The organism is Serratia sp. L9 (assembly GCF_050632285.1).
Lineage (GTDB): Bacteria > Pseudomonadota > Gammaproteobacteria > Enterobacterales > Enterobacteriaceae > Chania.
The window spans coordinates 1,725,800-1,956,485 of record NZ_CP192591.1 but is presented as its reverse complement, the minus strand read 5'-3'; the positions used below and the strand labels follow the sequence as shown (position 1 = coordinate 1,956,485).

Below are 230,686 nucleotides of genomic sequence, written 5' to 3'. Positions count from 1 at the left end.
TCTTCTGCCATCGGTTGCGCACCATTGACGCGTTTCACCAGGAACTGAACGCCCTGAATGTGGAATGCCTGCGGGGTGTCGGCATGAAGGGTCCAGCGCTCCCAGGTTCCTTGCTGTGCCTGGGCGTCAATGCGGTTCATGTCCCAGATCGCACCGTTAATCCCCGCCATCTTGTCGCCAAGACGGAATTCACGCGAGCGGATAACGTTACCATCCAGCAGTTGATCCGCCACCAGGCGCATCGGCAGATTGTCGGTCACCAAGGGGAGCAGGCCAGTGGGTTTCAACGTCACTACCAAAGTGGACACCAGCAGGCTGGACGGTTCAAACAGCCCGCGCAGGCGATCCATGATCCCTGCCGCTTCACCAGCGGTGATAGAGACTTCTTCACCTTTGGACATATCAATCAGCACTTCGCGGCGTTCCCCTGGAGCCAGAGAAAGCTGCTGAACCGCTACCGGAGCTGGCAAGAACCCTTGATCGCTGGCGATCACATTGATCGGCCGCCCGTCGCTCAGTTGCAGTGAATAACGCCGAGAGTTGGACGCATTCAGCAGACGCAAACGCACCCAGCCGCGCGAAACCTCAACAAACGGGTTCTGTACGCCGTTCACCAACAGCGTGTCACCAATAAAACCGCCCTGTGCCGGAGGATCGTATTCAGGCGTACCGAAGCTATCCAGCCGCTTGTCCTGAATGATCAACGGGAAATCATCGACTCCGTAATGGTTCGGCAACGGCAGATTTTTACTGATTTCGTCCTCAACCAACCACAGACCGGCCAGGCCGTTGTAGATATGCGGCGCCATGCGATTGGGCGTGTTGGCGTGATACCAACAGGTGGCCGCAGGCTGGCGGATAGGGATCACCGGTGACCAGTCGACATTTGGCGACATCATGCGTGGCGCGCCCCCCATCAGGGTACCTGGCACCTGCAACCCGCTGATGGTCATCGACACCGGCTCGGTCAGACGATTGCTGTAAATCAGTTTGACGTCGTCGCCGCTATACACCCGCACCGTTGGCCCCAGATACATGCCATTAATGCCCCAGACGGACGCTTTACGGTTTTCCATAAATGCCCAATGGGCGCGCTGCAAGGTTAAAAACAGCGGCTGCCCACGGCGGGACTCCAGCAATGGCGGAATGGGTAACGGGGTTTGCGTGCCGCTCGCCTCAGCCCTCAGCGGCACCGCTCCGGCGCAAAGCGCCAAGCCCGATGCCTGAATAAACTGACGTCGACTGAGTGACATATCTTCTCCATGAAAATAAAGGTTAAATCTTATGCAAAGCCCCGGCTTGCCGGGGCATAAATGTCATGCCTAATATTACGCCCCTCTTCTCTGGGAGGGCGGGATGAGGGCATTGGCTGCTTACTTATTTTTGTTGCCATCACGCTGGGCAACTTCCGCGTCCAGCTGGTCAATCTTGGTCTTCATCAATTCACGGCAATGGGCCGCCAGTTCACGAACCTGCTCTTTACTGTAGCCGCTGGTATCAACCGGCTCCAGCATCTCGATAATCACATGGCCGTTGTCCCAGCGGTTCAGGTTTACCTTACCGCTGGTGGTAGAAACACAGATCGGCACAATCGGCACGCCAGCCGCAATGGCTGCGTGGAATGCACCGGTCTTGAAGGGCAATAATCCCCGGCCACGGCTGCGGGTACCTTCCGGGAACATCCAGATAGAAATGTCTTTTTCCTTAAAGGCATCAACCACCTGGGCAATGGTGCCGTGGGCTTTGGCTCGATTATCCCGATCTATCAGCAGATTCCCGGTCAGCCAATAAAGCTGGCCAAAAAACGGGATCCACACCAGGCTTTTTTACCCACGGTTACGGTACGCGGCTGCACAATATTGGAGACCGTCACCATGTCGTAGTTATTCTGATGGTTGGCAATATAGATGCACTTGCCGTTATTGGCAGCATTGGCAGGCTTGCGCATTTCAACCGTCAGGCCAAACACCTTCGACAGGCGGCCAAACAGATGGCCAAAGGTCGCCACATGGCGGGGATCACGCGGGCTGAACAAGCAGTAAATCGAACCGAAAAAAGAGACTAAAATGCAATAGACCGTCACGATAATTGCACGCAATATTAATAACATAACAACCTCATTAGCACCCTACCGACACAGCAGCATTCCCAGTAAAAATGTTCGCCGCCGCGAGGATTTCTTGTTGCAGAGGACTGCTGGCGGAGCTAACCGCACAGCGTCACCGCTGTTTCCACTATTTTCCCGCCAGCCGACCATCCGCACAATCAGTTTATCTCGGGAACAGTTAAATAATTGGAATAACTCACAATGGCAAAGAAAGCGGGCGCAGCATGCTGCGCCCTACCGTTAGATCACACCGGCTTATTCTTCGCTATCGCCCTGTGAGGCACGCTCTGGCATATCAAGTTCAACCCGGTCAATACGCTGCAGGCCACGTGGCAACAAGGTGCCTTTACGGCCACGTTCCGCGCGGAACTTCTGCAGATCTTCTGGCCGCAGCTTCAGCTTGCGTTTGCCCACATGCAGAGTGATTGAGGTCTGTGGTGGCAACACGAATAGCCAGGCCAGCTTATCTTCACCACTGGCTGCCTGCGCCGACGGGATCGAAATAATCTTGTTACCTTTGCCTTTCGAAAGCTGTGGCAGATCGGCCACCGGGAACATCAGCATACGGCCTGCTACGCTGATCGACAGCAGCATGTCGTCGTCGCTGTGAATTTCCATCGGTGGCAAGGCCTTGGCGTTATCCGGCAGGGTAATCATCACCTTACCGGCGCGATTGCGTGCCACCAAATCATTGAAGGTACAGACGAAGCCGTAACCGGCATCGGAAGCCATCAACAGTTTCTGGTCGTCGGCGGCCATCAGGACCTGCTCCACGGTAGCGCCCGGCGGTGGCGTCAGCTTACCGGTCAGCGGTTCACCCTGCCCACGTGCCGAAGGCAACGTCAGCGGATCGAGCGCATAACTGCGCCCGGTTGAGTCAATGAACACCACTGGCTGATTACTCTTGCCGCGCGCGGCGGCACGGAAGCTATCGCCAGCCTTATAGCTTAGACCGCTCGGATCGATATCATGGCCTTTGGCACTGCGCACCCAGCCCATTTCAGACAGGACGATGGTCACCGGCTCGGAAGGCACAAAGTCATGCTCGCTCATCGCCTTGGCTTCTTCACGTTCGGTCAATGGTGAACGACGATCGTCGCCATAGGCCTGTGCATCCGCCTGAATCTCTTTTTTGATCAGATTATTAAGCTTGCGCTCGGACGCCAGCAGCGCCTGCAGATGATCGCGCTCTTTCGCCAGTTCATCCTGCTCGCCACGGATTTTCACTTCTTCCAGCTTGGCCAAGTGACGCAGTTTCAGCTCAAGGATCGCTTCAGCCTGGGTATCAGAGATGCCAAACCGCTGCATCAACACCGGCTTCGGCTCATCTTCGCTGCGGATGATGTGGATCACTTCGTCAATATTGAGGAACGCGACCAGCAAACCTTCCAGAATATGCAGCCGTTTGAGCACTTTCTCCAGGCGATAATTGAGGCGACGGCGCACCGTATCGCGGCGGAAAGCCAGCCATTCGGTCAGGATCTCCACCAGCCCTTTGACCTGCGGGCGGTTATCCAGGCCGATCATGTTCATGTTGATGCGGTAGCTGCGTTCCAGATCGGTGGTGGCAAACAGGTGATTCATTACCTGTTCCAGATCGATACGGTTCGAGCGCGGCACGATAACCAGACGGGTCGGGTTTTCGTGGTCGGACTCATCACGCAGGTCTTCCACCATCGGCAGCTTTTTGGCTCGCATCTGGTTGGCGATTTGCTCCAGCACTTTGGCACCGGAAACCTGATGCGGCAAGGCAGTGATCACCGCACTGCCATCTTCTTTCTTCCATATGGCGCGCATCCGGACCGAACCGCGCCCATTCTGGTAAATTTTGCGGATTTCTTCGCGCGGGGTGATGATTTCCGCTTCGGTAGGGAAGTCCGGCCCCTGCACAAACTCCAGCAGATCCTCAAGGGAGGCGCCAGGCTTGTCGATCAAGGCTACAGCGGCGGCGGCAACTTCACGCACATTATGCGGTGGAATATCCGTTGCCATGCCCACGGCGATACCGGTAGTCCCGTTGAGCAGGATGTTAGGCAAGCGCGCTGGCAGCATCTTCGGTTCTTGCATAGTGCCATCGAAGTTTGGCACCCAATCTACCGTGCCCTGGCCCAGTTCGCCCAGCAGCACTTCGGCGTATTTCGACAGACGCGACTCGGTGTAACGCATCGCGGCAAAAGATTTTGGATCGTCCGGCGCCCCCCAGTTGCCCTGCCCGTCTACCAGCGGGTAGCGGTATGAGAACGGCTGTGCCATCAACACCATCGCTTCATAGCAGGCGCTATCGCCATGCGGATGGTATTTACCCAGCACATCGCCCACGGTTCGGGCCGATTTTTTGAATTTTGCGCTGTTATTAAGCCCCAATTCTGACATGGCATAGATAATGCGGCGCTGTACCGGCTTTAAACCATCGCCGATATATGGCAGCGCCCGATCCATGATGACGTACATGGAATAGTTCAGATAGGCGTTTTCAGTGAATGTGTGCAGCGGTAGACGCTCAACACCATCATGAGTCAGTTCACTCATTACTCAGATATCCTCAGACGACAAAGGGTCGATTCTGCCCGCGATAGTAACTCATCTGCAGGGTGGCTGTCACAGTTGCTGCATTGATCGCTTATTGTTCCCAGTTTATGCGAAATTCCACCATCAGCTGTGGCTTTTATTGACTCACAGTCAACACTGTTGTGCGCTATCTCGCATTTTTCTCTGACGTATGAAGGATTACACTCCGTTTCAGCGAGTTGGCTTACGCAGTCCGGCGGTGGCCATCACATTCCTTATTTCTGACGGAGCATTGTACCAATGAGCAATATTCTGATTATTAACGCAAAAAAACAATTCGGCCACTCCAACGGCGAACTGAACCAGACCCTGAGCGACGTCGCTGAAAGCTTCCTGCGCGATGCCAGACACGACGTGCAGGTTACCGTGGTTGATGACGGTTATGACATCGAAGCCGAAGTGCAGAAATATCTGTGGGCCGATGCGGTGATTTACCAGATGCCAGGTTGGTGGATGGGTGAACCGTGGATCCTGAAAAAATACATTGATGAAGTCTTCACTGCTGGCCACGGCAGCCTGTACGCCAGCGATGGCCGCACCCGTTCCGATGACAGCAAAAAATACGGTTCCGGCGGCCTGCTCCAGGGTAAAAAATATATGCTGAGCCTGACCTGGAACGCCCCATTGGAGGCCTTTACCGATCCGGAACAGTTCTTCCACGGCGTGGGGGTTGATGGCGTTTACCTGCATTTCCACAAGGCCAACCAGTTCCTGGGGATGGAAGCACTGCCGACCTTTATCTGCAATGACGTGATTAAACAGCCGGATATCGCCAACGATATCGCACGTTTACGCGCGCATCTGGGCGAAGTATTTGCTTAACTGCGGTCTGTTTCATTTATCAATGAGGTCGTAATGATCACCGTAATTGCAGAAATCAAAGCTAAACCCGGCCAACGTGAAACGGTACTGAAAGCGATCGAGAAACTGATCCCGGCAGTGCTGGCAGAAGAAGGCTGTGGCGGCTATCAGCCAATGGTCGACGTTAATACGCAGGCGCCTTGGCAGACGTTATCGCCGGATTCGGTGTTTATGCTGGAAAAGTGGCAAAGCCAGGCGCACCTGGAAAAACATCTGCAGATGGATCACATGCACAAACATCGTGAAACCATCAAAGACTGCGTGCTGGGCACCACTATCTATGTATTGGATAATGCCTGAATATTCCCAGCGACCGCATTGAGTTATCTTCACTTATCCATTCCCTCAACGTCCCGGAAAGGGAATGGATAACGAATATTTAGAAAAGCCCTTCTTATTTGAGCTGAAATCATTCAGCTCTCAATTGATATGGATTTTCCTGCAACACTCTTCCCTTTTTTTAAGCTGGATCACACTGCTCAGGTTTCCTACCCCAAACTTAATGGTTTGTGACTTTCTTCATGTTTTTTCTTGATCCATTCTCGCTATGATGTTGACGTTATCATATTAACATTTACGAAACAAAATTTAGCCATACAGTCTTTTAATTTGAACCTATCGTGTGCATTACGGAGCGATTGTTGAGTTGAGATTTTTCTTACCCTGGAAAATGACAACGTCAACATACACATTATGCACCCACATGGAGATAACGATGAACAGCTTGCCAACGAAGATGAAAGCAGTGGTGTGTCACGGTCCTGAAGATTACCGCTTCGAACATATTCCAACGCCGCGTCCTGGCCCTAAGGAAGTTGTCATTAAGGTTGATGGCTGCGGGATCTGCGCCGGAGACTGTAAGGCCAAGAGTGGTGCACCGATGTTCTGGGGCGACGATCCCTGGGTAAAAACACCGGTTGTGCCTGGCCATGAATTCTACGGACGTGTCGTCGATATGGGTGTTGGGGCGGCAGAGAAATTCAAAATCAAAATTGGCGATCGGATCCTGGCAGAGCAGATTGTCCCCTGCTGGGACTGCCGCTACTGCAAATCCGGCAAATATTGGATGTGCGAAACCCACGATATTTATGGCTTCCAGAAAGGGGTCGCGGAAGGCGGAATGGCGGAATACATGCTGTTCTCCAAACGGGCGATCATTCATAAAATTCCGGAGCAGCTCTCGCATAACGATGCCGCACTGATTGAACCGATGGCCTGTGCCATCCACACGGTGGCTCGCGGCGATATTCAGCTTAACGATGTGGTGGTGCTGGCCGGTGCTGGCCCGCTGGGCTTATGCATGGTGCAGGTTGCCAAGCTGAAGACACCGAAAAAACTGGTGGTGATCGATGCCATTGATGAACGTCTCGAACTGGCTAAAGCCATGGGCGCAGATGTGGTGATCAACCCGTTGAAAGAAGATGCCGATGCCATCGTGAAGGCGATGACCGAAGGCTATGGCTGCGACGTTTACATTGAGGCCACAGGGGCTCCTATCGGTGTAACGCAGGGCTTGCAGATGATCAGGAAGCTTGGTCGTTTTGTCGAGTTCAGCGTTTTCGGCAAAGAAACAACCGTGGACTGGTCAATCATCGGCGATCGTAAAGAGCTGGATATTCGGGGGGCGCATCTGGGCCCATACAGCTATGACATTGCCATCGATCTGTTCGAACGGGGCCTGGTTACCGCTGAAGGCATCATTACCCATAATTACGGCATTGATGACTGGGATAAAGCGTTTGAAATGGCCTCATCAACAGACTCAATTAAAGTCGTGATTAATCCTTAACACTGGCGGAGGCGGCGATGGCTTATGTCATTGGTGTAGATGTGGGAACCCAAAGCACCAAAGCACTGGTTTTGGGGCTACAGGGGGAGATTGTCGGTCAGGCATCAGTGAGTTATCAGGTGGATACTCCTCATTTGATGTGGGCTGAACAATGGCCGGAAGTGTGGTTCGATGCCGTGTGCCAGACCATTACACAAAGCATCAAAGCCTCCAATATTGCAGCCGAGGAGATCAAAGCCGTTTGTATCAGTAGTTTGTACGGCGGCTCGGGGATCGCCGTTAACCGCGATATGCGACCACTGCACCCCTGCCTGATCTGGATGGATCGCCGGGCCGGTGAAGAAGTGCAGTGGGTACGGGATCACGTTGACACCGAACGCCTTTTTGAGATCACCGGCAACGGGCTCGACAGTTATTACGGCTACACAAAAATGCTGTGGCTCAAACGCTTCCGCCCTGATATTTGGCTTAATACCCATTATCTGCTGCCGCCGAACAGTTATATCAACTACCTGTTAACCGGGGAGGTTGCGGTAGACCACAGTTCTGCTGGCAATATTGGTGGGGTTTACGACATCAAGGCACGGACGTGGTCGCAAGCTGCATTGGATATGTTGGGGATCCCACGCAACATGATGCCCGACCGCCTGGTTGAATGTAGCGAAATCGTGGGTGGACTACTGCCAGAGATGGCGGAAAAACTGGGGCTGAAGGCCGGAACCCCCATCGTTGCTGGCGGCGTTGATGCGGCCGTCGCTACCTTGGCCGCAGGCGTCATTGCGCCCGGCGACCACGTAGCCATGCTCGGAACCAGCATGTGCTGGGGTTATATCAATCCGGATGTCGATGCCAAACACGGTTTGATCTCCATGCCTTATGTCATCAACGGGCTGCAGGACAACTACATCTTCGGCGGCGCGATTACCGCAGGCGCGGCAATCAGTTGGTTTAGAAACAACTTTTGCCAGCAGGAAGTTGAACAGGCGAAGCGGGAAAACATCGATGTCCACCAACTTCTCGAACAACAGGCGCTCCAGGTAAAAGCGGGTAGCGAAGGCGTGATGTTCCTGCCGTATCTGATGGGCGAACGCAGCCCGATATGGGATCCCCAGGCGTCGGGCACTTTGCTGGGGTTATCGCTATATCACACCAAAGGGCATATGTACCGAGCCGTGCTCGAGGGGATCGCTTTTGCACTGCGTGACAACATAACCTGCGGTATCAAAGGGGCAACCCACCTGGAACCCCAATTGATCGTCGTTGGCGGGGCCGCGCACTCAGATCTGTGGATGCAGATCATTGCCGATGTTACCGGCTACCCGGTGGTTACCATCAAAGAAGAGGTTGAAGCACCGCTGGGTGACGCCTGCCTGGCTGCCTTGGCCGTCGGATTGATTACCGATGTGAAGGTGATTAAATCCTGGATGACACTGGAAAGCCGCGCGCAACCAGATGCCGCCCGACACGCGCATTACAGTCTGCTTTTTGCACAATACCAGGACATTTATCGCAACCTGAAGGGGAATATGCACCAACTCGCGATGCTGGCACACTCCGCCGCGCAATGAGTTTGCCGAATAAGCCGTTATTATTATGGAGAGTTTGGCCAGCATGGCCATCCTCTCCCCTTAACCAACAGGTTACAATTACGTGAAATATGCACTTAATCACAGTGTGCTTATAACATAAAGGTTAGAATAATGTTCACGTTGTCATTTCTAAGTGAGTGGCACGTGACGCAAACAGATATGCAATAACCTGCTACATCAGCCTGATTCTGATAAGGCAGGCCGTAACCTGGAGTCGCTATACGCAGAGATCTGTCTGCGGGGATGCCAGTGTCTTTTTTTACCCTAAGCAATAACTATATCCAAAATGGTTCAGGCCGCAGAAAAACCGTAATCACAAGACATCTGCAACCTGAAGGACGACGGATATAAATAATAATCGTAAAAAGATAGAACACCTCATAGGAGATTTTGTATGTCATCCATTTTAAAAAAAGCGTTGGTAATGTGTGGCGCGGTATTTATCACACTGGCTGGCAATACGGTTAACGCTAAACAAATATCAATCGGCATGTCATTCCAGGAAATGGACAATGCGTATTTCGTTACGATGAAAGAAGCATTAGATCAGGCCGGTAGCGACATCAACGCCAAAATATATGTTTCTGATGCACGTCACGACGTCTCAAAACAAATTAGTGATGTTGAAGATATGCTGCAAAAGAAAATAGATATCCTGCTGATTAACCCGGCAGATTCGGTCGGTGTGGAATCCGCTGTGCAAGCCGCGCACAAAGCTGGCGTAGTGGTCGTCGCCGTTGATGCACAGGCGCAGGGTCCGCTGGACTCGTTTGTCGGTTCCAAAAACTATGATGCAGGTTTCCAGGCCGGTAAATTCCTTGGCGAAAGCCTGCAAGGTAAAGGCAAAGTCGCGATCCTGGACGGTATTCCAGTAGTACCGATTCTGGAGCGCGTTCGTGGCTTTGAAGATGCGATGAAAGCCTTCCCCGGCATTTCTATCGTAAGCAAGCAAAACGGCAAACAAGAGCGTGACACCGCGCTGACCGTGACCGAAAACATGCTGCAAGCCAACCCAGACCTCGTCGGGCTGTTCAGCGTCAATGACGTTGGCGCTCTCGGTGCTTTGGCCGCCATTGATGCCAATGGCGCAGATGTCAAATTGGTCAGTGTCGATGGCCACCCGGAAGCCATCAAAGAGATCATGAAAGACAAGTCCCACTTTATCGCCACTTCTGCACAGTTCCCGCGCGATCAGGTACGTATTGCGCTGGGTATCGCACTGGCGAAGTATTGGGGTGCCACCATTCCTTCAGAAATCCCGGTTGAAATTAAATTGATCACACAGACCAACGCGAAAGGCTTTAGCTGGTAAGTCGATGCTGAGCCGTTGCCAAAAAGCTATGGCAACGGCTTTCGATCCAGGCCCTTACAAATATTCAGTTTCTGTAAGAGCCTCAGCTGACTGATGAGGGAGTTGTCATGACGCCACTATTGCAGTTAAAGCAGATTAAAAAGTCATTTCCCGGTGTAAAAGCGCTGGATGGTATTAATCTCACCGTGAAGAAAGGTGAGATACATGCATTGTTAGGTGAAAATGGCGCGGGCAAATCAACGCTGATGAAAATCCTCTGCGGTATTTATCAGCAGGATAGTGGCGATATTTGTATTGAGGGTGAAAACAAGGTCTTTAATAATTATCGCGAAGCTATTCACGCTGGCGTGGGAATTATTTTCCAGGAATTCTCTCTTATTCCGTATTTGAATGCCGTAGAGAACATTTTCCTCAATCGTGAGATTAAAAATGCCTTTGGCTTGCTGGATCGTCGGGCCATGCGAGCGAAGGCCATCAATATCTTCAAACGCCTGTCCGTTGTTCTTGATATGGATGTGCCCGTTGAACAGTTAAGCGTCGCACAGCAGCAGTTTGTCGAGATCGCCAAGGCGCTTTCCCTGGATGCAAGAATTCTGGTTCTGGATGAACCCACCGCAACCCTGACGCCTGGCGAGGCAGAACACCTGTTCAGCATCATGCGCGATCTGCAGTTATTGGGGGTTGGCATGGTATTCATTTCGCATCATCTGGAGGAAATCTTTCAAATTTGCGACACCATCACGGTCTTGCGTGATGGTGAATATATCGCGACGGTGCCTTCCGCCGATACTGATATAGACCGGCTGGTGGAGATGATGGTGGGCCGGAAAGTAGAGCAGGCTTTCCCGGTCAGGAACTCGCAGCACGATCGTTCTGAGCGCATTTTAGAAGCGACTCTGCAACGCGGTAAAGACCATCCGGAAGACCGCTTCCATTTGCATAAGGGCGAAATCCTGGGTTTTGCCGGGTTAGTCGGTTCAGGGCGTACCGAAACCGTCTGCGCGCTGATCGGCGCACAGCGTTGTTACCGTAAGTCGATAACTTTGCACGGTCAGAAAACCCAGTTACGTGACCCTGCTCATTCGCTAAAGCAGGGCATCGGGCTATTGCCAGAAAGCCGCAAAACCGAAGGTCTGGTTCTGCCCTTCTCTGTCAGCCAGAACATTACCCTCAACCGGCACGAAAAAGTCGCGTCGCTGTTCATTAACAGCAAAAAAGAGCGCGCCATCGTGCAGCGGTTAATTAAATCAGTCGGGGTTAAAACCTCTTCGGCAGAGACTGCGGTCAACACCCTCAGCGGTGGTAATCAGCAGAAAGTGGTGATTGCCCGCTGGCTGAACAACGATTGCAGCATTTTGATCTTTGACGAGCCAACACGCGGGATCGATGTTGGTGCAAAAGCTGAGATTTATCAGCTCATGCACGAACTCACCGAGCGGGGGATCGCCATCATCATGATTTCCTCAGAACTGCCAGAAGTTATCGGCGTATGCGATCGGGTTCTGGTTTTCCGCGATGGGCATATCGTGGCCGAGCTGGACGATCAAGACATTAACTCCAACACCATCATGTTACATGCTACGGGGAACATCTTATGAGCAGTATGGAAAACGCCTCCAGCCCGGCATTGCCCAGCTCTGAGCAACGCAGCTATCTGGAAAGATGTCTGCGCCATCCGGCCTTTTTCCCTTCCTGGGTTTTGTTGCGCTGTTCGTTCTGATGATGTTCATGAATGACAGCTTTTTAACCACCAACAACCTGACCAACGTCGCCCGGCAGGTGTCGATTAACGCCATTATTGCCGTCGGCATGACCTGCGCCATTCTGACTGGCGGGATCGATCTGTCGGTTGGTCCGGTGATGGCATTGTCCGGCACCGTTTCTGCAGGCCTGATGATTGCCGGTATCCCGGTTCCGCTGGCACTGCTCGCCGGCCTGTTGGTCGGTGCTGCGTTTGGTGCCATCAACGGCGCATGTATTGCCTGGGCGCGGATGCCACCGATCATCGTCACCCTTGCCACGATGGGTGTCGCGCGGGGTTTGGCACTGATATATACCGGCGGTTACCCGATTTCCGGGCTGCCGGAGTGGTTCTCCTTCTTTGGTCGCGGCACCGTCGCCGGTATTCAGGTTCCCATTTTGATCATGATTCTGGTCTACATCATCGCCTGGGTGGTCCTGAATCATATGTCTTTTGGCCGCCACGTTTACGCCATCGGTGGTAACGAGGAAGCGGCAAGGCTGAGCGGGATCCGCGTACCGCGTACCAAACTGTTGGTGTATGTCATCAGCGGTGTCACGGCGGCGCTGGCCGGGTTGGTACTGACTTCACGCCTGATGAGCGGCCAGCCAAACGCCGGAGTCGGCTTTGAACTGGATGCGATCGCCGCGGTCGTGCTGGGTGGCGCAGCCATTTCTGGTGGCAAAGGCACCATCATCGGCACGCTGGTCGGAGCCATGATGCTTGGGGTTCTCAATAACGGCCTGAACCTGATGGGAGTTTCCCCTTATGTTCAGAACGTGATCAAGGGCGGGATCATTCTGGTGGCGATCTACATCAGCTCGGGTAAACGCAAATAAGCACTAATGGAGTGTGTCATGGCTTATTTTTTGGGAATTGATATTGGCGGTACGGTGACCAAAGCCGGGCTCTATGCCACCGATGGGCGAGAAATCGGCGTTGAGGAGCTGGATGGCGAGATGCTGTCTTCACAACCCGGCTTCTGTGAACGCGATATGGATGGGTTATGGCAATCCGTGTGCCAGGTGACAAAACGGGTGATTCAATCCTGTGCGGTTCCCCCGCAGAAATCCACGGCGTTAGCTTTTCTTCGCATGGCAAAGGGCTGTACGCCATTGATCGCCAGGGCAAGCCCGTGCGAAACGGTATTATCTCTTCCGATACCCGTGCGCTTTCACTGGTTCAACAGTGGCGCGAACAGGGATTGGACCGGCAGACGTATCAACGAGGTTTGCAGCAGTTGTGGACCGGCCATCCGGTATCGCTACTGCATTGGCTGAAGCAGCATGAGCCCGCGAACTATGACCGGATAGCCGCGGTGCTGATGGTGCATGACTATGTCCGTTTCAGGATGACCGGCGAGATTGCCGCTGAGATAACTAATATCTCCGGCAGTAATCTCTATAACCAGCAAACCGGCAAATACGATCCCTCGCTCATGGCCGATTTCGGCATCCCGGAAGCGGTGGATAAAACCGCGCAAGTGATAGGTTCAAGCGAACAGGCCGGTGTCGTCACCCGCATGGCGGCAGAGGCTACCGGTCTGCTGGCCGGAACGCCAGTTTATGGCGGGTTGTTCGACGTCGTGGCTTCCGCCGTGTGCTCGGGGGTAAGTGATGATAAAACCCTTAGCGCCGTCGCCGGAACCTGGTCGATCGCCACCTGCGTCACTGACCGGGTGATGGCTGCCGAACATCACTATGTCTGGGGCAGCTATTGCATCCCGGGTAAATATTTCGTTCATGAAGGCAGCCCAACATCGGCGGCCAATCTCAGTTGGTTCATGCGCACCTTCTGGGGTAACGATGCCAGCCTTTATCCAAAGTTTGATCAATGGGTCAACAATAAACGCGGCCAGCAGAGCGAGGTGGTGTTCCTGCCTTATCTGTTCGGTTCCAATTTAAGCCTGAACCTGAATGGCAGCCTGATCGGTATGCGTAGCCACCACGGTATGCCCGATGTCGTGAACGCTATTTATCAGGGCATCGTGTTCTCCCATCTGCTGCACCAGGATCGCGTCCTGCAGCTCAACCCCAATGTTGAACGCATTCGCATCACTGGTGGCCCAACACATTCGCTCGCCTGGATGCAGATGTTCGCTGACGCCGGCAATCTTCCGCTGGAAGTGGTGGATATTCAGCAGTGTGGCTGCCGGGCAGCGGCGCTGTGCGCTGCCGTGGGGGCGGGCTATTACGCCAACTTCTCCGAAGCCATGGCCGCCACGCAACCGGCGGTACGTACCTTCGTTCCCCAACAGGCGTCCCATCAGAATCTGCGCCAGCAGATGACTCGTTATCTCCATGTGGCAGAAGCACTGAGTGAGGTTGAATATGCTGAGTAATGAACTCCAACACTACCCATCACCGATCTCCTTGGGTGTCTATGAAAAAGCGTTACCTGCCGATATGGATTGGGCGCAGCGCCTGGAGACTGCTCGGGAACTGGGTTTTGACTTTGTCGAAATCTCCATTGACGAGCAACCGACACGGCAGGCCCGCCTGGACTGGAGTTTACAAGAACGTAGCGATTTTAACTCCGCCAGGTTGATGAGCGGCATCCCGGTTCCCAGCATGTGTCTGTCGGCACACCGTAGCGCACCGTTTGGCAGTCGTGATATCAAAACCCGTGAGCGCGCCTACCAGCTAATGGAAAAAGCACTGTCTTTAGCCGTGGATCTCGGCATTCGTAACATCCAGCTTGCCGGGTATGACGTCTATTACGAACCCGCAGATCGCGGAACGCGCCAACGTTTTGTCGATGGTCTGCAATGGGCGGTCGAGCGTGCGGCTCAGGCGCAGGTCATGTTGTCGGTAGAAATTATGGATACGACGTTTATCAACAGCATCAGCAAATGGCTGGAGTTTGATGAACTGATCCAAAGCCCGTGGTTCACCATCTATCCGGATCTCGGCAACCTGACCGCATGGGGCAATAACGTCGCTTCTGAGCTGACCAAAGGGATTGATAAAATCACTGCCATTCATCTGAAAGACACCATACCCGTGCTGCCGGGCACCTGCGGCAAGTTCCGCGATGTTCCCTTTGGGGACGGCTGCGTTGATTTTGTGCATGCTTTCGAAGTGTTGAGTGCACTGAACTATCGCGGCCCGTATCTGATGGAGATGTGGGCGCAGGGCCAGGAAGACGACATCGCCAGGGTGCGAAACGCCAAAGCCTGGATTGAGAACAAGATGCGTGAAGGAGGGCTGGAGATATGAATGCGAAAATCAGCAGAACGTTGAAAGAACAGGTCCTGGAAGCCAATCTTAGCCTGCCCGGTTATGGACTGGTGACATTTACCTGGGGCAATGTGTCAGCGATTGATCGTGAACTTGGGTTGGTGGTGATCAAACCTTCTGGTGTCGATTATGCACAAATGACGCTGGACGATCTGGTGGTGGTCGACTTGGCTGGCAAAGTGTGTGAAGGCCATCGCAAACCCTCTTCTGATACCGCAACGCATCTGGCGTTATACCATCATTTTCCTGAGGTAGGGGCTATCGTGCATACCCACAGCCGCAACGCCACGATCTGGGCACAGGCCGGGCGCGATATTCCGGCATTGGGTACAACGCATGCGGATTATTTCTACGGTGCTATCCCCTGTACCCGACCCATGAATACCGACGAAATCAAGGGTGAATATGAACACCAAACCGGTGAGTTAATCGCACAAACCTTTAAGGATCGCCAATGCCCATCAACCAGCGTGCCGGGGGTACTGGTTTATTCTCACGGGCCTTTCGCCTGGGGGAAAAACGCCAGTGAAGCGGTGCACAACGCCGTGGTATTGGAAGAAGTGGCGGCGATGGCGCTGGCAACCTGCCAGTTGAACCCGCAGATTTCATCCATGCAGCAAGTGCTGCTGGATAAACATTTTCTGCGTAAACACGGCAAAAACGCCTATTACGGCCAATAAGCGGCCCCTGGCGCAGGTCGGGTAGATTAATACCCGATCTGCGTGACAAGCGTTATTCCCCCTTTTACCCGTCACCAACTCACCCGCAACATATTCACGCCGTGGTTCAGCGCCACTTTTAGCAGACTCAATAGCATGAAACAGAATATCTGCAGCTTTCTCGCCCAATAAGACCGTATCATGATAAACACCGGGAATTTGTTGGCCATATGCCGCAGCGTAAGGAGGATTATCCACAGAAAAGAATTTTATCTGGTCATAAATACCAAGCTGGTGGCAGATAGATATGGCCCCAAGGGTAATAATGCCATTTAACCCAACAATATATTGTGGTAACGAGCCTTCAGTTTTCAATAGCGTTTTTAACTGTTGGTCCTGCGAATTAAAAGTATAATCGCCATAGATAGCCTGGACTTTTTTATTATTACCGATCAGCGCGCCCATAATACCTGCGGTACGATCTTTAGTAATTTCCGAATCCTCTGGCCCGCCAATAATGAGTAATCGCTCTTCAGGTTGGTCTGCCAGATAACGCCCTGCCCGCACCCCAATCTCAATATTATTGAGAAAAACACCGCTAAGGTTCTTTCTATAAATATCCCTATCAATCAATACAATAGGTATTTTATAAGCGTCCGCTAAGTTGAGATAATCAGGGCAATAGTCTTTGTCGTCGCGCACCGCAGAGAGCAAAATCCCTCTCGCCTGATAGCTGAACAGTGACTGAATCGCCTGGTTTTCCACGGATTCACTGCCGTCAGAATCGAAAAGCATAATCTGATAACCTTTGTTGCGGGCAATACGTGAAACCGTTTGGATAAGGCTGGAATAAAAAGGGTTATAAATGCTGCTGGTGACGACGCCAATTATCTGGCTGCTGTTATTTTTCAACCCTTGAGCAAATGCATTCGGGACATAATTCAGCTCCTTGGCGATCGCCAAGATCTTCTCTCTGGTTTCTGGCTTGACCAGATGGGGTTTATTAAATGCTCGTGATACCGTTATATTTGTCACATTAGCGCGCTGTGCGATATCAATAATTGTCGAATTACTGTTTCCTTTTGCCACCGGGTCGCCTCTGAGGTCAAATAGTGGAGCTGATTTTCTATTGTAAATAAGACAGCAATGCCTTGCCACTCTTATATATTCCCTATGGCCTACAGAGTCTGCGCATTGATGTGTGAGCTGACATAATCCAGAAAACAGGTAATCCGCGCAGCCAGTTGAGTATTGCGGTAATACACGGCATTGATCGGCTGGCGTACATCCAGCGTTTCCTGCTCCAGCACCTGAACCAGTCGCCCTTGCCGCCGATCTTCCTGCGTCATAAAGTCCGCCAGTTGAACAATCCCCTCCCCGCGTAACGCCAGTTGCCGCAGCGTTTCACCGCTGGAGGCCGATAATGTCGGGGTAATAGCGAAATGCTCGGCAAGATGATGGCGCAGCGGCCACAGATTGAGCGATTCAGGCTGGGTAAACCCCAGAAGGCTGTGCTGATTCAGCTCTTCAACGCTGCGCGGGGCGCCAGAGCGGGCAATATAGTCCGGGCTGGCGAGAATGCGTAAACGGCTGGATCCCAGCAGGCGCGCATGGATGGTGGAATCTCGCAGAGCACCGATACGGATGGCGATATCGGTACGTTTTTCCAGCAGATCGATAATCAGGTTATCGGTATTGAGTTCCAGCTCAATTTGCGGAAAACGTTGGCGGAAACCCGCGACCAACGGCACGATAACGTGCTCCATAAAGGGCGCGGCGGCGTTGACCCGCAGCCTCCCTGCCGGGCTCATACGGCGCAGTGCCATCTGCTCTTCGGCATGCTCCACCGCGTTGATAATTTCCCGGGCGTGGGCCAAAAACTCTTCCCTTCTTCGGTCAACTCCAACCGGCGCGTGGTGCGGCGCAATAAGGTGGTGTCGAGCTTCTTTTCCAGGCGGCTGAGCGCACGGCTGATGCCAGAGGTGGTTTGGCCGAGCTGTTCGGCAGCGGCGGTAATTGAGCCGCTGTCGACTACCGAGGTATAGGCCAGCAATTCTTCGAGGGTGATTTTCATGCGGCGCGCCTAAGAGGGATGGCACAGGTTAAAACTAGGGGCCGCAGTTCCGGCCCCCACGGGTATCAGGCTGAAAGCTCAGCCGTATCGCCTTTATCTTGCAACCAGTTGCGGCGGTCTTCCGAACGCTTCTTCGCCAACAGCATGTCCATGATGGCCATGGTTTGATCGGTATTCTCGTCGTCTATAGTCAATTGCACCAAGCGGCGGGTATTAGGATCGAGCGTGGTTTCACGCAGTTGCAACGGGTTCATCTCACCCAGCCCTTTAAAGCGCTGGACGTTCGGTTTGCCTTTCTTGCGTTTCAACTGCTCCAGCACACCGGCTTTCTCTTCCTCGTCGAGGGCGTAAAAGACCTCTTTGCCCAGGTCGATGCGGTACAGCGGTGGCATCGCAACATGAACGTGCCCCCTTTACCAGCGTGCGGAAGTGGCGTACAAACAGCGCGCACAGCAGCGTCGCAATGTGCAGACCATCGGAGTCCGCATCCGCCAAGATACAGATTTTACCATAGCGCAACTGGCTCAGATCTTCGCTGTCCGGGTCAATGCCGATCGCCACAGAGATGTCATGCACCTCCTGAGAGGCCAGCACTTCATCGGACGAAACCTCCCAGGTGTTAAGGATCTTACCTTTCAGCGGCATGATCGCCTGATATTCACGATCGCGCGCCTGCTTGGCCGAACCGCCTGCCGAATCCCCTTCCACCAGGAACAATTCGGTCATGCTCAGATCCTGTGAGGTGCAGTCCGCCAGTTTGCCTGGCAGTGCAGGCCCGCTGGTCAGTTTTTTACGCACCACTTTCTTCGCCGCACGCAGACGGCGCTGGGCGCTGGAGATGGCCAACTCAGCCAGTTGTTCCGCCGCCTGAACGTTCTGGTTCAGCCACAGGCTGAAGGCATCTTTCACTACGCCAGAGACAAACGCCGCGCACTGGCGGGAGGAGAGACGTTCTTTAGTCTGCCCGGCAAATTGCGGATCCTGCATTTTTACCGATAGCACGTAGGCACAGCGATCCCAGATATCTTCTGCAGAAAGCTTCACCCCACGCGGCAGGATATTGCGGAATTCACAGAACTCACGCATCGCATCCAGCAAACCTTGGCGCAGACCGTTGACATGAGTACCGCCCTGCATGGTCGGGATGAGGTTAACGTAACTTTCGGTCAGCAGTTCGCCACCTTCCGGCAGCCACAGTAACGCCCAATCCACCGCTTCGGTATCACCCGCGAAATTACCCACAAACGCCTTCTCCGGCAGGGTAATGAGGCCGTTCACCGCTTCCATCAGGTAATCGGTAAGGCCGTCCAGATAACACCAGCGCTGCTCGGTGTTATTTACCTTGTCGATAAAATAGATTTCAACGCCTGGGCACAGCACCGCCTTGGCTTTCAGCAGGTGAGACAGGCGGGAAACCGAGAAGCGCGGGCTGTCAAAGAACTGCTCGTCCGGCCAGAAGTGGACACTGGTGCCGGTATTGCGCTTGCCGCAGGTGCCAGTGATAGCCAGTTCCTGCACTTTATCGCCGTTTTCAAACGCGATGCTGTATACGTTGCCATCACGGCGAACGTTTACCTCAACCCGCTTCGACAGGGCGTTGACCACTGAGATCCCTACGCCGTGCAAGCCGCCGGAGAACTGGTAGTTTTTATTGGAGAACTTGCCCCCCGCATGCAGACGGCAAAGGATCAGTTCCACCGCGGGCACGCCTTCTTCCGGGTGGATATCCACCGGCATGCCACGGCCATCATCAATCACTTCCAGGGACTGATCGACGTGCAGGATCACATCGATACGCTTGGCATGGCCTGCCAACGCTTCATCGACGCTGTTATCAATCACCTCTTGGCCGAGGTGGTTCGGACGCGTCGTGTCGGTATACATACCTGGACGACGGCGCACTGGTTCTAGACCGCTGAGTACTTCAATGGCATCAGCGTTATAGCTGGATTGAGTCATCGTTGATTATTTTTTCGTGGTTGAGGGAAGGTACCGTATATCCGCGCAACTGAAGGTTGCAGCGGTGTCATAGCCCTAAAAAATCCACAATCTGCGGGAAGTAGTGCTCGAAGCCGACGAAAGCGTGGTTTCCCCCGACTCCACCGTTTGCCGGCAGGCGGTGTAATAAGCCACGGCCTGCCCGTAATCGAGAACTTCATCGCCCGTTTGTTGCAGCAGCCAGATTAAATCAGGCGACTCCAAGGGATCGATCTGCATCACTTTCAGATCATAAACGTGGCGTGACTCTAACACATATTGCTGCCCGGTGTAGGGGTTCTCGTTGTGGCCAAGATAGTCTATCAACAGTTCAAATGGCTTTACCGCAGGGTTTACCACTACCGCTGGCAGAGAAAAGCACTGCGATAACCAGGTTGCATAATACCCACCCAAAGAGGAGCCGACGATACCCATTGTCTGACCCGCTCTCGCCATCACGAGTTCCTCCAGCATTTCTGCCGCCTGCTCCGGATAAGGCGGTAACTGGGGTACCAACATATCGAGATCAGGATGATGCTCGGCCAGCCACGCCTTAAAAGCGGTTGCCTTGGCCGAGAGTGGTGAACTGTTAAAACCATGCAGATAAAGTAGTGTTGAAGGCATCAGTAACCGTCCGAGTCCATATCGGGGCGGAAATTATCGTTCTCCAACCGGCACACCTGGGTTTCCACCCGGCCATCCGGCAGCAGGTCCAGATAGCGCCAGCCAGGGGAGACGTCATCAATAGTAAAATTAGTACAATGCGGTTTGAATTGCACACAGGTAGATGGCGAGGCCAACAACCGACGCCCATGCCAGTCCAGATCCAGTTCCTGATGGATATGCCCACACAGCAGGGTATTCACTTTCGGGTAACGTAGCAGAATGGCCGCCAGCATATGCGGGTTGCGCAGGCTGTGTTGATCTAGCCAGGTACAGCCGGAAGGCAACGGATGGTGGTGCAGTAACAGCAGCGTAAAGCGCTCTGGGTGCGCCTGCAGGCAGCGTTCCATCCACTCCAGTTGATAGTCGCTCAGCTCACCGTGCGGCACACCAAAGACCTGGCTGTCCAACAACAGGATCTGCCAGTTATCCCCCAGCAGAACCTGCTTTGAAGGCGAGATCCCGGCAGCGGCTAACGCGTCCACCATCGCAGGCTGAAAATCGTGATTGCCGGGCAGCCACACACAGGGCGCAGGCAGACGGGTAATCCCTTCTGCAAAGTGCCGGTAAGCCGCCTGTGAATGATCCTGCGCCAGATCGCCGGTCGCCACAATCAAATCGTATTCACGCGGCTGCGCGATGACCGCATCCAGCACCGCGTGATAGCTGGAATAGGTATTAATGCCGAGCAAGGTTTCGTTGTTGCCAGCAAAAAGGTGGGTATCTGTTATTTGTAAGATCCTGACCTTGGCCCCACCAGCCACGGGCAGTCTAAACAGGCTTTCCAAATGGTGTCCTTTGTTATTTCAGTCTTTTAACAAACCGGAACCGCCATCGCTCCATGCGCCAAACAGTAGCGCAACCAATCAGCAAGAAACTGGTTAATTTGATGCTTTTCGTCACGTTGATGCAACTTTTTGTTCGGATAATCATAACGCGCTTTAAACCGATAGATCTGCTGACTGGAACACACTTCCGCAACCATCGCATCATGATACAGCCGCACCGTCATCGCAGGCAGGCTCCAGTAACTGACCGCGGGCGCAGTCTGCTCAATCTGTACCAACGAGGTATAACGTGTGGATTCAATTATCGTCAGACGATAATGGGCGCTATTCACTTGATAAGTTATGGTTTCATCAACTTCATCGTTTCGCGGCAGCAAACGCCGTAATTGCGCGAAGTTGGTTTCACACAACCTCATCATTTCTGGAAAATCTGGCGTATAGCGCTTTTGCATTTAGTTGACCCATTCTGCTTTGAGCGATTCATGGTGCAACGCCAGCCACTGCAATGCAATCACTGATGCGGCGTTATCAATCGCGCCCTCTTCAACCCAGCGGCAAGCCTGTTCACGGCTAACCACGTGGACACGGATATCTTCATTCTCTTCAGGCAACCCGTGGATCCCCTCAGCCGTCAGGGCATCAACCTCGCCAACCATAATCGACAGGCGCTCGCTGGTGCCGCCAGGGCTGGCCAGATAACTCAGCACCGGCTTGCAACGCCCCACCACCACGCCAGCTTCTTCCAATGCCTCGCGGCGGCAAACATCCTCAACGCTTTCTCCAGTTTCGATCATCCCCGCCACCATTTCCAGCAACCAGGGGGAAGTTGAGGTATCGATCGCGGCGATCCGCAGTTGTTCAATCAGCACCACTTCATCTCTTAGCGGATCATAGGGTAACAATACCGCCGCGTGACCGCGCTCAAAAATCTCGCGTTTTACCTCCTCACTCATCTCACCATTGAACAGGCGATGACGGAAGCGATATAAATTGAGTGAAAAAAACCACGGTATAGCGTCTCCCGTGCAATAATTTCTACATCATTTTCGTCGAGAGTAACGGGCGAAGGTTGCGATGAGGTCATCGGCTAAATTCTCCTGTGTTATATAATTATGCCGGTAAGATTAACGGTTTTGATGACAGAAACGGCAGGGTTATCTTCCCCAGCTTTGTGTTAGATTGTGAACCATGATATCAGGTGGCGCCGATGCAAACAGTCAAGTGTAAGTCAACGTAGCGTCCAGTAAGGTAAAAGTTCTGTGAGATGGCACATTAAGCCACCTTGAGCGATCGGCAGACTCTGCTAGAATCGGCAACTATTCGTCTATCGTCAGCGCTAACATAGCAATATTGCTGCACAACAAGGAATGCAAATGAAGAAACTGCTCCCCCTTCTTATCGGACTGAGCCTGGGCGGCTTCAGTACCATGAGCCAGGCAGAGAACCTGTTGCAGGTTTACAAACAGGCAAGGGAAAGTAACCCGGATCTGCGTAAAACAGCTGCTGACCGTGATGCGGCCTACGAAAAAATTAACGAAGCGCGCAGCCCTTTACTGCCACAGCTTGGCTTATCTGCCGGTTATACCTATGGTAATGGCTTCCGCGATGCTAATGGTCTCAACAGCAATACCACCCAAGGCTCATTGGGGCTGACCCAGACCATCTTTGATATGTCTAAATGGCGTGCATTGACGCTGCAGGAAAAGGCCGCCGGCATTACCGATGTAACTTTTCAGACTTCATCCCAGCAGTTGATCCTTGATACCGCAACCGCTTATTTCAACGTATTACAGGCTATTGATGCGCTGTCATACACCCAGGCAAATAAACAGGCCGTTTACCGCACCTTGGATCAAACCACCCAACGCTTTAACGTGGGCCTGGTAGCCATTACCGACGTGCAGAACGCCCGTGCCAACTACGATACCGTGCTGGCCAACGAAGTGACCGCACGTAACAATCTGGATAACGCAGTGGAAGTGTTACGCCAAATTACCGGCACCTTCTACCCGGAACTGGCTTCGCTGAATACCGACAAATTCAGTACCAAGCGCCCGGACGCCGTTAACAGCCTGCTGAAAGAGGCGGAAAGCCGCAACCTGAGCCTGTTGTCTGCCCGCTTAAGCCAGGATCTGGCCCGTGAGCAGATCAAATCGGCGCAAACTGGCTATATGCCAACGGTCGATCTGAACGCCTCTACCGGGATCACAAATTCCAAATACAGTGGATCCAGAGCCAATATCGCCGGTGGCGGGGGTGGGAACGACTCCATTAATGGTCAGAACCAGGTTGGCGTCACCTTTAACCTGCCAATTTACAGCGGCGGCGCAACCAACTCCCAGGTGCAACAGGCGCAGTACAACTTCGTCGGTGCCAGTGAGCAACTGGAAAGCGCGCACCGCAGCGTAGTTCAAACGGTACGTTCCTCTTTCAACAACGTTTCTGCCTCTATCAGCAGCATCAGCGCTTACAAACAGGCGGTGGTTTCTGCCCAGAGCTCTCTGGATGCAACAGAAGCCGGCTATGAAGTGGGTACGCGTACCATCGTTGATGTGTTGGATGCCACCACCACGCTGTATAACGCCAAGCAGCAGCTTTCTAATGCACGTTACTCTTATCTGATTAACCAGTTGAACATCAAATCGGCGCTCGGCACGCTGAACGAAAACGATCTGATGATGCTGAACGGGACGTTGGGCAAACCCATCTCAACCGCACCCGACGTGGTGGCACCACCCACATCGGCGCAAGATGCGTATGTTGATGGTTCCAGCACCACCCGGCCAGCAACCAGCAACTGATCTCTCCGCTTGCCCTGATCACACGGAGCCTGGCATCTGCCGCGCTCCGTTTTTTATTCCTTAATCCGCCTGCCATCTCTCAGCAGGATGCCATAGCTGATGACGATCCTAATGGCTGAGTTGCAACACGCCTCGTGCCGCATCCAGCATCGCTTTCTGACCACTGCGGGTCTTGCTCAGACATCCGTGCATCCCTACCACCATCGGGATCCCCATCGTTTTAGCAAGGATGGCGGTATGTGACAGCGCGTGGCCACCACTGAGGCAAATGCCGAGCACCATGCGCCGATCGAGCATTACCACTTCGGAAGGCATCAGTTCATCCATCACCAGAATAGAAGGTTCATTCAGCACGATAGCCGGGATAGGTTGCTGCTGCAGATGGCTTAACGTGCGGCGCAGTATGTCACGCACATCCAGTTCCCGCGCCCGCAGATACTCATCATCCAGCGCCCGGTAATCAGCGGCGATCTGTTCCAGTTCCTGCTGCCACGCCTGTTCGGCACTGCACTGCCGTTGAGCTATCCGGGTATAGGCAGCCTGTTGCAGGTCGGGATCGTCAAGCAATATGCTGTGTGCGCCAAAAATCGCGGCCTGTGGTTTGCCGATCAGGGTGCCGGTGCGCTCCGCCAGCTTGTTAAGATCACTCAACGTATGCTGCAATGCGATACGCAGACGTTGCTGTTCGTTCAGTACATCATCGGCCCCCACATGACGCGCCAAAGTCTGTGGCCAAAAGCTTCGGGCTTGAAATACCGGCCCGCTGCTGATGCTCTCTTCTACCGGGATGCCATGCAACGAAGGCTGCTGCTCGGAGACGGTTTCACCAAAATTCTGCTCTGCCAAGGCTTTGAAAGCTGCCAACGCCTCGTCGGCCTGAATGCCATCGGCGATCAGACGGATAGTGTCACCCTGGCGGACCTGCAACATGGCCAACTGATTCAGGCTACGCGGATTGGCGCACTGCCCGTGTTTTTCCAGCACCAGTTCGGCATCAAAGGAGGATAACACCTCTGTCAGACGTGCTGCCGGACGGGCATGTAACCCAAGTGGATTCCGCACCTTCCAGCTCAGGCTTTTTCCCTGATTCAATGGCAGGTTTAATGACTCACGGGTGGGGATTGCCTCGCCAAGCTGCGTTTGCTTACTCTGTAAAGCCTCCTGTGCCTCTGCCAGCACTTGTTCCAGGCTGCCGCCAGAGTTAGCGGCCACCACTGCGGCCAGCGTGCCCTCCACCAGAGGTGCGGAGCACAGGGTGACACGCGCAGCCAGCTCCGGATCCAGCAGTTCAAGTGCGGTTTCCGCGCTCAATAACGCGCTGCCCAAATCCATTAGCACCACGATCCCCGTCCCGTCAGAGACCGATTCGATCGCCGCCATCACCTTGATCGCGTCGGTACCCATCGGATTTTCGTCATCGTCGATGCCCGCCGCCAGAGCCAGTTTGCAACCGTCACCCCGCATCATCTGACGCGCCAGTTCTTCAACTCCCTGCGCCAATCGCACACTGTGTGATACCACCACGATATTAATCATCCAGCTTCCTCCGCCACGGCCGCCAAGGTTTTCATCATCAGCATTACGGAAGTTGCACCGGGATCCTGATGCCCAATACTGCGCTCCCCCAGATAACTGGCTCGCCCTTTACGGGCCTGCAGAACAATGGTGGCCTGCGCAGCCTGCTCCGCCCTTGCGCCAGCCAGTTGCAGCGCCTGCCTCATGCCAAGGCGTTGCTGACACGACTGTTCCAGGCTGTCGACCACCGGCCCCCAGACGTCACAGAGGGTTTTATCCCCCAGATCCGCCTTGCCGCGCATCATTACGCCTTGCGCCCCCTCCTGGATCATCTGTTTTAGCTCTGCCAGATCCAGGCTCTGTTTAGCATCGGCCACCTGGGCTGCACGAATGAAGAAAGTGCCAAACAACGGGCCACTGGCCCCGCCTACGCTGGAAAGCAGCGTCATACCGGTGTTCTTGAGAATACACCCAATGTCTTTATCCGCCACCGAAGGGAGCTTTTCCACCACCTTGTTAAAACCCCGATTCATGTTCAGACCATGGTCACCATCACCGATTTCCGTGTCCAGTTGGGTCAGAAAATCACGCTCGTCGGCGAAAACCCCGCCACAACGCATCAACCACTCAACAATCTGCTGTTTGCTTAATGTCATGCCCCCTCCTCAGCCCCAACGCAGCGCCGGGGTTTTCACTGGCGCATCCCACAGAGACAACAGCTCGTCATCTACCTGCAGCAAGGTGATAGAAACGCCCGGCATATCCAGCGAAGTACAATACGATCCCACCAGATTACGTTCGATGATCATTCCAGCCTCGGCGCAACGCTCAGCCAGACGATGATAAACCCCATACAATTCAGAAAGCGGCGTTGATCCCAGGTTATTGACCAGCGCAATCACCCGATCACCCCTTGTCAGGGCGCGTTTGCTCTGACTCTCCTCGCGCCATGCTCCTTTTAAGCGATCCCACACGCGGATCGTGCGTTGATAATTGCCGTGATCGATTAACGTATGGAACATGTCATCCACCGCATTATTCAGGGTGGTAAATGGGCGCCGCTCGATCCCCGGTTCGCCGTGAATGCCAACGCCGAATTCCATTTCGTTATCCGCCAGCACAAATGAAGGCCTCCCGGCAGCCGGGACGGTACAGGCGCCAAGAGCAATCCCCAGCGAATGCCCCTGATTGTTGATCTTGTGGCCCAGCATCTCCAGGGCATCCAGACTGTCGCCCCTTACCGCAGCAGCACCGAGCAGTTTCTCCATCAGTACCGTGTTGGCCACGCCACGCCGCCCAGCGGTGTACAGGCTATCTTTGACCGCCACATCGTCATCTACCGTCACGGTCGCGACAGGCATACCGCTGTCATGAAGCAATTCCGTCGCCGTCTCAAAATTCAGCATGTCGCCGGTGTAGTTCTTGATGATCAGCAATACGCCGGAGCCGCCATCAATAACCTGGGCACATTCATACATTTTATCTGGGGTTGGCGAAGTAAAAATCTCACCGGGGCAGGCACCGTCGAGCATCCCTTCACCAACAAAACCGCAGTGCATGGGCTCATGGTCGCTGCCACCGCCGGACAGGATCGCCACTTTGCCCTGGATAGGCCCAACGGCCCGGGTCACAAACACCGGCTCCTGGTGCACCAACAGTTCTGGGTGGGCTTCACCCAGGCCAAGCAATTGCTCGTTAAGTACCGATTCAACCTTATTGATAAGCTTTTTCACGGTCCACTCCTCTGTTGGGAACATTGGGCGCGGCTTCGCGCCCAATGATTTATGCCCGTTGCAACCAGGCGCTGCCCAGTTTGTCTGCCGTCAGGATCGCCGCCATTACGCTGTCAGGCGTGACGCTGAAGGGCATATTATGAATGGTTTCACCTTTGGCACAGCTCGCCTCGGCCACTTGGCGGATTTTTTGTTTCAGATCGCCGGTGACCCCCATTTCTGCCAGGGTGATCGGCAATCCAACCTGCTGGCAGAAAGCCATCACCGTCTCAATCTGCGCCATTGAACTGTTTTGCAGCACCAACTGCGACAACGTGCCAAATGCCACCTTCTCGCCGTGATACAGTGAGTGACACTCTTCCAACACGGTAAAACCGTTGTGAATGGCATGCGCAGCCGCCAGGCCACTGCTTTCAAAACCAAGACCGCTCAGATAGGTGTTGGCCTCAATAATACGCTCCACCGCCTCGGTCACCACGCCAGATTCAGCCGCCAGCTTGGCTTTGACTCCCTCGGTCAGCAGCGTTTCATAGCACAGGCGTGCCAAGCTGAGCGCCGCCAATGTCGATTTCCCCCTGCCATGCTGGTGGCTTGGGCATCGAAGCAGGCCTGCGCCTCAAAATAGGTGGAGAGTGCATCCCCCATGCCCGCGACCAGCAGGCGCACCGGGGCTTTGGCGATAATGGCACTGTCCATCACCACCATGTTCGGATTGGCGGGGTAGATCAGATACTCTTCAAATTCACCGTTTTCACTGTAGATCACTGACAATGCGCTGGTAGGTGCATCCGTTGAGGCAATGGTCGGTATCAGCACCACCGGGGCATGCTGGTAATAAGCGACAGCCTTGGCGGTATCCAGAGTTTTACCGCCACCAATACCCATCACCCCTTTGCAACCGTGGGCCTGTAACTCCTGGCCGAGGCGTTTGATTTCCTTATGGCAACATTCGCCATTAAAGGTACAGGCGTGATACTCCACGCCCTGTTGTTGCAAGCTGCCCATCACAGTATCGCCCGCCAGTTTCATGACGAAATCGTCGGCGATCACAAAGTAATTATCGGCAAGTGATTTGGCATATTCGCCAACAGACGCTAAGGCATTTACACCTTGAATATATTTGCTGGGGGACTGAATGATTCTCAACATAACTGACTCCTTGCAGGAAAGTTAACGATGGTAGCGTTCAGAACTCAGGTGAAAATACGTGCTATGCAATGCCAACACGTTGTTATGTTGTTGACTATTCGACCTGCTTATAGGTAAACGGGCAAGCGAAAAAACGTTACATAATGGAACATAGCATCAGGTATTACGCTCTATTATGTAACACTGCTGATGTATTAATAACCCGTAAAGCGAACTGGCGCACACCCTAACGTATAACTGCGTAAAGAGTAGATTCTATGGGGTATTTCAGCTTTAATTTTGACCATATTTCCCCTATTCTTACCGCCACTACTGGGTAAGGGCGAATACAGCCTAAATGTTGGGATATATATCGATGAAACGGACAAAAAACATCAACAAAGACACCTTCCGCAAATCCTGGGGCAACTACCGTGTTGCGCCCGTGGCTTTGGCATTCAGCGCAGTCTTTATGCTGGCCGGCTGCGAACAGGCGGATGAAACGGTTTCTTTGTATCAGAATGCAGACGATTGCTCACGCGCTAACCCGTCAATGAGTGAGCAATGCACCACCGCGTACAACAACGCGATGAAAGAAGCAGAAAAAACCGCACCTAAGTACGCCACCCGTGAAGATTGCGTTGCCGAATTCGGTGAAGCGCAATGTACACAAGCACCCGCACAGGCTGGCATGGCGGCAGAATCACAAAGCAGCGGTAGCATGTGGATGCCTCTGATGGCGGGCTATATGATGGGCCGCATGATGGGCGGAGGGGGCTACGCACAGCAGCCACTGTTCACCTCCAAAAACGGTGCCAGCCCGGCAAACGGCAAGTTCGTTGACGCCTCCGGTAAAAGCTACGGCCCAGCCACCGCTGGCGGGCGCAGCATGACGGTACCTAAAACCGCAATGGCACCAAAACCGGCAGTGACCAATACCGTGACCCGTGGTGGTTTCGGTGAAAGCGTTGCCAAACAGACCAGCATGCAGCGCAGCAACGCAACCTCCAGCTCACGCAGCATGGGCGGTTAAGGCATGAAACGCGTTGCGATTACCGAGCGCCCGGATTGGCGCGAAAAAGCCACTGAATTCGGTTTCCAATTCCACACCATGTACGGCGAGCCGTACTGGTGTGAGGATGCCTATTATCAGTTCACGCTAGCCCAGATCGAAGAGATCGAAGAAGCGACCAGCGAACTGCATCAAATGTGCCTGCAAGTGGTGGAGAAGGTGGTCAACAGCGATCAACTGATGGCCAAATTCTGTATCCCAAAACACACTTGGGAGTTCGTTCGCAACTCTTGGCGCACCAATCAACCTTCACTGTATTCGCGTCTGGATCTGGCTTATGACGGCATCAACCCACCCAAGCTGTTGGAAAACAACGCGGATACGCCAACCTCGCTGTATGAGGCCGCCTTCTTCCAATGGCTGTGGCTGGAAGATCAGATCAGCGCTGGCAAGCTGGACCCCGAGTCCGATCAGTACAACAGCTTGCAGGAAAAACTAATCGAACGTTTCGCCGAGCTGCAAGCCAATCACGGCTTTGGTCTGCTGCATCTGGCCTGCTGCCAGGACAGCGAAGAAGATCGTGGTACGGTGCAATATCTGCAAGATTGCGCGCTAGAAGCTGGGGTGCCGACCGAATTCCTGTTTATGGAAGAGATCGGTCTGGGTGAGAAAGGTCAATTTACCGACCTGCAAAATCAGGTTATCGGTAATCTGTTCAAGCTCTACCCGTGGGAGTTTATGCTGCGCGAGATGTTTTCCACCAAACTGGAAGACGCAGGTGTGCGCTGGCTGGAACCGGCCTGGAAGAGCATTATCTCCAACAAGGCCTTGCTGCCGCTGCTGTGGGAGATGTTCCCTGACCACCCGAACCTGCTGCCAGCCTATTTTGCACAAGACGATCATCCGCAGATGGATCACTACGTCACCAAGCCACTGTTCTCGCGCGAAGGTGCCAATATCCAGATCGTGCAAAACGGCCAGGAAGTGGCACGTGTTGAAGGCCCGTACGGCGAAGAAGGCATGATTGTGCAGCAATTCCATCAGTTACCCCAGTTTGAAGGCAGTTATACCTTGATCGGTAGCTGGCTGGTCAACGATCAGCCTTGTGGCATCGGCCTGCGAGAAGATCGCGAGTTGATCACCCAGGATCTGTCACGTTTCTACCCGCATATCATCCTTGGCTAATGGTTAGCTCCAAGCGTTAAAAGGCGCGAATTTTTCGCGCTTTTTTTATATCTCACCGCTGGTGATTAATCGATTAACCTTTTATACTCGGTATGTCTGTTCTCCTCGGGCGGAGCAACCAGATATGAAGCTGACTTCCATTATCCCACCGCAGGTAAACCTGGCGAATGGGAGCTTTACCGCACCTGATGTACAACACAAATCTACCCTGCTTGGCAGCCTGGCGGGGATCTTTGCCGATCACCTCGCGTGGCAAGCAATGCCAGCGGAGTCTGCCGTTTATCACGTTGAAATGCTGCCTTCGTGCGCGCAGGAAGGGGAGCTGTTTGTCGGCACCACGCATCTGCAACCGGGTAAGGTGGGTGACGAATTCTTTATGACTCGTGGGCACTTCCACCAGCGCCGCGAACAGGCCGAATTCTACTTTGGGCTGCGCGGCAACGGCTTGCTGCTGTTGCAACATCAGGAGGGTGATTGCACCCTCGAACAGGTGTTTGCCGGCAGTGTGCACCATATCCCCTCTTTTACCGCCCATCGACTGATCAATACCAGCGATGAGGTACTCTCGGCGCTGGCAGTCTGGCCAACGGTGGCCGGGCATGATTACAGCGCATTGCAACCGCTGGGTTTCAAACTACGGGTATTTGCCGACGGTACCGGTTGGAAAGCGGAGGCCCAATATGAGTGACTCCATGCTGCAATTTGGGCTTGATGTGCGCGTAAACCGCGAGCCCATGGGTTTTGGCTATGGTGACGAAGTGATTGGGCCGGTGCCAGAAATCCGCACTTTGGATCAAATCCGCCCCTCGCTGCGCGATCCAGAGTGCTCCGGCCCGGAACAGGTTTACGCCATTGTGATGGATGTGGCCAAACAGCAGCACTTGGCTGAGCTAAAGAAACGCATGCTGCTGTTTGGCATTGTGACCTATGCTCAAGGCCAACTCGGCCGTGAACCGATACGCAGCCAAGGGCATGTGCATCGTATAAGCCAGCACAGCGGCTGGTCACCCCCGGAGCTTTATGAAGTCTGGCAGGGCAAGGCGATCATTTATATGCAGGAACGGGTCGAGCACGATCCAGGCCGCTGTTTTGCCGTCCATGCCGGGCCGGGAGAAAAAGTGCTGGTCCCACCAGGCTGGGCCCATGCCACCATTTCTGCCGATCCCCATCAACCGCTGACCTTTGCCGCCTGGTGCGATCGAGAATACGGATTTGAGTACCAAGCGGTGCGTGAATACAAAGGGTTGGCGTGGTATCCGCTGTTACAGGGCAATGAGATTGTCTGGCAGCAAAACCCCAATTATCAATCGGGCAGGTTGCACGCCATCGGGCCACGCCACTACGGTGAATTTGGCTTGAGCGATCGGCCGCTATATTCGCAGTTTGAATCAGACCCTGCTCGCGTCCAGTTTATTTCCAAACCGGGCAGCGTGGCGGATAAATGGGAAAGGTTTGAACCCTGAAAGAAAATGGGCGCAACGTTAAGCTGCGCCCGATTGAATTAAACGGGGATCAGGAGAACAATCCACAGGCCACACCGGCTGCGGCCAGCAGCAACAGGCCAAGCATTGCTTTCACCGGTGAAAGCCCACGTTTCGCCATCAGATACCAGGTAGCCAGCACCACGATCAATGGCATCAGATTTGGGAAAATACCATCCAGCATCTGTTGCAGGTGAATGTTCACTCCGTCTTTAGTGATAAACTCCAAGCCGGTCCCTAGCTTAACGTAGCTGGCGGCTACGCCCCATCACAAACACCCCGAGCAGGGAAAGCGCTTCTCGCAAGCGGGAAGATTTGCTGCTCACCAGCATCTCCACCGAGCCTGATCCCATGTTGTAGCCCTTCATAAACAGCCAGTATGAGCCAGGGATCACGATCAGGCTGAAGGCGATAATATAAAACAGCGGCCCGATCACACTCCCCCAGCGGCCAGCGCCATCCCGATACTCAACAGGATGGGGATCAACATGCCCGGCAACATGGAATCACCGATACCGGCCACCGGCCCCATCAGGCCCACCTTTAAGGTGTTGATGGTTTCACCGTCGATCGGCTCACCGTTGGCGCGTTTCTCTTCCAGCCCAATCACCATGCCGTTGACGATCGCGCCCAATTGAGGCTCGGTATTGTAAAACGAGGTGTGGCGACGGATCGCTTCAATCCGTTGTTGCTTATCCTGATACAGCTTCTTCAGCGCAGGCATCATACTCAGGCAGAAACCATAAGACTCCAGACGCTCAAAGCTCATTGATGACAGGTTATACATCATCCAGGCGCGCCAGCAGCGGCGCAGATCCTGCTTGTTTAATTTTGGTGTTGGCGTATCCATCAGAATTCATCCTCATCATCAGCCTGGGGTGCAGTATGCGCACTTACCACCTGCGGTTCCGGCTTGTAGTTGTAGTGAATCAGGGCCAGCAGCGCGCCGACGATCACCAGCGCCACCATATTCAGCTTGAGGAAAACAATGCAGATAAACCCCACCAGGAAGTAAATCAGCATGCTGTAGTTTTTAATGATCTGTTTGAGAAGAATGGCAATACCCACCGCTGGCAGAATGCCGCCAACCACGTTCATGGTGGTCAGAACCAGGGCCGGCAGGCTGTCCATAAAGGCATTGATATAGCGAGCACCGAAGAATACGGCGATAAAGGTTGGCACAAAACGCAGCAGGAAGTTGGTCACCTGCGGCCAGATGGCGCTATTAAGGTAGATCCCCCGTTCATCTCCCTGCTCCACCGCCACGTCGGCACGGTGGTTCCAATAGGAATTGAGCACCATCATGGCGTTGAACAGCACGGTGCCCATGATGCCGATAGTCGCCGCCAGCGCTACCGCCACCTCCGGTCCCTTACCGGAAAGGATCCCCAGCGCAATCGCCGGAAAGGCGACAAAATTGAGGTCGGCCGGCATCGATCCGCCCGGTGTTACCATAGCGATATACACCGCCTGGACCGCAACACCGATGATGATACCGGTCTGTACATCGCCGAGGATAGCCCCCACCAGCATACCGGAAACCAACGGGCGGCTGAGAATATACCAGCCTCCGGTCAGCCCCAGCAGCCAAGGGCTGCTCAGCGCGCCGAGATAGCAGAATATCCCGATGAGCGTCGCTTCAAACCACATAGTTAACTCCTGTCAGTCAGACCTGTTTGAGTTTCTTTTTGCATCCAGCCAACTGAAGTGGCTGGCGTCTGGTACCAAACGAAATTCGATCGCGTGCCCACGCTCACTGAGAAAGTCAAAAGCAGCTGTTTCTTCGTGGTTCACCGATTGATTGGGCCCAATGGTCAAGGTCTCAGCCCGTGCAGACATTGGCCCGACGTTGATCTTTTGATTGCGGTTTTTTAAATCGATCCCGGCCTCCAGCAACCGGCGCAGCGTGACTGGCGATTTGCCGATCACGAAGTATTGCTTGTCACTGGCGATCACCTTAGGCAACTTTTCTATCGCCTGAGCCACGGTGAACAACCACACTTTGGTGTCCTGCACCGCTCCTTTCATCACTGAGGACAAGAGCGGATCCGCCGCTACCTCATCGTCGATCGCCACAATGCCGTCGCAGGGTAACTCTTTGGCCCAGCGGGTAACCAACTGACCGTGGATCACCCGATCGTCAATACGTACAAATGAAATCGTCATTGGTTTCTCCTTAGAAATCGTCCTGTTGCGCCGTTGATGCCGGTTGGGCAACGACAATAGTCTCACCGGTTTGCGCCACCAGTTCCTGTGCGGCCCGTTCCACATCTGTGCCTTCCAACAAGTCGGCACTCATCAGCAGCATGGGGAAGTTCACGCCGGTAACTACCGCCATCGGAATAGCGTTATCCGGATCAAAAGCATGGCGGCAAGCCACGTTATAGGGCGTACCACACAGCAAATCGCATAGCACCAACACGCCATCAGCTCCGCCGCTCACCCGTTGCAGCTCGTGGGCAAAATCCTGTTTGAAGGCTTCAATACCGCCGGTTTCACTCAGACTGACGTGGCTGGTATGCGGCAACTCGCCGTAAACCATGCGGGCGCTCGCCATCAGCGCCTCCGCCATCGGCCCATGCGAGATCACAATCACTTTCAACATCACTTATCCCCTTACCCAGGCTTTGATGGTGCCGAGGGTTTTGCCCTGGCTGCAGCCATAAGGGCTGATCCGGTAAGTCCCTACCGCCGCCGGAACGATAAAGGTTTCGGCGTAATGCACGATAAACGGCGCAAAATGCCCCTCGGGGCTTTCGACTATCGCCTCTTCCCCTTCGACCAGATTCAGTACGTTTACCCGCCCTTCGGTATCATGCAGCACTGGCTCGCTGAACCAATGACGCCGGGTTTCGATAAATTCACGTTCATGCAGACCGGTACGCTCTTCCCGCCAGCCCTGGCCTTCTGCCACCGGTTCGATGCAGTTAACCAGGTGTTGTTGCACCCAGGCAGTGTCTCGTTGCCAGTCGATCACCTGTTCCCCGTGTTCCAGATGCACCGGACGCGGCAAACCATCCAGCCCCAGGCGGCCCCAATCCCACAGTTTGAAGGTGAAGATGTAAGGCGTGGCGCTGATTTCGAGCACCATTGCGCCGTCGCCAGAACAGTGCACTGTCCCCGCCGGGATCAGGAAGTGATCGTGTTTATGCGCCGGGAACTGGTTTACAAACCGCTGATCATCAAAAGCTTTTTCACCTCGCTGGGCTGCAGCCAGATCGGCCATCATCATCTGCGGATCGGTGCCGGTTTTCACCCCCAGGTAAACCTTGGCCTCCGGCTCAGCCGCCAGAATGTAGTAACTTTCATCCTGGGTGTAATGCATACCGAAATGCTGCTGGATATATTCCGTAATCGGATGAACCTGGAAACTGAGATTTTGCCCGCCGACGGTATCCAGGAAATCAAAGCGGATCGGGAATTCAGCACCGAAGCGGGCGTGCACCCGTTCGCCCAGCAGCGGGCGTGGGTACAGCAGCACCAAATCCTGTGAGGGGATCTCGACCCGGACGTCACCAAACCGCATTAGCAGGCTGTTTTCCTCGGGCACGCAGTCAAAACACCATGCATAGTTGGCTGCCGCCGGGTCGAGATCGAACCGTTGTTTCATCCACTGGCCACCCCACACGCCGGGATCGAAGAAAGGCACTACGCGGAATGGTTGTTGGGTCGCCTGCTGTAAACCCGCATGGAACGCCTCACCAGACACCAGCCTGGGCGCACCGGCTTGATTGGTATCCAGTACAAAATCGGCATGCCGCAACAGAGGAGTTTTGTGGCGATCGAAAACCCGCCATTCCACAAAGAACGCACGCTTATAGCGGCGCAGCACATCTTCATCGGCATTGGCGACGCCCCAGTTACCCAACTCGCCACGGCGGAAACGCTGCTGGATCTCCCAACGCGCCAGATCGGCATAGACCCGCACATCGCCCTCGGCAATTAATGCCGCTCCCGGGCCGTATACCACCACTAACCCACTTTCGACGGCGGCAATGTTCGCCTGCAGTTGTTTTATTTGCTCGGCATCAAAGAACTCGGGCATTTCATGGCAGGACAACACGCCAAAAACCCGGTCGTCCGTCAGGTTGCGTTCAATCATCGCGTGGATATGGCTTTCATCAAATTTGGCCTGCTCGGCATTCAGCGCCCGCACGGGCTGCAAAGGCTCAACCAGCTGCGACGTCAACTCCGCCAGACTCACGCCGTGGTAGCAATCCACCACCAGCACGGTTTTAGCCAATCCCTGCGCAGCGATATGGCTGCTGAGTGCCTGCACCACGGCTGGCCAACCTTGCCAGGCGGCGCGGTCGAAGCCCTGCACCACCAATTCCGGGTATTTGTCGTAATTTGCTTTGCACTGTTGCTCGGACATGATCTTCCGCCTATAGACTGAAAACATAACTAAAGATTAATCGATTAACCTACACTTAAACAGGTTGGTTAACGGGATTAACCTCAAACAACGACAATTAAGCAGGCTGAAACCCAGATTATTGTGAGTTGATTCACAATTTATTTTGGCCACTTTTGAATTAAAGGTTAATCGTTATACCTTAGAAGCAGACTCAGACCTTACAACAGGATATGAAATGAGCACTATCACGCTGGCCGATGTCGCCGCACAGGCGAAAGTATCTACCGCCACGGTATCTATGGTACTGCGTAACCGTGGCCGCATCTCGGATGAAACCCGCAAACGCGTGCTGAGCGCCATCGATGAGTTAGGCTATGTCTATAACCAGACGGCGGCGAACCTGCGCAATCGCAGCAGCAACCAGGTCGGTCTGCTGTTACATGACATCACCAATCCCTTTTATGCGGAAATGACTGCCGGGCTGAGCCAGGAAATGGAGCGCCACCAGTTGATGCTGTTTTTAGCCAACAGCGAAGAATCAGCCCCCAGGCAGCAGAAATTTGTCGATTCGCTCTTACAGAACAATTCCAGCGGGATGGTGTTGTGCGCCGCACGCCAAACGCCGCCGCTGTTCTTTGAAACACTCAAACGCCGCAAGATCCCGGCGATTATGGTGGTTCGCCCGGTGGCGGATGCCCATTTTGATTTTGTCGGTACCGATAACTTTCTAGGCACCCAGCTTGCCACTCAACACCTGTTGGACCTGGGCCACCGGCATATCGCTTTTATTGGTGGTTCAGTCAGTTCCACCGCCCGCGCTCAACGCCTTGGTGGCTATACCAGCAAGCTGCTGGAGAAAGGAATTCAGGTTAACGGGGAATGGATAGTCTGCAGCGAGGCAAGCCAAAGCTCTGGGGCCAAGGTCGCTGAACAGCTGTTTACCGAGCACCCGGAGATCACGGCGGCTTTATGCTATCAGGACATTGTTGCACTCGGTGTAATGCAGACACTGCGTAAGCTCAACCGCCAGATTGGTCGCGAGTTTGCGCTGATTGGATTTGACGATATTACCGAGGCCTCGCTGGTGCAACCGGGGCTGACCACGGTTTCGGTCGCCTCACGCGAGATTGGCCGCAAGGCCGGGGAATTGTTGTACAGCCGCATTCAAGGCAACGATGAACCACCAAAGCGTATCATCCTGCCCCCCTCACTGGTGATCCGTGAATCCTGCGGTTACGAGCTGTAAATAACAAGGGGGCCGCAGCCCCCTGAAATCAACCTACCTGAACCGAAAGCATACTCAGTGCCCCCATTTCGATGCCATCGATCGGGATCGAAATCGCCTCTTTTCCATCCCATCCACCCAGTACATACAACAAAGGCAGATAATGTTCCGGTGTCGGGTTCGATAATGCGGCCCCTTCATGTTGCATAAAGTTCACCAGTGGATGCTGCTGCCCCTGATAATTCAGGTTGTCACGCACGTACTGGTTGAACGACTCCGCCCAAGGATAAGGGCTGGTGTCACCCTGCCATTTCACCATACGCAGGTTATGCACCACGTTACCGCTGGCTACGAGCATAATCCCTTTATCACGCAGCGCTGCCAGCTTGCGGCCAAGTTGATAATGGTATTCCGCTGGCTGAGTGCCATCGATACTGAGTTGCACGACTGGGATATCGGCATCCGGATACATCTTGATCAATACCCCCCAACTGCCATGATCCAGGCCCCATTCGCTGGTATCGGCGATCACCTGGATCGGCGCCAGCAGGCTTTGCAGCTCTGCCGCCAATGCGGGCGAACCCGGTGCCGGGTACTGGGTATCAAACAGCGCCTGCGGGAACCCGCCAAAATCGTGGATGGTTTTCGGATGCTCCATCGCCGTCACTGCGGTACCCCGAGTGTACCAGTGGGCAGACACGGCAACGATCGCCCTGGGCCGAGGTAATTGCTCACCCAGCGCACGCCATGCCTGGGTATAACGGTTTTCTTCCAGCACGTTCATCGGGCTACCGTGGCCAAGAAAAAGTGCAGGCATACGAGAGGTGGTCATAAATTATCCTTGGTTAGCAAGTCATCATTCTGTGGATCAGAATACGCGCTTTACTCTGCCAAGGCAGCCGGATAACCCTGATGATGATCTTCAAGAAATTTGAACGGCTGAATCGATTGAAACAATCAGCCAAATCCACTCGATTTATACCTTTACTCTGTTAGTATCAAAAAATAAGTGATTTTCATGCGCATATATAAAGGAGAATGCATGTCAGTACCGCTGATCCTGACGTTATTAGCCGGTGGCGCCACCTTTGTCGGCGCGTTGTTCGGCATTATCGGCCAGAAGCCTTCTAACCGCCTGCTGGCGTTTGCCCTCGGTTTTGCCGCAGGGATTATGCTATTGATTTCACTGATGGAAATGCTGCCAGCCGCGCTACATACCGTCGGCATGTCGCCAATGCTGGGTTACGGTATGTTCATGATCGGTCTGTTAGGCTACTTTGCCCTGGACCGCATGTTGCCGCACCAGCACCCGCAGGATCTGGTGCAAAAACCCATCAAGCCCCATAACCTGAAACGCACCGCCGTCTTGTTGACACTCGGCATCAGCCTGCACAATTTCCCGGAAGGGATCGCCACCTTTGTTACTGCCAGTGCCGATCTGGAACTGGGGATGGGTATTGCGTTAGCTGTCGCTATTCACAATATTCCGGAAGGGCTGGCGGTAGCCGGGCCGGTTTATGCCGCCACAGGCTCCAAAACCAAAGCGTTGCTGTGGTCTGGCATCTCAGGGTTGGCAGAAATCCTCGGCGGCGTGTTGGCCTTCTTGTTGCTGGGCCCGATGATTTCACCGGTGGTGATGGCATCGATTATGGCTGCTGTAGCCGGGATTATGGTTGCACTTTCGGTGGATGAGTTAATGCCATTGGCCAAAGAGATCGACCCGCACAATAACCCAAGCTATGGCGTGCTCTGCGGTATGGCCGTGATGGGGTTCAGCCTGACGTTACTGCAAAGCGGTGGCATCGGCTAAATAATCACAAGGTGTAAAAAAGCCGCTTTATAAGCGGCTTTTTCATATCTATCAGCCAATTAGCTGGCCTTCTTTTCCTGCGACTGGCGATAAGCCACCAGATCTTCGATGGTCAATACCACCATGTCATGCTGTTTGGCGAAAGTGATCACTTCCGGCGCATGCGCCATACTGCCATCGTCGTTGGTCAGTTCACACAATACGCCAGCAGGTTTGAAACCGGCCATAGAAACCAGATCGATAGTCGCTTCGGTGTGACCGCGGCGGTTTAATACGCCACCCGGCTGAGCACGCAACGGGAAGACATGGCCTGGGCGGTTCAGATCGCTCGGCTTGGCACTGTCTGCAATGGCAGCGCGGATGGTGGTCAGGCGATCGCCAGCCGATACGCCGGTCGTCACGCCCTGTGCCGCTTCGATAGTTACGGTAAAGGCTGTCTGGAACTGGCTGGAGTTGTGGGTGACCATCATCGGCAGCTCAAGCTGCTGGCGGCGGTCCTCGGTGATGCACAGGCATACAATGCCGCTACCGTGGCGGATGGTCAGCGCCATCTGTTCAACGGTCATGGTTTCTGCGGCGAAGATCATGTCACCTTCGTTTTCACGGTTTTCATCATCAAGCACCATCACACCGCGCCCATTGCGCAATGCATCAAGAGCGCGTTCAACGCGTTCTACCGGCGTGCCGAAATCTGAAAGTAGAGTCTGATTCATGGTAAAAAACCTCATTAAAATTATGGATTACCAGAACCAGGGCTAACTTGAGGAGTGACTATAACAATAGCCAAAAAAATAACGCAAGCGGGGCATAAGCCCGACAGGTGTCGTTACTCTCTCCCATCCGGACTATAACCGTCGGCCCCGGAATTACACCGGATCTGCTGACCTCTAACCTCTCCAGAGAGGGGTTGAGCGCTCGCGGGCTTTCACCGTAAAAGGTGATTTACCGCCGGTGGGGACTTGCACCCCGCCCTGAGAATAAGCACATCGACTATAACCCCATCGCTTTTGTGTTTCAAGCGACCTTGTCGCGTAATGAGGGTTCACGCCACAAACACCGGTAATAGTTTATCCGGCGAGCAACTCGCATTACACTAGGCGCCAGCCACCAAATATCAGAAAGGTAAACGCCATGATTGACCCGAAAAAATTGAACAGATCGCACGCCAGGTACAAGAATCCATGCCTAAAGGCGTGCGGGAATTCGGGGAAGACGTTGAGAAGAAAATCCGTCAGGTGCTGCAGGCGCAACTGACCCGTTTGGATCTGGTTAACCGCGAAGAATTCGATGTGCAGACTCAGGTGCTGTTACGCACCCGTGAAAAGCTGGCATTGCTGGAACAGCGTCTAACCGAGCTGGAAGGCAAGTTGCATACGACCCCGGTAGCCAAATCGGAAGACGAATAAGTTTGCCGCAATGGGCGTGGCAACGCGCCCTTACTGTTGTTTGACTACGGGCTCCGATTTACGTGGCAGCACCAGCCAGATCAGCGCCAGCATTGCCAACGCATACAGACTTTTCCAGCCAATAATAACCAGCAGCAATAAACACAGCGCCGAACCGATGATCGCCATCAACCGCGAACGCCCCAGCAGTATCCGGCACCCCGCCAGCATACACATCAGATAAATCAGTACAAAAATGCCATTGGCATAGACCAGCAGCGTATCGAGCGGTAGCTTCAGTGTATAGATCAGCAAGGTGAAGATCAGGCAACTGCCTACCACTGCACTCAAAGCATTGACCGGCACCTGCCCGGCGGAGAGTCTGGCCAACGCACTCGCTGGCTTTCCCTGCGCCTGTGACCAAACCAGCCGGGCAAAGCTCTGGGTGTAGATATTAACGCTGGCAAAACAGGCCAGATAACCGATGATGCAGGCAACCCACAGCGCATGTTCGCCAAACAGCTGCACCACAATCCCCGGCAGGGAAGCAGCAGCGGCCTGATGCTCGCTATAAGCATGGAAGTGCAGCACTGCAACGGTGCAGCCCCAATAGACCGCGCCAGCCACCAGCAACCCCAGCATCAGCGCACGCGGGAAATCCCGCTCAGGATTGCGAAATTCGGTGGCCAGATGAGCAAAAGCCTCCAGCCCGACAAAACACCAGAACATTACCGCCAAGGCGTGGAACATATTCGGAGGAGAAATATCGTGGACCGCAGGCCAAGGGATCTGAGCCGGAGTGATCCCCCACGCCACCAGATCGCCACCACCAAAGCCACCACCAGAAGGGCGATAAGGGTCTGGATGTTGGCGCTGGACCCGGCACTGCGCGTGCCAAGCAGCCAAATCACCATCAAAGTGGCGATCTGCACCACCAGCAATCCGTTGGCATCCCAGCCGAAGGCGGCTTGCCAGAAACCGGCAGCGATTTGTAAGGCGGCGGGTAGCCCAACGGGGATCACCGAAAGAAACAGCCAGGCGGTAACTCTTGCCATACGTGGCCCGAAGGCCAGGCCAACAAAGTGCGCAGCCCCACCGGCGCTGGGGAAATGACGCCCTAAGGCCGCAAAAGCAATGGCGATGGGGAAAACCAGTACAATCAGTATCGGCCAGGCCCAGAGGCTGTCGCTTCCTGCAACCAGTGCGGCCAAAGCCGGAACGGCAAACACCCCGGTACCCAACAGTGAGGTGGACAATAACCCAACGCCCTGCGCCAAACTCAGCTCCTGCCGAAGTCCACTCACCGAAACCATCCTATTCTTGTATTTTTTAGCTGGCGTTAACTGCGCCCGTCTTTGATAACTTTAATGATGTTGCTTGTCGACAGCCCATCTTCAAAGTTCAGCACCCGCACATCACCGCCGTTGGCCCAGACTTCGGCACTGCCAGCGATCTCATGCGGTTGATAGTCACCGCCTTTCACTAACAGATCCGGCAGGATATCGGCAATCAGGCGCTGTGGCGTATCTTCTTCAAACGGCACCACCCAATCGACAGCTTCCAGAGCACCCAGCACGATCATACGGTTTTCCAACGGGTTGATCGGGCGGGTTTCCCCTTTCAGGCGCTTGGTGGAAGCATCACTGTTCACCGCGACAATCAGGCGATCGCCCAATTTGCGGGCATTAGCCAGGTAGGAGACATGGCCCGCATGCAGAATATCGAAGATGCCGTTGGTCATCACTACTTTCTCGCCGCGCTGGCGCGCCTGCGCCACGGCCTTTTTCAATGCGGCTTCCGTCATCACGCCAAAACCGGTTTCTGCACGGCCACGAATAGCGTTTTCCAGCTCGATTGGCGATACGGTTGACGTCCCCAGCTTGCCTACGACCACACCTGCGGCGGCATTAGCCAGGAAGCAGGACTCTTCCAGTGTATTACCAGCGGCCAAAGCGGCAGCCAGCACGCCAATAACCGTATCACCAGCACCGGTTACGTCGAATACTTCCTGTGCCTGGGTGGGCAAATGCAACGGCGCGCGGCCCAGTTGCAACAGTGTCATTCCGTGTTCAGAACGGGTGATCAGCAATGCAGAAAGCGCATAATCAGCTACCACTTTCATCCCACGCTCTACCAACTCTTCTTCATTCCTGCAGTGGCCAACTACCGCTTCAAATTCAGACAGGTTTGGCGTTAACAGCGTTGCACCGCGATAGCGTTCAAAATCCGTGCCTTTCGGGTCGATCAGTACTGGGACCTTGGCCGCACGGGCCAGGGCGATCATACCTTGCACTTTGCTCAACGCACCTTTGGCGTAATCCGACAGCACCAGCGCACCAATCTGTGGCAGCGCCTGCTGGATCCGCTCCATAATCGGCTGCGGATCAACATTGGAGAAGCCTTCTTCGAAGTCGAGACGGATCAGTTGCTGGTTGCGTGAAAGCACGCGTAGTTTGGTGATGGTTGGGTGCGTTGGCACCGAGACAAAATCACAGCGAACATTGACTTCATTGAGCTTGGCGCTCAACGCACGCGCCGCATCGTCGATACCCGTCAACCCCACCAGACGCGAATTGGCCCCGAGTGAAGCGATATTCATCGCGACGTTAGCCGCACCACCGGGACGCTCTTCGATGGTCTCAACCTTGACCACCGGCACCGGAGCTTCCGGTGAAATACGGCTGGTCGGCCCATACCAATAGCGATCCAACATGACGTCACCAACCACCAACACACCGGCGCGGCGAAAATCAGGCAGTGTAACTTTCATCCGATAACTCCAAACAAGTCATAAAAATAAATTCGGCAGATATTAGCATAGAAGCCCGCAATACCCGTAAAAACTGCACATCCACGCGGCTTAACCCAGCCATTTTTTCCAGCTGGCACGCACCTGCTCACGCTCAACGGCAAACAGCTCACTGCTGACTTTGCCTGAATGTTCTTGCAGTGCCAGATGATGGATTTCATCACGCATGGTGACATAAGCCTTGGTCAACGCACGCGCCTCTTCGTCTGGCATAATATCGTAATTAGCCATCAGTTCGAAGATACGCACATTATCCGACCAACGCGTCAGACGCGGTTCACTCCCGGCGTAACCTAAGACCAGGTATTGGGCGATAAATTCGATGTCGGTGATGCCACCTTCGTCAGCTTTGATATCAAACAGATCACGCTGCTTGTTGCCCAGGTGATTGCGCATTTTTTCGCGCATCTCGCGCACTTCCTGTTGCAACTTTTCTGCCTCCCGCGGTTTGCACAAGATTTCGCGGCGGATCACATCAAACTTCTGATGTAATTCCGGATCGCCATACACGATACGCGCCCGTACAAGAGCCTGATGTTCCCAGGTCCAGGCCTCGTTATGCTGGTAATCGGCAAAGGCCTCGACGGTGCTGACCAACATCCCGGCAGCACCGGAAGGGCGCAGGCGGGCGTCTACTTCGTAGAGAATGCCGGAAGAGGTCCGGGTGCTGAACAAATGCATCACCCGCTGCGCTAAACGGAGGTAGAATTGGCGGCCATCAATGCAACGCTCGCCATCGGTCATCACCTCTGGTGGGCAATCCAGCAGAAACACCAGATCGAGATCCGAACTGTAACCCAGTTCCCACCCCCAAGTTTGCCATAGCCAATCACGGCAAAACCGCGCCCTTCCCGCTCATGCAGATGGGTTGGCTGGCCATAGCGCGCCACCATGTCTTTCCAGGCCTGTTGCACTACCGCGTCAATAATCGCCTCTGCCAGATAGGTTAAGTGATCGCTCACTTTCATCACCGGCAGTGCTTCGGCGATATCTGCGGCCGCAATACGCAGGTGCTGAGCCTGCTTGAACTGCCTCAACGCTTCCAGTTGCTGCTCTTCATCATCTTCCGGCACCCGCAGGCGGTATTGACGCAGTTCGCTGCGATAGGCTTCTGGTGCCACGGGTTGGTAAAGCGTTGCCGTATCCAACAATTCATCGAGCAACAGCGGATAACGCGCCAATTGGCTGGTGACCATTGGTGATGCGGCGCAAAGACGGATCAGGTGGCTGAGAGCAGCATGATATTCCACCAGAAGCTCGAGGTAGGTAGTGCGGCTGACGATGCTCAACAGTAATTGGGTAAGGCGAACCAGTGCCGTGGCCGCATCATTGCGCGGACACACTTCAGCCAATAGCCGTGGCATCAGTTGATCCAGCACATCCCGGCCACGCGGGCCAATGGTGCGTTTGTCTACATCGCGGCGGAATTCGGCAATAGTGCGCAACATCTGCCGCCGCGCTTCCTCGTCCAGGTGTGGTGCCAAAGGAGCCAGTTCGTTCTCTTCCAGCGCATCCTGCCACAGGCTGTGGAAATGTTGATAGTTGGGATCTTCGCCTACATCGGGGCTATCGTCGCCGATCAGATCATCAAATACCGCCCTGACCTGCCGCATATATTCTTCCAATTCCGCCATTAGCGACGGCCAGTCCGGCTGATCCATGCCCCAAGCTAAGCGCGCCTGATCCAACTCGTCCTGTGGCAATGTTTGCGTCTGCTGGTCGGCAATCGCCTGCAGCAGATTCTCCAGTCGGCGCAGGAACAGATAACTCTTGCTCAACTCGGCGACCTGTTGCGATGTCAGCAACCCCAGCTCCCCGACTGCCTGCAGCGTTGGCAACAGTGAACGCCCTTGCAGGCTCGGCTCCCGCCCACCACGGATCAGTTGGAATACCTGGGTAATAAATTCAATTTCCCGGATGCCACCGGCACCCAGCTTGATATTGTCTTTCAGCCCGCGCCGCCGCACCTCACGGGCAATCATGCCTTTCATATTACGCAGTGACTGGATCACGCTGAAGTCGATATAGCGGCGGAAGACAAAAGGCCGCAGCATTTTGCGCAACTCCTGGCTGTAAGGATCTTCAGAATCCCCCATCAGGCGCGCCTTCACCATCGCATAGCGCTCCCAATCACGGCCCTGCTCCTGGTAATAATCCTCCAGCGCGGCAAAGCTCATGACCAATGGGCCGCTATCGCCAAAAGGCCGCAGGCGCATGTCTACGCGGTAGACAAAGCCGTCGATGGTTTGTTGATCCAACGCTTTAATCAGACGTTGCCCCAACCGGGTAAAGAACTGGGCGTTATCCAGTTCACGCCGCCCGCCTTGGGTATGGCCATTTTCCGGATAGGCGAAGATCAGATCGATATCAGAAGAGAAGTTGAGTTCGCCGCCCCCAAGCTTGCCCATCCCCAGGATCAGCAAAGGTTGCGGCACGCCAATGGCATTACAGGGCGTGCCCCATTCACGGCAACAGGTTTGGTATAGCCAGTCCCGGGCGCTGACGATCAGTATTTCCGCCAATGCGCTCAATTGTTGCAACGTTTCCGCCGTGGTACAGAGTTGCAGAGCCTGGGCCCAGGCAATCCGCACCAGGCTTTCGCGGCGGAACAGGCGCAGCTCCCGCATCAACTGCGTTTCATCATGCACTTCTTCAAGTGAGTCCTGTAACCAGGCGGCATAATGCTGCCACTCATCGGCTACCGGCGGCTGCTCGCGTAACCTGAGCAACCATTCAGGGTGAGCAAACAGCATGTCACCGACGAAATCACTCGAGGCCAAAACGCTTTGCTCTGCAGCGCTGAGCGTCATCCCGGTACCCTGAGTTTCCTGAAAACGCTGCACGATATTCTGTGCCTGAAGCTGTAACGCAGCAGAGAGTGGCAACATAGTTGAATGACCCGTTCTGTGGCCTGCAGCCCGGCAGGCCGGTTGTGATTAACGAACCGCGCCGTTTAACCAGAATGGCGCGTGGGTAAGAGCCTGTTTACGGCTGGCCTCATACCAACCCTGGCGGCGCTCGGCGACGGCCGATTGCAGTTCGCGCCAGCTTTCAATGTATGGCCCGGTTTCGCTATCCGGGTAGGCACCCGCAAGCAGAATAAACGACAGCACCTGGCGCGTCAGCCGTGGCAACTGCTCCTGATATTCATCTTCATTCAGGCTGCGTGTAAAGGCCTCTTTCAACTCTGCAGCGCTACGGCCCAGCATGATGTCACTGAAACGCTTGAAAGAACCGTCCAGCTTGGCCTGTGATTTAGCATCGATAAATGGCCGCCATGCCCCGGTGATTAGCCACGATGTGAGCGCCAACTTACATTGCAGGTACGCTGCGCTGTAACAAAGCACCTCGGGCTCAGTGGTTTTATCTACCAGCAAAGGTTCCAACGCCGTCAGGCGTGCCCGCAATTCGCTACTCGCCTTACGGGGCACCAAACCACCAAAGATCACCAATGCCTGGCGGATCAGGGCAATCGCCTCCATCACCGTATGGCGCGCCTGCTTGTCACCACGCAGCCACAGCTCTTCATGATACTGCCAGTGGCTCAGCCCCAGTTCAAACGCGGCAACCATACCCTGCTCTACAGTAGACTTAGGCGCAGGTTTCAGTACCGTTAATGGGCATGATTCCCGCCCCACATTGCCCTGTGCCAAGTGGTAACCCCGCGCCGCCTTACTGAGACTGCCCTGACGCAGACCGCCCTGTTCCGCCAGCGCGGTGGCCAAAGCCAGCAAATCACTGGTTTCACCCTGCTTCAGTTCCAGCTCAAGTTCGCATAACGCTTCGGCCAATTCCCCCGCACGGACTTCACCTTGATCGAACCCAATCTCAATCTCGCTCTTACCGTAAGTGACCACCCACTTTTCACGCACGAAATCGGTGCGGAACAGCGGTTGTAACGCCTTTTGCAATTGTGCCAGTTTGCAGCCTTCAGGCCAGATATCAGCCGGGAACTTTTTCAGGGCCAGCGCGGGTTTGCTGATAGCGACGTTATATTCAGGGCGCTGGTGCAAGCCCCCCACCACCGAACCGGCGGTTTTGATGGTCATCTCGTAACTATCATCATAACCGCGGATACGCAGGCCCATATCATGACTGCGCAGGAAGTTGTCGGCAGTTTCATAGTAGATGTTGGTCAGCTTCTGCGCAGCTGAATGCTGATTGGGCCAAGCGCTAAACCGCGCTGGAAGTGTGGCTACCGCTTCAGGGGAAACAATAAATTTAAGTTCTATTTCAACGCTCATAATTCTTTTACACCAATAAGTTAGGCATTCGCGTGAGTCTTCACGACGGCAGAGTCAGCCAGCCGTGCTCAGCTCGACGGCGCACAGTGACGGTATCTTACCCCGATTCCCCCTGCCTTGACTCTGATGACTGCAGAAAAAACCTGTTACGTAATAGAATGCAGTGCAACTCACAGAATCGGCCACAGTAAGATAGTTCTCATTCCGGTTTTAGCGTTGCGCCGTCAGACTGAACGCTCTACTATCGTTCCATAAATTCACACAGAAACGATGAACTAATGCAGAAAATACGCCTGATTTGCCTCGCAGTGCTAAGTTTTAGCATCACTTGGGGCGCACATGCCGAAGATAAACGCTATATCTCCGATGAATTAAATACTTATGTCCATAGCGGCCCAGGTAACCAATACCGTATTGTCGGCACCCTTAACGCCGGTGAAGAAGTCATGCTGTTGAGCGTGAATGACAGTACCAACTATGGTCAGATCCGTGACGCTAAAGGGCGCACTGTCTGGATCCCACTGGACCAGTTGAGCCAGACGCCAAGCCTGCGCACCCAGGTGCCAGAGTTGGAACAACAGGTGAAAACCCTGACCGACAAGCTGGCCAATATCGACAACAGCTGGAACCAGCGCACCGCCGAAATGCAGCAGAAAGTGGCCGCCAGCGACAGCACCATCAGCGGCCTGCAGCAGGAAAACCAGGATCTGAAAAATCAGCTGGTTGTGGCGCAAAAAAGGTCAACGCCGTTAATCTGCAACTCGACGACAAACAACGCACCATTATCCTGCAATGGTTCATGTACGGCGGTGGCGTTGCCGGTGTCGGTTTGCTGCTCGGCCTGTTGCTGCCGCACCTGATCCCACGCCGTAAAAATAACCGCTGGATGAACTGATCTCAATGTTCACAATTTTGGCGCCTGCAGGCGCCATTTTTATTGGCTTCAGCAACCAACGGTTAATTCATGTAGTCTGATAAGAACAGCTATCAATACGCACTCAGGAGCTAAACCTTGCAAATTTACCTGGTCGGCGGCGCCGTCCGTGACAACCTGCTTAATTTACCGGTGTTTGATCACGACTGGGTGGTGGTTGGTGCAACGCCAGACGATCTCCTGGCTCTTGGCTATCAGCAGGTGGGTAAAGACTTCCCGGTCTTCCTCAACCCACAAACTCATGAAGAGTATGCTCTGGCCCGCACCGAACGCAAATCTGGCCAGGGTTACACCGGTTTTACCTGCTATGCAGCACCGGACGTAACCTTGGAAGAAGACCTGCTGCGCCGGGATCTGACTATCAACGCCATGGCACGAAGCGATGACGGGAAATTGGTTGATCCTTATAACGGCAAGGCCGATCTCGATGCACGCATTCTGCGGCATGTCTCCGATGCCTTTGGTGAAGACCCTCTGCGAGTATTGCGCGTTGCACGCTTTGCCGCCCGTTTTGCTCCCCAGGGATTTACCGTGGCCCCAGAGACCAGCGCACTGATGCAGCAAATGGCAGAAAGTGGTGAGTTGGCAACCTTGACGGCAGAGCGAGTCTGGAAAGAGACAGAAAAAGCGCTACAGAGCCAAAGCCCACAGGTTTATTTTCAGGTATTGCGTGACTGCGGTGCGTTGAAAGTGCTGTTCCCGGAGATTGATGCTCTGTTTGGCGTGCCGGCCCCGGAAAAATGGCACCCGGAGATCGATACCGGTGTACATACCCTGATGACGCTGGAGATCGCCACGCAGCTAAGCCCAGAAGTGGATATTCGCTTTTCAGCCTTATGCCACGATCTCGGCAAGGGGTTGACGCCAAAAGAACTTTGGCCTCACCACTACGGCCATGGCCCGGCTGGCGTCAAGCTGGTCGAAGCATTATGCCAAAGGCTACGCGTGCCAAATCCGGTGCGTGAGTTGGCAAAACTGGTGGCCGAATATCACGACCTGATCCACACGGTCTCGAAGCTGCGCCCGGAAACCCTGCTGAAGCTGTTTGATGCTATCGACGTGTGGCGTAAACCACAGCGGCTGGAGCAGATGATCCTGACCAGCGAAGCCGATGCCCGTGGGCGTACCGGTTTTGAAAATAACCCCTATCCACAAGGGGATTACTTGCGCCAAGCCTACCAGGTAGCGAATAAGGTTTCGGTCAAAGAAGTGGTGGAAAGTGGTCTGCAGGGGTTGGCGATACGCGATGAGGTTAAACGCCGTCGTCAGCAGGCGCTGGCCGAATGGAAGAAACAGCAGGATCCTCAGGCCTAAAAAAACCCCGCGATGCGGGGTTCATTGAGCATTCGCTTACATAAATACCATGTAAACCACAGCCGCAACGATAAAGCGGTAGATGGCAAACGGCACAAACGAAATACGCTTGATAAGCTGCAGGAAAGTCTTGATGGCGATCAGCGCTACCACGAAAGCGGTGAGGAAGCCGACGGCAAACATCGGTAAATCATTCAGCGTCAGGAAGTGCAGACTCTTATAAAGATCCAGACCGCTGGCCCCGATCATCATTGGCACCGCCAAGATGAAAGAGAACTCCGAAGCCGCGTAGCGGCTCACGCCGACCAGCATACCGCCCGAAATGGTGGACCCGGAACGGGAAAAGCCCGGCCACAGCGCCAGACACTGGAAGCAACCGATCAAAAATGCCTGACGATAAGTGATGTCATCCAGCCCCACTGCACGTGGATTTTTCGGTTTCAGCCATTCGGCAGCCAACAGCAGGAAGCCCCCGACCACCAACGCGTACATCACATTCTTAGGCTCGAATAACGATTTTATGACATCGTGGAATACCAGCCCCAGAACCACCGCCGGGATCATCGCCAGCAAGATATGGCCCAACTTCAGTTGCCCTGAGGTCTGGCCTTCATGCGGAACCGGTTTGCCACCAAAGTGAATGCCGATCAGGCCAAACAGGCGCCGCCAGAACACCACAACTACCGCCAGAATCGAGCCTAGCTGAATAATTACCTCAAAGGTTTTCGCTTTGTCACCGGTAAAACCCAGCCATTCCCCTACGATAATCATGTGCCCAGTGGACGAAACCGGAAGGAACTCAGTCAGCCCTTCGACTACCCCAAGAACAAATGCCACAAACAATGAATGCATGTCCGCCATCAGCCCACTACCCCATGTCAAATTTAAGGCTACAAACACAAAAAAGCGGCAGTGCTCAATACATTGCCGCTAAAACAGTTCTAGTTACAGACCAGAATAACGATATTTAGTTGCATAGAAATGACAACCTGATCAAGCTGGGCGTGTACCGCGTTCAATAATCACCCCAACACAGTTTGCCTGCGCGACCGCACCTGGCTTGCTGACCTTAATACGTACCCAGGGAGATTTAAAGCGCTGGAGTAAAATTTCAGAAACCTCCTCTGCGACACGCTCCACCAACGCGAAGCGGTTAGGTTGCACGTGCTGGATAACCGCATCACTGATATCAGCATAGCTCAGGCAATCATTCACATCGTCGCTGGCTGCCGCTTTGCGGTTGTCCCACGCCATTTCGATATCGAACACCAGCTTCTGCTGAATGGTTTGTTCCCAATCATAAACGCCAATGGTAGTGATCACGGTAAGCTCTTCAATAAATACGATATCCATCACGTCATTCTCAGTTTTTGGCCTTGCCAGATACCACTTCCGGCGGAATATGCGTATTATCCATAGATGTTACGAGTAAAACGACCATTATTAAACGGAACCGCGTTATGAGTGCTACCGCGCTTGGCATGATTATCTTCGCGTATCTGTGTGGCTCAATTTCCAGTGCGATCCTGGTTTGCCGGATCGCCAGGCTACCGGATCCGCGTGAACATGGATCGGGAAATCCAGGGGCGACTAACGTCCTGCGTATCGGTGGCCGTTTAGCGGCGGCAACGGTATTGGTGTTCGATGTTCTGAAAGGGATGTTACCCGTCTGGCTGGCCTATGAATTTAATGTCCCGCCGCTGTACCTTGGCCTGACGGCGATCGCCGCCTGCCTGGGGCATATCTACCCGGTGTTCTTCCACTTCCGAGGCGGGAAAGGTGTGGCGACGGCGTTCGGTGCCATTGCCCCGATAGGCTGGGATCTTACCGGCCTGATGACCGGTACCTGGCTGCTGACCGTGCTGCTGAGCGGCTATTCTTCGCTCGGGGCAATTGTCAGTGCGTTGATTGCACCGTTCTATGTCTGGTGGTTCAAACCGCAATTCACCTTCCCGGTGGCCATGCTCTCCTGCCTGATCCTGATGCGTCATCACGACAATATCCAGCGCCTGTGGCGTGGGCAGGAAGGGAAAATCTGGGGTAAGTTCCGCAAGAAGAAAGCGGATACGACAGAACCGGAAGAGAATAAAGAAGAGTAATCTGGCCCTGAAGTTTATACCGCTGGCAGCTCTGCCAATGGCCAGCGCGGGCGTACAGAAACGCTCAACTCCGGATTGCCGCCATTTTTCAGCCGTATCATGCCTGCATAGGCAATCATCGCGCCGTTATCGGTGCAGAATTCCGGCCGGGCGTAGAACACTTCACCACCGCGTTTTTTCATCATCTCTGCCATCTTGCTACGCAACGTTCGGTTGGCGCTGACGCCACCGGCCATCACCAGGCGTTTGAACCCGGTCTGTTCCAGCGCACGCTTACATTTGATGGCCAGCGTGTCCACCACCGCCTCCTCAAAGGCTCGGGCGATGTCGGCACGGGTCTGATCATCATTACCGCTGGAACGGATGGTATTAGCGGCAAAGGTTTTCAGACCGGAGAAGCTGAAATCCAACCCAGGCCGGTCGGTCATCGGGCGTGGGAAGGTGAAACGCCCCGCCGTGCCTTGCTGTGCCATTTTGGACAGCATCGGCCCACCAGGGTAATCCAGCCCTAACAGCTTGGCCGTTTTGTCGAAAGCCTCGCCCGCAGCGTCATCTATCGACTCGCCCAGCAAGGTATATTCACCAATACCGGTCACACTGATGAGTTGGGTATGGCCGCCAGACACCAACAGCGCGACAAACGGAAATGCCGGGGGTTGTCTTCCAGCATCGGAGCCAATAAATGGCCTTCCATGTGATGCACCGGCACCGCAGGCACGTTCCAGGCGAACGCCAGCGCACGGCCAATCGTTGCTCCGACCAACAGCGCCCCCACCAGGCCAGGGCCTGCTGTATAAGCTACGCCGTCGATATCGGCTGCCGTCAGATTCGCTTCTTTCAGTGCGGCCTGGATCAGCGGCACGGTTTTACGCACATGATCACGGGAAGCCAGCTCCGGCACCACGCCGCCGTAATCGGCATGCAGTTTCACCTGGCTGTAGAGTTGGTTGGCTAATAAACCGGACTGATCGTCATACACTGCAATTCCGGTTTCATCGCAGGACGTTTCTATACCCAGTACTCGCATTACAGTTCCCATCATCCACGTACGGCCGCCAGTTTATCACAATCGCAGCTATTTACCGCCTGCCTGCTGCACTCAAACAGCCCACATACGCTATGTCAATGATTCACAACGTTGCCTGCCGGGTGATTAAAAACGAGCAATTTTTCCTGATTAGTCTATAATCTCCCGCCTATGCATAAATGCGCGAGTTTGCCGGAACGCGGCATGTTTCAATTTGCTATGGTGCTTTACAAAGCAGCATCCATTGAAGTAAAATTCCGCACCATTTTGAAAAGGCTGGCGCTTGGCCAGCAGCAAACCGAATTCTATTGAGGTGAGAGGCACATGCCGGTAATTAAAGTACGTGAAAACGAGCCATTTGACGTTGCTCTGCGTCGTTTCAAGCGTTCCTGCGAGAAAGCAGGTGTTTTAGCTGAAGTTCGTCGTCGTGAGTTCTATGAAAAACCGACTACTGAACGTAAACGCGCTAAAGCTTCTGCTGTGAAACGTCACGCCAAGAAACTGGCTCGCGAAAACGCACGCCGCACTCGTCTGTATTAATCCTTCGGGGGTAACCCCACCGCGTGATTTTTTCTTTTCCAAGAACACGCAGACCGAGTAGTTGCATACGAAGGCCGTGCTTTCCGAAAGGAATGCGCGGCTTGTTCTCGTTTATAGCAGTCGACTAGGGGCTTATGGCTGGACGAATTCCGCGTGTATTTATCAATGACTTGCTGGCTCGTACCGACATCGTCGATCTGATCGATGCCCGGGTAAAGCTCAAAAAGCAAGGCAAGAACTTTCACGCGTGCTGTCCGTTCCACCACGAAAAAACACCTTCATTCACCGTTAATGGCGAAAAGCAGTTTTATCACTGTTTTGGTTGTGGAGCGCACGGTAACGCCGTCGACTTCCTGATGAATTACGACAGACTCGAGTTTGTCGAAACCATCGAGGAACTGGCCACCATGCACGGGCTGGAAGTGCCTTACGAAGCAGGTACCGGACCGACGCAAATTGAACGCCATCAGCGCCAAAGCCTCTATCAACTGATGGAACAGCTTAGTGCTTTCTATCAACAGTCTTTGCATCAATCCAACGGTGCGCAAGCACGTAATTATCTGCAACAACGTGGGTTGAGTGACGATGTGATCCGCCATTTTGCCATCGGCTTTGCACCTGCCGGTTGGGATAACGCTTTAAAGCGTTTTGGCCGTGATACCGGTAGCCGGGAAGCATTGAACGATGCCGGGATGTTGGTGACTAACGATAAAGGGCGCACCTACGATCGCTTCCGCGAACGTGTGATGTTCCCCATCCGTGACAAGCGCGGGCGGGTCATCGCCTTTGGTGGCCGGGTGCTGGGTGACGGTATGCCAAAATACCTGAACTCACCGGAAACCGAAGTATTCCACAAAGGCCGTCAGTTGTACGGCCTGTATGAAGCACAGCAGAGCCATCCAACCCTGCAGCGTCTGCTGGTGGTGGAAGGCTATATGGACGTGGTGGCGTTAGCGCAATACGGCATTGATTATGCCGTTGCCTCACTCGGAACCTCGACAACAGCTGAACATATTCAGTTGCTGTTCCGCGCCACCGATAACGTTATCTGCTGTTATGACGGCGACAGGGCTGGCCGAGAGGCTGCCTGGCGCGCTCTGGAAACCGCACTGCCTTACCTGAACGACGGGCGTCAGTTGCGGTTTATGTTTTTGCCAGACGGCGAAGACCCGGACACCTTGGTCCGTAAAGAAGGCAAAGACGCCTTTGAACAGCGAATGGAGCTGGCGCAGCCGCTTTCCACTTTCCTGTTTGAAACGTTGATGCCACAGGTCGATTTGAGCAGTCTGGATGGTCGTGCCAAACTAAGTACGCTTGCATTGCCGTTGATCACTCAGGTACCGGGCGAAACGTTGCGTCTGTATCTGCGCCAACAGTTGGGCAGCAAGTTGGGCCTGCTGGATGACAGCCAGCTCGACAAGTTAATGCCCAAACAGGCTGAAAATGCGAATACTTATCAGGCCCCCCAGCTAAAACGCACAACCATGCGTATACTGATAGGATTACTGGTACAGAACCCGCATTTGGCGACGCTTATCCCTTCACTGGAAGGGCTTGAGCAAACCAAACAGGCAGGTTTACCGCTATTTGTTGAGCTGGTACAGACCTGCCTGGCACAGCCCGGTTTGACAACCGGCCAGTTGCTGGAAGTGTACCGTGATAACAAATTCAGCCAACAGCTTGAAACCTTGGCGACATGGAACCATATGATCGTTGAGGACATGGTCGAACAGACCTTTTTAGATACGTTAGCCAGCCTGTATGACTCGGTTCTGGAGCAACGGCTGGAAACATTGATCGCCCAGGCCAGAACACAAGGCTTAAGCCCTGAGGAACGTGAAGAAGTCCGTTCACTGAACCAGGTGTTAGCGAAGAAAAACTGAATACCAAACGGCTTAAGTGCCGATAAATGCTAGGGCAAAGCCCTGCAATATGCCGCTACAGTGGGCCGCGGCAACAATAAAACGCCCCAAATGCTATTGTTGGCGGTTTCGCCGACCGACACCAACCCAAATACTCTGAAGTGTGGATACCGTCTTATGGAGCAAAACCCGCAGTCACAGCTGAAGCTACTTGTCACCCGTGGTAAGGAGCAAGGCTATCTGACCTATGCTGAGGTCAATGACCATCTGCCGGAAGATATCGTCGACTCCGACCAGATCGAAGACATCATCCAGATGATCAACGACATGGGCATCCAGGTGATGGAAGAGGCACCGGATGCCGATGATCTGTTGCTGGCTGAAAACTCAAACAACACGGACGAAGACGCAGAAGAAGCCGCTGCTCAGGTGCTCTCCAGCGTTGAATCCGAAATTGGCCGCACCACCGATCCAGTGCGCATGTACATGCGTGAAATGGGTACCGTTGAGCTGTTGACCCGTGAAGGCGAAATCGACATCGCCAAGCGTATCGAAGACGGTATTAATCAGGTGCAATGCTCGGTTGCCGAGTACCCTGAAGCCATTACCTATCTATTGGAACAGTACGATCGCGTCGAAGCAGGCGAAGCTCGCCTGTCAGATCTGATCACCGGTTTCGTCGATCCTAACGCGGAAGAAGACATCGCCCCTACCGCCACGCACATCGGTTCGGAATTAACGACCGAAGAGCAGAATGACGACGAAGAAGACGAAGACGAAGAAGACGACGCTGAAGACGACAACAGCATCGATCCGGAGCTGGCACGCCAGAAGTTTGCCGATCTTCGCGATCAGTATGAAGCGACGCGTCTGGTGATCAAAAAGAACGGCCGCAGCCACGCCAGCGCAGCAGAAGAGATCCTGAAGCTGTCTGAAGTGTTCAAGCAGTTCCGCCTGGTGCCAAAGCAGTTCGACTTCCTGGTCAACAGCATGCGTACCATGATGGATCGCGTTCGTACTCAAGAACGTATTATCATGAAGCTGTGCGTTGAACAGTGCAAAATGCCGAAGAAAAACTTCGTCACCCTGTTTGCCGGTAATGAAACCAGCGATACCTGGTTCGAAGCGGCACTGGCAATGGCTAAGCCGTGGTCAGAAAAGCTGAAAGATGTGAACGAAGACGTTCAGCGCAGCCTGCATAAACTGCGTCAGATCGAAGAAGAAACCGGTCTGACCATCGAACAGGTGAAAGACATTAATCGTCGTATGTCGATCGGTGAAGCGAAAGCCCGCCGCGCGAAGAAAGAGATGGTTGAAGCCAACTTACGTCTGGTTATCTCGATTGCCAAGAAATACACCAACCGTGGCCTGCAGTTCCTGGATCTGATCCAGGAGGGCAACATCGGTCTGATGAAAGCGGTAGACAAGTTTGAATACCGTCGTGGCTACAAGTTCTCAACTTATGCCACCTGGTGGATCCGCCAGGCAATTACGCGTTCTATCGCCGACCAGGCACGTACCATCCGTATTCCGGTGCATATGATTGAGACCATCAACAAACTCAACCGTATTTCGCGCCAGATGCTACAAGAGATGGGCCGTGAACCCACGCCGGAAGAGCTGGCCGAACGCATGCTGATGCCAGAAGACAAAATCCGTAAGGTGCTGAAGATCGCCAAAGAGCCGATCTCCATGGAAACGCCAATTGGTGATGATGAAGATTCACATCTGGGCGATTTCATCGAGGACACCACCCTCGAGCTGCCACTGGATTCTGCCACCTCAGAAAGCCTGCGTTCTGCAACGCACGACGTCTTGGCTGGCCTGACCGCGCGTGAAGCTAAAGTACTACGTATGCGTTTCGGTATCGATATGAACACTGACCACACATTGGAAGAAGTGGGCAAGCAGTTCGACGTTACCCGTGAGCGTATTCGTCAGATCGAAGCTAAAGCGTTGCGTAAACTTCGCCACCCAAGCCGTTCAGAAGTGCTGCGCAGCTTCCTGGATGACTAAGCCTGTTCTAGACCTGGCTGCATAAAATAGATAGCCCCGATAATTATTACCGGGGCTATTTTTTTGGATACTTCATCCTTCTCCTGATTATTTACTCTTCATTCCCTGGTATCTACTTTTTATTTTAAACCAACGCCACGGGGATCCACTTCGGATCGCCAGGGATTGGGATCAGCCCACTGCTGCTACCATTAACACCAAATACATGTGAATCCTTATGCTCATCGTGGAAGTAAACATAGAATGTTTCTGCAAAACTGAGCATCTCTTCTGTGTTATCCGCTGACTCGCAAGCATCAATATAAATATCCCCTTGATAGTGGTCAGGAATAATTGCCGTGATACTTTGATAGAGCGTATTACCATTAAGATAAAAAGCGGCAGCCTTATCGCCAATCACTGGCAATCCGTTATCCCCCAAAAAGGCCCCATGAGCAATAATAAACAGGTTTTCATCTACAGATAAAGCCGGTAATACATCATGAAACACCTGATAACGACTGCCAAAAACTAACGGACTTTTAATAATGGAACGATTAGCCACCGCAATTAAATTTTCATCATCAGTACACACAATCAGGATCATAGTCGTACCTCATAAGTTAAAAAGTGATTTACACTACACTGTTGGTAACAACCCAGGTATTATTCATTTGCAGCTCAGCATTTAGACTATAAACATTAGGCGGGAATGCCAACTCCTGCGGTTCGGTAATTTCACTGATATCGAGAACCTGACCAGGGATATAATTACCAAATGTGATCCAATATTTTGGATGTGGTGTAAAATTGATATTTAAATTAGGCTGTGCCTGCGCCACGAAAGTGCCAGCCCCTGACATACCAATACCCACAGAAGCCACATTAAGAGGGAGACTGTTATCATGAGCGACATACAGGGTTCCATTGCGACTCCCCTGGCCTTGACTATCAAACAGAAAAGCACCATTTTCATATTTTAACGTTACCTGATTCTGGGTTTTCAAATCCGCAGGCAGCGTCTGTGAAGCATCAAAGCGTACTCCGGGCACTAGCGGCCCCGTTTCGTCCCAGACAAAGCTATAATTGATACTCCAGTCAAATACCACTTTGGTATCTGGGTGTGCGGCCTTGGAGAACCATGCCAATGACATTATGCGCGGATCATCGACATCCGGCAGCGTTTGATAAATACAGGCAGAACCGAAATTTGAAGAGTTGTTTTTAAACGTCACTGAATACTGAGTCATATTGTTCACCTTATAAGTTGGTTGATCTGTTGATCTGTTGATCTGTTGATCTGTTTATTGTTTGCTACACTTTTACTGGCTCACACCTCCTTACTGACAAGAATTACGTGACTTGATTAACCTGATATTACGCATAGTAATACCAAACGTTTGTGTTAATAACTTTGCAGGAATATCCTCTTTCATCGCTATTTGTAAGGCAGCCCTTCTTATCGCGATAAAAACACCCCAGGTAGATGGAATATCCAGATATCCCGATGAATCAGCCTTTTTATACAATTTAAGATAGCTGTGCTGTGGAATATTCACGCCATAAAGACAACTGAATTTATCGAGTTCTTTGGGAAGGTAAATTTTCCGCCCCCCATGAGAATGCAGAATTCTAAATAACACCTCAAACCCACAATAAGCAGCAAACTCCGAGGCAACCCAAGGCATCACCGAGAGAATATTTGTTTTATATCTCTCACAAAAACTGATCAAATGTGATTCACGTTGTGAGCTTTCCAGCGGTAACCCTGAAAATAACTCCAGACACTCATCCAATTTGCCGTGTATATCCTCCATAGCCAGATTATGCATACCACCTCTCCCGAAGAACTTAATTGCTCATGTTGCCAACAACTCATCCCGAATGAGATGATGAGAATAAGTTTTAGCTGAGATAACTAACTTCACACGGGGGAAGTATTCCCCTTTCCGCGTAATGAGTAACAGAGGGGATATAGTGGAAATTGAAATAATTGCATGTAAAGTAATTTAAAAACTATAAATTAACCATCTGAATTAAAAAAACAGACCGTTGTTAAGTTCCTCGGTTTACAATGTCAAAAATAACTCACGGTAGCTTGCTGTAAGCTGCTCTAACGTGGCACGGTTCAACCCGCTCGGGTTAGGCAATACCCAAATTCCGGTTTTACCCAGCATCAAGTCCTGACGCCCCCAGGCAACATTACGGAGACCAAATGCACTGCTGTAGGCCTGTTTCCCCAAGATGGCCAGGATACGCGGCTGGTAACGCAGAATTTTTTCTTTTAGATCCTCGCCACCACTACGCAACTCATCGCGAGACAGTTCACTGGCAGCCACCGTTGGGCGCGCCACCAGAGCGGTGATACCACAACCATTATCTTGCAGTTGTCGCCACTGCTCCGGCGCTAGCTGGTGTTCGGTAAAACCAGCCTGGTGAATCACTTTCCAGAAGCGGTTACTGCCATTGGCAAAGGGATAGCCCTGATGGGCAGAAGAAAGACCTGGATTAATGCCGCAGAACACCACCTGCAGGTTGGGCGCGAGAAGTTCCATAAGTAACAGGGGTCCGTAAAAGGGGTTTAGAGTGGTTATCGCAAAATCCACCTGCAATTACAACAAGCTATAACTGCGCAGAAAAACACCATACGGTTTCACCACTGTAGACCTACGTCCCGTGATTACCGTATAATCCCGCACATTGGCCCTTTAGCTCAGTTGGTTAGAGCACGCGACTCATAATCGCTTGGTCGCTGGTTCAAGTCCAGCAGGGGCCACCAAATAAAACAAGGAGTTAGATGAGAAATCGTCTGACTCCTTTTTCGTTTCATACGAATCGGGTCAGGTAATGGGTCAGGTAAGGAATTGCTTCCCTTCCCTCTTCATCTCGCTGCCAACATCCTCGGATAGTGCTTCGCCACGATATCATTCATCTTTTCTGTCAGATCGTACCGCTTAAAAATGATGTGTGCGGTTCCTTTCTGGAAGTAACGTATACTGAAAAAATCATCTTCGTAGACATCCTTCGAAGGGTTGTCCCGAATATGCTCCATCAACCGTGTAGTGACATCGCCACGGTTGTCGGGTATCGGTTTACCATCGAGCAGAAACAACATTCTCTCCAGGTCCGCTAGTTGATCCCGTCGCCAACCCCAGTTCAAACTAAATCCCCAGCGGTTATGCGTCACCAGATTATTGACGATGATCTTTTTACCAAAGCTGCAGGGACTATTGGTTTTGTAATCCCACGACAGCCCTTTGAAGACATTGATAATGCCACGCTCAAATACATCCATTTTGTTCAGATGTAGCTGCTCAAAAGTACTGAGGATATTCGCCTCGCTGATGGCAGGCAGATCCCCCTCCTCCAGGTTCTTATGCCACTGGTCGCGAGCCTGAGCATCCATCAATGCCATCATGCCAGACTTCAACATCAAATCGCGCCAGATACCGCAGTCAATATTGCGGGTGACGGCAGGCAGCGCTTTATCTACCTTTTCGGTCATCCAGCTATCGTAACGGTGCCCGGCTTTCATCGCCCAGTCTTGCGCTGTGCCACCGCCAATTGCTGAGGTTAGCCGTGAAATCGAATCAAGCTGCTGAATGAGTTGTTCTATCTGTTTCAGTGCGGTATCGCGGCCAGTGACCACACGTTCGATATTGGTCGAAAGAATAAGTTCGTTGTGACCTGTTAACACGTCGGGTTCTGTTTGCATCTTTAATCGTCCATAAAAGCAAACACGCCTGCCGGAAGTGGCAGGCGCATTATGCGATGAATAAAAAGAGAGGAAAGTGCAGAGGTAAAAATCAGGAATGATGCTCGAGGAATTTACGTATTCATTAATCCGGTAGCTCGCTTTGCTCTGAGAATATCGGTAGCGGTCAGGAACGGTGCCTGCTCCTGCCATGTAAACCCTTTGCGGTCAGTGCGTATAAGTTCATAACGTTCCACCAGGAAATTCACCGCATCAGCCAGTGTTATTCCCGCTTCAATATGTTCCTGAATGGCCGCGTCCTCATGGAATGGCGTGTCGTTGAGTGTCAGGCCGTAATGCTGCTCCAGTAGATACGTTAAAAGTTGCTGCCAGACCTGCACAGGTGACAGGCGTGACGAAACCGGCAACGTGGCCGGTACAGTTGAGGTTTGCATGAGTTGAGTCTCATAAAGAAAGGAACGACAGATTTGATGGCTTACAAAGCTAAGTTGATGCAGAGGATCAGTCTTTAACCTGATTTGATGGATAAATTGCGATATATACATACCCATAACTGCCCAGCGTATCGGCTTCACAGGTCAGCCCGTTACGGTACAGCGTGACGCAGTGCGCGCACCGGGGATTCAACTCACCGGAGAGCAGCATCAATTCCATATGTGCGACAAAATGCGGAAAAGCTTCATCCAGATCTCGGGCCTGCATCTCGCTGAACGAACCGTTGAATTCTGCCCGGTCTGCCAGAAAATGCAGACGATGACCTTCCTGCACCAGCCGAGCTCCAAAACACGGTGTGATATCTCGTTTAAGACCCCAGTTTTGAGTAGCATCTTTATTCATAATTTTATTCCTGTTAAAGAAGACCATGCTCCGCGAAGGAGAATATATGTCTGCCGCCTACAATCAGGTGGTCTGGTACCCGGATTTCCACCAGCATCAGCGCCTGTACCAGTCGTTGGGTGATGGCTTTGTCTGCCTGGCTCGGAGCAACCTCCCCTGAGGGGTGGTTATGGGCAAATATCACTGCTGCCGCGTTAAAGTACAGAGCGCGTTTCACCACCTCGCGGGGATGAACTTCAGTGTGACTGAGGGTGCCGGTAAAAAGCGTTTCGTGGGCAAGCAGCTGGTTCTGGTTACTGAGGTACAGCACGACAAATTCTTCACGCTCAAGGGTTCCCATTTTCAGCCTGAGCCAGTCGCGAGCGGCTTGTGTGGAGGTGAATGCCACACCCGGTTCGCGCAGGTGTTGGTCAAGCAGACTGAGGGCACGTTTGATGATGCGCAGTGAGGTCAATGGCAGTTCCGGTGTAAAGAGAGTCAGTTGTTTCTCCATGACAAAACTCCTTAATCAATGATGGCAAGAATGGCATTGTATTCAGGGTGCTGCAGGGCGTAATCACGCAGTCGGTAATAATGCTCTGTCATGGCATCGCACTCCGTACGACAGGCGTGATGGCTGTACTCAATCAGGCAGACAGCAATGCCTGCGGCTTCGCCACTCATTCTCGCGCTATTGCCATTCATATTGTTGAACAACGTCCATTTCTCGTCATCCTCAGATTCGGGTGCCATAAACGCGCCACCGTTGCTGAGTGTGTGGAAATGCCAGATACCGCCGCGGTAGTCTTCGCAGAAACGGTCCATCCAGACGAAGATGCGCGGCTCTAAGGTTATCCACTGTGGGATCGTGCCAAAGTGTTGTGGCCAAAAACCGATGCGCTGCTCATCGGGTACCGGCGTGGCGGTGAGAATTAGCTGTGGCTCGTTATCTGGGGTAAAGGTGTGCATATTCATAGTGTTCTCCGGGAATAAAAACGCCAGCGTGTCTGGCTGGCGTGATGGGAAATAATTAATGTGCGTGCTGCGTGCTCACGGGTTTTGCGTGAGAAATTAATATGCTGATGTCTCATTCAGAATGCCGTACTGTCGGATATACGGGTTAAGCCCGGCTCCGGCGTCTGGTTCAAAATTCCATGCCCGCCAGGCCATCCGGCCTTCGCGATCACGAACGACCAGGCGGAAATGGCTGTGCTGGTCATCTTCAATGGTAATATTGCGGTACGTTGCCGTGACAGCTTCCGCCTGTGCCCGGGTGAAAGGACCCGGTGGCAGTAACACTGACTGGAACATTTCAGGCTCCTGATAAAAGAAAACCCCGGCAGCCTGGTGGCTGTCGGGGTTGGATTGCATGTCGAAAATGAATGTATCAGTCGTTAGTGCAGTCCGCTAACGTTGGCAGGACCTTTTGTGCATTCTGCACATCAGGGTTAAACGTTCCAACTTTCCGGTCATTGACGTAGACCTCGAATCGCGAGGCCTTACGGATATCCATGATGAAGCCGTACCAGGCGTTATCCCCGTTACGCCAGCCCAGGCTGGACGGAATGGCGTATTGCTGATGGTCCATCACCACCGTGATGTCGGTACCGTCATCATGCGAACTGACCGTTTTGTCTCCCGCGAGGGTAAGAAAAACCGAGTGCTGGTAGATACCATTCTGGTCCGGATTGCCCGTACAGTTGATGGTAAACATCTTCCCACTGGCGTCCGTCACGCTGTATTCCGCATTGCCCTGGCCGTAACCCTGCTGCCAGAGTCCGGGAACCGCAGAGGCATTAAAGCTCGCGAGCAGTACGCCTGCCAGTACAAACCGGCTGAGTGAATGTGTTTTCATTCCTGTCTCCTTTATCTTTGTTTTTATTCCTGATTATCAGGATTTGACGGTATCAGCAGCCGCCCCATCAGTTTGCCGTCATGGGAGTATTCGAAGTATTTTTCCTTCGTATACGGGTCCGTGACCTCGTGGTATTCCAGTTTGATATTGTCGGCAATACACAGCGCATTCATCAGCGGCTGCACGGTTTTTTCCTCCATATCCACCAGATAGTAGTAACTGCCGCCCTCGCAACCTTCCGGCGACTGACGGGTACGTAAGACCTGCAGGGTGATACCGGTGGAAAAGCCAATCTGTGTCCATTCCTCACTGACATCATCCTGGCGGCTGACTACGTCACTGAAGCGCGGAGGCGTGAGGTCTTTGAATTTGCTGATGGCTTTCAGGTCATCACTCCTGTCATCGCAGGCGCTCAGCAACAGGGTGGTGGCAACCAGTGCCAGCACAGTGAGTGTTTTACGTTTCATTATTTTTTTCCTGAAATCAGACGAACGACTTTGGCAAAAACATAAATCCCCACGAAAATGCCTACCGGAACACCGACGAACGGCGTCAGCGCAACACTGGCAGCACCGGCTGCGCCACCGCCTGTCAGCAGTGCGGCAACGGTGCCAAGTGTCAGGGCCGTGAGACTGTCGGACACCCCGGTTTTGTTCAGAATGATGACGATGACAACAATGGCGATAATGGCAATTACGGGCATAGGGCTCCTCCCTGTTGCCGGGTTGATAACAAAGCCTGAGCTATTCCGGTGGGCAGTCAGCCGGAACAAACGCAAGCAGTGACTGCTGGATAAAGCGAAAATGGGGTAAGGCCTGAATGAACACCGGGTCTTCTGCCAGACGGCATAGACTGTCATTACGGCGGAACGTCTCCTGCAGGGGTTGAACCAGATGGATTTCATCCAGGGTGAATACGGCAATATGCCCATCGTGTTCGGCCACCAGGTACCAGGCCTGCTGGTGGATGAGCAGCCGACAGGGAGCCAGTCGCTCACAGCGCCGACCCTCTGCAATCAGCATCACCCGCCTGCGCCGCGTGATGGCCTGCACCAGCCGCCAGAAGGACAGCCCGGTGGAGGGCGATGTAACCGGCCCGGCCGGAGCTATCACGCAGGGGGATTCATCGCACATCAGCAGGGTGCTCACCAGACGGCGGTCAAGCCCCGGGAAGAGGCCTGCCACCCCGGTACGGTGCACAAAGGTCAGCACGTCCAGCTCGGCCTGTGGGCCACCCCCGGTCCGCAGACGATAGCAGCCGTTATGGCAGTCCAGGTCGAGGTATATCAGCCGCTCGCGAAAGTCCCTGTACAGGGTGCGGACCGACACGCCAAACTCAGCAGAGAGCCTGCGCATATCCAGCGTTTCCCCCGCGATCAGACGGCTGATTATCAGCGACAACCTGACAGCCAGCCGGTCATGGCGACGTACTGTCGATGGCATGACGGTGTCTCCGTTGTGATTAACTGTCTGAAAGAAGAGCGATTCTAAAGGAGGGGTCTGACAGGGTATGTCCGGGCAGCAGGTATCCGCCAGTCAGCAGGAAATCACGGGTTAATAAGGTCTGCGAAGATTTGTGCTCAGTAAACTGGCAGTCCGCGCCCCGGAAAATGACAGGTTGTGTCACTTGTTAACATCTCCGTAACCAAAAGGGATGAAAAATGTGACCTCACGCAGGCTGAAAGCCGCTGAGCATGGCCTCTGCCATCACCCACAGTGCCCGATTGAGCTTCACATCGCCGTCAATGCCGCGCACCGCACGGGTATGCGTCCGCCCGCCTTTCGCATTACGTCCACTGAGCCCTCCCTTAATCAGGTTTTCCTGCACACGCTGATAGGTGGTCCACAGGTCATTGCTCTCATCCTGCCAGCGGCGCGGGGAGAGTATCTGCGATTCGGTCACGGGCTGATGGTCCTCACCAAAGCGATAGGTGAGCGCAGCCTTTGCTAGTGCCTGCTGCGCGGGAGGCGGCAACAGCAGAGACTGCATGGCATCCCGCTTTTCTTCCACCCTGTCAAAAATCCCCAGCACCTCATAGGCCCCTTCAATCACCTGACTCACCACGTCCCCTTTGTGCGGCACCCTTACTTCACCAAATGACTCGCCGCAGACGAGGCCGTTCTGACACACGGCACGGAATAACCCAGGCAGCATCTGATACGAACTGGTGCCATCGTGAGAGTTGAGCAGGATAATTTCCGGTACCTGCTTACCGGTAATCTGTCCCTCACGACGCAGGCGAAGCATCTGTTTAGTGTGGTCCCGACGGCCGGGGTCACGCACCCGGGTCTGACAGGCAAAGAACGGCTGAAAGCCTTCCCGCTGCAAGCTATCGAGAAGGGAGATTGTCGGTATGTACGTGTATTGCTCACTGCGGGATTCGTGTTTGTCCTCGCTGAATACGCTGGGCACCACCCGAAACAACTCTTCACGGGTTAACGGACGGTCACGACGGATAAGGTTTGCTGCGCCAAAGCGCGAAGCCAGACGGGTCATAGGTAAACTCCTCATTACTGGAAAAATAGATACAGGAAAATCCCGTCACATAAGCGACAGGGCCTGGGGGATCACAGGAAAGGGTTAAATACTCAGAAGAAGAAATCCCAGACGGCGCGGGCCATGGACACCACGGTGGTGCGTACGGCCTGAATGATGGCCCGCACCGGGGCGGGTATCAGGGGAAAGGCACTGACGGTATCAAGCACCACACCAACGGTTTCACCGAAATCGTCTCGGGCCAGCTCCTTTACCTGTTCAGTGCGAAAGGGGCATTGGAGTTGCGCCACAACCGGGCTGCTGGCCTCCCGTGGCAGGCACTTAATCATCTGCTCTGCCATCACCCGTACTCCCCACTGCAGGCGGACCGATATAGCGCACACCGGATGCACGGGCTGGAACAGTTCGTGCAGCATGCAGATTTTACGGCTGATATTTTGTTTCTGCTCTGTGGACAATTTATCTCCACCGCTGCCAGGCTCGGCCTTGTCCGACTGACTGATGACGAACAGCAACTTATGCCGGTATGCCTCACCAATCACCTGTCGGTAAAAATGCTCATCCACCGCCAGTGCCCGGTCATCAGCCTTAATCAGCCACAGCACCATGTCCAGCCGGGGAAGCTGTTCACGGTACAGCGCAACATACTCAGTATCGCGAGCGCCACTTTCGCCTACACCGGGCAGGTCCACCAGTGTCATAAACCGTTCGCCAACCTCAAGGCGAAAGCGCAGGGGTTCTCGAGTACAGGCCACCACATCGCTGACCGGTGATACTTCACCGGCAAACAACGCATTACAGAGTGACGATTTCCCCGCCCCGGTTTTTCCCATAATGCCGATCACAGGTTCATAGTCGGTAAGCAAGTGAATGTGTTTCAGGATTGTGTCAGACAGTTGTGCAGGCAGCACAGCCATCGCCCTGCTGATGACGTTGATGCCTTCTTGTTTATTCATGATTTTTCCAGACATAAAATAAAACAACAACGGCGAACCTGTGGGGTCGCCGTATGGATAGTAGTGTTCGGGAAGATGATATATGTCTGAAATTATTTGGATTACCTGATGTAACTTGGTAGTGAGAACCGCGTTTCATGCATGCCGGTAATAGCCTGTAGCGCCCGGTTTTAGGATCGATGAAGTCGTTGATTAGTGTTAATATTACCGCTAATTTTTCAGCGTTCTGATTCCGTCAATGAATCAACGTATTGGGGGCTCCTACGAGCCAAACGTTTAGAACCTGCAATGCTTAGAATCGATAAGAAAAAAGGAAAATATGTCCAGGCTGACTGATCTAATAGCTAAAGCGAAGGCCAAAGACCCACAGTTGGGCGCTGACCTGGATCGAGAAATCAAGATCCTATCATCACGACTTCCCTTTGGTCTTAATTTCGAACGACATAGCCCTGAAGTTGTTGAGTTGCCATTGCGGCCTATTCGCAAGGGAGACAAGGTTCGCGTTCTGCCGGAGCGTGGCTCACCTAAGAAAGGCGATCAGCGGCTATGGCAGGTGAAAGCCATCAATAAGGCGAAAAAGACCGCTGATCTCGAGTTGCTGGATGCAGCTGATGTCGAGACTCAGACTGTAGCGCTGAACGATCTTGTGGTTATAGCTGAATTTCGTGACACCATCTGGCCAGGTCTGGTCAGTACGGGAAAAGTACAGCGCGGTGGTGATAAGCCTTTTCACTCGGTCATCAATGGCGAAAACTATCATGTGCTGAAAGCGTTAACCTACACGCATAGAGGCAAGGTGGATGCCATTTATATCGATCCTCCGTATAACTCGGGGGCGAAAGACTGGAAATACAATAACGATTACGTTGAGAAGGACGATTTATATCGCCACAGTAAATGGTTGGCCTTTATGGAACGCCGCTTGTTGGTAGCTAAAGAGTTACTAAATCCTGCCGACTCAGTTCTCATCATCACTATTGATGAGAAAGAATATTTACGACTTGGGCTATTACTCGAACAAGTGTTCCCAGAGGCTAGTATTGAGATGATAACGTCTGTGGTAAATCCCCGTGGTCGTCATCGCCCAAGAAGGTTTGCCCGGTCGGACGAATATGTCTTTTTTGTTCTGTTTGGAAACGCAACAGTTGGACAAGAGTTAGATCCAGACTTTGCCGGAGGCAGCCAAGTTCCATGGAGGACCCTGAGACGAAGTGACGCTGCGTCGGCACGAGGTAAGCCAAAAGGCGGTACGGCTCAATTTTATCCGATCTACGTAAACAGCAATGGAGAAATTGAAGAAATAGGTACGCCACTACCGCATGGAATTCCACGTAATACAGTCCCAGAACGTGAAAATTGTGTTGCAGTATTTCCAATACGCGACTCAGGACTTGAAATGAACTGGGGATTAACCTCTTCAGCTCTTAAGGCAATCCACGCTAAAGGCTATGTACGCGTTGGTCGCAGCACGCCTAATAAGCCACAAAAATGGGAAATATCATATCTGACATCTGGCAAAATAGATGATATAGAGGGCGGGCGTGCGACTATTGTTGGGCATAATTCTGATGGAAGTGTTAAAGCGGAATACATTGCGGATAAGTTGAAGACGCCAACGTCAACTTGGATGAGAATCTCTCACAATGCAGAAACAGGTGGAACAAACCTGCTGAAAGCTCTGTTGCCTGATCGTCGATTTCCTTTCCCAAAATCACTGTATGCAGTTGAAGATGCACTCCGTTTTTTTATTTCAGCAAAAAAAATGCCGTAGTAGTAGATTTCTTCAGTGGCTCAGGAACAACAGCCCATGCAGTAATGCGTCTGAACAAACAGGATGGTGGTCGCCGCCAGTGCATCTCCGTCACGAACAATGAAGTCGCTGCCAGCGAACAAAAACAGTTGCGCGAACAGGGTTTACGCCCCGGAGATCCCGAATGGGAAAAATGGGGGATCTGTGATTACATCACAAAGCCGCGTGTACAGGCCGCTATAACAGGCAAGACACCTGAAGGAGAACCGATTGATGGCGACTATAAGTTTATCGTCGAGTTCCCAATGTCTGAAGGCTTTGAGGAAAACGCTGAGTTCTTCACCCTGACCTACGAAGCTGAGAAATCGGTTAGCTACAACCTAGCATATGCGCGCATTGCGCCGTTGCTGTGGCTACGTGCAGGCGCACGCGGCAAACGTATTGACACACTGCCCGCGGAAGGATGGGTAGTAACTGATGCCTATGGACTGCTGTCAGCGGTTGATCAGGCTACACCTTTCATTGACGCTATTAGCGATGCAAGTGAAGTGCGCGTGGCCTTCATCGTCACCGACGATGATCGGCACTTCCAGGCTGTCACCAGGCGTCTGCCAAAAGGTGTTGAGCCGGTACGTTTGTACGAATCGTACCTGACCAATTTCAGCTTCACCAGTGGGGAATTAACAGAATGAAGTTCACTCTAAAAGACTATCAGCGCGATGCGGTGCGTGATTCGCTGGTGAATCTCAGAAAAGCTCGCCGTTACTGGCATAACGAAAATGACAAGAGCGCCTTCTCTTTAACGGCAGTGACCGGTGCGGGTAAGACCGTCATGGCTGCCGCTGCGTTTGAAGCATTGTTTCATGGCGACGACGAATTTAATTTCGATGCCGATCCCGGCGCGGTAGTGATCTGGTTCAGTGACGATCCTGCACTGAACGAGCAAACCCGCTTTCGCTTGATGGAAGCCAGTGACCGTATCAACTACAACGATATGGTGGTGGTTGAACATCCTTTCAGTCGACGCAAATTTCAGGCTGGAAAAATCTATTTCCTTAACACGCAGAAGTTTGGCAAAAAAGCCTGCTGGTGCGCGGGTTTGATGATAAAGGCGGGCTTTTCGAAGCAGCCCCAGATGCACAGGCTTATACGCTGTGGGATACCATCCAGAACACCATCGAAGACCCGGATCTGACACTTTATTTGGTACTGGACGAAGCGCACAGGGGGATGGGTTCGTCAACGACTTCCAGCGAAGCAGCTAAAAGTACCATTGTACAACGGCTCATTAATGGTTCGGCTGGAGTGAAGGGTATTCCAGTAGTGTGGGGGATCTCCGCCACAGTTGAACGTTTCGACAAAGCCATTGCCAACGCTGGCCATCATGTCAAACTGCCGAATGTGATGGTTGACTCGGCTAAGGTGCAGGAATCGGGACTTATCAAGGACGATATCATTCTTGGTGTACCAGATGAAGCCGGTGACTTCGATACCGTGTGGGTACGCCGTGCTGCCGACAGACTCAGGGAAGTGACCGATGCCTGGGCAGAGTATGCAAAACAGCAGGAAACTGTGCGCGAAGTAGTGCCGCTGATGGTATTCCAGGTACCCAATACGCCTGACCCGAATGAAGTGGGGCGTTGGCTGGATACGCTATTCTCTCGTTACCCCGAATTGCCCGTTGACAGTGTTGCTCATGTTTTCGGTGAACATACCACACAGCGTTTCGGCCAACACCAGGTACCTTATATTGAACCGCAGCGGGTGCAGGAATCAACCTGGGTGCGTGTACTGATTGCTAAAGATGCCATCAGCACTGGCTGGGATTGCCCGCGTGCCGAAGTAATGGTTTCCTTCCGCGCTGCTACCGACAGGACGCATATTACGCAATTGCTGGGGCGTATGGTGCGTACTCCACTGGCAAGACGTATTCCGGGTAATGAGCGCTTAAACTCAGTAGAATGCCTGCTGCCCAAGTTTAATACTAATACCGTGAGAGATGTCGTCAATACCTTGTTTAAGGGCGATGATACCTCTCCTCCGAGCGGACGCATCCTGGTTAACCCTGTGGAGATGAAGCCTAACCCGGCGGCTTCAGCTTCCGTATGGGAAGTATTTGAAGCGCTACCTTCGCAAACCCGACCACAGAAAGGAGCCAGACCCGTCAGACGCCTGACTGCGCTGGCACAGGAACTGGTTGATGACAGCATTCTTGATGGGGCAGTCAGAAAAGCCCATGCTGCATTGCACACTGTCCTGGACAAGTTCCAGACAGAAAATGCTGAAAAAATCAAAAACAAGCGCAATGCAGTGCTCGTTGTGGATGGTAAGACTGTGGTTGCCAGCCTGAAGAACAAAGCAATGACCTTCAACGAATTCTGGGAGGAGGCGGACGTAGCGGTGATTGATGACGCCTACCGGCGTGCAGCTCGAATCTTCAGCCCGGATGTTTCACGTACCTATGTCGAATATCTGGCCGATAAGGTCGCGGATCGAGAAGAGGATGCAGAGGAGTACCTGGAGGCAATCATGGAAGCTCGTGTGACCGTTGCTGGCCTGGGACTGGTGATGGAGGTGCAGGATTACTTCGATGCCGAGGCCGATAAACTGGCGAAGGCGTGGCTGGCCGAGTACACACCGCAGATCAAGTCTTTGAAAGATGAGCGTAAAGAGGCTTACCGTCAAATCGTCGAAATGAGTACCGAACCGCAGGATGTGGATCTGGTCAGACCGGAGAACAAGTTTGAAATGACCAAGGTGCGTGAAGGTGAGAAGGAAACTGACCTTCCAGTCTGGAAACACCATTTGTTGTGCGACGAAAGCGGAAACTATCCGGCTCAGTTGAACCATTGGGAAACCAAGGTTTTTGAGATCGAAACCAAACGTGAAGGATTTGCTTTCTGGTATCGTAATCCACAGTACACAGGGCAGTCGTCACTAGGAATCGCCTATGTTGAAGCCGAACAGTACAAGATTGTTCGTCCCGATTTCCTGTTCTTTGCCAAACAGGATGGCAAAATGGTTGTGGACCTGGTAGATCCACATGGCCTGCATCTGGCTGATGCTTTGCCCAAACTGAAAGGGCTGGCATTGTATGCTAAGCATCATTCTGATGTTTACAGACGAATCGAGTCCGTCGCCGAAGTGAAGGGCAAATTACGGGTATTAGATTTGAAACGACAGGATGTGCAGGATGCTGTTGCTATCGCTGAAAATGCAGAGACGTTATTCAGTAGCGGACTCGCTGATGACTATCAGTAGCCTATAGGAAATTAAGAAAATGGCCTTTTTATAAATAGAAAGGCCATAGTTATATAAAAACTATTTATATACTGTTTTTCACTCGCACTAACAAAATTGAATAAATAGGTGATAGCTATGAATTTAGGATTCTTTTTTGGCGCTGGGGCAGAAATTGGGTATGGATTGCCAAGTGGCGGAAAATTTGCCATTGACCTTTTTAGACAAGACCCAAGCCAGTATAAAACGGAGCTTCGTCAGCAACTGAGATTAGTAGATTCACGCTCGCCTTATGCCAATGATTGGCTGCCTCAGGGATATGCTGATAAAAGTATTTATGCTTTTGGGCGTAACGAATTTACTAGTATTATCGAATCATCTATCGAATATAAACGTGAGGAAATAATTCGACGTCTCAACCGTTTTGATCAAGAATGCGACGATGCGATATTGGCACTAGGAATCGATAGGGCCACACTAGAAAATGTATTTTCAGAGTTGACAGGTAACGTTATTGGTGAGCGTTTGTACACACACGACATTCGCCTTAACGAGTTATTGGCGAGAGATGTTAGATTATTTGAGTCAGAATACTACTCAGCCATGTTGGATGTAGTAAGACAATCAGACAACAACGATGATTTAAAAAGATATGTTACATCATTTTTGCAATTATTAGTCGGTGCACACGGTCAAGCCCTTGTGCAACGCCTAAACCAAGAGTTGTTTGAAGCTGCGCCGGATGATTTACCAATCTTCGATGATATTACCGGCATGTTCCGCCTAGAATTTAACCGCATAGGCTCAACAGCTTTGGAATTATTGCTGGAAGAAAATAGAAACTTCAATATTGATGAAGACGCAACAGCTCTTACACTTTTCTGTGCGATAGCCCAAAAAGTATTAGAGAATCTGTTTACGACAGTACTCGACTACCAGAAATTGATAGATGACCATTTTCGCTATCTCTTCTCGCCATCCACCGAATGGGCTAAATTCACTCGTATGGTTATTTTTCTTAAGATAGCTCGCGATTATATCAGTGCCCAAGCACCATCTGTCGAAGATCTTCCCGATCATGGCTATTATCATGACTTAGCTACATTCGCTGGTGACCTAACAATTTCAGCCATTGGAACAGCCAATTACAATAGCCTTCTAGCAGAAGTTTTCCGTGGTATGAATATGGAATTACCGCAAATTATCCACCTGAATGGTAGTGTGCATGACTATTATAATCCCTATAAAAATGCGGTTATCACTTGTGAAAATCCAGGTGACGTAGATCAAAGTCAGATCCATGTTCCCTTCATGCTGACGCAAAGTGGACTCAAGCCTTTAACATCGGTAACCATGTCAAGACGGTACGTTAGTCTATTCGATGCTTATGCTGAATCTGACGCTATTGTTGTTGTAGGCTTTGGATTTAATAAAGATGATAGTCATATTAATGGACTTTTTCGTGAATTGGTCGAAAATCAAGGACGGAAGTTAATACTTATTTCGAGAAGCGTAGATGGAACTGTTGAAGAACAGAAACGACGGCTGCGTAACAAATTACGTATTTCCCACGCATTTAATCACTTGCTAACAGTAATTCCTGTAGATGATCACACTAGACTTCACGATGGACAATTATGGTTGGAGCTAGTCTTAGCGTCATTGAATGAAGAATAATTGATAATACACTTTATCGCTCGCCATCGTCTTGATATAAGATAAATGGCCTTTCCATCCATAAGAAAGGCCATTATTGTAAAAAATAACTCATCCTCGACTACAGCCGAAACTACGATCTCCATCACCGAATATTTTTGTTCTTACTTTGGTCATGTAATCCACTCTATTCATCAAGTCGTTATAAGTTTTCTCAAAGTTGTCCCTTTTACGGTTGAGAAGATATTTCCCATTTGACGGATAATTAACTAACTTCCCTGAGCCATCTATCGGGATACCAAGCGCACTGTACCATGCCGTTGTTATCATTGTGCGTAACGTGTTACGATTCAAGTCGTAATCTCCCAGATGATAATAAGCATCCTGATTGAAGCACAGTATCAAATGGTAATGCCGCTTTTCATTTTGGGTATACTCTCTGACCCAAGCGTAACGTAGGGCTGAATGTCGGCTTTCAGGCCAGTCTTTCCTTTGTGTTTTAATATGCTTATCGTGCCCAAGCTTTGCTTTTAGCGCACAGGTAAAACGAGATATAGCACCAGAATCTACTCTGGGTTGAAAGAATGGGTTATCCAGATTGTCTGTATCTATTGGGTCATGTAGATCAACACGTAGAATCATTGTATTAGGATGTTCATTGAGTGAATCATCAATAACCTGTTTGATTCTATCCCGATATAGAGATATATGTGATCCGAACTCACTATCGTATGTCATATAGTATCCTGTTTGATGATATTGGAGTAAGTAATGGAACTAATATATATTACCTATCATGATAATAGACTGTTGACCAAACTGGGCTCAGTATTAGTTTTTACTCCTGAATTAAGTCCTTTAACACGAAATCAAACTTAAAATGCTGAAGGGGTTATGCTTATTAACTTTGTCTTACCCTTGATAGTTATAAATACTTTGTTTTGTGCAATTAAAATTCTAATTAATTCATTTGCTTTATAACGATTCCTAAATTTATTAGGTCCAAATTGTAAAATAATATTTTTCTTGATGCAGAAAGAAAAGTTTCGCATACAGTAATCTTTTAACCAGTGATAAAGCTCATCTGCTTCAGAAAATTCCAAAGAAAATTCTTGTGTTTTGGAGAACAAGCGGATGTATTCGTCAATATACCAAGCAATTATATCCACTGCGGCCTTTACTGCGGTAAGGGATATATCACCCTCATCACCATTGAAGTAATGCAGCAAGGCAGCAAGCCTCGCCATATTCTCAGCCATTTTAGAAGCATAATCCTTAAAATCTGATAGGTAGCGAGTCAAGCCCATTTCAGACTCGACCTGGTTATAAAATTCGATCCAGTGTTTTTCTGCTTCTGCAGAGAATCGGAGACAAAGACGATCACTTTCATTATTTTTGATGATGTTCTCATTAACAATCGCCATCAGCCGTTGATGGAATACCGGCAGATGTTCACTTGAAACAACAGGGCTGGCAATTTGTCTGTTTCCTTGTGTTGAAGCAGGCTGGCAAATGAGGCATCGTGCAAAAAATCCAATCCCCTTTGCCATATCTCCTTTCCGATCAATATAACCCTTAAAAACATCCGGCTGAACCATCAGCGACAGCGTCATTCTTGCATCTCTAATTAATTTCTCGGGCTCGCTTTTCCTTTCCACGGGAAACATTGCACCATCCCACATCTTATTGATGAACGGTAGCTCGTTCAGGGTGTAACCATTAAAAATGGTGCCAGCCTCATCAGACATTATGCCGACAGATCGCCAGTGCCCACAGAGGTGATCTTTAATAGCTGCAGGCGTGGCATCGTTGAATATTAGTTTGAACCTCACCGGCGCTTTCGGGGGCAATGTTAGAAGCGCTTTAAGCTGTTCATTTGTTGCAAAATGATCTTTGTTACGCCGGATATCTGATTTGAGTTTTGACATCAGGGCTTTTTTTCAATATTAAAAATTGCTTCATCATTTCGCCAGACGGCAAGATCATGGATGTATTTTTCAAATAAGTTTTCCTCCAGTTGATATAATGGTTTCATCAGCAGTTTATCAACCGTACTCTTACGTTCACCGGATTCTGCCAGTGTCAGTAAGAAAAGTGATACCGGGCCACGTAGACTATTCAGTCGGCAAACATCAATCCGGTTCTGACAGGCAAGAGAAATAACTCCCAGAGCAGAAGCAGCAATCAAACCTTGGGGGGCCTGTGTATGCTGCTCCACTTCATAAATTGCGTTTCTTATAATCTGAGGAAACGCATCTACAGGGAAAGGACGACCGTTAAACATATAACACCTCTAATACAATTCACGTTAAAAATTCCCGCACAAGTTGCTATTCCGCTATTAATGGCAGAAATAGCAGAATGAACACGAGTCGTTCAGGAAAAAATGCACAAAATCTCCGAATGTTAGCGTTCGTTAATCCAGCAAAGTAGGTCGCTTAACAGCCAGCCACAGGACTTCAATCCAATAGACTTACGCAACGGAAATTGTCCGACTTGCTCCAGTTTCCAGGCCGTTGAACGAGATATAGATGTGATGTATTGACGCTCTTTTTCACGCACCAAGCGATCTGAGGATTCGCCATAATTCTGCAAAACCTTTAAACGCTGTTCGGCGGTGGGGTGAGTATAAGACTTGTTCATGATTGCCTCCTGTTGTTTCGCTGGAAGCAATCATGTTTCAGAGCGTAAGATTTGTGAAGCAATGAACTTTTGGATAAGGGCTTAGTAAGACGTTAGCTAAGAGGGAGTTGCAGCCAAGGTTTTATATCGTCTTCAGTGAACTGAATGTCGAATAGGAAAGTCTCCAGCGCAGCCAGCCTATTGAGTTCGACAGCGATATTAGACGCCTTTTTTTAGTGTTTTTAATATTATTTTTCTTGCAAAAAAGTGAAAGGAATAAATATATGCCCTTCATTTTTTCTGTAGTAAGCCTTTGCCTTATATCTGTATATGCTCCTGGTTTTGCAAACCATTCACAAAGTGTACTTTCTGAGATATTCGCATTCCACATGGCATCGTATTCCGGCTTCAGCTTGCTGATAATAGGAATGCCATCACTTTCTACAACAATCTCTCTCATTACTATACAGAGTGCAAAATTATATTTTTTAGTTTCATATTTTCTTTCACAAGGGACTTCATTGTTGGGAAGAGACTCTGAATATTTACTATTTATTGAAGGGGAGATTATCTCAAGGGCCTTTGCCATTATATACAAATCATTATTAACAACATAGACATCCTCATCAAAAACCAAATAATCCTCACTGTAAAAGCTATGGACATATACAGAGCCTGAAGGGGAAACTTGGATGTTAAATGAGCCTTTATCTTTAAGAATATATCTCCCATAATTGAATATTGATAGCTGAGTAGGGACAATTTTCCAATACCCTAATGCTAGTCCAGAGTACTCATAATTAAAATACCTCCCTTTAATTGAGTTCGAGAGCTTAAAACCTTCGTTAACTTTCAAGTGAGGGCTCAATGGCAACTCAGGGATGAATTTCAAGAATGAATGACCTGGACTTTCTTCTGATGTATAGAACTCTTCTCCATCGCTAATTAATTTCTCACCCACAATGTGTAAAGAAGGTGAAATACATCGTGATAACCGACATTTTTTACCATCCCCACCAAAATACAAAAATAAATCTAGCTTCTTAGCGAACCATTCATCAAGAATTTTCTCGACAACTGCCTCATCTGAAATTTTTGATAAAGAAACAAAACTAGAGTTCATCAAACCCACCATTAAGAATAAATTAACTTATTGAATAATAAATTAAATCATCTTTAACATCACTTATGATAATGAAGAGGATGTGATCTTGGTCAAAAATTAGTACAGCTCCGAATTCACCTCTCCGACCACCTCGGATAACCAACGGCTGAATTATGCATTTGGTGAGCAGATAACAGTCTTGCTAGCCCCCCTATCCGCACTAGAATCAGGACTGAAACAGCGAGGCTTTCACGATGACAAAAAAAACAGCACATACTCAGATTACCAGAACTCAAATCTACCGCTCCGTTGCCAGCTCAACCGCAATAGAAACCGGTGTTTCTGTGCAAAAAATTGAGCAGCAACTCAAACAAAATCAGGCACAGGCGAAAGCCGTGGGCCTCGCCCGTTAATCTGGCAAGATGTCGCTCACCAGTTGCATCATAGGGCTATAGTTCCCTGATACGCCAGCCTGTATTGCCTTGAAGTAAAACACCTTGTGCTCATCCCACAGGCTGTAATCAAGTAAGCCCTTCCCTGCTAGAACCGACAGCACATCGCAAAGTAGCCGCGACAGACGCCCGTTACCTTCTCTGAATGGGTGGATCAAAATAAACTCTACATGGCATTCAGCCAGATAACTTACCAGCTCCGGACGAGCCAGGGATTTCAGTTCACCAGATCGGGAGAGAAACTGCCTCTCGAAACCATCAAGAAGCAGCGGAATCCTGTCGGCAGCAGCAAACTGGAAGCCATCCTTAGTGAGGTTAGCGTTACGCAATCTCCCTGCCCAGTCATACACATTCCCCAGCCATTGGCGATGCCACCCACTGATGTGCTCAAAAGCCAGCACCGCAGGCGGCTGGCCTTCGATAAATAGCTGTTCATACAGCATCAGCAGCAGGCCAGACTCCAGCGCATCCATTTCCTGCTCATCAATAATCCCCAGTTTATTGGCAAGTACCAGGTCACCAGAACCAGGCTGATACCGCTCTTCTGCTGAATTAAGCTCGTATTTTGACAAGCCCTTACCTCCGCCCAAACAAGTTCACAACGTTGTTTTCTTGCTGTCGTTGATAGTTGTTAATCCGATCTTCCCAGATCTCAAGCGCCCTGCGCTTTTCAGTCAGGTAATCATAACGATCATAGTGTTTCGAGCTAACGTCGTTCAAAGCGTGATTCTGGATACGGTCGCGGATCTCTTTGCTGATCCCCGCCTCCCCCATCAACGTTTTACAGGTGCGACGTAAATCTCGCGCCGTGAAAACTTTAAACTCAGGATTAAAAGCCCGGAAATACATGATGGAACGCGCCAGACTATCGGTACGAACCGGTCGTTCGCCGTTGGTCGAGAGCGGGAAGATATAGGGGCTGTTACTTTCCTTAGTCAGTTCTTTCACTGAGGCTAATTCACTTAATGCCGATTCAGTCAGCGGGATCAGGTGCTCCCGTTTGTTTTTCGATACATCGGCAATTACCAGCAACGTCTTTTGTTGCCAGTCAATCGCGCACCACTGGCTGGCAATCATTTCAAACGGACGCTGCCCGCCAGCATAAACACAGAAGCGGATTAGGTGCTGCATCAGTGGCCCAACGTTAGTTGCCTGAGCGAACTGCTCCATGACAAAACGTAGTTCTTCCAGCGTTAACCATGTATCACCCACTTTTTCCGCCGAAGACTGTTTCGGTATGGCCGATACCGGATTTACTTCAAGACCGAACGTAATACCCACGCTGGTATTCATCGGATCGTTATCGGCTTTTAAGCCGTAGTTAAATGCTGCCATCAGATACGAGCGAATCCGGTTAGCATGCACCACCGCATCACGCTGGATAATGCCTGAGAGGATGGTTTTGATCTGCAGAGGTGTTACATCTTTCGCTTTGGTTTCTCGAGGGATAACCGTGTAGCACTCTTTTTCAAGACGCTTCAGAACATCAGCCCAGGTCCGCTTATTGTCGAGCTTCATCTTGTTAACGTAGCCATGCACCAGCTCATCAAACGATCCTTGAGAGCGATGGATCTGCATAATGTGCTCTTCGGCCAGGCGTTGTTGCTCAAGCTCTTGTTGGGGCTCTTTTCCTTCAACAAGCCAGGCTCCATACTTTTTCGCCAACTCATTGGCCGTCACCAGTTTCATCTCAGGCCAGATGCCCAACTGGATGAACTTCTCTTTCTTCCCTTTCTCAACGTAGTAACGGAAATAAAAAACTTTGCTGCCTGAAGGCTGAACCTTAACGCCAAGCCTGCCAGTACCACGCTGAGCACTGTTGCTCCACACGTAGTACGCCGTGCTTTTTGTCTTCAATCCACGTATAGCAGTCTCGGTAAGATTAGCGGCCATAAGTTTACCTTTCTAAGAATATGCGTTACCTGACCCGATGCCCATTTCGGGTCAGGTAACGGGTCAGGTAAGAATAGTACAATGGGGAAATGAGAGAACCAATCAGAAACAAAAATAACTTCATAACTGATTGATTATAGACAATTAAAAATACAAATAGAGACAATGACGAACAATTAAAAACATGCCAATTTTATGACTCATAATCGCTTGGTCGCTGGTTCAAGTCCAGCAAGGGCCACCAAATTTTAGCTTTAAAATCATATTATTAAACCACCTCATTGCAGGTGGTTTTTTCGTATCTAGCCGCCAGTGTCGCAAAAGGGTCGCCCTATTCTCTGGCACCCTACTCCCTCTCGAATCAATCCCTGCGTCACCAGTGGTGGTTTACCTTAATCAAGCCAACAACAAACCCGCTTTATCGCGGGCTTTCATTAAATCCAAAGAGTGCCTTGATTACCCCTGGTGCGATGCGGCGGCCAGCACATCGGTGATGAGTACCAGGATATTGAGGGGAAACAGCGTGGCATAGGCATCATCCCCGGTGCAGACCATACCGACGATGGCCGTCGAAACAGTAGCGATTACGCGGGTACTGTCGTTGATTTCGACACGTGATAATAGTCAGCCATAGATGGCTTGCTCCGTTGTGATTAGGTGCCGACAGCATGCCGCCGGGCGGACAACGCTGCACACGATGGCGGGAAGGCCAGCCAGACAACAGAGAGGATGAAGGATAATGCAGAGCAACGATCGTTTTCGCCGATCAATAGCTGATTATTGATCTAGCGAATCAATTGGACGGGTTTTAGCCAATCCTCTAGGGTGAATGGGCTTCTTGTGGCAACATCAGGGAAACGCCACAACCTGCGAAAGCCCGCGTTTTTATGCGGGCTTTATTCTGGACGTTTATGTTACATTCTGCAGGCTTGCTTAATTATTTGGGTAATGGGGAAACATACGCTACCTGATTAAAAACCGTTTTACTCTGGCCTACTGGGCAGCACCTTACAAATCAAATACACGACTACTACAGATAAAGTGATGTAAATAAATCGCTCATGCCAGGTGTCAAAGTGAAAAAACCAATATGCGCAGACAAGAACCAATGCACCGCCTAAAATTGATACCATGGTTTCTAAAATAGTGTGCATGAACCGTTTCATAAGGTTCTGCTTTATCTCAGGGCCTTTTTGATTTTTTGAGTTCATTCTCTACGATATCCACAATTTTATTAAACTCCGGCTGCCATTGAGTTCTTTTCACTCTCAGGGCTTCTACGAAAGGCTACAGCACAGGCTCCACCAAGAACTAAATAAGGTCATAATTTTTGCGATGCAATGCATAATATATTTCAGGATCGCTTTGCTGTAATGCTCGGGATGTATAAATGCTGCGCTCCGCCATTCCCCCCAAAAGATGACGTTCGACGGTAATTCACTTATCAACCATTTCATTAATTAATCGTTCCAAGAAAAAACCACTCCCTCATCTATCAATTATCTCTTAGCATTTTAGTTTGTATAATTCATAAGCATTTCTAATGTTGCACGTGCGTGGCGCGTTGAGGGTCATCATCACGATACTTTCATCCAAAGTGTGGTGCGGTGTACATGGTTGGTGGCATTCATGTTTCCCATGCAACACCAGGTATTGGGTAATCCTCCCCGCACAATCAGACCGTCCGCTGTTGAAGCGCGCAAATCCGAACCCACAACCACCACATTCGGGCCCACATCCCCTGTATTGCTTCTCGTCATAATATACCCCCTGTCTGGTATAAATCGGGGGACGCGGCATACCATTCTGGGCGGCCCGGGCTTGCGCCGCATTCTGTGTTGCAAAAACGCCCGCTTTGCTCGACAACAGTCCGGCTTGGGGATCGGAATCCCAAGTACAGTCAAAATTGTTGTCACCGCGTACGTGGATCACCTGAACGCCTCTATTTCATCTACATCTGTAATCCCTAATTTATTCACCAACACCAGGCATGTTGAGTAAAGAGGAACGCAATGAGCTTTTGATGGCCCCTGGCAAATGTGAGCCAGAAGTTACCTTTGGAAAACACCTTGCGGATATTATCACTGATGGGATCGCGACATGGACCCACATCCTGATACAAAGTGCCATCATTATTACCGGGGCAACCTATTATCTGTGTTCAAAAAAACGGTCAATACCATTATCCATTTGTTTTATTTGACATTTCACTTTAATTCCAAGCCACATAAGCTACCCGGGAAATAATGATAGCCGCTGGAATAAAACAGAATCCAATATTAACGTTAAAACCGATTTGGACATCGGTCAACTGCATGAAAATAGAGCACATAAAAAATAAAGACATCACTAAAATTAAATTTATCATGAAATAACTGACTGAAGAAATACGAAAAGTGCAGAGTAACACCGGATAATAATTGCCAATCATAAATATCGACTATTTTCTGATGGATGGATCCTTGCCGATTAAATCCAGCTTTTGCTGCTTAAGAGTAAATTGAACGATGTAGTTCAGATTCTCCTCTTCGCTACATCGTCCTGCTTCGAAAGGCTTGCTCGCGCTAAAGATTGGGCTGAGAAACAGGGTTGTATCCTGATGGGCTCTTTTGTTCCAGAACATTTGCCGGGGGATGTGTGCTGGCTTGGTTTAGCAAACCTTTATTTCGAGCGTATCAATATGATTTTATTATGAATTTACTAAATGTATTCACCAAGAAATTAATTAATTCAAGAAAAATGGGCAGAATCAGAGCCAGCATCAGAGCATCACAGCGACTGCAATACCTTATAAACGTCTCTGTGATAGGTGCAAAAAACTCCACCAAACAAAAAATCATGGGTTCTAATGTGTTTGGCCAGCTTATTGACACATCCTGTCAGATATGGGAAAAATATAAACCAGGATTTTATTTAGACACCGCAATAGGGTTTGCCTCCTGCCTGAGATCGCGATCAAGCTCCTCAAAATTGCAGAGACCAAGCCAGAAACCAGCAGCTAAAGAACGCTTCAAGACGTTAAAATAATGGATTGAACCAACTATAAAGCAGGAATTTTCCTAATATCACAGCGATGGTTTTATGTGAATAATATCAATTCAATGATATGATAATTGCCAATATCACCGAGCTTTACTGGTTGTTTTTAAAACAACACAAAGTAATGTTGTAATAACAAAAAAAATTATAATCGGCGGATCAACCAACAATTCTTATTGAAATATAACTTTTAAACAAAAGGAAATTGTATTATGAAAAATATCTTCAAATGGTGTGTTGCCCTTGCTGTTATTGCTACCCTGACAGGCTGTGTCCGTACAGCGCCCATAGATCAAATCAACAGCACGGTCAGTGCCGGCCATACAGAAGCTCAGGTTAGAACCGCCATTCTGAAAGCAGGTCAGCAGCGTCAATGGATCATGTCGCAGGCGGGTCCTGGCGTCATTAACGGCCGCCTGCAGTCCCGCGATCACGTTGCTGAAATTCGCATCACCTACACCGCATCAAGTTATTCCATTAACTATTCCAGCAGTCTCAACCTGTTAGCATCAGGCAGCAAAATTCACAAAAGCTACAACCGTTGGGTACGTAACCTCGATAAAGATATTCAATTGAACCTGTCCGCAGCAGCAGCCGGTCTGTAATTTTAACGTTGATTGAATTTTCGCCGGGTATGAACTGGCAATGCCATTTTGTATCCGGTTAAGAGGTTGTACCAAAATGTATGAGCAGGACACTCTCAGCGCACTGGATGCTATCACTGAGGCGCAACGGATTGCCTTTGCGCCTATGTTGTTTCAAACCGCACTTTGTCTGCGCAACACTGGCGTATTAGCTTATCTGGATGAACAAGGAAAGCAGGGTGCCCTCCTTGAGGATATCACTGCTAACAGTAACGTTAATGAATACGCTATCAGCGTTTTGCTGGATATGGGGTTAAGCGGGCGTATTGTGACTCATAAAAACGGGCATTACTTCATCGCCAAGATTGGGCATTTCCTGCTTCACGACACCATGACTCGTGTGAATATGGATTTCACCCAAGATGTCTGTTATCAGGGGCTGTATTTTTTAGCAAATGCTCTCGAAGAAGAAAAACCCGCTGGATTAAAAGTGTTTGGTGAATGGCCAACCATCTACCCGGCATTGTCACAATTACCCCAAGCCGCCCGCGAAAGCTGGTTTGCTTTTGATCACTATTATTCAGATACAGCGTTTAACGCAGCATTACCGCATATATTCAGCAACAAACCAGCAACACTTTATGATGTCGGGGGCAATACCGGTAAATGGGCGCTACGCTGTTGCCAATATGACGATAATGTCAGGGTTACCTTATTGGATCTTCCGCCGCAAATTGCCCTGGCACGTGAGAATATCGATAAGGTTGGGCTATCCCACCGCGTAGATTTCCATGCGGTAGACATGCTAAGCGATGCGCCGCTACCCGGTGACGCAGATATCTGGTGGATGAGCCAGTTTCTTGACTGTTTCTCCCCAGAGCAAATCATTACTATGCTTACAAAAATCAGACGGGTGATGAAGCCCAACGCTCGGCTCTGCATAATGGAGTTGTTCTGGGATGCCCAAAAATTTGAAGCAGCATCATTCAGCCTCAATGCTTCCTCACTCTATTTTACCTGCATGGCTAACGGCAATAGCCGCTTTTACAGCGTCGGGAAGTTTTACAACTACCTTGAGACGGCTGGTTTTCGAGTAGAAAAACGCGTGGATGACCTTGGAGTGGGGCATACCTTATTGATATGCCAAAGCCAACAAGGCCAGGGTACCGTTTAATATGCCCCCGAGTTTACGCCTCGCAAACCGAGTCGCCGATTTACCGCGGAAACACGTTGATGAGATTTGCATTAAAGATAATCGACTGGCAGGCCAGGGCCCCAGGATTAAGTGAAGCATCACAGTGGCGCCAATGGGCGCAGATGCCTCATGAGATCCTGCCCTCGGCACCACAGTCGAAACTGACCGAACTTTCCATGATGACAGCGCGCCGCCTGAATTCCGGCAGCAGGCTGGCTGTGGAATGCGGTTTAGCAATGCTACGTCGTCAGCAAGTAGATGCCGTGCTCTATACCAGCCGCCACGGTGAACTGGAACGCAATTACCGAATTTTGCAGGCCCTCGCTACCCAACAAGCCGTTTCACCCACGGACTTCGCGATGTCGGTACATAACTCAGCTGCGGGCCATTTGACCATTGCAGCACAAAAAGACGTGGCGGTGTCTTCGCTTTCTGCCGGTATCGATACCTTTCAGCAGGGATTGTGCGAGGTGGTGTGCTTACTGCAGGCCGGTTACCAGCGCGTATTGATGGTAGATTTTGATGGGTTGTTGCCCGAGTTTTATCATCCCTACCTGCCAAAGCAGATGCCAACCTGGGCATATGCGGTGGCACTGGTATTTGAAGCCGATGAAATATTGCAGTGTGAGAGCAAGCCGGAAGGCCAAAGTGAAGAGCCTCCGCTGCCGCAAAGTTTACAATTTTTGCAGCACTACCTGAATGGCACATCAACGTTTACCATCACGGGCGAAAGATTAAAGTGGTATTGGAGCCACGCATGAACAGCGTATATGCGCGTATCAACTGGGCTTGGCGGCTGGTGATGACGGGTTTTTGCTTCGTTCTGTTTGGCATGGGTGGGCTGCTGTTATCGCTTGTGTGGTTTAACCTGCTGTTAATATTACAGCGGGATAATGCCAAACGCCGGCGTCTGGCACGGCGCAGTATTGCCGTCAGTTTCCAGTTTTTTTGTCGGTAGCAAAGACGTTGGGTGTGTTGGATTATCGGATTAATGGTATTGATACTCTACGCAGGGAGCGTGGCTGTCTTGTGGTGGCCAACCATCCGACACTGATTGATTATGTGCTGCTGGCATCCGTCATGCCCGAGACGGATTGTCTGGTCAAAAACGCTCTCTTGCGTAATCCCTTTATCGGCGGGGTGATCCGCGCTGCAGATTATCTGGTTAATAGCCAAGCGGACGCGTTACTTCCAGCCAGCCAACAACGCCTGGCGCAAGGTGATACGATTCTTATTTTCCCCGAGGGCACACGTACCCGCCCGGGCGAAAACATGAAGCTACAGCGTGGTGCTGCCAATATTGCGGTGCGATGCGCCAGTGATTTACGCATAGTCGTCATCCACTGTAGCGAACATCTGCTTGATAAACAAAGCAGATGGTACGACATCCCTCCCAGGAAACCCCTGTTTCAGGTAGAAGTGCGTGAGAGGGTACAGATAAAACAATTTTATGATGCAAAATTGCAGGAACCCGCGCTGGCGGCAAGGCAGCTCAACCGGCACCTTTTGCATCAATTATCACCAGGTCTTATACCTTTGTCAGGAAATAATGATGCAAGAGCTCCATCTTGAAATTAAAAATCTCATAATAAACACACTGAATCTGGACGAACTGTCCGCAGACGATATCGACACTGAAGCAGCACTGTTTGGCGAGGGGTTAGGGCTGGACTCCATCGATGCTCTTGAGTTGGGGCTGATGGTTAAAAACCAGTATGGTGTCATGCTCTCTGCAGAAAGTGAGGAGATGCGCCAACATTTCTACTCAGTGGCAACACTGGCCTCTTTTATTCATGCGCAACGTGGCTGAGAACGAGCTTGCTATGACAGAACAACAAACCATTTATCAGGAAGTGTCCTCACTTCTGACCAAGCTGTTTGATATCGATCCCCAGAGCATCAAACCTGAAGCCCGTTTATATGAAGAGCTTGAGCTCGACAGCATCGATGCCGTCGATATGGTTGTACATCTGCAAAAGAAAACCGGTAAGAAAATCAAGCCGGAAATCTTTAAACAGGTGCGTACCGTGCAGGATGTTGTCGATGCGGTAGAACAACTGCTGAAAGAAGAATAGCTCTTCATGTACGCAACACGATCACTGAAAGGTGTTCAGTGGGTGACAGCCATGATACTGCTGGCCTGGCCATTTATTGTCTGGTTCGGCCTGGCAAATAACAGCCTTCACTGGCTGTTGCCGCTGATTGCTGTGCTGCTGATCTTTCGCGTATGCCAGATACGAAGTAAGCCTGGCCCAATGCGTCTGGTGATGCAGAGCGTGGCGCTGGCAGGTATCGCACTTTGCATAGTGAGCTACCTACTCAAAGCGTACCAATTGCTGCTGTTTTATCCGGTGGCGGTCAATCTGGTGATGCTGATCGTATTTGGGGGCTCACTGTGGAGCGCCATGCCCATAATCGAGCGTATTGCTCGTTTGCGTGATCCGCAACTTCCTTCTTCTGGCGTGATTTATACCCGCAGGGTGACACAAGTATGGTGCGTGTTTTTCATTCTGAACGGTTCGGTCGCCCTATTCACCGTTCTTTACGGTGATGTTCGGCTATGGACGCTCTGGAACGGCATGATTTCCTATCTGCTGATGGGGATGCTGATGGTCTGCGAATGGTTGATGCGGTGCCGGATGATAAAACGAGAACAACAATGAATCAGGCTCTCCCTCTGGCTCAGTGGCTAAGCGCCCCCGCCCAAGCGCAACCCCAATCGCATGGCTTGGTGAACATACCTGGACGCTGGGGCAGTTGCGCCATGACGTTGCACAACTGGTAGACAGGCTGCAACAGCATGAAGGTGAGCGCTGGGCGCTCTGCTTTGAAAACAGTTATCTGTTTATCGTCGGGCTTTTGGGAACGCTACATGCAGGCATAACACCGGTTATCCCGGGGCATAGTCGTGTCTCGCTGATGGAAGAGCAGCAAACGCTCTTCAACGGCGTATTAACCGACCAAGCGCTGGCCTGGAACGGCTCGTTAATCGTGATTGAGTCTGCCTATCAAAGCGCAGAGAACAATAAGCCGCTGCCCGCAATCGATCCGGCAAGCTACATCGAATTATTTACCTCCGGCTCTACCGGGCAACCTCGCCGCATAGTGAAACCCATCGCCTCTCTCGATAGTGAAGCCACATTATTGGCAAAGCGCTTTGGCGGCAGGCTCACCGATTGTCGTATTGTCGCCTCTGTCGTCCCGTTGCACCTTTACGGTCTCACCTTCCGTATCTTTTTGCCAATGGCATTAGGATTGCCGTTACATGCGGCGATGCTCAGTTACACCGAACAGTTGGCTGACCTGGCTCATAAACACAAATATATCTTTATCAGCAGCCCGGCGTTTCTAAAACGGCTGGACCACCAGCTCACGCCACCTCCAGTCACAATGATCATCTCCGCAGGCGGTATGTTGCCGTGGGAGGACGCGATTCAGACCTCCGGTTGGTTAGGCGTCTGGCCAGATGAAATCTACGGCAGTACTGAGACCGGGATCCTGGCCTGGCGCCAGCGCCAGCAGAATGATCCGGCCTGGCTGCCCTTCCCTGGCGTGCAGTTCACTATTGAAGCCGATGAAATTCGCGCTCTTTCACCGCTTATCAACGATGAAAGTGGTTTGATACTTGATGATATTTTGCAGTTTGACGATAACGGCAAATTTCGCCTGAAGGGGCGGCGCGGTCGGATAGTGAAGATAGAAGAGAAAAGAGTTTCGCTATGCGAAATCGAGCAACGCCTTCTGGAGATAGACGGTATACGCGAAGCCGCTGCACTCCCGGTGACACGCAGGGGCCGCCAAGGAATAGGCGTATTATTGGTGCTTGACGACAATGCGCGGCAACAATGGCAACAAAGTGGGGGTAAAGCGCAGGAGTTGTCTTGGCGGCGTGCGCTGCGCTCCTGGCTGGAGCCAGTCACGATCCCGCGATATTGGCGCATTATCGACGAAATACCGGTCAACAGCATGAATAAACGTGCCTACGCGCAATTACAGGAATTTTTTCATGAAGCCCCATGAAATTTCTCGCCTTCAGGCGCTGCCCCAACAGGCTGAAATCGTTTTACGGCTGGATCCAGACTTGTTCTGGTTTAATGGTCACTTCAGTGTGCAGCCAGTGCTCCCAGGCGTTGCACAGCTGGAGTGGGTTATGCATTACGCCACCTTATTACTGGCTCCCGATTTTCGTTTTCACAGTATCCAGAACGTTAAATTCCAACGTCCTTTATTACCGGAAAACATCGTCACAATGACGCTTGGCTGGCAAGAGGAACAGCAGATATTGACCTTCCGCTATCAACGCCATGAGGGTGAGGCGCGTAACACCGCCAGCAGCGGGAAGATTCGGTTATGCCGTTAACGACCGATGCCTTTGCCCCTTGTGTGGTGATCCCCTGCTACAACCACGGAGCCATGATGGCTCAGGTACTCGCCCGCCTGCTGCCCTTCGACTTACCCTGTTTTGTGGTGGATGACGGCAGTAACGCGGCCACCCGCCGGGAGCTGGAACGCCTGGCTGGCATACATACCAAGATGACGCTGGTGCGTCTTGCAGACAATTCAGGCAAAGGCATAGCGGTCATTCGAGGGCTGGAAGAAGCCCTGAGTGCAGGATTTACTCACGCGGTGCAGGTCGATGCCGACGGCCAACACGCTATTGAAGATATCCCCAAATTGGTGGCTTTAGCACAACAGCACCCCCAGGCTTTAATCTCTGGGCAGCCTGTTTATGACGATTCCATCCCACGTTCGCGCCTGTATGGCCGATGGATAACTCACGTCTGGGTATGGATTGAAACGCTTTCCCTCCAGCTAAAAGACAGCATGTGCGGTTTTCGGGTTTACCCGATAGTGCCAACCTTACATCTGGCGCAGCAGGTGGCACTCGGTAAGCGTATGGATTTCGATACTGAAGTGATGGTTCGTTTGTACTGGCAGGGGAACACCAGTTACTTTGTGCCAACCCGCGTCACCTACCCTCAGAATGGGCTATCGCATTTTGACGCATTAAAAGATAACTGCCGTATTTCGCTGATGCATACCCGTCTTTTCTTCGGCATGCTGCCACGCATCCCGTCCCTGCTTTTTCGCCCTGCCAATCAGCACTGGGCGCGGAAGAAAGAGGTAAAGGGTTTGTGGGGTATGCGCATCATGCTGATCATTTGGCGCTTGCTGGGGAGAAAAGCCATTTCGCTGTTTTTGTATCCCGTGGTGGCCGTTTATTGGCTCACCGCGCACCAGGCCCGGCAGGCATCAAAAAGCTGGATCAGGCGAGTGCGCACCCAGTTAGCTTCACGTTCACTACCAATTCCTGCACATTTAAACAGTTATAGCCATTTCCTGCGCTTTGCTGACGCCATGCTGGATAAAATCGCCAGTTGGCGTGGTGAAATGCGGCTGGGGCACGACCTGGTCTTCGCACCCGGAGCTGAAGCCGCGCTAGATGTGGAGTCTTCAAAAGGCAAACTGCTGCTGGCCTCACATTTAGGTGATATCGAAGCCTGCCGCGCGTTGGCCCAACTGCAGGTTCACAAGACTATCAATGCCTTGGTATTTAGCGATAACGCCCAGCGCTTCAAGCAGATCATGGCGGAGGTAGCCCCGCAGGCCGGTTTGAATCTGATCCCGGTGAATGATATCGGCCCAGATACCGCCATATTGCTTAAAGACAAGCTGGATCGCGGCGAGTGGGTAGCCATTGTCGGCGATCGCATCGCGGTTAATCCGCAACGCGGCACTACCCGCCGGGTTATTTGGAGCCGTTTTATGGGCCATCCGGCACCTTTCCCACAAGGGCCATTTATTCTGGCTGCGATATTACGCTGCCCGGTGCTATTGATTTACGCGCTCCGCCAACAGGGAAAGCTGCGTCTACATTGTGAGCCTTTTGCCGACCCTCTGCCCTTACCACGCGCCGATCGTCAGGCCTCACTTCAAAAGGCAGTCGATCGTTATGCTGAACGCCTTGAGCATTATGCTTTGGAGTCGCCACTTGATTGGTTCAATTTTTTCGATTTCTGGCAACTGCCTGACCAACACATACAGGAGTAAAGGGTGCTAAACGATCCCTGTTTTACTACCGAAATAGAACTGACAGTTCCCTTCCATGATGTCGATATGATGGGGGTGGTGTGGCATGGAAATTACTTCCGCTACTTCGAAATTGCCCGTGAAGCATTATTGAACCAATTCAACTACGGGTATCGGCAAATGAAAGCATCAGGCTATCTCTGGCCAGTGGTGGATACTCGCGTGAAATACCGCGATTCGCTCACCTTTGAGCAACGTTTTCGTGTCCGCGCCACCCTTGAAGAGTATGAAAACCGGCTGCGAATCGCTTATCAGATTTTTGACGCCGCCAGCGGTAAACGCACCACGACCGGTTACACCATTCAGGTAGCAGTAGAAGAAAAGAGCCGTGAAATGTGCTTCGTCTGCCCACCAATATTGTTTGAACGCATGGGAGTGACGCCATGAGAGCCTGGCCCCTCCTGATCCTGCTTATCAGCCCTTGGGTCAGCGCTGTGACGCTCGATGAGTTGCAGCAGCGTTTTACCGAACAACCGGTGGTTCGTGCCCATTTTGAACAGACCCGTGCCATTAAGGATCTGCCACAACCGCTGCGTTCACAGGGTGAAATGCTGATCGCCCGTGACCAGGGATTGCTGTGGGACCAGAAAGCCCCCTTTACCATGACCCTGATGCTGAACGAATCACGCATGGTGCAAATCGTTAATAACCAGACGCCACAGGTCATTACCGCTGAAAATAACCCGCAGATGTTCCAGCTCAATCATCTGTTGCGTGCGCTGTTCCAGGCGGACCGTAAAGTGCTGGAGCAAAACTTCCGTATTGATTTCCAGGATAAAGGTGAAGGTCGTTGGGTACTTAACCTGACACCCACCACCACGCCTCTGGACAGAATTTTTGCCACCCTCGTGCTAACCGGGCAAACCTATCTGGAAACTATCCATCTGAACGATAAGCAAGGCGATCGTACAGAGATCACTTTATCTCAACACCGGCTAATACCTGCAACTCTGACAGATGAAGAACTCCAGCGTTTTGCCACATACTAATGCCAAGCGCCCCGCGCTGCTGTGGGGGCTGACATGCCTGATATTGCTAGGCGTGCTGCTGGCCCTGCTGCCGCAGGCCAGGATAAACAGCAGCGTATTGGCTATGTTGCCCAAACAGGCTTTGGGTAGCATCCCCCCGCGCTGAATGATGGGTTCATGCAGCGCCTGGATAAACAACTGGTCTGGCTGGTTAGCCCAGGGAAACAAGCCAGTCCTGAAATTGCGCAATATTGGCTCACCCAACTGCAAAACGCCGGGATGCTGGATACGGTGAAAGGCCCGATGGATGCCACAAACCAGCAGGCCTGGGGGATTTCTTCTGGCAGCATCGCAATGGCCTGGTTGATAGCGCCACGCGTGAACGCCTGCAAAATGGGGGCGAAGCCCAAGCACAGTGGATCCTGTCCCAACTCTATTCCGCGTTTTCTGGTGTGAGCGGCAAGGAGTTACAGAACGATCCACTGATGCTGATGCGCGGCTCTCAATTGGCACTGGCGCAAAACAGCCAGCGTTTACGGCTGATGGAGGGCTGGCTGGTCACTCAGGACGACCAAGGCAACTACTGGTATTTTCTGCATGGCGAGCTTTCAGGATCGTCATTTGATATGCAGCAAACCAGCCATGTCGTGACGACCCTCACCGCAATGGGAAATCAGCTAAAAGAGCGATATCCCCAGGCACAGCTCCTCTCACGCGGTACTCTGTTCTACAGTGATTACGCCAGTCAGCAGGCGAAGCAGGACATATCCACGCTGGGCGTCGCTACCCTCTTTGGCGTCGTGCTGTTGATTGTGGCGGTCTTCCGTTCACTGCGCCCATTACTACTGTGCCTGATCTCTGTGGGGATCGGCGCTTTAGCCGGCACAGCGGCCACCTTGCTCATTTTCGGTGAATTGCACCTGATGACCCTGGTGATGAGCATGAGCATTATCGGCATCTCGGCCGATTACACGCTCTACTACCTGACGGAGCGCATGATACACGGCGGCGAAGTTTCCCCGTGGCAGAGTTTGATCAAGGTACGCCAGGCGCTGTTTCTGGCGCTGCTGACTACCGTAGCGGCGTATCTGATCATGATGCTCGCCCCTTTCCCGGCGATCCGCCAGATGGCCGTGTTTGCCGCCGTAGGCTTAAGCGCTTCATGCCTGACGGTTGTCTTCTGGCATCCCTGGTTATGCCGCAATTTACCGGTACGCCCCATTCCGGCAATGGCATTACTGCTGCGCTGGCTTGCCGCCTGGCGGCGGAACAAAAAGCTGTCGCTGGGGCTCCCCATTTTATTGGCGCTTATCTCGCTGAGAGGGATTGCCACGTTGCACGTCGATGATGACATCGCCCAGTTGCAGGCTTTGCCGCAGGATATTCTGGCGCAGGAAAAAGCCATTACCCGGCTGACCGGGCAAAGCGTGGATCAGAAATGGTTTGTTGTTTATGGTGCCACGCCGCAACAAACCCTGGAACGGCTTGAAGCCTTCACCCCCGCATTGGAGCAGAGGCGTCAGAACGGCACCCTCAGCGGCTTTCGGACTATCCCGCTGAACTCGCTGGCACGCCAGCAGCAGGATCTTGCTCTGTTACACAATGCGGCACCGGCAGCGATCAGCACATTAAAAAATGCAGGGCTAACCGCTGTCACCCCGGATCTGCAAGCTATGCCCGTCACGGTTGAGGAATGGCTTGCCAGCCCGGCCAGCGAAGGTTGGCGTCTGATGTGGTTGACGTTACCCAATGGTGAAAGCGGTGTGCTGATCCCGGTAGAAGGCGTGAAAGACAGCGCCACACTGAACTCACTGGCGCAAGCACACCAGGGCGTAGCCTGGGTTGATCGTAAAAATACCTTCAATGAGTTATTCGCCCTCTATCGCCTGATACTTACCGGCCTGCTGATAGTCGCACTGGCGGTAATTACCTGCAGCGCGGTAGCACGCCTGGGTTGGCGCAAAGGGTTGATCAGCCTTGTGCCTTCAGTATTGTCGTTGGGTTGCGGGATGGCTGCTTTATCCTTGAGTGGGCATGCTGTGAATCTGTTTTCGCTGCTGGCTCTGGTGCTGGTTCTGGGGATTGGCATCAACTACACGCTGTTTTTCAGCAACCCACGCGGGACACCACTGACATCGTTGCTGGCGATCACACTCGCCATGATGACAACATTATTAACGCTAGGCATGCTGGTCTTCAGCACCACTCAGGCAATCAGCAGTTTCGGGATTGTCCTGGTCAGCGGGATTTTTACGGCTTTCCTGCTCTCGCCGTTAGCCATGCCTGCCCGTAAGAAGAGAAAAATATGATAAACCGCGACTTCTGGCGCATTGTTCCCCTGTTTGCCGTGCTAGTAATCACTGGCTGTAGCCGCTCAACACAGAATGAAGAGGGTACGCGGCCTCAGGCCTGGCTTGAGCCTGGAGTGCGTGTCACGCTGCCCGCACCCGGCATTCAGCCAGAGGTGAAATCCCAGCAATTATTAACGGGCAGCTTTAACGGACAAACTCAATCTCTGCTGGTTATCCTGAACGCAGATGCCAATAAACTCGCCCTTGCCGGGCTGTCTTCCGTCGGCATTCGGTTATTCCTCCTCACCTATGACGAAAAAGGCATTCATACCGAGCAGTCGATTGTGGTGCCACAGTTACCACCAGCCAGCCAGGTATTGGCTGACGTGATGCTCAGCCACTGGCCGATTTCTGCCTGGCAAAAACAACTACCGCAGGGATGGACGCTGACCGATAAGGGAGACAAACGTGAGTTACGCAATCCAGGCGGTAAGTTGATAACTGAAATCACGTACCTACAACGTAAAGACAAACGTGAGCCGATTAGCATCAAGCAACATGTCTTTAAATACCACATCACCATTCAATATCTGGATGATTGATATGATTTATATTTCTGCCTTAGGCATGATTAACGCGCTTGGCCAATCGGCGCAGGAGATTGCGGCCAATCTGACCCGCGGGGTTGCTCCAGGTATGCGCAGCCGTGAAGGTTGGTTGCAGAACCAACCCGCAGCGGTGTTTGGTGGCGTGGAAGGAGAATTACCCGAAATTACCGCTAGCTTTACCGCGCACCGCAGTCGTAACAACCAACTGCTATTGGCAGCCCTGGCTCAAATTCAACCCGTAGTGGATGAAGCCATCCTTCGCTTTGGCTCCGATCGCATCGCCGTCGTGCTGGGAACCAGCACTTCCGGGCTGGATGAAGGCGATCGGCATGTTAATCATATAATTAACGGCGAAAACAGCCCCAGTTGGCAATATTCCCAGCAAGAATTGGGCGACCCTTCGCGTTTCCTCAGCGGTTGGCTGGGGTTGAATGGCCCCGCATTTACCCTGTCCACCGCCTGTTCCTCCAGCGCCCGCGCCATTATCAGTGGACGCCGCCTTATCGAAGCAGGCCTGGCGGATATAGCGATTGTCGGCGGGGCAGATACCTTAAGCCGCATGCCGATCAACGGTTTTCACAGCCTGGAATCTCTTTCCACTGAGCTTTGTCAGCCGTTTTGCCGCGGCCGCTGCGGTATTACCATTGGCGAAGGTGCAGCATTGATGGTACTGACCAGCGAGCCACAACCCATCGCGCTGTTAGGTGTGGGAGAATCAAGCGATGCCTACCATATTTCGGCCCCACATCCCCAGGGGGCTGGAGCTATACGTGCCATTAAGCAGGCCTTGCAGGATGCCGGGCTGAAACCTGATGATGTGGGTTATATAAACCTGCATGGCACGGCTACTTTACTCAACGATCAGATTGAATCCAAAGTGGTACATGACCTGTTCGGAGAAAGCGTTCCTTGCAGCTCTACCAAGCATCTAACCGGGCATACCTTGGGTGCCGCAGGGATCACCGAAGCCGCTCTGAGCGCACTGATCCTACAACATGACTTACCATTGCCACCGCAGGATTTCAGTCGCTCGCCGCTGGACCCGGCATTACCGCTCTGTGGCGTATTGCAGGCGCCGCAACCGCTGACGCGCCCAATCATTCTGTCTAATTCTTTCGCCTTTGGCGGTAATAACGCCAGCATCCTGTTGGGGAGGGTTACATGAGCCAATACTTGCCACCAGCGGAATACCTGCCGCACGACGCTCCCATGCTGCTGCTGGCAGAAGTCATTAGCGTGACTGAAGATAGTGCACATTGCCAGGTTGCGATCGGTGCCGAAAGCGTGCTGGCACCGTTTATCAATGCTCAGGGGGAGTTGCCTGGCTGGTATACCCTGGAGCTGATGGCACAAACCATAGGTGTCTGGTCGGGTTGGCATCGCCGCCAGCAAGGGCAGCAGCGTATCTCGCTGGGAATGGTTCTCGGAGCCAGAGAGTTAATCTGTGCTGCTGGCAGCCTGCCGGCCGGGGCAACACTTGATATCCAGGTCAACCTGCTGATGCATGATGAACGTGTAGGGAGTTTTGATTGCACTATCTGCGCGGAAGGGGACCTGCTGGCTACGGGCCGGGTCAATACCTTTCAACCCACGCAAGACGAATTAACCATACTTTTTAATCAGGGATCTACAGCATGAGCCGCTCAGTTCTCATCACCGGAGCCAGTAAAGGCATCGGACGCGCCATCGCCTACCAGTTAGCGGCTGATGGGTTTGTCGTCGGGGTGCATTACCACCAGGGTAAAGCCGCTGCACGAGAAACGCTTGAGGCCATTATTGCTGCAGGCGGTCAGGGCCGACTGCTGGGTTTCGACGTCAGTAATCGCCAGCAATGCCGGGAAATCCTCGAACAGGATATCGCAGACAATGGCCCTTGGTATGGCATCGTCAACAATGCAGGAATAGCCCGCGATGCCGCCTTCCCAGCGCTAAGCGATGATGACTGGGACTCGGTGATCCACACCAATCTGGACAGTTTCTACAACGTGATCCAGCCCTGCATCATGCCAATGATAGCGGCACGTAAAGGGGGCCGTATCATTGCGCTTTCTTCCGTTTCTGGCCTGATGGGGAATCGTGGCCAGGTCAACTACAGTGCGGCAAAGGCCGGCATTATTGGCGCAACCAAAGCGCTGGCCGTCGAGTTGGCAAAACGCAAAATTACCGTCAACTGTATTGCTCCTGGGCTGATTGATACTGGCATGATAACCATGGAGGAGACGGCGTTAAATGAAGCCATGTCCATGATCCCGATGAAACGTATGGGCCAGGCAGAAGAAGTCGCCGGGCTGGCAAGCTATCTGATGTCAGATATAGCAGGCTACGTGACTCGTCAGGCTATTTCCATCAATGGAGGGATGTTATGAACCGTCGGGTAGTTATTACAGGTATGGGCGGTATCACCGCCTTTGGTGAAAATTGGCAGGCGATATCAGACAAGCTGCTGGCTTATAAAAATGCCGTTCGGCAAATGCCGGAATGGCAAGTCTATGATGGTCTGCATACCCTGTTGGGGGCGCCAATTGATGACTTCGCGCTGCCAGAGCACTATACCCGTAAACGCATCCGCTCCATGGGCCGGGTGTCTTTGATGTCGACCCGCGCAACGGAACTGGCGTTGGAGCAGGCAGGGTTGATTGGCGATCCGGTGCTGACCCACGGGCAGACAGGTATCGCCTATGGCTCATCCACCGGCAGTACCGGCCCGGTGAGCGAGTTCGCCACCATGTTGACCGAAAAACATACCAACAACATCACCGGCACCACCTATGTGCAAATGATGCCGCATACGACTGCGGTCAATACCGGATTGTTCTTTGGCCTGCGCGGGCGCGTGATACCGACTTCCAGTGCCTGTACTTCAGGTAGCCAGGCTATTGGTTACGCCTGGGAGGCCATTCGCCATGGTTATCAGACGGTTATGGTTGCCGGTGGAGCAGAGGAACTGTGCCCTTCCGAAGCCGCCGTGTTCGATACGCTATTTGCTACCAGCCAGCGCAATAATGAACCGCATCTGACACCTTCACCGTTTGACCGGCAACGTGATGGCCTGGTTATCGGTGAAGGCGCTGGGACGCTGATCCTCGAAGAGCTGGAGCATGCGCAAGCGCGCGGGGCAACCATCTACGGTGAAATTATTGGCTTCGCCACCAACTGTGATGCTGCACATATCACCCAACCTCAGCGCGAAACCATGCAGATATGCATTGAACAATCCCTGCAGATGGCCGGTTTACAGGCTCGTGATATCGGATACATTTCTGCCCACGGTACCGCCACCGACAGAGGGGATATCGCTGAAAGCCACGCAACGGCCGCGATCTACGGTGATAACGTGCCTATCTCATCGTTGAAGAGTTACTTTGGCCACACGCTGGGAGCCTGTGGCGCACTGGAAGCCTGGATGAGCCTGCAGATGATGCGTGAGGGCTGGTTCGCTCCAACACTGAACCTGCATAACCCCGATGAACAATGCGGTGCTCTTGATTACATTATGGAGGAAGCACGCCACATCGATTGTGAATTCCTGCAAAGCAATAACTTTGCTTTTGGGGGTATCAACACCTCGATTATTATCAAACGCTGGGCATAAACCAAAGAATGAAAAAATCCTTTAAATCAGTGCCCTGCCTGAGGCTACCCCCTCTCCCTTCGGGAGGGGGCGTGAGGATCTGGCTACCCATAACTGACCAGCATTTCCCCTTACTCCGGCTTGTGCTGAACCTCTTTCCATACCTTAAGCGCCAACAACACCAGAGCGCCAGCTCCTAACACCAGGCATAGCCAAAGCAGGCCTTTTTTCCACAGGCTGGCTTCTTCAGTAGCATCCAGGGCACTCAAACGTTCGGTGCCACCCAGCACGACTTTGGCTTGGAAATCAACCGATGGCAACCCGTCCACAGACACTGTTTCACGCAGTGCTTGCGGGATCAACGTGTCCAAAGGGATCGCCTGAGGCTCGGCCGCTTTACTTCCCCAGGCCAGCAGGAACGGGGGCTTCCTTGAGCATTGAACACCAGCGTTTGCCTGTCACGCTCTGCGGTGACCTCTGGCAGCCGATCGCCCCACTGCTGGTTGATGCCCTTCAAGCGAATACCTTGCACCAATAAACCCTTCAACGGGATCGCTTCTGCCGTGCGCCCGTTCACCGAGTAAACCACCTGCTTGGTCAGCGGATGCCAGCTGTCATTCGCTGCACTGCGGTAGTCAATCTCGAGCGGCAATACGGTATTGCTTTGCGCAGGGCTGATGCTGATATTGTTCAACGGCTGGGGATTTGGCCAAGTGTATTCTGCCTCGCTGGCAGAAATGGCTTTATGGTCAAAGGATAAAGCGATCCTCTGCTGCTCCGTGCGGCTGGAACTGGCAATGCCTTGTACTGAGTTGATCTTCAGATCCGGCGCCATTTTGGCATCGCTAAACACCAATAACAGATAACGGGTACTGGAGTAGCCGCCGTCATTATCCAGATCGACAGTATCCAGCAACAACCGATCGGTACCAGAAACCAGGTCCATCAAGGGAGCATCAACCACGCTACTTGACCAATTTTTTAAATCTCTGCTGTACAAAACACTGACGCGGGCCTGCCAGTTTTCGGGTAGACGATCCCAGGCCAGTTTTAACTGGGTCAAACGGGGATAGCTGCCTTCATGCTGTGGCACTTCCAGCAAATAGGTCGGCCCCATCTCCTGCCCACTCTCCACGGGCAGGGTGATCTCTACTCCACCCGCCGATTTCAGCGAAAACATTTCCCGCTCCTGCCGGGTCACTTTTTTGCCGTTCATCGGGAACAGGCGCAACGGATAGGTTTGGCTATCATTCTGGGTGGTGATATTCCCTGTCAGGGCAAACGGCACCGCCAACCCCTGATTGTTGAACACGCGCACATCTCGCAGATCCGGCCAGACACTCCCGGTATACACCTCTTCCGGCAAATCTATGCGGAAAAACGGTTCGTTACCTTCAGTGGTTAAAGGGAAGCCATAAGCGAAATCTTGAGGTTTCTCTGTAACGGCAGCCGGTTGAGCACCCGCCATACCTGCCAGGAAAAGCGAGCTCAACAACCACCAGCTATTCAGTTTTACTTTCATACATTCCCTCGTTCGCTTTCCACATTGGACTCCTTGATGCGCTCGGTTTTGGGGGTAATGGCGAAAAATAGCCCACAATCAACACCAGTATCGCTACGCCAATAAACGCAACGGCCCGGGCTAATCCCCCTCCTCTTGCACTATCCACCAGCATCAACTTGATAATCACCAGCCCCAGTAAGGCGGCCCCGCTGAACCAGACTTCACGCTGCCGATGGCGGGTTGACCACAACATGACAAACAGCGCCGTCAGCATCCACACTAATGCGAAGGTAGTCTGCACCAGGCGGGAACCCCAGAGGATATCTGCCCGCCAGGCAATATCGGCATAATAAGCTAACGCACGCAGGATCAGACCGTTGCCCCACCAGAACAGAGCGGCTGCGGTAAACAGCGGCAGCCCCAGTTTCAACCCTGCGGCGTATTGCGGATATTCCCGGCGAGCAAACCGCCCCAAAATAATCAGCGCCAGGATCGCAAAGCCAGCGCCTTCCTCCAATGGGTTCAGCAAAGGCAAATATTGCCAGCCGGTAGTCACACCATCGAAGACGTTGCCCACGACCAGGAACAGCAAGGCCAATACCGCCAGCGGAACCATGGCAATGGCTCCATAAAGTTGGCGATGCGCGGCAAACGGCCAAAATTGCCTACGCAGTGCACCGTGGGTGGCCAAAATGATCAGCGCGATAAAACCAACCTGCAGACCAAGCCGCCACTCGTCCATCCCCCACGGCAAGCGCGTCGTGCGCCAGAAGACCTCATAACCCAGAGCCAGCAGCGCCATCCAGAACAGCGACAGGTGCAGGCCCTGATCCAACAAGCGTAGCGGCAGAGCACCCGCATCCCGCTTCAACAGCCAATAGGCTACCGGCAGGGCCAGCAACCAGGCCAGATTCAGCCAGCCTGATGCCAGTAATGAATCCCAGCTCGTCAGTTGGAAAAGCAGCATGGCTAACATACCCGGCCATAGCAGCCAAACGCTATAGCCCAATTCCAGCCAGGCCAGCCTTTGCGCTGCCCATCGCCACAGCACTACCGACAAGGTCACCAGCACCAGAACCAGGAACGCGGCCTGATCGGCGATTAAATGCAGCCTGGCGGCAAAGCCTGACAGGCAGACCAGCCACAGGAAAATCCCCCGGCCAGGAAAGCACGGCTGACTATCAACCGCAGTTCTGCGGCAGCTTCAAGATCGCGCCAAAGGAAGGCCACCGCGAGCCAGGTTAAAGCCAATATGGCGAAGACCAGCGTGAAGGACAGAGTAGACATTCCCGCATTAAAGGCCACCACCGCAGAAGCCAGGGCCAGCACTAATAACCCGGAGCCGCTGAGGCTCATACGGATTTGCTTTTGCGCACGCCCCAACCAGAGGATACCGACCCCTTCCAGAGCCCAGGCCATGGAGGTCCACTCGGCGGAGAGCGCCAGTGGGATCGCCAGCGTGGTAAACACACCGCCCAACGCCAGCCCGGATATGGCCAGCATCTTGCCCAATGAGGGATAGCGCTTCAGCGCAGCCCAGGCCAACAGCAGATATGCCAGGCCAAAACCGAGCGCAGAAAACGCCGGGCCGAATTCCCACTGGCGAGTGATCAGATACTGCATGCCAAAGCCTATCAGCGGCGGGCCAAACAGCAGTACGCCATCAATAACTTTCTCACCAGGGAGCTGTGAGCGCAGGGTCAGGGCGAGGCACAGCACGCCAAAGATCACAATATTGGCAATCAGGAACAGTTGGCAGCCCAGGTAGTCCGCTGGCAGATAATTGTCCATCCCCCAAAGCCCGGCGACACCGAACGAGAAGATAAAACCCAGCAGATTGAGCGGCCGCCATGGTTGCCAGACACTGATCGCCAGAATGCCCAGCGAGAGCAATAAATAGTAGGAAAATAGCGCGATATAACTGCCACCGCCGGTAGAGAGCAGCAACGGCGAAAGGTAACCGCCGAGACTGGCAAGCATCGCCAGGCTGAGCGCCCGTTGTAATACCGCCAGCCCCACGCTGGCGGCACAGATAACCAGCATCAACCCGAAGGCCAGCATATGTGGCAAGAGCTGGTAAAGCCGGAAGGCACCGAACACGGTGATATAGAGCGCCCCCACCGCGCCACCTTGGAGGATCAGCGCATACAGCGTCTGCTTAAGACGCAGGCGCCAGCCAAACCACAGTAAAATACCACTGGCCGCCGCCGCACCCATCAGCCTGAACTCAATGGGCAGCATGTCACGTTCAACACTGTATTTCATGAGATAGGCCAGCCCGAAGAACAGCAGCAGGACCCCCAGTTTAGCCAGTGGATTACCTTGCATAAACCAGGAAATCAGCCCACTTAGCAGGACGTTTTTCTTCTCTTCAGGCGTATCAGCAACGGGTTGAGTCGCAGATGACCAAGGGTTGACCGTTACCGGAGCCACGGATCCAGCAGGGGCGAACACCTCCGATGGAGGGGTGAGGGGTTGTTGTGGAGCCACGCTGCTGGCAGGAGCAGGTTGTGGCGTAAAATCATCCACTGTAGGCACCGCCGCCACCGGTTGCGCCACGGGAGCAGAAACCACCCGAGGGGGCCCGGTTTTGGAGCTCGCAAGGCTATCCACCTGCTGACGTAGCTGGGTGATGGTGAGTGTGAGTTGTTCAATTTCCCGCTGGTTGCGTTTGCCACGCCCGAGCGCTATCACCACCGAAATGGGTAATACCACCAGGCATAACAACAACGCCAGTCCGGCGATAAAAATTAATCCGTCCATGGTACAGCCTTCAGCTCATGTGTCGTGACGATAGTCTTACACCAAAAGATAACTATCGACAATGGATCGATAGCCTCCACAGCGTTCTGATTACGATTTTTCCTGATCTGGCGCAACGGGCTGTACCGGCTTGATACGTGGGTATTTCCATAGCCAGCGTCCACTCACCATACGCCAATAGAAGAAGGCTCCACGTACCGCCCAGTCAAAGAACATGCCCAGCCAAACCCCGATAACTCCCATGCCAAGCACCACACCCAGGGTATAACCCGCCACCACACGGCAACCCCACATGCCCAGCATCGACACCCACATGGCAAATTTGGCATCGCGTGCCCCTTTCAGCCCGGCGGGCAGCACCCATGAAGCGGCCCAAATTGGCATAAAGGCGGCGTTAAGCCAGATCAGGATTTTGACTACCTCTTTAACATCCTCTTCCTGGGTATAAAACGAGGCAAACAGCCCCGCAAAGGGAGCGGTTCCCCAGGCCAGCACCGTCAACCCAATAGTAGACAACCAGAACACGTGGCGCAGTTGCCGCTCAGCCTGAGCAATCTGCCCTTTCCCCAAACGCTTGCCGACGATGATGGTCGAAGCCGACCCCAAGGCGTTACCCGGCAGGTTAATCAGTGCCGCAATGGAGAAGGCAATAAAGTTACCGGCGATGACGTTAGTGCCCATTCCGGCGACAAACATCTGCGTCAGCAATTTGCCGCCGTTAAACAGCACTGACTCAATGCTGGCCGGAATACCAATCCCCAACACTTCCTTCAGGATATTGCTGTTTAACGGCGTGAAATAGCTCTTTAGCGAAATCCGCAGCGCCGGGTTAAGTCCCACCATAAGGACATAAAGAATGCCGATAGCACCGAGATAGCGGGAAATAGTCAGCCCCAGCCCGGCCCCCATAAAGCCCAACCCGCTCCAGCCAAACACCCCGTAAATCAGCGTACTGCTGATCAGGATATTGAAGATATTCATTCCACCGTTAATCAGCAGCGGGATTTTGGTATTGCCCGCGCCACGCAAGGCACCACTGCCGATCAGCGCAATGGCCGCTGCCGGGTAGCTCCACACGGTGGTTTGCAGATAAGAGAGCGCCAACGCTTTGACTTCAGGCGTGGCTTCACCGGCAATCACATCGATTATCTGCTCCCCGGCCAGATGGATCCCCGCGGCCAGCACCAGCGCCACGGCCGTCATCAGCACCAACGATTGGCGCGCTGCCGCCCGCGCCCGGTTACGATCCCGGGTGCCAAGGCTAAAGGCCACCACGACCGTGGTGCCCAAATCCACCGCGGCAAAAAAGGCAATAATGACCATATTGAAACTGTCTGCCAGCCCCACACCCGCCATCGACTCTTTGCCAAGCCAACTCACCAGGAATGTGCTCACCACTCCCATCAACAGGACGCAGGTATTTTCCAACAGGATTGGGATTGCCAACGGCGTGATCTCACGCCAAAAAAGCACTCGATAGCTTTTTCGCTTGGCATACCAGTGCGTTTTGGCAACGCTCTGGCGCAGTACTGCGGGTAGGTTCAAGGTTGGCCTGTAGCAAGGGAGTGAAACATCGTTTCAAATGATGGTTTATCGGCGCTTATTCTGCAAGGTATTTTTTCTCATTACGCATATTGAATGTTAATATCGTTATGCAGGTATATTATTTTCATAAATTTTATTTTAAAACTTTGGGATGTCAGTTTTGGAATTTATAAATTTAATGAGTCGTGACTTGTAATTATTACAAGAAGGAAATAGAGTGGCTATTTTAGCTAGCCACTCATCGTAAACTAATTATAACTTTCTGCTGTGGATTTAATATGATCAGAATGTAAATAAATATCATCTAAAACTTCTATTGGGTAACGGGTTTCTTTCTTATCAACATCAAACAAGCCAATATACATTTGATTCCGATTAAAATGAAGCCTACAAATAGGTTTTCTATTGTTATCGTCAAGTAATATACCGAAATAGCTTTTCGTATCCCTATGAGAAATCCTACTAGGCTCAACAACAGTACGAATTATGGATTTTACAATATGGAATCCCTCAATCTCATTTTCCGTGGTAACAATGGCCTCAGCTTCTGGAGCTACAGTTATTGTTTGCTCCGTATCATCCTCTTTCGGCTCATTAATTGTTGAAATTTGCGCGGTACCGCTTATTGCAGATTTAAGACGCTCATTTACTTGATCATTTAACCACTGAGTAGCGGCTTTTTTAGTTAGTGTAGCAAACAACTCTCGAACTTTTTGAGTCAGAATTCCATCATAAACTCGGGATGCAAAAAATTTTACAAAGTCCTCCTCAGGATTATTAAACTGAGTTGAAAATATTTTCTTAATTTGGCTAACATATTTCAGCTCACCAGCGGCATTTACTATTGACTCTACATCAAACGCTGACTTGGTTAACTTAACAATTTCTGGAACGACATTTTCATCAATATCTAACAAGTCGAGTTCTAAAAATGGTTTTTCATCCATCTTATTAGGAGCGTCAAGATCGGTGAAAAATTTATATACCTGCCCATTAGTCAAAATAGATATTCTTGCATTGGTAACATGGAAGTATCTAAATAACTGTGATGCATGGTTGACATTGAGTGGCTCGCCGATTTTTTTACACTCGACAAGTATTTGTATTTCATTGCTTTTTAAAATAGCGTAGTCAATTTTTTCGCCCTTTTTTGTACCAACATCACAGATAAATTCTGGAGTAACTTCTGTTGGATCAAAAACATCATAGCCAAGTACCTTATTTATGAAAGGCATGACAAAAGCGCTTTTTGTAGCTTCTTCCGTTTGAATGATAACGGCTTGTTGTTTGATCTTAGCTGAAAGACTATACAGCTCGTCTAAAAGCCCCATAAAACTTCCTCCATGTCAAATAGTTACAATTATTCACTATACATAATCTATATAAAAAAAACTGTTGTTGAATTTTTTCTTCTCAGAACAAGACAACGATCACTTAATTTCAACATAAACGAATCACACCAATTTAATTAAGTTAAAAAATCAAAAGATCTCCTAACCCAGCTTAATGTAAGTCGGTTTAAGTAGACTAATTTCCTCTTCTTTGGGAGGGAAGGTTTAAGGTAAGGGGAAAAACTATGCGCCCTCACTCCGCCTCTACCACTTTGGAAGAGAGGTGGAGTGATAAACATAGTGCTAATTTTTAAGTATTTATTTTCTACTACCTGAAGTTACCCTTAGCGCTCTTCATCAATTAAAAAATCAATTTCTAGTTTAATCCCTTTAAATAACTCTGATTTATAATTAGCTTGTAAATAATTCACAATCAATACTAGATTGATATGCAATTATATAAAAGTACCTGATCCTGTTTAATTTTATATGCCGAAAACTTCAATACCGACAACTAACACAAACTTGGTAATGCCGAATTTCCCTTTACCTCGCACCTCGGGTACCATCATCACTGGCTGTATAAAAAAACAGGTAAAAAGATGCAACCCTTACTTCTGCGATCCAGCAAGATAGCGCGTGACCAGTTCCGTGGTGAAACCATCCATAACGGCAAATTCCTGAATTGTGATTTCTCTGGTGCGGATCTGACCGACACCCAGTTTATTGGCTGCGTTTTCTATGATGAAGAAACCCAGCTCGGCTGTTGTTTCAACCGGGCCGTGCTGAAAGATGCCAGCTTCAAAAGCTGCGATCTCTCCCTGGCAGACTTGCGTAATACTCAGGCCCTCGGTCTGGAAATCCGCGAATGCAAGGTGCAGGGTGCCGATTTCCGCGGGGCAAATTTTATGAACATGATCTCGCAGCGCACCTATTTTTGCAGCGCCTTTATCACCAAAAGCAACCTGAGCTACGCTAACTTTTCCAAGGTGGTACTGGAGAAATGCGAACTGTGGGAAAACCGCTGGAATGGTGCCAACGTGCTTGGCGCATCGTTTATCGGTTCGGATCTGTCAGGCGGGGAGTTCAACCATTTTGACTGGCGCTCCGCCACCTTTAACCACTGCAATCTTACCGGCGCGGAACTGGGGGAATTGGATCTCCGCCAGGTTGATCTGGAAGGAGCGCAGTTAGATAGCCAACAAATCGTCGGGTTGATCGACCGGTTAGGGATTATATTGGTCAGTGACTCATAAACTGTCATCAGACATTATCTTGATTTTGTTTGATTGTTAGCCAATGATTTCACACTCCCTTTTTTCTAAGGAAGACATCATGAACCAAGCGGCCACCGTACTCTACACAGACGCAAACTTTTTCAGCCCTTATGCCATGTCGGCTTTTATCACGCTGACGGAAAAAGGTATCCCTTTTACCGTTAAACCGGTGGATCTGTCACAGGGTGAAAACCGCTCTCAGGCTTATGGCTCCCTGTCGTTAACGCACCGTGTACCAACGTTGGTGATGGATAATTTCCAGCTTTCCGAATCCTCAGCCATTGATGAATACTTAGAAGAGATCCACCCCGCTCATCCAGTCTATCCACGTGATGTCAAACAGCGTGCCAAAGCCCGTGAAGTCCAGGCCTGGCTACGCAGCGATCTCCTGGCGTTACGGGCAGAGCGCCCAACCGAGGTGATTTTTTGCGCTGGCAAATTTGCCCCGTTGAGCGAAGCGGCTCAGCAGGCTGCGCAGAAGTTGATTGCCGCCACCGAAAGGCTGTTAAGTCATGGGCAGGATCACTTGTTCCGTGAATGGTGCATCGCCGATAGCGATCTGGCGCTGATGCTTAACCGGTTGGTCATGCACGGCGAAGAAGTCCCTGAAAATATCCGCCATTATGTACAAAAACAGTGGCAGCGCCCGTCGGTACAGGCATGGTTGGCCTTGCCGGAAAAAATGCGCGGTTAAAAAGCCGGCGGCCACGACGCCGCCGTTCTCAAGGCTGAGAAACAACATCACTTCTTGCAGAGAAGGGGGATACCCTCTGGCAGCCGGGGCCACCGGGGGTATTCCCTATGAATTTCAAATTGCAGCCAGCACAGGTAACAGCGCTGCAGCTTGAAAGGCGATGGGTTTTTTCAGGTTCTGGGGATTAGCAGCTCACATCGATACACAAGTATTTCAGTTCCAGATACTCTTCAATCCCGTAACGCGACCCTTCACGCCCAAGCCCAGATTGCTTGATACCACCAAAGGGGGCGACTTCATTGGAAATCAGCCCGGTGTTGATGCCCACCATGCCGTATTCCAGCGCTTCGGGTACTCGCCACTGGCGGGAAGCGTTCTGAGTGAACAGGTAAGCGGCCAGGCCAAATTCAGTATCGTTAGCCATGGCGATAGCTTCTGCCTCGTCATGGAAACGGAACAGCGGAGCGACCGGGCCAAAGGTTTCTTCTTTGGCAAAGCGCATTTGCTGCGTTACGCCAGTGACCACCGTCGGTTGGAAGAATGTACGGCCCAACGCGTGCGGCTGGCCGCCGGTGGCGATTTGCGCCCCTTTGATCAGCGCATCATCAATGTGGCTCTGCACTTTATCTATGGCTTCTGCGTCGATCAGCGGCCCCTGTGTTATGCCTTCCTGCGTGCCATCGCCCACCTTCAGTTGCTCTACCGCTGCCACCAGTTTCTCCACCAGGCGCTCATAGATGCCGTCCTGCACGTAGATGCGGTTGGCACAAACGCAGGTCTGGCCGCTATTACGGAATTTAGAAGCCATGATGCCAGCAACGGCTGCGTCCAGATTAGCGTCGTCGAACACGATAACCGGCGCGTTGCCACCCAATTCCAGTGAGAGCTTTTTAATCGTTGGAGCACATTGGGCCATCAGGATACGCCCGACTTCGGTTGAGCCAGTGAAGCTCAGCTTACGGACTACCGGGCTATCGCACAGCACTTTACCGACCTGGGCCGCTTCACCGGTGACCACCTGCAATACACCTGCCGGGATCCCGGCATCCTGAGCCAGTTTTGCCAGTGCCAACGCGGTTAAAGGAGTTTGTTCTGCCGGTTTGACAATCATGGTGCAGCCTGCCGCCAGCGCGGGAGCGGCTTTACGGGTGATCATGGCCGCCGGGAAGTTCCATGGAGTGATCGCCGCGCAGACGCCGATTGGCTGTTTCACTACCACCAGGCGCTGTGAAGCTTGCGGTGCCTGCAACACGGCACCGTCAATCCGTTTGGCCTCTTCGGCAAACCAGGTGATAAACGAAGCGGCATAGGCAACTTCACCACTCGCTTCCGCCAACGACTTGCCTTGCTCAGCCGTCATCAGTTGTGCCAAGTCTTCCTGGGCCGCCATGATTTTATCGGCCCAAGCCAGCAGCAGCACTGAACGCTGCTTGGCGGTCTGTTGTTTCCAGCCAATCTGCGCTGCTGCGCAGCATTGATAGCCTGTTGGGTTTCTTCGGCACTTACCAGCGGCACGGTGGTCAACTCAATACCGTTGGCTGGGTTGATCACGGCTTCACGTTTGCCACTTTGTGCGTCACACCACTCGCCGTTGATCAAACACTGGCTGCGTAACAGATCGGGATTTTGCAATTTCATCGTTATAGCTCCTTATTGGCTCAGTGCGCGGGAAAGGATCGCCAGCGCCTGATTAAACTGGGCATCGGGAATGGTCAGTGGATACAGGAAACGGATCACGTTACCGTTCACACCACAACTGAGCAACAGCAGCCCTTCTTCCTGCGCTTTTTGTTGTACCTGACGGGTAAATTCCGGCGAAGGTTTGCCGGTGGCCGGATCGTTAAACTCCACTGCCACCATCGAACCCTGGGCACGGATATCAACAATGGCCGGGCAGAAGCTGCGGGCCTGTTGCAGCACTTCCACCAGGTGTTGGCCCAAACGCTGCGAGCGCTGGCAAAGCTGTTCTTCTTCAATCACATCCAATACTGCCAGGGCGGCAGCCACAGCGAGTGGGTTACCGGCGTAAGTCCCACCCAGCCCGCCCGGTGCCGGGGCATCCATCACCTCGGCACGGCCTGCCACGGCAGACAGCGGCATACCGCCAGCCAGGCTTTTCGCCATGGTGATCAAGTCTGGTTTTACCGCGTAATGATCCATCGCGAACAATTTGCCGGTACGGGCAAAGCCAGTCTGCACTTCGTCGGCAATCAGCAGGATGCCATGGCGATCGCACAACGTACGCAGCGCCTGCATAAACTCTGGCGGAGCAACGTTAAAGCCGCCCTCGCCCTGCACCGGCTCCAGCACAATTGCGGCCACCTGCTGCGGATCGATGTCGGCTTTAAAGATGCGCTCCAGGCTGTTCATGGCGTCTTCAGTGCTAACACCATACAGCGCATTAGGATACTGGCCGTGGAATACCGAGCCAGGGAACGGGCCAAAACCCAGTTTGTAAGGGGCCACTTTGCCGGTCAGCGCCATGGTCATGTAGGTTCGGCCATGGAAGCCGCCACCAAAGGTGATCAAACCGGGGCGGCCAGTATGAGCACGGGCGATCTTCACCGCATTTTCTACGGCTTCGGCACCGGTAGTGAAGAAGGCAGTTTTACAGGTGCCTTCAATGGGGGCCACCTGGTTGATGCGCTCTGCCAACGCAATATAGCTTTCGTAAGGGACAATCTGGTAAGCGGTGTGAGTGAACGACTTAAGCTGTTTTTCAATCGCGGCGATCACTGTCGGATGGCGGTGGCCGGTGTTAAGCACGGCAATGCCCGAGGCGAAGTCGATGACTTCGTTACCTTCCACATCCCACAAAGTGGCATTCTCTGCACGCTCGGCGTAAAAACCACACATCACGCCAATCCCACGTGGGGTAGCGGCCAGACGACGTTGATTCAATTCTGCGTTTTTCATGCTGTTCTCTCCGGGCGGTGCCAGTTGTCAGTTTTGTTCACAAGTATGAAACAATGTCGTTTATTTACACAGGATGTGGCCCTATAATCTAGTGCCAGTTACGATTAATTAAGGGATCCAATTGCGTTCATTAAGCGGTGACCTGTTGCTACAGCGTCTGGGCGAACAGCCCGATGATAAACTGCATAAGCGTTTGTATAATGCGATCCGCACCAGCATTCTGGACGGCAGCCTGCCCCCCGCCAGCCGCTTGCTTGCCTCACGCGATCTGGCGCAGGAGCTAGGATTGTCACGCAACACGGTGCTAACCGTTTATGAACAATTACTGGCTGAAGGATATGTGTTTTCACGCCAGGGAAGTGGAACTTTCGTCGCAGAAACGGTGCCCGACAGCTGTTTATCCACTTCCAGCTATCCCATTAGCGGTTACGGTGAGCAACGGCAGGTTGAGCTGTCGCAACGGGGCGCACAGCTGTTGCAACATGCCAGCGCCAGCCCGAAACAATGGGGAGCCTTTATTCCTGGAGTGCCCGACGTTAATGCCTTTCCCCATCATATTTTCAGCAAGATCCAGACCCGCCTCAGCCGCCGCCCGACATCGCAACGCCTGACTTACAGCAATCAGGGCGGTAGCCCGGAACTGCAACATGCACTGGTGGACTATCTGCGGGTGTCACGTTCGGTACGCTGTTCGCCAGAACAAATCCTGATTACCGAAGGTATTCACCAGGCTATCGATCTGGTGACCCGTATGCTGTGCAATCCTGGCGATAACGCCTGGATCGAAGAACCGGGCTACTGGGGCATCCGCAATATCTTGCGGATGAACGATGTGAATATTTGCCCGTGGGAAGTGGATGAAGCTGGCATGGTGCCGCCGGAACAACCGGCGGGGTTACCCCGGCTGATTTTTGTCACCCCTTCGCATCAATATCCCTTGGGCTCGGTAATGAGCCTGGCCCGTCGGCAACGGCTGCTGGCGCTGGCCCGGGCCGCCGGTGGTTGGATCGTGGAAGATGATTACGACAGTGAATTCCGCTTCTCCGGCCAGCCGATCCCCGCCTTGCAGGGGCTGGAAGCCGATGCACCGGTGATTTACATCGGCACTTTCAGCAAGACGCTCTATCCGGCCCTGCGATTAGGTTACGTGGTATTGCCAAAACCCTTGGTGAGCCAGTTGAAAACGGCCCACGCCGAGCTTTACCGCGGCGGGCACCTGATTATGCAGGCAGCACTGGCGCAGTTTATTCAGGAGGGCCACTACACCGCACATATTCGCCGTATGCGCCTGCTGTATGCCAAAAGACGGGGGTTCCTCACCACATTGATCGAGCAACATCTGGGGAAACAGGCGCTCAACGAGTTCAACAGCAACGCCGGGCTGCATTTGATCCTCAATCTGCCTGATGATACCGACGATGTGGCTATCGCTACAGCCGCAAATCAGCGTGGGGTATTGGTGCGGGCATTATCGCGTTATTACATGCTGCCCAATGCCCGACGTGGCCTGCTGATGGGGTTTGCCTGCGTGCCTGAAGAGCAGATGGCGGCAGCATTCAGCGTATTGCTGGAATGCATTAATCCGCCAGAAAACACCTGAGATTTACGTTTACCTCTGCCCGCTCCGATAAGAGAGCAGAGGTTTTAGCGCGGCTGGAAAAAGAGTTACAGCAGGTGGGAAATATCATCATCGCCAACGGCAGGAGGCGCCTTGCGCATCCCCTTGGTCAGCCACAGCAGATAGAGAAAACCGGCAAACAGCCAGGCAAAACCGACCTTCAGCGCTTCAGGATCGAGGTTGAACCACAGCCACACCGACATGCCAAAACCGATCAGCGGCAATAGGCCGTATTTGAACATGGCGTTCAGACCACGGCGCTTTTCGTTAATCAGGAAGTGTTTGATCACGCTGAGATTAACAAAGGTAAATGCCCCCAGCGCTCCGAAGCTGATCATCGAAACCACCATGCTCAAATCCATCCACAGCGCCAGCAGTGAGATGATGGCAACAAAGACAATCGCACGCCACGGCGTACGGAAACGAGCATGAAGATGGAAGAACACCTTACGCGGCAGCACGCCCTCACGCCCCATGGCGTAAAAGATACGTGAAACACCGGTCTGCGCACTCATGGAAGAGGCATACACTCCGGTCAGGTAAGTGGCCATAAAGAAGTTGTACATCCACTTGCCGCCAACATGTTCCGAGATAATCAGGCTGGAGGTGTCCTGATAGGGGATCAGTGATTGCCAATCCGGATAAGCCAGATGCGCGGCATAAGAGACGGCGACAAAGATCGCACCGGCACTGATCACGGTGATCAGGATCGCGCGGGGCAGCGTGCGTTTGGCATCGTCGGCCTCTTCTGCCATGGTGGCAATGGCATCAAACCCCAGGAATGCCAGACAGAGCACGGCGGCCCCGGCAATCAGCCCCGAGAAGTCACCGGCATCCACCAGCAGTGGCTTCATCAACGCCTCCGGGCTGAGATCGGCATCGCTAAATGCCAGCACGATAAACAGCACGATAAATACCATCTGCAGGGCAATCAGCGTGAAGTTGACCGAACTTAACAGACGTACACCGAGGATATTCAGCGCACTGACGCTGCCGATGGAAGCAAGAATAAACACGTAAGCCGGGATCGACGGGAATGCCTCGTGCAAAAAGATACCTAAAACCAAATAATTAAGCATAGGCAGGAACAGATAATCGAGGATCTGCGCCCACCCCACCAGGAAACCGGTTTTACCCCCAAAGCTGCGCTGCACGTAAGAATAGGCCGACCCAGCCAACGGCATGGCGTTGGTCATCCGGCAATAGCTCAGTGCGGTAAACAGGATGGTAACGATGGTAACCAGGTAAGCGACGGGCAGATGGCCCTGGCTTAGAACGGTAACCTGCCCGTAGGTGGTGAATACACCGAGCGGCACCATGTAGGCGAGACCAAACGCGACCAGGGCAGGGGTTTTAAGAACTCGTTGCAACTGAATGTTTTGCGGCATTACCGTATCATCTCCTGGCGCAGCTCAGCTCCACTAAGGGCCAATCCCAATAGGCTATTTATTTGCTGCGGAAAAAATCAAGGGCACGGATTCTGGCACAAGAAAGGCTACCGGGGAAGCGAACAATCGACTTTCACTCCCGCGCACGGCAATAGGTAACGAGCTGGATCCCAGCCCGTTGAATTATTGTTTAAGTCATACGTTAGAGACGTTGCAATGCAACGCCTCTAACATCCCACGGGAAACAACCTGGATTAAGCCTGGTATATGACCTGGCCACCAACCAAGGTCCGCTCAATGCGGGTTTGGTACAGTTTTTCTGCTGGTTGCTCAAACAAATTATGGTGCAGCACAATCGCATCGGCAAATTTGCCCACTTCCAGAGAACCAATGTACTGCTCTTTGGCAATCATATAGGCCGCATCAATGGTGGCTGCACGTAGCGTTTCGAGCAGTGTCAGGTCGCGATCGTTATCCAGGCGTGGCCCGGCGGGGTTGCCTTCGCTATCCCAGGCACGGCGAGTCATTCCGACCTGCAGGTTATACCATTCGTCCAGGCGGTCTATCGGCCAGTCACTGCCATAAGCCAGGCGCGCACCGGCATCCAGGAAGCGGGCCGCAGGCTCCAGATGAGGGAAACGTTCTTCCCCCAGCATTTCCCGTTCCTCATCAATCAACACCCCCGGCAATCCGGCCCACTGGAATGACAACACCGCAGTGGCTCCAAGATCGGCAAAGCGCGCATATTGATGGGGCGCAACCAGCTCGTTATGCGCCAGCCCTGGGCGGATATCTTTGCCGGGGCAGGCGGCACGCATCAGCTCAACAGCGTCCAGCACCTGCTCGATTGCCCCGTCACCCACCGTGTGAGTATGCGGGTGCAGACCGGCACGGCCACATTCGACCATCAGCGCGTTCAGCACCGGCGTTGTGAAATAGAGATCGCCATAGCGTTCACTCTTTTCACCATGATGTTCCAGATAAGGCTCTAACAATGCCGCCGTCATGGTCGGTGGTTGCAGAACTCCATCCACAAACAGCTTGAGATGATTGACCGCAATACCGGCTCGTGGCGTCCAGGCTTGGCTGCTCCACTGCCTGGCGAAAGCAACCACTTCCTGCACCGCGCGGGCGGCATCTTCCGGCCCTTGCACGCTGTCTGGGGTCACTTCTTTGGCACCGAGTACACGCAGCGTCAGTTCACCGCGTTCGCGCAGCGCAGCAAAGGCTTCAAGCTGCTCTGCAAAAACCCGGGTATCCATGACCGTGGTCACGCCCTGGGAATGCAGTACCTGCTGAACATGGGCCGCCACCTGCACGTTCTGTTCTGCCGTGCCGGAAGGGATACTGTCGAAAGCACGCATCGCCGGGGCGTCTTCCAAAATGCCAGTCAGCTTGCCTGTGGCATCGCGGGCGATCTTACCGTCTGTCGGCACGGGGGTATGTTCATCAATCCCCAGCATCTCCAGCGCACGGCTGTTGGCCGCCAGCGTGTGGCAATCATTGGCAAATAATGCCACCGGGCGTTTGGTGTTCAGGCTATCGAGCAGTTCGCGGCTCATGTCTGCCCCCACCGGCATCATCGCCTGACGCTGCCAGGCGCGTACCGTCAACCATTCGTCATCCTGAGCCGGGTATTTATCCAGGTGCGCCTGAATATGCTGCAATGTCTGCTCTACCGTCAGCGCCGCATAATGCAGGCTGCAACCTTTAAGCTGCTTGCCGCCCCAGAACGGATGCATATGGCTGTCGATCAGGCCCGGCATCATCATTTTGCCGTTCAGATCGACCCGTTCGGTCGTCGGCGTTGCCAGAGCAAGCAACTGCTCATCATTGCCTACAGCAAGAACGTATCCCTGCCCTATCGCCAACGCGCTGCAAATGCTGTCTGCCGCATCCGCCGTGTAGATAGTGCCGTTGTAATAAATTACGTCGGCGGCTTTTGCTACTGCTGTCATATCAAAAGTCTCAAAACCTCACAAAATGACCCTAAGTATAGATCTGAGTCGTGCCAAAACTGAAATCCTTCGCCCAGTTCCCGTTCTCTCAATGCAGGCGGCGAGTCAGTTTCAACGCACACAGGAAATCCTCGTCATGCGCGACCACCAGCCCACAATGTTGTTGTTCAAAAACCAGATTAAGTGGGCCAGACAGCGTTTCGCCATTGGCAAACTGACAGGTTAATTGATGTAGGACGAAATAAGGGGACTGCGCAAAATAAGCCATAAGCACTCCTGAACGAGATCAAACCATTCCCAGGCAGCATTGGCTTGCTCGGCATGGGGCCCGATATCAACAGGGGGAGTTGTTCATTCTCGGTCATGATTCCGCAAAGAGAGTAGAGTGAATGTTTACCCTTTGGCGATCAGATTGCCGATAGGCAACGGGTAAAAATCGGGTAGATATTAGCCAATCTTATGCATCAATAGCCAGCGGCAACACAGATCCATGAGGTCTATCACATTCAGCACATCCGCGTTTCCCAAGTGCGGCGACAACGGCTAAATTGATCTCATCCGACCACTTCAAGGTCGTTTATAATTATAACAACTCATCCCCTATGGATTTCACGTTGCAGCTAGGCGACAAGCTTGCTCATCCCCAGGAACTTGCTTTTGGGTAAGTGACTGGGGATGAGCAAGTGCAGGTAACAACGCTGCAGCTTGAAAGACGACGGGGATACGATTTGGAGACTGCAATGAGCGCTTACCCTCACCTACTGGCCCCGTTGGACCTCGGCTTCACCAAGCTGAAAAACCGGGTGCTGATGGGGTCGATGCATACCGGCCTGGAGGAACTCCCCAATGGCCCGGAGCGCATGGCCGCATTTTATGCCGAGCGCGCCGCTGCCGGTGTCGCCCTGATCGTCACCGGCGGTATCGCACCCAATGAAAAAGGGGTGGTTTATCGCGGTGGATCTACCCTGAGCCAGCCGCAGCAGGTAGCTCATCACCAGATCGTAACCAATGCGGTCCATCGGGCCGGGGGCAAGATTGCCCTGCAAATCCTGCATGCCGGGCGCTACAGCTACCAGCCGCAGCCCGTAGCCCCGTCTGCGCTACAGGCTCCTATCAACCCTTTCAGCCCGACAGCGTTGAGCGAACAGGAGGTTGAGCAGACCATCACCGATTTCGCCAACTGTGCGGCCTTGGCGCAACAGGCCGGTTATGACGGTGTGGAAGTCATGGGCTCTGAAGGTTATCTGATCAACCAGTTCCTGGTGGCACGCACCAACCAGCGCAACGATCAATGGGGTGGCAGCTTCAGTAACCGCATGCGTTTCGCCGTTGAGATTGTACGCGCCGTACGCCAGGCAACGGGCCCGGAATTTATTCTGATCTATCGCCTTTCGATGCTCGATCTGGTGGAGGATGGCTCCAGTTGGCAGGAGATCGAACAGCTTGCTGTTGCTATCGAACAGGCTGGCGCCACGCTGATCAACACCGGGATCGGCTGGCATGAAGCGCGGATCCCCACTATCGCAACTATGGTGCCGCGCGCCGGGTTCAGTTGGGTGACGCGCAAATTGATGGGTAAGGTGCGGATCCCGCTGATCACCACCAACCGTATCAACGACCCGGCAGTGGCGGAGCAGGTATTGGCTGATGGCTGTGCCGATATGGTTTCCATGGCACGCCCCTTCCTGGCCGACGCGGCATTTGTGCAGAAAGCGGCCGAAGGACGAGCAGATGAAATCAACACCTGCATTGGCTGCAACCAGGCCTGCCTGGACCAGATTTTTGAAGGCAAGCTCACCTCTTGCCTGGTGAACCCACGCGCCTGCCGCGAAACCGAAATGCCGCTGGTTGCCACGGCAAAACCGAAAAAACTGGCTGTGGTGGGAGCCGGGCCTGCCGGGTTGGCTTTCGCTACTACTGCCGCCAGCCGTGGGCACCTGGTCACCCTGTTCGACGCCGCCGATCAGATTGGCGGTCAGTTTAATATCGCCAAACAGATCCCCGGCAAAGAAGAGTTCCACCAGACATTACGCTATTACCGCCGCCAGTTGGCACTCAATGAAGTAGAGCTAAAGTTAGGGCAAAAGGTGCAGGCTCAGGATCTGGCCGATTTCGATGAGGTGATCCTCGCCTGCGGCATAGTGCCGCGCATGCCAGCAATACCGGGTATCGAACATGCCAAGGTGTTGAGCTACCTGGACGTTCTGCGTGATAAAAAACCGGTTGGCCAGCGGGTAGCCATCATCGGAGCCGGCGGCATCGGCTTCGACACCGCCGAATACCTCAGCCAGCACGGTACCTCCAGCAGTCTGGATCAGGAAGCGTTCAACCACGAGTGGGGAATCGACCCGCAGTTTAGCCAGCGTGGCGGCTTGAGCGCACAAGGGCCAACGGTAACCACGGCACCGCGCCAGATATTCCTGTTACAACGTAAAACCAGCAAAGTGGGTGAAGGCTTGGGGAAAACCACCGGGTGGATCCATCGCGCCAGCCTGGCGGCACGCGGCGTAAAAATGCTTAACAGCGTGAATTATCAACGTATTGACGATGAAGGTTTGCATATCCTCCGAGCCGAGCAGGAGAGCTGCTTGCCGGTAGATAGCGTGGTGATTTGTGCCGGGCAGGAGCCGCGTCGTGAATTACAGCAACCGCTGCTGGAGATGGGGAAAATTGTACACCTGATTGGCGGTGCCGATGTGGCCGCCGAGCTGGATGCCCGCCGCGCTATCGATCAGGGGACGCGGCTGGCGATGGCGATCTGAATAATTGGGCGCAGCCTGATTCAGCTGCGCCCCTTATTATTCATTAATACCGCGCACCAGATTTGGTCGCTTTGAGGATCAAAAACTTCTGGTTCGAGGCCACCGTGGTGCAGTTGCCGAACAGGCGCCGCAGCTTTTGGTAGTAATCCAGATGGCGGTTGCCGACGATATACAACTCGCCCCCCACTTGCAGGCAACGCTTGGCATCGCAGAACATTTGCCAGGCGGTGTGATCGGTGATCGCATGCTGCTGATGGAACGGCGGGTTACACAGCACCGCACGCACGCTCTCACGCTCAATGCCTGCCAGCGAATTGTTCACTTCAAACTGGCAGCGATCCATCTCTTGTGGCAGGTTATGTGCCACATTCAGCTCGCTGGATGCCACCGCCATATAAGACTCATCGATGAAGGTCATCTGCGCTTGCGGGTTCTGCACCAGCGCTTGCATACCGAGAATGCCGTTGCCACAACCGAGATCGACAATATGGCCGCTTAAATCATGCGGCAGATGTTCCAGGAACAGACGCGCCCCGATATCGAGACCGCCCCGTGAGAACACGTTGGCATGGTTGTGGATCATCCAATCGGTGCCATCAAGCAGCCAGTCGGTGGTTTGCGGTACCACCGGTGGCACGATGTCGGCTACCTGGCAATAAATCAGGCGGGCTTTCTTCCAAGCCAGGCTGGTGCGCGTTGGGCCAAGCACCCGCTCAAATACCTGCATGGTCGAGGTGTGGACGTCGCGCGCTTTGGCACCGGCCACGATCAGCGTATCCGGCGCGACGACTTCACGCAGCGCCCGCAGTTGCTGCTCCAGCAATGCCAGCGCTTTTGGAATACGCATCAGCACTACCGCCGGGTTGGCAGGCAGGCTGGCCAGGCTGTCTTGTAGAGTGACCTGCTCAACGTCCAGTTCATTCAGCACGAGATTATGGCGGGTTGCCAGTTGGCTCATGTATGAATCACTGATGCTGTAAGGTTTAAAACCGTGCAGGGCACAGGCCAATGTGCCGAAGTTGTCATTGAAAATCAGCACCGGGCGCTCACCGATAGCTACATTTTCAAGCTGTTGCAGAAGATATTCGTCTGCCGCTTCCCACGCCTGTAATTGGGTGGATTCTTCCTGTTGGGGATAACGCTCCAGCTCAAGTTGCTGTGTTCCCAGATCGAGTTGGCTCATTGCCCCTCCTGACTGATAAATTTGGGCTGTTTATCCCCTAAAAACGCTCATCAGTAAAATGTTTTTTGGGATTAATTACCCTTTACGGGATTTGAATGAAAAAACGTCATACAATACCCGCCCCGGTTTAGCACTGAATACTGAACAACATGCCCGATCTGACCTACCTGCAAGGCTATCCAGACCACCTGCAAACGCAGGTGCAGCAACTGATCAAACAGCAACGGCTGGGGGAGGTGCTGTTGCAACGCTACCCGCAGGTTCATGACTGCACCACTGACAAATCGCTTTATCAGTTTACCGTCGATTTGAAAAACCAGTATCTGCGCAATGCCCAACCGCTGAGCAAAGTGGCCTACGACAGCAAGATCCAGGTGATGAAACACGCACTGGGCATGCATACCGCCATTTCCCGGGTGCAGGGTGGCAAACTGAAGGCCAAAGCCGAGATCCGCGTGGCAACGGTATTTAAAAATGCTCCGGAACCCTTTCTGCGCATGATCGTGGTTCATGAACTGGCTCATCTGAAAGAAAAAGACCACAACAAGGCATTCTATAGCCTGTGCTGCCATATGGAACCCCGCTATCACCAGTTGGAATTTGATACCCGCCTGTACCTGACCCATTTATCGCTGTTTGGCCAACTCTATGAATAGGCAGCTTTTTTAATCAATTATTCGCCTAATGATTTCGGCGTGATAATCTGGTTCTCCAAGCTATTTCCTCGTGGGAACCGGAGTGACCTATGATTCGCTTTGCCGTTGTTGGTACCAACTGGATTACCGAACGCTTTATCGATGCTGCCCATGAAAGCGGCAAAATGAAACTGACCGCTATCTACTCGCGTAAGCTGGACCAGGCACAGGCGTTTGGCGTGAATTACCCGGTTGAACACTTTTTTGACTCGCTGGAAGCCCTGGCGCAATCCGACGTTATCGACGCGGTATATATCGCTAGCCCCAACTCTCTGCATTGCCAACAATCCCTGCTGTTCCTCAGCCATAAAAAGCATGTGATTTGCGAAAAGCCGCTGGCTTCCAACCTGCGCGAGGTGGAAAAGCTGGTGGCCTGCGCACGGGAAAACCAGGTGGTGCTGTTCGAAGCGTTCAAAAGTGCCCACTTACCAAACTTTATAGCTTTGCAGCAGGCGTTACCCAAGCTTGGCAAGCTGCGTAAAGCCTTCCTCAATTATTGCCAGTATTCATCCCGCTATCCGCGTTATCTGGCAGGTGAAAACCCGAACACCTTCAACCCACAGTTTTCCAACGGTTCGATCATGGATATTGGCTATTATTGCCTGGCCAGTGCCGTGGTGTTGTTTGGTGCACCAAAAACCGTGCTGGCCAGCGCAGCATTGTTGGATACCGGGGTAGATGCCCACGGCAGCGTTTGCCTGAACTACGGTGATTTTGACGTTATTATCAGCCATTCCAAGGTCAGCAACTCGGATATTCCAAGCGAGATCCAGGGTGAAGAAGGTACGCTGGTGATTGAAAAGATCTCCGAGACCCAAGAGGTGGTGCTGACGCCGCGTGGCGAAAATCGCCAGGTTCTGACCCAGCCGCAACATATCAATACCATGCTGTATGAAGCGGAAGTGTTTGCTGGCCTGGTGGAAAAACAGCAGGTTGAGCATATTGGGCTGGAAAACTCGCTGATCGTCGCCAGTCTGTTGACCGAGATCCGCCGCCAGACCGGCGTGATATTCCCCGCCGACGGAGAATAAGATGAAACCGCTGCTCTTGATGCAAACCGGTGACGCACCGCAGGCTATTCAGCAGGAATTGGCCAACTTTGACCAAATGTTCCTGCAACAAGGTAATATCGCCACCGATCGCGTGCATATCGTGCATCTTCCTGCCGGGGAAGCGTTATTGCCGCCGGAAAGCTACTGCGGCGTGGTGATCACCGGCTCCCCGGCGATGGTGACCGAACGATTGCCCTGGAGCGAGCAGGCTGCAGAGTGGCTGCGCCAGGCAATGCACATCAGGCTACCTATCTTTGGCGTATGTTACGGCCACCAGCTTCTCGCCCACGCCCTGGGCGGCGAAGTGGGTTACCACCCGCAAGGGATGGAAGTGGGCACGATTGAAATTGAGCTGCTGCCAGCAGGCAGCAGCGATAGACGCCTGGCAATGCTGCCCCCACGTTTCAAAGCCAACCTGATCCATTCGCAAAGCGTGCTGACCCCCCGCCTGGGGCCGAAACGCTGGCCAGTTCGCCGCAGGATGCCAATCAGATCCTGCGCTATGGCGATAATGCCCTGACCACCCAGTTCCATCCAGAATTCAACGGTGCGGTGATGCAACGCTATCTAAGCTGGCTCGGCGAGCTGGATCCTGCCAACCAGCAGGTTTATCGCCTTAAGCAGCAACAGGTTAGCGATACGCCGTTCAGCCAGTTGCTGCTGCAAGGCTTTGTCGTCAGTCTTGGGGCGCAGCAATCATTAGCCGGGTAGCATTTTAAAAAGTTGACCGCCGACACATTTTGCATTACTTTCTGCGCTGCAAAGGGGAGTAACTTCATTGCCGGTTAATCGTCATTACGATGCGCAAGCATCCGGTTACCGGGCAACCTGATGTTCAAGGTGTCATCACCTTCATCAACGTTGTAAGTGAGACCTTGCCGGAAGGCGAGGTTTGCTTGCAGCGTTCACAGAGCGGCTAGCGTCTTCCGACGTTGGCCGTTTTTGTTTTTTGAAGGATACCCCTGATGATGAATACCGTTGGCACACCTTGGTTATGGGGCAGTTTTGCCGCCATCATAATCGTGATGCTTGCCATTGACCTGCTGCTGCAAGGCCGTAAAGGCGCACAGACCATGACGCTCAAGCAGGCTGCCTGCTGGTCACTGGTGTGGGTGAGCATGGCGTTGCTGTTCAATCTTGGCTTCTGGTATTACCTGAGTGAAACCGCCGGACGCGCAGTGGCAGATACTCAGGCGCTCGCCTTCCTGACCGGTTACCTGATTGAAAAAGCGTTGGCGATCGACAACGTCTTCGTCTGGTTGATGCTGTTCAGCTATTTTGCCGTGCCAAACAATTTGCAGCGCCGCGTGCTGATCTACGGAGTATTGGGCGCTATCGTCCTGCGTACTATCATGATCTTCGCGGGTAGCTGGCTGATTTCCCAATTTGCCTGGTTGCTGTACCTGTTCGGTGCGTTCCTGCTGTTTACCGGTATCAAGATGGCCATGGCAAAAGAGGATGGCGCAGCTATCGGTGATAAACCGCTGGTGAAATGGCTGCGCAGCCACCTGCGGATGACCGACAACCTGGAAGGTGAGCGTTTCTTCGTGCGCCGCAACGGCCTGCTGTTTGCTACGCCGCTGGTATTGGTGCTGATCCTGGTGGAACTGAGCGACGTTATCTTTGCCGTCGACAGTATCCCGGCAATTTTCGCCGTCACTACCGATCCGTTTATCGTGCTGACTTCCAACCTGTTTGCCATCATGGGCCTGCGCGCCATGTATTTCCTGCTGGCTAACGTCGCAGAGCGTTTCTCGATGCTGAAATATGGCCTGTCGGCGATCCTGGTGTTTATCGGGGTCAAGATGCTCATCGTCGATTTCTACCACATCCCGATCGCTATCTCTCTGGGCGTAGTGGCGGGTATCCTGGTGCTGACGTTGCTGATCAACGCCTGGATTAACCACCGCAATGACGTCAAATCCAACCAGACGTCATAATGTATTATCCGGGGCGCTAGCCGCCCCGCGATTGTTTGGCAATTAGCCAGGATCGCCAAATGTTATTGCGATCACACAAATGTAATCGATATGTTATATAGAGTTAATCCGCGCACGTAATTTCATCTTCCCCTCTTTTCAAGCCTCATCGTTTGCTGAATACTGGCAAAGCAAACACACTTAGTTACAGACACGACTATAAATTACCCGGCAGCGTTCCTGCCGAGGTGCAATGTTCTGTATGTCATTTTTAGGGAAGCGGAAACGCAAGAGCACATGAATAAACTATTAGTAAGAATCACTCAGGGCAGTCTGGTTAAACAAATAATGGTCGGCCTGGTGGCTGGTATTGTGGTGGCACTGGTGTCACCCGCAGCTGCCACTGCCATTGGCCTGCTTGGTGCACTGTTCGTCGGTGCATTGAAAGCCGTCGCTCCACTGCTGGTTCTGGTGCTGGTAATGGCCTCCATCGCCAATCACCAACAGGGCCAGAAAACCAATATCCGCCCCATCCTGTTCCTGTATCTGCTGGGAACGTTTGCGGCGGCTCTGACAGCGGTGGTATTCAGCTTTATTTTCCCTTCAACGCTGGTGTTGGTCGTGGGCAACACGGATATCAACCCGCCTGGTGGGATTGTTGAAGTGCTCAAAGGCTTGCTGATGAGCGTGGTGGCCAACCCATTCAATGCGCTGATCAACGCCAACTACATCGGTATTCTGGCTTGGGCTGTCGGCATGGGCCTGGCACTTCGCCATTCATCTGACAGCACAAAATTACTGATCAATGACATGTCGAATGCCGTTACCTTAGTGGTTCGTGCGGTGATCCGCTGCGCCCCGCTGGGTATCTTTGGTCTGGTAGCCTCCACGCTGGCAGAAACCGGCTTCGGCGCACTGTGGGGTTATGCACAGTTGCTGATGGTGCTGATCGGCTGCATGCTCTTTGTCGCTTTGGTGCTCAACCCGCTGATCGTGTACTGGAAAATCCGCCGTAACCCTTATCCGCTGGTATTCACCTGCCTGCGTGAAAGCGGCGTCACCGCCTTCTTTACCCGCAGTTCCGCCGCCAATATTCCGGTGAATATGGAGCTGAGCAAGAAGCTGAATCTGAACAAAGATACCTATTCGGTTTCCATCCCGCTGGGGGCAACCATCAATATGGCCGGCGCGGCGATCACCATCACCGTGCTGACGCTGGCGGCAGTGCATACGCTGGGTATTCCGGTGGATGTGCCAACCGCACTGCTGCTGAGCGTGGTAGCGGCGATCTGCGCCTGTGGTGCCTCGGGCGTCGCTGGCGGCTCCCTGCTGCTGATCCCGCTGGCCTGTAATATGTTCGGTATTCCAAACGACGTAGCGATGCAGGTCGTTGCCGTCGGCTTTATCATTGGCGTGTTGCAGGATTCGGCGGAAACCGCGCTGAACTCCTCCACCGATGTGCTGTTCACTGCAGCGGCCTGCCAGGCAGAAGACCAGCGTTTGGCCAATGAAGATCCACTGAAGATGCGTTAAGGGTTAGCCCTCTTTCGCCAGGCGCCCGACGGGCGCCTTTTTTCGACCGCAAAAGGGTCGATACCCCGTAACTGCAAGCGGCGGAAGCGGATAATGTTGAAGCCGTTCATCAGCAGGAAACTGCCTTCGATCAATGAACCGCCAATCGAGCCCAGCCAGATGTTGTGTGTTACCCAACAGGCGGTTGAGCACCACATCACGCAGCGAGTAGTTAAACCGCGGGTGCGGAACAAGGCCCAGGTGCTGACGGTCGTGCCGCAGATCGGCAGCAGTTCAATCCAGTATTTGAAATGGGATAAACCGATGATCAGCGTGAGGGTGATGAATATCCACATCACCCACAGGCTGCGGGTCCGCATGGAGATCAGGTTGCGGCAGGCGCTGAGCAGTGCGCTGCTCCCTGCTGCACTGGCCCCCATCATCAGGAAATGGATGCCGATAATCAGGCTGTAGCCCGACAGTTGCAGTTTGAAGCGCTGGTCATCGCGATTGAAAAAGCTGGTGATGCCAACAAAAAAGCCAGCACGCCAACGGCCTGCGCAAACCAATAAAACGTCATTAGGGGATCCTGGGACGGCAATAGCAAGGCATCGGAAGTAAAACGCCGTTTTATGCTACTCCTGCCCGCAATGCTTTACAACGTGACCCCGCTTTTAAAAATGGCCAATTCGCGGAAGTCATTCACTTCATTGCGCGCCGGTTTGCCATCGGCAATGTCCACGATCATATCGACAAATTCCGTCAGCATCTGTGGCATCGGCAAACCGTGGATCAGGCGGCCCGCATCAAAATCAATCCAATGGGGTTTTTTAGCGGCCAATTCCGAATTGGTTGCCAGCTTCACCGTCGGCACAAACCCGCCGTAAGGCGTCCCTCGCCCGGTGCTGAATAACACCATGTGACAACCCGCTCCAGCCAGCGCACTGGTGGCAACCGCATCGTTGCCTGGTGCGCTAAGCAAATTCAACCCCGGCTGGCGCAGGCGTTCGCCATACTTCAAAACATCCACTACCTGGCTCTGCCCGGCTTTCTGGGTACAACCGAGGGATTTCTCCTCCAGCGTAGTAATGCCCCCGGCTTTGTTGCCCGGTGAAGGGTTTTCGTAAATCGGTTGGTTATGAGCAATAAAGTACTGTTTGAAATCGTTAACCATGTCGACGGTTTTTTCAAAAGTGCCTTCGTCGCGGCAACGGCTCATCAGGATCCGCTCGGCGCCGAACATTTCAGGCACTTCTGTCAGTACCGTAGTCCCGCCATTGGCGATCACATAGTCTGAGAAACACCCCAGCAAAGGGTTAGCGGTAATGCCCGACAAACCGTCAGATCCCCCGCATTCCAAACCGAACTTCAGTTCACTCAGCTTGCCCGATTGGCGACGATCATCGCGCATGATCTGATATAACTCATGCAACTGCGTCAATCCGTCGGCCACTTCATCATCCTGCTGCTGGCAGACCATAAAACGCACCCGCTGTTCGTCAAACTCACCCAGCGTACTGCGGAAGGCATCCACCTGGTTGTTCTCACAACCCAGCCCAATCACCAATACCGCGCCGGCATTCGGATGGCGCACCATGTTTTGCAGCATGGTGCGGGTATTCTCATGATCCTGGCCCAGTTGCGAACAGCCGAACGGATGGCTGAACAGATGCACGCCGTCGATCCCTTCCGCTTCACCGGTCTCTTTCAGAAAACGCTGCAGGATCTGACGTGCAATTCCGTTGACACACCCCACGGTCGGGATTATCCACAATTCATTGCGGATCCCGACCTCGCCATTGCTGCGCCGATAGATCTGCACTTCACGATCGGCCGCCTGCGCCGGTAAGGTCTGGAATTCCGGCTGATACTGATAACTATCGAGGTCGCTCAGGTTGGTTTTGGCGTTTTGCGAATGAATATGCTCACCCGGTGCGATAGCCACCAAGGCATGCCCGATGGGTAAACCATACTTGACGATCATGCCGCCAGCCGCGATCGGTTCAAGAGCAAACTTGTGCCCCCGTGCGACGTCCTGCGCCAGCATAATTACCTGGCCATCCCATGTTGGCTGCTCACCGGCGGCCAAATCACGCAGCGCTACCGCCACATTATCTGTTGTATGGATCTTTATGATGCTTTGCATAAACCAACCTTGAGCAATAACTACGCTAATTCGATAGCGAAATAGTGTTTGGCGTTGTCGAAGCAGATGTTTTTCACCATCTCACCCAGCAAGGCAATATCTGCCGGTGCCTCGCCATCTTCCACCCAGCGACCTATCATCTGGCAAAGAATACGGCGGAAGTATTCATGTCGCGTATAGGAAAGGAAGCTACGGCTGTCGGTCAACATGCCGACAAAACGGCTGAGTAACCCGAGCTGGGCCAACTGGGTCATCTGGCGCTGCATGCCGTCTTTCTGATCGTTAAACCACCAACCAGAGCCAAACTGCATCTTGCCTGGCGTGCCTTCCCCTGGAAGTTGCCGACCATGGTGCCGATCACTTCGTTATCCCGTGGGTTGAGGCAGTAAAGAATGGTTTTTGGCAGGGACCCCTGTTTGGCCTGAGCATCCAGCAAACGTGACAGTGGCTCCGCCAGAAGCTGGTCGTTAATGGAGTCAAAACCAATATCCGGCCCGATGTTGTTAAACATCCGGCTGTTGTTATTACGCAATGCGCCAATGTGATATTGCTGTACCCATTCGCGGCGCTGATATTCAGCGGCCAGCAACAGCAGGACGGCGGTCTTGAGCTGCGCTACCTCCTGTGGGGTCGGCAGCTTACCGCTGAGGCGTTGTGCCAGAATGTTATCCAGCGTGGCTTCATCGGCTTCGCCGTAAACCACCACATCCAAAGCGTGATCGGCAACCTTGCAGCCGTGTGCCGCAAAATGATCCATGCGCTTTATCAGCGCATCCCGCAGATCGCTAAAACGGCCAATGGCAGTATCCGCAGCAGCTTCCAGCTGTTGTATATAGTCATTAAACCCTGCGGCTTCGATGTTGAATGCTTTGTCTGGCCGCCAGCTTGGCAACACCTTGATATCGAAACTGCCATCCTCAGCAATGGCTTTATGGTGGCGCAAATCGTCGATCGGATCGTCAGTAGTCCCCACCATTTTCACTTTCATCTGCTGCATGATGCCACGGGCGCTGAATGCGTCCTGAGCCAGTAACTGATTGCCACGCTGCCAGATTTCATCCGCTGTGGTTGGAGAAAGGAGCTTGCCGGTGATACCAAACGGGCGGCGTAATTCCAGGTGAGTCCAATGATAAAGCGGGTTGCCAATGGTATGCGGCACCGTCGCAGCCCAGGCATCGAATTTCTCACGATCGGTTGCATCACCGGTACAAAGCCGCTCCGCGACGCCATTGGTACGCATCGCACGCCATTTATAGTGATCCCCTTTTAGCCAAATATCGTACATATTCTGGAAACGATAATTTTCGGCAATCTGTTGTGGTGGCAGATGGCAGTGATAGTCGAAAATCGGCTGATCTGCCGCGTAATCGTGATAAAGACGGCGGGCAAATTCACTGTCTAACAAAAAATCATCGCTCAAAAACTGGGCCATATCGGGTTCCTCACCTTATATCCTGGCTTACCTTGCAGTTAACTCACCAAAGTTATTACACCAATTAAGCGCAACGTCTAATACTTTATCACCTTGGCTTATCCCTTGAATAGGCATTAAAGCGGACTTTACCGGCAAAATCTGTTTAAACCATTGCTGCATGCGAGGCTTCATTATCACTTAATAAAATAATGGCTTTTGTGATGTCACTCAACTTTTAAATCTGTATGACAAGTTATTGTCCTGCCACCCTGCTAGTGGTTTTCAGCAACTCACTACGGCAACGCGCAGGGCAGCGTCGATAATCGAAATATCGGCAATATGTTGAAGGAAACCACCACGACCGCCACGGGCCAACCGGTGGCACGAATCAAGACTGGGAGAGATTTGGGATGCGTAAAATTAAAGGGTTACGCTGGTATATGATCGGCCTGGTGACCATCGGCACCGTGCTTGGTTATCTGACCCGCAACGCGATGTCCGTCGCAGCCCCCACGCTGGAAGGAACACTGGGGATCACGACACAGCAGTATTCCTATATTGTTGCCGCTTATTCGGCCTGTTATACCCTGATGCAGCCAGTAGCAGGTTATATACTTGATGTGCTCGGCACGAAAATCGGTTATGCGATGTTTGCCATCCTGTGGGCCATATTCTGTATGGGTACCGCGCTGGCTAACAGTTGGGTTGGTCTGGCCATGGCCCGTGGTGCAGTCGGTATGGCAGAAGCCGCCATGATCCCCGCAGGTCTGAAAGCCAGTAGTGAATGGTTCCCGGCCAAAGAACGCTCCATCGCCGTAGGCTACTTTAACGTGGGTTCATCGGTTGGCGCGATGCTCGCTCCCCCTTGGTGGTCTGGGCCATTGTGGCGCACAGCTGGGAAATGGCGTTTATCATCACCGGGGTCCTGAGCCTGATCTGGGCCATCTGCTGGCTGATCTTCTACAAACATCCGAAAGACCAGAAGAAACTCAGCAACGAAGAGCGCAGTTACATTCTGGATGGTCAGGAAGCCCATCATCAGACCAGCAACTCCAAAAAATGTCTGCCTGGCAGATCCTGCGTAACCGCCAATTCTGGGGGATCGCCCTGCCACGTTTCCTGGCAGAACCCGCTTGGGGGACCTTCAACGCCTGGATCCCATTGTTTATGTTCAAGGCTTATGGCTTTAACCTGAAAGAAATTGCCATGTTCGCCTGGATGCCAATGCTGTTCGCCGATTTCGGCTGCATCCTTGGCGGTTATCTGCCACCGTTCTTCCAAAAGCACTTCAAGGTCAACCTGATCGTTTCCCGTAAACTGGTCGTCACTATGGGCGCAATTTTGATGATTGCCCCAGGCATGATCGGTTTGTTCACCAGCCCTTATGTCGCAATCGCCCTGCTGTGTGTGGGGGCTTTGCCCATCAGGCGCTTTCCGGCGCGTTGATTACGCTGTCATCAGACGTGTTTGGCCGTAACGAAGTCGCCACCGCCAATGGCCTGACTGGCATGGCCGCATGGACCGCGAGCACCATGTTCGCCCTGGTGGTCGGCGCCTTGGCCGATACCATCGGTTTCAGCCCACTGTTTGCCGCCCTGTCGGTATTCGATATTCTGGCCGCAGTGGTGATCTGGACCGTGCTGCAAAACCGGCCGGTTTCAGAGCTGGAAGAGGAGCGATTACAAACGGCAAATGCCAGCAGTTAATCCCCGTAGCCCGGCCTCTGTGCCGGGCTTTTTACATCGGACTCACTGGCAGCAACTGCGGATAAGTGGTATAACAGGTCTTATGGCATTACGCCCTCCTACCGCAGAGCATTCACTATGGAATTCACTGAAACCAGACGCCTTTATCAGCAATTGGCAGCCGAACTTAAACGGCGCATTGAAGGGGAGTTTATCCAGTTGGAGAGAAGCTGCCGGCCGAACGTTATATTGCTGAAGAGATGAACGTCAGCCGCACCGTGGTGCGTGAAGCGATTATCATGCTGGAAGTAGAAGGTTACGTAGAGGTGCGCAAAGGTTCGGGGATCCATGTAATTTCCAACCAGCAGAAAAACCTGGTAGTGCCGGGCGACAGCATCGAATTCGCCACCGCCGGGCCTTTTGAACTGTTGCAGGCACGCCAGTTGATCGAAAGCAATATCGCCGAGTTCGCCGCCACCCAGGTGACCAAGCAGGATATTGTTCATCTGATGGAGATCCAGGAGCAGGCACGCAAAGAAGACCGTTTCCGCGATTCGCAGTGGGATCTCAAATTCCACGTTCAGGTGGCACTGGCGACCCAAAACACCGCCATGGCAACTATCGTGGAAAAAATGTGGGTTCAGCGCATCAGCAACCCATACTGGATCAAGCTGCACGAGCACATTGATGAGCGTTCGATCGCCAGTTGGTGTGACGACCACGATGAGATCCTCAAGGCGTTGATGCGCAAGGATCCACACGGGGCCAAGCTGGCGATGTGGCAGCACCTGGAAAACACCAAGCAAATGCTGTTTAACGCCACTACCGACGACTTCGAATACAACGCCGATCGCTATCTGTTTGCCGAGAATCCGGTGATCCATCTGGACAACCTCGCCACCAGCGTCAAATAGCGTTTAACCGTCAGAAAATCTTGTCAAATGTCAGGTATTGTAAAAACGGCTGAATCGATCCTGATACAGCCGCCCATCGCGTAACATTTCACCTTCAGCAGCGTAGATTTCCCTGTTGCCAATCCTGCTATTTTGGTAGAGTTAGAGCTCTTTTTTACCTGCTGGCTTTGGGGGCGGAACGCGAATACATGCGCTGGTTGTTTGCCATGCTTATTGCTCTTTTTTGCTGGGCCGGTTCGGTCTCCGGCCAACAGCTTTACGCCGAACAAACCGCCGCCGTTCCCACCGTGTTGACAGCCCAGGTATCAAATGGTGAGTTGGTCATTTCCTCTTACGATCACGCTTACCGCTCACCCAGTGCCCTCCAGCGCAAGCCCCCAGGCAAGTTACTGCTGCTGTTACCCCGGGTACACTCCTGCCCCGGCTCGTTGCTTGCTCCTTCTCTGCTGGTTCCGGCCTATACTCTAGCTACGGATCTGGGCTATCCCCTGCGCCCTCAATGGCTGCCAGCGACTCCGGCCCCCAACCGGCTTCAGCAGGTCAACTGGACGCTGCACTCCCCACAGCAACAAAGCAGGCTCGGAGGTTGGAAAGAAAGCAACATACTCTACCGTGGCTCGCTGACGTATTACTCATAACCCGGTGTCGCACCCATGAGAACTAACGAATAAAGCAACACCGTTTCATCATCTTCAGCAACTTGGCCCTTAGCGAGCTTACCGCCGCCCTGCCGCTGAACGAAAATAAACAATGACGTTTTTTTAGGAACACCGGATGGACATCATTAAGCAACTGTTGGATGCCTTATGGCAGCAAGACTTCGAAACGCTGGCTAACCCCTCGCTGGTCTGGACGCTTTATGTCTTGCTGTTTATGATCCTGTTTTTGGAAAATGGCCTGCTACCCGCCGCTTTCCTGCCTGGCGACAGCCTGCTGATCCTGGTCGGCGTGTTGGTAGCCAAAGGCACCATGAACTTCCCCGTCACCATCTTTATCCTGACCACTGCAGCCAGCCTGGGGTGCTGGGTCAGTTACATACAGGGCCGATGGCTAGGCAATACGCCAACGGTACAGAGTTGGTTATCACACCTGCCGGCACATTATCATCAACGCGCTCATCAATTGTTCCACCGCCACGGCCTTTCAGCGCTGTTGGTCGGGCGTTTCCTGGCGTTCGTGCGTACGCTGTTGCCAACCATCGCCGGTTTGTCCGGTCTGAGTAATGCACGTTTCCAGTTCTTCAACTGGGTCAGCGGATTATTGTGGGTATTGATCCTGGTATCTGTTGGTTTTGCCCTGGGGAAAACCCCCATGTTCCGTAAATACGAAGACCAACTGATGTTTGGCCTGATGATGTTGCCGCTGGTGCTGCTGGTGGTCGGGCTGGTTGGTTCCCTGGTGGTGCTATGGCGTAAGAAGCGTTCCGGTGATCAAGGAAAAGGCGTGTGACAAGCAAACGCCCACGCTGGCAATTCGCGGTGATGTTGACCTTGGCACTGATGGCAATAGCCGCCATTCTGTTGCCGTACCTCTTACGTACGGAAAACGAGCTGCGTATTCGCGTAGCTCAACAGGGCCTGTCGTTACCTGATGGGTTTTATGTCTACCAGCGCTTGGACGAGCGCGGTATCCGTATCAAAAGCATCACACCGGCAGCCGATGGTCTGGTGATCCGCCTGGACTCACCAGAACAGCAATTATTGGCCCGGGAAGCCCTGCAAACCATTTTGCCGCCGGGCTATACCATTGCCCTGAGTGACACTCCGGCACCCAGCAATTGGGTACGGAAATTTGCACGCGCCCCACTTAATCTGGGATAATTCTTTCTTATTGAAGGGATTACCCCACTCCACACCATTGGCCAATTATTCAGCAGTCAATCAACAATCCTGATTGAATTTTTGGGGTTAGCCGCAATTTATGACTAAGCTGTATACCAGCACGGGTCAGCCACCTGTCGCACTGCCCTTCGGGCAGCAGGAAACCGGGAGACATAACGTTGTCTCCCCGCAATAAGGAATTGAAACCATGAAATTACGCCACTCGCTGTTACTGGCACTTCCCCTGCTTACGCTTTCCGCACTTTCACAGGCGGCAATAGAAACCTGCGCAGGGAAAGCTCAAGAGATCCAGACACAGATCGATTACGCCACTCAGCACGGTAACAACCACCGCGTAGCAGGCTTGAAAAAAGCCCTGAACGAAGTACAGACGCACTGTACCGAAGCCAGTTTGCAGGCCGATCGCCAGCAGAACATCGCGGATAAACAGAGCAAGGTTGCCGAACGTGAGCAGGAGTTGAAAGAAGCCCAGCAAACCGGCAAGGCGGATAAAATCGCCAATAAGAAGAAAAAGCTGGCTGAAGCCCAGGCTGAGTTAAAAGCGGCTCAGGCGGAATAATTTTTACCTTAGCGGATTTATCGATGTTCTCCCCACCTCGCGGGATTTTTGTGGCAAATATTTGTATTGGTTAGTGATAAATACCGGGTATAAGCCCTTTGCTCAATCGAATAAATCCGCTATGTTGAATAGTCTGTCGAAGTTAACGTTAAGGAGATATCGAAATGGCACATGATTCAAATGCAGAAAACTTACGCGCTGAACTGAAGTCCCTGGCCGATACGCTGGAAGAAGTGCTGAACACTTCCACCGATAAATCTAAAGCTGAACTGGACAAACTGCGTACCAAAGCAGAAGGCGCACTGAAAGATACCCGTGCCCGTCTGAGTGATGCAGGCGACAAACTGGCTTATCAAACCAAGCAGATTGCTGGCCAGGCTGATGAGTATGTGCGTGACAACCCGTGGACCGGCATTGGTATCGGTGCTGCGGTTGGCGTGGTGTTAGGCGTCCTGCTCGCGCGCCGCTGATTATGGCTGAGCATCCGCAAACCCGCGCACAGGGCCCCGTCAAAGGGGTCCTGGATATCGCTCAACGCATCATCACCATTATTGTCAGCATGGTGGAGACGCGGGTACGTCTGGCCGTTATCGAACTGGAAGAGGAGAAAGCCAACCTTGTCCAACTGCTGATGATGGCCGGGCTCACCCTGTTATTCACCGCGTTTGGCCTGATGAGCCTGTTGATCCTGATCTTCTGGGCAATTGACCCCGCTTACCGCCTGGTTGCCCTGGGCAGCACTACCGCGGTTCTGCTGTTACTGGCCATTGTTGGCGCCATCTGGACATTGTCCAAGGCACGCCGCTCAACGCTGTTGGGGGCAACACGTAAGCAATTGGAGCTCGACCGTTCTGATCTGGAGGGGGATCAATGAATCACCGCCAGTATCGCGAATGGCAAAAGGAGCAACTGATCCGGCAGATCCAGCAACAACGTCTGGATCTGGCCGCCAGTAAAACCCTGTGGCTCGAAAAGACCGAACCCCTCGATCGTGGCTGGCAAAAGGTCTATGGCCTGCGTAAATATATGGCCGTCGGTTCCAGCATCATTGCCCTATATGGTATTCGTCACCCCAGCAAGCTGATCCGCTGGTCACGCCGGGCGCTTGGCCTATGGGGGACTATCCGCCTGTTTCGCAAAACATTTTCCCAGCAATAACCCCCGCCAGTTCATTCAGTAATCCCGTTGGTTAATCCCTATTTTTGACACGGAATTTGTGGTGCTGAGGTGATTTTGTCAGCAATAGCCTGATTCACCTAAGTTTATTAGCAGGCTAAAGGTTCATATTTTTTGAAAAATTACGACAGTATTACTTGCTAACAACCTGGACCATTCCCATCTAACATTCACTCCATCAACCAGTCTGGGGCGGCAACATCCGCCCCAGGCGGAACAGAAGCCAAGATTGGCGCACAAAACACTTTTTGGAGTTAATGATGAAAAAATTAGAAGATGCAGGTTTGCTGGTTGCTCGTATTCTGATGCCAATCCTGTTTATCGTTGCAGGTTACGGCAAAATGGGCGATGCCTATGCAGGCACCCAGCAATACATGCAGTCGATGGGCGTACCTGGCTTCTTGTTGCCACTGACCATTTTACTGGAGTTCGGTGGTGGCCTGGCGATCCTGTTCGGCTTCCTGACCCGTACCGTGGCGCTGTTCACTGCCGGTTTCACCATCCTGACCGCGTTGCTGTTCCACACTAACTTTGCCGAGGGTGTCAACCAACTCATGTTTATGAAAAACCTGACCATTGCCGGTGGCTTCATCGTGCTGGCGGTTGCAGGCCCAGGCGGCTTCAGCATCGACCGTATTCTGAACAAAAAGTGGTAAGCTTATAGTTACGCCAACAGGCTCGGCTCATAGCCGGGCCTTTTGCCTTTCTAACTCCAACCTGCAGGAGATCCCATGGGACAACTCATAGATGGCGTTTGGCAAGACACCTGGTATGACACAAAATCCACCGGAGGCCGCTTCAAGCGTTCAACCTCTCAGTTCCGCAACTGGATCACGGTGAACGGAGAAGCGGGTGAGCATGGTAAAGAGGGTTTCAAGGCGCAGAAAGATCGCTACCATCTGTATGTTTCCCTCGCCTGCCCCTGGGCACACCGCACCCTGCTGATGCGCAAGCTAAAGGGTCTGGAACAGACCATCCCGGTTTCAGTTGTGCATCCCTTAATGTTGGAAAACGGTTGGACCTTCGGCCAGGATTTCCCTGCGGCAACCGGCGATGAGCTGTATCACTCCGATTACCTGTATCAGCTTTATCTGCGCGCCGACCCGCAATACAGCGGCCGCGTTACCGTGCCGGTGTTGTGGGATAAGCAACAGCAGACCATCGTCAGCAATGAATCTGCAGATATCATGCGCATGTTCAACACGGCCTTCGATGCCTTGGGCGCGCGGGCAGGTGATTATTACCCTGCGGCGCTGCGCGAAAAAATCGATACGCTGAATGGCTGGATTTACGATACGGTGAACAACGGGGTGTACAAGGCCGGTTTCGCCACCAGCCAGGAAGCCTACGATGAAGCCGTAGCAGGCGTGTTTGCTTCATTGGAACGTTTGGAGCAAATACTTGGCCAGCACCGTTATCTGGCGGGCGACCAACTGACTGAAGCCGATTTACGCTTGTGGACCACGCTGATCCGCTTCGATCCGGTTTATGTTACCCATTTCAAATGTGATAAGCACCGCATCAACGATTACCTCAACCTGTACGGGTTCCTGCGCGATATCTATCAGATGCCAGGCATTGCCGCAACGGTGAATATGGCCCATATCCGTAACCATTATTACCGCAGCCACGGCACCATCAACCCGCACGGCATCATCTCGATCGGGCCCGCGCAAGATCTGGATGAACCCCACGGGCGCGATCTGCGTTTCCGTTGATAATTTATCCCGTTATCCGCGCCCTCTCCACCGAAGGAGAGGGAACGGCCTTGTCGTCGGGGGATGAATTGCGGCAGTTATTTGTTTTCCAGATGGGCAAACAAGCGCGGTATCTCACGCAGGAACCATGATTTGGCCTCGCCCATGCTATCGCGCCGCCAGGCCATGATGATATCCGCTTCACGGTTATATTCCGGCCCTACTACGCGCAGGCGTCCTTCCTCAATATCTTTTTCCACCATCGGATACGGCATGGTGGCCACACCTAACCCGGCAAGCAATGCGCGGCGTTTATCTTCCATGCTGCTCACCGTCAGGCGCTGCTGTTTATCCAGCAGTTGCACCGTCAGCACCGGCCTTTCGCGAGCAGTATCCGCCACCGCAATGCCACGGTATTTCACACGGGTAAATTCCGAAAGGGGTTCCGGCTCCAGATGGATCGGATGATCCGGCGCAGCCACATAAACACTCATCACTTTATACAGCTTACGCGTGTTGATCTCGGATGAAGCGCGGAAATGCATGTCCGGAGCAATAACGATATCAGCCCGCCCTTGCTCCAGCCGCTCCCACGCCCCGGCCAGCACTTCGGTGAAAATCGAAACCTGGGTATTGGCTTTCAACGCCAGTTTGTCGACCAGCGGGAACAGTTTATAGGCTGGCGACAGCGCTTCACAGACGATGGTGATATGGGTTTCCCAACCTCGCGCCAGCGCTTCTGCATCGGTGGTCAGCTTATCGGCCGCTTCAAGTAATACGCGCCCACGTTCCAGCAGCATCCTCCCGACATTGGTAAATTTGGTGCGATGCCCAGAGCGATCAAACAGCACCACATCCAGCTCTTCTTCTAATTTTTGCATGGTGTAACTGAGCGCTGAAGGCACCCGGCCCAGTTCATCGGCGGCGGCGGCAAAGCTGCCACGGCGGTCGATCGCATCCATTACTCTAAGCGCTTCAAGCGTTAACGCCCGATCTCTGGCCATCGAATCTCTCTTTCAGGAAATTTGAATATGCCGACCAGATTAACTGGCTAACAATCCGTCGTCCAGATGCTTACCATCTTGATAATGAATTTTGAGAGCCAATTGCCATGATTACATGCAGAACAGCACAACAATGCGGGCAAGCTGACTTTGGTTGGCTGCAGGCTCGTTATACCTTTTCCTTTGGCCACTACTTCGATCCGAAGCTGATGGGCTATGCCTCTTTGCGGGTGCTTAATCAGGAAGTATTGGCTCCGGGAGCCTCATTCCAACCCCGCACCTACCCCAATGTGGATATCCTTAATCTGATTTTGCAAGGTGAAGCAGAGTACCGGGATAGCGAAGGCAACACCGTGCGTGCCGGTGCCGGGGAAGCATTGCTGCTGGCCACGCAACCGGGGCTGAGTTACAGCGAGCAGAACGTCAGCAACAGCACGCCGCTTACCCGGATGCAATTATGGCTGGATGCCTGCCCAGAACGCAGTAACGAGCGGGTACAACGCCTGAACCTGACAACACAGCCCGATACTTTGCTGGCATCACCGGATGGGATGCAAGGCAGCCTGCAACTGCGACAACAGGTTTGGGCTCATCATCTGAATTTACAGCCCGGTGAGCAGCAGACACTGACGCTGAATGGACCACGCGCTTACCTGCAATCGATCCACGGCACCATTGAAGTGCATGGCGAGCATCACCCTAGCCAGCACCTGACCTGTGGAGACGGCGCGTTTATCCGCGACGAAAACCAACTGACCATCCGGGCAGAAACTCCGCTACGTGCATTGCTGATTGATTTACCGGTGTAGGGACAAAGAAAAACCCCGCGTGACTTTCGTCACGCGGGGTTATCTGTATAGAGGGAGTTGACCGGTAAGCCGGGTTCTGTCGTGGACAGTCATTCCTCTAGGCCAGCAATCGCTCACTGGCTCAAGCAGCCTACCCGGGTTCAGTACGGGCCGTACCATGCGAACCCCTATTTGGCCTTGCTCCGGGTGGAGTTTACCGTGCCACGGACTGTTGCCAGCCGCGCGGTGCGCTCTTACCGCACCCTTTCACCCTTACCTGATCCCGCTTGCGCGGGCCATCGGCGGTTTGCTCTCTGTTGCACTAGTCGTAGGCTTGCGCCTCCCAGGCGTTACCTGGCACCCTGCCCTATGGAGCCCGGACTTTCCTCCCCTCCATCTGTCTCCCCCGAAGAGGACGGCAATGAAGCGGCGACTGTCTGGTCAACTCCGGCGCGGATAGTAGCGTCGTGGCTGCGGTAGGTCAACCGCTTTACTCTTCCTGATGCTCCAGCGCGTGTTTATACAACGCATTTTTCTTCACGCCGTGGATCTCTGCAGTTATCGCCGCCGCCTTTTTCAAAGGTAATTCTTTTTGCAGCAGGGCCAGCGTGCGCAGCGCTTCGAGTGGCAAATCGTCTTCCTGCGCCTTGTGGCCTTCGACAATCAGCACCATTTCCCCCGGCGGCGCACTTCGTCTTCCTGTACCCAGGCCAGCAGCTCTCCCACCGGCGCACCCTGGATGGACTCCCAGGTTTTGGTCAGTTCTCGGGCCAACACCACATAACGATCTGGCCCCCACACGGTGACCATGTCTTGCAGACTTTCCAGCAAGCGGTGGGTTGATTCATAGAAAATCAGCGTACGCGGTTCCTCTGCCAGCGCCAGCAGGGTATCCTTACGGCCTTTGGTTTTTGCTGGCAGAAACCCTTCGTAGCAGAAACGGTCAGAGGCTACACCGGCGGCACACAACGCCGTGGTGGCTGCACAAGCCCCAGGCAATGGCACTACGCGGATCCCCGCTTCGCGGCAACGGCGCACCAGATGGTAGCCCGGATCGTTAATCAGTGGCGTGCCAGCGTCGGAAACCAATGCTATGCTCTGGCCTTCCTGCAGTTTTGCCAGCAGTTGGTCCGCCTTCTGCTGTTCGTTATGGTCGTGCAGCGCAAACAACCGCGCGCTAATAGCAAAGTGTTGCAGCAGCAACCCGGTATGGCGCGTATCTTCCGCCGCAATCAGATCGACGCTTTTCAGTACCTCAAGTGCCCGATGAGTCATATCCCCCAGATTGCCGATGGGGGTGGGCACCACGTACAGCGTCGATGCAGAAATAACTGATTGTTGGTGTTGATTCATTGTTTCATCCGGATTGCCGATTTAATATTGAGCATCTTGAAAAAAACATCACTGGATACAGTATGCTTTCCTCAACGTTCGTTCGCCCTACTGTTGGGCGTCTAGTGCCAGTTATACTGGCGGCCCTTCTGTTGGCTGGCTGCCCAAGTCGGGCCCCACAGACTCCGCCCTCGAATATCCAGGACGAAGCAAGCGCCAACTCCGATTACTACCTGCAGCAGTTGCAGCAAAGCAGCGATGATAACAAGGCTGACTGGCAATTACTCGCTATTCGCGCATTAACTCGCGAAGGCAAATTGCCGCAAGCCGCTGCGCAGCTCAATGCGTTGCCACAAAATATGACTGACACGCAGCAGCAGGAGCGCCAGTTATTGAGTGCGGAACTTCAGGTCGCCAACAAAGCTTATGGTGCTGCCCGCGATGCGTTGAATAAAATCGACACCAGCGCGCTTTCCCCCAATCAGTTGGTTCGCCTGTATCAGGCGCAGATTGCGGCTAATCAGGGCCAGGCTTCACTGCCGCTGATCCGGGCCTATATCGCCCAGGAGCCGCTGCTGAGCGCCAAAGCCCATCAGGAAAACCTCGACAACACCTGGCAAACTCTGCTTGGCCTGAAACCGGCCGAGATGAACAGCATCGTGATTAACGCCAATGAAAATGTGCTGCAAGGCTGGCTGGATCTGTTGCGTGTCTATCAGGAAAACCGCCAGGACCCTGACCTGCTGAAGGCCGGGATCAAAGACTGGCAAAACCGCTACCCACAGAACCCGGCGGCGAAGAGCCTGCCAACCCAGTTGAATCAGGTGCTGAACTTCACCCAGGCCTCTACCTCGCACATTGCATTGCTGCTGCCATTAAACGGCCAGGCCAAGGTGTTTGCCGACGCCATCCAACAAGGTTTTGCCGCGGCCCAGAGTGGTATCACGCTTACCGCACCGGTTCAACCAACGTTGCCAACCAGTAATCCGGAACCGGTCGCGACAACACCAGAAATGAACGCCGACGGTGCAATAAGCCCTTCTGCACCCGATGCACAGAGCGTTCCGGCAACCGCAGAACCGCCGGTAGTTCCAGCACCAGTAACGCCAGCACCGGCAACCGGTGGGCAGGTGAAAGTTTACGATACCACCAGCCAACCGTTACCAGCCTTGCTGGCACAAGCGCAGCAGGATGGAGCAACCCTGGTGGTCGGCCCGTTACTGAAAGCCGATGTCGATCTGCTCGCCACCACGCCAACCACGCTGAATGTGTTGGCGCTCAACCAGCCAGAGCAGATAACAGACAGCCCGAATATCTGCTACTTCGCCTTGTCCCCGGAAGACGAAGCCCGTGATGCCGCCCGGCATATCTGGGAACAGCAAAAACGCCAGCCGTTGCTGCTGATCCCACGCGGTTCGTTTGGCGATCGCATCGCCAAAGCCTTTGCCGATGAGTGGCAAAAAATGGGTGGTCAAACCGTGTTGCAGCAAGCCATCGGTTCCGCAGGCGAACTGCGCCAGATGGTTAACAGCGGCGGTATCCGTATGAGCGGTACTCCAGTGGCTGCAACCGCACCGGTGCAGCAATCAGTCACCATCGCAGGTCTGACTATCCCGGCTCCTCCGAGCGATATCCCAGCCGCTAGCGGCGGCAATATTGATGCGGTTTACATCGTCGCCACGCAGGATCAACTGACGCTGATCAAGCCGATGATCGACATGACCACCAATTCTCGTAGCAAACCAGCCATGTTTGCCAGCTCCCGCAGCTATCAGGCTGGTGCAGGCCCGGACTTCCGTCTGGAAATGGAAGGGCTGCAATTTAGCGATATCCCGCTGCTGGCAGGTGCCAACCCGCAATTGCAACAGCAGGCGAGCGCCCAGTTCCGCAGAGATTATTCCCTGGTGCGTCTCTATGCCATGGGCATGGATGCCTGGACATTGGCCAACCACTTTGCTGAAATGCGCCAGTTGCCAGGGTTCCAGATTTCGGGAACCACCGGTGTGCTAACATCTTCACCTAATTGCGTGATCACCAGGAAGCTGACTTGGCTGCAATACCGCCAGGGCACGGTCGTTCCGGTCTCCTGAGCCAACGCGCCAAAGGGGCGGGCTTTGAAGCACAGGCCCGCCGTTACCTGGAGCGTGCCGGGCTGACCTTCACCGCCGCCAACGTGGCGGTGCGTGGTGGTGAGCTCGATCTCATCATGCGCGATGGTCAAACCTGGGTGTTCGTTGAAGTGCGCTACCGGCGCAGCGCCGCCTTTGGTGATGCTGCTGCCAGCGTCACTTACCGCAAGCAACAGCGGTTGCTGCATGCTGCGGCCGTTTGGCTGGCGGGGCGCGGAGCCAGTTTTGACACATCATCTTGCCGTTTTGATGTTTTGGCCATTACCGGTAGCCAACTAGAATGGATACCGAATGCCTTCAATGCGGATTAATCATGGTTTACCGGTGCAGACCGGCCTTTTGACTTGTGGATTAAAACAACGTGCTGGATAGAATCAAAGTCTGTTTTACCGAAAGTATCCAAACCCAGATTGCAGCAGCGGAAGCCTTGCCTGACGCCATATCCCGAGCGGCGATGACCTTAGTCCAATCACTGTTGAACGGTAACAAGATCCTGTGCTGCGGCAACGGCACCTCGGCAGCCAACGCCCAGCATTTTGCCGCCAGTATGATCAATCGCTTTGAAACCGAACGCCCCAGTCTGCCGGCCATTGCGTTGAATGCCGATAACGTGGTGCTAACGGCGATCACCAACGATCGACTGCATGATGAAGTGTATGCCAAGCAGGTGCGCGCGCTCGGCCACGCCGGTGACGTGCTGTTGGCGATTTCCACCCGCGGTAATAGCCGTGATATTGTGAAAGCGGTCGAAGCCGCCGTAACGCGCGATATGACCATTGTTGCGCTTACCGGTTACGATGGCGGTGAACTGGCTGGTTTACTCGGCCAGCAGGATGTGGAAATTCGCATTCCGTCTCACCGCAGTGCACGCATTCAGGAAATGCATATGCTTACTGTAAATTGCCTATGCGATCTGATTGATAACACATTGTTCCCCCACCAGGACGATTAAAGGAACTGAGATGAAGCTAAAAGCCACATTTGCAGTGCTGTTCAGCGCCCTGCTGTTACAAGGCTGCGTCGCTGGCGTTGTTGTTGGTAGCGCAGCCGTAGCAACCAAGACAGCCACCGATCCACGAACCGTTGGGACGCAGGTTGATGACGGCACGCTGGAAGCCCGTGTCGAAAATGCCATAAGTAAAGATCAGCAACTGAAAAAAGAAGCTCGCGTCGTGGCAACCGCCTATCAGGGCAAAGTGTTGCTGACGGGCCAGGCGCCTAGCACCGAACTTGCCAGCCGTGCGAAGCAAATCGCCCTTGGCGTCGATGGCGCCGCAGAGGTATATAACGAAATCCGCCAGGGCACGCCGGTTAGTTTGGGTACTGCTTCTTCAGATACCTGGATCACCACCAAGGTTCGCTCGCAGATCCTGACCAGCGATAGCGTCAAGTCTTCGAACGTGAAGGTGACGACCGAGAACGGGGAGGTTTTCCTGCTGGGTCTGGTGACACAGCAAGAAGGGCAATCCGCAGCGCAAATCGCCAGCCAGGTTAGCGGCGTCAAGCACGTCACCACCGCCTTTACCTACGTGAAGTAAGCTCGAACACTTGGGTGAGATGGGCATAGGCTCATACCCTCACCCTGGCCCTCTCCTACGGGAGAGGGGCATATTCTCACGCTCTATACCGATTAATTCAGTTCATTCGCCTTAAGAAAGTCTTGCCCGCCCAGTTGACGCATCTGGCGCAAAATCCACTGCTGGCGCTGAATCACATACCCGGAAGGGGCTCCGGCTTTAAAACGATGCGGGTTAGGCAGAACGGCTGCCAGTAAAGCGGCCTCGGAAGCCGTCAGGTGTTTTGCCGGCTTTTTGAAAAACCGCTGCGCCGCAGCCTCCACGCCAAACACCCCATCGCCAAACTCCACGATATTCAGATACACCGTCAAAATCCGGCGTTTGGTCCAAACCAGCTCAATCCCCGCCGTTAATCCAGCCTCCAGCCCTTTACGCAGCCAACTGCGCCCATCCCACAAAAACAGGTTCTTTGCCGTTTGCTGGGAAAGGGTGGAAGCGCCACGGATACGCGTCGGTCGCTTCTCATTGTGGCTGATCGCCTTTTCAATGGCCGCGACGTCAAACCCCCAGTGATCCGGGAATTTCTGATCTTCTGCCGCCATTACCGCCAGGGCCATATAGGGCGAGATCTCATCCATCGAAACCCAGTCGGAGTGGGCGACATAGCTGAAATCGCCGCTCAACCAGGCACCGAGCTGCCGCTCCACCATGACGGCGGAGAACGGCACCGGCAGAAAAGCAAACAGGATAATACCCGCAACCCACAGGCCAACAATAGCCAGAATGCCGCGTTTTACCCAAAACCACAGGCGGAGAAAAAGCGATTTAGCTGAAAACTTTCTCATTCCACCAAATCCAGCACCCGTAATACCAGCTTATCAATCCCGCGCGCTGCCTCACCGATCGACTGGGCTAACATATAGGCTGGCGTCGTCACTACCTTGTTGTCGATATCGACAACAATGTCTTCTACCGGACAAATTACGGGCTCCCCGCCCATGGCATCAATCACTTCACCGAGATCGGGATCGTTACCAATGGTCAGCCGCAGCGGTTGATTGAGGATTTTGGGCAACATGACCGGGGCAATACACATAAAACCAATTGGTTTACGCATCTTATGCATTTGTTGAACCAGCTCAGCCAGATCTTTATCCACGGAGCAATCCGCCCCTTCTTTGGCAAAGTTACTCAAATTCTTGGCGGCGCCAAACCCGCCGGGAACTATCAGGGCATCCAACAGATTGGCATCCGCCTGTGAAAGGGGTTGGATTTTCCCTCGCGCAATGCGTGCCGACTCCAGCAAAATATTGCGCTCTTCAGGCATCTCTTCGCCAGATAAATGATTAATAACATGCAGTTGCTTACGGTCAGGTGCAAAGCAAACCGCTTGAGCACCAGCCCTGTCCAGTGCCAGCAAGGTGAGGACAGCCTCATGGATTTCGGCACCGTCATACACACCACAGCCACTCAGTACTACACCTACCTGTTTCATAGATATTCTCCTAACCAAGACAACCAGCCAGGGCAGGCCTGGAACCGACAAACACTAAGTACATCACATATTTTAATGAATCTTCTAACAAGAGCGCTTACATTTGCTATGTTGTTCGCTGTATGATGTTCACGAATTAACGACAACCTGCCCGACCAGAACACTGAAAACCAATACGCAGGTCACGATTTCCCTGGTGTTGGCGCAATATTCGCGCACCCCGGCCTAGGTCGGGGTCATTTTTTTCAGCGTTCTCAACCCAGGCGCGCAACACTGCCACATCGTTACGCCACTCCAGTTTCAACTCATCAACCCAATCCTGCACGTTATCCCACCAGGCCGGCAAGGTAGGGGTCTGGATTTGCTGAGCCAACTGTTGCAGATGTTTTAGCCCCACAGAACCCGCAGCGCCTTTGATTTTATGGCCTTCCTCGGTGATCCCTTTCTGGTCACGCGCAGTCATATTGGAATCCAGCACCGCCAGGTAACCCGGCATCACCTGCTCAAACATTGCCAGGCTCTGATGAATCAATTGCGGCCCCACCAGTTCCATGTACTGCTCCAGCATTGCGGTATCCAGTAACGACTCATTGATCTGCATCGACTTTTGCTCCGTTTTCTTTGTGGTATGTAAGGGTTGATGATCCCAGTAATGTTTAATCATTTTGGTCAAAGCCGGCACTGACAAAGGCTTGCTCAGCACATCGTCCATGCCCGCATCGAGGTACTCTTTCTTGTCTTTCAATACGTTGGCGGTCAACGCTATCAACGGCGGCAGCGTGCGATCGGCATAACGCTCACGCAGCTCACGGGCGATATCCAGACCGGTCATATCCGGCAGTTGGATATCCAGCAGCGCCAGGTCGAATTCGTCGGGATCAAACATGTCCAACGCATCATGGCCGTTCATTGCCACTTCTACGCTGTTACCCAGTTTTTCCAGCACCGAGCGGGCAACAATCACGTTCAGTTCAATGTCTTCCACCAGCAGGATATGCAACGCCGGTAGCGGCAACTCTTCCACCACCTGCGCCTCGTTCACCTCTTCTTCCACCGCCGGTGCAGTGATGCTCAAAGTAAAGCAAGAACCCTGCCCCTGCGCACTTTTCACGGTGATATCCCCGCCCATACTTTGCGCCAGACGCTTGGAGACCGCCAGACCGATGCCGGTGCCGGTGGCAGGACGCCCACCGTTCTGGTCTTTAACCTGATAGTACATGGCAAAAATCTTGTCCTGTTCGTCCTGTGGGATCCCCATGCCCGAGTCTTCCACCTCAAACACGATCCGCTCCTGGTCTTCGCGCCTTACGCGCACCACAATCTGCCCCTGCTGGGTGAATTTCACCGCATTGCCGATCAGATTCCACAGGATCTGGCGCAGACGCGTGCCATCAGTGATGATTTTTGCAGGCAGCGGCAGTTGCGGTTCCATCAAGAACTGCAACCCTTTCGGCTGAACCAACAGGCCGGAGAGATTCTCCAGATCCGCCAGGAAGCCGGTAAAATCAATCGGTTGGTTATCCAACTGCACCTTGCGCCGTTCGAGTTTGTCCATTTCGATAATGTCATTGAAAATATTGCCCAGGGTAATGGCGCTGACATGAATGGTTTTGAGGTATTTCAGTTGTTCATCGTTCAATTCGGTATCGAGCAGGATGCGGCTTAAACCAACAATGCCATTAAGCGGCGTACGAAGCTCGTGGCTGATCGTTGAGATAAATGTGGTCTTGTCCCTGCTGGCATTCTCCAGCGCGTCCTGGTAACGCTTACGCTCGGTTATATCGCGGCCAAAGCCCATTAGCCCATGACGTTTACCCACCCGGTCGTAAAATGGCACCTTGCGCAGCTCAAAACAGGCCTTGCGCCCGTCCGGATACACCAGCCATTGCTCATAAGTCAGGGAGACATTATGGCGGAACACTTTCTCATCGGTTTCAATGACTTTCTCAGCGATATCTTTACTGTAAACATCGAAAGGAGTCAGGCCGATCAGTTGCTTTTCGCTCTTGCCAGTGAGCAGTTCCATCGCCCGATTACAGCCGGAGAACTCTTTTTCTTCGTTACGGTAGTAAACCAAATCCGGTGAGGCATCCAGAAAGGAGCGCAGCAATACCGACTGTTGGCCCAGCTCAACCTGTGCCAGCTCGCGCTGCTCCATTTCTTCCGTCAGTTTGTCCATCACCTGCTGGCGATCTTCTTCCGCCTTGATGCGGTCGGCAATCTCCTGATTAAGCTGGGTAATGTTGTTTTTCATCTGCTGGTTCAGGGCAAGATCGCGGTTGCGCATTTCTTCAAGTTTATCCACCAACCGTGCCAGACGCTGGCGCGACTCCTCCAACTGTTCGACCACCACCGACAAAAAATAGACCGCCCACGGCGTGATCAGCAGGCCAAAGAAGATGGAGCGCACCACGTCGATGCTCTCGACTTCGCCTCTCAGCAGCATGGTAACCGCCATCTGAACCACCATCGCCAACACGACCAGCGCGGAAGCCAGCAACAACGAAAAGCGCACCAGTCCCAGTTTTACCATTAAATCAACGTAGTACTGGGCTAACACCCGGATTTGCTTCATGAGCTATTCCCAACAGATATAATCTTTTAAATCATACCGTAAAACGCCGTTGAGATAAGAGACCTTACTGGGAAGTGTGGGAATGATTGCAAATCCCCACCGGAGATCGAGGCTTTAAAGGTGGTAGTGCTGGCTCGCTGCCAGGGCCGAACCTTGTCCGCCATGGCGCTGGAGATACCCGCCGACGGCCTGCATGCCATTCCATCGGTTTTCGCACCATAAGGGTGCCAGCAAGGTTGGCCGCCGTGCGCTGGCCGAAATGCGGTGATAAATAATCTCTTTCGGCGTATGGCGGATCATTTCCCCTGCGCTGGATGCATAATCTTCCAGCGAGAGCTCCGGCAAACGCCCCGCCTGCCAGGCCCGGGCCATGATGCTGCCAGTAACGATATGCAAAGGGTGCAGCTTGATGCCATCCACCCCGCTGTCCACCACGGCCTGCAGCGTTGCCAGATGCTGCTGATGGGTTTCCCCAGGCAGCCCAACAATAAGATGACTGCAAACTCTCAGCCCGCGTTCACGTGCCAACTTTGCAGTCTGCTGATAACAGGAGAAATTGTGGCCACGGTTAATGCGCTTTAGCGTTTTATCGTGTGCGGTCTGCAACCCCAATTCAAGCCACACTTCAAAGCCTTGTTCACGGTAGCCAGCCAGCAGATCGAGCGCAGCTTGCGGCACACAATCTGGCCGGGTGCCAACACAGATACCGACGATTGCCGCCTGTGACAGCGCCTGCTGGTACATGTTGGCCAGCAGTTCAACTTCGGCATAAGTGCTGGTATAGGCCTGGAAATAGGCCAGATAGCGTTTCGCCCGATTAACCTTTTGCGCCTGAATAGCCAACTGTTCTGTGATGCTCTGGCGTTGCATCTGTTCATCGGCAAAAGAAGCCACGTTACAGAAAGTACAGCCGCCACGCCCTAGCGTACCGTCGCGGTTCGGGCAGCTAAACCCGCCGTGCAGCGTCAGTTTATGGATCTTCTCACCGTAGCGGCGCTGAAGATCGCTGCCAAACATATTGACTAATTGCGGCAACTGCATAATCTTGTTCTTTCTCTGTATTCAAAGCCGTGATGCTAATAAGAAACGGCTTTTCCCGCGATGATAGAGATCAACGCTTTTCTCCTAAGGCCGCCGCAGGCATAACTATTCATTATTAGTGCAAATAAAATCACTTTCTCTACGATGAATTTTTCTTATCTTCACCGCTCTGTTAACGTCTTTATGACAAACCAATGAAAAATAGTTATAAACAACAATAAATAGACATTTATTAGAATAAAATTCCGGCATTCCCAGCAGCACTAGCATGGTGCAGAGATTCAGGAGTTGCACTATAGTGAGACAGCTCACATTTTTCTGGACCTCCCCCGCCTTTCCATCGCGTTAAAAAAGCCTGAAAATTGTTATTTTTCAAAAAAATAAACCTCATCAAAGCCACAAAAATCCTTGTTCAACCCATATTTGACCTGCGTAGGCTTTCTCGCTAAGTTGGAAGTCCGCTGGAAGCTTTCTGGACGGGCAAACGTCTCGTCATAATTATGCAGTAATTTAAGACTCCCTCTTAAAACAAGTCTTTTACCACTTGTGAAACCTTCACGAGAGGCCATTGATGGAGGGCGGAAAAGCAGATTGGCGATATTAACCTTGCTGATTGGACTTCTGCCTGAAGTTGGGAAGCCCCCTCGCAGTTGGTTGTAAGAGTCACGCAGAGCCTGGGGAGGTTCACTGATATGTTGTACGACAAATCCCAAGAGAGGGACAACTGTGGTTTTGGCCTAATAGCCCATATAGAAGGCGAGCCGAGCCATAAGGTAGTGCGCACCGCTATTCACGCACTGGCCCGCATGCAACACCGTGGCGCAATCCTTGCTGACGGCAAGACTGGCGACGGTTGCGGTCTGTTATTGCAAAAGCCCGATCGTTTTTTCCGCATGGTGGCGGAAGAGCGGGGCTGGCGTCTAGCCAAAAACTACGCCGTTGGCATGATTTTCCTCAGCCAGAACGAAGAGGAAGCGCGTGCCAGCCGCCGCATTGTTGAAGAAGAACTGCAGAACGAAACGCTGTCGATCGTCGGCTGGCGTGAAGTTCCTACCAACCCCGACGTTCTGGGTGAAATAGCGCTCTCTTCCCTGCCGCGTATTGAACAGATTTTCGTCAACGCCCCTGCTGGCTGGCGCCCTCGGGATATGGAGCGCCGCCTGTTTGTGGCACGCCGCCGTATTGAGAAACGGATCCAGGATGACAGCTTCTATGTGTGCAGTTTCTCTAACCTGGTAACGATTTATAAAGGCCTGTGCATGCCGGCCGACCTGCCACGTTTCTATCTGGACCTGGCGGATCTGCGTCTGGAATCGGCTATCTGCCTGTTCCACCAGCGCTTCTCAACCAATACCGTGCCACGCTGGCCGCTGGCGCAACCGTTTCGCTATCTGGCGCACAACGGCGAGATCAACACCATTACCGGTAACCGCCAGTGGGCACGCGCCCGTACCTATAAATTCCAGACCCCGCTGATCCCGGATCTGCAAGCCGCCGCGCCTTTCGTGAACGAAACCGGCTCCGATTCCAGCTCATTAGACAATATGCTGGAGTTGCTGCTGGCAGGCGGTATGGATCTGATCCGCGCCATGCGCCTGCTGGTGCCGCCAGCCTGGCAGAACAACCCGGATATGGACACCGATCTGCGTGCTTTCTTCGACTTTAACTCGATGCACATGGAGCCGTGGGACGGCCCGGCAGGCATCGTGATGTCCGATGGCCGCTATGCTGCCTGTAACCTGGATCGTAATGGCCTGCGCCCGGCACGCTATGTGATCACCAAAGACAAGCTGATCACCTGCGCTTCAGAGGTCGGCATCTGGGATTATCAGCCGGATGAAGTGGTCGAAAAAGGCCGCGTCGGGCCAGGCGAACTGATGGTGATCGATACCCGCAGCGGCAAGATCCTGCACTCCGCCGAAACCGACAACGATCTGAAAAGCCGCCACCCGTATAAAGAGTGGATGGAGAAGAACGTCAAGCGCCTGGTGCCGTTCGAAGACCTGCCGGAAGATCAGGTGGGCAGCCGCGAGCTGGACGATGCCACCCTGGAAACCTACCAGAAGCAGTTCGGTTATAGCAGCGAAGAGCTGGATCAAGTGATCCGCGTGCTGGGTGAAATTGGCCAGGAAGCTACCGGTTCGATGGGTGACGATACCCCCTTTGCCGTACTTTCAAGCCGCCCACGTATTATTTATGACTACTTCCGCCAGCAGTTCGCGCAGGTTACCAACCCCCTATCGATCCGCTGCGTGAAGCCCACGTCATGTCTCTGGCAACCAGCATCGGCCGCGAGATGAACGTTTTCTGCGAAGCCGAAGGCCAGGCACACCGCCTGAGCTTCAAATCCCCGATCCTGCTGTATTCAGATTTCAAGCAGTTGACCACGCTGGAAGGCGAATATTACCGCGCCGACACGCTTGATCTGACCTTCGATCCGGCCGCGCAGGATCTGGAGCAGACTATCCATGCCCTGTGCGAAGAAGCGGAACGTAAAGTCCGTGACGGTGCGGTAATGCTGGTGTTGTCTGACCGTGCCATTACCGAGCAACGCCTGCCGGTCCCGGCACCGATGGCGGTAGGAGCCATCCAGAGCCGGTTGGTGGAAAAAACCTGCGCTGTGATGCCAACATCATTGTTGAAACCGCCAGCGCCCGCGATCCCCACCACTTTGCGGTGCTATTGGGCTTTGGTGCCACGGCAATCTACCCGTATCTGGCCTTTGAGACACTGGCCAAGATGGTAGACAGCCAGGCCATCGACAAAACCTATCGCGATGTGATGCTGAACTACCGTAACGGCATCAATAAAGGGCTGTACAAGATCATGTCCAAAATGGGCATCTCGACTATCGCCTCTTATCGTTGCTCCAAGCTGTTTGAAGCCGTTGGCCTGCACCGCGATCTGTCCAACCTTTGTTTCCAAGGGGTGGTCAGCCGCATCGGTGGTGCCAGCTTCAGTGACTTCGAGCAGGATCTGCAGAACCTTTCCAAGCGTGCCTGGTTGAAACGCAAACCGCTGGAACAGGGCGGCCTGCTGAAGTTCGTTCATAATGGCGAATACCACGCTTATAACCCGGACGTGGTGAATTCACTGCAAAAAGCGGTACACAGCGGTGAGTACAGCGATTATCAGACCTATGCCAAGCTGGTGAACGAACGCCCGGTAGCCACGCTGCGCGACCTGCTGGCGATCAAACCGCAAGGCACGCCGATCCCGGTTGATCAGGTTGAACCTGCGCAATCGCTGTTCCAACGCTTCGATACCGCAGCCATGTCCATCGGGGCATTAAGCCCAGAAGCGCACGAATCACTGGCTATCGCCATGAACAGCCTTGGCGGTTTCTCCAACTCCGGTGAAGGCGGCGAAGATCCGGCCCGTTACGGCACCAATAAGGTTTCCCGTATCAAGCAAGTAGCCTCTGGCCGCTTTGGGGTGACTCCTGCTTATCTGGTCAACGCCGATGTGATCCAGATTAAGGTCGCGCAGGGTGCCAAACCGGGTGAAGGTGGGCAGTTGCCAGGGGATAAAGTTACGCCGTATATCGCCAAGCTGCGTTATTCGGTGCCGGGCGTGACCCTGATTTCGCCACCACCACACCACGATATCTACTCGATCGAAGATTTGGCTCAGTTGATTTTCGATCTGAAACAGATCAACCCGAAAGCCATGATTTCGGTGAAACTGGTTTCCGAACCGGGGGTGGGCACCATTGCCACCGGCGTCGCAAAAGCCTATGCCGATCTGATCACCATTGCCGGTTACGATGGCGGTACCGGTGCCAGCCCGCTGTCATCGGTGAAATACGCCGGTTGCCCATGGGAACTTGGCCTGGTGGAAACTCAACAGGCGCTGGTTGCCAACGGGCTGCGCCATAAGATCCGCCTGCAGGTGGATGGTGGCCTGAAAACCGGTGTCGATATTGTCAAAGCGGCCATTCTTGGTGCGGAGAGCTTCGGCTTTGGTACCGGCCCGATGGTGGCGCTGGGCTGTAAATACCTGCGTATCTGCCACTTGAACAACTGCGCTACCGGTGTTGCTACCCAAGATGAAAAACTGCGCCGCGATCACTATCACGGCCTGCCAGAACGTGTGACCAACTACTTCCAGTTTATCGCCCGCGAAACCCGCGAGATTATGGCAGAGCTGGGCGTAAGCCAGTTGGTTGATCTGATTGGCCGCACAGAGTTCCTGCACGAACTGGACGGGATCTCCGCCAAACAGAACAAACTGGATCTGTCGCCGCTGCTGCATACCGCTACGCCACATGCGGGTAAAGCTCTGCACTGCACCGAAGGCAGTAACCCACCTTTCGACCAGGGCTTGCTGAACAAAGAGCTGTTGGCACAGGCCCAGCCGTATGTCGAAGGGAAACAAAGCAAAACCTTCTACTTCGATATCCGCAACACCGATCGTTCCGTGGGAGCCACCTTGTCGGGGGCAATTGCCACGCTGCACGGTGACCAGGGGATGGCGGCCGATCCCATCAAGGCGCATTTCTCCGGCACCGCAGGTCAGAGCTTCGGCGTCTGGAATGCTGGCGGCGTTGAACTGACCCTGACCGGTGATGCCAATGACTACGTAGGTAAAGGGATGGCCGGTGGCCGTATCGCCGTGCGCCCCCCATTGGCTCAGCGTTCCGCAGCCATGAAGCCAGTATCATCGGTAACACCTGTCTCTATGGCGCTACCGGCGGCAAGCTGTTCGCCGCTGGCCGTGCAGGGGAACGTTTTGCCGTGCGTAACTCCGGGGCTATCACCGTTGTTGAAGGCATCGGCGACAACGGTTGTGAATACATGACCGGCGGTATCGTCTGCGTCCTGGGCAAAACGGGCATCAACTTTGGTGCAGGTATGACCGGTGGCTTCGCCTACGTGCTGGACGAAGACGGTGAGTTCCGTAAACGCGTTAACCCAGAACTGGTGGAAGTGCTGGATGTCGATCAACTGGCGATCCATGAAGAACATCTGCGCGGCCTGATCACCGAGCATGTGCAGTTGACCGGATCATCACGCGCAGAAGAAATCCTGGCGAACTGGCCGGAATGGGCGCCGAAGTTCGCTCTGGTCAAACCGAAGTCCAGTGATGTCAAAGCATTGTTGGGTCACCGTAGTCGAAGCGCCGCCGAGCTGCGGGTTCAGGCACAGTAAGAGGTCATATTGAATGAGTCAGAACGTTTATCAATTTATCGACCTGCAGCGTGTTGATCCGCCAAAGAAACCGCTGAAGATCCGCAAAATCGAGTTTGTAGAGATTTACGAACCCTTTTCGGAAACTCAGGCGAAAGCGCAGGCCGATCGTTGCCTGTCATGCGGTAACCCTTATTGCGAATGGAAATGCCCGGTTCACAACTACATTCCGAACTGGCTGAAGCTGGCTAACGAAGGCCGCATCATGGAAGCGGCCGATTTGGCACACCAGACCAACAGCCTGCCTGAAGTCTGTGGCCGCGTCTGCCCGCAAGACCGTTTGTGTGAAGGTTCCTGCACCCTGAACGACGAGTTTGGTGCAGTGACCATCGGCAATATTGAGCGCTATATCAGTGATAAAGCGATCGAAATGGGCTGGAAGCCGGATATGTCCCATGTGCAGCCAACCGGCAAGCGCGTGGCCATCATCGGCGCGGGCCCGGCGGGCCTGGCCTGTGCCGACGTATTGACCCGCAACGGTGTCAAAGCGGTGGTCTACGATCGCCATCCAGAAATCGGAGGTCTGCTGACTTTCGGTATTCCGGCCTTTAAGCTGGAAAAAGAAGTGATGATCAAGCGCCGCGAGATCTTCAGCGAGATGGGTATCGAATTCCAGCTCAACACCGAAGTTGGCAAAGATATCGCTATGGACGCCTTGTTGAGCGAATACGATGCGGTATTCCTTGGCGTGGGAACCTACCAGTCAATGCGTGGGGGCTTGGAGAACGAAGAAGCGCCAGGTGTCTACGATGCATTGCCTTTCCTGATCGCCAACACCAAACAACTGATGGGCTATGCTACAGAGCAGCACGAGCCGTACGTCAGCATGGAAGGCAAGCGGGTGGTGGTTCTGGGTGGGGGCGATACCGCCATGGACTGCGTTCGCACTTCTATCCGCCAGGGCGCGACTCAGGTCGTCTGCGCCTATCGCCGCGATGAGGCCAACATGCCCGGCTCCAAGCGTGAAGTGAAAAATGCGCGCGAAGAAGGCGTTGAGTTCAAATTCAACCTGCAACCGCTTAGCATTGAGCTAAATAGCGCAGGCCGCGTTGCCGGTGTCAAAATGGTGCGCACCCAGCTTGGAGAGCCTGATGCCAATGGCCGCCAGGTAGCCGAACAGGTGGCGGGCTCGGAACATGTGATCGATGCCGATGCGGTAGTGATGGCCTTTGGTTTTCGCCCGCACCAGATGGACTGGCTGGCAACGCACGACGTGCAGCTCGACAAACAGGGCCGTATCCTGGCGCCGGACGCTATCGATAACGCCTTCCAGACCAGTAACCCGAAAATCTTCGCCGGTGGCGATGCGGTACGCGGTTCCGATCTGGTCGTCACCGCCATTGCCGAAGGGCGTAAAGCCGCTGAAGGCATTATGAGTTACCTGGAAGTGTAATTTATAGCCCAGGATCATCTCAGGGGTCGGCTTGCCGGCCCCTGTTTTTTGGATTTGTGCCCACTAACGCCGATCTGCAAGCAACAAAAAAGGCACAGCATCTGCTGTACCCTTTTATCCTGCCTGCCGCTGATTATTTCACGACACGCAACGCTGGCCGGCCACCACGAGGCGGTGGAGGCGGCTCGTCATCAGAGCCATTGTCATCATCGGCATTATCTGGACGATCGCCATCAATCACGGACATCAGGCTCTCGGCAGGGCCGGTTTCGCTGCCAAGCTCGGCAAAAGTTCCCTCGGCTTCATACCCGGCTTCCGGTTCGAACATGGTGCCCGCCCCGTTTTCCCGCGCATAAATTGCCAGTACGGCTGCCATTGGCACCAGAACCTGACGGGGCACCCCACCAAACCGGGCGTTAAAGCTCACGTCTTCATCACCCAGTTGCAGATTACCTACGGCGCGCGGCGCAATGTTCAGCACTATCTGACCATCACGAGCGAACTCCATAGGCACCTGAACGTCAGGACGCATAACGTCCACCACCAGGTGCGGAGTCAGTTGGTTGTCCAACAGCCAGTCATAGAATGCCCGCAACAGATAAGGACGGCGCGGGGTCATCTGAGACATATCCATGATGCTTAGCCCCGAGTCTGCAGGCGCATTTCACGCTCAGGTTCGGTCAGAGAGGCCAGGAATGCATCACGCTCGAAGACACGGGTCATATAGCCTTTCAGCTCTTTGGAACCGGCACCGCTCAGTTCAATACCCAACTGCGGCAAACGCCACAACAGCGGGGCCAGGTAGCAGTCTACCAGGCTGAATTCTTCGCTCATAAAGTATGGGGTCTGGCCGAAGATGGGTGCGATCGCCAGCAGTTCTTCGCGCAGTTGGCGGCGTGCTGACTCCGCTTCCTGCCCGTTGCTCTGCTCGATTTTGTACATCAGCGAGTACCAGTTTTTCTCGATACGCAGCATCATCAGACGGCTTTCACCGCGCGCGACCGGGTAAACCGGCATCAACGGTGGGTGCGGGAAACGCTCATCAAGGTATTCCATGATGATACGGGATTCATACAACGTTAACTCGCGATCGACCAGCGTCGGTACCGTTTGGTAAGGATTGAGGTCAATCAGATCCTGTGGCAGGTTATCAGGTTCAACCTGCTCGATCTCGACGCTGACGCCTTTTTCCGCCAGTACGATACGTACTTGATGGCTAAAGATGTCGGTCGGGCCGGAAAACAGCGTCATTACCGAACGTTTGTTGGCAGCGACAGCCATGAAAACCTCCAAGTTTTATCTAGAAAATACGGCGAATAGCCAAATACCCATCATCTGGCAAACCATTGCGTTGTTGCGCCTGGCTGCGACGTGAAATTATTGGGTATATCAGGCTGCTATCCTGAATAATCGTGACCGCAAGCCCACAGATTACAGATAAACCTTAGGTCTGGAAAACAGCCCCGGAGGTAGACTGATAACAACTGCACGGCCAACAGGCGCAAAAGTGGGTGATAGTTTACCAGATTTAGACAGTTTTGTGGGGGCTAAGTATTGATTTATCCGTTAGGCCACGGATTTTGCTGAAGTTTAGTTTATTGCAGGCATAAAAAAACCCGGTGAAACACCGGGTTTTTCGCGTAAATCGCACTGCCGAAGCAGAAAAAATTAACGCTTGGAGAACTGCGGACGGCGACGTGCTTTACGCAGACCGACTTTCTTACGTTCAACCTGACGGGCGTCACGAGTGACGAAGCCAGCTTTACGCAATTCAGCACGCAGAGTCTCGTCGTACTCCATCAGTGCACGGGTGATACCGTGACGGATAGCACCAGCTTGACCAGAGATACCACCACCTTTAACAGTGATGTACAGGTCAAATTTACCAACCATGTCGGTCAGTTCCAACGGCTGGCGAACTACCATGCGGGCAGTTTCGCGACCGAAGTACTGTTCCAGGCTGCGCTGGTTAATTACGATGTTACCACTGCCCGGCTTGATAAAAACGCGAGCGGCGGAGCTTTTGCGGCGACCAGTGCCGTAGTATTGATTTTCAGCCATTGCCTATAATCCCGATTAGATGTCAAGAACTTGCGGTTGCTGTGCCGCGTGAGTGTGCTCGGTGCCCGCGTAAACTTTCAGTTTACGGAACATTGCACGACCCAACGGACCCTTTGGCAGCATGCCTTTAACCGCGATTTCAATCACGCGCTCAGGACGGCGGGCAATCATCTCTTCAAAGGTCGCTTGCTTGATACCACCGATGTGACCGGTGTGATGGTAATACACTTTGTCTGTACGCTTGTTGCCGGTTACAGCAACTTTTTCTGCGTTCAGAACGATGATGTAATCACCGGTATCAACGTGCGGGGTGTATTCCGCTTTATGCTTGCCGCGCAGACGACGAGCCAGTTCAGTAGCGAGACGGCCTAAAGTTTTACCGTCTGCATCAACAACATACCAGTCGCGTTTTACGGTTTCTGGTTTAGCTGTAAAAGTTTTCATTAGAAAGCTTACCCAATAATTAGTTACACGTTGGTGAACACCCAAACGCTCGAAAACAGCTGAGGCTCACACGACCATCAAGTCCAGCAAACCTACCCCTTCGAATAGCCATTGCCGGCACTATAAAGTTTTTGGGAAAAAAACTTTGTTGTAACGTGGGGTCGCAAGATTATAGAGAAGTCACCCACAAAGATCGAACAGTTTTTGAATTGAAAACAGATTTAGCGCCAAAGGGCCATTTGACGGCAGCCACAGGCTAAATTGAAGGGCCTGGCAGCCAGGCCCGATAAGCGTTTATGGCAGATGAGGCAACTTCAGATACTCTTCGCTTTGCATTTCCTGCAGGCGTGAAAGGCAGCGCTGGAACTCAAACTTCAGTTGCTCCCCCTGATAAATCTCGAACATCGGCACTTCGGCGGCGATCACCAGCTTGACGCGCCGCTCATAGAACTCATCCACCAGAGCCAGGAAACGGCGGGCGGTGTTTTCCTTCAGAGGCCCCATCACGCGCACATTATATAGCATCACGCTGTGATAAAGGCGTGACAGGGCGATGTAATCCAGTTGGCTGCGTGCGTCTTCACACAAAGTATGGAAATCGACCGCCAATACGCCTTCCACCGCACGCAAAGTAGGCAGTGGCCGGTGATTGATTTGCAGCACCGGTGCCTGTTCCCCGGCTTTGCCCGCCAGCTTTAGGAAAATATGATCCATCGTTTCCTGCGTCTGTGGATTGAGCGGGGTCAGATAGAGATGGGCCTGCGTCAGCGTGCGTAGGCGGTAATCAATGCCCGCATCCACGTTCATCACATCACAATACTCTTTGATAAGATCGATAGCGGGCAGAAAACGCGCGCGTTGCAGACCGTTACGATACAGGTTATCCGGCACAATATTGGACGTTGCCACTAGCGTAATACCGCGGGCAAACAGCGCCTGCAGTAAGGTAGCCAACAGCATGGCATCGGTGATATCAGAGACAAAGAACTCATCAAAACACAATACATCGGTTTGCGCTTTGAAGCCGTCGGCAATGATTTCCAAAGGGTTTTCCTGCCCTTGCAGTTCAGTCAGTTCTTCATGGACCCGCAGCATAAAGCGATGGAAGTGCAACCGCAGTTTGCGATCGCCAGGCAGGCTGTGGAAGAACAGATCCATCAGCCAGGTTTTACCCCGGCCAACGCCTCCCCACATATATAAGCCCTGCACCGGCCGTTGCTTCGGGTTTTCTTCTTCTTTGCCTAACCAACGCTGGAGTTTGTACCGTAAGCCACTGTTATTGTTCGTTGGCGTGGGTGTCTGCTGCAATGCCTGATAAATACTATCCAACTGCGTAACGGCCTGGCGCTGAACCTCATCGGCCTGATACTCCCCCGCATCCAGCGCCTGCTGGTAGCGTGATAATGGTGACTGTGCCTGCATTTCGTTGAAGATCCTAAGAACGCTGAGAATTTATTTAGCAAATTTTAGCGGCGGATAGCGGCCGCTTCGCACCCTGTTCGCTACTTTTATCGGCGCTGTGCCCAGAGAAAAACCCTGCAAACATCAGGTAATGGTTTATCAGGATTCCACTCGGACAAGGTTAACGGTTATAGTGGATATTATTAAGTGAAAAATTCCTGCGGAACAACGAAGTCAAAATAGGAGTCATCATGACCTGGGAGTATGCGCTGATTGGTTTGGTGGTCGGTATCGTGATTGGTGCGGTAGCGATGCGTTTTGGTAACAGTAAATTACGTCAACAACAAGCGCTGCAAAGCGAACTGGATAAAAGCAAAACCGAGCTCGAAGAGTATCGTCAGGAGTTGGTCGGCCATTTTGCCCGCAGTGCCGAACTGCTGGATAACATGGCGCGTGACTATCGCCAGCTGTATCAGCATATGGCGAAAAGCTCCAATAACCTGCTGCCGGATCTGCCGATGCAGGACAACCCATTCCGCTATCGCCTGACCGAAGCAGAAGCGGATAACGATCAAGCACCGGTAGAAATGCCGCGTGACTATTCCGAAGGGGCATCTGGCCTGTTGCGTGGTGCACCAAGCCGCGATTAACCCCGGTAATCACAACCCGTGGGCCATCCCACGGGTTTTAAACCATCCCAGCCCTCTGCCCCACTTCCTGAACTATGCTTACATTGACGTTTAAGTGAACTTTTCACGCAAATTCACGGTCTTACACTTCACTATGATTTTATCATCAATATTTCACCGGCAGGTTTTGAGAGAGTTATTATCAATGAAGAAAAAATCTTTAATTCTTAGCGCATTAGCAATGAGCATTAGCCTGACACTCGCATCCGTACCGGTGGCTAACGCAACCATGCCTGTGGCCGCAGAAGGGCAAGCATTACCAAGCCTGGCACCGATGCTGGAAAAGGTCCTGCCCGCCGTGGTGAGCGTGCGAGTAGAAGGCACCCAGGTACAGCGCCAAAAATTACCGGAGCAGTTTAAATTCTTCTTTGGGCCGAATATGCCTTCAGAGCAGGAAAGCTCACGTCCTTTTGAAGGATTGGGCTCCGGTGTGATCATTGATGCGGCGAAGGGCTACATCCTGACCAACAACCACGTTATCAATAACGCCGATAAAATCAGCGTGCAGCTGAACGATGGCCGCGAATACGATGCCAAGCTGATTGGCCGTGATGAACAGTCCGATATTGCCCTGCTGCAAGTCAGCGACGTCAAAAACCTGACGGCGGTGAAAATGGCGGATTCCGACAAACTGCGCGTCGGCGATTTTGCCGTTGCCGTCGGTAACCCATTCGGTCTCGGCCAGACCGCCACTTCGGGGATCATCTCCGCATTGGGCCGCAGCGGCCTGAGCCTTGAAGGGCTGGAAAACTTTATCCAGACCGATGCCTCCATTAACCGTGGTAACTCCGGCGGCGCGCTGGTTAACCTGAACGGCGAACTGATCGGCATCAACACCGCGATCCTGGCTCCGGGCGGCGGCAATATTGGTATCGGCTTCGCTATCCCAAGCAACATGGCACAAAGCCTGAGCAAGCAATTGATCGAATTTGGTGAAGTGAAACGTGGCCTGTTGGGGATCAAGGGCAGCGAAATGACCGCCGATATGGCTAAAGCCTTCAAATCGGACGCTCAGCGCGGGGCGTTTGTCAGCGAAGTGCTGCCAAAATCGGCCGCTGCCAATGCCGGTATCAAAGCCGGTGATATTCTGGTCTCCCTGGATGGTAAACCGGTCAATAGCTTTGCCGAACTGCGTGCCAAAGTCGGCACTACCGCACCGGGTACCGTCATTAAAGTGGGCCTGCTGCGTGATGGTAAACCGATGGAACTCTCCGTCACCCTGGATAACAGTGAAAGCGCATCGACCAATGCAGAAACGCTGTCACCTTCGCTGCAAGGCGCCTCCCTCAGCAACGGGGCATTGCCAAACGGGGATAAGGGCGTGAAGATCGATAGTGTCGATAAAGGCAGCCCTGCGGCACAGGTTGGCCTGCAAAAAGATGATGTGATTATCGGTGTCAACCGTGAGCGCATTGAAAACGTCACGGCGTTACGCAAGCTGCTTGAAGCCAAACCGGCCGTCATGGCGTTGAATATCGTACGTGGCGGTGAAACCATTTACCTGCTGCTGCGTTAATTTGTTTGAAAACCGGGCTCAGTGACATACTGCGCCCGGTTAACTCGTGCTATCCTCCGTTCATCTTTCCTCTCACCTACTAAAACTCTATGTTTGCTAAGCTCTTGCGTTCTATTGTTATTGGTTTGATTGTCGCCGGCCTGCTGTTGGTTGCCCTACCCGTGCTGCGTTCTCCCAATAATCTGTTCGCCGATAAACTAGAGAATACCAGTGATGAAACCCCGATCAGTTTCAATGATGGCGTACGTCGTGCCGCCCCTGCCGTAGTCAATATCTATAACCGCAACATGAGCGGTGCCGCTAACGTGCTTTCTTTGGGTTCTGGCGTGATCATGAACGATCGCGGCTATATCATCACCAATCGTCATGTGATCAAAGACTCCCAACTGATCACCGTTGTGCTGCAAGATGGCCGCCGTTATGAAGCCCTGTTGGTAGGTTCCGATAGCCTGACGGATCTGGCCGTGCTGAAAATCGATCCCGGTAATTTGCCGGTGATCCCCATCAACAACAACCGCTCGGCACATATCGGCGATATCGTTCTGGCGATCGGTAACCCCTACAATCTGGGGCAAACCGTTACCCAGGGGATTATCAGCGCCACTGGCCGCATCAGCCTGAGCACCACCGGGCGACAAACCTTTCTGCAAACCGATGCCTCAATCAACCGTGGCAACTCAGGCGGGGCGCTGGTCAACTCTCTGGGCGAATTGATGGGCATCAACACGCTCACCTACGATAAGGTGACCGACGGAGCAACGCCAGAGGGTCTGGGCTTTGCGATTCCAACGGAATTGGCAACCAAAATCATGGATAAACTGATCCGGGATGGGCGGGTGATCCGGGGTTATTTTGGCATTCAGGGGAAAGAGATTATCCCGGCGCGCGCTACCAACTCTGGGATTGATCGCCTACAGGGGATCATCGTCACCGAGATCACCCCCAATGGCCCAGCCGCTAGCGCAGGGTTCCATATCAACGACATTATTATCAACGTTAATAACAAACCGGCGGTCGCCGTATTGGAAACGATGGATCAGGTGGCAGAAATCCGGCCAGGTACCGAGATCCCGGTCGTGGTGGTACGCGATGGCCAGCGCATCACGCTGAATATGACGGTGGGTGAATTCCCGGAAGATAATAGCTGAACAGTAAAAAGCCCGGCAAGCCGGGCTAAAAAAACTTCGCGTAACGCATTGAGAGTAAAGCTGATTACTCGCCTTTCACACGTTCGATATTCGCACCTAACGCACGCAGCTTGTCTTCAATACGCTCATAACCACGATCGATATGATAAATACGGTCAACCATGGTTACGCCTTCAGCGATACAACCGGCCAGCACCAGGCTGGCGGAAGCACGCAGATCCGTTGCCATGACCTGAGCACCAGAAAGCTGCTCTACGCCGTGGCAGATCACGGTATTACTCTCGATTTCCGCGTGAGCGCCCATGCGGATCAATTCAGGAACGTGCATAAAGCGGTTTTCAAAAATGGTTTCGGTGATCACACCGGTGCCCTCAGCCACCAGGTTCAGCAAGCTGAGCTGTGCCTGCATATCGGTTGGGAATCCTGGGTGTGGAGCCGTACGGACAGTCACCGCTTTTGGGCGCTTGCCATGCATATCCAGGCTGATCCAATCCTCACCGACTTCGATATCGGCTCCGGCTTCACGCAGCTTGGCCAACACCGCATCCAGAGTTTCCGGGCGGGTATTACGGCACAGCACTTTGCCACCTGAAACGGCGGCGGCAACCAGGAATGTCCCGGTTTCAATACGATCCGGCAGTACGCGATAAACCCCACCGCCCAGGCGCTCAACACCTTCGATGGTGATTTTATCGGTACCCGCACCACTGATTTTAGCGCCCAGTGTGTTGAGGAAATTGGCAGTATCCACAATTTCCGGCTCGCGTGCCGCGTTCTCAATTATGGTGGTGCCGGTAGCCAAGGTTGCCGCACTCATGATGGTGACAGTTGCGCCCACGCTGACTTTATCCATCACGATGTGCGCGCCTTTCAAACGCCCTTCAACGGAAGCCTTGACGTAACCCTCTTCCAGTTTGATTTCGGCACCCAGCTGTTCCAGGCCTGTAATGTGCAGGTCAACCGGGCGAGCCCCGATGGCACAACCACCAGGCAGGGAGACCTGGCCACGGCCAAAACGTGCCACCAGCGGACCTAACGCCCAGATAGAAGCGCGCATGGTTTTCACCAGATCGTAAGGGGCGCAAAACTCGTTCACACCGCTGGCATCAACAAACACCGAGCCATTACGCTCGATCTTGGTGCCTAACTGGTTAAGTAGCTTGATGGTGGTGTCAATGTCCTTCAGTTTCGGGACATTCTGCAGCTCGACAGGCTCTTCCGCCAACAGGGCGGCGAACAGGATTGGCAGGGCGGCGTTTTTCGCCCCGGAAATAGTGACTTCACCGCTTAGACGAGTCCGGCCCTGCACACGAAATTTATCCATTTGACTATTCTCTGTTATCTGTTCTGAGCTGCCTGCCCGCCGGGCAAACAGCCTTAAAATCCGCTGAGTTTGCGATCTCTCCGCCACTCTTCTGGGGTGTATGCCTTGATGGACAAAGCATGAATGCGGTTGTCTGCGATGTATTCCATCAGCGGCGCATAGACAGCCTGCTGCTTTTTGACCCGGCTCATGGTGGCGAACAGTTCACCCACGACGATCACCTGAAAGTGACTGCCATCGCCAGTAACATGCGCTTCTTCCAATGCCAATGCTTTCATCAGCACGTCTTTAATTTCGCTATTTTCCATAGTATCCAGTTCTGTATCGGGGGCTGATGTTAATCACTTGAGGCTGTGCCCTATCTTAGTGGAATCCGGCCCTTTCTTAAACTAAAGAAAAAGCCCCTGGGCAACAGGGGCTTTTCGCACTCAGCCAGCCGATATTCAGGCTAACTGTCGGTTTCAACAGGCATTATCGCTTGCAGATTGTAGAGTGTAATCAGCGTTTGTAACCGTTCGGTCACACCGGTAATTTTTATCTCAATCCCCTGCTGGCTTCGTTGTTCACGTAAATGCAGCAACAATGCCAGGCCAGAAGAGTCAACGCGCTGCAATTGCGCAACGTCAATGGTGGTTTTATCCGCCAGCAATGTCTCACGTTGCTGCCACAGCGGCAGTAACGTTTCGCGATCAAGCTCACCGCGCAGCACCAGCGTCTGCTGCTGTGAAGCCCAGCTCAATGCTTCGGCCATCAGTTTTTCTGATCCAGAGTGATCGGCTGCTTCGCCGCCGCTTGCAGCTGTTGGGTCAAGCCCTCCACCCCTTTGAGGCGCAGAGTCGATGCCCACTCATTCTGTTTGGTGGTGATCATGCTGACACCTTCGGCAATCATGTCATAGGCCTGCCAGTTGCCTGTTTTACTGTTTTTACGCCATTGGAAGTCCAGACGCACTGGCGGGCGGCCCCCGTTATCAATGATGGTCACGCGGATCGCGATGATATCGGCACTGCCCAGCGGCTGCTCTGGCTCAATCTGATAGGTCTGGCCGTGGTACATGGCCAGCGCCTGACCATAAGCCTGCTCCAGATAAGCCTGGAAAGCGGTGAAATAGGCTTCACGCTGCGCCGGAGTCGCCTCTTTGTAATAACGGCCCAACACCAGGGCACCGGCGTATTTCACCTGAACAAACGGCATCAGTTCTTCATGCACGATGGTACGCAGATAGTTGGGATCCTGCTTGATTCTTGGCTGCTCGGCTTTCAGACGCGTGAACGTTTTATCAGCGGCGTCCTTCATCAGGCTGTAGGGATTGGTCTGATCAACCGCATTGGCCAGCGGCGCAACCACCAGCAGAGCCACCATCAGTAAACGTTTAAACATGCAGGCTTCCTCTATTAATGACTTGGAGCGGTATGTGGAACAGCATCCGTTGCTGGAGCTGCGGCGGTATCACCCGATTTATCCGCGCTATCCTGGCCGCCGCTCTTGTACAGGAACTGGCCGATCAAATCTTCCAGAACCATGGCTGATTTCGTGTCCTGAAGGGTCCCACCGTCTTTCAGGATAGCGGTGCCCATCTCGGGATCTTCAAAACCGACGTTCAATGCCAGATACTGCTCCCCCAACAGGCCGGAGGTGCGGATAGCCAGCGAACTGGTATCTGGGATATTGTTGTATTTATCCTGAATATCCAGTGCAACACGCGGCGTGTAAGTTTTCGGATCGAGGGAAATTTCGGCCACCCGGCCAATCATCACCCCACCAATCTTCACTGGAGAACGCGCTTTCAAACCGCCGATATTATCGAAGGTGGCGTAAATACGGTAAGTCGGTTCATTACCGATCGATTTAATATTCGCTACCTGGAGGCAGAGGAAGACGACGGCGCACAGCGCAATCAGCATGAACGCCCCAACCCAGATTTCACTCTTCTTCGTTTGCATCGAATCAATTCCCAAACATCAGTGCAGTCAGCACAAAATCCAATCCCAACACCGCCAGTGACGAATGTACCACGGTCCTTGTTGTCGCACGGCTAATGCCTTCGGAAGTCGGCACCGCGTCATAGCCGTTGAAAATTGCAATCCAGCTAACAGTAATGGCAAACACCACGCTTTTGATCAGGCAGTTAAGTAAATCCTTGCGCCATTCAACCGCCCCTTGCATTGCCGACCAGAAGAAACCGCTATCGATCCCTTTCCAATCCACGCCAACCACCGAACCGCCCCAGATACCGACGGCAACGAAAATAATCGTCAGCAGCGGCATGCTGATAAGGCCGGCCCAGAAACGTGGGGCAACAATACGCCGCAGCGGATCGACGGCCATCATTTCCAGACTGGATATCTGCTCGGTGGCCTTCATCAGGCCAATCTCGGCGGTCAGGGCTGAACCGGCACGCCCGGCAAACAGCAGCGCGGTAACGACCGGCCCCAGTTCACGCAACAACGATAATGCCACCATCATGCCCAGGCTGGCTTCCGCGCTGTAGGTGGTCAGGACAATGTACCCTTGCAGCCCCAGCACCATACCGATAAACACGCCTGAAACCATGATGATCAGCAGCGACTGCACACCAACGCTGTACAGCTGTTTGATCAGCAGCGGCCATTGCCTGCGCGGCTCCGGGCGGCCAACCAGCGCGTGGAACAGCATCAGTCCAGCGCGCCCAAAAGAAGCGCTGGTATTGATGCCACGGCGCCCTAAAGACGCTAACGCCTGTAAAAACATGTAGTTATTTACTCCCTTCCCCTAAAAGCTCCGTCTGATAATCGCTGGCAGGGTAACGGAATGGCACCGGCCCATCAGCAATACCATCCAGAAACTGGCGCACGCGCGCATCAGGATTGTTCTGTAATTGCTGCGCGGATCCCTCGGCAATCACACGATGATCCGCCACAATATAGGCGTAATCCGCGATACTCAACACTTCCGGCACATCATGTGACACCACGATGCAGGTGATACCTAGCGCATGGTTCAGTTCATCAATCAACTTCACCAATACGCCCATGGTGATCGGATCCTGGCCAACGAAAGGTTCGTCGAACATGATCATCTCCGGATCCAGCGCAATAGCGCGCGCCAGAGCAGCACGCCTCGCCATCCCACCAGAGAGTTCGTTTGGCATCAGTTCTGCGGCACCACGCAGGCCCACAGCTTCCAGCTTCATCATCACCGTACTACGCAAGATAGGCTCCGGCAGGCGGCTATGCTCACGCAACGGGAAAGCCACGTTCTCAAATACCGTCAGATCGGTGAACAGCGCCCCCGACTGAAACAGCATGCTCATCTTTTTGCGTGACTCATACAACTGGTTGCGCGACAAGGCAGGGATATTGTCACCATCGAACCAGATCTCACCGCGATCTGGTGTCAATTGGCCGCCGATCAGGCGCAACAGCGTAGTTTTACCAATGCCGGAAGGCCCCATGATCGCCGTCACCTTGCCACGGGGAACCGTCAGATTGATGTCTTCGAATATCAGCCGACCACCGCGAGAGAAACTCATGCCGCGCACTTCGACCAGATTATCTGTCTTCTGATGCATGTTTGTTGATCCTGTACAGCTCATTTCTGACAAATCACCCTGTGTTGGTAAGGTAATAGGCGCAAGGCATCTTATTTTTACAGAAGCTTATCGTCAATTCGCTACCAATGATGCCATTGGTTTTACTTTTAGGCTCCGGACAGTCAAAATTAGGAAATAACGCAAAAAAATGAAACTGTTCGACTTTTAGCCGGGAAAATCCGTTGCTGCTGCACCTTGGTGCAATGAGCGGCAAACAAGATGGCCGATTACGGCATTCATACCCAAAATCATTGGCGTTGCAACTCACCACGCTGCAACTTCAAGGTAAGAAGGGTATAACCAACGAACCGGGATTATATACCTTAATAGATGGCAAGATGCAGGTAACAGTGCTGCAGCTTGGCAGACGACGAGTATACCCAATAAAGGACCCTGAATGTTTCTCGCGATAGTGCTGTTAGTCGTTGGTTTGTTTTTACTGGTATATGGGGCGGATAGGCTGGTTTATGGCGCAGCAGTGATCAGCCGCTCCCTGGGTGTCCCCCTCTGATCATAGGCATGACGATCGTCGGTATCGGCACTTCGTTACCGGAATTGATCGTTTCGGTCTCTGCCGCGCTGAATGGCCAAACCAACATGGCAGTGGGGAACGTTTTAGGCTCTAACATCACCAACATTTTACTGATCCTGGGGGTGGCCGCCCTGATCCACCCGCTGTCGGTCCGTTCCGGGGTCCTGCGGCGTGAACTACCGCTGATGCTGGCAGTCACAGTGCTGTGTGGCTTTGTGTTGATGGATAACACGTTGAGCCGCCTGGATGGGGTCGTCTTGTTGCTGGCGGCCACCGGGTTTATCCTGCTGATGTTGAAAATCGCCCGGCTGGCACAGCGAGAAGGCAGCGACAGCCTGACGGTGGAGCAACTCGCCGAACTGCCACAGGACAGCAGCAACACCGTAGCGATACTCTGGCTGGTGCTGGCCTTCATTATTCTGCCGCTTTCTTCGAAGATGATTATCGATAACGCCACGGTGATTGCTCATTACTTTGGCCTGAGTGAGCTGGTGGTGGGCCTGACGATTATTGCCATTGGCACCAGCCTGCCCGAACTGGCAACCTCCATCGCCGGAGCACTGAAAGGCGAAGATGATATGGCCGTAGGGAATATCATCGGATCAAACATTTTTAATACGGTTATTGTGCTGGGCGTTCCCGCTCTGCTGTCTCCGGGCAGTATCGATCCCGCCGCTTTCCAACGGGATTACTGGGTCCTGCTGGCGGCCAGTATCCTGCTAACCGCCCTGTGTATTGGCCGCACACATCGTATCGGCCATCTGGCGGGAGCTCTGTTATTATGTGGCTTTATTGCGTATCTTGCAGTGCTGTTCTTTAACACTTTCAGTACGTTCGGCTAACCGATGGGAATGAGTATGTCGACTATCCAGTTGCAACCGGGCTTTGATTATCAGCAGGCCGGCAAAGAAGTGCTACAGATTGAGCGCGAAGGCCTGGCCCAGCTCGATCAGTACATCAATGCAGATTTCACCCGAGCTTGTGAAGCCATCGCCGGATGCTGCGGTAAAGTCGTGGTCATGGGGATGGGCAAATCCGGCCATATCGGCTGTAAAATTGCCGCCACGCTGGCCAGTACCGGCACCCCGGCGTTCTTCGTGCATCCGGCGGAGGCCAGCCATGGCGATTTGGGGATGGTTTCTGCACAAGACATCGTGCTGGCGATCTCCAACTCCGGCGAGTCCAACGAGATCCTGGCCCTGATCCCGGTGTTGAAACGCCAGCAGATCCCGATGATCTGCATGACCAATAATCCCGAAAGCTCGATGGGCAAAGCGGCAGAAGTCCATCTGTGTATCAAGATACCGCAGGAAGCCTGCCCGCTTGGCCTGGCCCCCACCACCAGCACCACGGCCACATTGGTCATGGGCGATGCACTGGCCGTCGCACTGCTGAGAGCCAGGGGGTTTACACCGGAAGATTTTGCCTTGTCACACCCAGGTGGAGCACTGGGCCGCCGCCTGCTGTTGCGCGTTAGTGATATCATGCACAGCGGTGACGAGATCCCCCACGTCAGCGCCGAAGCTTCCCTGCGCGATGCCCTGCTGGAGATCACCCGCAAAAACTTGGGCATGACGGTGATCTGCGACGATCTGATGAAGATCGCCGGTATCTTTACCGATGGTGACTTACGCCGGGTATTCGATATGGGTATCGATCTCAATAACGCTAAAATCACCGATGTCATGACGCTGGGCGGTATTCGGGTGCGCCCTAACATGCTGGCAGTTGATGCGCTCAATCTTATGCAGCAACGCCACATCACCGTGGTGCTGGTTGCTGATGGCGACCAATTGCTGGGTGTGGTACATATGCATGACATGCTGCGTGCCGGTGTCGTTTAAGCTTTCAGGCTATTTTACTTGCCAATTTGGCATTGAGCTGTGCTCGCAACCAAAACTGGCTACGACAATAACGCCTGATTTGTTAAACATCTGAGGAAAGTGAATGAGTCTGGTTGAAACCTGCTACGGGCCGGTACCTGAAGACGTAATGGCACGAGCCAGGAAAATCCGCCTGCTGATTTGTGATGTCGACGGCGTGCTGTCAGACGGCCTGATCTACATGGGCAATAACGGCGAAGAGCTGAAAGCCTTCAACGTGCGCGATGGCTATGGCATTCGCTGTCTGAAAACTTCGGGTATCGAAGTTGCCATCATCACCGGTCGCTCGGCCAAATTATTGGAAGACAGGGCAAAAACCCTCGATATCACCCATCTGTATCAAGGCCAGTCCGATAAGCTTTTGGCCTTCCGCGAACTGTTAGATAAACTGTCTCTAAGCGCGGACGAAATAGCCTACATCGGTGACGATCTGATCGATTGGCCGGTGATGGCCGAAGTCGGTCTGGCCGTGGCGGTGGCTGATGCGCACCCGCTGCTGTTGCCGCGAGCCCATTATGTCACCCGCATTGCGGGTGGCCGTGGCGCAGTTCGTGAGCTGTGCGACCTTATTCTCTTGGCTCAAAACAAGCTGGAGGACGCCAAAGGGCTGTCGATATGAGTAAAACCAAACTTTGGATCACCGTCGTTTTGATGGTGATCGTGCTGGCGTTGATCGGCTGGAATATGACCGACTTTGGCGATGACGACAGCTCGGTACCGATCAATAATGAGGACCCGACCTATCAGAGCCAGCATACCGTCACCATCGTTTACAGCCCAACCGGTAAGTTGAACTACAAGCTGGTGGCAGAAGAGGTGAAGTATTACGCCGCCGATGAGTTAAGCTGGTTCACCCAGCCGGTAATGACGCTGTTTGATGAAAATGCCGTGGCCACATGGTCAGTGCGTGCCGATCGCGCCAAGTTGACCAAAGATCGCATGCTTTATCTGTATGGGCACGTTGAGGTGAACAGTTTGACGACCACCTCGCAGCTGGAAAAAATCAAAACAGAAAATGCTCAGGTTAATCTGATCACCCAGGATGTCTCTTCCGATGATGAAGTGACCCTGTTCGGGACGAATTTTACCTCTAACGGCATGAAAATGCGTGGCAATCTGCGGAACAAAACCGCTGAGCTGATTGATAAGGTCAAGACCAACTATGAAATTCAAAACCAAAAAACAACTCCGTAATCTGTTGATCGTCAGCCTCGTTTTGACCGCCAGCAGCCCGGCCCTGGCGCTGAAATCCGACTCTGACCAACCGGTGAGCATCAACTCGCTGAAACAGTCGCTGGATATGCAAAGCAACGTCAGCACCTTTACCGACGAGGTGGTGATCAAGCAGGGCACCATCGAGATCAAAGCCGATAAAGTGGTGGTTACCCGCCCAGGTGGCGATCAGAATAAAACCTATATTGAAGCCTTCGGCAATCCGGTAACCTTCTACCAGATGCAGGACAACGGCAAGCCGGTGAAAGGCCACGCGCAGAAAGTACGTTACGACGTCGCTACGCAGTTGGTTACGCTCACGGGTAATGCCTACCTGGAGCAGCTCGACAGCAACGTGCAGGGCGACCGTATCACCTATCTGGTGCAGCAGCAGCAGATGCAGGCGTTCAGCGATAAAGGCAAACGCGTGACTACGGTTCTGGTGCCATCACAGTTGCAAGACAAAAACGGTCAAAAGAAGAGTAACTAAACACTTATGGCAACACTCATCGCAGAAAACCTGGCGAAAGCCTATAAAGGCCGCAAAGTCGTTGAAGACGTGAGCCTTAACGTGAAATCGGGCGAAATCGTCGGCCTGCTGGGACCAAACGGGGCCGGTAAGACCACCACGTTTTACATGGTTGTCGGTATCGTTCAGCGCGATGCCGGGCGCATTGTTATCGATGAAGAAGATATCAGTATCCTGCCGCTGCACGCTCGTGCTCGCCGTGGCATCGGCTACCTGCCGCAGGAAGCATCAATCTTCCGTCGCTTGAGTGTTTACGACAACCTTATGGCAGTGCTGGAAATTCGCCCGGATCTCACCAGCGAACAGCGTGACGATCGTGCGGTTGAGCTGATGGAGGAGTTTCACATCTCCCATCTGCGAGACAACCTGGGCCAGTCGCTCTCCGGCGGGGAACGCCGCCGCGTGGAGATTGCCCGTGCACTCGCCGCCAATCCGAAATTTATCCTGCTGGATGAGCCCTTCGCCGGGGTTGACCCGATTTCTGTTATCGATATCAAAAAGATTATCGAACACCTGCGTGACAGCGGTCTTGGCGTACTGATCACCGACCATAACGTGCGTGAGACGCTGGACGTCTGTGAACGCGCCTATATCGTCAGCCAGGGCAAACTGATCGCACACGGTACGCCGGATGCTATTTTGGCCGATGAGCAGGTGAAACGCGTTTATCTGGGCGAAGAATTCCGCCTCTAAGCTCCAGCGGCGTGCCAATTGGCAATCCGTTAACGGAAGTAAACACAAGATATGAAGCAAGGTTTGCAACTCCGGCTCAGCCAACAGCTGGCCATGACTCCCCAACTCCAACAGGCGATACGCCTGTTGCAGCTGTCCACGCTTGAGCTCCAGCAGGAGATCCAACTGGCGTTAGAGAGCAACCCGCTGCTTGAACAGTCTGAAGACCAGCACGAAGAGATCGAGGCAAAAGAGAGTACCGATACTGAAGGGCTGGATACCCGCGAAGCGTTGGAACAAAAGGACATGCCTGAAGAGCTGCCCCTGGATGCGACCTGGGATGAGATCTACACCGCAGGCACGCCTTCCGGCACCGGTACTGACTACGGCGATGACGAACTCCCGGTCTATCAGGGTGAAACGACGCAAACGCTGCAAGATTACCTGATGTGGCAAGTGGATCTGACGCCGTTTTCCGACACTGACGTGGCCATTGCCACCTCGATCGTCGATGCCGTGGACGATACCGGCTATCTCACCGTACCGCTGGAAGATATTCTGGAAAGTATGGGCGACGAGAATGTGACCATGGAAGAAGTTGAAGCGGTTTTAAAGCGCGTGCAGCGTTTTGATCCCGTCGGCGTTGCTGCCCGCGATCTGCGGGACTGCCTGCTGATCCAGCTTTCTCAATATGCCAAAGAGACACCTTATCTGGCCGAGGCCCGCCTGATTGTCAGCGAGCATCTGGATTTGCTGGCCAACCACGACTTTCGCAGCCTGATGCGAACAACTCGGTTAAAAGAAGATACACTGAAAGAAGCGATGGAGTTGATCCAATCGCTCGATCCTCGCCCTGGGCAATCGATCAATACCGGTGAGTCAGAGTATGTCATACCGGATGTTCTGGTACGCAAGGTGCAGGATAAGTGGACGGTGGAGCTAAATGCAGACAGCATCCCGCGCCTGAAAATAAACCAGCAATACGCAGCCCTCGGCAACAGTGTACGCAATGATGCCGACGGCCAGTTTATCCGGAGCAATCTGCAGGAAGCGAAGTGGCTGATTAAAAGTCTGGAAAGCCGAAATGACACTCTGCTCAAGGTGACCCGCTGCATTGTCGAGCAGCAGGAAGCGTTCTTTGAGCAAGGGGAAGAGTTTATGAAACCCATGGTTCTGGCAGATATCGCCCAGGCCGTGGAGATGCATGAATCGACAATCTCGCGCGTCACTACGCAGAAATTCCTGCACAGCCCGCGTGGTATTTTCGAATTGAAGTATTTCTTCTCCAGCCATGTGAATACCGATAGCGGTGGCGAAGCCTCCTCTACGGCGATCCGGGCGTTAGTGAAGAAACTTATCGCGGCTGAAAACCCCGCGAAGCCGCTTAGCGACAGCAAGCTGGCTACCCTGCTTTCCGATCAGGGGATCATGGTAGCGCGGCGTACCGTTGCCAAGTACCGAGAGTCTTTGTCCATCCCGCCGTCTAACCAGCGTAAACAGTTGGTTTGACCTCAATAGAGAAGGAAGACATTATGCAGCTCAACATTACCGGACACCACATCGAAATCACCGAACCAATGCGCGAGTTCGTCAACAACAAGTTTGCCAAACTCGAACAGTATTTTGACCGCATTAATCAGGTGTATGTCGTACTAAGTGTGGAAAAAGTGCAGCAGATTGCTGAAGCAACGGTGCATGTGAATGGAGGCGAGTTGCACGCCACCTCGGAAAAAGAAGATATGTATGCCGCAATAGACTGCCTGATCGACAAACTGGCTCGTCAATTGAACAAACATAAAGACAAACTAAAACAACACTGACATTCTGGGCCTTCACCCCATGTGGTTATGGCCCTTACCGTAGTCTACTTGGCTACACGGCAACCATCGGCGCGTCACCTGGATGGGTACGCGCCGTTAAGCCATCAGGGTTAAACAGGCGAAAAACCGTGCTATAAACGTTACCAGTGCCGGTCTGCAACCGACCGTAAAGGTAGCTGAATAAGACGGTTTAAGTGAAGATGAGATGAACAACGAAATAATGCAATTAAGCTCGGTGTTAAACATCGAGTGCACCAGAAGCTCGGTACACTGCACCAGCAAGAAACGGGCTTTGGAAATTATCAGTGAACTGGCAGCTAAACAGCTTAATCTGCCTTCGCAGGTGGTGTTTGACGCCGTTCTCACCCGGGAGCGCATGGGCAGTACCGGTATCGGCAGCGGTATCGCAATCCCGCACGGGAAATTGGAAGAAGATACCCTGCGAGCCGTTGGCGTGTTTATCCGTCTTGATCAACCTATCGCCTTTGATGCCATTGATAACCAACCGGTCGATCTGCTTTTCGCATTGCTGGTACCGGCAGATCAATGTAAAACTCATTTGCATACGCTGTCGCTGGTTGCCAAACGGCTGGCCGACAAAACCGTTTGCCGCCGCCTGCGTTCAGCGCAAAGCGACGAAGAGCTGTATCAAATTATCACCGAGTAACCATTCGCTGGCGTGACTTCCAGCGATGAAAACGCTACTGTTTTACTTATGATATCTCCGGGTTACGGCCTGGGTAATAGAGACTCTAACAGTGGCGATAAACGCCATTAAGATGCCAGGGGAGTTACCACATGGTGCTGATGATTGTCAGCGGCCGTTCCGGTTCAGGGAAATCCGTCGCCTTACGGGCGTTGGAAGACATGGGTTTTTACTGCGTTGATAACCTGCCCGTGGTGCTGCTGCCGCAGCTTGCCCAGACGCTGGCTGAACGCAATAGCTCCGCCGCGGTAAGCATCGACGTACGTAACATGCCGGAATCGCCGGAAGTGTTTGAATATGCAATGACCCAGTTGCCGGAGAGCTTCTCGCCGCAGTTGTTGTTCCTCGACGCCGATCGAAACACGCTGATCCGCCGTTACAGTGACACCCGGCGTCTGCATCCTCTCTCCGCTAAAAACCTGTCGCTGGAAAGTGCGATTGATGAAGAAAGCGATCTGCTGGAGCCGCTACGTTCACGCGCCGATCTGATCATCGACACTTCAGAGATGTCGGTACATGAGCTGGCTGAAATGCTGCGTACTCGCCTGTTGGGCAAACGCGAGCGCGAACTGACCATGGTGTTCGAATCCTTCGGCTTCAAACACGGTATCCCTATCGATGCCGACTACGTGTTCGACGTACGTTTTCTGCCAAACCCGCACTGGGATCCCAAACTGCGTCCAATGACCGGCCTGGATAAACCCGTTGCTTCGTTCCTAGATCGCCACACCGAAGTGCATAACTTCATCTATCAGACCCGTAGCTACCTGGAACAATGGCTGCCGATGCTGGAAACCAACAACCGCAGCTATTTAACCGTAGCCATTGGTTGTACTGGCGGTAAGCACCGTTCGGTTTACGTGGCAGAGCAGTTGGCAGACTATTTCCGTTCGCGCGGCAAGAACGTGCAGTCACGCCACCGTACGTTGGAAAAACGTAAACAATGACGGTCAGACAGACGGTAGAAATCAAGAACAAGCTGGGTATGCATGCGCGCCCAGCGATGAAGCTGTTTGAGTTGGTGCAAAGTTTTGACGCCGAAGTGCTGCTGCGAAATGACAGCGGCACCGAAGCGGAAGCCAGCAGCGTGATTGCGCTGCTGATGCTGGATTCCGCCCAAGGCCGCCAGATCGAAATTGAAGCCACCGGACCAGAAGAACAGCAGGCGCTGGTGGCGGTCATCGAACTGTTTAATTCAGGGTTCGACGAAGACTAACGTCAGCCTTCTACTATCGCCAGATAATGCTTCACAAAGCGATCCGAGGTAATTTCCCAGCGCACGGGCGTCCCTTTCTCGACAAACCAGGAATCCCCAGCCTGATACTGTGTTGATTCACCGGTATTCTCATTGGTCAGCGTCACGCTGCCTTCCCACACGGTGGCATGCTCGGTAAAGGGGTATTCCATAACGAAAGTGCCACGGGTACAGCTGAATACGCCGCAGTTCAGGTTATCCGTCGGCGCGCCAAAAATCATCGCGACACCAACGTCAGGCTCACCCGCAACAACCGTCGCCCCCAGATTGCTGACGCTGCCAATCTGTTGCAGCTCAGGTAGCGCTTGCTTAAGCAGTAATGGTTTCATGGTATTTTCCTTTTAGATTGGTGGTAAACGTTTCCCTCCCTCTATCCTTCCGGGAGAGGAGGAAACCACAATTGCTGGACTAACGGCGGCCTTTCCAGTACCCAGAAGTCTGGTGCCAGACCTTGCCTGCGGTGGTCATTACGCGGCGCAGATTTTCTTTGCCAAAAATATTAACGTGCGGGATCGAGCTCATCAGATCGTAACGATCGGACCCTTCACTCATTCCTTCAGCCAGCACCTTGCAAACGATATGGCTTGGCGTTACGCCAAAGCCGGAATAACCCTGCACATAAAATACGTTATTGTGCTGCGGCAACGTGCCGATTTGCGGGAACAGGTTGGCGCTACAGCACAGCGGCCCGCCCCAGGCCAGGTCGATCTTCACGTCTTTCAGATACGGGAAGACTTTCAGCATCAGGTTGCGGTTCCAGGCTTTCAGATCCGCTGGAATATATTCGATCAGTCGGGTAGCGCTGCCGAACAGCAGGCGGTTTTCGTTGGTGACACGGTAATAATCGATCACCGGGCGGATATCACTGTAAGCGCCACGGATTGGGCTTATCTGGTTAATCAGCTCATCGGACAGCGGCTCGGTAGCCAGTTGGAAGGCGTAGGTATTGATGGTCTTTTTATATATATAAGGATCCAGACCGTTGAGGAAACCGTTGCACGCCCACAGCATCTTATTGGCACGCACCGAGCCCATAGCGGTGCGCACGGTTATGCGCGATCCATATTCCACATCCAGGACGTTACTGTTCTCGAAGATCTTCACCCCATAGCTGCTCAGCGCCTGCGCTTCACCCAGCAGCAGATTGAGCGAATGAACATGACCGCCGCCCATGTGCTTCAAGGCGCAGGTATAGGCGTCAGAACCGACGACCTGCTTTACCTCTGAACCGGTATAAAGCTCGATATCCTCCTCAGGCGATACGGCCTTGAACTCTTTGAGCCAGCTACGCAAGGTCTTTTCTTGGCGAGCATTGCTGCCCAGGTAGCCATAGCCGAAGCAGAAATCGGCATCGATTTGGTATTTTTTGATGCGCTCGCGGATGATCCCTGCCCCAAGGTTACTGATCTTGAAGAGGGTTTCTAGACCGGCTGGCCCGACGTGGCGTTTGATCTTTTCCAGATCGTGACCGATCCCGGCCATCACCTGCCCGCCATTGCGGCCTGTCCCGCCGTAGCCCAGATAGCGGCCTTCCAGAATCGCGATATTGGTGATGCCTTGTTCCGCCAGTTCCAGCGCAGTGTTGATACCGGAGAAGCCACCACCGATAATCACCACATCAACATCCAGATCCTCTTCCAGCGTCGGGAAGCGCAGATCGTATTTCTTGGTCGCTGCGTAGTAGGTTAATGATTCGATTTCATTGTTCATTACTGCACTCCCGTTTCCCAATGCCGTAGTCTCGATTATCAGGAAAGTGAGTGCGGGCGACTATGTCCCCTTAGGGACATTTGCAACAGTTTTTTAACATTATGCCGTGCGGCGCAGGGGCGCATTCAGGAACAGGCTGAACAGCTCGGCCTGAGAGCCAATATTCAACTTGCCGTAAATATTCTTGCGGTGATTTTTTACCGTTCCCAGGCTGATAAATAGCCGTTCTGCTACCTGCTGTGAACCATTGCCGGCCAGAACCAGATCGACAATTTCGCGCTCACGCGGAGTCAGTGCATAACGCGCCTGAGCGGCGCTATCCCCCGGAGGAGCGCTGGGTACAGAAACCTCCGCCACCACGACTTCGCCATGCAGGCGCACTACGCTTTTTACCAGCTTCAGCGCATCACGCAAATCGGCCAGATGGGGGAAACATACGCCAACCGTCTGCCGTGCAGAACCGAAAAATACCCCTATTCCCCGCGCCGGGGTCAGTTGCAGCAAGACACCCGCTTCGTCACGCCAGCCGGTTTTACGGTAAAAATTCCGATAGTAATCCGTCTGGTAAAAACCGCAGGGAGCCAACTGGCGCAAAGTAAACACATCGCCATGACCGCCGCCGTTCAGCGTCTGGTAAAAGGGATCTTCCAGATAAGCACCCTGCTGATAAATCTGGTTTACCGCGTCACTGTTTTCTCTTTCGGTTTTCAGCAGGCAGCGCGGGGCTTCCCCGTGTTCAAAGGCATAAACAATGGCACTATCGAAGGCAAAGAACCCTTCCAGATAAACCAACAGATTGGCATAGAATTGGCGGGTAGCCACTGCATCAATCACCGCCGATAGTTTTTCGACCTGAATACCCATTCCCGCCCCGAAATCATTAATAAATTAACAATCAGTTTATCCCAGGCTGCACTCGGCAAAATGGGAGCCATAGGCTATAAAAAGCATCCAACCAATAAGAAAGCAAGGGCGAAATTGTTTACATGTTAAACAAATCACAAGTTCGCCAGTTTGGCTTCGCGCCTGCTCATAACGAGGTAGTTAATATATTAACAATTTCGGGTTAGTGTAACGAAAAGCATTGGTTCGCATCTGTTGGCTGAATTATGCTGGGGCTCTCAAGCTTATGTGCACCAAGGAGAGAACATGACCCCGAGCCTGATGATCGCTAACCGGCAAACCTGGTTTGGTAATGGCACTATCCAGCGGCTGATCCCTCTGCTGCAGGCCGAACCTCAGACTACGCTACTGTTCACCTGTCGATCCTTCCTTAATGGTGCCATCTATGCTTCATTGGCTGGCGCATTAACCCCACTGTTGGCTGGCTGTGAGGTTGTCTCCCATGAAGCGTCCCCACAGGAAATCGATCTCTGGGTAGAGCGCTGGCGTGGCAAGGTGCAAAGGGTGGTGGCAATCGGCGGTGGCAGCGTGTTGGATGCCGCCAAGGCGTTCGCCGCTCTGGTTGAGCACCCGCTGCCGGCCATACGCTATATGGAGAAAGTGGGTGACAGCCAGATCAGCGGCGCTACGCTACCGTTGATCGCCATCCCCACCACCGCGGGCACCGGCAGCGAGGTGACGCAAAACGCGGTGATCACCGATACCCAGGTTACCAAGGTGAAAGCCTCTTTGCGGCACCCTAACTTTGTCCCACAGACGGCGATCCTTGACCCCGAGCTGCTGAAAGGGGTGCCGGATAACATACTGGCCTATTGCGCCATCGATGCGTTCACCCATCTGTTTGAATCTTATCTGTCTAACGCCTCCAGCAGCCTGTCCCGAGAGATGTCGTTGACCGGCATTCGCCATTTCCTCAATGCCTGGCCTGCGCTGAAACACAGCGATAATGCCCGCGAAGCTATCATGCAGGCTTCCTATCTGGGTGGGCTGACGCTAAGTATCGCAGGCCTGGGCGTGATCCACGGAATAGCTGGCGAAGTCGGTGCGCTGCGTGATTACCACCACGGGCAGATTTGTGGTCGTCTGTTGCTGCCATTCCTTGAACTGCTTGATGATAGCGTTCATCCGCTACAGCGAGCGTTGATGGCAGAGCTTGCCCAGCGGTTGTTCCCAGATGTGCAGGACAGCCCGGAGCGCCATTTGATTGACTTTATTACCCGCAATGCCGTCGCACCTTTCTGGCAGGATGAACTTCCCCTCACCCATCAGGAACGGGCAATCGTGCTGGAGAAGTCCAACAGCAAGAACTCGTGGCTTACCTATTCGCTAGAACAGCGGCAATTACTGATCGATGGGGCGTTCTTGATAGAATGATAATATAATCAGATCAATAGAATAGCGGGGGGAATGAAAATGAGCTTTGTCGATTGGATATTAGCTGGCGTGGCCTTGGGCCTGATTATCGGTGCGGTGATCAAGATATTCGGCAAAAAGAAAGAGAAGTAATTAACGGCTTTCCCCTCTCGCCCGAGAGGGGAAACGATTAAATCCGGCTCAGACAATCCAGGGCAACCGCTTTAAAGCTGTCGAAATTATCGCTGCCCAGCAGGCGGGTCATCGAACGTTCGCGTACAAAGGTAACGAACAGATCGTAGATCGCCATCGCCTCTTCGTAATCGCTTTTGCTGATCGCCAGCAAAAAAATAACGTGCGCTACCTCCCCTTCCCCCACGCAATACCCTGAGGAGCCAGTAACGTGACCACGACGGTCTTTTTCGCCAGCAGGCCAAGTGAGTGCGGTAACGCGATCCCTTCCCCCAACAGAGTGGAGACGATCGCTTCACGCTCGACCACGGAAGGATAGAAATCCTCACCCACGTAACCTTCCTGCTCCAACTGAGTGCAAACCTTCTTGAACAGCTGCTCTTGCGTCAGTGGTTGGTTGACTACCATGAAATGGCTGGCGTCGAAGAACTTTTCCAGCATGTAAGGCTTGGTGCGGTCCACCAGCACCAACTTACCCAACTGTTCCAATTGATATTCGGTCGGGAACGGCGACATCACCACAATGGGTTTGTTCTTCTCGCTGATACGCGCATTGGAAATAATAAAATCCTCTTCGATGCTTTCGAGGATCTCATAATCACGTAGCGAAACGATGCGTGTCATCACCAGTTGTGGATACTTGCGTGCGATTTGTGCCTGGATCATCCGTACCGTGGAGTTGCCGGTATCGCACACCAGCATCACCTGCGGGTGGCGTTCATAACCAATGTTGTAGTGCCGCTCCAGGCCAACCCCAATGTGCAACACCAAATAACCGATTTCGTTCTCGCTCAGGGTATATGGCGTGTGTTTGCCCCAACTGGAGACCGCCGCCAGCGTCACATCATAGGCCATCGGATAATGCTGTTTGATATTTGCCAACAGCGGGTTGGGGATATTGATCTGGTATTTCACCCTGGTGATCATGGTCTTGATATGGGTGAGCAGATCGGCCCGCAGCTGCTTATCGCCCTGCAGGTTGTAGTTATAGTGCGAGTTGATGTAAGACAGGATGTAATCCACCAACGCCTCTTCATCATCGGCGTTGATTTTAGTCGGCTGCACGTTTTGTACCCGGCGTGCGGCAATATTGACCCGTAGATAGGCCTCTTCTGCCGACGAAATCTCTTTCCCCGCCGCCTTGCGTAATTCGCCAGCCAGCCAGGTCGAGGCTTTGCGCACCGCATCGTCACCGTCTTCCACATCGAAATCCTGTAACGGATAACCATCGGTGATACGCCGCAGCGCTACCGCACAATAGAAGATCAGGTATTGCTCACCTTCGTCGGTCAGGCGGATGGCGTACTGCGAAAGCAACGGATGCAGCAACCCGGCAAAGGTCGCCACCTGGGGCTGATGCAGGATGTCATTGTTCAACAGTGGGTTTTCCGCATCGGCCAGATGCAGCTGAAACAGCAGATCGGTCAGGCAGGCGCGGATCGCCATCTCCGAGCCAAACAGCTTCATACCGTAACGCGGTTTGGTTTCAATGGTCAGTTGGTAATGTGCCAGGCGCTCTCTCACCTCAGCCATGTCGTTTTGCAGCGTACCGCGGCTAACAAACCATTCATCGGCCAGATCTTCCAGCTTCATAGAGAAGGCTGAGGTCAAAAAACGAATCAATAGGTAATGCACCCGCTCCTGCGCACTGCGCGGCGTGGCATGTTTTTTACGTTCCTGGTGCTGTAGCGCGCTGAACAGTGTTTCATCATCCACTTGCAAGCGATAACCGGCACCGCGGCTATGCACAAACTGCGCGCCATAACTTTCCAGTATGTCGTTCAGCGCGGTAATATCCGCACGTACCGTTCGGGTAGACACGGCAAAACGCTTCGCCAATTCGTCCTGCGGTAACGTCTCGGACTGCAAAGCATCAAACAGGTATGCCAAACGTGGGTAGGGGAATCTTACCATTCTTTTTCCGTTATCATTATGCCCGCCAGGCCGCGCCAGACGGGCAACAGGTTACTTCGCAACAGGCAGAAATACCATTTGCGAAGGGCTACCCACCGGGGTATAGCCTTCAACAAAGCTTAGCTTACCGCTGTGCTTATCCACACTGAAACGGGTTACGTTATCGCTGCGCTGGTTCAGTGCATACAGATAACGGCCGCTCGGATCCAACGTGATGGTGCGCGGGTAGTCACCACGCGTCCAAATCTCAGCTACCGGCTGCAACTCACCTTCGTCGTTCACGCTAAATTGCGCAATGCTGTTATGTAACCGGTTGGCAACATACAGGTTTTTACCATCTTCGGCCAATGCAAGGCCAGCGGCAAAGTTGGTGCCCCGGTAATCGGCAGGCAAGCTTGAGACGGAGTGCAGCTGTTTAAGGGTCCCTTGCTGGTTGTCGAAGCGATAACTGGTCAGCGTCGAAGCCTCTTCATTAACCAGCAGGACGGTTTTCCCCCTGGATGGAACACAAAGTGGCGTGGCCCGGCCCCGGCGGATGAAGCGGCAATCCAAGGTGGATCGTTCGGGGTCAGCGTGCCGGTGCTGCCGTCAAAACGCCATTGGTAGATACGATCCAGCCCCAGATCGGTAGAAAAGACAAATTTCCCGCTCGGATCGCTGGCGATCATATGCGCATGCGGACCATTGTGATCGCTGATGGCAAAGCTCCCCTCCACCGCAGCGGCGGGTTTGCCTGCGCCAGCGGGACCTTCATCCTGCTGTACAGAACTGGCAGCGCCAAGCTTACCTTCGCTATCTACCGGGAACACCGCTACGCTGCCGCTGATGTAGTTGGCGACCAACAGATGGCGGCCATCCGGCGTCAGAGAAAGGTATACCGGCCCGGCACCTTGCGAATCCACCTGATTAAGCGGCTCCAGGTTACCGTCTTGCGGGTTTATGCGGTAAGCGACAATGCCACCATGCCTGGTACCGTTAAAATCCGCCACCTCGCTGGCCACGTATAGCGTCCGGCCTTGGGCATCTACCACCAACTGTGCCGGATTTGGCAGCTTGCTGACCAGCGTTTTACCGCTCAGCTCACCGCTTTTCGCATCGATTTTTACCCGGTAAACCCCCTCACCGTTCGGGTTATAGGTACCAATATAGGCAAAATGGGACGATGTGGGTTTCATTGTATCCTCAGCATGCAGCGCCGGGCTGGCAAAGGCCAGCAACGCCAGGGACAACGCGCTCCACAGTGGAGCCATGGGTAAAGTTGAAGCCTGCCAGTTTCGCATAGTTATCCTTTTAACAGATAGAGGGGCGCAACAGGTATCGCCCGCGATTGGAAAAGACGTTAACTCCTGAGCACGGTATACAACGCCCCTCACCCTGTTCCACAAGGAGAGGGTGAGGGGAAAAACAACGCCCGGCTAACCGGATTTAGCCCACCAGTTTTTTGGTCATCTCAAGCAAGGTTTTGACATCCTGCGGGCGGGTATTGCCACTGGCAGAATCAATGATGGAACTGTAGATATGCGGTATCACCTGCTTCACACCCGCTTTCAGCGCGATCTCGAGGATCGGTTCAAAGTTTTCCAGATCGATACCGCCGGTCGGTTCCAGCATAAAATCATGCTCAGCACAGGCCTTGGCCACATACTCGTACTCGTCCCGGTGCTTCAAGCCACCCATAGGGAAATATTTAATCGAGCTGCCTCCCATATCCTTCAGCAAGGCAATGGCGGTTTCTACCGGCACGATGCCGTCCGCAGCCAGGGCGCTCAGTGGCCCGGTGGAGATCTTCACCCAGCCCACGCGCCCAGTGGGTGATACCAGGCCATTAACCACGGTTTCGCTTTGCCCCAACAAGGCGCGGCTGGCACCTACGCCGGTAAATACCTGGTTCACATGCTGCGGTTGGACATGCTGTGAGATCAGGCTGACCATGTTCGACTGTTTTGGATCGCCAGCCCCCAGGCCAACGGAGAGTGCGTTCTCGATCAGACGTGCATAGCGCGCCATATCCGTTACCGCGCTTTCAACATCAGGGTAATTTTTTGAAAGAACGCCCACCAGCACATGCCCCTGTGCCGCATCATAAATTTGCTGCGCGTTATCTTTCGAACCGGCCAACACGTTCAGACAAACGCGATCTTTATAGTAATTAGGCTTCAGCTTCATGCTTGTTACTCCGTAAACAGATTTTTAATACAGGTAAAGACGGTCATCAGTTGCTGTTGGTTAACGCTGCGGACATCTACCTCGATCTTGCCTTCATTGGCCTTGTAGCCACGGAAATAGATGGCGATATCACCGGTTTTCAACCGCTGCACGATGTCGGCGGTCGACATCCCCAATACCGCTTCATCAAAGGTAATTTCTACGCGGGCAATATCGCGACCTGCGCTGTCCCAGACGGTTTTGGCGCTAATCCCATTCAGGGTATTAAGCTGAGTGATAAACGGCGTCATACGCTCCACCATCTGCGCACCCGTGGTTTTTTCCGCCGTCAGGTAGCTTTCAATCGCCTGTGCCAGGCCCAGAATACCCTCTTTACCCACTTTCATGGCGCGACCAATGCCGCTGGACTGCTGTTTCACCCATTCCACGTATTGCTTCTTGCCGATCACCAGTCCGCTGGTTGGCCCTTCGATAGCCTTGGCACCGCTGTAAATTACCAGGTCAGCGCCCATCTGGTAGTAGCACATCAGGTCTTCTTCGGCTGCGGCATCAACGATCAGCGGCAGATTATGCTTACGCGCCACCACCGCCGCCTGCTCCACAGAGAGAATGCTTTTTTGCACACAATGGTGGGATTTCACATACAGAATGGCTGCGGTCTGCGGGGTAATGCAGGCTTCAATCTGCTCTGCCGAGCATTCATTGGCATAGCCCGCCTCGACCACCTTGCCGCCACCAAGCGCCACCATGGTGTTGACTGGCGCACCAAAGTTAACGTTATGGCCACGAGGCAACACGATTTCGCGCGGCTCGTTGACCGGGGCCGAGTGCAGGTTAACCAACAGATTGGCGTTATCTTTGATGATGATCCCAGCCACTGACTGGGCAATACCGGCAGAGGCGCAGGACACCACCACCGCACCTTCCACATTCAGCAGGTCGGCAATATAGGCCCCGGTCTTATCCACCAGATCCTTGATTTCAAAATAATGATTCAGGCCGTAATTCACGACATCAACCACGTCCTGGCGTGGCGTAGAAACGCCTAAAGCGGTCATGCGACCAGAAGTATTGATAACCTGCTTTAAATTATATTTTTCATAGATTGAAGACATGAGCGGCTTTCCCTTCATCAGTTAATAGGACTTCCCCGGCCACTACGGCGGCCAGCGGCACCAGCAGTTGCTCTCCATTGACCGATTCCCCTTCAGAATCAGCAAACACCTGCGGCCCTTGGCGGATATCAAAAATAGTCAGGTCGGCATCAAAGCCGGGTTTCAGTTGCCCCTTGGTGGTCAGACGCAACGCCGCAGCGGCATTCTCCGTGACGCAGTCAATCACCTGCGTCAGAGAAAGCCCGACGGTAAAGAATTTAGACATCACCGTCGCCAGGCTGTGTACCGGGCCGGTCATGCGGTTACGGCAGTAGATGTCAGAACTGATGGTATGCGGGAAGACGCCCAATGCGATCGCCTGCCGGGCAACGTCGAAGCAGAAACTGGCAGAACCGTGGCCAACATCGAGCAGCACTCCGCGTTGTAACGCACGCTGGATCGACTCACGCAGCGTACCTGCTGGCGTCAGAATGCGGTTGGGCTTGCCGTTGTAACAATGGGTGATGATGTCGCCTTTGGTCAGCAGATCGGCGATCTCGTCCAAATCCGGTGGATTGTTGCCAATATGCACCATCAGCGGCAAATGGTGATTTTCCTGCTGGATTTCTTTCGCCAGTACCAGCGGCCTGGTGCCATTCAGGCCCACCACGCTACTGCTCATCCGCGCCTTGATGCCGATAACAAAACCCGCTTTGCCATCGATGGCCTTTTTAACCTCCTGCTTGTTGATATCCGCCATATCTGCCAGCTCATTCTGTCTTAACAGACCGATGCGGGAGATATTAAGAAAGGCAAACACGTTGGTTTTTGCACTTCGCGTCAAAGCATAGAATTGGTCAATGTCATCGGTGCCGGTACTGCCAGCATCGACTACCGAGGTCACTCCGCTGGCAACGCCCACCAGATCCGGTTCATCATGATAAATCGGTGAAGAGGGATAACAGTGTACGTGAGAGTCGATCCAGCCAGCGCTCAGGCGGTAGTTCCCCGCCAGATCCAGTTGCTTATGGGCACTGGCGTCTGCAGCCAGTTGCCCTAACGCGGCAATTTTTCCCGCCTCGATAGCCACATCGGCCAGGGTGCCGTCCACCAGTCTGGCGCGCCGGATGATTAGGTCATACATACTTCGCTACTCCTTTTCAAACCCTGGGCAATCCACCCAGGGTTTGAACGCTTTATTAAGAAATGGCCACCGGGAAAATCGCCCCTAAAATCATCGCCCCCAGGATTGCGCCACCGGTGATTGGCTTGCCCCAGATATAGAAGAGCAGAGCGCCCAGCAGAGAGCCGACGCCGATCGGAATCGATGCGGCCATGGCTGACAGGATGATCAACGGCCCAAGGAAACGCCCGGAGGAGTTACCGGCCCCCATCATCACGTCGGCCCCGTAGGTGGAGTTGCTCTGATTGATGGTAAATTTACGCGCCAGGATAATCAGATAACCAATCGCCAGGCCAATAACCAGGCCGGTGACCAGCGAAGCGGCAAAGTTGGCGACCGGGAAAACAATCCCTGCCCCCAGCAGCAATGCTGGCACCCCCAGACCCACCCCGGTCTGGATCGCCCCACCGATATCCAGGATCCCTACCAGAGAACCTTCGATGATACGGGCAAACAGGAAGCTGGCGCCGAACGCCGCCACCGCACCGTAAACCCCGGTGTCCATCCCGGCACGCAGCATGGAAACGAAAGCCACTTCGTTAAATGCGCCAATGCCATACAGGTAATACATATGTGTCCCGGCGAACACGCCGGACGAGAGCAGGCCTACAAAAATCGGGAATGACCAGTCGGCATACCAGAAGCCTTTTTGGGCTTGTGCATCCATCATTCAGCTCCTTATTTACCGCTCAGGGTGTTATGAATGGCATCCAGCCAGCCAGGAACGCCCAGGCTGAAGGACTCGAGAAGTTTCATATCAAAGCCACGGAAGAAACCACTCAGCACGAACAGCAGCACAATTACCGCCATCATGATCTTGGTGACCTTGTTCCAGCCGCTCTCTTCAACGCCTTTACCGATCAGGATCCCCAGAACCAGACCCGGTACGGCGTTACCCATAATCAACTGCGCCAGACCACCAAAGATGGTGCCCCAGAAGCCAGAACGCTTGCCCGCTTCGATCGCCGCCAGCCAGAAGATAACCGGCATCACGGTGTTTACCAGCAGGTTTGCCGCCGGTACCAGCACCTTGATTGCCGTCACCTGCAAGGCTGCAGGTACAGCCGAAGCCGTGGTGTTGAGGAATGCGACCACAAAGATGCCGATGATCCCGCAGGCGATCGCCATTTTTTTCGGGTTGTGCATCGTTTCGGCTACGTTGCGGTTCTTGATCATCAAGGCCGCCGCGCCCCAGTTTGGGATAATGCGGTGATCGACGTCCTGCGTGAAGGCACCCGCCGCCACGGAAGACGCCCAGGCGTTGAAGAAGAAGCCCAGACCGAATGAGAAGTGAGAAGCTGGATCGCCTTCGCAGGAATTCAGCTCGCCCAAGGTACGGAAGGCGCCCATACCCTGTGTCGTCGGGGCATGGAACATACGTGCAGCACCGGCCCCTACGCCGACACCAACCAGCCCGCCGATAATAATCGACTTAAATAAGATGATTAGAAACATCAGTCTACCCTTCTTATACCCTATCCTTGGTATTTCAAACCGTAGCCAACAATGCTGCGCTTGAAAGAGGATGGGGATAACGTTTTTATTTCGTGGTGAAAACCACCTTTTCTGTATTGATGATCGTCACATTCACGGTTATTTCCAAAGAAACGGCATAGCTTTTTCTTTCACGCGGCAGAAAGAAGAAAAGAAATTTTTCTTTGGTGGTTTTCTCTTCCGCCTTTAATATTTTGACGTCCTGCGGTTCGATGCGCAGCAGAATATTACTGGTGGATTTTAAAATCACGCCCTGCACATTGGCTAATGCAGCAGCAAAGGCTTTGGCCTTGCTGTCACCTTTGCCCTCCACCTTTACCGACGTGGTATAATTTTCTTTCATTACGGGTTGCCGTGTTTTTTGATATACGCTTCCACCAGTTTCTGGCCTAACTCTTCTTTATCCATAAAGCCAAAGCCTAAAACATTGAAACCTTCATTAATTGCCGTAACACCTTCTTCAATCGAGCGCATACCATATTTGGCTTTATAACCATGCTTGGTTTGCGCAGTAATGGCACCGGCGCCACCGCTGCCGCAGAAGGAAATACCCAGCTGCGCATTTTCTGCTTTCATCACGTCACCCAGTTTCATATCTGCTGCAACGCCTGGAATGACAATCGCCTTTGCGCCTGCATTTTCAATGCCCTGGCCGACTTTCTGACCCTTACCCAGACGATCGCCAATCACTACAGTAATTTGACCCATGGTATTCTCTCCTGATTAAATTTAATTCGTAAAATGCTATTGGTTGTTATCTTTAGCTACTTCAAAATGTACAGAAAGCAGGTAAGCCTCTTCAATTGGCAGCGTGGCGAATTTATCTACCACCTGCTCTGCCAGTTGCATTGATTCGGCAGAAATTTCGTCGAACAGTGATTTATCAACTTCCGGTAAAGGTTCACCGGTTATTGAGCGCAACACCATGGCGCGAATATGTGATTCCAACATTTGCTGTTGCACCGCATTGGTATAAATATCCTCAGCGCTCAACATTGCGGTAATATCTGCCAACACCTGCGTGGTTATCGCGTCGGCTTGGTTGATATCGGCCTGTTCCATTTTATTTACCGAAGCAGTTCCTTCATTCACTTTTCAGTCACCTCTGGATCCGGATATTTATCTGTTAATGGTAAGGCACCTTACCTTTACCCACATTCTTTGATGCCTTTACCCTAACCTTTGGGGGATTTCCTGTGTAGCGCGTTTTTTTCCAGTTCGAGCTGGAAATTAAATGACGATGAGGGATCCATTTCGCAAAAATGCACGTTTTGCTGCTAAGTTGATGAGATTAAAAAAGAGTTTGCAACCAAAAGTTTCCAGTTGGCGCCGTTGCAGAAAAAACTTCGTGATCGGGATCTCTTTCTTTTCGCTGCTTAAGAGCCTACTATCATCAGGACAAGCCGACATTTTTCGCACCCCCGCACCCAAAGGCGCGGGGGTGTTGCTTTTGTGTTGTTTTTCCGAATTTATTGGCGCAGAAAGGGCGCCCTTTGATTGGACTGGAGAGTGGAATGACCAAACCAACCATTACCATTAATGAGCTGGATGCAGAACGCCTGGATGCGCTGCTGGCACAGCCAGCCTTTGCCAACACTGACGTCGCCGCCGCGCTGAACGCCGAGCTGGATCGTGCCGACATTGTGCCAGCATCGCAGATCCCTGCACACGTCGTGACCATGAACAGCCGTGTACGTTTTCGCGATCTGCATACCTCAGAAGAACACGTGCGGACGCTGGTTTACCCAGCCTCGCTGAAAGACAGTAATGAACAGCTGTCCGTGATGGCGCCACTGGGTGCGGCGTTGCTGGGGATGCATGTAGGTAAACAGATTAACTGGCAGTTGCCGAACGGCGAAGAAGCACGGATTGAAGTGCTGGAGCTGTTGTATCAACCGGAAGCGGCGGGTGAATATCACCGCTAAGCCTGGTTGTGGGCGGCTATCAGGCCGCCCTTTTTGTACGATTAGCGGAATTTCTTATGATAGGTATCGCGGGTTTGTTTGAAATCTTGCGCCACCTTACGTGCCTCTTCCAATTTGCCCTGATTCGCCAACGCCAGTGACTGATCGATCTGCCCAATCAGCGTTGACAGGCCATGACGAAACTCCTGCATCTCCGGGCCATCCGGTGCCTTATTCTCCAGTTTTGGTGGCGTGCCTTTCTGGGCATCCGTTGCTGCCGCGCGCATATTCTGCAGGCTCTGCTTGAAGGTATCGGTAGACTCGGTTTTCAGTACGGTTTTGTAATTGGCAGAAATAGTATCCATATCATCAGCCAGATCCGCCGCCATCGCCCATGTACTGGCCCCCAGCAGCGTCAGTGCCGCCAACACTTTCAATGTCTTTCTCATGCTCACCTTCCCATTATTGTTTTTAATTAACTACAACTTAACATAGGCAAGGAACGGCAAAACCGATACTGAATATTTGTAAAGAAGGTTGAAAATAAAGGGGATGGACGATCGGCAAATCAAAAAGTACGATGCTGAGGACTACAGCAGCCAGCTTAAAAGAACGCTTCTCTTTCAAAAGGCATAATGCCTACCGAGGGGAGAGGGGAAAAGAGCACTCAGCCCCCTCCCGAGGGAGAAGGGCTGTATTGCATCACTGGCCGGCAATTTTCATTTCTGGCAGCAGAACCGAACCGCATTGGATATTACTGCGGGTTTCAATATCGCTGCCGATGCTGACAATATTACGCAGCATATCTTTCAGGTTACCGGCAATGGTGATCTCGCTGACCGGGTATTGAATTTCACCGTTTTCTACCCAGAAACCGGCGGCACCACGCGAATAATCGCCGGTAATACCACTCACGCCTTGCCCCATCAGCTCAGTCACCACCAGACCGGTGCCCAACTGCTTGAGCATGCCAGCAAAGTCATCCCCCTGCCCGGCAATACGCCAGTTGTGGATCCCACCCGCATGGCCGGTGCTGTGCAGCCCCAGCTTGCGCGCCGCATAGCTGGTCAGCAACCAGGTTTGCAGCACGCCGTCTTTAACGATGTCACGGCGCTCGGTGCGCACGCCTTCGCTGTCGAACGGCGTAGAGGCCAGCCCTTTCAGCAGATGCGGATGTTCTTCGATAGTCATCCAATCCGGCAGGATCTGCTTGCCCAACGAATCCAGCAGGAAGGTGGACTTACGGTAGACACTGCTGCCGCTGATGGCTCCAACCAGATGGCCAAACAGACCCGTCGCCACTTCCGAGGCAAACAACACCGGCGCTTTCATGGTAGACAGCTTGCGCGGAGCAAGGCGTGCCAGCGTACGGCGGGCACACTCCTGACCGACCCACTCCGGGCTGGCCATATCGCCCATCGCACGGCCAATGGTGTAGGCGTAATCCCGCTCCATATCGCCATCATGTTCGGCGATCACACAGCTTGAGAGCGAATGGCGGCTGGAGCAATAGCCTTGCAGCATGCCGTGGCTGTTGCCGAAGACCTTGATACCATAGTGGCTGTTGAAGCTACCACCTTCAGTATTGGTGATCCGTTTATCCGCCGCCAGCGCAGCCTGCTCGGCACGGGCCGCCAGCTCAATGCCACGTTCGGCATCCAACTCGGTCGGATGGAACAGATCGAGGTCTGGCGCTTCAAACGCCAGCAGATCTTTTTCGGCCGGGCCTGCATGAGGGTCTGGCGAGGTATAGCGGGCAATATCCAACGCCGCCTGCACGGTGCGTGCAATGGCATCCGGGCTGAGATCGGTGGAAGAGGCACTGCCTTTGCGGCTTTGATAATAAACGGTGATGCCTAACGCGCCGTCGCTGTTGAATTCGACGTTCTCCACTTCACCAAAGCGGGTGCTGACACTGATACCGGTGGTCTTGGTCACAGCAACTTCTGCCGCATCGGAACCGGCACGGGCCAGCTCCAGAGCCTGTGAAACGGCTTGTTCCAGCGCCTTGCGCTGTTCTGCAACTTGAGTGACTACTTTCATCAATCTGCCATACTTAATCAGAAAATCGTTGAGAAAAGTGCCGTGAAGGCGTGGTTTTGCGCGAGGTAACGCGCCAAAATAACGTTGATTATGCTTTTGAGTCTAACAGGAACCGCGTGGAATTTCGCATAAAGCCGGCAACCTGTTAGGATTAGCCTCTTTTTAACGGAGCCTACCATGAACAAACAGCCTGAAGACTGGCTCGACGATGTCCCGGAGAATGAAAACGAGGACGATGACGAGATTATCTGGGTCAGTAAAAGTGAGATTAAGCGTGATGCCGAAGCGCTGAAAGACCTGGGGACCGAACTGGTCGAACTGGGTAAAAATGCCATGGACCGCATCCCGCTGGACGAAGATCTGCGCGCCGCCATCGAATTGGCGCAGAAGATCAAGAAAGAAGGTCGCCGCCGCCAGATCCAACTGATCGGGAAAATGCTGCGTGCCCGTGATGTCGAACCGATCCAGACCGCACTCGACAAGCTGAACAACCGCCATAACCAGCAGGTTTCGCTGTTCCACAAGCTGGAAGCGCTGCGCGATCGCCTGGTTGAAGAAGGTGATGATGCCATCCCAACGGTGCTGGATCTGTATCCAGAAGCCGATCGCCAACAGTTGCGCGCACTGGTGCGTAATGCGCAGAAAGAGAAGGCCGCTAACAAGCCGCCAAAATCATTCCGCCAAATCTTCCAGTACCTGCGCGATCTGGCCGAGGCGCAACAGTGACCGCCAGCGGCATCATCATGATGGGATGAACCAGGTTCATCCCCGGTGATGCACCGCTTTATGGCTCGTTTCGCAGATATTGAACCGCAGGTTACCCTCCAGTTCCTCTTCCGCTTCCTCAAACAACAAAATTATGGCACCAAAGCGGCGTTTGCTGCGGGCGTTGAGATTGAGAAACTCAATCTCGACCGGCAGTTTGATATCGCCGGTCACAACGTCCCATAGCGCATCCAGATTGGCACCAAAACCTTCACCCAGTCCGAGCTGCTCGGCAAAGTCGCGATAGAACGCTGGCAAGTCAGGTATCTGGTTAAAATCGAACTCTATTTTCCCCATCAACTCACTCCATCCGAATGAAGTTTTTATAATGGTCACGCGTGACATAAATCAGACCGTCACTGGAATACAACAACCGGTCGGCACCACGATGGCCGCATTGGTAATTGATATCCGCTTCGCGCCATACCCGGTTGTTCGCGGCCGGTAATTGCCCTTCACGGTTTGAAAAACGATCGCCGCCAATGGCTTTGCCCGGCAATACCGAGCACAGATTCCCCTTGCCCGCATCCCAGCCCTGCTCACGCGCCTGCTTTTTGGTGAGGTAGTAATCCGGTAACCGCTGATGTTGCTGCAGATAGCTGACCACGCGATTCTGTTGTGTCAGCTTATCAATAGTCTCTTCCGCCGCCGGCGTAGAAACATGAGGGATGGCTCGATCGTTGTTATTCCCATACAAAGCACTGTAACCAGCCACAACAACGGCGATCAGCATCGCTATAAGCGTACGTTTGTTCATACTTTCCCTGAATCTATAGCAAAATTTAATGAATCAAAGATTACCGATGTGTAACGCTTTTACATTCTGGCCGTTGACTCGCCCCCAAATCATGCCACGTTCCAGCGCGCCTGACACGTCCAACACCTGATTTAAAAGGGGAAATAATGCTCAGTATAGCCTTTGATGCCGGGTACGTGCCCGGCGATGGGGGATTGATGGTGGGTTAGGGCTTTAATCGATCAACGCATGACGATAACGGTGCAACATGTCCGCCAGGCGTTTTACCGGGGCGGTGACGCTGATGGGTGCGCGGTTATCCACCAGCTTTTGCTGGTATTCATTCATCTCTTTAAGCAGACGATCGTAATAATAGGCGCGTTTTACATCGCTTTTGGCACTCACTACGTGATCGGCCGTACTGCGGATCTGTTTATGGAACACTGAAAGCTCTTCTCTCTCCGGGATCTCAGTCTTCTGCATCCGCTGATGGGCGATAATCAGATTCAGCCCCAGCCGATATTTGGCGATGTCGTTGGGGAACATCATCAGCAACTGGTTAAGACGCTGGTAGAGTGCAGGCAGATGGTTCTCCCGGCGGCGGGCCGCTTTGGTGGTCAATGCCGAAACGGCACTACTGACCAACTGATTCATCAGCGTGCGGCCAGTGCGTTCGCGCGAGGTATCGCGGATCAGGAACAACACGATCATGGCCACAAAACAGCCGATAATCTGGCCAATGGCACTGTCGATAAAGGAGGTGACGTGGAAGCTCATCGGGTTGCTCAACACCAGAATATTGATGGTGCTCGCCAGCGTCCCCAATGACCCCAAACGCCGTTTCTGCACTTCGATACCGATAACAAAGGCCATAATACCCAAGCTCAAACACAGCAGGAGCATGCTTTGCTGGGTTTCTGGCAGGATAAACATATAAAACAGCGCGCCAAGCGGGAAGGCGACAAGCACCCCTAACAGGAAATCGAGCGCCGTCATTTTCGGGTTTGGCGTACGCATCGCCAGCGAGGTAACCACGGCGATCATCACCATAAAACCACTGCCGGAAGTCCAGCCGGTCCACAGCCAGAACAGACAGCCAATCGAGGTTGCCGCCCAGGCACGCAAGCCGTTAATCATGGCGTGATGGCCTTCTGCCGAAGACCTTTTCACCACCACCTCACCGGTCAGTATTTCGTTTTCCACCGCATTGATGCCGCTGTTGGTATGCACACCTTTCGCTAACAACAGATAGCGAGTTGCCGCCCCCACCCAACTGGTCACCGTCTGCAGAGTTTCTTCGCTATGGTTAGTGGCCAGCACCCGACGAACCTGCTTCAGGTGCTTATGGACGTCCTGCGGTGTTTCCACTGAAACCATCAACAGCTGGCGAATGTTTTCCTTCACCGCGTCCGGGTAATTAAGCAAAATCAGGTAAGTTTCACAGGCCTGGGTAATCAGCGTCAGAGAAAGGGTGTGTAACGCCAACATGCGGCGGTTAACCCGCTGCCAGCGTGACGACTCCAGCATCAGGTTGCTGCGCATACCATTAAGCGCGGTGGTGCTTTTCACCAGATCGCTCCAGGTACGGTCGATAAGCTCTTTGTCGGCGTTGCTGATACACAGCTGCATCAGTCTGTACTGACCAATCAGTAATTGATCCACCGCACGATCGATGTCCTCCTTGATCGAGCGAGGTGAAAACAGCAGGTCGGCCAATACCGCGCTGATAATACCGAGCACAATCTCGCTACAGCGTTCAACGGCATACTGCGGCGCGGCCAGCAACGAGGTAGACGTCGTGATCGAAGTGACGATGATAATCAGGGCCGTATACCCTGCCAGGCTCCACGCATAGGAGTTCTCGACTTTGACCAGTGAGGAAATCCAGGTACAGATCCCCAGCCAACCGCAACACAGCATCAGCATGACCACCGGCGCACGAGCAGAGATCACGATAATCACCAAACCCACAAAGCAACCGACAAAAGTACCGATAATCCGCAGCCAGCCACGATAGCGAATGGCCCCGGAGAAGGGTTCCCCACCGGCGGCGAAGGCCGGACCCGCCACCACCAGCGCCGCCGTCAGCACTGACCAACGGGGGTTTCCAGGTTAAGGTGAAAACCGACAAACAGCGCGAAAACAATCGCGAAGCTAAGCTTGAAGGCAAACCTGAGTCGATTAAAGGTTAGGCTGTTCATTAGCCGAACTCACGCAACCGATGCATCAATCGGGTAAAAGGTGAACCGTTGTCGAGATTACGATCGCTCTTGCCAGTGATCACCACGGTAGCCGTAGTCCCGGCCGGATAAGGGTGTTGCTGATCTTTCTCATCCAGAATGATTTTCACCGGCACGCGCTGCGCCAACCGCACCCACTCCAGATTGCTGTCGATAGCTGCCAGCCCTTTGCTGTCTACGGTGCTGCTGCTGTTATTTACCGCGGCAGCCAGGCTGTCGACAGTGCCGTGCATAATGCGGTTACTGCCCAGCGGAGTAATTTCTGCACGGTCGCCTTTGTTCAGGCCGGCAAGTTTGGTTTCTTCCAGATAGGCAATAATATAGAAGCTGTTTTTCTTCACTAGCGCCACCGCAGTGGAGCCACGGGTGATAAACTCCCCCGCATGGACGTTCAGGTTGGTTACCCAGCCGTCGGCTGGAGCACGCACCGTGGTACGTTCAAGATCCAACTTGGCCAGATCGCGCACCGCCATCGCCTTCGCCAATTGGTGTTGCACGGTCTGTAACGCGTTACTGGACTGGTCGATCTCTTCTTGGGACATCGCCTGGATCCCCAGGCGCGTACGGCGGCCGGCCTCACGCTGCTTCTCTGCCGCCAGCGTCTGGTAATAGGCCACATCGGCGTTGGCTTCCGCCAGCGCCTGTTGATAGCGGGGCTGGTCGATCACCAGCAGGATCTGGCCCTGTTTCACCAGTTGGTTATCAGTAACCGGCACGTCCGTCAGCAAGCCGCTAACGTCCGGTGCGATCGCCACCACATCGGCGGTGAATTTGGCGTCCCGTGTCCACGGTGATTCGGTGTAAAACGCCCAGGTTTTAAACACCCCAATAGCCGCCAGCAGGATCACCACCAACGTGATGGCAACCCGGGTTATTTTTAATGAAAAAGTTTTCACTGCGACCTCAAACGAAAAGACAAGAAATCAGATAAAACAGACAGCAATACAGCGCGGTATTAAACAACGCCGGATGCCAGACAAAATCGTAAATTCCTGTCGGTTGCAGTAAGCGTTGCAGGATAAAAAACAGTGCCAGCGACGCTAACAGCTCAAAAAATACCGGCGGGAACGACAGTCCAAAAATGACCATAACCGGAAGCAAACTCATACTTTTTCCTTGATTGTTTACTGCACCGGGATTGCGCCCTTCTTATTTAACACTTCATTTACATTATCTTGAGCGGACGTCAAGCGCACCCTGCTAAGGTCTCAAACCTGAAAAAGGGGTAAACTCAGAACATACGTCCGCGAAAGGAAATGCAGGATTACCGGAGGGATCGTTCGGCCACGGCAGAGTACCGAGACATAGCTGACCACGCCCAAGCGTTCAGAAGGTCTTTTATCCACTGAATTTCTCGTTACGACGAGAAAGACGCAGGATATACCCGACGCGTTATATTAGCCTGCTTACTATCAACTCATCAACAATCTGTGATCTAAATCACTTTTAAGCCAGAGTGAACAATGGAAAGACTAAAACGTATGTCCGTGTTTGCCAAAGTCGTTGAATGCGGTTCATTTACTGCGGCGGCACGCCAGCTCGACATGAGCGTTTCATCCATCAGCCAGACAGTATCCAAATTGGAAAATGATCTGCAGGTGAAGCTGCTTAACCGCAGTACACGTAGTATCGGCCTGACCGAAGCCGGTAAAATCTACTATCAGGGTTGCCGCCGCATGCTGCAGGAGGCCACCGAGGTACATGAACAACTTTATGCGTTGAACAATACTCCCATCGGCACATTACGCATTGGCAGCTCTTCTACCATGGCGCAAAACGTCCTGGCGATCATGACCGCTGAAATGCTGCAAGAGTACCCAGGCCTGAAGGTAAACCTGGTCACCGGCATCCCGGCGCCGGATCTGATTGCCGATGGCCTGGATGTGGTGATCCGCACCGGCGCCCTGCGCGATTCCAATCTGTTCTCCAAACGCCTGGGCTCAATGCCGATGGTGGTTTGCGCCGCCAAGAACTACCTTGCGCTGAACGGTACGCCGCAAAAGCCCAGCGATATGGTGAACTTCTCCTGGCTGGAGTACAGCGTGCGGCCAGACAGTGAGTTTGAACTGATGGCGCCAGAAGGGATCAGCACGCGTATTTCTCCCCAGGGGCGCTTCGTGACCAACGATTCACAAACCATGATCCGCTGGTTGAAGGCCGGGGCCGGGATCGCCTATGTGCCATTGATGTGGGTAATAGAAGAAATCAAAAACGGCGAGATAGAGATCCTGTTCAAACGCTACCATTCTGAACCGCGCCCGGTGTATGCCCTGTATACTGAAAAAGACAAACTTCCGTTGAAGGTTCAGGTGTGTATCAACTATTTGACCGAGTATTTCACACGGGTAGCAGAAGTTTATCAGGGCTATCGTTAATTCCCCCTAAACCCTGGAGCTTACTCCAGGGAAATAACCAAAGATGCAAAACGACATATATAGCTGTTCACGCTATAAAATCGATTTCTCATTTCTTTCATATCAATTATCGCAAGTAATAACTTTCATTTGATTCCCGTTCTCTCCTGATAACAATGCTGTTTTCTTTCTGATCAACCGATCGGTTATGCGGAAATAAATGCCACATTTAAACGTAAAAAATCGTGGCGATAATACTTTTAAGAATTTCCTGCCAAGGCGGTCGAAATACCCGTTATGACGGTATTTTCCGGTGCTTGCTTCCGCCCCTGCGGGTGTGATTAATTGATTCTGGCAAGGAGATTGGCATTGGATCGCCAAATTGAAACTAACGCCGTTAATAATAAAAACTCAGCACAACATCAGGAATCCCCATGGAAAAAATTCCCCGCACGAACGTGGTCTATACCATGTCGCGTGATAATGCCCCTGTGGCCAGTATTGTCAGTGGTAGCGACGTTTGTTTTGAAACCTGCGACTGCTTCGAAGATCAGATTGCTTGCGAACAGGCGGCCTTTACCGAACTGGATTGGAGCCGTATTAATCCGGCAACCGGGCCGGTTTATGTGCAGGATGCGATGCCTGGCGATGTACTGCGCGTAGAGATTAAGCGCATTACGCCCCGTAGCCATCAGGCAGTCATGGTCACCGCGCCAGGTCTGGGCGTGCTCGGTGATGAGCTGCAACACCCGCAGATCCGTACCGTGCCGTTAGAAGATGGCTTCGCATTGCTGCCCGGCGGCGTGCGCTGGCCGTTAAAACCCATGATTGGCGTTATTGGCGTTGCCCCGGCTGACGTGCCGGTGTCTTGTGGCACACCGGATGCACACGGCGGCAACATGGATTGTAAAATCATCACCGAAGACAGCACGCTCTGGCTGCCGGTTAACGTTCCCGGTGCGTTGTTTGCACTTGGCGATCTGCATGCCGCGATGGGCGATGGCGAAGTTTCAGTCTGTGGGCTGGAAATCCCTGGCGAAGTGGTGGTGAATTTGACGGTGGTAAAAAACCGCGCGTTGCCAACCCCAATGATAAGCACCCCAGAGGCGCTCTACACCCTTGCCTCAGCCGAAACTCTGGATGAAGCCGCTCAACTGGCCACCCGCAATATGGCGCACTTCGTCGCGGATTACAGCAATGTCTCACTGGCCGACGCCATCAACCTGATGAGCATTACTGGCGATCTGCAAATCTGCCAGGTGGTGGATCCGCTGAAAACCTGCCGCTTCGCTCTGCCACGCAGCGTTGCAGAGCAATTAAATATCCAGCTGGATTAGGAGCCAAACCATGTCTGTAGAACAATTTGGCTATAAGCAGGAGTTGCACCGTACTCTGACCCTGAAAGATCTGGTGATTTACGGCATGATCTTTATGGTGCCGATCGCGCCATTTGGCGTATTCGGCTATGTCTGGGAAGGCGCACAGGGCATGGTGGCGCTGGCCTACCTGATCGGCATGGTGGCAATGTTCTTCACTGCCATGAGCTATTGGTCGATGTCCCGCGCATTCCCGGTTTCCGGCTCGGTCTACGCTTACGCACAGCGTGGCATCCATGAAACCGTCGGCTTCTTTGCCGGCTGGTTGATACTGCTGGATTATATTTTGGTTCCTTCGCTGCTGTATATTGTCAGCGCGGCGGCGCTAGGCCCGATCTTGCCAGACGTCCCGGCCTGGTTATGGATCGTGACGTTTATCGTGATCAACAGTGCGATTAACCTGGTCGGTATTCAGTTCACCGCCAGGGCCAACCGCTATATTCTGGTTGCCGAAATCGTGATCCTGACCCTCTTTGTCGTTATGGGTCTGACTGCGCTCTATTCCGGTGAAGGTGCCGGCGGCCTGACAATGAATCCGCTCTACAATGCCGAGAAATTCAGCCTGCCGCTGGTGATGGGTGCCGTTTCGATCGCGGTGCTGTCGTTCCTGGGCTTTGACGGCATTTCAACGCTGTCTGAAGAGAGCAAAGGGGGAGCCGATGCGGTGGGGAAAGCCTCGCTGTACGCACTGCTGCTGGTGGGGACGCTGTTTATCCTGCAAACCTGGATCGCCGCCGATCTGGCAGCAGGCAAAAACTTCACCAATCTGGATACCGCATTCTATGACACTGCCAGTCTAGCGGGCGGTTCCTGGCTAAAACAGGCCACCATTTGGGCGACCGCACTCTCGTGGGGGATCGCCAATGCGCTGGTCGCACAGGCCGCCATCTCACGGATCCTGTTCGCCATGGGCCGCGATCGCCAATTGCCGAAGATCCTGGCCAAGGTGCATCCCCGCTTTAAAACGCCTTACGTCAGTACCCTGCTGGTGGCGGTTATCTCACTGGGGTCTGGGCTGTACTTTAATGGCAGCATCGACAACCTGAGCCGTTTGGTGAATTTCGGTGCGTTGATGGGCTTTTTAATTCTGCATCTGTCGGTAATTAACCATTATATCATCCGCCAGAAATCCACCGCCTGGGTGAAGCACCTGCTGTTCCCGCTGATCGGTCTGGCCATCATCGGCTTTGTGCTGTACGAAATGGATATTGAAGCCAAGACCCTCGGCCTCAGTTGGCTGGCAATCGGCATCGTCTATTACTTTGTCCTGCGCGTAATACTCAAGAGAAAACCCGTGCTTGAGCTGGAAGGATAATTCATACCGCCCCCTCTCTCTGTATAATTTCGCAGAGAGAGGCATATGACTCCACCATGCTGTTTTCTGTAAAAATAAGGCGTGGTGAAGAATGAAATAGTTGCACAAATTGAACATCAACAGTCACACCTAATTTACAACGCCTCATTAACGCTCTATTAACCTGGTTCGATCTCTTATTATTCCCAAAACAGCATTTCATTTCACAGGTATTGTGCTGCAGGCCTTTCACGCATAAATCCTGCGCCCAAAAACACTCACTTTGCTATTAATCAACCTGCTGACATTTATTGGGCAATTAATGCTCAGCGCTATTTTTAAGAAAGAGAGTTCTTTTTAATAAATTCAGATAATGATTAAATAAGGCCATAGGATATTTAAGATCTTTCCTTAAATGGAAGGACAACACAACAGATGGGTTTATCTCCTACTAACAACGAGTGTAGACTCGAAAATTGTTGGGGATGGCATTATTGTGAATTATCAACATCTTCAACCATTCATTTGAAGAATTATTCATAATGACTTCATTTGTTTGTAACCTGTATTACAACATCATCCACCTTAAATAAAAGAGATTAATCATGAGAGAATTATCTAAAACAGAAATGGCTGAAGTATCTGGTGCTGGCCTGTTAGGCGGCCTTGCCAATATCGCTGGCACAATCGTTAACTCTGCTGTGCATGGTATTGCCGGCACAATAGGTGTTTGGGTCAGCGGCATCGGTTATGCCGTTGGTGCAACCGTTGGCCTGGGGATGTCTTTCCTTGATAGCATCGCCAATATCTTTACTGGCAGTAAGACCACGACGACGACTCCTAAAGAATAATATCACTCTATACGCTCAATAGATGTTATTAGGTAACTTATTTACATAAGCAGTTCAGTTAATAAGGATATTACAGTGAAAAAAATCAATACTCAAAAAGCCATGACTATTATCGGTGGCGAAATGGGTTGCCTGCAGGTGTATAACAAAACCTTGGTAGACGGTAAGACGACCTGTAACATCACCGTTGTTTGCCAAGACAAATGGGGCGATACCACCACTTCAAGCAAGCCTACCGACCTGGAAAAGTGCGCTTAAATAATATACCCGTCGCCTTTCAAGCTGCAGCATTGTCAGTTGCAACTCGAAATTCATGGGGTATACAACATATCTTGATTAAGGATAAATCATGAGAGAATTATCTAAAGTAGAAATGAACGAAGTTTCCGGTGCGGGTTTTTTAAGCGACCTGCTCGGTAACATCAGCTCGGGTGCCAACGTTGCATTTGGCAGCATTGCGAACGTTTTTGTTGAAGGTGCAAAAATCTTTACCGACACCGTTTTCAATGTGGTCAAAGGCTTCTGGGAAGGCCGTTACACCAAGTAAATCCAAATTGATGTCATCAGGTTATATTGAACAATCAATATAATACCCTCGCTGATGCTACATTTGGCTTTTAAGAGCAAATCCTCTTTTCTCAATCAGGATTTGCTCTTTTCTCCTTCGGAAAATTGGCTGTTGGGTGAATATCCGGTTGGCATTTCTGAGCTACCTCTAAGCGTTATCATAAGTTTGCTATGGAAAGAAAAGGAATTTTTCGTCCGGAAGTTATTGAAAATCAGAAACAGAAATGGAAAGGGAAAGTCCTGCTGAAAAAAGGGGCTCCTGCTTGGCTGATCGCGGTCTTATCCAGCCTTTTCGTCGTTGTGCTGTGTTTTCTTGCCTATTATTTTGAATACACCAGAAGGGTCGACGTGAGTGGTGAGGTTATTACCTATCCCCACTCCATCAATATTTACACACCAACACAGGGCTACGTGAAGAAAAGCTATGTGCAGATTGGTGATAAAGTTAAACAAGGCGATCCTTTATACGAGATCAGTACCTCGCGCATTACGCGCTCTGGCGATCTCACTGCCAAGCGCAAAACGGCACTGGAAGATCAGATAGCGAGTATCGAATCTATTATTTCCAAGCTCAAAAACTCCAAAGAGGTGACCCTGCTTAACCTGAAAGGACAATTAGGGCAGTACATTTTCTCGCATGAAGATACCAAAAAACTGGTTGCCAGCGCGCGTGAAGGGGTTGAGCACATGCGTGCCGGAATGTCGAGTTATGAAAAGTACCGCGAAAAAGGGCTCATTACCAAAGACCAACTGAATAACCAGCGTTTCTTATTCTATCAACAGCAAAACGGCTTCCAGGGGCTCAACAGCCAGAGCATTCAGGAAGAGCTGCAAATATCCACGATAAGAAGCGATATCCTCACGCAATCTGCCAGCTTTGACAATCAGATCTCGGAATATGAGTACCAACTGAGCGAGCTGAAAAGAAAGATTGTCGAGTCTGATGCGGAAGACGCCATCATCATCAGCGCACAGATAACCGGCGTGGTGGAGTCATTGAGCGTTACCGATGGGCAAATGGTCAACAACGGTGCCAGCCTGGCCAAAATAAGGCCGACTGAGGATGTCAAATATTACCTGGTGATCTGGCTGCCGAACAACAGCCTGCCTTACATCAAGAAAGGGGACAGCGTAAATATTCGTTATGACGCATTCCCTTCCGAAAAATTTGGCCAATTCCCAGGCCGAGTAAATTCGATCTCGAGTATCCCGGTCACCAACCAGGAAATATCCGAGTTCAACATTCCCGCCGTAAACAACAATGGCGTGGTGATGGATAATTATTACAAGGTCTTGATAGCCATGAAAGAGACGGAAATCAGCGATAAAGGTAAGCAGATGAATTTATCAAGTGGACTAAAGGCCCACGTTATTGTCTTCCTTGAAAGCCGGCCTCTGTATCAATGGATGTTTGTTCCATTCTATGGCATTAAAAACAGCGTATCGGGGAAGATAGATGAGTGACGGTGTTTTCGAGCATATTTCCCGGAAATTGAATTTTGGGTTGTTCCGGCGAGTGCCCCTGGTTTTACAGACCGAAACCTCTGAGTGTAGCCTCGCCAGCCTGGCCATGATTTGCGGCTATTACGGCATGAACATTGATATTTTCAACCTGCGCAGCCATTTCAGCGTCTCAAGCCAGGGGGCAAACCTGAACACGCTGGTGCAGGCCGCCACCATGGTCAACCTGCAAAGCCGTGCCCTGGCGTTGGATCTGCACGAAGTCAAAGAGCTTAAACTCCCGTGCATCCTGCACTGGGACATGAGCCATTTTGTGGTTCTGGTGGCGGTAAGGCGCTCTTCTGTGGTGATCCACGATCCCGCCAGCGGCAAACGCATTATCGGCATTAAAGAGCTCTCTAATCACTTTACCGGCGTGGCATTGGAGCTATGGCCAAGCAGTGAGTTCAAGAAAGTAAAATTAAAGAGCAAAGTCAGGTTATTGGATCTGGTCAGAAGCGTTGTCGGACTAAAAGGCACCCTGGTCAAAATATTCTTCCTGTCGGTGGTGATTGAGGCGATCAATCTGCTGATCCCCGTGGGGACACAGCTGGTTACCGACCACGTTATTCAGGCCAAAGATACCAATCTGCTTTCAATTATCTGTATCGGTTTACTGTTCTTCCTGATTTTCCATGCGTTTGTCAGCATGATCCGCGGTTGGATATCGCTGGTGACGGGCAGCCTGATCGATCTGCAATGGAAATCGTCTTTCTTTGATCACCTGATGAAGCTGCCGCTGTCGTTCTTTGAAAAACGGCATTTAGGCGATATCCAGTCACGCTTTTCCTCGTTGGAAGTGATCCGCAATACTTTTACCAACAACATCATCGGTGGGTTGATAGACAGCATCATGGCGGTCGGTTTGATTACCATGATGGTATTTTACGGTGGCTGGCTGTCTTGGGTCGTGATGGGCTTTACCGCGTGTTATGTCATTCTCCGCATGGCGACCTACGGTTTTTACCGCCGCATGTCGGAGGAGAAAATCGTCAAAGATGCCAAGGCCAATTCGCACTTTATGGAAACGCTATACGGCATCGCAGCGATTAAAGCCCTGGGATTATATAAGCGGCGCGCCGGTTTTTGGCTCAATTTGAATGTGGAAGCCGCTAACACCAACATCAGGCTATCGCGTTTCAACATGATGATCGGTGGCATCAATACCTTTATCACCTCGTTGGATCAGATCGCCATTCTCTGGCTAGGTGCGCTGATGGTGGTTGATAACACCATGTCATTAGGGATGTTTATCGCCTTCAATGCCTATCGCGCCCAGTTCTCGCAGCGGGCAGCCAACCTGGTTGATTTGTTTATGCAATTGCGGGTGCTGTCGTTACACAATGAAAGGATCTCGGATATTGCCTTTACCAAACCGGAAGAGGAAATCCCGGCGCGTAAACTGTTTGCGGCAAACGAGCCTGTGCGGTTTGAAATCCAGGATCTCAGCTATCAATACGACAGCGTGACGCCCCCGATCTTCGACAAGCTCAGTTTTACCGTCGAAGCAGGGCAAAGCATTGCAATTATTGGCCCTTCCGGCGTAGGTAAAACCACCTTGCTGAAAGTGATGGCCGGTTTGCTCCCGCCAACCAGCGGTACGGTGAAAATCGAAGGGATGGATATCAAGAAAATCGGCCTGGACAACTACCGCGACTGCGTCTCCTGCGTGCTGCAGGATGACAAACTGTTCTCCGGTTCGATCGCCGATAACATTTGTGGTTTCGACCTGACGCCGGATTATGAACTGATTGAGGTCTGCGCCAGGCATTGCAATATCCATGATGAAATCGCCCGCCTGCCGATGGGTTATGAAACACTGCTGGGCGAACTGGGTACTGGCCTTTCTGGCGGGCAGAAACAGCGGTTGCTGATTGCCAGGGCGCTCTACAGAAAACCCAACGTGATCTTTATGGATGAGGCCACCAGCCATCTGGATCTGGATAACGAAGCGATCGTCAACGAATCGATATCACAGCTAAAGATCACCCGGATCATCGTGGCGCATCGCCCTTCAACCATCGCTTCGGCAGAGAAAGTGATCCGTTTGGCGGGGCTGGAGGAACCCACGGTCACTGGCTGACCCTGCGGCCAGGAAATCAGTTCTCAGAGGTGGCCGCTGGCAGGTCCGGCAGCGGCGCCCCCTGATAATAGTAAAGTGAAATCATCAACTGGCTCAGCTCCTTGAAATTAAAAGGATCCAACGACGTCACTTCTTTGATCTGGTTCAGCCGATAGGTGAGCGTATTACGATGCACCCCCAATTCCCGTGCGGCGTTAGCCAATTCGGCATTATGGGCAATGTAAGTGCTCAAGGTCCTGAGCAACATCTGCCCGGTGCTCAACCCCAGTAACTTGTCGATCCTCTGTTTGAAATAGAGGGTAAATGAGCTGGATCTGGCTTCATTCAACAGCCCGCTGAATGCAAACTGCTTGCCATTGATCACCCGCTGCTCCGGCAAAAGTTCCCGACCCTGCTCGATCATCTCTTTGATCATAAATACCGATTGGCGAAAAATATCGGCAGAATCCGACTCGGCACCGACCCCGATGGTGTAATGGCTCAACTGGGTTTCCATAAAGCCGTTAATATCCTTAACCGTAACGTCAGTCTGTTTGATATCGGTAATAATTAACAGGATTTCATCATTACTGAGCAATATAACCCGCTGTGATTTTAAAATATGCGAGAGTTTATTAAGAATATGATCAATGGTCTGCCCTAATAAGTGCCCACCGGTTTCAATATTAATCAATACGGGTAGCAACGGCTGTGACAGATTTATTTCCTGCTGGGCCAACTGGTGAATAATTTCCTTACCTTTTTCGGTGCTGCCCACTTCAAGATACTGTTTAAGCAACAGATCCCTGATGCGGTATTGCCAGTTCATTTCCCGGATATCTAAAGACTGCTTGATCAACAGCTCCGCCGCCAGGAACGCCAGTTCCGCGTAACGCGCGATCGCCGCAGGATTGCCACTGACGCCAATCACCATAACCACTTGATCATCAACGATGATAGGGTGATTTATTCCTGGCTGGACATTTTTATACCGCGCCGCCTGCTGGGTGTTTTCAATCGTCATACGCTGGCGGCTCTTAATCACCTCATACGCCACCTCATGCCGTTCACCAATTCTGTGCGATTCACCAGAGGCAATAACTATCCCCCGGTGATCGATAACATTAACGTTATAATGGATAATACTCATCGCACGTTTCACAATAGTATTAGCCAGTTCAAGAGTGATCAGCATACTTATACCTTGACGATATTAAACCTCTATTATAAGTAGGAGCTCGTAATATAATACCGGTAATTTCTTATCTTTAAGCTGATGCTAACTCAACCGATTAATAAATAAAATCCGGTAAATTGGGGGGTATTAACCCCCCGTTAAATATTACTTTTCCCGTTCAAACAGCATAGAAATCCCCTGCCCGCCACCGATGCACATGGTGGCTAAACCGGTATCCACGCCACGGCGTTCCATCTCATACATTAGTTTTACAGAGATAATGGCCCCGCTTGCCCCGACCGGATGCCCCAGCGCAATGGCTCCACCGTTAACGTTCACCTTGGCCGGATCCAACGCCAGATCGTTTATCACCGCCAGAGACTGGGCGGCAAAGGCCTCATTCAGCTCAATCAGATCGATATCATGCACCGACATATTCAGCTTTTGCATCAGCTTGCGGGTAGCCGGTGCCGGGCCAAAGCCCATGATTTCGGCCTCGCAGCCTGCCACCGCCCAACCCCGGATCACCATTCTGATGGGCAATCCCAACTTTTGCGCGTTCTCACGGGTGGTGATAACCAGTGCGGCGGCCCCATCGTTGATGCCGGACGATGTAGCTGCCGTCACCGTACCGTCTTTTTTAAACGCGGGTTTTAATTGGGCATACTTCTCTTTCGGCGTGTCTCTGGGGTGTTCATCGGTGGCAAACAGGCGGCTGCTCTTGCCTTCACGGACGTCGAGCGGCAGGATTTGTGACGTGAAATAACCCTCTTTGATCGCCGCCAGCGCTTTTTGCTGACTGCACCAGGCAAACTCATCCATCGCCTCACGGCTGATATTAAAACGCTCCGCCACAAATTCGGCGGTCATGCCATTGTGATAGGGCCCTTCCGGCCAGGTCAGGATGGAGATGATGCCGTCTTCCAAATCTCCGTGCCCAAGGCGATAACCGTAGCGTGCCTTGCGGAGATAATGGGGAAGCTGGGTCATATTCTCGGTACCGCAGGCGACGGTTATCTGTGCATTGCCGGTTTGCAACTCCATCATACAATCGACAATGGCCTGCAGGCCCGAGCCACACTGGCGGTTCACCGAATAAGAGGTTGTTTCGTTGGGTAAACCGGCGCGCAGTTGGCAGATACGGGCAATAAATCCGCTCTCGGCAATCTGCCCCACGTTGCCCACCACCACTTCATCGATTTGCGCCGGTTGCAGCCCGGCCCGGGCTACGGCCTCACGGATCACCGCCGCCCCCAGATCATGCTGATGCGTATCTTTAAAGCTGCCGCCCATAGTGCCAATCGCCGTGCGTACACCGCTGACGACGACAATGTCATTTGCATTTTTCATTCTGTTCTCCTCACAGCACCATGCCGCCGCCAACGTTGATCACTTCGCCATTGATATAGCGCGCCTCGTCGCAAGCCAGGAAGGCCACGCAATGGCCGACATCCACCGGGTCGCCAGCATAGCCAGCCGGGATTTTACCAATCATGATGTCCCACACTTTTTCCGGCACCCCACGGGTCATGTCGGTTTCGATAAACCCTGGGCAGATGGCGTTAACGGTTACCCCTTTTTTAGCCAGCTCACGGCAAGCGGTCTTGGTCAGGCCGATCACCCCGGCTTTTGAGGCGGCATAGTTGGCCTGCCCCACATTGCCCAACCAACTGGCAGAGGAAATATTGATGATTCGCCCGCTGGCACGTTCGCGCATCCGCACGGCGGCCTCCTGCATGCAGTGGAAAGTGCCTTTCAGGTTGATATCCATCACCAAATCCCAATTCTCTTCGGTTAATTTATGCAGCATGGCATCGCGGTTAATCCCAGCGTTATTGACCAGAATATCCACCGGCCCCAGTTGCTGTTCGGTTTCTATAAATAACCGATTAACGTCTTCGCGGTTGGCAATATTACAAGGGACAAAAATCGCTTTATGGCCTGCATTGAGCAATGCGGCAACCGTATTATTCCCACCTTCCTGGTCGACATCGCAAATCACCACGGCGGCTCCCTTTTCGGCCAATACCTGGGCAATACCTCGCCCCAGACCACGGCTGGCACCGGTCACGATAGCTACTTTGTTGGTTAAAGACATTGGGTACTCCTTATCATTTTAATTCTTGGCTACGCCGGGTTGGCGCAAAGATAAAAACGTCCCCTCTCCCTGAGGGCGAGGGTATGGATTAGCGTCTGCATTAACGCCCAGCCAGTATTTCTTTCAGGCCAAAGTGGGCGTCGCAAAATAGCGCGGCATCCATTTGCTTTAATGAGCTGGAAATAATCGGCATAAACTCCATTTGTTGCAGAATGTCCCGTTCCAGATCTACACCAGGGGCTATTTCTATCAGCATCGGGCCCTGCGCCGTCAGCTCAAATACCGCCCGTTCGGTGACCAAATGCATTTTCTGTTTTTTCTGGCGGGCTATTTCGCCGTTATAGGAAATCTGGTTAATCGACTTCACCAGTTTTTTAACCGAGCCCTCTTGCAGGATATTTAATTGCCCATGCTGGCATTCCACCGCCAAGCCTTTGGCCGTAAAGGTAGAGCAGAACACCACGTGGTGCGCATTTTGGGTAATATCGATAAACCCACCGGCGCCGGTACAGCGATCGCCCATCCGGGTGGCATTGATATGCCCGTTGGCGTCCATTTCCCCCGCCCCCATATAGGTGATATCCACGCCCGCCCCGTTGTAATAAAGCATCTGTTCCTGATGGTTGATCATAGCGGTCAGGTTTTTGCCGATGCCAAAATCAATCCCACCCGCCTGCACCCCGCCATAAATACCGGATTCAACGGTGATGGTGACCTCTTCGCTCACACCTTCTTCATAAATGATGGCGCCAATAACATCGTTCGGGATACCGGTGCCCAAATTGATCACACAGTCCGGCGATAAGAACTGGCAGGCACGGCGGCCAATCACCTTGCGGATATTGAGCGGCAGTTTTTCCACTTCACTGGCGGGTGCAATCAGGTTGCCGCAATAGGCGGGATCGTAAAACCAGGATGAAGTCTGGCGATGGTCTTGCTCAGGGTTTTCGCACACCACAACCGCATCGATAAAATTACCCGGCACCACTATCTGTTTCGGGTGCAAACTGCCCTTTTCCGCCAGGTTTTTCACCTGAGCAATAACCTTGCCGCCAAAGCGTTTCGCTGCCAGCACTGCCTGCAGGATCTCCAGCTTCATGGCTTCTTCTTCACAGGTGAGGTTGCCCGCGGTATCAGCCGTGGTGCCGCGAATGATCACCGTATCCAGCGGGATCGCCGGGTAAAACAGGTATTCCTCATCACGCAGGTTGACCACTTCAACCAAATCCGGCAGCGAACGGGTCAGGGTATTCATTTTGCCGCCTTCCAGACGCGGATCGATAAAGGTCCCCAGCCCCACCTTGGATAAATACCCCGCCTGCCCGGCCGCCATGGCCGTATACAGATGGACAATCTGCCCCTGCGGTAAACAGAATGCCTCCACCTCGTTACCGGCAATCTTTTCCATCCACCTGGGCGCCAACCCCCAATGCGAACCGATAATGCGCTTCACCATGCCTGGCGGCGTGAAATGCTGGTTGCCGCGTTCGCGGTTCGACTGCCCGGCAGAGTGAACATAGGTCAGCCCACGCGGCATTCCGGTCTCAACAAAGCGCCGCTCCAGCGCCTTCAAGACCGATTCCGCCGCCCCAATCAGGGTCATGCCGATGGTGCACAGGGTTGAACCGTTATCCACTAACTCTGCGGCCTGCTGAGCCGAAATCACTTTATTTCTCATACTGCCTACCTTACGTCTGTGCAGCGGCACCCGGTGGCACCGCGTCTAGGCTCTATTTCTCAATGACGGTATTCATGTCAGGTGCGGGGCTATCCTTTACTGGCTTGTCGTTACTGCCCGCAGGTTGCTTTACCCGTGCAGCACCAATGGTGGCCAGGACCAGCAATGTGATAGCGAACCACAGGCCCGCGCTGGGTGAACCGGTTTTATCTTCCAGGATGCCGAAGACATAAGGCCCGAAGAACCCACCGGTGATCCCCAGACAGGCCAGTAACCCCAGCCCACCGGCCAGCATTGGGCCGCTCATCAGGGTGGCCGGATAGGTAAAGATGATGGACTGCACCACGAAGAACATCGAAGCACCGATACAAAAACCGACCAGCCCCAATACCGGGCCACCCAGCACGCCAATCAGGAAACCAACGGCCATCGACATAAAACCGGAAACCAGCATGATGCGTGAGCGCGAAGCGGTATTGGCATATTTGGGCAGGAAGAAACCGCCCAGCGCTGCCGCGATCCACGGAATGGCAGTGAGCATACCGAGCGTTAAGGTGCTCATTTTGCCGTAGCTGTTGATAATGCTCGGCAGGAAATAGGTGAGGCTGTAGACCGAGATCTGATGGGTGAAATAAATCGCCACGATCAGCATAAAGGTTTTATTGCTAAACGCCGTTTTAAAGGAAAACTTCTGGTTTTTATCCACTCCAACCGGTTGCTCTGCGGCCAGCTTGTTTTCAATATATTCAATGTCGGTTTTGGTCAGCCATTTTGCATCGCGCGGCTTGTTGGGCAACACGGCATACACATAAAACGCCAGCAGCACCGCAGGAAGGCCTTCCACAATAAACATCCACTGCCAGCCGTGCATACCGCCGATGCCATCGAGCATCAGCAACGCGCCGCCCAGCGGAGCACCGACAATATTGGCAATACAGACACCAAGCAGGAACATACCCACTGCTCTGGCACGCTCTTCACGGCCAAACCAATAAGTGAGATACAGGATGATGCCGGGGTATAAGCCAGCTTCTGCCGCCCCGAGCAACAAGCGCATGATATAAAACGAGGTTGGGCCGGTAACAAAGGCCATACCGGCAGAAATCACCCCCAGGTAAACATGATACGGGTGATCCAGAAACGGGCCCCGACCCGTGCCATGATCAGGTTGCTGGGGATCTCCATGGTGGAGTAAGTCAGGAAGAACAGACCAGCGCCTAACCCATAAGCGGTCGCGGAAAGCCCGAGATCGATGGACATGGAGGCGCGTGCGATGCCGATATTGGTTCGGTCGATAAAACTGATGATATAAACAATGATCAGTAACGGCATCAGGTGTTTATATATTTTTGCATTGGTTATCGCCGCCTGGCTTTTCGCTGCAATGGTTAACTGCGGATTTGACATGATAGATACTCCTCCTCGCGATGAGGAATTAAATAGGGTAGAGTTCTTTGCCTTATTATTAGAGGTATAAACACCCTCTATTATTTTTAATGTTTACACTTCACGTTTCCTGATATTGGCGTGTTATTCGGCACCGCTTATTGTGACGTTAGCTGTGTCAATTTTTGTCTCAATGCCACCTTGTCGGTTTTACCATTGGCATTTTTGGGTAACTCCGTTGTAAAAACGATTTTTGACGGCACTTTAAATTTGGCAATCTTGTTGGATAACCAATGTAATATATTGTCACTCACCAAGGGCTTATTACGGTGCGCCACAATAAAGGCCACCGCTTCTTCACCATAAATTTCACTGTGGCTTGGTACGATGGCGATTTCCTTTACGCCGGGGTAATTCGAGATCAGATTCTCTATTTCTATGCAGTATATTTTTTCGCCACCACGGTTGATCATGTCCTTACTGCGATCTTTGATATACAGATAATTATCCTGATCGAGGCAGGCGATATCCCCGGTATAGAACCAGCCATCATGAAAGAACTGCTGATTGGCCGCCGGGTTCTGCCAATACTGGCTCACCACCACCGGCCCTTTCAACCACAGGTGGCCAATCTCTCCAACGGCAAGTACCTGTTGGTTATCATCCCGGATTTGGCAACTCAGCTCTGGGATGGGCAAACCCGAGCTCCCCATTTTGTCACTGCTGCGCACATCTACCGGGAAGATGCTGGCCGGCGAAGAGGTTTCGGTCAGCCCATAAATCGGCCGGATTTCGGTCGCCGGGAACAGCTGCGCCAGCCTTTCGATAATCCCCACATTTAAATGCCCGGCACCGCAGGCGATCATCCGTAAACTGGCATAATCCCCCACCTGCGGATGTTTTTCCGCTGCCTGGAGCAGCAGGATAAACACCGTTGGCGAACCATGCAGGAAGGTGATTTTATGGTGACTGACGGTTTTTAAAATCTCTTCTGCATTGAATCTTGGCTGTAAATAAAGCGTACCGCCAATATGAATAAACAGACAAAGCAGGGCCGATAGCCCGGTTATATGGCAGATAGGGATCGGCAAAATGGCACTGTCCTGCTCGGTTAGCTGCAGGGTATGTTGGTAAGCGGTGAGAGCCGCAATAAAGTTACCGTGGGTCAGTGCCGCCCCTTTAGAGGAGCCCGTGGTGCCGGAGGTATAAATAATCGCAGCGATATCATCTGCAGCCACCGTAGCGACCTGCACCGGTTGGATCACCTTTTGGTCATCTGCATTACTGAGCATCAGTTGCCAGTCGGCCAGCGACACCAAATGGCTAGGCTTGCCAACCTCCAGCGTTGCCATCCACGGTTGGCTGGTGGGATCGTAGAACACGGCTTTGGCGTTAACACTGGTCAGAATGGTATGGCTGTCTGCCGATTTTAACTTGGTGCTTAAGGGCACCACGATAATCCCCAACGCCATCGCGGCATAAAACAGTGAGCAAAACTCTGGCCGATTGCCCAAAGCCAGAACAATCACATCACCTTTGCCGAGGTTAAAGCTCTCTTTCAGGCAGGTGGCACATAAATTAACATTTTGATTTAACTGGTTATAACTGTATTTATGCCCCTCAAAGAAAATGGCGGTATGCTCACCCCGGCGGTTAACGCTCTGCTGTAAGCTCTGATAGAGATGCGTGATTTTTGGCTGCTGCATAGTTGCCCCTACACCGACATTTACTGATATTGGTGAGTATAGGGACAGGTAACGATGCAAAAATGCGCAAAATTTCACATCTTTCTATGGCGAAAGCGTCTGGCGCTTTGTGTAAAACGCCAACCCAATGGCGGCAAAAAAATCGAAGTTATGACGGTTTGGTTAGCAAATGTTATCAGAATTGATAAAAATTGTAGTGAACAAGATGTATTGGCGGATTTGTTTTTATGCAGATGCATAAAAGATTGGGGGAGCTTTGCAAATTTACAACATTGAGTTGCCAACCAAAGCCCCTCCTCCAAAGGAAGAGAGGCGTTTCAGTATGCTGCTTAATTATTGGGGATTTTATGACTTTGCCGGCAAATACTATGCCGCGTTTCTTACGCCGTGCCGCCAACGGTCAATGAATCCAGCTTCAAGGTCGGCTGGCCAACGCCAACCGGCAGGCTTTGCCCTTCTTTACCGCAAACGCCCACGCCTTTATCCAACGCCAGATCGTTACCCACCATCGAAACCTGTTGCATCGCCTCAATACCGGAACCAATCAGCGTGGCGCCTTTTACCGGTTTGGTAATACGGCCATTTTCTATCAGATAAGCTTCGGAAGTAGAGAACACAAACTTGCCGGAGGTAATATCCACCTGGCCACCGCCAAAGTTCGGTGCATACAGGCCATATTCCACACTGGCAATGATATCTTCCGGCTTGGATTTACCCGCCAGCAGATAGGTGTTGGTCATGCGCGGCATCGGCAGGTGAGCATAAGACTCACGGCGGCCATTACCGGTAGGCGCAACGCCCATCAGGCGCGCATTGAGTTTGTCCTGCATGTAGCCTTTCAGAATACCGTTTTCAATCAGAACGTTGTACTGGCCCGGCACCCCTTCGTCATCGATAGACAGCGAACCACGGCGCCCCTGCATGGTGCCGTCATCCACCACGGTACAAAGCTCGGAAGCCACCAATTTACCCATCTGGCCACTGAATACCGAAGTACCACGGCGGTTGAAGTCACCTTCCAGCCCGTGGCCAACCGCTTCGTGCAACAGTACGCCCGGCCAGCCCGCACCCAGCACTACCGGCATGGTTCCAGCCGGTGCCGCAATGGCAGAAAGGTTGACCAGCGCCATACGCACCGCTTCTTTCGCATAGGCATCGGCACGCACTTCGCCGTCTACGCTTTCCAGGAAGTAATCGTAGCCGAAACGGCCACCGCCACCGCTGGCACCACGCTCACGCTTGCCATCTTCCTCTACCAGGACACTGACAGAAAAACGCACCAGCGGGCGAACATCCGCCGCCAGGGTGCCGTCAGTTGCGGCAACCAGTACCTGCTCATACACGCCGGTGATGCTGGCGGTCACTTCCTGCACGCGGCTATCCGCAGCACGCGCCACTTGATCCACCCGGTGCAGCAACGCAATTTTCTCTTCACGCGGCAGGCTCTGCAGTGGATCGAGCAATGGATACAGCGCCTGATGGCTGATTTCACCCAGGGTATGCACTTTGCCATTACCCGCATCACGTACAATGCTGCGCGCTGCTTGGGCACTTTGATGCAGGGCATTCAGGGTTATCTGGTCGGCATAGGCAAAACCGGTCTTTTCACCGCTAACCGCGCGCACGCCGACACCCTGATCGATATTGTAGGAGCCATCTTTGATAATGCCGTCCTCAATCACCCAGGCCTCGTGATAGCTGGACTGAAAATAGAGATCGGCATAATCGAGGCGGCGTTCGGCCAGTTGACCCAGTACGGAGAAAAGGTCTTGATGACTCAGCTTATTCACAGCGAGTAACTGCTCACTGACAAACGTCAGGCTCATAATTTTTTCACTTTTTATTGGAATAGGAAGTTTCAACCGGAGCAATCAGCGTCGGCTGGAATCGATTGTGCTGCATCACTGGCATCTGGATCCGCACCGTTTTCAGCTTACCGGTATCCACACGCACTTTCAGTGCTGAAACCGCATCGGGGTTTTCTGCCAACACGTTGCCCCAACTGTCTACCACCATGGAATGCCCCCAGGTTCTGCGGGTGGCGCCGTGTCGGCCAACCTGCGCGGGAGCCAGGATCACACACTGGTTCTCGATAGCGCGTGCGCGCAGCAGAATTTCCCAGTGCGCCTCACCGGTCACACGGGTAAATGCCGCTGGCACAGAAATCAGCTCAGCGCCTTGCGCACGCAGTGCCTGATACAAACCAGGGAAGCGCAAATCGTAGCAAATGGTCATGCCCAAACGCCCGACCGGCGTGTCGACCACCGTCAATTGCTGACCATGTTGATAGGTATCAGATTCCCGGTAATGTGCGTGTATATCATTGATATCCACGTCAAACATATGCATTTTGTCGTAACGGCCACGGATTTCGCCCTGATCGTCAAACAACAGGCTACTGGTGGTAATGCGCTGGGGATCTTCGCGGCTGATCAGCGGCATGGAACCAACCAGCAGCCACACCCCGTAACGACGGGCCATCTCACGCACCGCCTGTTGCAGCGGCCCATTGCCCTCCTGTTCCGCATGCTCTCGATAGGCAGGGGCATTAGAGAACAGCAATGCGTTTTCTGGCGTCATCACCAGTTTAACTCCGGCGTTGAGCTGCTTGATCTGCTGCTCAATCTGGGCCAGGTTGTCCCGCACCTGCTCACCGCTACACAGTTGTAACAACGCAACGTTAGCATTTTTCATGGCGCCTTCTCCTCCTTTGGCTTACGCAACACCTCATTAATACTTGGGTGATCCAGACTACCGGTGATGTTGTAACGGATCAGTGAGATCCTGTTCCACAGCGGTGCCAACGCTTTAGAAGCGGCAAACACTGCGGCACCCACAATCGGGTTGATCACGAAAGCGGTGGCAACACCTACCGTAGCTGAAATCTCTGGTGCAATCACGGCTTGCATATCAATCTCTCGACGCACCAGATCGACCTGACCACTCATGGCAATATCGGCGGCCAGTCCATCGATCAGTAAGTTATCCGTATGCATTATGCCATCTTTCGTCCAGATGGTGCCGCGTATGGAATCAAAGTAAAAACCGTTGCCAAAAGTATCTCTGAAATCGAACTGCAGTTTGCGCAGCAGCGCGTCAAAACTGACCAGACGCAACAACTGCCCGGCCCGGCCACCACCAACATTATCAATCTCACCTCTACCCAGGTCGATCTTCATGGTGCCATTTAGCATCGCGGGTTGTGGCCTCCAAGGTTGCCCACGCCAGTGCAGATCAAAATCAATGTTGTAAGGGGCATCTTTTAGCGGGATAGCCACGCCAAAGAAGCTGGCAGTCTGATCAATTTTGCTGCCCAGCAACTTACCTTTCAATGCGCTGCGCTCTTCCTGGCCGTTCTGTTTCCACAGGCCGGTAGCGCTCATGCGGCCATAGCCGGTGTCTACCAGGCCATGCTCCAGCACCAGGGAATCCCCCGCGTGCTTGATATCAGCTTCCACCGTGCCCAGGTTCTGCCCCATCATCCAGCAGGATTTACAGCGCAATACCATTGAAGGCCAGTCCTGGAACGAAACATGGTCGACCTTGGCTAACGGGTTGCTGGCCCCAGGACTGTTTTTGTCTGCCGAGAACTGCGGGTTGTAATAAAGATAGCTGAGATCTGCCCGCCACGGGCCGTTATCAGGCATCGACAGGCTGCCATCAATCTCTTTGCCCTTGGCCGTGACGGTCATCCCCGCCAACTGTTGTTGCACTGCAAGTTGCAGGTTGTGCCACGCCTGCCCACCCACGGTTAACTGCGGGGTGTTGAGGGCAACGGTAGTGGGGAAGCTGAAGTTACCCACTTTGCCAGCACCGCTGCTTTGCTTCATCGCCGGAGCTAACAGCCCTAACCATTGTTCGCCATCCAACGCCGGCAGGTTGAGAACCAGCGCTTTATCTTTAGGTAATTCCGGGGTACCGGTACTGTTGATTTTCCAGACAGCACGGGCCAGGTTCACCTGCTCATTGCCCAGCAGCCATTCACTGTTGAAGTGGTTTTGCTTGCCAGCGCTACCATTAAGCATAAACCCATGCAGCCCACCCTTTACCTTAACACTGACCGGTAATGCTTCCCCTGCGGGTTTAGTCAGCGGTGAAGGTAAGTGACTGCTCACTTTTTTCAGATCGGCATTCACGCCAATTTCGTAGCTGGGGTCACCTTTATGTGGCAGATTGATCGCTACCTGGCCCTGTAAGCTGGCACTGCCCTTGAGCGCTTTGGCGATCTCCGGCGGCAAACCTTCAATCTTGGCGGGTTGCCAATCGCCTTTCAACCCCACGTTGACCTTATAATCCTGCTTACCTTCCAGGGTATCGAAGTTGATCGCCAGCGGCTGCCCAAACCAGTTTGCCGTCAGGGTATCGCTTTCCAGATTGCCATTATTGAAGCGGAATTTACCACTCACGTTTTCTAACTGGCTTGCCAGCGGCTTAATCATCAGGGAGTTGTTGTTCAGCGTCACTTCGCCTGTGGCGTTGACTGGCTCGCCGTTCAACGGGATATCCAGATGTAAGCGCCCACTGACATCACCACCTACCTGCAGTTCCTCCAGCGCCGCGCCGACGGAATCATCCAAAGGCGTTTGCATGAAATAGTCATGTACATCCTGCCCACGCCCCGCCACCTCGGCATCGACAAACAGCCGCTGTTTCCGGTAATCCGGGATCACCGCGCTGACGTTCCTGCCTGCGACATTACCCAAACGGGTCTGAGGTGCATTCATCCACAAGCCGTTGTTGGCAAAATCAAGATCGATCGCCAAGTCGTTCAGCGCAGGCCATTGAGGATCAAATTGGAACGTTGCGTGGCGCAGCGGAACATAAACCTGGAATTGCCCCTCATTTTTCTCGAAGGGGAAATGTTGCGGGTTACCCGCAAAGATCAGTGAGGCAGTGTCTACCTGCCCCCTTGGATCGCCGCGCTGAGGTAATCCACCAGGTGTTTGCCCATCAGCGGTTCAGGGAAGTAACGCCAGGCATCGGCCCCGTCATACAGGCGAATACCGGCCAGGATATCCAACCGGGGTTCACCTTTGGCCGGTTGCTGGTAATGGAAATCGCCATTAATCCACAGAGATTTGGCTTTCACATCCAAATTCTGGCTCGCCAGTTGCCAGCCCTTGTCATTGTATTGCCAGCTCAAGGCTCCCTGCCCATGGCTGATTTCCAGCGGAGCGCGGAACATATCGCCATAAGGCAGCGTGCTGTTGTTCAGCCCCACCGTCAGGCGGCCATTTTCCACGCCCCCCGTCAACGCGCCAGAAAAGTGATCCACGCCCGGAAGCAGTTTCCAGTGTTGCCAGCTCAGCCCCTGCCACAGCGCCTGAAAACGGGTTTTCTCCGGCTGCTGCAACGGAATATCCAATGCCAAGGCCTGAAGCTGGCCGCGCGGTTGCAAATCCTCCCAACGCTCAAGCACGTTCGGGCTGAGGAACGAGAAGGTGGGCAGCAACGCTTCAAGCCGCTCCAACTGAATGCCAGTGGTGCGGATGCGCAATTCTTCGCCCTGATCCGGCCCAATAAACTCGGTGTTTTCCGGTAGCCATAAAGCGGTAAAGGTTCCAGGCGGCCAGGCTTGCCCATCCGTTTTCAAATTCAGCTCCGGCACACTCACCTGCCAGCCGTTACCTTGGCGGCTCAGCGCCAGCGCCAGGTTATCCACATCCAAACGGTGCTGTTCGCTACCCACCGACCAGTTGGCAGTGCCTTGTTTTAGCAAGGTATTGCCGCTATAAATCGCACCGTTTTTGATATTCAACCAGGTTGCCAGACTGAAGTCGGCACTTTCCAGGCCGGTGTTGGTCTCCAGCCAACGGCTGAACCAGGGCTTCATATCGATATTATCGGCCTGCATATAAATGGTGCCGGTATTGAGCAGCCCGTGCTCATCACGCAGATCCAGACGCAGCTGCATCGCACCGTGCTGACCATTCAACGTCGACAGGCTGATCTGGCCCTCGGCACGATGGCGATTGTAGCTGTTTAGCCAGGTCAATTGCGGGATATGGAATTCAGCACGCGATCCGGACGGCGTCAGGAAAGAGACGCGGCTATTGCGCAGATCAAAGTGATCCAATTGATAAAGAAACAGATCGCTGACTTTGTTGGGCGTAAGGGTATTGCCATTATTGCCCTCGCCGCCGAGCGTGGTATTGAGATCGAACTGCAGTTGATAGAAGGTAAGATCGCGGAATTGCCAGCGCCAATGCAGCAGAGATTGCCACACGTCCAGCGCCAGCGTTACGCGTTCGATTTGCATCTGGCTCTGCGGCAGAGTCAGGCGGATATTGCGCACTTCCAGCGTTGGCCCAAAGGTTTCCCAGCTACCCTGGATAAAGCTGGCCTCAACTGGCATACCAGCCAACGCCTGCACTTTTTCCAGCAGTTGCGGACGGTAGCGGTTCAGCTCAGGCAGCGCCAGACGCAATCCGCTGATCAGCAACGCCACAACAACAATCAAAATGGCGCCTGTTGCTATCAGGATCCCGGGCAGTCGCCTCACGCATTTCTCCTTGCTTCCGTTGCCTGGCAACGGGAAATTCTCTGCACTAGCGGGCTCAGCTTGCTGAACCCCTACGATATATTGAAGGCCTGCAACAGCGGACTACATCATCACGACGTCGAACAGCTCCTGGCTATACAAAGGTTCAATCTGCACCTTGACCTGTTTACCCACGAAGATTTCCACCTCTGCCAGCGCGTGCGACTCTTCTCCCTTCAACGCTTCCCCTACGGCGGCAGAGGCATAAACCAGGAAACGATCGGAATCATAGGCGTGATGAACGCGGACAATCTCGCGCATGATCTCATAGCAGACGGTTTCTACCGTTTTCACCGTTCCACGGCCCTGGCAGGTAGGACAATCGTTACATAACACATGTTCAATGCTTTCACGCGTACGTTTACGCGTCATTTCCACTAATCCTAGCTGAGAGAAGCCGTTGATCGTGGTTTTTACGCGATCTTTACTCAACGCCTGTTCCAGCGAGTGCAATACCCGGCGGCGGTGTTCATCATTGTTCATATCAATAAAATCAATGATGATAATACCACCCAGGTTACGTAGCCGCAGTTGGCGGGCAATGGCCTGTGTCGCTTCGATGTTGGTATTGAAGATGGTTTCATCAAGGTTACGGTGGCCGACAAACGCCCCGGTGTTGATATCCACGGTGGTCATGGCTTCGGTTTGATCGATGATCAGATAGCCACCGGATTTCAGTTCAACCTTGCGCTCCAGCGCACGCTGGATTTCGTTTTCGACGTCGTAGAGATCGAAAATCGGCTGGCTGCCGGTATACAACTCCAGCTTGCTGGTGATATCCGGGATGTACTCCCCGGTGAATTCTACCAGTTGGTCATGCGTCAGGCGCGAATCGACACGGATACGATCCAGCGCAGCCCCGGCAAAATCACGCAAAATACGGTGCGCCAGAGCCAGCTCGCCATACAGCTTATACTTGGTCTGGTTGCGCTTTTTGCGCTCCATGACCTTGGTCCATAAGCGCTTGAGGAAAGCGGCATCCTGCGCCAGTTCTTCTTCGCCGATCCCTTCCGCCGCCGTGCGGATAATAAAGCCACCCAGATCGTCGCAATAGCCCGCCACGGCACGCTTGAGGCGATCACGCTCGGCTTCGCTTTCGATGCGTTGGGAAACGCCCACATGCGCAGCGCCTGGCATAAATACCAGATAACGCGAAGGCAGCGTGATGTCCGTTGTGAGGCGTGCGCCCTTGGTACCCAGGGGATCTTTCACCACCTGCACCATGAGATCCTGCCCCTGGCGTACCAGTTCGGCAATATCGCGCACATGGAAGTTTTTTTGCTCATCGCCGGCGACACATTCGGTGTGCGGCATGATATCGGAAGCGTGCAGGAAGGCCGCTTTATCCAGGCCGATATCGACAAAGGCCGCCTGCATGCCAGGTAACACACGGCTGACGCGCCCTTTGTAGATATTGCCGACGATGCCGCGTTTGGCTTCGCGCTCGATATGGATCTCTTGCAGGATGCCCCCGTCGATATAGGCAACCCGAGTTTCAGACGGTGTAATATTAACCAATAGCTCAGCTGTCATTCTTTCTCCTCAGAGCCGGTGTAACGCCTGCCCCTTAGCTTTCACGCTGCGATAGTGAAACGACAACATAAAAGCTAATGGTGCTATCAACCGGTTCTTACCTCTCTTAATGCGACAAAATTACTGAGCAGCTCATGTGTTTCGACCAGTGGCAAACCCATCACCGCATGATAACTTCCGGTTATCGTTCTGACGAAACAACCACCCTTTCCCTGAATCCCATAGGCACCCGCCTTATCCATTGGCTCACCAGTTGCAATATAGTCGCGGATATCTTGTTGCGATAGCGTGCGGAAAGTCACGTCAGTCACTACCAGTTGGCATAAAACGTCTTGCCGATCGGCAATCGCGACTGCAGTCATGACCTGATGCTGTTTACCGGACAACGCCGCCAGCATTTTTGCCGCATGTTGTTCATCGCGTGGTTTTTCCAGCACCTGGCCGTTCAGTACCACAATGGTGTCTGCACCCAAAACCGGCCAGTCCTGCGGCACCAGCGATACGCCAGCCTGGGCCTTATCTTGCGCCAGACGGCGAACGTAGTTTTCCGCCGTTTCACCTTCCTGACGCTGCTCTTCAGTATGCGTCAGAATGATTTCAAACGGGACGCCGAGCAGGGTCAATAATTCATGGCGACGGGGAGAACCGGAAGCAAGATAAAGCGAATTCACTGGTATCCCCCTCGCCTTTCAAGGCGCACCTGCACTCGTGCACGCCAGTCACTTACTGAAGCAAGCTCCAGGGGATGAACGGCCTTGTCACCTCGCTGCCACTCGAAATTCATGGGGTATCATCCTTATTATTGAACGGCAAACTGGCGGCGGATTTTACGCATCAGCAGGAATAACCACGGCCAAAGCACGCCGTTTACCACACTGCTCCAGAACACCTCGGGGCGGAAAGACACGTTGATCACCAAAAACTCAGCCCAGAAGACCACAACATCCATAGCTAATGATAGCAACACGACGATCAGCGCTTGCTGCCATAGGGCCATATTGCGGAATAGTTGGAATTTGAACGCGACCAGATAGGCGATAAGGCCCATTGCCAGGGCTCGCACACCCAACGTTGAACCGAGGATAAGATCCATGATCAGCCCGAGGATAAACCCGGTACCGACGTTGACCCGATGCGGCAGCGCCATCACCCAATACGTCAGGATCAGCAACAGCCAGGAGGGCCGGAACATGTAGATTTGCTCCGGCCACGGCATGATTTGCAGCACCAGTGCTACCAAGAATGACAGCCAGATTATCCAGCGCCCATGGCTGCGATAGCGGTTCATCTGGTGGCTCCAACGCCCGCAGGCGTGCCGGTGGCAGCCTGAGGCAATGTTGTACCGGTCGCAGGCTCCGGCAGCGGTGCCGGTGGGCCCATGGCATCCGCCGGTGGCAACACCTGAGGCATCATCTGCATCAGACGTTCATTGGCAACGCGGTGAACTTCATCCGGTGGCAGCGGCATTTCGCCGTTGCGATCGGCCCCCCACAGCAGTAACAGGTAACGCAGGCGTTGCAAGCCGGCGGTTGGACGCGCCTGGATCACGGTGTAAGCGCGCTGGTTATCCACCTTCACCGAAGAAACTACCGCGACCGGATAACCTTCAGGGAAGCGGCCACCCAGGCCAGAAGTCACCAGCACATCACCTACGCGGATATCTGTATTGCCCGGCAGATGCTCCAATTGCAGATCGTCCGCACAACCACTGCCAGCAGCAATCACGCGGATATCATTACGCAGCACCTGGATCGGCAACGCATGGGAAGCATCACAAATCAGCAGGACGCGGCTGGTCATTTTCGCGACCGCCACCACCTGCCCGACCACGCCTTTATCACTGATAACCGGCTGGCCTTCGTAGACACCGTTATCTGAACCTTTATCGATCACCACCTGATCGCTATAAGGGTCAGAGCCGGTCGAGATCACCTGAGTGACCATTTTGTGTTCGTCCTGGCGCAAGGGCGAGCCTAACAGCTCACGCAAACGGGCATTTTCCTGTTTGAATTGGCCAAGAAGAAGAATATCGCTGTTCTTCAGCAGCAATTCCTGCCGCAGAGCACGGTTTTCCAGCTTTAACTGTTGGCGGGTAGCCAGCGTTTCCGAAACGCTGTCCAAAACTTTACGCGGCCCATTGGCCAAAAAATAAAAGGGACTGACGGCGGTATCCATGTAGTTTCGTATTTTTACGAACGTACCGAGCCGGCTGTCAGCAACGATCAGGACGATAGCCACGATCACTGCCAGGAAAAGTCGTAGTTGCAGGGAAGGCCCCCTGCTAAAAATCGGCTTCATAAATTATGCGCGTTCCTCGACAACAGAAAGGGGTCGCACCAGATGCCATACCGTTGCCGCCATCCGCTACGATCCCACCGTTCTGGGGCTGCTGACTATTCTTCGCTGAACAAATCGCCGCCATGCATGTCGATCATTTCCAACGCCTTACCACCGCCACGAGCCACGCAGGTGAGGGGATCTTCTGCAACCACGACCGGGATACCGGTCTCTTCCATCAGCAAGCGATCCAGGTTGCGCAGCAAGGCGCCACCACCGGTCAGTACCATACCGCGTTCGGAGATGTCGGAGGCCAATTCTGGTGGGCACTGTTCCAGCGCAACCATCACCGCGCTGACGATACCGGTCAGTGGCTCTTGCAGGGCTTCGAGAATTTCATTGGAGTTCATGGTGAAGCCGCGTGGCACACCTTCAGCCAGGTTACGGCCACGAACTTCGATTTCACGCACTTCATCATCCGGGTAAGCGGAGCCGATACCGTGCTTGATACGTTCTGCAGTGGCTTCACCAATCAGTGAACCGTAGTTACGACGCACATAATTAATAATGGCTTCGTCGAAACGATCACCACCGATGCGCACGGAAGAGGAGTACACCACGCCGTTGAGCGAGATAACCGCGACTTCTGTCGTACCACCACCGATATCAACCACCATGGAACCGGTCGCTTCTGATACCGGCAAACCGGCACCGATAGCCGCAGCCATAGGTTCTTCGATCAGGAACACTTCACGAGCGCCTGCACCCTGAGCGGACTCACGGATGGCACGGCGTTCAACCTGAGTGGCACCAACAGGTACACAAACCAGGACGCGCGGGCTTGGGCGCATGAAACTGTTGCTATGAACCTGTTTGATGAAATGCTGCAGCATTTTTTCGGTCACGAAAAAGTCGGCGATAACGCCGTCTTTCATCGGACGGATAGCCGCGATATTGCCAGGCGTACGCCCCAGCATCTGTTTGGCGTCATGACCTACGGCAGCAACGCTCTTGGGTGAGCCTGCACGATCTTGGCGAATGGCAACCACTGACGGTTCATTCAGTACAATGCCTTGTCCTTTAACATAAATCAGGGTATTGGCTGTACCCAAGTCGATGGACAAGTCATTAGAAAACATGCCACGAAATTTCTTAAACATAACGAAAGGATAATCCTGCAAGCTGGGGGCGGAAAATAAAATCCGCCTACTTTACCAACCACACGAAGCAGCGACAAGGCGCAAAAACGTTCTACTTCGGTGAAAAATAGTCTGCGTTGTTTCTTACCGATTGTACGGAAAGCGAATGGGGCCTGATATCCCTCAACAAAGGCTCAGTTTTCCACCAAATCAACGTACCACGCGGCGTAACACAGCTCATAAAATCTAACATTTCTCCTGATTGCCAGTGGTGGTAAGCACCTACTGACGCCCACAGGAAAAGACGGACCATTCTACGTTAATTTTTGCCCGGTCATCAGGTTAAACACGATAACGACGCGAATATTTTTTGCGACCCACGTCAATAGGCTCCGGCGAAGCAAAAACTCACCCTGCCCACCGAGGATCCCGCGTTCTTTCAGCGTCTGCCATTCGTTGCGCGTACGCACGCTCGCGGCAAAAACCTTCACATTTGTCCCTTCGCAAGCGCTCGTCAGGCTCTGAACGAACAGTTGGTTTTCATCGCGCCGGTCAATACTCCGCACCAGGCCGGGGTGAAGCTTGACAATCTCCACCGGTAACGACTTGATATAGGAGGTACTGACGACGGTCAGTCCCGCCTGAGAAACCGCCAGGCGGCACCCCAATCCGGTAAGTAACCGCAACGCCGGGCGCAAACGGTCGATATGTTGACACACATCTGCCTCAGCAAGTTCAATCAGAATTCGCCTGCGATGACTTTTTTCACACTGTAACAGGGTATCGCGCAGCCAGCGTTGAAAACTGCGCTGTAATAATGAATCAACACACATCGGAAATGCCAGTGTCTCTTCGGGCCAAAGGGCCAATAACGGAATAATCCGGTTCATCTGCTGGCGATCGTAGTTTTCTGCCAGACCCAGCTGCTTGATCAACGGCATATATTCGGCAGGCAGCAATTCTTGCTCACCGTCATAAATCCGGCTCATTATTTCGCGGTGATGCACTTCCCCTTCAACCGTGACCGCCGGTTTCTGATACAAGCGCGGCCCGCCGCGTGCCAGTACCAGTTCAAGCAACGTGCGCCACTTAACGCTGCCACGCCCTTTTTCTGGTACTTCGCTGTCATAAACATACCAACCGTTTTCCCCCTGCAACACGGCATGGCGAGTCGCCTGTTCGGCATAATCAATGATCTGTTCCGTGGTCTGCCCGCTTCGATAGGCAACAATACCAATGTGCAGGAAGGCTTCACGCTCGATAAGCGCGGTCGAAGGCAGGGAGTCGATGGCGTTAACCAGCTGCGCCGCAATGCCATCCGCCTCTTTCAGCGTGCGATGGGGCAGCAACACGGTAAAGTCGCTGTGAAAATAGCGGGCCAGCAAGGCGGCTGGGTAACGCATGACAAAGGTGGACAGCAGGTTGACCAGCGAGTACATCAGCTCCTGTACCGCCGCATTGCCATGAACCTCACGCAAGGTGTCGAAATCCGGCAGGCGCACCATCATTACAATGCCGTGTGACCCCTCTTCTTCCAACTGCGTGGTGAGCTGATTATCGAAGAACAATCTGTTGTTGAGGCCAGTTTTTGCATCTTGCGCAGCAAAGGCACGGATCAGGGTATCGACCCGGCTGCGCTCCTCACGGGCCTCAGCCAGATCGGCCAACAGGCGATCCAGCGCACTGCTGACGCTGGCAGGCCATTCGCGCACATCGCCTTTAAGCACCGCTTCACGCTCGCCGCTGAGAATGCGCCGGGCCCGATGTTCAAGGCGGTCTTCCCCAACGGCCTGCTCCCGCAGCCAGCGCAAGCTGAGCAGCAAAATTACCAGCATGATAATGATCGATACGGTCACGGCTCCGGTGGATTGCAATGAGCGCACATCACTGACGACGGGATCAAGATACGTCACATTCAAACGGGTGCCGGGGTGGTGCATCAAGCCCAGCGAGGCCTGGCGGTAGCCGTTAAGCGATTCCCAGGGAACCGACATCGACGGCAGACGATAAGAAAAGAGATTACTGGTTTCGGTGTCCACGCTAATGGCAACAATGCTCAATGGCCGCATCACCAGCGGGATCCACACCTCCTGCTCTTCCAGGGATTCAAGTAGCATCGCCTGATCCAATGAGGTTGCCAGTGCGTCGAAGCGGCGTTCCATGCGCTCTTGAGTGACAAAAAAGAAACTGAATGAACACCCCATCAGCATTAAAAACATGGCCAATGCGACGAGCAGGGTGATTAATGCAGAGAGTTTGGTTGTGAATCTCATCCCTGTGCCTTGTGCGCGATAATTAAGTAAAGAGTCACCCTTTGATAAATAAAGGCCCCGTTCCTGCTCGAATAAGTACAACGCAATACCCTGATTTTAAAAAATTATGGAGGAATTTCCTTTTCCTCGCCAATTATCAGGTTATTTTTAACAACCTATCAAGCATAGACAATGAAGAAAACCATTAAGCAGCAATTTTTTGTCCTTTATCAGGACATCCTATTTTATTATGCATATAGTCAAATAAAACTGACTTAAATATTCATTTATCCTATGAATTTCAAGTTACCGCGTTGTCACCTACCGCTTGAAAGGCGACGTGGATAGATAATATGAAAACAAGGGGAAGAATCACATGCGTGCATTGTTATTAGAACTACGTGGCGATCAGACCTTGGCGCAGGTCCAAGAGATCGACAGCCTTCAATTGCCGGAAGGCGACGTAACGGTTGACGTCAACTGGTCAAGCCTGAACTATAAGGATGCCTTGGCGATCACCGGCAAAGGAAAGATCGTACGTAACTTCCCCATGGTGCCAGGGATCGACTTTGCAGGCCTGGTCCGCAGCAGCTTGGATCCCCGCTTTAAAGAAGGCCAGAGCGTAGTGCTTACCGGCTGGGGCGTGGGGGAAAATCACTGGGGTGGCCTGGCCGAGCAGGCCCGTGTTTCTGGCGAATGGCTGGTACCGCTGCCAAAAGGGCTGTGCGAGCGTAAAGCGATGATCCTCGGTACCGCCGGTTTTACCGCCATGCTGTGCGTAATGGCGCTGGAAGAAGGCGGCGTGAAACCGGGGGACGGCGACATTCTGGTCACCGGAGCCAGCGGTGGCGTAGGCAGTACGGCTATTGCCCTGCTTACCGCTCTGGGTTACAGCGTGACCGCCATCAGTGGCCGGGATAGCAATACCGATTACCTGAAATCCCTGGGGGCCAAGCACGTCTTGCCACGCAGCGACTATATCTCCCCTCCGCGCCCGTTAGAGAAACAGCTGTGGGCTGGAGCTATTGATACCGTTGGCGACAAACTGCTGGCACGCGTGCTGGCGCAGATGAATTACAACGGCATCGTTGCCGCCTGTGGCCTGGCGGGGGGTATCAGCTCCCAACAACCGTGATGCCTTTTATACTGCGTAACGTTCGTTTGCAGGGCGTGGATTCGGTGCATACTCCGCTTCATCGCCGCCAAACGGCCTGGGAGCGTCTGGCCGGGATCCTGCCAGAAAGCTTCTACGAGCAAGCCACGCAGGAAATCCCACTTGAGGATGTGCCCGCTGCGGCAGCCGCGCTGATGGACAATCAAATCACTGGCCGTACGTTGGTGAAAATCCGCTGAAGCAGGCATGGGTTCTCACCTCCTGAATGCGCGGCTCATGCCGCGCTTTTTATTAGCAGCCATAACGCCTTGCCTACACTCCATTTACATTCTTGACACTCTTTCCCTCGCATAACCTTGGCTTTCACGCCATGCTTAAAGCATCACTTTTGGAGAGAAAAAATGAAACAGCAGCGGAAATTGACGGAAGCCGATGTCACGCCGGAGAGTGTGTTTTATCAGCGGCGTAAAGTGCTGCAGGCGTTGGGGATCACCGCCGCTTCGCTAGCTTTGCCCACGGGTGCGCAGGCCGATTTATTGTCCTGGTTCAAAGGCCACGATCGGCCTAAAGCACCGCCGGGTAAAGCGCTGGAATTCAGCCAACCCGAAGCCTGGCAGGCCAAGCTGGCACTGACGCCTGAGGAAAAAGTCTCTGGCTACAATAATTTCTATGAGTTTGGCCTGGATAAGGCCGACCCTGCTGCCAACGCAGGCGATCTTAAAACAGCAGGCTGGAAGGTGAGCATTGGCGGTGAAGTCGGCAAACCCATAACCCTGGATATTGACGATCTCATCAAGCGCTTCCCCCTGGAACAACGAATTTACCGTATGCGCTGTGTTGAGGCCTGGTCGATGGTCGTGCCCTGGATTGGTTTTGAGCTGGGCAAACTGCTCAAGCTGGCTGAGCCCAATAGCAACGCTCGCTATGTAGCGTTTCAGACCTTGTACGATCCAGAACAAATGCCCGGCCAAAAAGACCGCTTTATCGGCGGCGGGCTGCAGTATCCCTATGTGGAAGGTTTGCGTCTGGATGAAGCAATGAACCCGCTGGCCCTGTTGACCGTCGGCGTCTATGGCAAGATGCTGCCGCCACAAAACGGGGCCCCGCTCCGCCTGATAACGCCGTGGAAATACGGTTTCAAAGGCATCAAGTCCATTGTGCAGATCACCCTGACCCGTGAGCAACCGCCCACCACCTGGAACCAGTCGGCCCCAAACGAATATGGCTTTTACGCCAATGTGAACCCTCACGTCGATCACCCGCGCTGGTCGCAGGCTACCGAACGTTTCATTGGTTCAGGTGGCATTCTGGATGTGCAGCGCCAGCCCACGTTGCTGTTTAACGGCTATGCCGAGCAGGTTGCCTCACTGTATCGCGGCCTCGATTTAAGGGAGAACTTCTGAGTGCGCTTAACCCCAAAGCAGATCGTCTGGTTAAAAGTAGCCATCTATCTGGCGGCGTTCCTCCCCTTTCTATGGTTGATCCTGGCGGTTGACCAAGGGTGGTTCAGCGCCGATCCGGCCAAGGATATCCAGCATTTTACCGGCAGGATGACGCTAAAGTTGCTGCTGGCTACCCTGCTCGTCACCCCTCTGGCCCGTTACACGCGGCAACCTCTGTTGATCCGTTGCCGCCGCCTGCTGGGTTTGTGGTGTTTTGCCTGGGGAAGCCTGCATCTGGTAAGCTATTCAACGCTGGAGTTGGGGCTGAACAACCTGGGCTTGCTGGGGAGTGAACTGTTAACCCGCCCTTATCTGACACTGGGCATCCTGAGCTGGCTGATACTGCTGGCACTGGCCGCCACCTCAACGCTCTGGGCACAGCGCAAGCTGGGGTCAAAATGGCAGAGGTTACACAACTTCGTCTATCTGGTGGCGATCCTGGCACCGATCCACTACCTGTGGTCGGTAAAAACCTTTTCACCTCAGCCGTTCATCTACGCCGCGTTGGCCCTGCTATTGTTAGCGCTACGTTACAAAAAATTTCGGGCGTGGTGGCGGTAAACCGCGGACAAAGCAGTCAAATTGACAGGAAAAATCCCCTTCTTCGGCACGGAACTTTTCTGTGTTCTATCCCTCATAATCCGATAGCAGCATGATCTGTTTGCCGATTTGGGGTTGAATATCTTCGCTGATAAGACCAGTATTTAGCTGCGAATTGCTACGATATCGTTATAATGCCCGACCTTGTTCCTGTCGCTGGTGCAAAATAATCGTGTAACAGGTGACAAATCGGTGACATCGGGTTATTTTCTACGATGATGGTTTTATTGCCGGAGATACCAGCATAATGGCGGATAAGTTTCACATTTTGCTTCTGAACGGCCCCAACCTGAATCTACTGGGGGCGCGTGAGCCGGAAAAGTACGGTAGCACGACGTTGGCAGAGATTGTTAACGGATTGGAAAACCAGGCGCTCGCGCTGGATGTCACCCTGAGCCATCTACAGTCCAATGCCGAACATGCGTTAATCGATCGCATTCATCAGGCAAGCGGTAATACAGATTTTATTCTGATTAATCCCGCCGCGTTCTCGCATACCAGCGTGGCGCTGCGCGATGCTCTGCTGGCGGTACAGATCCCGT

At 52.8% G+C, this 230,686-nt stretch carries 192 protein-coding genes, 1 tRNA gene, 1 other RNA gene, 35 pseudogenes and 1 riboswitch (2 of these 230 cut by a window edge); of the genes and pseudogenes, 110 read left to right on the top strand and 119 right to left on the bottom strand.

Annotated elements, in window-relative coordinates; translation table 11 throughout:
• The 3 genes and pseudogenes from ftsP to parC form a co-directional block, all read right to left on the bottom strand.
• Nucleotides 1-1,253: the 5' portion of a cell division protein FtsP gene (gene ftsP / locus ACQ86O_RS09325; protein WP_431224991.1), read on the bottom strand. The gene continues 163 nt to the left of window position 1, outside the view; the window shows 1,253 of its 1,416 coding nt (coding positions 1-1,253); the start codon lies at nt 1,251-1,253; its stop codon lies beyond the left edge, outside the window.
• Nucleotides 1,254-1,373: 120 nt separating this feature from the next.
• Nucleotides 1,374-2,110, bottom strand: a pseudogene (locus tag ACQ86O_RS09320) (1-acylglycerol-3-phosphate O-acyltransferase).
• Nucleotides 2,111-2,362: 252 nt separating this feature from the next.
• A complete protein-coding gene (gene parC / locus ACQ86O_RS09315) occupies nt 2,363-4,636 on the bottom strand; it encodes a DNA topoisomerase IV subunit A (RefSeq protein WP_431224990.1) in 2,274 nt (757 codons plus the stop codon).
• Between the two features lie 279 nt (nt 4,637-4,915).
• Between parC and ACQ86O_RS09310 the strand changes: the two genes are divergently transcribed.
• The 11 genes and pseudogenes from ACQ86O_RS09310 to araD all read left to right on the top strand — a co-directional run bounded on the left by ACQ86O_RS09310 (nt 4,916) and on the right by araD (nt 15,886).
• A complete protein-coding gene (locus tag ACQ86O_RS09310) occupies nt 4,916-5,497 on the top strand; it encodes an NAD(P)H-dependent oxidoreductase (RefSeq protein WP_431224989.1) in 582 nt (193 codons plus the stop codon).
• 33 nt (nt 5,498-5,530) lie between these two features.
• Nucleotides 5,531-5,836, top strand: coding sequence for a putative quinol monooxygenase (locus ACQ86O_RS09305; RefSeq protein WP_431224988.1), 306 nt, complete (start codon nt 5,531-5,533; stop codon nt 5,834-5,836).
• 415 nt (nt 5,837-6,251) lie between these two features.
• Entirely contained in the window at nt 6,252-7,325 is a 1,074-nt protein-coding gene (locus ACQ86O_RS09300) for a zinc-binding dehydrogenase (RefSeq protein WP_431224987.1), read from the top strand.
• Between the two features lie 17 nt (nt 7,326-7,342).
• A complete protein-coding gene (locus ACQ86O_RS09295; protein WP_431224986.1) occupies nt 7,343-8,893 on the top strand; it encodes an FGGY-family carbohydrate kinase in 1,551 nt (516 codons plus the stop codon).
• A 415-nt stretch (nt 8,894-9,308) separates the two neighbouring features.
• Nucleotides 9,309-10,226: a substrate-binding domain-containing protein gene (locus ACQ86O_RS09290; protein WP_431224985.1), complete on the top strand. Its 918-nt coding sequence runs from the start codon at nt 9,309-9,311 to the stop codon at nt 10,224-10,226.
• 107 nt (nt 10,227-10,333) lie between these two features.
• The gene (locus tag ACQ86O_RS09285) at nt 10,334-11,824 is read left to right on the top strand and encodes a sugar ABC transporter ATP-binding protein (protein WP_431224984.1); all 1,491 of its coding nucleotides are present in this window, start codon (nt 10,334-10,336) and stop codon (nt 11,822-11,824) included.
• A 5-nt stretch (nt 11,825-11,829) separates the two neighbouring features.
• Nucleotides 11,830-12,806: pseudogene (locus ACQ86O_RS09280) on the top strand (ABC transporter permease).
• A gap of 6 nt (nt 12,807-12,812) precedes the next feature.
• Nucleotides 12,813-13,510, top strand: a pseudogene (locus ACQ86O_RS09275) (FGGY family carbohydrate kinase); the annotation flags it as partial.
• Nucleotides 13,490-14,308 carry an FGGY-family carbohydrate kinase gene (locus tag ACQ86O_RS09270; RefSeq protein WP_431225689.1) on the top strand — a complete coding sequence of 273 codons (819 nt, stop codon included), beginning with the start codon at nt 13,490-13,492 and terminating at the stop codon, nt 14,306-14,308. The pseudogene ACQ86O_RS09275 and the gene ACQ86O_RS09270, both read left to right, overlap by 21 nt.
• The gene (locus ACQ86O_RS09265; protein ID WP_431224983.1) at nt 14,298-15,185 is read left to right on the top strand and encodes an L-ribulose-5-phosphate 3-epimerase; all 888 of its coding nucleotides are present in this window, start codon (nt 14,298-14,300) and stop codon (nt 15,183-15,185) included. The genes ACQ86O_RS09270 and ACQ86O_RS09265 overlap by 11 nt, the downstream gene beginning before the upstream one ends.
• Entirely contained in the window at nt 15,182-15,886 is a 705-nt protein-coding gene (gene araD / locus ACQ86O_RS09260) for an L-ribulose-5-phosphate 4-epimerase (RefSeq protein ID WP_431224982.1), read from the top strand. Before ACQ86O_RS09265 ends, araD begins: the two co-directional genes overlap by 4 nt.
• Before the next feature lie 69 nt (nt 15,887-15,955).
• On the opposite strand, the pseudogene ACQ86O_RS09255 reads toward araD, so the two are convergent.
• The 7 genes and pseudogenes from ACQ86O_RS09255 to nudF form a co-directional block, all read right to left on the bottom strand.
• A pseudogene (locus ACQ86O_RS09255) lies at nt 15,956-16,954 on the bottom strand (LacI family DNA-binding transcriptional regulator); the annotation flags it as partial.
• Between the two features lie 89 nt (nt 16,955-17,043).
• Nucleotides 17,044-17,939: pseudogene (locus ACQ86O_RS09250) on the bottom strand (LysR substrate-binding domain-containing protein).
• A gap of 65 nt (nt 17,940-18,004) precedes the next feature.
• Nucleotides 18,005-19,898 (bottom strand): annotated as a pseudogene (parE, locus tag ACQ86O_RS09245) (DNA topoisomerase IV subunit B).
• Nucleotides 19,899-19,965: 67 nt separating this feature from the next.
• A pseudogene (gene yqiA / locus ACQ86O_RS09240) lies at nt 19,966-20,540 on the bottom strand (esterase YqiA).
• Nucleotides 20,540-21,367 carry a 3',5'-cyclic-AMP phosphodiesterase gene (gene cpdA / locus ACQ86O_RS09235; protein ID WP_431224981.1) on the bottom strand — a complete coding sequence of 276 codons (828 nt, stop codon included), beginning with the start codon at nt 21,365-21,367 and terminating at the stop codon, nt 20,540-20,542. Before cpdA ends, yqiA begins: the two are co-directional and overlap by 1 nt.
• A 26-nt stretch (nt 21,368-21,393) precedes the next feature.
• A complete protein-coding gene (locus tag ACQ86O_RS09230; RefSeq protein ID WP_431224980.1) occupies nt 21,394-21,819 on the bottom strand; it encodes a DUF1249 family protein in 426 nt (141 codons plus the stop codon).
• Nucleotides 21,820-22,451: pseudogene (gene nudF / locus ACQ86O_RS09225) on the bottom strand (ADP-ribose diphosphatase).
• A 289-nt stretch (nt 22,452-22,740) separates the two neighbouring features.
• Between nudF and tolC the strand changes: the two are divergent.
• On the top strand, nt 22,741-24,168 hold the full coding sequence (gene tolC, locus ACQ86O_RS09220) for an outer membrane channel protein TolC (protein WP_431224979.1): 1,428 nt from the start codon (nt 22,741-22,743) through the stop codon (nt 24,166-24,168).
• A 108-nt stretch (nt 24,169-24,276) separates the two neighbouring features.
• Here the strand turns inward: tolC and dhaM are convergent, their stop codons facing one another.
• The 4 genes and pseudogenes from dhaM to ACQ86O_RS09200 all read right to left on the bottom strand — a co-directional run bounded on the left by dhaM (nt 24,277) and on the right by ACQ86O_RS09200 (nt 28,565).
• Entirely contained in the window at nt 24,277-25,704 is a 1,428-nt protein-coding gene (gene dhaM / locus ACQ86O_RS09215) for a dihydroxyacetone kinase phosphoryl donor subunit DhaM (protein ID WP_431224978.1), read from the bottom strand.
• Nucleotides 25,701-26,339 (bottom strand): dihydroxyacetone kinase subunit DhaL, encoded by a 639-nt coding sequence (gene dhaL / locus ACQ86O_RS09210; RefSeq protein ID WP_431224977.1) that lies wholly within the window; start codon nt 26,337-26,339, stop codon nt 25,701-25,703. Before dhaL ends, dhaM begins: the two co-directional genes overlap by 4 nt.
• A 9-nt stretch (nt 26,340-26,348) precedes the next feature.
• Nucleotides 26,349-27,416: a dihydroxyacetone kinase subunit DhaK gene (gene dhaK / locus ACQ86O_RS09205; RefSeq protein WP_431224976.1), complete on the bottom strand. Its 1,068-nt coding sequence runs from the start codon at nt 27,414-27,416 to the stop codon at nt 26,349-26,351.
• 49 nt (nt 27,417-27,465) lie between these two features.
• Nucleotides 27,466-28,565: pseudogene (locus ACQ86O_RS09200) on the bottom strand (glycerol dehydrogenase).
• A 355-nt stretch (nt 28,566-28,920) separates the two neighbouring features.
• On the opposite strand from ACQ86O_RS09200, the gene ACQ86O_RS09195 reads away from it, so the two are divergent.
• The 4 genes from ACQ86O_RS09195 (at nt 28,921) to ACQ86O_RS09180 (ending at nt 32,204) form a co-directional block, all read left to right on the top strand.
• The gene (locus ACQ86O_RS09195) at nt 28,921-29,577 is read left to right on the top strand and encodes a DUF1190 family protein (RefSeq protein WP_431224975.1); all 657 of its coding nucleotides are present in this window, start codon (nt 28,921-28,923) and stop codon (nt 29,575-29,577) included.
• Nucleotides 29,578-29,580: 3 nt separating this feature from the next.
• Nucleotides 29,581-30,741: a glutathionylspermidine synthase family protein gene (locus ACQ86O_RS09190; protein ID WP_431224974.1), complete on the top strand. Its 1,161-nt coding sequence runs from the start codon at nt 29,581-29,583 to the stop codon at nt 30,739-30,741.
• Nucleotides 30,742-30,865: 124 nt separating this feature from the next.
• Nucleotides 30,866-31,429, top strand: coding sequence for a glucose-6-phosphate isomerase family protein (locus ACQ86O_RS09185; protein ID WP_431224973.1), 564 nt, complete (start codon nt 30,866-30,868; stop codon nt 31,427-31,429).
• A complete protein-coding gene (locus ACQ86O_RS09180) occupies nt 31,422-32,204 on the top strand; it encodes a glucose-6-phosphate isomerase family protein (protein WP_431224972.1) in 783 nt (260 codons plus the stop codon). Before ACQ86O_RS09185 ends, ACQ86O_RS09180 begins: the two co-directional genes overlap by 8 nt.
• A 49-nt stretch (nt 32,205-32,253) precedes the next feature.
• Here ACQ86O_RS09180 and ACQ86O_RS09175 read toward each other — a convergent pair.
• The 5 genes and pseudogenes from ACQ86O_RS09175 to ACQ86O_RS09155 form a co-directional block, all read right to left on the bottom strand.
• Nucleotides 32,254-33,072: pseudogene (locus ACQ86O_RS09175) on the bottom strand (PTS system mannose/fructose/sorbose family transporter subunit IID).
• Nucleotides 33,072-33,872 carry a PTS mannose/fructose/sorbose/N-acetylgalactosamine transporter subunit IIC gene (locus tag ACQ86O_RS09170; protein WP_431224971.1) on the bottom strand — a complete coding sequence of 267 codons (801 nt, stop codon included), beginning with the start codon at nt 33,870-33,872 and terminating at the stop codon, nt 33,072-33,074. The pseudogene ACQ86O_RS09175 and the gene ACQ86O_RS09170 overlap by 1 nt, the downstream one beginning before the upstream one ends.
• Nucleotides 33,873-33,884: 12 nt before the next feature.
• Nucleotides 33,885-34,388, bottom strand: coding sequence for a PTS system mannose/fructose/N-acetylgalactosamine-transporter subunit IIB (locus tag ACQ86O_RS09165; RefSeq protein WP_431224970.1), 504 nt, complete (start codon nt 34,386-34,388; stop codon nt 33,885-33,887).
• 10 nt (nt 34,389-34,398) lie between these two features.
• Nucleotides 34,399-34,827 (bottom strand): PTS sugar transporter subunit IIA, encoded by a 429-nt coding sequence (locus ACQ86O_RS09160; protein ID WP_431224969.1) that lies wholly within the window; start codon nt 34,825-34,827, stop codon nt 34,399-34,401.
• 3 nt (nt 34,828-34,830) lie between these two features.
• A complete protein-coding gene (locus tag ACQ86O_RS09155) occupies nt 34,831-36,597 on the bottom strand; it encodes a class I mannose-6-phosphate isomerase (RefSeq protein WP_431224968.1) in 1,767 nt (588 codons plus the stop codon).
• Nucleotides 36,598-36,814: 217 nt separating this feature from the next.
• On the opposite strand from ACQ86O_RS09155, the gene ACQ86O_RS09150 reads away from it, so the two are divergent.
• Complete coding sequence (locus ACQ86O_RS09150; protein ID WP_431224967.1) at nt 36,815-37,825, top strand: LacI family DNA-binding transcriptional regulator; 1,011 nt, start codon at nt 36,815-36,817, stop codon at nt 37,823-37,825.
• Between the two features lie 28 nt (nt 37,826-37,853).
• Here the strand turns inward: ACQ86O_RS09150 and ygiD are convergent, their stop codons facing one another.
• Nucleotides 37,854-38,636: a 4,5-DOPA dioxygenase extradiol gene (ygiD, locus tag ACQ86O_RS09145; protein ID WP_431224966.1), complete on the bottom strand. Its 783-nt coding sequence runs from the start codon at nt 38,634-38,636 to the stop codon at nt 37,854-37,856.
• Nucleotides 38,637-38,846: 210 nt separating this feature from the next.
• On the opposite strand from ygiD, the gene zupT reads away from it, so the two are divergent.
• A complete protein-coding gene (zupT, locus tag ACQ86O_RS09140) occupies nt 38,847-39,614 on the top strand; it encodes a zinc transporter ZupT (protein ID WP_431224965.1) in 768 nt (255 codons plus the stop codon).
• 59 nt (nt 39,615-39,673) lie between these two features.
• Here zupT and ribB read toward each other — a convergent pair whose 3' ends face one another.
• Nucleotides 39,674-40,327: a 3,4-dihydroxy-2-butanone-4-phosphate synthase gene (gene ribB / locus ACQ86O_RS09135; protein ID WP_431224964.1), complete on the bottom strand. Its 654-nt coding sequence runs from the start codon at nt 40,325-40,327 to the stop codon at nt 39,674-39,676.
• A 111-nt stretch (nt 40,328-40,438) separates the two neighbouring features.
• A riboswitch (FMN riboswitch) is annotated at nt 40,439-40,597 on the bottom strand.
• Nucleotides 40,598-40,762: 165 nt separating this feature from the next.
• Between ribB and ubiK the strand changes: the two genes are divergently transcribed.
• Entirely contained in the window at nt 40,763-41,020 is a 258-nt protein-coding gene (gene ubiK / locus ACQ86O_RS09130) for a ubiquinone biosynthesis accessory factor UbiK (protein ID WP_431225688.1), read from the top strand.
• Nucleotides 41,021-41,050: 30 nt separating this feature from the next.
• Here the strand turns inward: ubiK and yjeH are convergent.
• From yjeH to ACQ86O_RS09110, 4 genes and pseudogenes are all read right to left on the bottom strand, one after another.
• Nucleotides 41,051-42,303: pseudogene (yjeH, locus tag ACQ86O_RS09125) on the bottom strand (L-methionine/branched-chain amino acid transporter).
• Nucleotides 42,304-42,338: 35 nt separating this feature from the next.
• On the bottom strand, nt 42,339-43,769 hold the full coding sequence (hldE, locus tag ACQ86O_RS09120) for a bifunctional D-glycero-beta-D-manno-heptose-7-phosphate kinase/D-glycero-beta-D-manno-heptose 1-phosphate adenylyltransferase HldE (RefSeq protein ID WP_431224963.1): 1,431 nt from the start codon (nt 43,767-43,769) through the stop codon (nt 42,339-42,341).
• 90 nt (nt 43,770-43,859) lie between these two features.
• Nucleotides 43,860-46,696, bottom strand: a pseudogene (gene glnE / locus ACQ86O_RS09115) (bifunctional [glutamate--ammonia ligase]-adenylyl-L-tyrosine phosphorylase/[glutamate--ammonia-ligase] adenylyltransferase).
• Nucleotides 46,697-46,744: 48 nt separating this feature from the next.
• Nucleotides 46,745-48,052, bottom strand: a complete 1,308-nt coding sequence (locus ACQ86O_RS09110; RefSeq protein ID WP_431224962.1) for a CYTH domain-containing protein — start codon at nt 48,050-48,052, stop codon at nt 46,745-46,747.
• 278 nt (nt 48,053-48,330) lie between these two features.
• On the opposite strand from ACQ86O_RS09110, the pseudogene ACQ86O_RS09105 reads away from it, so the two are divergent.
• Together ACQ86O_RS09105 and ACQ86O_RS09100 are read left to right on the top strand one after the other, a co-directional pair.
• Nucleotides 48,331-48,947: pseudogene (locus ACQ86O_RS09105) on the top strand (TIGR04211 family SH3 domain-containing protein).
• A gap of 117 nt (nt 48,948-49,064) precedes the next feature.
• Entirely contained in the window at nt 49,065-50,300 is a 1,236-nt protein-coding gene (locus tag ACQ86O_RS09100) for a multifunctional CCA addition/repair protein (RefSeq protein ID WP_431224961.1), read from the top strand.
• 36 nt (nt 50,301-50,336) lie between these two features.
• Here the strand turns inward: ACQ86O_RS09100 and bacA are convergent, their stop codons facing one another.
• Both bacA and folB read right to left on the bottom strand, forming a co-directional pair.
• On the bottom strand, nt 50,337-51,161 hold the full coding sequence (bacA, locus tag ACQ86O_RS09095) for an undecaprenyl-diphosphate phosphatase (RefSeq protein WP_431224960.1): 825 nt from the start codon (nt 51,159-51,161) through the stop codon (nt 50,337-50,339).
• A 132-nt stretch (nt 51,162-51,293) separates the two neighbouring features.
• Nucleotides 51,294-51,653, bottom strand: coding sequence for a bifunctional dihydroneopterin aldolase/7,8-dihydroneopterin epimerase (gene folB / locus ACQ86O_RS09090; protein WP_431224959.1), 360 nt, complete (start codon nt 51,651-51,653; stop codon nt 51,294-51,296).
• 107 nt (nt 51,654-51,760) lie between these two features.
• On the opposite strand from folB, the gene plsY reads away from it, so the two are divergent.
• A complete protein-coding gene (gene plsY, locus ACQ86O_RS09085; RefSeq protein WP_431224958.1) occupies nt 51,761-52,399 on the top strand; it encodes a glycerol-3-phosphate 1-O-acyltransferase PlsY in 639 nt (212 codons plus the stop codon).
• Between the two features lie 14 nt (nt 52,400-52,413).
• Here the strand turns inward: plsY and tsaD are convergent.
• Nucleotides 52,414-53,426: pseudogene (gene tsaD, locus ACQ86O_RS09080) on the bottom strand (tRNA (adenosine(37)-N6)-threonylcarbamoyltransferase complex transferase subunit TsaD).
• A 324-nt stretch (nt 53,427-53,750) separates the two neighbouring features.
• Between tsaD and rpsU the strand changes: the two are divergent.
• The 3 genes from rpsU to rpoD all read left to right on the top strand — a co-directional run bounded on the left by rpsU (nt 53,751) and on the right by rpoD (nt 57,844).
• The gene (rpsU, locus tag ACQ86O_RS09075) at nt 53,751-53,966 is read left to right on the top strand and encodes a 30S ribosomal protein S21 (RefSeq protein ID WP_001144069.1); all 216 of its coding nucleotides are present in this window, start codon (nt 53,751-53,753) and stop codon (nt 53,964-53,966) included.
• 134 nt (nt 53,967-54,100) lie between these two features.
• Entirely contained in the window at nt 54,101-55,849 is a 1,749-nt protein-coding gene (gene dnaG / locus ACQ86O_RS09070; RefSeq protein WP_431224957.1) for a DNA primase, read from the top strand.
• 156 nt (nt 55,850-56,005) lie between these two features.
• The gene (gene rpoD, locus ACQ86O_RS09065) at nt 56,006-57,844 is read left to right on the top strand and encodes an RNA polymerase sigma factor RpoD (protein WP_431224956.1); all 1,839 of its coding nucleotides are present in this window, start codon (nt 56,006-56,008) and stop codon (nt 57,842-57,844) included.
• A 124-nt stretch (nt 57,845-57,968) separates the two neighbouring features.
• On the opposite strand, the gene ACQ86O_RS09060 is transcribed toward rpoD, so the two are convergent.
• The 4 genes from ACQ86O_RS09060 to mug form a co-directional block, all read right to left on the bottom strand.
• Complete coding sequence (locus ACQ86O_RS09060) at nt 57,969-58,430, bottom strand: hypothetical protein (RefSeq protein ID WP_431224955.1); 462 nt, start codon at nt 58,428-58,430, stop codon at nt 57,969-57,971.
• A gap of 28 nt (nt 58,431-58,458) precedes the next feature.
• Nucleotides 58,459-59,073, bottom strand: coding sequence for a protein rhiA (locus tag ACQ86O_RS09055; protein WP_431224954.1), 615 nt, complete (start codon nt 59,071-59,073; stop codon nt 58,459-58,461).
• Between the two features lie 90 nt (nt 59,074-59,163).
• Complete coding sequence (locus ACQ86O_RS09050; protein ID WP_431224953.1) at nt 59,164-59,655, bottom strand: hypothetical protein; 492 nt, start codon at nt 59,653-59,655, stop codon at nt 59,164-59,166.
• Between the two features lie 237 nt (nt 59,656-59,892).
• Nucleotides 59,893-60,378, bottom strand: coding sequence for a G/U mismatch-specific DNA glycosylase (gene mug / locus ACQ86O_RS09045; RefSeq protein ID WP_431224952.1), 486 nt, complete (start codon nt 60,376-60,378; stop codon nt 59,893-59,895).
• A gap of 147 nt (nt 60,379-60,525) precedes the next feature.
• On the opposite strand from mug, the gene ACQ86O_RS09040 reads away from it, so the two are divergent.
• Nucleotides 60,526-60,602 (top strand) — tRNA-Ile (locus ACQ86O_RS09040).
• Nucleotides 60,603-60,704: 102 nt separating this feature from the next.
• Here the strand turns inward: ACQ86O_RS09040 and ACQ86O_RS09035 are convergent.
• The 12 genes from ACQ86O_RS09035 to ACQ86O_RS08980 form a co-directional block, all read right to left on the bottom strand.
• On the bottom strand, nt 60,705-61,538 hold the full coding sequence (locus ACQ86O_RS09035) for a DUF4942 domain-containing protein (protein ID WP_431224951.1): 834 nt from the start codon (nt 61,536-61,538) through the stop codon (nt 60,705-60,707).
• 113 nt (nt 61,539-61,651) lie between these two features.
• Nucleotides 61,652-61,972, bottom strand: a complete 321-nt coding sequence (locus ACQ86O_RS09030) for a TA system toxin CbtA family protein (protein ID WP_159679994.1) — start codon at nt 61,970-61,972, stop codon at nt 61,652-61,654.
• Between the two features lie 67 nt (nt 61,973-62,039).
• The gene (locus tag ACQ86O_RS09025) at nt 62,040-62,375 is read right to left on the bottom strand and encodes a type IV toxin-antitoxin system YeeU family antitoxin (RefSeq protein ID WP_431224950.1); all 336 of its coding nucleotides are present in this window, start codon (nt 62,373-62,375) and stop codon (nt 62,040-62,042) included.
• A gap of 13 nt (nt 62,376-62,388) precedes the next feature.
• Nucleotides 62,389-62,868 (bottom strand): RadC family protein, encoded by a 480-nt coding sequence (gene radC, locus ACQ86O_RS09020; RefSeq protein WP_431224949.1) that lies wholly within the window; start codon nt 62,866-62,868, stop codon nt 62,389-62,391.
• Between the two features lie 11 nt (nt 62,869-62,879).
• Entirely contained in the window at nt 62,880-63,329 is a 450-nt protein-coding gene (locus ACQ86O_RS09015; RefSeq protein ID WP_431224948.1) for an antirestriction protein, read from the bottom strand.
• Nucleotides 63,330-63,425: 96 nt separating this feature from the next.
• The gene (locus tag ACQ86O_RS09010) at nt 63,426-63,665 is read right to left on the bottom strand and encodes a DUF905 domain-containing protein (RefSeq protein ID WP_431224947.1); all 240 of its coding nucleotides are present in this window, start codon (nt 63,663-63,665) and stop codon (nt 63,426-63,428) included.
• A 76-nt stretch (nt 63,666-63,741) separates the two neighbouring features.
• On the bottom strand, nt 63,742-64,209 hold the full coding sequence (gene yfjT, locus ACQ86O_RS09005) for a protein YfjT (RefSeq protein WP_431224946.1): 468 nt from the start codon (nt 64,207-64,209) through the stop codon (nt 63,742-63,744).
• A gap of 23 nt (nt 64,210-64,232) precedes the next feature.
• Nucleotides 64,233-64,676 (bottom strand): YfjS/YafY family lipoprotein, encoded by a 444-nt coding sequence (locus ACQ86O_RS09000; RefSeq protein WP_431224945.1) that lies wholly within the window; start codon nt 64,674-64,676, stop codon nt 64,233-64,235.
• Nucleotides 64,676-64,912, bottom strand: a complete 237-nt coding sequence (gene ypjK / locus ACQ86O_RS08995; RefSeq protein ID WP_042015432.1) for a protein YpjK — start codon at nt 64,910-64,912, stop codon at nt 64,676-64,678. The genes ACQ86O_RS09000 and ypjK overlap by 1 nt, the downstream gene beginning before the upstream one ends.
• A gap of 40 nt (nt 64,913-64,952) precedes the next feature.
• Nucleotides 64,953-65,651 (bottom strand): WYL domain-containing protein, encoded by a 699-nt coding sequence (locus tag ACQ86O_RS08990; RefSeq protein WP_431224944.1) that lies wholly within the window; start codon nt 65,649-65,651, stop codon nt 64,953-64,955.
• Between the two features lie 226 nt (nt 65,652-65,877).
• Nucleotides 65,878-66,705, bottom strand: a complete 828-nt coding sequence (locus tag ACQ86O_RS08985) for a DUF932 domain-containing protein (protein WP_431224943.1) — start codon at nt 66,703-66,705, stop codon at nt 65,878-65,880.
• Between the two features lie 92 nt (nt 66,706-66,797).
• Complete coding sequence (locus ACQ86O_RS08980) at nt 66,798-67,661, bottom strand: GTPase family protein (RefSeq protein ID WP_431224942.1); 864 nt, start codon at nt 67,659-67,661, stop codon at nt 66,798-66,800.
• 319 nt (nt 67,662-67,980) lie between these two features.
• On the opposite strand from ACQ86O_RS08980, the gene ACQ86O_RS08975 reads away from it, so the two are divergent.
• The 5 genes from ACQ86O_RS08975 to ACQ86O_RS08955 all read left to right on the top strand — a co-directional run bounded on the left by ACQ86O_RS08975 (nt 67,981) and on the right by ACQ86O_RS08955 (nt 74,328).
• Nucleotides 67,981-69,432 carry a DNA methyltransferase gene (locus tag ACQ86O_RS08975; protein ID WP_431224941.1) on the top strand — a complete coding sequence of 484 codons (1,452 nt, stop codon included), beginning with the start codon at nt 67,981-67,983 and terminating at the stop codon, nt 69,430-69,432.
• 44 nt (nt 69,433-69,476) lie between these two features.
• On the top strand, nt 69,477-70,103 hold the full coding sequence (locus ACQ86O_RS08970) for a hypothetical protein (RefSeq protein WP_431224940.1): 627 nt from the start codon (nt 69,477-69,479) through the stop codon (nt 70,101-70,103).
• A complete protein-coding gene (locus ACQ86O_RS08965) occupies nt 70,100-70,606 on the top strand; it encodes a DEAD/DEAH box helicase family protein (RefSeq protein WP_431224939.1) in 507 nt (168 codons plus the stop codon). The genes ACQ86O_RS08970 and ACQ86O_RS08965 overlap by 4 nt, the downstream gene beginning before the upstream one ends.
• On the top strand, nt 70,501-72,672 hold the full coding sequence (locus ACQ86O_RS08960) for a type III restriction endonuclease subunit R (RefSeq protein WP_431224938.1): 2,172 nt from the start codon (nt 70,501-70,503) through the stop codon (nt 72,670-72,672). Before ACQ86O_RS08965 ends, ACQ86O_RS08960 begins: the two co-directional genes overlap by 106 nt.
• A 117-nt stretch (nt 72,673-72,789) precedes the next feature.
• Nucleotides 72,790-74,328, top strand: coding sequence for a hypothetical protein (locus ACQ86O_RS08955; protein WP_431224937.1), 1,539 nt, complete (start codon nt 72,790-72,792; stop codon nt 74,326-74,328).
• 90 nt (nt 74,329-74,418) lie between these two features.
• Here ACQ86O_RS08955 and ACQ86O_RS08950 read toward each other — a convergent pair whose 3' ends face one another.
• The 4 genes and pseudogenes from ACQ86O_RS08950 to ACQ86O_RS08935 all read right to left on the bottom strand — a co-directional run bounded on the left by ACQ86O_RS08950 (nt 74,419) and on the right by ACQ86O_RS08935 (nt 78,052).
• Entirely contained in the window at nt 74,419-75,045 is a 627-nt protein-coding gene (locus ACQ86O_RS08950; protein ID WP_431224936.1) for an inovirus Gp2 family protein, read from the bottom strand.
• A 137-nt stretch (nt 75,046-75,182) separates the two neighbouring features.
• A pseudogene (locus ACQ86O_RS08945) lies at nt 75,183-76,591 on the bottom strand (YfjI family protein).
• A 122-nt stretch (nt 76,592-76,713) separates the two neighbouring features.
• The gene (locus ACQ86O_RS08940) at nt 76,714-76,950 is read right to left on the bottom strand and encodes a helix-turn-helix transcriptional regulator (protein ID WP_130962101.1); all 237 of its coding nucleotides are present in this window, start codon (nt 76,948-76,950) and stop codon (nt 76,714-76,716) included.
• 121 nt (nt 76,951-77,071) lie between these two features.
• Nucleotides 77,072-78,052 (bottom strand): hypothetical protein, encoded by a 981-nt coding sequence (locus tag ACQ86O_RS08935; protein ID WP_431224935.1) that lies wholly within the window; start codon nt 78,050-78,052, stop codon nt 77,072-77,074.
• A gap of 236 nt (nt 78,053-78,288) precedes the next feature.
• Here ACQ86O_RS08935 and ACQ86O_RS08930 point away from each other — a divergent pair, with 236 nt between their 5' ends.
• Nucleotides 78,289-78,447 (top strand): hypothetical protein, encoded by a 159-nt coding sequence (locus tag ACQ86O_RS08930; protein ID WP_431224934.1) that lies wholly within the window; start codon nt 78,289-78,291, stop codon nt 78,445-78,447.
• Here the strand turns inward: ACQ86O_RS08930 and ACQ86O_RS08925 are convergent.
• The 4 genes and pseudogenes from ACQ86O_RS08925 to ACQ86O_RS08910 all read right to left on the bottom strand — a co-directional run bounded on the left by ACQ86O_RS08925 (nt 78,444) and on the right by ACQ86O_RS08910 (nt 82,139).
• Nucleotides 78,444-79,058: a Fic/DOC family protein gene (locus tag ACQ86O_RS08925; RefSeq protein WP_431224933.1), complete on the bottom strand. Its 615-nt coding sequence runs from the start codon at nt 79,056-79,058 to the stop codon at nt 78,444-78,446. The genes ACQ86O_RS08930 and ACQ86O_RS08925 overlap by 4 nt on opposite strands.
• 4 nt (nt 79,059-79,062) lie before the next feature.
• Entirely contained in the window at nt 79,063-80,379 is a 1,317-nt protein-coding gene (locus ACQ86O_RS08920; protein ID WP_431224932.1) for a tyrosine-type recombinase/integrase, read from the bottom strand.
• A 459-nt stretch (nt 80,380-80,838) separates the two neighbouring features.
• A pseudogene (locus ACQ86O_RS08915) lies at nt 80,839-80,985 on the bottom strand (phage tail protein); the annotation flags it as partial.
• 971 nt (nt 80,986-81,956) lie between these two features.
• Nucleotides 81,957-82,139, bottom strand: a complete 183-nt coding sequence (locus tag ACQ86O_RS08910; RefSeq protein WP_431224931.1) for a hypothetical protein — start codon at nt 82,137-82,139, stop codon at nt 81,957-81,959.
• Nucleotides 82,140-83,016: 877 nt separating this feature from the next.
• Here ACQ86O_RS08910 and ACQ86O_RS08905 point away from each other — a divergent pair.
• The 19 genes and pseudogenes from ACQ86O_RS08905 to ACQ86O_RS08815 all read left to right on the top strand — a co-directional run bounded on the left by ACQ86O_RS08905 (nt 83,017) and on the right by ACQ86O_RS08815 (nt 98,746).
• Nucleotides 83,017-83,406, top strand: a complete 390-nt coding sequence (locus ACQ86O_RS08905) for a hypothetical protein (RefSeq protein ID WP_431224930.1) — start codon at nt 83,017-83,019, stop codon at nt 83,404-83,406.
• Nucleotides 83,407-83,630: 224 nt separating this feature from the next.
• Nucleotides 83,631-84,023 carry an LptM family lipoprotein gene (locus tag ACQ86O_RS08900; RefSeq protein ID WP_431224929.1) on the top strand — a complete coding sequence of 131 codons (393 nt, stop codon included), beginning with the start codon at nt 83,631-83,633 and terminating at the stop codon, nt 84,021-84,023.
• A 76-nt stretch (nt 84,024-84,099) separates the two neighbouring features.
• Complete coding sequence (locus ACQ86O_RS08895; protein ID WP_431224928.1) at nt 84,100-85,176, top strand: class I SAM-dependent methyltransferase; 1,077 nt, start codon at nt 84,100-84,102, stop codon at nt 85,174-85,176.
• Between the two features lie 59 nt (nt 85,177-85,235).
• Nucleotides 85,236-85,958 carry a beta-ketoacyl synthase chain length factor gene (locus tag ACQ86O_RS08890; RefSeq protein WP_431224927.1) on the top strand — a complete coding sequence of 241 codons (723 nt, stop codon included), beginning with the start codon at nt 85,236-85,238 and terminating at the stop codon, nt 85,956-85,958.
• Nucleotides 85,955-86,769 (top strand): annotated as a pseudogene (locus tag ACQ86O_RS08885) (lysophospholipid acyltransferase family protein). The gene ACQ86O_RS08890 and the pseudogene ACQ86O_RS08885 overlap by 4 nt, the downstream one beginning before the upstream one ends.
• Nucleotides 86,750-87,007, top strand: coding sequence for a phosphopantetheine-binding protein (locus ACQ86O_RS08880; protein WP_431225687.1), 258 nt, complete (start codon nt 86,750-86,752; stop codon nt 87,005-87,007). The pseudogene ACQ86O_RS08885 and the gene ACQ86O_RS08880 overlap by 20 nt, the downstream one beginning before the upstream one ends.
• A gap of 13 nt (nt 87,008-87,020) precedes the next feature.
• Nucleotides 87,021-87,272 (top strand): acyl carrier protein, encoded by a 252-nt coding sequence (locus ACQ86O_RS08875; RefSeq protein WP_431224926.1) that lies wholly within the window; start codon nt 87,021-87,023, stop codon nt 87,270-87,272.
• A gap of 6 nt (nt 87,273-87,278) precedes the next feature.
• Nucleotides 87,279-87,860, top strand: a complete 582-nt coding sequence (locus ACQ86O_RS08870; protein WP_431224925.1) for a hypothetical protein — start codon at nt 87,279-87,281, stop codon at nt 87,858-87,860.
• Nucleotides 87,857-89,217, top strand: a pseudogene (locus tag ACQ86O_RS08865) (AMP-binding protein). Before ACQ86O_RS08870 ends, ACQ86O_RS08865 begins: the two are co-directional and overlap by 4 nt.
• Nucleotides 89,204-89,557, top strand: a complete 354-nt coding sequence (locus ACQ86O_RS08860; protein ID WP_431224924.1) for a hydroxymyristoyl-ACP dehydratase — start codon at nt 89,204-89,206, stop codon at nt 89,555-89,557. Before ACQ86O_RS08865 ends, ACQ86O_RS08860 begins: the two are co-directional and overlap by 14 nt.
• Entirely contained in the window at nt 89,548-91,248 is a 1,701-nt protein-coding gene (locus ACQ86O_RS08855) for a glycosyltransferase family 2 protein (protein ID WP_431224923.1), read from the top strand. Before ACQ86O_RS08860 ends, ACQ86O_RS08855 begins: the two co-directional genes overlap by 10 nt.
• A gap of 3 nt (nt 91,249-91,251) precedes the next feature.
• A complete protein-coding gene (locus tag ACQ86O_RS08850) occupies nt 91,252-91,674 on the top strand; it encodes an acyl-CoA thioesterase (RefSeq protein WP_431224922.1) in 423 nt (140 codons plus the stop codon).
• A complete protein-coding gene (locus tag ACQ86O_RS08845) occupies nt 91,671-92,276 on the top strand; it encodes an outer membrane lipoprotein carrier protein LolA (RefSeq protein ID WP_431224921.1) in 606 nt (201 codons plus the stop codon). Before ACQ86O_RS08850 ends, ACQ86O_RS08845 begins: the two co-directional genes overlap by 4 nt.
• Nucleotides 92,245-94,564: pseudogene (locus ACQ86O_RS08840) on the top strand (MMPL family transporter). Before ACQ86O_RS08845 ends, ACQ86O_RS08840 begins: the two are co-directional and overlap by 32 nt.
• A complete protein-coding gene (locus tag ACQ86O_RS08835; RefSeq protein ID WP_431224920.1) occupies nt 94,561-95,148 on the top strand; it encodes a DUF3261 domain-containing protein in 588 nt (195 codons plus the stop codon). Before ACQ86O_RS08840 ends, ACQ86O_RS08835 begins: the two are co-directional and overlap by 4 nt.
• 1 nt (nt 95,149) lies before the next feature.
• Nucleotides 95,150-96,319, top strand: coding sequence for a beta-ketoacyl-[acyl-carrier-protein] synthase family protein (locus ACQ86O_RS08830; RefSeq protein WP_431224919.1), 1,170 nt, complete (start codon nt 95,150-95,152; stop codon nt 96,317-96,319).
• The gene (locus ACQ86O_RS08825; protein ID WP_431224918.1) at nt 96,316-96,792 is read left to right on the top strand and encodes a 3-hydroxy-fatty acyl-ACP dehydratase; all 477 of its coding nucleotides are present in this window, start codon (nt 96,316-96,318) and stop codon (nt 96,790-96,792) included. The genes ACQ86O_RS08830 and ACQ86O_RS08825 overlap by 4 nt, the downstream gene beginning before the upstream one ends.
• Nucleotides 96,789-97,520, top strand: coding sequence for a 3-ketoacyl-ACP reductase FabG2 (locus ACQ86O_RS08820; RefSeq protein WP_431224917.1), 732 nt, complete (start codon nt 96,789-96,791; stop codon nt 97,518-97,520). Before ACQ86O_RS08825 ends, ACQ86O_RS08820 begins: the two co-directional genes overlap by 4 nt.
• Nucleotides 97,517-98,746 carry a beta-ketoacyl-ACP synthase gene (locus ACQ86O_RS08815; RefSeq protein ID WP_431224916.1) on the top strand — a complete coding sequence of 410 codons (1,230 nt, stop codon included), beginning with the start codon at nt 97,517-97,519 and terminating at the stop codon, nt 98,744-98,746. The genes ACQ86O_RS08820 and ACQ86O_RS08815 overlap by 4 nt, the downstream gene beginning before the upstream one ends.
• A gap of 110 nt (nt 98,747-98,856) precedes the next feature.
• On the opposite strand, the pseudogene ACQ86O_RS08810 reads toward ACQ86O_RS08815, so the two are convergent.
• From ACQ86O_RS08810 to ACQ86O_RS08795, 4 genes and pseudogenes are all read right to left on the bottom strand, one after another.
• A pseudogene (locus ACQ86O_RS08810) lies at nt 98,857-100,193 on the bottom strand (DUF3999 domain-containing protein).
• 34 nt (nt 100,194-100,227) lie between these two features.
• A pseudogene (locus tag ACQ86O_RS08805) lies at nt 100,228-102,992 on the bottom strand (DUF2339 domain-containing protein).
• A 90-nt stretch (nt 102,993-103,082) separates the two neighbouring features.
• Nucleotides 103,083-104,537: an EmmdR/YeeO family multidrug/toxin efflux MATE transporter gene (locus tag ACQ86O_RS08800; RefSeq protein WP_431224915.1), complete on the bottom strand. Its 1,455-nt coding sequence runs from the start codon at nt 104,535-104,537 to the stop codon at nt 103,083-103,085.
• A gap of 248 nt (nt 104,538-104,785) precedes the next feature.
• Entirely contained in the window at nt 104,786-105,868 is a 1,083-nt protein-coding gene (locus ACQ86O_RS08795) for a type I restriction endonuclease (RefSeq protein ID WP_431224914.1), read from the bottom strand.
• 602 nt (nt 105,869-106,470) lie between these two features.
• On the opposite strand from ACQ86O_RS08795, the gene ACQ86O_RS08790 reads away from it, so the two are divergent.
• A complete protein-coding gene (locus tag ACQ86O_RS08790; RefSeq protein WP_431224913.1) occupies nt 106,471-107,124 on the top strand; it encodes a Qnr family pentapeptide repeat protein in 654 nt (217 codons plus the stop codon).
• Between the two features lie 79 nt (nt 107,125-107,203).
• A complete protein-coding gene (yfcF, locus tag ACQ86O_RS08785; RefSeq protein WP_431224912.1) occupies nt 107,204-107,839 on the top strand; it encodes a glutathione transferase in 636 nt (211 codons plus the stop codon).
• A 184-nt stretch (nt 107,840-108,023) separates the two neighbouring features.
• Here yfcF and ACQ86O_RS08780 read toward each other — a convergent pair.
• Together ACQ86O_RS08780 and ACQ86O_RS08775 are read right to left on the bottom strand one after the other, a co-directional pair.
• Nucleotides 108,024-109,477 (bottom strand): annotated as a pseudogene (locus tag ACQ86O_RS08780) (NAD-dependent succinate-semialdehyde dehydrogenase).
• 12 nt (nt 109,478-109,489) lie between these two features.
• Entirely contained in the window at nt 109,490-110,755 is a 1,266-nt protein-coding gene (locus tag ACQ86O_RS08775) for a 4-aminobutyrate--2-oxoglutarate transaminase (RefSeq protein ID WP_431224911.1), read from the bottom strand.
• Nucleotides 110,756-110,876: 121 nt separating this feature from the next.
• Here ACQ86O_RS08775 and ACQ86O_RS08770 point away from each other — a divergent pair, with 121 nt between their 5' ends.
• Entirely contained in the window at nt 110,877-112,355 is a 1,479-nt protein-coding gene (locus tag ACQ86O_RS08770; protein ID WP_431224910.1) for a PLP-dependent aminotransferase family protein, read from the top strand.
• A gap of 65 nt (nt 112,356-112,420) precedes the next feature.
• Here the strand turns inward: ACQ86O_RS08770 and ACQ86O_RS08765 are convergent, their stop codons facing one another.
• The 3 genes from ACQ86O_RS08765 to ACQ86O_RS08755 form a co-directional block, all read right to left on the bottom strand.
• Nucleotides 112,421-113,761 (bottom strand): APC family permease, encoded by a 1,341-nt coding sequence (locus ACQ86O_RS08765; RefSeq protein ID WP_431224909.1) that lies wholly within the window; start codon nt 113,759-113,761, stop codon nt 112,421-112,423.
• A 254-nt stretch (nt 113,762-114,015) separates the two neighbouring features.
• Complete coding sequence (locus ACQ86O_RS08760; protein WP_431224908.1) at nt 114,016-115,719, bottom strand: amidohydrolase; 1,704 nt, start codon at nt 115,717-115,719, stop codon at nt 114,016-114,018.
• An 88-nt stretch (nt 115,720-115,807) separates the two neighbouring features.
• The gene (locus ACQ86O_RS08755) at nt 115,808-115,987 is read right to left on the bottom strand and encodes a hypothetical protein (RefSeq protein WP_431225848.1); all 180 of its coding nucleotides are present in this window, start codon (nt 115,985-115,987) and stop codon (nt 115,808-115,810) included.
• A gap of 472 nt (nt 115,988-116,459) precedes the next feature.
• Between ACQ86O_RS08755 and ACQ86O_RS08750 the strand changes: the two genes are divergently transcribed.
• Nucleotides 116,460-118,481: an FAD-dependent oxidoreductase gene (locus ACQ86O_RS08750; protein ID WP_431224907.1), complete on the top strand. Its 2,022-nt coding sequence runs from the start codon at nt 116,460-116,462 to the stop codon at nt 118,479-118,481.
• A 43-nt stretch (nt 118,482-118,524) separates the two neighbouring features.
• On the opposite strand, the gene rlmG is transcribed toward ACQ86O_RS08750, so the two are convergent.
• Entirely contained in the window at nt 118,525-119,664 is a 1,140-nt protein-coding gene (gene rlmG / locus ACQ86O_RS08745; RefSeq protein ID WP_431224906.1) for a 23S rRNA (guanine(1835)-N(2))-methyltransferase RlmG, read from the bottom strand.
• 149 nt (nt 119,665-119,813) lie between these two features.
• Between rlmG and ACQ86O_RS08740 the strand changes: the two genes are divergently transcribed.
• The 5 genes and pseudogenes from ACQ86O_RS08740 (at nt 119,814) to sstT (ending at nt 124,863) form a co-directional block, all read left to right on the top strand.
• Nucleotides 119,814-120,320, top strand: coding sequence for a M48 metallopeptidase family protein (locus tag ACQ86O_RS08740; RefSeq protein WP_431224905.1), 507 nt, complete (start codon nt 119,814-119,816; stop codon nt 120,318-120,320).
• Between the two features lie 89 nt (nt 120,321-120,409).
• On the top strand, nt 120,410-121,390 hold the full coding sequence (locus ACQ86O_RS08735; RefSeq protein ID WP_431224904.1) for a Gfo/Idh/MocA family protein: 981 nt from the start codon (nt 120,410-120,412) through the stop codon (nt 121,388-121,390).
• A 1-nt stretch (nt 121,391) separates the two neighbouring features.
• Nucleotides 121,392-122,122: pseudogene (locus tag ACQ86O_RS08730) on the top strand (glutamine amidotransferase).
• Between the two features lie 254 nt (nt 122,123-122,376).
• Complete coding sequence (locus tag ACQ86O_RS08725) at nt 122,377-123,351, top strand: TerC family protein (RefSeq protein ID WP_431224903.1); 975 nt, start codon at nt 122,377-122,379, stop codon at nt 123,349-123,351.
• Nucleotides 123,352-123,627: 276 nt separating this feature from the next.
• A complete protein-coding gene (gene sstT / locus ACQ86O_RS08720; RefSeq protein ID WP_431224902.1) occupies nt 123,628-124,863 on the top strand; it encodes a serine/threonine transporter SstT in 1,236 nt (411 codons plus the stop codon).
• Here sstT and ACQ86O_RS08715 read toward each other — a convergent pair.
• The 3 genes and pseudogenes from ACQ86O_RS08715 to uxaC form a co-directional block, all read right to left on the bottom strand.
• Nucleotides 124,860-125,422 (bottom strand): annotated as a pseudogene (locus ACQ86O_RS08715) (YgjV family protein). The gene sstT and the pseudogene ACQ86O_RS08715 sit on opposite strands and share 4 nt — an antisense overlap.
• 75 nt (nt 125,423-125,497) lie before the next feature.
• Nucleotides 125,498-126,988: a UxaA family hydrolase gene (locus tag ACQ86O_RS08710; protein WP_431224901.1), complete on the bottom strand. Its 1,491-nt coding sequence runs from the start codon at nt 126,986-126,988 to the stop codon at nt 125,498-125,500.
• Between the two features lie 20 nt (nt 126,989-127,008).
• Nucleotides 127,009-128,420: pseudogene (uxaC, locus tag ACQ86O_RS08705) on the bottom strand (glucuronate isomerase).
• Nucleotides 128,421-128,812: 392 nt separating this feature from the next.
• Between uxaC and ACQ86O_RS08700 the strand changes: the two are divergent.
• From ACQ86O_RS08700 to ACQ86O_RS08640, 13 genes and pseudogenes are all read left to right on the top strand, one after another.
• Nucleotides 128,813-129,331, top strand: coding sequence for an MFS transporter (locus ACQ86O_RS08700; protein WP_431224900.1), 519 nt, complete (start codon nt 128,813-128,815; stop codon nt 129,329-129,331).
• Nucleotides 129,246-129,848 carry an MFS transporter gene (locus ACQ86O_RS08695; protein ID WP_431224899.1) on the top strand — a complete coding sequence of 201 codons (603 nt, stop codon included), beginning with the start codon at nt 129,246-129,248 and terminating at the stop codon, nt 129,846-129,848. Before ACQ86O_RS08700 ends, ACQ86O_RS08695 begins: the two co-directional genes overlap by 86 nt.
• Nucleotides 129,845-130,108: a hypothetical protein gene (locus ACQ86O_RS08690; RefSeq protein ID WP_431224898.1), complete on the top strand. Its 264-nt coding sequence runs from the start codon at nt 129,845-129,847 to the stop codon at nt 130,106-130,108. Before ACQ86O_RS08695 ends, ACQ86O_RS08690 begins: the two co-directional genes overlap by 4 nt.
• 117 nt (nt 130,109-130,225) lie before the next feature.
• Nucleotides 130,226-131,001: pseudogene (gene exuR / locus ACQ86O_RS08685) on the top strand (transcriptional regulator ExuR).
• A 188-nt stretch (nt 131,002-131,189) separates the two neighbouring features.
• On the top strand, nt 131,190-131,639 hold the full coding sequence (locus ACQ86O_RS08680; RefSeq protein ID WP_431224897.1) for a hypothetical protein: 450 nt from the start codon (nt 131,190-131,192) through the stop codon (nt 131,637-131,639).
• A gap of 136 nt (nt 131,640-131,775) precedes the next feature.
• Nucleotides 131,776-132,450, top strand: coding sequence for a DedA family protein (locus tag ACQ86O_RS08675; RefSeq protein WP_431224896.1), 675 nt, complete (start codon nt 131,776-131,778; stop codon nt 132,448-132,450).
• Nucleotides 132,451-132,482: 32 nt separating this feature from the next.
• Nucleotides 132,483-132,821, top strand: coding sequence for an EnvZ/OmpR regulon moderator MzrA (gene mzrA, locus ACQ86O_RS08670; RefSeq protein ID WP_431225686.1), 339 nt, complete (start codon nt 132,483-132,485; stop codon nt 132,819-132,821).
• Between the two features lie 208 nt (nt 132,822-133,029).
• On the top strand, nt 133,030-133,401 hold the full coding sequence (locus tag ACQ86O_RS08665; RefSeq protein ID WP_431224895.1) for a DUF1090 domain-containing protein: 372 nt from the start codon (nt 133,030-133,032) through the stop codon (nt 133,399-133,401).
• 164 nt (nt 133,402-133,565) lie between these two features.
• Nucleotides 133,566-133,871 (top strand): DUF883 family protein, encoded by a 306-nt coding sequence (locus tag ACQ86O_RS08660; RefSeq protein WP_431224894.1) that lies wholly within the window; start codon nt 133,566-133,568, stop codon nt 133,869-133,871.
• A 2-nt stretch (nt 133,872-133,873) separates the two neighbouring features.
• On the top strand, nt 133,874-134,275 hold the full coding sequence (locus ACQ86O_RS08655) for a phage holin family protein (protein ID WP_431224893.1): 402 nt from the start codon (nt 133,874-133,876) through the stop codon (nt 134,273-134,275).
• Entirely contained in the window at nt 134,272-134,559 is a 288-nt protein-coding gene (locus ACQ86O_RS08650) for a YqjK-like family protein (RefSeq protein WP_431224892.1), read from the top strand. The genes ACQ86O_RS08655 and ACQ86O_RS08650 overlap by 4 nt, the downstream gene beginning before the upstream one ends.
• A gap of 278 nt (nt 134,560-134,837) precedes the next feature.
• Nucleotides 134,838-135,233, top strand: a complete 396-nt coding sequence (locus ACQ86O_RS08645) for a DoxX family protein (RefSeq protein WP_024528174.1) — start codon at nt 134,838-134,840, stop codon at nt 135,231-135,233.
• A 75-nt stretch (nt 135,234-135,308) separates the two neighbouring features.
• On the top strand, nt 135,309-136,295 hold the full coding sequence (locus tag ACQ86O_RS08640) for a glutathione S-transferase family protein (protein WP_431224891.1): 987 nt from the start codon (nt 135,309-135,311) through the stop codon (nt 136,293-136,295).
• A 77-nt stretch (nt 136,296-136,372) separates the two neighbouring features.
• Here ACQ86O_RS08640 and ACQ86O_RS08635 read toward each other — a convergent pair whose 3' ends face one another.
• On the bottom strand, nt 136,373-137,278 hold the full coding sequence (locus ACQ86O_RS08635) for a LysR family transcriptional regulator (protein ID WP_431224890.1): 906 nt from the start codon (nt 137,276-137,278) through the stop codon (nt 136,373-136,375).
• A gap of 107 nt (nt 137,279-137,385) precedes the next feature.
• Between ACQ86O_RS08635 and ACQ86O_RS08630 the strand changes: the two genes are divergently transcribed.
• Nucleotides 137,386-138,087, top strand: coding sequence for a pirin family protein (locus ACQ86O_RS08630; protein ID WP_431224889.1), 702 nt, complete (start codon nt 137,386-137,388; stop codon nt 138,085-138,087).
• A 49-nt stretch (nt 138,088-138,136) separates the two neighbouring features.
• Here the strand turns inward: ACQ86O_RS08630 and rnpB are convergent.
• Nucleotides 138,137-138,515, bottom strand: an RNA gene (gene rnpB, locus ACQ86O_RS08625) — RNase P RNA component class A.
• A gap of 41 nt (nt 138,516-138,556) precedes the next feature.
• A pseudogene (gene rsmI / locus ACQ86O_RS08620) lies at nt 138,557-139,419 on the bottom strand (16S rRNA (cytidine(1402)-2'-O)-methyltransferase).
• Between the two features lie 62 nt (nt 139,420-139,481).
• Here rsmI and ACQ86O_RS08615 point away from each other — a divergent pair.
• The 4 genes from ACQ86O_RS08615 to dolP are packed head-to-tail and all read left to right on the top strand — an operon-like array spanning nt 139,482 to nt 143,065.
• Nucleotides 139,482-141,488, top strand: coding sequence for a penicillin-binding protein activator (locus ACQ86O_RS08615; RefSeq protein ID WP_431224888.1), 2,007 nt, complete (start codon nt 139,482-139,484; stop codon nt 141,486-141,488).
• Nucleotides 141,485-141,838 carry a YraN family protein gene (locus ACQ86O_RS08610; RefSeq protein WP_431225685.1) on the top strand — a complete coding sequence of 118 codons (354 nt, stop codon included), beginning with the start codon at nt 141,485-141,487 and terminating at the stop codon, nt 141,836-141,838. Before ACQ86O_RS08615 ends, ACQ86O_RS08610 begins: the two co-directional genes overlap by 4 nt.
• A gap of 50 nt (nt 141,839-141,888) precedes the next feature.
• Complete coding sequence (gene diaA, locus ACQ86O_RS08605) at nt 141,889-142,479, top strand: DnaA initiator-associating protein DiaA (RefSeq protein ID WP_431224887.1); 591 nt, start codon at nt 141,889-141,891, stop codon at nt 142,477-142,479.
• A gap of 10 nt (nt 142,480-142,489) precedes the next feature.
• Nucleotides 142,490-143,065 carry a division/outer membrane stress-associated lipid-binding lipoprotein gene (gene dolP, locus ACQ86O_RS08600; protein ID WP_431224886.1) on the top strand — a complete coding sequence of 192 codons (576 nt, stop codon included), beginning with the start codon at nt 142,490-142,492 and terminating at the stop codon, nt 143,063-143,065.
• A gap of 92 nt (nt 143,066-143,157) precedes the next feature.
• Here the strand turns inward: dolP and mtgA are convergent, their stop codons facing one another.
• From mtgA to ACQ86O_RS08580, 4 genes are all read right to left on the bottom strand, one after another.
• A complete protein-coding gene (gene mtgA / locus ACQ86O_RS08595) occupies nt 143,158-143,889 on the bottom strand; it encodes a monofunctional biosynthetic peptidoglycan transglycosylase (RefSeq protein ID WP_431224885.1) in 732 nt (243 codons plus the stop codon).
• Nucleotides 143,886-144,539, bottom strand: a complete 654-nt coding sequence (gene elbB / locus ACQ86O_RS08590) for an isoprenoid biosynthesis glyoxalase ElbB (protein WP_431224884.1) — start codon at nt 144,537-144,539, stop codon at nt 143,886-143,888. Before elbB ends, mtgA begins: the two co-directional genes overlap by 4 nt.
• Nucleotides 144,540-144,675: 136 nt before the next feature.
• The gene (gene arcB / locus ACQ86O_RS08585; RefSeq protein WP_431224883.1) at nt 144,676-147,114 is read right to left on the bottom strand and encodes an aerobic respiration two-component sensor histidine kinase ArcB; all 2,439 of its coding nucleotides are present in this window, start codon (nt 147,112-147,114) and stop codon (nt 144,676-144,678) included.
• 114 nt (nt 147,115-147,228) lie between these two features.
• Nucleotides 147,229-148,155, bottom strand: a complete 927-nt coding sequence (locus ACQ86O_RS08580) for a TIGR01212 family radical SAM protein (RefSeq protein WP_431224882.1) — start codon at nt 148,153-148,155, stop codon at nt 147,229-147,231.
• A gap of 692 nt (nt 148,156-148,847) precedes the next feature.
• Here ACQ86O_RS08580 and gltB point away from each other — a divergent pair.
• Both gltB and ACQ86O_RS08570 read left to right on the top strand, forming a co-directional pair.
• Nucleotides 148,848-153,305 (top strand): annotated as a pseudogene (gene gltB / locus ACQ86O_RS08575) (glutamate synthase large subunit).
• A gap of 13 nt (nt 153,306-153,318) precedes the next feature.
• Nucleotides 153,319-154,737: a glutamate synthase small subunit gene (locus ACQ86O_RS08570; RefSeq protein ID WP_431224881.1), complete on the top strand. Its 1,419-nt coding sequence runs from the start codon at nt 153,319-153,321 to the stop codon at nt 154,735-154,737.
• A 133-nt stretch (nt 154,738-154,870) separates the two neighbouring features.
• Here the strand turns inward: ACQ86O_RS08570 and sspB are convergent, their stop codons facing one another.
• The 5 genes from sspB to zapE form a co-directional block, all read right to left on the bottom strand.
• Nucleotides 154,871-155,371 (bottom strand): ClpXP protease specificity-enhancing factor, encoded by a 501-nt coding sequence (sspB, locus tag ACQ86O_RS08565; protein ID WP_431224880.1) that lies wholly within the window; start codon nt 155,369-155,371, stop codon nt 154,871-154,873.
• 5 nt (nt 155,372-155,376) lie between these two features.
• Complete coding sequence (gene sspA / locus ACQ86O_RS08560; RefSeq protein ID WP_431224879.1) at nt 155,377-156,018, bottom strand: stringent starvation protein SspA; 642 nt, start codon at nt 156,016-156,018, stop codon at nt 155,377-155,379.
• Between the two features lie 387 nt (nt 156,019-156,405).
• Nucleotides 156,406-156,798, bottom strand: coding sequence for a 30S ribosomal protein S9 (rpsI, locus tag ACQ86O_RS08555; RefSeq protein WP_020831838.1), 393 nt, complete (start codon nt 156,796-156,798; stop codon nt 156,406-156,408).
• A gap of 15 nt (nt 156,799-156,813) precedes the next feature.
• Nucleotides 156,814-157,242 carry a 50S ribosomal protein L13 gene (gene rplM, locus ACQ86O_RS08550; protein WP_021180678.1) on the bottom strand — a complete coding sequence of 143 codons (429 nt, stop codon included), beginning with the start codon at nt 157,240-157,242 and terminating at the stop codon, nt 156,814-156,816.
• 294 nt (nt 157,243-157,536) lie between these two features.
• Nucleotides 157,537-158,664 carry a cell division protein ZapE gene (gene zapE / locus ACQ86O_RS08545; RefSeq protein ID WP_431224878.1) on the bottom strand — a complete coding sequence of 376 codons (1,128 nt, stop codon included), beginning with the start codon at nt 158,662-158,664 and terminating at the stop codon, nt 157,537-157,539.
• A gap of 230 nt (nt 158,665-158,894) precedes the next feature.
• On the opposite strand from zapE, the gene zapG reads away from it, so the two are divergent.
• From zapG to degS, 3 genes are all read left to right on the top strand, one after another.
• Nucleotides 158,895-159,293 (top strand): Z-ring associated protein ZapG, encoded by a 399-nt coding sequence (gene zapG, locus ACQ86O_RS08540; protein WP_431224877.1) that lies wholly within the window; start codon nt 158,895-158,897, stop codon nt 159,291-159,293.
• 184 nt (nt 159,294-159,477) lie between these two features.
• Nucleotides 159,478-160,848, top strand: coding sequence for a serine endoprotease DegQ (gene degQ / locus ACQ86O_RS08535; protein WP_431224876.1), 1,371 nt, complete (start codon nt 159,478-159,480; stop codon nt 160,846-160,848).
• An 89-nt stretch (nt 160,849-160,937) separates the two neighbouring features.
• Entirely contained in the window at nt 160,938-161,996 is a 1,059-nt protein-coding gene (gene degS / locus ACQ86O_RS08530) for an outer membrane-stress sensor serine endopeptidase DegS (protein ID WP_431224875.1), read from the top strand.
• A gap of 64 nt (nt 161,997-162,060) precedes the next feature.
• Here degS and murA read toward each other — a convergent pair whose 3' ends face one another.
• From murA to mlaF, 7 genes are all read right to left on the bottom strand, one after another.
• Nucleotides 162,061-163,320 carry a UDP-N-acetylglucosamine 1-carboxyvinyltransferase gene (murA, locus tag ACQ86O_RS08525; protein ID WP_431224874.1) on the bottom strand — a complete coding sequence of 420 codons (1,260 nt, stop codon included), beginning with the start codon at nt 163,318-163,320 and terminating at the stop codon, nt 162,061-162,063.
• Nucleotides 163,321-163,373: 53 nt separating this feature from the next.
• Nucleotides 163,374-163,628 (bottom strand): BolA family iron metabolism protein IbaG, encoded by a 255-nt coding sequence (ibaG, locus tag ACQ86O_RS08520; RefSeq protein ID WP_431224873.1) that lies wholly within the window; start codon nt 163,626-163,628, stop codon nt 163,374-163,376.
• A gap of 140 nt (nt 163,629-163,768) precedes the next feature.
• Nucleotides 163,769-164,071 (bottom strand): lipid asymmetry maintenance protein MlaB, encoded by a 303-nt coding sequence (gene mlaB, locus ACQ86O_RS08515; protein ID WP_431224872.1) that lies wholly within the window; start codon nt 164,069-164,071, stop codon nt 163,769-163,771.
• Nucleotides 164,071-164,700 (bottom strand): phospholipid-binding protein MlaC, encoded by a 630-nt coding sequence (gene mlaC / locus ACQ86O_RS08510; protein ID WP_431224871.1) that lies wholly within the window; start codon nt 164,698-164,700, stop codon nt 164,071-164,073. Before mlaC ends, mlaB begins: the two co-directional genes overlap by 1 nt.
• Before the next feature lie 14 nt (nt 164,701-164,714).
• Nucleotides 164,715-165,263 carry an outer membrane lipid asymmetry maintenance protein MlaD gene (mlaD, locus tag ACQ86O_RS08505; RefSeq protein WP_431224870.1) on the bottom strand — a complete coding sequence of 183 codons (549 nt, stop codon included), beginning with the start codon at nt 165,261-165,263 and terminating at the stop codon, nt 164,715-164,717.
• Between the two features lie 4 nt (nt 165,264-165,267).
• Nucleotides 165,268-166,050: a lipid asymmetry maintenance ABC transporter permease subunit MlaE gene (mlaE, locus tag ACQ86O_RS08500; RefSeq protein ID WP_431224869.1), complete on the bottom strand. Its 783-nt coding sequence runs from the start codon at nt 166,048-166,050 to the stop codon at nt 165,268-165,270.
• 4 nt (nt 166,051-166,054) lie between these two features.
• Nucleotides 166,055-166,870 carry a phospholipid ABC transporter ATP-binding protein MlaF gene (mlaF, locus tag ACQ86O_RS08495; protein ID WP_431224868.1) on the bottom strand — a complete coding sequence of 272 codons (816 nt, stop codon included), beginning with the start codon at nt 166,868-166,870 and terminating at the stop codon, nt 166,055-166,057.
• Between the two features lie 418 nt (nt 166,871-167,288).
• Between mlaF and ACQ86O_RS08490 the strand changes: the two are divergent.
• The 11 genes and pseudogenes from ACQ86O_RS08490 to npr all read left to right on the top strand — a co-directional run bounded on the left by ACQ86O_RS08490 (nt 167,289) and on the right by npr (nt 175,461).
• Nucleotides 167,289-168,265: pseudogene (locus tag ACQ86O_RS08490) on the top strand (calcium/sodium antiporter).
• A gap of 15 nt (nt 168,266-168,280) precedes the next feature.
• Nucleotides 168,281-169,267 carry an arabinose-5-phosphate isomerase KdsD gene (gene kdsD, locus ACQ86O_RS08485; protein WP_431224867.1) on the top strand — a complete coding sequence of 329 codons (987 nt, stop codon included), beginning with the start codon at nt 168,281-168,283 and terminating at the stop codon, nt 169,265-169,267.
• 103 nt (nt 169,268-169,370) lie between these two features.
• Entirely contained in the window at nt 169,371-169,925 is a 555-nt protein-coding gene (gene kdsC, locus ACQ86O_RS08480) for a 3-deoxy-manno-octulosonate-8-phosphatase KdsC (protein ID WP_431224866.1), read from the top strand.
• Nucleotides 169,922-170,500, top strand: a complete 579-nt coding sequence (lptC, locus tag ACQ86O_RS08475; RefSeq protein WP_431224865.1) for an LPS export ABC transporter periplasmic protein LptC — start codon at nt 169,922-169,924, stop codon at nt 170,498-170,500. Before kdsC ends, lptC begins: the two co-directional genes overlap by 4 nt.
• A complete protein-coding gene (lptA, locus tag ACQ86O_RS08470; RefSeq protein ID WP_431224864.1) occupies nt 170,469-171,008 on the top strand; it encodes a lipopolysaccharide ABC transporter substrate-binding protein LptA in 540 nt (179 codons plus the stop codon). The genes lptC and lptA overlap by 32 nt, the downstream gene beginning before the upstream one ends.
• A gap of 6 nt (nt 171,009-171,014) precedes the next feature.
• Nucleotides 171,015-171,740, top strand: coding sequence for an LPS export ABC transporter ATP-binding protein (gene lptB / locus ACQ86O_RS08465; protein ID WP_431224863.1), 726 nt, complete (start codon nt 171,015-171,017; stop codon nt 171,738-171,740).
• 51 nt (nt 171,741-171,791) lie between these two features.
• Entirely contained in the window at nt 171,792-173,228 is a 1,437-nt protein-coding gene (rpoN, locus tag ACQ86O_RS08460) for an RNA polymerase factor sigma-54 (protein WP_431224862.1), read from the top strand.
• A gap of 23 nt (nt 173,229-173,251) precedes the next feature.
• The gene (gene hpf / locus ACQ86O_RS08455) at nt 173,252-173,539 is read left to right on the top strand and encodes a ribosome hibernation promoting factor (RefSeq protein ID WP_337262718.1); all 288 of its coding nucleotides are present in this window, start codon (nt 173,252-173,254) and stop codon (nt 173,537-173,539) included.
• 205 nt (nt 173,540-173,744) lie between these two features.
• Entirely contained in the window at nt 173,745-174,206 is a 462-nt protein-coding gene (gene ptsN, locus ACQ86O_RS08450) for a PTS IIA-like nitrogen regulatory protein PtsN (protein ID WP_431224861.1), read from the top strand.
• A gap of 131 nt (nt 174,207-174,337) precedes the next feature.
• A complete protein-coding gene (rapZ, locus tag ACQ86O_RS08445) occupies nt 174,338-175,192 on the top strand; it encodes an RNase adapter RapZ (protein ID WP_431224860.1) in 855 nt (284 codons plus the stop codon).
• Entirely contained in the window at nt 175,189-175,461 is a 273-nt protein-coding gene (gene npr / locus ACQ86O_RS08440; protein WP_431224859.1) for a PTS phosphocarrier protein NPr, read from the top strand. The genes rapZ and npr overlap by 4 nt, the downstream gene beginning before the upstream one ends.
• Nucleotides 175,462-175,463: 2 nt before the next feature.
• Here the strand turns inward: npr and ACQ86O_RS08435 are convergent, their stop codons facing one another.
• From ACQ86O_RS08435 to ACQ86O_RS08425, 3 genes are all read right to left on the bottom strand, one after another.
• On the bottom strand, nt 175,464-175,829 hold the full coding sequence (locus tag ACQ86O_RS08435; protein WP_431224858.1) for a cupin domain-containing protein: 366 nt from the start codon (nt 175,827-175,829) through the stop codon (nt 175,464-175,466).
• Nucleotides 175,830-175,908: 79 nt separating this feature from the next.
• The gene (locus ACQ86O_RS08430) at nt 175,909-177,210 is read right to left on the bottom strand and encodes an NAD(P)/FAD-dependent oxidoreductase (protein WP_431224857.1); all 1,302 of its coding nucleotides are present in this window, start codon (nt 177,208-177,210) and stop codon (nt 175,909-175,911) included.
• A gap of 99 nt (nt 177,211-177,309) precedes the next feature.
• Nucleotides 177,310-178,074 carry a response regulator transcription factor gene (locus ACQ86O_RS08425; RefSeq protein WP_431224856.1) on the bottom strand — a complete coding sequence of 255 codons (765 nt, stop codon included), beginning with the start codon at nt 178,072-178,074 and terminating at the stop codon, nt 177,310-177,312.
• A gap of 285 nt (nt 178,075-178,359) precedes the next feature.
• Between ACQ86O_RS08425 and ACQ86O_RS08420 the strand changes: the two genes are divergently transcribed.
• Nucleotides 178,360-179,487, top strand: coding sequence for an iron-containing alcohol dehydrogenase (locus tag ACQ86O_RS08420; protein ID WP_431224855.1), 1,128 nt, complete (start codon nt 178,360-178,362; stop codon nt 179,485-179,487).
• Between the two features lie 169 nt (nt 179,488-179,656).
• Here the strand turns inward: ACQ86O_RS08420 and ACQ86O_RS08415 are convergent.
• The 10 genes and pseudogenes from ACQ86O_RS08415 to ACQ86O_RS08370 all read right to left on the bottom strand — a co-directional run bounded on the left by ACQ86O_RS08415 (nt 179,657) and on the right by ACQ86O_RS08370 (nt 188,571).
• A pseudogene (locus ACQ86O_RS08415) lies at nt 179,657-181,572 on the bottom strand (BglG family transcription antiterminator).
• Nucleotides 181,573-181,623: 51 nt separating this feature from the next.
• Nucleotides 181,624-182,852, bottom strand: a pseudogene (locus tag ACQ86O_RS08410) (lactonase family protein).
• Between the two features lie 145 nt (nt 182,853-182,997).
• On the bottom strand, nt 182,998-183,738 hold the full coding sequence (dagF, locus tag ACQ86O_RS08405) for a 2-dehydro-3-deoxy-phosphogluconate aldolase (RefSeq protein WP_431224854.1): 741 nt from the start codon (nt 183,736-183,738) through the stop codon (nt 182,998-183,000).
• Nucleotides 183,739-183,743: 5 nt separating this feature from the next.
• Complete coding sequence (locus ACQ86O_RS08400) at nt 183,744-184,853, bottom strand: DgaE family pyridoxal phosphate-dependent ammonia lyase (RefSeq protein WP_431224853.1); 1,110 nt, start codon at nt 184,851-184,853, stop codon at nt 183,744-183,746.
• The gene (locus ACQ86O_RS08395) at nt 184,837-185,976 is read right to left on the bottom strand and encodes an amidohydrolase/deacetylase family metallohydrolase (RefSeq protein WP_431224852.1); all 1,140 of its coding nucleotides are present in this window, start codon (nt 185,974-185,976) and stop codon (nt 184,837-184,839) included. The genes ACQ86O_RS08400 and ACQ86O_RS08395 overlap by 17 nt, the downstream gene beginning before the upstream one ends.
• 55 nt (nt 185,977-186,031) lie before the next feature.
• Complete coding sequence (locus ACQ86O_RS08390; RefSeq protein ID WP_431225684.1) at nt 186,032-186,682, bottom strand: DUF4310 family protein; 651 nt, start codon at nt 186,680-186,682, stop codon at nt 186,032-186,034.
• 11 nt (nt 186,683-186,693) lie between these two features.
• A complete protein-coding gene (locus tag ACQ86O_RS08385; RefSeq protein ID WP_431224851.1) occupies nt 186,694-187,470 on the bottom strand; it encodes a DUF4311 domain-containing protein in 777 nt (258 codons plus the stop codon).
• Nucleotides 187,471-187,555: 85 nt separating this feature from the next.
• On the bottom strand, nt 187,556-187,852 hold the full coding sequence (locus ACQ86O_RS08380) for a DUF4312 family protein (RefSeq protein ID WP_431224850.1): 297 nt from the start codon (nt 187,850-187,852) through the stop codon (nt 187,556-187,558).
• Nucleotides 187,852-188,217, bottom strand: a complete 366-nt coding sequence (locus tag ACQ86O_RS08375) for an SFCGS family glycine-rich protein (RefSeq protein WP_431224849.1) — start codon at nt 188,215-188,217, stop codon at nt 187,852-187,854. The genes ACQ86O_RS08380 and ACQ86O_RS08375 overlap by 1 nt, the downstream gene beginning before the upstream one ends.
• A gap of 36 nt (nt 188,218-188,253) precedes the next feature.
• On the bottom strand, nt 188,254-188,571 hold the full coding sequence (locus ACQ86O_RS08370; protein WP_431225683.1) for a glycine dehydrogenase: 318 nt from the start codon (nt 188,569-188,571) through the stop codon (nt 188,254-188,256).
• 452 nt (nt 188,572-189,023) lie between these two features.
• Here ACQ86O_RS08370 and rnk point away from each other — a divergent pair, with 452 nt between their 5' ends.
• Nucleotides 189,024-189,434 (top strand): nucleoside diphosphate kinase regulator, encoded by a 411-nt coding sequence (gene rnk / locus ACQ86O_RS08365; RefSeq protein WP_431224848.1) that lies wholly within the window; start codon nt 189,024-189,026, stop codon nt 189,432-189,434.
• A 41-nt stretch (nt 189,435-189,475) separates the two neighbouring features.
• Here rnk and cybC read toward each other — a convergent pair whose 3' ends face one another.
• Nucleotides 189,476-189,862: a cytochrome b562 gene (gene cybC, locus ACQ86O_RS08360; RefSeq protein WP_431224847.1), complete on the bottom strand. Its 387-nt coding sequence runs from the start codon at nt 189,860-189,862 to the stop codon at nt 189,476-189,478.
• A gap of 253 nt (nt 189,863-190,115) precedes the next feature.
• Nucleotides 190,116-191,456: a metalloprotease PmbA gene (pmbA, locus tag ACQ86O_RS08355; RefSeq protein WP_431224846.1), complete on the bottom strand. Its 1,341-nt coding sequence runs from the start codon at nt 191,454-191,456 to the stop codon at nt 190,116-190,118.
• A gap of 177 nt (nt 191,457-191,633) precedes the next feature.
• Between pmbA and yjgA the strand changes: the two genes are divergently transcribed.
• Nucleotides 191,634-192,182: a ribosome biogenesis factor YjgA gene (yjgA, locus tag ACQ86O_RS08350; protein WP_431224845.1), complete on the top strand. Its 549-nt coding sequence runs from the start codon at nt 191,634-191,636 to the stop codon at nt 192,180-192,182.
• 36 nt (nt 192,183-192,218) lie between these two features.
• Here the strand turns inward: yjgA and ACQ86O_RS08345 are convergent, their stop codons facing one another.
• From ACQ86O_RS08345 to aaeX, 5 genes are all read right to left on the bottom strand, one after another.
• The gene (locus tag ACQ86O_RS08345) at nt 192,219-192,518 is read right to left on the bottom strand and encodes a barstar family protein (protein WP_431224844.1); all 300 of its coding nucleotides are present in this window, start codon (nt 192,516-192,518) and stop codon (nt 192,219-192,221) included.
• A gap of 4 nt (nt 192,519-192,522) precedes the next feature.
• Entirely contained in the window at nt 192,523-192,978 is a 456-nt protein-coding gene (locus ACQ86O_RS08340; RefSeq protein ID WP_431224843.1) for a ribonuclease, read from the bottom strand.
• Between the two features lie 213 nt (nt 192,979-193,191).
• Nucleotides 193,192-195,027, bottom strand: a complete 1,836-nt coding sequence (gene aaeB, locus ACQ86O_RS08335) for a p-hydroxybenzoic acid efflux pump subunit AaeB (RefSeq protein WP_431225682.1) — start codon at nt 195,025-195,027, stop codon at nt 193,192-193,194.
• Nucleotides 195,028-195,157: 130 nt separating this feature from the next.
• Complete coding sequence (aaeA, locus tag ACQ86O_RS08330; RefSeq protein ID WP_431224842.1) at nt 195,158-196,093, bottom strand: p-hydroxybenzoic acid efflux pump subunit AaeA; 936 nt, start codon at nt 196,091-196,093, stop codon at nt 195,158-195,160.
• Nucleotides 196,094-196,100: 7 nt separating this feature from the next.
• Nucleotides 196,101-196,304 carry a p-hydroxybenzoic acid efflux pump operon protein AaeX gene (gene aaeX, locus ACQ86O_RS08325; protein WP_431224841.1) on the bottom strand — a complete coding sequence of 68 codons (204 nt, stop codon included), beginning with the start codon at nt 196,302-196,304 and terminating at the stop codon, nt 196,101-196,103.
• A 356-nt stretch (nt 196,305-196,660) separates the two neighbouring features.
• On the opposite strand from aaeX, the gene aaeR reads away from it, so the two are divergent.
• The 8 genes from aaeR (at nt 196,661) to ACQ86O_RS08285 (ending at nt 205,222) form a co-directional block, all read left to right on the top strand.
• A complete protein-coding gene (gene aaeR, locus ACQ86O_RS08320) occupies nt 196,661-197,572 on the top strand; it encodes an HTH-type transcriptional activator AaeR (RefSeq protein WP_431224840.1) in 912 nt (303 codons plus the stop codon).
• A gap of 413 nt (nt 197,573-197,985) precedes the next feature.
• Entirely contained in the window at nt 197,986-198,888 is a 903-nt protein-coding gene (locus tag ACQ86O_RS08315) for an acetamidase/formamidase family protein (RefSeq protein ID WP_431224839.1), read from the top strand.
• Nucleotides 198,889-198,898: 10 nt separating this feature from the next.
• Nucleotides 198,899-200,242, top strand: coding sequence for an APC family permease (locus ACQ86O_RS08310; protein ID WP_431224838.1), 1,344 nt, complete (start codon nt 198,899-198,901; stop codon nt 200,240-200,242).
• A 584-nt stretch (nt 200,243-200,826) separates the two neighbouring features.
• On the top strand, nt 200,827-201,072 hold the full coding sequence (locus ACQ86O_RS08305; protein ID WP_431224837.1) for a hypothetical protein: 246 nt from the start codon (nt 200,827-200,829) through the stop codon (nt 201,070-201,072).
• Nucleotides 201,073-201,147: 75 nt separating this feature from the next.
• Nucleotides 201,148-201,330 carry a DUF4762 family protein gene (locus ACQ86O_RS08300; protein ID WP_431224836.1) on the top strand — a complete coding sequence of 61 codons (183 nt, stop codon included), beginning with the start codon at nt 201,148-201,150 and terminating at the stop codon, nt 201,328-201,330.
• Nucleotides 201,331-201,421: 91 nt separating this feature from the next.
• Complete coding sequence (locus tag ACQ86O_RS08295; protein WP_431224835.1) at nt 201,422-201,619, top strand: hypothetical protein; 198 nt, start codon at nt 201,422-201,424, stop codon at nt 201,617-201,619.
• A 191-nt stretch (nt 201,620-201,810) separates the two neighbouring features.
• The gene (locus tag ACQ86O_RS08290) at nt 201,811-203,103 is read left to right on the top strand and encodes an HlyD family secretion protein (RefSeq protein WP_431224834.1); all 1,293 of its coding nucleotides are present in this window, start codon (nt 201,811-201,813) and stop codon (nt 203,101-203,103) included.
• Nucleotides 203,096-205,222, top strand: a complete 2,127-nt coding sequence (locus ACQ86O_RS08285; RefSeq protein WP_431224833.1) for a peptidase domain-containing ABC transporter — start codon at nt 203,096-203,098, stop codon at nt 205,220-205,222. The genes ACQ86O_RS08290 and ACQ86O_RS08285 overlap by 8 nt, the downstream gene beginning before the upstream one ends.
• 16 nt (nt 205,223-205,238) lie before the next feature.
• On the opposite strand, the gene ACQ86O_RS08280 is transcribed toward ACQ86O_RS08285, so the two are convergent.
• The 6 genes and pseudogenes from ACQ86O_RS08280 to ACQ86O_RS08255 all read right to left on the bottom strand — a co-directional run bounded on the left by ACQ86O_RS08280 (nt 205,239) and on the right by ACQ86O_RS08255 (nt 213,246).
• A complete protein-coding gene (locus ACQ86O_RS08280) occupies nt 205,239-206,396 on the bottom strand; it encodes a CdaR family transcriptional regulator (protein ID WP_431224832.1) in 1,158 nt (385 codons plus the stop codon).
• Between the two features lie 147 nt (nt 206,397-206,543).
• Nucleotides 206,544-207,728, bottom strand: coding sequence for a thiolase family protein (locus ACQ86O_RS08275; protein WP_431224831.1), 1,185 nt, complete (start codon nt 207,726-207,728; stop codon nt 206,544-206,546).
• Nucleotides 207,729-207,738: 10 nt separating this feature from the next.
• Nucleotides 207,739-208,476 carry a 3-oxoacyl-ACP reductase FabG gene (gene fabG, locus ACQ86O_RS08270; RefSeq protein ID WP_431224830.1) on the bottom strand — a complete coding sequence of 246 codons (738 nt, stop codon included), beginning with the start codon at nt 208,474-208,476 and terminating at the stop codon, nt 207,739-207,741.
• Nucleotides 208,477-208,576: 100 nt separating this feature from the next.
• On the bottom strand, nt 208,577-210,154 hold the full coding sequence (locus tag ACQ86O_RS08265; protein ID WP_431224829.1) for an acyl CoA:acetate/3-ketoacid CoA transferase: 1,578 nt from the start codon (nt 210,152-210,154) through the stop codon (nt 208,577-208,579).
• A gap of 52 nt (nt 210,155-210,206) precedes the next feature.
• Nucleotides 210,207-211,561: pseudogene (locus ACQ86O_RS08260) on the bottom strand (MFS transporter).
• 137 nt (nt 211,562-211,698) lie between these two features.
• Complete coding sequence (locus tag ACQ86O_RS08255; RefSeq protein ID WP_431224828.1) at nt 211,699-213,246, bottom strand: class I adenylate-forming enzyme family protein; 1,548 nt, start codon at nt 213,244-213,246, stop codon at nt 211,699-211,701.
• Nucleotides 213,247-213,300: 54 nt separating this feature from the next.
• Here ACQ86O_RS08255 and ACQ86O_RS08250 point away from each other — a divergent pair, with 54 nt between their 5' ends.
• Nucleotides 213,301-213,522, top strand: coding sequence for a hypothetical protein (locus ACQ86O_RS08250; RefSeq protein ID WP_431224827.1), 222 nt, complete (start codon nt 213,301-213,303; stop codon nt 213,520-213,522).
• A 104-nt stretch (nt 213,523-213,626) separates the two neighbouring features.
• Here ACQ86O_RS08250 and tldD read toward each other — a convergent pair whose 3' ends face one another.
• From tldD to csrD, 9 genes and pseudogenes are all read right to left on the bottom strand, one after another.
• Nucleotides 213,627-215,072, bottom strand: coding sequence for a metalloprotease TldD (gene tldD, locus ACQ86O_RS08245; RefSeq protein ID WP_431224826.1), 1,446 nt, complete (start codon nt 215,070-215,072; stop codon nt 213,627-213,629).
• 7 nt (nt 215,073-215,079) lie between these two features.
• Nucleotides 215,080-215,940, bottom strand: a complete 861-nt coding sequence (gene nit1 / locus ACQ86O_RS08240; protein ID WP_431224825.1) for a deaminated glutathione amidase — start codon at nt 215,938-215,940, stop codon at nt 215,080-215,082.
• Nucleotides 215,937-219,748: pseudogene (gene yhdP, locus ACQ86O_RS08235) on the bottom strand (AsmA2 domain-containing protein YhdP). Before yhdP ends, nit1 begins: the two are co-directional and overlap by 4 nt.
• A 102-nt stretch (nt 219,749-219,850) precedes the next feature.
• Nucleotides 219,851-221,320 carry a ribonuclease G gene (gene rng / locus ACQ86O_RS08230; RefSeq protein ID WP_431224824.1) on the bottom strand — a complete coding sequence of 490 codons (1,470 nt, stop codon included), beginning with the start codon at nt 221,318-221,320 and terminating at the stop codon, nt 219,851-219,853.
• An 86-nt stretch (nt 221,321-221,406) separates the two neighbouring features.
• Nucleotides 221,407-221,991: a Maf family protein gene (locus ACQ86O_RS08225; RefSeq protein WP_431224823.1), complete on the bottom strand. Its 585-nt coding sequence runs from the start codon at nt 221,989-221,991 to the stop codon at nt 221,407-221,409.
• 128 nt (nt 221,992-222,119) lie between these two features.
• On the bottom strand, nt 222,120-222,608 hold the full coding sequence (gene mreD / locus ACQ86O_RS08220) for a rod shape-determining protein MreD (protein WP_431224822.1): 489 nt from the start codon (nt 222,606-222,608) through the stop codon (nt 222,120-222,122).
• Entirely contained in the window at nt 222,605-223,618 is a 1,014-nt protein-coding gene (mreC, locus tag ACQ86O_RS08215) for a rod shape-determining protein MreC (RefSeq protein WP_431224821.1), read from the bottom strand. Before mreC ends, mreD begins: the two co-directional genes overlap by 4 nt.
• A gap of 95 nt (nt 223,619-223,713) precedes the next feature.
• Nucleotides 223,714-224,757, bottom strand: a complete 1,044-nt coding sequence (gene mreB, locus ACQ86O_RS08210; protein ID WP_021180765.1) for a rod shape-determining protein MreB — start codon at nt 224,755-224,757, stop codon at nt 223,714-223,716.
• 321 nt (nt 224,758-225,078) lie between these two features.
• Nucleotides 225,079-227,009, bottom strand: a pseudogene (csrD, locus tag ACQ86O_RS08205) (RNase E specificity factor CsrD).
• 355 nt (nt 227,010-227,364) lie between these two features.
• On the opposite strand from csrD, the pseudogene ACQ86O_RS08200 reads away from it, so the two are divergent.
• From ACQ86O_RS08200 to aroQ, 4 genes and pseudogenes are all read left to right on the top strand, one after another.
• Nucleotides 227,365-228,341, top strand: a pseudogene (locus ACQ86O_RS08200) (MDR family oxidoreductase).
• A 162-nt stretch (nt 228,342-228,503) separates the two neighbouring features.
• Nucleotides 228,504-229,505, top strand: a complete 1,002-nt coding sequence (gene msrP / locus ACQ86O_RS08195) for a protein-methionine-sulfoxide reductase catalytic subunit MsrP (protein ID WP_431224820.1) — start codon at nt 228,504-228,506, stop codon at nt 229,503-229,505.
• On the top strand, nt 229,506-230,105 hold the full coding sequence (msrQ, locus tag ACQ86O_RS08190) for a protein-methionine-sulfoxide reductase heme-binding subunit MsrQ (protein ID WP_431224819.1): 600 nt from the start codon (nt 229,506-229,508) through the stop codon (nt 230,103-230,105).
• A gap of 286 nt (nt 230,106-230,391) precedes the next feature.
• Nucleotides 230,392-230,686, top strand: partial view of a type II 3-dehydroquinate dehydratase gene (gene aroQ / locus ACQ86O_RS08185; protein WP_431224818.1) — the 5' portion only. 158 nt of this gene lie beyond the right edge of the window; only the first 295 of its 453 coding nucleotides appear in the window; its start codon is at nt 230,392-230,394; the stop codon falls past the right edge of the window.

Coding starts and splice junctions, on each gene's coding strand:
- ACQ86O_RS09290 (WP_431224985.1), top strand. CDS start 9,309: ATGTCATCCATTTTAAAAAAAGCGTTGGTAATGTGTGGCGCGGTATTT.
- ACQ86O_RS09030 (WP_159679994.1), bottom strand. CDS start 61,972: ATGCAAACCTCAACTGTACCGGCCACGTTGCCGGTTTCGTCACGCCTG.
- ACQ86O_RS08755 (WP_431225848.1), bottom strand. CDS start 115,987: ATGGCTTATTTTGCGCAGTCCCCTTATTTCGTCCTACATCAATTAACC.
- ACQ86O_RS08860 (WP_431224924.1), top strand. CDS start 89,204: ATGAAGCCCCATGAAATTTCTCGCCTTCAGGCGCTGCCCCAACAGGCT.
- ACQ86O_RS08775 (WP_431224911.1), bottom strand. CDS start 110,755: ATGAAAAACGCAGAATTGAATCAACGTCGTCTGGCCGCTACCCCACGT.
- rpsU (WP_001144069.1), top strand. CDS start 53,751: ATGCCGGTAATTAAAGTACGTGAAAACGAGCCATTTGACGTTGCTCTG.
- ACQ86O_RS08940 (WP_130962101.1), bottom strand. CDS start 76,950: ATGAACAAGTCTTATACTCACCCCACCGCCGAACAGCGTTTAAAGGTT.
- mlaE (WP_431224869.1), bottom strand. CDS start 166,050: ATGTTTTTACAGGCGTTAGCGTCTTTAGGGCGCCGTGGCATCAATACC.
- ACQ86O_RS09055 (WP_431224954.1), bottom strand. CDS start 59,073: ATGACTCAGTATTCAGTGACGTTTAAAAACAACTCTTCAAATTTCGGT.
- rpsI (WP_020831838.1), bottom strand. CDS start 156,798: ATGGCTGAAAATCAATACTACGGCACTGGTCGCCGCAAAAGCTCCGCC.
- hldE (WP_431224963.1), bottom strand. CDS start 43,769: ATGAAAGTTACACTGCCTGATTTTCGCCGCGCCGGTGTGTTGGTGGTT.
- plsY (WP_431224958.1), top strand. CDS start 51,761: ATGAGTGCTACCGCGCTTGGCATGATTATCTTCGCGTATCTGTGTGGC.
- ACQ86O_RS08980 (WP_431224942.1), bottom strand. CDS start 67,661: ATGAATAAACAAGAAGGCATCAACGTCATCAGCAGGGCGATGGCTGTG.
- ACQ86O_RS08650 (WP_431224892.1), top strand. CDS start 134,272: ATGAATCACCGCCAGTATCGCGAATGGCAAAAGGAGCAACTGATCCGG.
- lptB (WP_431224863.1), top strand. CDS start 171,015: ATGGCAACACTCATCGCAGAAAACCTGGCGAAAGCCTATAAAGGCCGC.
- ribB (WP_431224964.1), bottom strand. CDS start 40,327: ATGAATCAGACTCTACTTTCAGATTTCGGCACGCCGGTAGAACGCGTT.
- ACQ86O_RS08680 (WP_431224897.1), top strand. CDS start 131,190: ATGCGCTGGTTGTTTGCCATGCTTATTGCTCTTTTTTGCTGGGCCGGT.
- rapZ (WP_431224860.1), top strand. CDS start 174,338: ATGGTGCTGATGATTGTCAGCGGCCGTTCCGGTTCAGGGAAATCCGTC.
- ibaG (WP_431224873.1), bottom strand. CDS start 163,628: ATGGAAAATAGCGAAATTAAAGACGTGCTGATGAAAGCATTGGCATTG.
- mlaF (WP_431224868.1), bottom strand. CDS start 166,870: ATGCATCAGAAGACAGATAATCTGGTCGAAGTGCGCGGCATGAGTTTC.
- sstT (WP_431224902.1), top strand. CDS start 123,628: ATGAATAAACTATTAGTAAGAATCACTCAGGGCAGTCTGGTTAAACAA.
- ACQ86O_RS08390 (WP_431225684.1), bottom strand. CDS start 186,682: ATGGATGCACAAGCCCAAAAAGGCTTCTGGTATGCCGACTGGTCATTC.
- mreD (WP_431224822.1), bottom strand. CDS start 222,608: ATGAACCGCTATCGCAGCCATGGGCGCTGGATAATCTGGCTGTCATTC.
- aaeR (WP_431224840.1), top strand. CDS start 196,661: ATGGAAAGACTAAAACGTATGTCCGTGTTTGCCAAAGTCGTTGAATGC.
- fabG (WP_431224830.1), bottom strand. CDS start 208,476: ATGTCTTTAACCAACAAAGTAGCTATCGTGACCGGTGCCAGCCGTGGT.
- ACQ86O_RS08375 (WP_431224849.1), bottom strand. CDS start 188,217: ATGGGTCAAATTACTGTAGTGATTGGCGATCGTCTGGGTAAGGGTCAG.
- degQ (WP_431224876.1), top strand. CDS start 159,478: ATGAAGAAAAAATCTTTAATTCTTAGCGCATTAGCAATGAGCATTAGC.
- ACQ86O_RS08930 (WP_431224934.1), top strand. CDS start 78,289: ATGACAAAAAAAACAGCACATACTCAGATTACCAGAACTCAAATCTAC.
- yjgA (WP_431224845.1), top strand. CDS start 191,634: ATGAACAAACAGCCTGAAGACTGGCTCGACGATGTCCCGGAGAATGAA.
- hpf (WP_337262718.1), top strand. CDS start 173,252: ATGCAGCTCAACATTACCGGACACCACATCGAAATCACCGAACCAATG.
- ACQ86O_RS08795 (WP_431224914.1), bottom strand. CDS start 105,868: ATGGGGCTTTTAGACGAGCTGTATAGTCTTTCAGCTAAGATCAAACAA.
- sspA (WP_431224879.1), bottom strand. CDS start 156,018: ATGGCTGTCGCTGCCAACAAACGTTCGGTAATGACGCTGTTTTCCGGC.
- ACQ86O_RS08665 (WP_431224895.1), top strand. CDS start 133,030: ATGAAATTACGCCACTCGCTGTTACTGGCACTTCCCCTGCTTACGCTT.
- ACQ86O_RS08765 (WP_431224909.1), bottom strand. CDS start 113,761: ATGCCGCAAAACATTCAGTTGCAACGAGTTCTTAAAACCCCTGCCCTG.
- ACQ86O_RS08710 (WP_431224901.1), bottom strand. CDS start 126,988: ATGCAAAGCATCATAAAGATCCATACAACAGATAATGTGGCGGTAGCG.
- parC (WP_431224990.1), bottom strand. CDS start 4,636: ATGAGTGAACTGACTCATGATGGTGTTGAGCGTCTACCGCTGCACACA.
- ACQ86O_RS08900 (WP_431224929.1), top strand. CDS start 83,631: ATGAAAAATATCTTCAAATGGTGTGTTGCCCTTGCTGTTATTGCTACC.
- yfcF (WP_431224912.1), top strand. CDS start 107,204: ATGAACCAAGCGGCCACCGTACTCTACACAGACGCAAACTTTTTCAGC.
- ACQ86O_RS08975 (WP_431224941.1), top strand. CDS start 67,981: ATGTCCAGGCTGACTGATCTAATAGCTAAAGCGAAGGCCAAAGACCCA.
- mlaB (WP_431224872.1), bottom strand. CDS start 164,071: ATGGCCGAAGCATTGAGCTGGGCTTCACAGCAGCAGACGCTGGTGCTG.
- ACQ86O_RS09305 (WP_431224988.1), top strand. CDS start 5,531: ATGATCACCGTAATTGCAGAAATCAAAGCTAAACCCGGCCAACGTGAA.
- ACQ86O_RS08380 (WP_431224850.1), bottom strand. CDS start 187,852: ATGAAAGAAAATTATACCACGTCGGTAAAGGTGGAGGGCAAAGGTGAC.
- ACQ86O_RS08890 (WP_431224927.1), top strand. CDS start 85,236: ATGAGATTTGCATTAAAGATAATCGACTGGCAGGCCAGGGCCCCAGGA.
- ACQ86O_RS09170 (WP_431224971.1), bottom strand. CDS start 33,872: ATGTGGTTTGAAGCGACGCTCATCGGGATATTCTGCTATCTCGGCGCG.
- ACQ86O_RS09300 (WP_431224987.1), top strand. CDS start 6,252: ATGAACAGCTTGCCAACGAAGATGAAAGCAGTGGTGTGTCACGGTCCT.
- ACQ86O_RS08675 (WP_431224896.1), top strand. CDS start 131,776: ATGGACATCATTAAGCAACTGTTGGATGCCTTATGGCAGCAAGACTTC.
- ACQ86O_RS08305 (WP_431224837.1), top strand. CDS start 200,827: ATGAGAGAATTATCTAAAACAGAAATGGCTGAAGTATCTGGTGCTGGC.
- ACQ86O_RS08265 (WP_431224829.1), bottom strand. CDS start 210,154: ATGAGAAATAAAGTGATTTCGGCTCAGCAGGCCGCAGAGTTAGTGGAT.
- lptC (WP_431224865.1), top strand. CDS start 169,922: ATGAGTAAAACCAAACTTTGGATCACCGTCGTTTTGATGGTGATCGTG.
- ACQ86O_RS08310 (WP_431224838.1), top strand. CDS start 198,899: ATGTCTGTAGAACAATTTGGCTATAAGCAGGAGTTGCACCGTACTCTG.
- ACQ86O_RS08570 (WP_431224881.1), top strand. CDS start 153,319: ATGAGTCAGAACGTTTATCAATTTATCGACCTGCAGCGTGTTGATCCG.
- cybC (WP_431224847.1), bottom strand. CDS start 189,862: ATGAGAAAGACATTGAAAGTGTTGGCGGCACTGACGCTGCTGGGGGCC.
- mug (WP_431224952.1), bottom strand. CDS start 60,378: ATGGAACTTCTCGCGCCCAACCTGCAGGTGGTGTTCTGCGGCATTAAT.
- ACQ86O_RS09165 (WP_431224970.1), bottom strand. CDS start 34,388: ATGACGATTTCATTTGTACGTATTGACGATCGGGTGATCCACGGTCAG.
- ACQ86O_RS09050 (WP_431224953.1), bottom strand. CDS start 59,655: ATGCATAATCTGGCTATGGAGGATATACACGGCAAATTGGATGAGTGT.
- ACQ86O_RS08830 (WP_431224919.1), top strand. CDS start 95,150: ATGATTTATATTTCTGCCTTAGGCATGATTAACGCGCTTGGCCAATCG.
- mreB (WP_021180765.1), bottom strand. CDS start 224,757: ATGTTTAAGAAATTTCGTGGCATGTTTTCTAATGACTTGTCCATCGAC.
- ACQ86O_RS09195 (WP_431224975.1), top strand. CDS start 28,921: ATGAAACGGACAAAAAACATCAACAAAGACACCTTCCGCAAATCCTGG.
- msrP (WP_431224820.1), top strand. CDS start 228,504: ATGAAACAGCAGCGGAAATTGACGGAAGCCGATGTCACGCCGGAGAGT.
- zupT (WP_431224965.1), top strand. CDS start 38,847: ATGTCAGTACCGCTGATCCTGACGTTATTAGCCGGTGGCGCCACCTTT.
- bacA (WP_431224960.1), bottom strand. CDS start 51,161: ATGGCGGACATGCATTCATTGTTTGTGGCATTTGTTCTTGGGGTAGTC.
- tldD (WP_431224826.1), bottom strand. CDS start 215,072: ATGAGCCTGACGTTTGTCAGTGAGCAGTTACTCGCTGTGAATAAGCTG.
- ACQ86O_RS09310 (WP_431224989.1), top strand. CDS start 4,916: ATGAGCAATATTCTGATTATTAACGCAAAAAAACAATTCGGCCACTCC.
- ACQ86O_RS08880 (WP_431225687.1), top strand. CDS start 86,750: ATGCAAGAGCTCCATCTTGAAATTAAAAATCTCATAATAAACACACTG.
- folB (WP_431224959.1), bottom strand. CDS start 51,653: ATGGATATCGTATTTATTGAAGAGCTTACCGTGATCACTACCATTGGC.
- mzrA (WP_431225686.1), top strand. CDS start 132,483: ATGTTGACCTTGGCACTGATGGCAATAGCCGCCATTCTGTTGCCGTAC.
- ACQ86O_RS09155 (WP_431224968.1), bottom strand. CDS start 36,597: ATGTCCGAGCAACAGTGCAAAGCAAATTACGACAAATACCCGGAATTG.
- ACQ86O_RS08660 (WP_431224894.1), top strand. CDS start 133,566: ATGGCACATGATTCAAATGCAGAAAACTTACGCGCTGAACTGAAGTCC.
- ACQ86O_RS08340 (WP_431224843.1), bottom strand. CDS start 192,978: ATGAACAAACGTACGCTTATAGCGATGCTGATCGCCGTTGTTGTGGCT.
- ptsN (WP_431224861.1), top strand. CDS start 173,745: ATGAACAACGAAATAATGCAATTAAGCTCGGTGTTAAACATCGAGTGC.
- ACQ86O_RS08295 (WP_431224835.1), top strand. CDS start 201,422: ATGAGAGAATTATCTAAAGTAGAAATGAACGAAGTTTCCGGTGCGGGT.
- ACQ86O_RS08255 (WP_431224828.1), bottom strand. CDS start 213,246: ATGCAGCAGCCAAAAATCACGCATCTCTATCAGAGCTTACAGCAGAGC.
- mlaD (WP_431224870.1), bottom strand. CDS start 165,263: ATGCAAACGAAGAAGAGTGAAATCTGGGTTGGGGCGTTCATGCTGATT.
- ACQ86O_RS08920 (WP_431224932.1), bottom strand. CDS start 80,379: ATGGCCGCTAATCTTACCGAGACTGCTATACGTGGATTGAAGACAAAA.
- ACQ86O_RS08250 (WP_431224827.1), top strand. CDS start 213,301: ATGCAAAAATGCGCAAAATTTCACATCTTTCTATGGCGAAAGCGTCTG.
- mtgA (WP_431224885.1), bottom strand. CDS start 143,889: ATGAGAAAGTTTTCAGCTAAATCGCTTTTTCTCCGCCTGTGGTTTTGG.
- dolP (WP_431224886.1), top strand. CDS start 142,490: ATGAAGCTAAAAGCCACATTTGCAGTGCTGTTCAGCGCCCTGCTGTTA.
- ACQ86O_RS08640 (WP_431224891.1), top strand. CDS start 135,309: ATGGGACAACTCATAGATGGCGTTTGGCAAGACACCTGGTATGACACA.
- kdsC (WP_431224866.1), top strand. CDS start 169,371: ATGAGTCTGGTTGAAACCTGCTACGGGCCGGTACCTGAAGACGTAATG.
- ACQ86O_RS08615 (WP_431224888.1), top strand. CDS start 139,482: ATGCTTTCCTCAACGTTCGTTCGCCCTACTGTTGGGCGTCTAGTGCCA.
- ACQ86O_RS08725 (WP_431224903.1), top strand. CDS start 122,377: ATGATGAATACCGTTGGCACACCTTGGTTATGGGGCAGTTTTGCCGCC.
- ACQ86O_RS08635 (WP_431224890.1), bottom strand. CDS start 137,278: ATGGCCAGAGATCGGGCGTTAACGCTTGAAGCGCTTAGAGTAATGGAT.
- ACQ86O_RS08655 (WP_431224893.1), top strand. CDS start 133,874: ATGGCTGAGCATCCGCAAACCCGCGCACAGGGCCCCGTCAAAGGGGTC.
- ACQ86O_RS09270 (WP_431225689.1), top strand. CDS start 13,490: ATGGCGGCAGAGGCTACCGGTCTGCTGGCCGGAACGCCAGTTTATGGC.
- ACQ86O_RS09180 (WP_431224972.1), top strand. CDS start 31,422: ATGAGTGACTCCATGCTGCAATTTGGGCTTGATGTGCGCGTAAACCGC.
- ACQ86O_RS08935 (WP_431224935.1), bottom strand. CDS start 78,052: ATGAACTCTAGTTTTGTTTCTTTATCAAAAATTTCAGATGAGGCAGTT.
- dnaG (WP_431224957.1), top strand. CDS start 54,101: ATGGCTGGACGAATTCCGCGTGTATTTATCAATGACTTGCTGGCTCGT.
- ACQ86O_RS08580 (WP_431224882.1), bottom strand. CDS start 148,155: ATGCAGTTGCCGCAATTAGTCAATATGTTTGGCAGCGATCTTCAGCGC.
- ACQ86O_RS08700 (WP_431224900.1), top strand. CDS start 128,813: ATGCGTAAAATTAAAGGGTTACGCTGGTATATGATCGGCCTGGTGACC.
- ACQ86O_RS08910 (WP_431224931.1), bottom strand. CDS start 82,139: ATGACGAGAAGCAATACAGGGGATGTGGGCCCGAATGTGGTGGTTGTG.
- ACQ86O_RS08370 (WP_431225683.1), bottom strand. CDS start 188,571: ATGGAACAGGCCGATATCAACCAAGCCGACGCGATAACCACGCAGGTG.
- ACQ86O_RS08845 (WP_431224921.1), top strand. CDS start 91,671: ATGAGAGCCTGGCCCCTCCTGATCCTGCTTATCAGCCCTTGGGTCAGC.
- ACQ86O_RS08735 (WP_431224904.1), top strand. CDS start 120,410: ATGATTCGCTTTGCCGTTGTTGGTACCAACTGGATTACCGAACGCTTT.
- ACQ86O_RS08435 (WP_431224858.1), bottom strand. CDS start 175,829: ATGAAACCATTACTGCTTAAGCAAGCGCTACCTGAGCTGCAACAGATT.
- yfjT (WP_431224946.1), bottom strand. CDS start 64,209: ATGAAAACACATTCACTCAGCCGGTTTGTACTGGCAGGCGTACTGCTC.
- rpoD (WP_431224956.1), top strand. CDS start 56,006: ATGGAGCAAAACCCGCAGTCACAGCTGAAGCTACTTGTCACCCGTGGT.
- rng (WP_431224824.1), bottom strand. CDS start 221,320: ATGACAGCTGAGCTATTGGTTAATATTACACCGTCTGAAACTCGGGTT.
- rlmG (WP_431224906.1), bottom strand. CDS start 119,664: ATGAGCCAACTCGATCTGGGAACACAGCAACTTGAGCTGGAGCGTTAT.
- ACQ86O_RS08855 (WP_431224923.1), top strand. CDS start 89,548: ATGCCGTTAACGACCGATGCCTTTGCCCCTTGTGTGGTGATCCCCTGC.
- ACQ86O_RS09265 (WP_431224983.1), top strand. CDS start 14,298: ATGCTGAGTAATGAACTCCAACACTACCCATCACCGATCTCCTTGGGT.
- ACQ86O_RS09285 (WP_431224984.1), top strand. CDS start 10,334: ATGACGCCACTATTGCAGTTAAAGCAGATTAAAAAGTCATTTCCCGGT.
- ACQ86O_RS09010 (WP_431224947.1), bottom strand. CDS start 63,665: ATGTTCCAGTCAGTGTTACTGCCACCGGGTCCTTTCACCCGGGCACAG.
- ACQ86O_RS08955 (WP_431224937.1), top strand. CDS start 72,790: ATGAATTTAGGATTCTTTTTTGGCGCTGGGGCAGAAATTGGGTATGGA.
- murA (WP_431224874.1), bottom strand. CDS start 163,320: ATGGATAAATTTCGTGTGCAGGGCCGGACTCGTCTAAGCGGTGAAGTC.
- zapG (WP_431224877.1), top strand. CDS start 158,895: ATGACCTGGGAGTATGCGCTGATTGGTTTGGTGGTCGGTATCGTGATT.
- ACQ86O_RS08895 (WP_431224928.1), top strand. CDS start 84,100: ATGTATGAGCAGGACACTCTCAGCGCACTGGATGCTATCACTGAGGCG.
- radC (WP_431224949.1), bottom strand. CDS start 62,868: ATGGAGAAACAACTGACTCTCTTTACACCGGAACTGCCATTGACCTCA.
- degS (WP_431224875.1), top strand. CDS start 160,938: ATGTTTGCTAAGCTCTTGCGTTCTATTGTTATTGGTTTGATTGTCGCC.
- aaeX (WP_431224841.1), bottom strand. CDS start 196,304: ATGAGTTTGCTTCCGGTTATGGTCATTTTTGGACTGTCGTTCCCGCCG.
- dhaM (WP_431224978.1), bottom strand. CDS start 25,704: ATGATTAATATCGTGGTGGTATCACACAGTGTGCGATTGGCGCAGGGA.
- ACQ86O_RS08275 (WP_431224831.1), bottom strand. CDS start 207,728: ATGAAAAATGCAAATGACATTGTCGTCGTCAGCGGTGTACGCACGGCG.
- ACQ86O_RS08645 (WP_024528174.1), top strand. CDS start 134,838: ATGAAAAAATTAGAAGATGCAGGTTTGCTGGTTGCTCGTATTCTGATG.
- ACQ86O_RS08395 (WP_431224852.1), bottom strand. CDS start 185,976: ATGTATGACCTAATCATCCGGCGCGCCAGACTGGTGGACGGCACCCTG.
- rpoN (WP_431224862.1), top strand. CDS start 171,792: ATGAAGCAAGGTTTGCAACTCCGGCTCAGCCAACAGCTGGCCATGACT.
- ACQ86O_RS09060 (WP_431224955.1), bottom strand. CDS start 58,430: ATGATCCTGATTGTGTGTACTGATGATGAAAATTTAATTGCGGTGGCT.
- dhaL (WP_431224977.1), bottom strand. CDS start 26,339: ATGACATTAAGCAAACAGCAGATTGTTGAGTGGTTGATGCGTTGTGGC.
- ACQ86O_RS09160 (WP_431224969.1), bottom strand. CDS start 34,827: ATGTTGAAAGTGATTGTGATCTCGCATGGGCCGATGGCGGAGGCGCTG.
- npr (WP_431224859.1), top strand. CDS start 175,189: ATGACGGTCAGACAGACGGTAGAAATCAAGAACAAGCTGGGTATGCAT.
- sspB (WP_431224880.1), bottom strand. CDS start 155,371: ATGGATATGTCTCAGATGACCCCGCGCCGTCCTTATCTGTTGCGGGCA.
- ACQ86O_RS08760 (WP_431224908.1), bottom strand. CDS start 115,719: ATGACAGCAGTAGCAAAAGCCGCCGACGTAATTTATTACAACGGCACT.
- ACQ86O_RS08970 (WP_431224940.1), top strand. CDS start 69,477: ATGCGTCTGAACAAACAGGATGGTGGTCGCCGCCAGTGCATCTCCGTC.
- mreC (WP_431224821.1), bottom strand. CDS start 223,618: ATGAAGCCGATTTTTAGCAGGGGGCCTTCCCTGCAACTACGACTTTTC.
- zapE (WP_431224878.1), bottom strand. CDS start 158,664: ATGCAGGCACAGTCACCATTATCACGCTACCAGCAGGCGCTGGATGCG.
- dagF (WP_431224854.1), bottom strand. CDS start 183,738: ATGAAGCTGAAGCCTAATTACTATAAAGATCGCGTTTGTCTGAACGTG.
- ACQ86O_RS08875 (WP_431224926.1), top strand. CDS start 87,021: ATGACAGAACAACAAACCATTTATCAGGAAGTGTCCTCACTTCTGACC.
- lptA (WP_431224864.1), top strand. CDS start 170,469: ATGAAATTCAAAACCAAAAAACAACTCCGTAATCTGTTGATCGTCAGC.
- ACQ86O_RS08400 (WP_431224853.1), bottom strand. CDS start 184,853: ATGTCTTCAATCTATGAAAAATATAATTTAAAGCAGGTTATCAATACT.
- ACQ86O_RS08825 (WP_431224918.1), top strand. CDS start 96,316: ATGAGCCAATACTTGCCACCAGCGGAATACCTGCCGCACGACGCTCCC.
- ACQ86O_RS09025 (WP_431224950.1), bottom strand. CDS start 62,375: ATGAATAAAGATGCTACTCAAAACTGGGGTCTTAAACGAGATATCACA.
- kdsD (WP_431224867.1), top strand. CDS start 168,281: ATGTCGACTATCCAGTTGCAACCGGGCTTTGATTATCAGCAGGCCGGC.
- tolC (WP_431224979.1), top strand. CDS start 22,741: ATGAAGAAACTGCTCCCCCTTCTTATCGGACTGAGCCTGGGCGGCTTC.
- ACQ86O_RS08815 (WP_431224916.1), top strand. CDS start 97,517: ATGAACCGTCGGGTAGTTATTACAGGTATGGGCGGTATCACCGCCTTT.
- ACQ86O_RS08385 (WP_431224851.1), bottom strand. CDS start 187,470: ATGTTTCTAATCATCTTATTTAAGTCGATTATTATCGGCGGGCTGGTT.
- ACQ86O_RS08950 (WP_431224936.1), bottom strand. CDS start 75,045: ATGACATACGATAGTGAGTTCGGATCACATATATCTCTATATCGGGAT.
- ACQ86O_RS08790 (WP_431224913.1), top strand. CDS start 106,471: ATGCAACCCTTACTTCTGCGATCCAGCAAGATAGCGCGTGACCAGTTC.
- ACQ86O_RS08870 (WP_431224925.1), top strand. CDS start 87,279: ATGTACGCAACACGATCACTGAAAGGTGTTCAGTGGGTGACAGCCATG.
- ACQ86O_RS08630 (WP_431224889.1), top strand. CDS start 137,386: ATGATTACATGCAGAACAGCACAACAATGCGGGCAAGCTGACTTTGGT.
- ACQ86O_RS08430 (WP_431224857.1), bottom strand. CDS start 177,210: ATGAACAATGAAATCGAATCATTAACCTACTACGCAGCGACCAAGAAA.
- ACQ86O_RS09230 (WP_431224980.1), bottom strand. CDS start 21,819: ATGCAAAAGCGCTATACGCCAGATTTTCCAGAAATGATGAGGTTGTGT.
- arcB (WP_431224883.1), bottom strand. CDS start 147,114: ATGAAGCAAATCCGGGTGTTAGCCCAGTACTACGTTGATTTAATGGTA.
- pmbA (WP_431224846.1), bottom strand. CDS start 191,456: ATGAAAGTAGTCACTCAAGTTGCAGAACAGCGCAAGGCGCTGGAACAA.
- elbB (WP_431224884.1), bottom strand. CDS start 144,539: ATGAAACAGGTAGGTGTAGTACTGAGTGGCTGTGGTGTGTATGACGGT.
- ACQ86O_RS08985 (WP_431224943.1), bottom strand. CDS start 66,705: ATGACCCGTCTGGCTTCGCGCTTTGGCGCAGCAAACCTTATCCGTCGT.
- ACQ86O_RS09185 (WP_431224973.1), top strand. CDS start 30,866: ATGAAGCTGACTTCCATTATCCCACCGCAGGTAAACCTGGCGAATGGG.
- ACQ86O_RS09110 (WP_431224962.1), bottom strand. CDS start 48,052: ATGAGCGTTGAAATAGAACTTAAATTTATTGTTTCCCCTGAAGCGGTA.
- ACQ86O_RS08750 (WP_431224907.1), top strand. CDS start 116,460: ATGAGCGCTTACCCTCACCTACTGGCCCCGTTGGACCTCGGCTTCACC.
- ACQ86O_RS08315 (WP_431224839.1), top strand. CDS start 197,986: ATGGAAAAAATTCCCCGCACGAACGTGGTCTATACCATGTCGCGTGAT.
- ACQ86O_RS08285 (WP_431224833.1), top strand. CDS start 203,096: ATGAGTGACGGTGTTTTCGAGCATATTTCCCGGAAATTGAATTTTGGG.
- rnk (WP_431224848.1), top strand. CDS start 189,024: ATGACCAAACCAACCATTACCATTAATGAGCTGGATGCAGAACGCCTG.
- nit1 (WP_431224825.1), bottom strand. CDS start 215,940: ATGAAAAATGCTAACGTTGCGTTGTTACAACTGTGTAGCGGTGAGCAG.
- ACQ86O_RS09035 (WP_431224951.1), bottom strand. CDS start 61,538: ATGCAAACAGAACCCGACGTGTTAACAGGTCACAACGAACTTATTCTT.
- ACQ86O_RS08345 (WP_431224844.1), bottom strand. CDS start 192,518: ATGGGGAAAATAGAGTTCGATTTTAACCAGATACCTGACTTGCCAGCG.
- ACQ86O_RS08280 (WP_431224832.1), bottom strand. CDS start 206,396: ATGCTGATCACTCTTGAACTGGCTAATACTATTGTGAAACGTGCGATG.
- ygiD (WP_431224966.1), bottom strand. CDS start 38,636: ATGACCACCTCTCGTATGCCTGCACTTTTTCTTGGCCACGGTAGCCCG.
- ACQ86O_RS09150 (WP_431224967.1), top strand. CDS start 36,815: ATGAGCACTATCACGCTGGCCGATGTCGCCGCACAGGCGAAAGTATCT.
- rplM (WP_021180678.1), bottom strand. CDS start 157,242: ATGAAAACTTTTACAGCTAAACCAGAAACCGTAAAACGCGACTGGTAT.
- ACQ86O_RS09015 (WP_431224948.1), bottom strand. CDS start 63,329: ATGAATATGCACACCTTTACCCCAGATAACGAGCCACAGCTAATTCTC.
- ACQ86O_RS08990 (WP_431224944.1), bottom strand. CDS start 65,651: ATGCCATCGACAGTACGTCGCCATGACCGGCTGGCTGTCAGGTTGTCG.
- ACQ86O_RS08425 (WP_431224856.1), bottom strand. CDS start 178,074: ATGGGTATTCAGGTCGAAAAACTATCGGCGGTGATTGATGCAGTGGCT.
- ACQ86O_RS08740 (WP_431224905.1), top strand. CDS start 119,814: ATGCCCGATCTGACCTACCTGCAAGGCTATCCAGACCACCTGCAAACG.
- ACQ86O_RS08965 (WP_431224939.1), top strand. CDS start 70,100: ATGAAGTTCACTCTAAAAGACTATCAGCGCGATGCGGTGCGTGATTCG.
- ACQ86O_RS09190 (WP_431224974.1), top strand. CDS start 29,581: ATGAAACGCGTTGCGATTACCGAGCGCCCGGATTGGCGCGAAAAAGCC.
- ACQ86O_RS08420 (WP_431224855.1), top strand. CDS start 178,360: ATGACCCCGAGCCTGATGATCGCTAACCGGCAAACCTGGTTTGGTAAT.
- ypjK (WP_042015432.1), bottom strand. CDS start 64,912: ATGCCCGTAATTGCCATTATCGCCATTGTTGTCATCGTCATCATTCTG.
- ACQ86O_RS09000 (WP_431224945.1), bottom strand. CDS start 64,676: ATGAAACGTAAAACACTCACTGTGCTGGCACTGGTTGCCACCACCCTG.
- mlaC (WP_431224871.1), bottom strand. CDS start 164,700: ATGTTTAAACGTTTACTGATGGTGGCTCTGCTGGTGGTTGCGCCGCTG.
- ACQ86O_RS08820 (WP_431224917.1), top strand. CDS start 96,789: ATGAGCCGCTCAGTTCTCATCACCGGAGCCAGTAAAGGCATCGGACGC.
- ACQ86O_RS08835 (WP_431224920.1), top strand. CDS start 94,561: ATGATAAACCGCGACTTCTGGCGCATTGTTCCCCTGTTTGCCGTGCTA.
- ACQ86O_RS08290 (WP_431224834.1), top strand. CDS start 201,811: ATGGAAAGAAAAGGAATTTTTCGTCCGGAAGTTATTGAAAATCAGAAA.
- araD (WP_431224982.1), top strand. CDS start 15,182: ATGAATGCGAAAATCAGCAGAACGTTGAAAGAACAGGTCCTGGAAGCC.
- ACQ86O_RS09295 (WP_431224986.1), top strand. CDS start 7,343: ATGGCTTATGTCATTGGTGTAGATGTGGGAACCCAAAGCACCAAAGCA.